This window comes from Nocardia sp. NPDC058114, assembly GCF_042884695.1.
Classification (GTDB): Bacteria; Actinomycetota; Actinomycetes; order Mycobacteriales; family Mycobacteriaceae; genus Nocardia.
The window spans coordinates 109,411-309,462 of the sequence record NZ_JBHVTK010000008.1; the positions used below are offsets into that span (position 1 = coordinate 109,411).

The 200,052-nt window shown below is 67.3% G+C and carries 159 protein-coding genes, 4 pseudogenes, 4 CRISPR repeat arrays and 1 riboswitch (1 of these 168 only partly in view); of the genes and pseudogenes, 88 read left to right on the plus strand and 75 right to left on the minus strand.

Features of this window, described 5'->3' with window-relative positions; all coding sequences use genetic code 11:
- Both ACFVVI_RS26715 and ACFVVI_RS26720 read left to right on the plus strand, forming a co-directional pair.
- Positions 1-357, plus strand: the 3' end of a protein-coding gene (locus ACFVVI_RS26715; protein WP_379314786.1) for a PucR family transcriptional regulator. The gene continues 1,284 nt to the left of window position 1, outside the view; only the last 357 of its 1,641 coding nucleotides appear in the window; its start codon lies off the left edge, out of view; its stop codon occupies positions 355-357.
- A gap of 111 nt (positions 358-468) precedes the next feature.
- Positions 469-2,463: an alkyl/aryl-sulfatase gene (locus ACFVVI_RS26720; protein WP_387447462.1), complete on the plus strand. Its 1,995-nt coding sequence runs from the start codon at positions 469-471 to the stop codon at positions 2,461-2,463.
- A gap of 5 nt (positions 2,464-2,468) precedes the next feature.
- Here ACFVVI_RS26720 and ACFVVI_RS26725 read toward each other — a convergent pair whose 3' ends face one another.
- The gene (locus tag ACFVVI_RS26725) at positions 2,469-3,272 is read right to left on the minus strand and encodes a VOC family protein (protein WP_378989940.1); all 804 of its coding nucleotides are present in this window, start codon (positions 3,270-3,272) and stop codon (positions 2,469-2,471) included.
- Between the two features lie 247 nt (positions 3,273-3,519).
- Here ACFVVI_RS26725 and ACFVVI_RS26730 point away from each other — a divergent pair, with 247 nt between their 5' ends.
- Both ACFVVI_RS26730 and ACFVVI_RS26735 read left to right on the plus strand, forming a co-directional pair.
- Positions 3,520-5,559 carry a CocE/NonD family hydrolase gene (locus tag ACFVVI_RS26730; RefSeq protein WP_387447357.1) on the plus strand — a complete coding sequence of 680 codons (2,040 nt, stop codon included), beginning with the start codon at positions 3,520-3,522 and terminating at the stop codon, positions 5,557-5,559.
- A gap of 105 nt (positions 5,560-5,664) precedes the next feature.
- Complete coding sequence (locus ACFVVI_RS26735) at positions 5,665-6,147, plus strand: gluconokinase (RefSeq protein ID WP_378990022.1); 483 nt, start codon at positions 5,665-5,667, stop codon at positions 6,145-6,147.
- Here the strand turns inward: ACFVVI_RS26735 and ACFVVI_RS26740 are convergent.
- The gene (locus ACFVVI_RS26740) at positions 6,138-6,884 is read right to left on the minus strand and encodes a M50 family metallopeptidase (RefSeq protein WP_378631064.1); all 747 of its coding nucleotides are present in this window, start codon (positions 6,882-6,884) and stop codon (positions 6,138-6,140) included. The two genes, ACFVVI_RS26735 and ACFVVI_RS26740, sit on opposite strands and share 10 nt — an antisense overlap.
- Positions 6,885-7,087: 203 nt before the next feature.
- On the opposite strand from ACFVVI_RS26740, the gene ACFVVI_RS26745 reads away from it, so the two are divergent.
- Positions 7,088-8,011, plus strand: a complete 924-nt coding sequence (locus ACFVVI_RS26745) for an SMP-30/gluconolactonase/LRE family protein (protein WP_387447358.1) — start codon at positions 7,088-7,090, stop codon at positions 8,009-8,011.
- A gap of 2 nt (positions 8,012-8,013) precedes the next feature.
- Here the strand turns inward: ACFVVI_RS26745 and ACFVVI_RS26750 are convergent, their stop codons facing one another.
- Positions 8,014-8,592 carry a pyridoxamine 5'-phosphate oxidase family protein gene (locus ACFVVI_RS26750; protein WP_387447359.1) on the minus strand — a complete coding sequence of 193 codons (579 nt, stop codon included), beginning with the start codon at positions 8,590-8,592 and terminating at the stop codon, positions 8,014-8,016.
- Positions 8,593-8,726: 134 nt separating this feature from the next.
- Between ACFVVI_RS26750 and ACFVVI_RS26755 the strand changes: the two genes are divergently transcribed.
- On the plus strand, positions 8,727-9,554 hold the full coding sequence (locus ACFVVI_RS26755; RefSeq protein WP_378989944.1) for an NADPH-dependent oxidoreductase: 828 nt from the start codon (positions 8,727-8,729) through the stop codon (positions 9,552-9,554).
- 9 nt (positions 9,555-9,563) lie between these two features.
- On the opposite strand, the gene ACFVVI_RS26760 is transcribed toward ACFVVI_RS26755, so the two are convergent.
- The gene (locus tag ACFVVI_RS26760) at positions 9,564-10,556 is read right to left on the minus strand and encodes an LLM class flavin-dependent oxidoreductase (RefSeq protein ID WP_378989945.1); all 993 of its coding nucleotides are present in this window, start codon (positions 10,554-10,556) and stop codon (positions 9,564-9,566) included.
- A gap of 145 nt (positions 10,557-10,701) precedes the next feature.
- On the opposite strand from ACFVVI_RS26760, the gene ACFVVI_RS26765 reads away from it, so the two are divergent.
- Together ACFVVI_RS26765 and ACFVVI_RS26770 are read left to right on the plus strand one after the other, a co-directional pair.
- Entirely contained in the window at positions 10,702-12,117 is a 1,416-nt protein-coding gene (locus tag ACFVVI_RS26765; protein ID WP_387447360.1) for an amino acid permease, read from the plus strand.
- 127 nt (positions 12,118-12,244) lie between these two features.
- Positions 12,245-13,249: a hypothetical protein gene (locus ACFVVI_RS26770; protein ID WP_387447361.1), complete on the plus strand. Its 1,005-nt coding sequence runs from the start codon at positions 12,245-12,247 to the stop codon at positions 13,247-13,249.
- A gap of 96 nt (positions 13,250-13,345) precedes the next feature.
- Here the strand turns inward: ACFVVI_RS26770 and ACFVVI_RS26775 are convergent, their stop codons facing one another.
- Complete coding sequence (locus ACFVVI_RS26775) at positions 13,346-13,978, minus strand: class I SAM-dependent methyltransferase (protein ID WP_387447362.1); 633 nt, start codon at positions 13,976-13,978, stop codon at positions 13,346-13,348.
- 69 nt (positions 13,979-14,047) lie between these two features.
- Between ACFVVI_RS26775 and ACFVVI_RS26780 the strand changes: the two genes are divergently transcribed.
- Positions 14,048-14,875, plus strand: coding sequence for a hypothetical protein (locus ACFVVI_RS26780; RefSeq protein ID WP_387447363.1), 828 nt, complete (start codon positions 14,048-14,050; stop codon positions 14,873-14,875).
- Between the two features lie 107 nt (positions 14,876-14,982).
- On the opposite strand, the gene ACFVVI_RS26785 is transcribed toward ACFVVI_RS26780, so the two are convergent.
- Together ACFVVI_RS26785 and ACFVVI_RS26790 are read right to left on the minus strand one after the other, a co-directional pair.
- Positions 14,983-16,410, minus strand: a complete 1,428-nt coding sequence (locus ACFVVI_RS26785; RefSeq protein ID WP_387447364.1) for an MDR family MFS transporter — start codon at positions 16,408-16,410, stop codon at positions 14,983-14,985.
- 110 nt (positions 16,411-16,520) lie between these two features.
- A complete protein-coding gene (locus ACFVVI_RS26790; RefSeq protein WP_379314271.1) occupies positions 16,521-17,267 on the minus strand; it encodes an IclR family transcriptional regulator in 747 nt (248 codons plus the stop codon).
- 211 nt (positions 17,268-17,478) lie between these two features.
- Here ACFVVI_RS26790 and ACFVVI_RS26795 point away from each other — a divergent pair, with 211 nt between their 5' ends.
- Genes ACFVVI_RS26795 through ACFVVI_RS26830 form a run of 8 tightly spaced genes read left to right on the plus strand, consistent with a single transcriptional unit; the run spans position 17,479 to position 25,056 of the window.
- On the plus strand, positions 17,479-18,516 hold the full coding sequence (locus ACFVVI_RS26795; RefSeq protein WP_378989952.1) for an NrtA/SsuA/CpmA family ABC transporter substrate-binding protein: 1,038 nt from the start codon (positions 17,479-17,481) through the stop codon (positions 18,514-18,516).
- Position 18,517: 1 nt separating this feature from the next.
- Positions 18,518-19,333, plus strand: a complete 816-nt coding sequence (locus ACFVVI_RS26800; RefSeq protein ID WP_378989953.1) for an ABC transporter permease — start codon at positions 18,518-18,520, stop codon at positions 19,331-19,333.
- Positions 19,330-20,094 (plus strand): ABC transporter ATP-binding protein, encoded by a 765-nt coding sequence (locus tag ACFVVI_RS26805; RefSeq protein ID WP_387447365.1) that lies wholly within the window; start codon positions 19,330-19,332, stop codon positions 20,092-20,094. Before ACFVVI_RS26800 ends, ACFVVI_RS26805 begins: the two co-directional genes overlap by 4 nt.
- On the plus strand, positions 20,091-21,116 hold the full coding sequence (locus ACFVVI_RS26810; RefSeq protein WP_387447366.1) for an ABC transporter substrate-binding protein: 1,026 nt from the start codon (positions 20,091-20,093) through the stop codon (positions 21,114-21,116). The genes ACFVVI_RS26805 and ACFVVI_RS26810 overlap by 4 nt, the downstream gene beginning before the upstream one ends.
- A complete protein-coding gene (locus ACFVVI_RS26815) occupies positions 21,113-22,213 on the plus strand; it encodes an LLM class flavin-dependent oxidoreductase (RefSeq protein ID WP_387447367.1) in 1,101 nt (366 codons plus the stop codon). Before ACFVVI_RS26810 ends, ACFVVI_RS26815 begins: the two co-directional genes overlap by 4 nt.
- The gene (locus ACFVVI_RS26820; protein ID WP_378989957.1) at positions 22,210-23,379 is read left to right on the plus strand and encodes an LLM class flavin-dependent oxidoreductase; all 1,170 of its coding nucleotides are present in this window, start codon (positions 22,210-22,212) and stop codon (positions 23,377-23,379) included. The genes ACFVVI_RS26815 and ACFVVI_RS26820 overlap by 4 nt, the downstream gene beginning before the upstream one ends.
- 13 nt (positions 23,380-23,392) lie before the next feature.
- Entirely contained in the window at positions 23,393-24,112 is a 720-nt protein-coding gene (locus tag ACFVVI_RS26825; protein ID WP_387447368.1) for a class II aldolase/adducin family protein, read from the plus strand.
- Entirely contained in the window at positions 24,109-25,056 is a 948-nt protein-coding gene (locus tag ACFVVI_RS26830; protein ID WP_387447369.1) for an ABC transporter substrate-binding protein, read from the plus strand. Before ACFVVI_RS26825 ends, ACFVVI_RS26830 begins: the two co-directional genes overlap by 4 nt.
- Positions 25,057-25,101: 45 nt before the next feature.
- On the opposite strand, the gene ACFVVI_RS26835 is transcribed toward ACFVVI_RS26830, so the two are convergent.
- On the minus strand, positions 25,102-25,650 hold the full coding sequence (locus ACFVVI_RS26835; RefSeq protein WP_378989961.1) for a hypothetical protein: 549 nt from the start codon (positions 25,648-25,650) through the stop codon (positions 25,102-25,104).
- Between the two features lie 108 nt (positions 25,651-25,758).
- Here ACFVVI_RS26835 and ACFVVI_RS26840 point away from each other — a divergent pair, with 108 nt between their 5' ends.
- Together ACFVVI_RS26840 and ACFVVI_RS26845 are read left to right on the plus strand one after the other, a co-directional pair.
- The gene (locus ACFVVI_RS26840; protein ID WP_378989962.1) at positions 25,759-26,907 is read left to right on the plus strand and encodes a sensor histidine kinase; all 1,149 of its coding nucleotides are present in this window, start codon (positions 25,759-25,761) and stop codon (positions 26,905-26,907) included.
- Positions 26,904-27,548, plus strand: a complete 645-nt coding sequence (locus ACFVVI_RS26845; protein ID WP_378989963.1) for a response regulator — start codon at positions 26,904-26,906, stop codon at positions 27,546-27,548. Before ACFVVI_RS26840 ends, ACFVVI_RS26845 begins: the two co-directional genes overlap by 4 nt.
- 72 nt (positions 27,549-27,620) lie before the next feature.
- On the opposite strand, the gene ACFVVI_RS26850 is transcribed toward ACFVVI_RS26845, so the two are convergent.
- Positions 27,621-27,767, minus strand: a complete 147-nt coding sequence (locus tag ACFVVI_RS26850; protein WP_378989965.1) for a hypothetical protein — start codon at positions 27,765-27,767, stop codon at positions 27,621-27,623.
- Positions 27,768-28,047: 280 nt separating this feature from the next.
- Between ACFVVI_RS26850 and ACFVVI_RS26855 the strand changes: the two genes are divergently transcribed.
- The 3 genes from ACFVVI_RS26855 to ACFVVI_RS26865 are packed head-to-tail and all read left to right on the plus strand — an operon-like array spanning position 28,048 to position 30,178.
- Positions 28,048-28,338 (plus strand): hypothetical protein, encoded by a 291-nt coding sequence (locus ACFVVI_RS26855; RefSeq protein ID WP_211300305.1) that lies wholly within the window; start codon positions 28,048-28,050, stop codon positions 28,336-28,338.
- 26 nt (positions 28,339-28,364) lie between these two features.
- Positions 28,365-28,949 carry an NAD-dependent epimerase/dehydratase family protein gene (locus ACFVVI_RS26860; protein ID WP_387447370.1) on the plus strand — a complete coding sequence of 195 codons (585 nt, stop codon included), beginning with the start codon at positions 28,365-28,367 and terminating at the stop codon, positions 28,947-28,949.
- A gap of 32 nt (positions 28,950-28,981) precedes the next feature.
- Positions 28,982-30,178, plus strand: a complete 1,197-nt coding sequence (locus ACFVVI_RS26865; RefSeq protein ID WP_387447371.1) for a GNAT family N-acetyltransferase — start codon at positions 28,982-28,984, stop codon at positions 30,176-30,178.
- Positions 30,179-30,196: 18 nt separating this feature from the next.
- Here ACFVVI_RS26865 and ACFVVI_RS26870 read toward each other — a convergent pair whose 3' ends face one another.
- The 8 genes from ACFVVI_RS26870 to ACFVVI_RS26905 form a co-directional block, all read right to left on the minus strand.
- Positions 30,197-31,447 (minus strand): serine hydrolase domain-containing protein, encoded by a 1,251-nt coding sequence (locus ACFVVI_RS26870; RefSeq protein WP_387447372.1) that lies wholly within the window; start codon positions 31,445-31,447, stop codon positions 30,197-30,199.
- A gap of 245 nt (positions 31,448-31,692) precedes the next feature.
- Positions 31,693-34,431 (minus strand): fumarate reductase/succinate dehydrogenase flavoprotein subunit, encoded by a 2,739-nt coding sequence (locus tag ACFVVI_RS26875; RefSeq protein ID WP_387447373.1) that lies wholly within the window; start codon positions 34,429-34,431, stop codon positions 31,693-31,695.
- On the minus strand, positions 34,428-35,171 hold the full coding sequence (locus ACFVVI_RS26880; protein ID WP_378989970.1) for an ABC transporter ATP-binding protein: 744 nt from the start codon (positions 35,169-35,171) through the stop codon (positions 34,428-34,430). The genes ACFVVI_RS26875 and ACFVVI_RS26880 overlap by 4 nt, the downstream gene beginning before the upstream one ends.
- Complete coding sequence (locus ACFVVI_RS26885) at positions 35,168-36,100, minus strand: ABC transporter permease (protein ID WP_378989971.1); 933 nt, start codon at positions 36,098-36,100, stop codon at positions 35,168-35,170. The genes ACFVVI_RS26880 and ACFVVI_RS26885 overlap by 4 nt, the downstream gene beginning before the upstream one ends.
- Positions 36,097-37,527, minus strand: coding sequence for an ABC transporter substrate-binding protein (locus tag ACFVVI_RS26890; protein ID WP_387447374.1), 1,431 nt, complete (start codon positions 37,525-37,527; stop codon positions 36,097-36,099). The genes ACFVVI_RS26885 and ACFVVI_RS26890 overlap by 4 nt, the downstream gene beginning before the upstream one ends.
- Before the next feature lie 17 nt (positions 37,528-37,544).
- Positions 37,545-37,772 carry a ferredoxin family protein gene (locus tag ACFVVI_RS26895; protein ID WP_056816936.1) on the minus strand — a complete coding sequence of 76 codons (228 nt, stop codon included), beginning with the start codon at positions 37,770-37,772 and terminating at the stop codon, positions 37,545-37,547.
- Complete coding sequence (locus ACFVVI_RS26900) at positions 37,772-38,548, minus strand: GntR family transcriptional regulator (RefSeq protein ID WP_379294396.1); 777 nt, start codon at positions 38,546-38,548, stop codon at positions 37,772-37,774. Before ACFVVI_RS26900 ends, ACFVVI_RS26895 begins: the two co-directional genes overlap by 1 nt.
- A gap of 188 nt (positions 38,549-38,736) precedes the next feature.
- Positions 38,737-39,411 carry a PaaI family thioesterase gene (locus ACFVVI_RS26905; RefSeq protein WP_387447375.1) on the minus strand — a complete coding sequence of 225 codons (675 nt, stop codon included), beginning with the start codon at positions 39,409-39,411 and terminating at the stop codon, positions 38,737-38,739.
- 157 nt (positions 39,412-39,568) lie between these two features.
- Between ACFVVI_RS26905 and ACFVVI_RS26910 the strand changes: the two genes are divergently transcribed.
- The gene (locus ACFVVI_RS26910; RefSeq protein WP_378989976.1) at positions 39,569-40,225 is read left to right on the plus strand and encodes an HAD family hydrolase; all 657 of its coding nucleotides are present in this window, start codon (positions 39,569-39,571) and stop codon (positions 40,223-40,225) included.
- 1 nt (position 40,226) lies between these two features.
- Here ACFVVI_RS26910 and ACFVVI_RS26915 read toward each other — a convergent pair whose 3' ends face one another.
- Together ACFVVI_RS26915 and ACFVVI_RS26920 are read right to left on the minus strand one after the other, a co-directional pair.
- Positions 40,227-40,751 carry a DinB family protein gene (locus ACFVVI_RS26915; protein WP_378989977.1) on the minus strand — a complete coding sequence of 175 codons (525 nt, stop codon included), beginning with the start codon at positions 40,749-40,751 and terminating at the stop codon, positions 40,227-40,229.
- Between the two features lie 44 nt (positions 40,752-40,795).
- Entirely contained in the window at positions 40,796-41,422 is a 627-nt protein-coding gene (locus ACFVVI_RS26920; RefSeq protein WP_387447376.1) for a maleylpyruvate isomerase family mycothiol-dependent enzyme, read from the minus strand.
- A gap of 112 nt (positions 41,423-41,534) precedes the next feature.
- Here ACFVVI_RS26920 and ACFVVI_RS26925 point away from each other — a divergent pair, with 112 nt between their 5' ends.
- Genes ACFVVI_RS26925 through ACFVVI_RS26940 form a run of 4 tightly spaced genes read left to right on the plus strand, consistent with a single transcriptional unit; the run spans position 41,535 to position 43,779 of the window.
- Positions 41,535-42,041, plus strand: a complete 507-nt coding sequence (locus ACFVVI_RS26925; protein WP_387447377.1) for a hypothetical protein — start codon at positions 41,535-41,537, stop codon at positions 42,039-42,041.
- A complete protein-coding gene (locus ACFVVI_RS26930) occupies positions 42,028-42,558 on the plus strand; it encodes a MepB family protein (RefSeq protein ID WP_387447378.1) in 531 nt (176 codons plus the stop codon). Before ACFVVI_RS26925 ends, ACFVVI_RS26930 begins: the two co-directional genes overlap by 14 nt.
- 19 nt (positions 42,559-42,577) lie before the next feature.
- Complete coding sequence (locus ACFVVI_RS26935; protein WP_266289138.1) at positions 42,578-42,787, plus strand: hypothetical protein; 210 nt, start codon at positions 42,578-42,580, stop codon at positions 42,785-42,787.
- Between the two features lie 56 nt (positions 42,788-42,843).
- A complete protein-coding gene (locus ACFVVI_RS26940; RefSeq protein ID WP_387447463.1) occupies positions 42,844-43,779 on the plus strand; it encodes an ADP-ribosylglycohydrolase family protein in 936 nt (311 codons plus the stop codon).
- Here ACFVVI_RS26940 and ACFVVI_RS26945 read toward each other — a convergent pair.
- On the minus strand, positions 43,746-44,528 hold the full coding sequence (locus ACFVVI_RS26945) for an ABC transporter ATP-binding protein (protein ID WP_387447379.1): 783 nt from the start codon (positions 44,526-44,528) through the stop codon (positions 43,746-43,748). The genes ACFVVI_RS26940 and ACFVVI_RS26945 overlap by 34 nt on opposite strands.
- A pseudogene (locus ACFVVI_RS26950) lies at positions 44,525-45,197 on the minus strand (FadR/GntR family transcriptional regulator). The gene ACFVVI_RS26945 and the pseudogene ACFVVI_RS26950 overlap by 4 nt, the downstream one beginning before the upstream one ends.
- Before the next feature lie 181 nt (positions 45,198-45,378).
- On the opposite strand from ACFVVI_RS26950, the gene ACFVVI_RS26955 reads away from it, so the two are divergent.
- Positions 45,379-47,124 (plus strand): 2-isopropylmalate synthase, encoded by a 1,746-nt coding sequence (locus ACFVVI_RS26955; protein WP_387447380.1) that lies wholly within the window; start codon positions 45,379-45,381, stop codon positions 47,122-47,124.
- 48 nt (positions 47,125-47,172) lie between these two features.
- On the opposite strand, the gene ACFVVI_RS26960 is transcribed toward ACFVVI_RS26955, so the two are convergent.
- Together ACFVVI_RS26960 and ACFVVI_RS26965 are read right to left on the minus strand one after the other, a co-directional pair.
- Positions 47,173-47,433 carry a hypothetical protein gene (locus tag ACFVVI_RS26960; RefSeq protein ID WP_387447381.1) on the minus strand — a complete coding sequence of 87 codons (261 nt, stop codon included), beginning with the start codon at positions 47,431-47,433 and terminating at the stop codon, positions 47,173-47,175.
- 100 nt (positions 47,434-47,533) lie between these two features.
- Positions 47,534-48,541 (minus strand): YeiH family protein, encoded by a 1,008-nt coding sequence (locus tag ACFVVI_RS26965; RefSeq protein WP_387447382.1) that lies wholly within the window; start codon positions 48,539-48,541, stop codon positions 47,534-47,536.
- Between the two features lie 107 nt (positions 48,542-48,648).
- On the opposite strand from ACFVVI_RS26965, the gene ACFVVI_RS26970 reads away from it, so the two are divergent.
- Complete coding sequence (locus tag ACFVVI_RS26970; RefSeq protein ID WP_379312248.1) at positions 48,649-49,254, plus strand: YdcF family protein; 606 nt, start codon at positions 48,649-48,651, stop codon at positions 49,252-49,254.
- A 36-nt stretch (positions 49,255-49,290) separates the two neighbouring features.
- Positions 49,291-50,211 (plus strand): LysR substrate-binding domain-containing protein, encoded by a 921-nt coding sequence (locus ACFVVI_RS26975; RefSeq protein ID WP_387447383.1) that lies wholly within the window; start codon positions 49,291-49,293, stop codon positions 50,209-50,211.
- A 3-nt stretch (positions 50,212-50,214) separates the two neighbouring features.
- Here ACFVVI_RS26975 and ACFVVI_RS26980 read toward each other — a convergent pair whose 3' ends face one another.
- Positions 50,215-51,360 carry a glycosyltransferase gene (locus tag ACFVVI_RS26980; RefSeq protein ID WP_387447384.1) on the minus strand — a complete coding sequence of 382 codons (1,146 nt, stop codon included), beginning with the start codon at positions 51,358-51,360 and terminating at the stop codon, positions 50,215-50,217.
- A 56-nt stretch (positions 51,361-51,416) separates the two neighbouring features.
- On the opposite strand from ACFVVI_RS26980, the gene ACFVVI_RS26985 reads away from it, so the two are divergent.
- The 11 genes and pseudogenes from ACFVVI_RS26985 to ACFVVI_RS27035 all read left to right on the plus strand — a co-directional run bounded on the left by ACFVVI_RS26985 (position 51,417) and on the right by ACFVVI_RS27035 (position 62,757).
- On the plus strand, positions 51,417-52,010 hold the full coding sequence (locus tag ACFVVI_RS26985; RefSeq protein ID WP_378989993.1) for a TetR/AcrR family transcriptional regulator: 594 nt from the start codon (positions 51,417-51,419) through the stop codon (positions 52,008-52,010).
- Positions 52,011-52,170: 160 nt separating this feature from the next.
- Positions 52,171-52,980: a GntR family transcriptional regulator gene (locus ACFVVI_RS26990; RefSeq protein WP_378989994.1), complete on the plus strand. Its 810-nt coding sequence runs from the start codon at positions 52,171-52,173 to the stop codon at positions 52,978-52,980.
- Positions 52,981-52,985: 5 nt separating this feature from the next.
- Positions 52,986-55,710: pseudogene (locus tag ACFVVI_RS26995) on the plus strand (fumarate reductase/succinate dehydrogenase flavoprotein subunit).
- Positions 55,710-55,937, plus strand: a complete 228-nt coding sequence (locus tag ACFVVI_RS27000) for a ferredoxin family protein (protein WP_378989996.1) — start codon at positions 55,710-55,712, stop codon at positions 55,935-55,937. Before ACFVVI_RS26995 ends, ACFVVI_RS27000 begins: the two are co-directional and overlap by 1 nt.
- A gap of 11 nt (positions 55,938-55,948) precedes the next feature.
- A complete protein-coding gene (locus tag ACFVVI_RS27005) occupies positions 55,949-57,361 on the plus strand; it encodes an ABC transporter substrate-binding protein (protein ID WP_387447385.1) in 1,413 nt (470 codons plus the stop codon).
- 29 nt (positions 57,362-57,390) lie between these two features.
- Entirely contained in the window at positions 57,391-58,254 is an 864-nt protein-coding gene (locus tag ACFVVI_RS27010) for an ABC transporter permease (RefSeq protein ID WP_387447386.1), read from the plus strand.
- Positions 58,251-59,006 carry an ABC transporter ATP-binding protein gene (locus ACFVVI_RS27015; protein WP_378990000.1) on the plus strand — a complete coding sequence of 252 codons (756 nt, stop codon included), beginning with the start codon at positions 58,251-58,253 and terminating at the stop codon, positions 59,004-59,006. The genes ACFVVI_RS27010 and ACFVVI_RS27015 overlap by 4 nt, the downstream gene beginning before the upstream one ends.
- Positions 59,003-59,338 (plus strand): ferredoxin, encoded by a 336-nt coding sequence (gene fdxA / locus ACFVVI_RS27020; RefSeq protein ID WP_378990002.1) that lies wholly within the window; start codon positions 59,003-59,005, stop codon positions 59,336-59,338. The genes ACFVVI_RS27015 and fdxA overlap by 4 nt, the downstream gene beginning before the upstream one ends.
- The gene (locus ACFVVI_RS27025) at positions 59,335-60,711 is read left to right on the plus strand and encodes an FAD-dependent oxidoreductase (protein ID WP_387447387.1); all 1,377 of its coding nucleotides are present in this window, start codon (positions 59,335-59,337) and stop codon (positions 60,709-60,711) included. The genes fdxA and ACFVVI_RS27025 overlap by 4 nt, the downstream gene beginning before the upstream one ends.
- Before the next feature lie 13 nt (positions 60,712-60,724).
- Entirely contained in the window at positions 60,725-61,852 is a 1,128-nt protein-coding gene (locus tag ACFVVI_RS27030) for an Mrp/NBP35 family ATP-binding protein (RefSeq protein ID WP_387447464.1), read from the plus strand.
- Positions 61,853-61,929: 77 nt separating this feature from the next.
- Entirely contained in the window at positions 61,930-62,757 is an 828-nt protein-coding gene (locus ACFVVI_RS27035) for an IclR family transcriptional regulator (protein ID WP_387447388.1), read from the plus strand.
- Here ACFVVI_RS27035 and ACFVVI_RS27040 read toward each other — a convergent pair.
- Positions 62,754-64,442, minus strand: coding sequence for an FAD-binding dehydrogenase (locus ACFVVI_RS27040; protein ID WP_387447389.1), 1,689 nt, complete (start codon positions 64,440-64,442; stop codon positions 62,754-62,756). The two genes, ACFVVI_RS27035 and ACFVVI_RS27040, sit on opposite strands and share 4 nt — an antisense overlap.
- A 97-nt stretch (positions 64,443-64,539) precedes the next feature.
- Between ACFVVI_RS27040 and ACFVVI_RS27045 the strand changes: the two genes are divergently transcribed.
- Together ACFVVI_RS27045 and ACFVVI_RS27050 are read left to right on the plus strand one after the other, a co-directional pair.
- A complete protein-coding gene (locus tag ACFVVI_RS27045) occupies positions 64,540-64,752 on the plus strand; it encodes a hypothetical protein (protein WP_378997029.1) in 213 nt (70 codons plus the stop codon).
- Positions 64,753-64,935: 183 nt separating this feature from the next.
- The gene (locus tag ACFVVI_RS27050; RefSeq protein ID WP_379318408.1) at positions 64,936-65,589 is read left to right on the plus strand and encodes a cutinase family protein; all 654 of its coding nucleotides are present in this window, start codon (positions 64,936-64,938) and stop codon (positions 65,587-65,589) included.
- 6 nt (positions 65,590-65,595) lie between these two features.
- Here the strand turns inward: ACFVVI_RS27050 and ACFVVI_RS27055 are convergent, their stop codons facing one another.
- On the minus strand, positions 65,596-66,198 hold the full coding sequence (locus ACFVVI_RS27055) for a TetR family transcriptional regulator (RefSeq protein ID WP_387447390.1): 603 nt from the start codon (positions 66,196-66,198) through the stop codon (positions 65,596-65,598).
- 149 nt (positions 66,199-66,347) lie between these two features.
- On the opposite strand from ACFVVI_RS27055, the gene ACFVVI_RS27060 reads away from it, so the two are divergent.
- The 5 genes from ACFVVI_RS27060 to ACFVVI_RS27080 all read left to right on the plus strand — a co-directional run bounded on the left by ACFVVI_RS27060 (position 66,348) and on the right by ACFVVI_RS27080 (position 70,080).
- A complete protein-coding gene (locus ACFVVI_RS27060; RefSeq protein ID WP_387447391.1) occupies positions 66,348-67,574 on the plus strand; it encodes an alkane 1-monooxygenase in 1,227 nt (408 codons plus the stop codon).
- The gene (locus tag ACFVVI_RS27065; protein ID WP_378997037.1) at positions 67,571-67,747 is read left to right on the plus strand and encodes a rubredoxin; all 177 of its coding nucleotides are present in this window, start codon (positions 67,571-67,573) and stop codon (positions 67,745-67,747) included. The genes ACFVVI_RS27060 and ACFVVI_RS27065 overlap by 4 nt, the downstream gene beginning before the upstream one ends.
- A complete protein-coding gene (locus tag ACFVVI_RS27070; protein WP_266289085.1) occupies positions 67,744-67,926 on the plus strand; it encodes a rubredoxin in 183 nt (60 codons plus the stop codon). The genes ACFVVI_RS27065 and ACFVVI_RS27070 overlap by 4 nt, the downstream gene beginning before the upstream one ends.
- A complete protein-coding gene (locus ACFVVI_RS27075; protein ID WP_387447392.1) occupies positions 67,923-69,116 on the plus strand; it encodes an NAD(P)/FAD-dependent oxidoreductase in 1,194 nt (397 codons plus the stop codon). The genes ACFVVI_RS27070 and ACFVVI_RS27075 overlap by 4 nt, the downstream gene beginning before the upstream one ends.
- A gap of 79 nt (positions 69,117-69,195) precedes the next feature.
- On the plus strand, positions 69,196-70,080 hold the full coding sequence (locus ACFVVI_RS27080) for an NAD(P)H-binding protein (RefSeq protein WP_387447393.1): 885 nt from the start codon (positions 69,196-69,198) through the stop codon (positions 70,078-70,080).
- A 55-nt stretch (positions 70,081-70,135) separates the two neighbouring features.
- Here the strand turns inward: ACFVVI_RS27080 and ACFVVI_RS27085 are convergent, their stop codons facing one another.
- The 5 genes from ACFVVI_RS27085 to ACFVVI_RS27105 form a co-directional block, all read right to left on the minus strand.
- Positions 70,136-72,148, minus strand: coding sequence for an SDR family oxidoreductase (locus ACFVVI_RS27085; RefSeq protein WP_387447394.1), 2,013 nt, complete (start codon positions 72,146-72,148; stop codon positions 70,136-70,138).
- A 274-nt stretch (positions 72,149-72,422) separates the two neighbouring features.
- On the minus strand, positions 72,423-73,526 hold the full coding sequence (locus tag ACFVVI_RS27090; protein ID WP_387447395.1) for a glycosyltransferase: 1,104 nt from the start codon (positions 73,524-73,526) through the stop codon (positions 72,423-72,425).
- On the minus strand, positions 73,523-74,854 hold the full coding sequence (locus ACFVVI_RS27095; protein WP_387447396.1) for a glutamate-1-semialdehyde 2,1-aminomutase: 1,332 nt from the start codon (positions 74,852-74,854) through the stop codon (positions 73,523-73,525). Before ACFVVI_RS27095 ends, ACFVVI_RS27090 begins: the two co-directional genes overlap by 4 nt.
- On the minus strand, positions 74,854-76,125 hold the full coding sequence (locus ACFVVI_RS27100) for a GNAT family N-acetyltransferase (RefSeq protein WP_387447397.1): 1,272 nt from the start codon (positions 76,123-76,125) through the stop codon (positions 74,854-74,856). The genes ACFVVI_RS27095 and ACFVVI_RS27100 overlap by 1 nt, the downstream gene beginning before the upstream one ends.
- A gap of 54 nt (positions 76,126-76,179) precedes the next feature.
- Positions 76,180-77,250, minus strand: a complete 1,071-nt coding sequence (locus ACFVVI_RS27105; protein WP_387447398.1) for a hypothetical protein — start codon at positions 77,248-77,250, stop codon at positions 76,180-76,182.
- 295 nt (positions 77,251-77,545) lie between these two features.
- On the opposite strand from ACFVVI_RS27105, the gene ACFVVI_RS27110 reads away from it, so the two are divergent.
- From ACFVVI_RS27110 to ACFVVI_RS27135, 6 genes are read left to right on the plus strand one after another with little or no spacing between them, the layout of a single operon-like run.
- Positions 77,546-78,382, plus strand: a complete 837-nt coding sequence (locus ACFVVI_RS27110) for a glycosyltransferase family 2 protein (protein WP_387447399.1) — start codon at positions 77,546-77,548, stop codon at positions 78,380-78,382.
- Entirely contained in the window at positions 78,379-79,743 is a 1,365-nt protein-coding gene (locus ACFVVI_RS27115; protein ID WP_379313022.1) for an O-antigen ligase family protein, read from the plus strand. The genes ACFVVI_RS27110 and ACFVVI_RS27115 overlap by 4 nt, the downstream gene beginning before the upstream one ends.
- Complete coding sequence (locus ACFVVI_RS27120; RefSeq protein ID WP_387447400.1) at positions 79,740-80,804, plus strand: glycosyltransferase family 4 protein; 1,065 nt, start codon at positions 79,740-79,742, stop codon at positions 80,802-80,804. Before ACFVVI_RS27115 ends, ACFVVI_RS27120 begins: the two co-directional genes overlap by 4 nt.
- A complete protein-coding gene (locus ACFVVI_RS27125) occupies positions 80,801-82,399 on the plus strand; it encodes an oligosaccharide flippase family protein (protein ID WP_387447401.1) in 1,599 nt (532 codons plus the stop codon). The genes ACFVVI_RS27120 and ACFVVI_RS27125 overlap by 4 nt, the downstream gene beginning before the upstream one ends.
- Positions 82,338-83,375: a beta-xylosidase gene (locus tag ACFVVI_RS27130; protein WP_387447402.1), complete on the plus strand. Its 1,038-nt coding sequence runs from the start codon at positions 82,338-82,340 to the stop codon at positions 83,373-83,375. Before ACFVVI_RS27125 ends, ACFVVI_RS27130 begins: the two co-directional genes overlap by 62 nt.
- Positions 83,362-84,459 (plus strand): glycosyltransferase family 4 protein, encoded by a 1,098-nt coding sequence (locus ACFVVI_RS27135; RefSeq protein ID WP_387447403.1) that lies wholly within the window; start codon positions 83,362-83,364, stop codon positions 84,457-84,459. Before ACFVVI_RS27130 ends, ACFVVI_RS27135 begins: the two co-directional genes overlap by 14 nt.
- 51 nt (positions 84,460-84,510) lie before the next feature.
- Here ACFVVI_RS27135 and ACFVVI_RS27140 read toward each other — a convergent pair whose 3' ends face one another.
- Positions 84,511-85,146 carry an MspA family porin gene (locus ACFVVI_RS27140; RefSeq protein WP_379313018.1) on the minus strand — a complete coding sequence of 212 codons (636 nt, stop codon included), beginning with the start codon at positions 85,144-85,146 and terminating at the stop codon, positions 84,511-84,513.
- A 190-nt stretch (positions 85,147-85,336) separates the two neighbouring features.
- Positions 85,337-86,449, minus strand: coding sequence for a class I SAM-dependent methyltransferase (locus ACFVVI_RS27145; protein WP_387447404.1), 1,113 nt, complete (start codon positions 86,447-86,449; stop codon positions 85,337-85,339).
- A gap of 14 nt (positions 86,450-86,463) precedes the next feature.
- Between ACFVVI_RS27145 and ACFVVI_RS27150 the strand changes: the two genes are divergently transcribed.
- The gene (locus tag ACFVVI_RS27150; RefSeq protein ID WP_378991895.1) at positions 86,464-87,027 is read left to right on the plus strand and encodes a dTDP-4-dehydrorhamnose 3,5-epimerase family protein; all 564 of its coding nucleotides are present in this window, start codon (positions 86,464-86,466) and stop codon (positions 87,025-87,027) included.
- On the opposite strand, the gene ACFVVI_RS27155 is transcribed toward ACFVVI_RS27150, so the two are convergent.
- Genes ACFVVI_RS27155 through ACFVVI_RS27170 form a run of 4 tightly spaced genes read right to left on the minus strand, consistent with a single transcriptional unit; the run spans position 87,005 to position 90,739 of the window.
- Positions 87,005-88,039: an NAD-dependent epimerase/dehydratase family protein gene (locus ACFVVI_RS27155; protein WP_387447465.1), complete on the minus strand. Its 1,035-nt coding sequence runs from the start codon at positions 88,037-88,039 to the stop codon at positions 87,005-87,007. The two genes, ACFVVI_RS27150 and ACFVVI_RS27155, sit on opposite strands and share 23 nt — an antisense overlap.
- 2 nt (positions 88,040-88,041) lie before the next feature.
- A complete protein-coding gene (locus ACFVVI_RS27160) occupies positions 88,042-88,692 on the minus strand; it encodes a PIG-L deacetylase family protein (RefSeq protein WP_387447466.1) in 651 nt (216 codons plus the stop codon).
- Complete coding sequence (locus tag ACFVVI_RS27165) at positions 88,689-89,465, minus strand: glucose-1-phosphate cytidylyltransferase (RefSeq protein ID WP_379312903.1); 777 nt, start codon at positions 89,463-89,465, stop codon at positions 88,689-88,691. The genes ACFVVI_RS27160 and ACFVVI_RS27165 overlap by 4 nt, the downstream gene beginning before the upstream one ends.
- Before the next feature lie 14 nt (positions 89,466-89,479).
- Positions 89,480-90,739, minus strand: coding sequence for a methyltransferase domain-containing protein (locus tag ACFVVI_RS27170; protein WP_387447405.1), 1,260 nt, complete (start codon positions 90,737-90,739; stop codon positions 89,480-89,482).
- A gap of 487 nt (positions 90,740-91,226) precedes the next feature.
- Here ACFVVI_RS27170 and ACFVVI_RS27175 point away from each other — a divergent pair, with 487 nt between their 5' ends.
- Positions 91,227-92,726 (plus strand): sugar transferase, encoded by a 1,500-nt coding sequence (locus ACFVVI_RS27175; RefSeq protein ID WP_387447406.1) that lies wholly within the window; start codon positions 91,227-91,229, stop codon positions 92,724-92,726.
- A gap of 60 nt (positions 92,727-92,786) precedes the next feature.
- Here the strand turns inward: ACFVVI_RS27175 and ACFVVI_RS27180 are convergent, their stop codons facing one another.
- Genes ACFVVI_RS27180 through ACFVVI_RS27190 form a run of 3 tightly spaced genes read right to left on the minus strand, consistent with a single transcriptional unit; the run spans position 92,787 to position 95,968 of the window.
- Entirely contained in the window at positions 92,787-94,418 is a 1,632-nt protein-coding gene (locus ACFVVI_RS27180) for an ABC transporter permease (RefSeq protein WP_387447407.1), read from the minus strand.
- Positions 94,415-95,344, minus strand: a complete 930-nt coding sequence (locus ACFVVI_RS27185) for an ATP-binding cassette domain-containing protein (RefSeq protein ID WP_387447408.1) — start codon at positions 95,342-95,344, stop codon at positions 94,415-94,417. Before ACFVVI_RS27185 ends, ACFVVI_RS27180 begins: the two co-directional genes overlap by 4 nt.
- A gap of 3 nt (positions 95,345-95,347) precedes the next feature.
- The gene (locus ACFVVI_RS27190) at positions 95,348-95,968 is read right to left on the minus strand and encodes a TetR family transcriptional regulator (RefSeq protein ID WP_379314630.1); all 621 of its coding nucleotides are present in this window, start codon (positions 95,966-95,968) and stop codon (positions 95,348-95,350) included.
- Positions 95,969-96,069: 101 nt separating this feature from the next.
- Here ACFVVI_RS27190 and ACFVVI_RS27195 point away from each other — a divergent pair, with 101 nt between their 5' ends.
- Positions 96,070-98,001, plus strand: coding sequence for an acyl-CoA dehydrogenase (locus tag ACFVVI_RS27195; RefSeq protein WP_378991904.1), 1,932 nt, complete (start codon positions 96,070-96,072; stop codon positions 97,999-98,001).
- Here ACFVVI_RS27195 and ACFVVI_RS27200 read toward each other — a convergent pair.
- The 3 genes from ACFVVI_RS27200 to ACFVVI_RS27210 form a co-directional block, all read right to left on the minus strand.
- Positions 97,998-98,594 (minus strand): phosphatase PAP2 family protein, encoded by a 597-nt coding sequence (locus tag ACFVVI_RS27200; protein WP_387447409.1) that lies wholly within the window; start codon positions 98,592-98,594, stop codon positions 97,998-98,000. The two genes, ACFVVI_RS27195 and ACFVVI_RS27200, sit on opposite strands and share 4 nt — an antisense overlap.
- A gap of 31 nt (positions 98,595-98,625) precedes the next feature.
- Complete coding sequence (locus ACFVVI_RS27205; protein ID WP_378991908.1) at positions 98,626-99,504, minus strand: nuclease-related domain-containing protein; 879 nt, start codon at positions 99,502-99,504, stop codon at positions 98,626-98,628.
- Positions 99,505-99,567: 63 nt separating this feature from the next.
- Positions 99,568-100,965, minus strand: a complete 1,398-nt coding sequence (locus tag ACFVVI_RS27210) for a DUF2252 domain-containing protein (protein ID WP_387447410.1) — start codon at positions 100,963-100,965, stop codon at positions 99,568-99,570.
- 121 nt (positions 100,966-101,086) lie between these two features.
- Between ACFVVI_RS27210 and ACFVVI_RS27215 the strand changes: the two genes are divergently transcribed.
- The 9 genes from ACFVVI_RS27215 to ACFVVI_RS27255 all read left to right on the plus strand — a co-directional run bounded on the left by ACFVVI_RS27215 (position 101,087) and on the right by ACFVVI_RS27255 (position 134,293).
- Positions 101,087-101,722, plus strand: coding sequence for a CDP-alcohol phosphatidyltransferase family protein (locus ACFVVI_RS27215; RefSeq protein WP_378631208.1), 636 nt, complete (start codon positions 101,087-101,089; stop codon positions 101,720-101,722).
- A gap of 27 nt (positions 101,723-101,749) precedes the next feature.
- Positions 101,750-102,163, plus strand: a complete 414-nt coding sequence (gcvH, locus tag ACFVVI_RS27220; RefSeq protein WP_378631210.1) for a glycine cleavage system protein GcvH — start codon at positions 101,750-101,752, stop codon at positions 102,161-102,163.
- A 177-nt stretch (positions 102,164-102,340) separates the two neighbouring features.
- Positions 102,341-102,826 carry an FHA domain-containing protein gene (locus tag ACFVVI_RS27225; protein ID WP_101462719.1) on the plus strand — a complete coding sequence of 162 codons (486 nt, stop codon included), beginning with the start codon at positions 102,341-102,343 and terminating at the stop codon, positions 102,824-102,826.
- Between the two features lie 70 nt (positions 102,827-102,896).
- Positions 102,897-103,685, plus strand: coding sequence for a MerR family transcriptional regulator (locus tag ACFVVI_RS27230; RefSeq protein WP_378991911.1), 789 nt, complete (start codon positions 102,897-102,899; stop codon positions 103,683-103,685).
- Positions 103,686-103,844: 159 nt separating this feature from the next.
- Positions 103,845-104,318, plus strand: coding sequence for a bifunctional nuclease family protein (locus ACFVVI_RS27235; protein WP_067446263.1), 474 nt, complete (start codon positions 103,845-103,847; stop codon positions 104,316-104,318).
- Between the two features lie 158 nt (positions 104,319-104,476).
- Entirely contained in the window at positions 104,477-105,034 is a 558-nt protein-coding gene (locus ACFVVI_RS27240; RefSeq protein ID WP_131816826.1) for a MerR family transcriptional regulator, read from the plus strand.
- 168 nt (positions 105,035-105,202) lie between these two features.
- Positions 105,203-105,302, plus strand: a riboswitch (glycine riboswitch).
- Between the two features lie 164 nt (positions 105,303-105,466).
- Positions 105,467-108,277, plus strand: a complete 2,811-nt coding sequence (gene gcvP, locus ACFVVI_RS27245; RefSeq protein ID WP_387447411.1) for an aminomethyl-transferring glycine dehydrogenase — start codon at positions 105,467-105,469, stop codon at positions 108,275-108,277.
- Between the two features lie 871 nt (positions 108,278-109,148).
- Positions 109,149-133,520, plus strand: a complete 24,372-nt coding sequence (locus tag ACFVVI_RS27250) for a non-ribosomal peptide synthase/polyketide synthase (RefSeq protein ID WP_387447412.1) — start codon at positions 109,149-109,151, stop codon at positions 133,518-133,520.
- Entirely contained in the window at positions 133,520-134,293 is a 774-nt protein-coding gene (locus tag ACFVVI_RS27255; RefSeq protein WP_378991914.1) for an FkbM family methyltransferase, read from the plus strand. The genes ACFVVI_RS27250 and ACFVVI_RS27255 overlap by 1 nt, the downstream gene beginning before the upstream one ends.
- Positions 134,294-134,324: 31 nt before the next feature.
- On the opposite strand, the gene ACFVVI_RS27260 is transcribed toward ACFVVI_RS27255, so the two are convergent.
- Positions 134,325-134,915 (minus strand): TetR/AcrR family transcriptional regulator, encoded by a 591-nt coding sequence (locus ACFVVI_RS27260; protein ID WP_387447413.1) that lies wholly within the window; start codon positions 134,913-134,915, stop codon positions 134,325-134,327.
- A 61-nt stretch (positions 134,916-134,976) separates the two neighbouring features.
- Here ACFVVI_RS27260 and ACFVVI_RS27265 point away from each other — a divergent pair, with 61 nt between their 5' ends.
- Both ACFVVI_RS27265 and ACFVVI_RS27270 read left to right on the plus strand, forming a co-directional pair.
- Complete coding sequence (locus tag ACFVVI_RS27265; protein ID WP_387447414.1) at positions 134,977-136,464, plus strand: ABC-F family ATP-binding cassette domain-containing protein; 1,488 nt, start codon at positions 134,977-134,979, stop codon at positions 136,462-136,464.
- Positions 136,448-137,302, plus strand: a complete 855-nt coding sequence (locus ACFVVI_RS27270; protein ID WP_387447415.1) for a virginiamycin B lyase — start codon at positions 136,448-136,450, stop codon at positions 137,300-137,302. Before ACFVVI_RS27265 ends, ACFVVI_RS27270 begins: the two co-directional genes overlap by 17 nt.
- 19 nt (positions 137,303-137,321) lie before the next feature.
- Here the strand turns inward: ACFVVI_RS27270 and ACFVVI_RS27275 are convergent, their stop codons facing one another.
- The 9 genes from ACFVVI_RS27275 to ACFVVI_RS27315 form a co-directional block, all read right to left on the minus strand.
- Complete coding sequence (locus tag ACFVVI_RS27275; RefSeq protein WP_387447416.1) at positions 137,322-138,989, minus strand: VWA domain-containing protein; 1,668 nt, start codon at positions 138,987-138,989, stop codon at positions 137,322-137,324.
- 176 nt (positions 138,990-139,165) lie between these two features.
- On the minus strand, positions 139,166-139,420 hold the full coding sequence (locus tag ACFVVI_RS27280) for a WhiB family transcriptional regulator (protein ID WP_378991918.1): 255 nt from the start codon (positions 139,418-139,420) through the stop codon (positions 139,166-139,168).
- Positions 139,417-139,959: an HNH endonuclease gene (locus ACFVVI_RS27285; protein ID WP_378991919.1), complete on the minus strand. Its 543-nt coding sequence runs from the start codon at positions 139,957-139,959 to the stop codon at positions 139,417-139,419. The genes ACFVVI_RS27280 and ACFVVI_RS27285 overlap by 4 nt, the downstream gene beginning before the upstream one ends.
- A gap of 59 nt (positions 139,960-140,018) precedes the next feature.
- A complete protein-coding gene (locus ACFVVI_RS27290; protein ID WP_378991921.1) occupies positions 140,019-140,249 on the minus strand; it encodes a hypothetical protein in 231 nt (76 codons plus the stop codon).
- A gap of 40 nt (positions 140,250-140,289) precedes the next feature.
- The gene (locus tag ACFVVI_RS27295; protein WP_387447417.1) at positions 140,290-141,843 is read right to left on the minus strand and encodes a GMC family oxidoreductase; all 1,554 of its coding nucleotides are present in this window, start codon (positions 141,841-141,843) and stop codon (positions 140,290-140,292) included.
- Positions 141,840-143,354 (minus strand): aldehyde dehydrogenase family protein, encoded by a 1,515-nt coding sequence (locus tag ACFVVI_RS27300; protein ID WP_379312260.1) that lies wholly within the window; start codon positions 143,352-143,354, stop codon positions 141,840-141,842. The genes ACFVVI_RS27295 and ACFVVI_RS27300 overlap by 4 nt, the downstream gene beginning before the upstream one ends.
- 10 nt (positions 143,355-143,364) lie before the next feature.
- On the minus strand, positions 143,365-145,518 hold the full coding sequence (gene betT, locus ACFVVI_RS27305; RefSeq protein ID WP_387447418.1) for a choline BCCT transporter BetT: 2,154 nt from the start codon (positions 145,516-145,518) through the stop codon (positions 143,365-143,367).
- A gap of 42 nt (positions 145,519-145,560) precedes the next feature.
- Entirely contained in the window at positions 145,561-146,850 is a 1,290-nt protein-coding gene (locus ACFVVI_RS27310; RefSeq protein ID WP_378657790.1) for an acyl-CoA dehydrogenase family protein, read from the minus strand.
- Positions 146,851-146,852: 2 nt separating this feature from the next.
- Positions 146,853-147,494: a TetR/AcrR family transcriptional regulator gene (locus tag ACFVVI_RS27315; protein WP_387447419.1), complete on the minus strand. Its 642-nt coding sequence runs from the start codon at positions 147,492-147,494 to the stop codon at positions 146,853-146,855.
- Between the two features lie 234 nt (positions 147,495-147,728).
- On the opposite strand from ACFVVI_RS27315, the gene ACFVVI_RS27320 reads away from it, so the two are divergent.
- Entirely contained in the window at positions 147,729-149,906 is a 2,178-nt protein-coding gene (locus ACFVVI_RS27320; protein WP_387447420.1) for a malate synthase G, read from the plus strand.
- Positions 149,907-151,624: 1,718 nt separating this feature from the next.
- Here ACFVVI_RS27320 and ACFVVI_RS27325 read toward each other — a convergent pair.
- Complete coding sequence (locus ACFVVI_RS27325; protein ID WP_387447421.1) at positions 151,625-152,233, minus strand: hypothetical protein; 609 nt, start codon at positions 152,231-152,233, stop codon at positions 151,625-151,627.
- A 900-nt stretch (positions 152,234-153,133) separates the two neighbouring features.
- A CRISPR array of direct repeats spans positions 153,134-154,749; the repeat unit is 29 nt; unit sequence GTGCTCCCCGCGCGAGCGGGGATGAGCCC.
- Positions 154,750-155,170: 421 nt separating this feature from the next.
- Here ACFVVI_RS27325 and cas3 point away from each other — a divergent pair.
- The 11 genes from cas3 to ACFVVI_RS27380 all read left to right on the plus strand — a co-directional run bounded on the left by cas3 (position 155,171) and on the right by ACFVVI_RS27380 (position 166,671).
- Positions 155,171-157,927 (plus strand): CRISPR-associated helicase Cas3', encoded by a 2,757-nt coding sequence (cas3, locus tag ACFVVI_RS27330; protein ID WP_387447422.1) that lies wholly within the window; start codon positions 155,171-155,173, stop codon positions 157,925-157,927.
- Positions 157,924-159,552 (plus strand): type I-E CRISPR-associated protein Cse1/CasA, encoded by a 1,629-nt coding sequence (casA, locus tag ACFVVI_RS27335; RefSeq protein WP_387447423.1) that lies wholly within the window; start codon positions 157,924-157,926, stop codon positions 159,550-159,552. Before cas3 ends, casA begins: the two co-directional genes overlap by 4 nt.
- Entirely contained in the window at positions 159,549-160,202 is a 654-nt protein-coding gene (gene casB, locus ACFVVI_RS27340; RefSeq protein WP_387447424.1) for a type I-E CRISPR-associated protein Cse2/CasB, read from the plus strand. Before casA ends, casB begins: the two co-directional genes overlap by 4 nt.
- 5 nt (positions 160,203-160,207) lie before the next feature.
- A complete protein-coding gene (cas7e, locus tag ACFVVI_RS27345) occupies positions 160,208-161,332 on the plus strand; it encodes a type I-E CRISPR-associated protein Cas7/Cse4/CasC (RefSeq protein WP_387447467.1) in 1,125 nt (374 codons plus the stop codon).
- Positions 161,329-162,036 (plus strand): type I-E CRISPR-associated protein Cas5/CasD, encoded by a 708-nt coding sequence (gene cas5e / locus ACFVVI_RS27350; protein ID WP_387447425.1) that lies wholly within the window; start codon positions 161,329-161,331, stop codon positions 162,034-162,036. Before cas7e ends, cas5e begins: the two co-directional genes overlap by 4 nt.
- Positions 162,036-162,722: a type I-E CRISPR-associated protein Cas6/Cse3/CasE gene (gene cas6e / locus ACFVVI_RS27355; RefSeq protein WP_387447426.1), complete on the plus strand. Its 687-nt coding sequence runs from the start codon at positions 162,036-162,038 to the stop codon at positions 162,720-162,722. The genes cas5e and cas6e overlap by 1 nt, the downstream gene beginning before the upstream one ends.
- Complete coding sequence (cas1e, locus tag ACFVVI_RS27360) at positions 162,719-163,681, plus strand: type I-E CRISPR-associated endonuclease Cas1e (protein WP_387447427.1); 963 nt, start codon at positions 162,719-162,721, stop codon at positions 163,679-163,681. The genes cas6e and cas1e overlap by 4 nt, the downstream gene beginning before the upstream one ends.
- Positions 163,675-164,049, plus strand: coding sequence for a type I-E CRISPR-associated endoribonuclease Cas2e (gene cas2e, locus ACFVVI_RS27365; protein ID WP_387447428.1), 375 nt, complete (start codon positions 163,675-163,677; stop codon positions 164,047-164,049). The genes cas1e and cas2e overlap by 7 nt, the downstream gene beginning before the upstream one ends.
- 412 nt (positions 164,050-164,461) lie before the next feature.
- A CRISPR array of direct repeats spans positions 164,462-165,101; the repeat unit is 29 nt; unit sequence GTGCTCCCCGCGCGAGTGGGGATGAGCCC.
- Positions 165,102-165,115: 14 nt separating this feature from the next.
- Positions 165,116-165,829, plus strand: a complete 714-nt coding sequence (locus ACFVVI_RS27370; RefSeq protein WP_387447429.1) for a GH-E family nuclease — start codon at positions 165,116-165,118, stop codon at positions 165,827-165,829.
- Positions 165,830-166,243, plus strand: a complete 414-nt coding sequence (locus ACFVVI_RS27375) for an ankyrin repeat domain-containing protein (protein ID WP_387447430.1) — start codon at positions 165,830-165,832, stop codon at positions 166,241-166,243.
- On the plus strand, positions 166,240-166,671 hold the full coding sequence (locus ACFVVI_RS27380; RefSeq protein ID WP_387447431.1) for a YbaB/EbfC family nucleoid-associated protein: 432 nt from the start codon (positions 166,240-166,242) through the stop codon (positions 166,669-166,671). Before ACFVVI_RS27375 ends, ACFVVI_RS27380 begins: the two co-directional genes overlap by 4 nt.
- A gap of 315 nt (positions 166,672-166,986) precedes the next feature.
- Positions 166,987-168,174: direct repeats of the CRISPR family, unit length 29 nt; unit sequence GTGCTCCCCGCGCGAGCGGGGATGAGCCC.
- A gap of 192 nt (positions 168,175-168,366) precedes the next feature.
- Here the strand turns inward: ACFVVI_RS27380 and ACFVVI_RS27385 are convergent.
- The gene (locus tag ACFVVI_RS27385; RefSeq protein ID WP_387447432.1) at positions 168,367-168,534 is read right to left on the minus strand and encodes a hypothetical protein; all 168 of its coding nucleotides are present in this window, start codon (positions 168,532-168,534) and stop codon (positions 168,367-168,369) included.
- Between the two features lie 369 nt (positions 168,535-168,903).
- Between ACFVVI_RS27385 and ACFVVI_RS27390 the strand changes: the two genes are divergently transcribed.
- Positions 168,904-169,977 (plus strand): hypothetical protein, encoded by a 1,074-nt coding sequence (locus ACFVVI_RS27390; RefSeq protein ID WP_387447433.1) that lies wholly within the window; start codon positions 168,904-168,906, stop codon positions 169,975-169,977.
- A 72-nt stretch (positions 169,978-170,049) separates the two neighbouring features.
- A complete protein-coding gene (locus ACFVVI_RS27395) occupies positions 170,050-170,547 on the plus strand; it encodes an SMI1/KNR4 family protein (RefSeq protein WP_387447434.1) in 498 nt (165 codons plus the stop codon).
- A gap of 49 nt (positions 170,548-170,596) precedes the next feature.
- Positions 170,597-170,809: a CRISPR direct-repeat array (repeat unit 29 nt; unit sequence GTGCTCCCCGCGCGAGCGGGGATGAGCCC).
- 23 nt (positions 170,810-170,832) lie between these two features.
- On the opposite strand, the pseudogene ACFVVI_RS27400 reads toward ACFVVI_RS27395, so the two are convergent.
- Positions 170,833-171,366: pseudogene (locus ACFVVI_RS27400) on the minus strand (helix-turn-helix domain-containing protein); the annotation flags it as partial.
- A 1,734-nt stretch (positions 171,367-173,100) separates the two neighbouring features.
- Positions 173,101-174,105, minus strand: coding sequence for a restriction endonuclease (locus tag ACFVVI_RS27405; protein ID WP_387447435.1), 1,005 nt, complete (start codon positions 174,103-174,105; stop codon positions 173,101-173,103).
- A 587-nt stretch (positions 174,106-174,692) separates the two neighbouring features.
- On the opposite strand from ACFVVI_RS27405, the gene ACFVVI_RS27410 reads away from it, so the two are divergent.
- Both ACFVVI_RS27410 and ACFVVI_RS27415 read left to right on the plus strand, forming a co-directional pair.
- A complete protein-coding gene (locus ACFVVI_RS27410; protein WP_387447436.1) occupies positions 174,693-175,679 on the plus strand; it encodes a hypothetical protein in 987 nt (328 codons plus the stop codon).
- Positions 175,680-175,781: 102 nt separating this feature from the next.
- Positions 175,782-177,446: a helix-turn-helix domain-containing protein gene (locus ACFVVI_RS27415; protein ID WP_387447437.1), complete on the plus strand. Its 1,665-nt coding sequence runs from the start codon at positions 175,782-175,784 to the stop codon at positions 177,444-177,446.
- Positions 177,447-177,642: 196 nt separating this feature from the next.
- Here the strand turns inward: ACFVVI_RS27415 and ACFVVI_RS27420 are convergent, their stop codons facing one another.
- Complete coding sequence (locus tag ACFVVI_RS27420; RefSeq protein ID WP_387447438.1) at positions 177,643-179,100, minus strand: serine/threonine-protein kinase; 1,458 nt, start codon at positions 179,098-179,100, stop codon at positions 177,643-177,645.
- A gap of 1,528 nt (positions 179,101-180,628) precedes the next feature.
- Here ACFVVI_RS27420 and ACFVVI_RS27425 point away from each other — a divergent pair.
- Positions 180,629-181,201, plus strand: coding sequence for a Hachiman antiphage defense system protein HamA (locus ACFVVI_RS27425; protein ID WP_387447439.1), 573 nt, complete (start codon positions 180,629-180,631; stop codon positions 181,199-181,201).
- Between the two features lie 79 nt (positions 181,202-181,280).
- A complete protein-coding gene (locus ACFVVI_RS27430) occupies positions 181,281-184,676 on the plus strand; it encodes a DEAD/DEAH box helicase (protein WP_387447440.1) in 3,396 nt (1,131 codons plus the stop codon).
- Positions 184,677-184,769: 93 nt separating this feature from the next.
- Here the strand turns inward: ACFVVI_RS27430 and ACFVVI_RS27435 are convergent, their stop codons facing one another.
- The 12 genes from ACFVVI_RS27435 to ACFVVI_RS27490 form a co-directional block, all read right to left on the minus strand.
- Positions 184,770-184,940, minus strand: a complete 171-nt coding sequence (locus ACFVVI_RS27435) for a hypothetical protein (RefSeq protein WP_387447441.1) — start codon at positions 184,938-184,940, stop codon at positions 184,770-184,772.
- Positions 184,941-184,953: 13 nt separating this feature from the next.
- Positions 184,954-186,273 carry a tyrosine-type recombinase/integrase gene (locus ACFVVI_RS27440; protein ID WP_387447442.1) on the minus strand — a complete coding sequence of 440 codons (1,320 nt, stop codon included), beginning with the start codon at positions 186,271-186,273 and terminating at the stop codon, positions 184,954-184,956.
- A complete protein-coding gene (locus tag ACFVVI_RS27445; RefSeq protein WP_387447443.1) occupies positions 186,260-186,508 on the minus strand; it encodes a hypothetical protein in 249 nt (82 codons plus the stop codon). Before ACFVVI_RS27445 ends, ACFVVI_RS27440 begins: the two co-directional genes overlap by 14 nt.
- A 500-nt stretch (positions 186,509-187,008) precedes the next feature.
- Complete coding sequence (locus tag ACFVVI_RS27450; protein ID WP_387447444.1) at positions 187,009-187,866, minus strand: helix-turn-helix domain-containing protein; 858 nt, start codon at positions 187,864-187,866, stop codon at positions 187,009-187,011.
- 247 nt (positions 187,867-188,113) lie between these two features.
- Positions 188,114-188,341, minus strand: a complete 228-nt coding sequence (locus ACFVVI_RS27455) for a hypothetical protein (protein WP_387447445.1) — start codon at positions 188,339-188,341, stop codon at positions 188,114-188,116.
- 152 nt (positions 188,342-188,493) lie between these two features.
- The gene (locus ACFVVI_RS27460) at positions 188,494-188,988 is read right to left on the minus strand and encodes a hypothetical protein (protein ID WP_387447446.1); all 495 of its coding nucleotides are present in this window, start codon (positions 188,986-188,988) and stop codon (positions 188,494-188,496) included.
- A gap of 50 nt (positions 188,989-189,038) precedes the next feature.
- Complete coding sequence (locus tag ACFVVI_RS27465) at positions 189,039-189,452, minus strand: hypothetical protein (protein ID WP_387447447.1); 414 nt, start codon at positions 189,450-189,452, stop codon at positions 189,039-189,041.
- A gap of 89 nt (positions 189,453-189,541) precedes the next feature.
- Complete coding sequence (locus tag ACFVVI_RS27470; RefSeq protein WP_387447448.1) at positions 189,542-191,152, minus strand: hypothetical protein; 1,611 nt, start codon at positions 191,150-191,152, stop codon at positions 189,542-189,544.
- Between the two features lie 385 nt (positions 191,153-191,537).
- On the minus strand, positions 191,538-192,098 hold the full coding sequence (locus ACFVVI_RS27475) for a single-stranded DNA-binding protein (RefSeq protein ID WP_387447449.1): 561 nt from the start codon (positions 192,096-192,098) through the stop codon (positions 191,538-191,540).
- A 119-nt stretch (positions 192,099-192,217) separates the two neighbouring features.
- On the minus strand, positions 192,218-192,649 hold the full coding sequence (locus ACFVVI_RS27480; RefSeq protein ID WP_387447450.1) for a hypothetical protein: 432 nt from the start codon (positions 192,647-192,649) through the stop codon (positions 192,218-192,220).
- A complete protein-coding gene (locus ACFVVI_RS27485) occupies positions 192,633-193,349 on the minus strand; it encodes a hypothetical protein (protein ID WP_387447451.1) in 717 nt (238 codons plus the stop codon). The genes ACFVVI_RS27480 and ACFVVI_RS27485 overlap by 17 nt, the downstream gene beginning before the upstream one ends.
- 88 nt (positions 193,350-193,437) lie before the next feature.
- Entirely contained in the window at positions 193,438-194,529 is a 1,092-nt protein-coding gene (locus ACFVVI_RS27490) for a DUF4192 domain-containing protein (RefSeq protein ID WP_387447452.1), read from the minus strand.
- Between the two features lie 248 nt (positions 194,530-194,777).
- On the opposite strand from ACFVVI_RS27490, the gene ACFVVI_RS27495 reads away from it, so the two are divergent.
- A complete protein-coding gene (locus tag ACFVVI_RS27495) occupies positions 194,778-195,299 on the plus strand; it encodes a hypothetical protein (protein WP_387447453.1) in 522 nt (173 codons plus the stop codon).
- 380 nt (positions 195,300-195,679) lie between these two features.
- On the opposite strand, the gene ACFVVI_RS27500 is transcribed toward ACFVVI_RS27495, so the two are convergent.
- On the minus strand, positions 195,680-197,413 hold the full coding sequence (locus ACFVVI_RS27500) for a ParB N-terminal domain-containing protein (RefSeq protein ID WP_387447454.1): 1,734 nt from the start codon (positions 197,411-197,413) through the stop codon (positions 195,680-195,682).
- An 84-nt stretch (positions 197,414-197,497) separates the two neighbouring features.
- A complete protein-coding gene (locus ACFVVI_RS27505; protein WP_387447455.1) occupies positions 197,498-197,782 on the minus strand; it encodes a hypothetical protein in 285 nt (94 codons plus the stop codon).
- A 147-nt stretch (positions 197,783-197,929) separates the two neighbouring features.
- Between ACFVVI_RS27505 and ACFVVI_RS27510 the strand changes: the two genes are divergently transcribed.
- Positions 197,930-198,061, plus strand: a complete 132-nt coding sequence (locus ACFVVI_RS27510; RefSeq protein WP_387447456.1) for a hypothetical protein — start codon at positions 197,930-197,932, stop codon at positions 198,059-198,061.
- A gap of 68 nt (positions 198,062-198,129) precedes the next feature.
- Here ACFVVI_RS27510 and ACFVVI_RS27515 read toward each other — a convergent pair whose 3' ends face one another.
- The 3 genes and pseudogenes from ACFVVI_RS27515 to ACFVVI_RS27525 form a co-directional block, all read right to left on the minus strand.
- On the minus strand, positions 198,130-198,885 hold the full coding sequence (locus ACFVVI_RS27515) for an ABC transporter permease (protein ID WP_387447457.1): 756 nt from the start codon (positions 198,883-198,885) through the stop codon (positions 198,130-198,132).
- A gap of 100 nt (positions 198,886-198,985) precedes the next feature.
- Positions 198,986-199,351 (minus strand): VOC family protein, encoded by a 366-nt coding sequence (locus ACFVVI_RS27520; protein WP_387447458.1) that lies wholly within the window; start codon positions 199,349-199,351, stop codon positions 198,986-198,988.
- A 37-nt stretch (positions 199,352-199,388) separates the two neighbouring features.
- Positions 199,389-199,949, minus strand: a pseudogene (locus ACFVVI_RS27525) (transposase); the annotation flags it as partial.
- Between the last annotated feature and the right edge of the window lie 103 nt (positions 199,950-200,052).

Sequence of the window (200,052 nt, forward strand, 5' to 3'; positions counted from 1 at the left end):
GACCCCACGGGTGGCCGGGTCGCCACGCTGGCCGATGCCAGGACCGCGGTACTGCTGGCCGAGATCATGGAGCTGATCCGCGAGCGCCCGCGCCTGCACGATCCGCGCCTGGCCGACCTCGATGCCTACGATCGAACTCACGCCGCTGACCTGCGGGTATCGGTTCAGGCCTATCTGCGGGCGCACGGTGAGGTCCGTGCCGCGGCGGCCACGTTGCGCGTGCATCCGAACACCCTGCGCTACCGGCTGCGGCGGGTGGAGGCCATTCTCGGCATCGATATGACCGACCCCGAGGACCGGTTGCTGCTCGATATTCAGCTGGCCGCGCTGCCCGGTACGGCGATTGCTCAGAAATAACACAGATATTGCAGTTAGTCTGCAATAGTCGTTCGGGTCGGACGGTCGTGGAACGAAGGAGTAACGGTGAGCAGTGCACACAGGGGCCGGGGCGAGCTGTCGCGGCGCGGGATGCTGGGTGTCGGAGTCGGCGCGGCTGCCGCGGTAGCGGTCGGCGCGACCGTCACCGGATGTGGTGACCGACCCGCCGGAGTCGCCCCGTCGAGCACCCAGACCGACCCGACCGAGGCCATCCTGGAGGCCAACCGCGCGCTGGCCGACACCTTGCCCTTCGGCGATACCGCCGATTTCGCCGACGCCGACCGTGGCTGGATCGCTTCCCTCGAGCCGGGCACGGTGACCGATCCGTCGGGGAAAGTGGTGTGGGACACCGACTCCTACGACTTCCTCGCGGGTTCTTGTCCGCACTCGGTGAACCCGAGCCTGTGGCGGCAGTCCCAGCTCACCGTCAAACAGGGCCTCTACGAGATCGCGCCGGGCTTCTACCAGATCCGTGGCCTCGACCTGTCGAACATGACGTTGATCGAAGGCGAGACCGGCGTGGTCGTCATCGATCCGCTGGTCTCGGCGGAGACGGCGGCGGCCGGGCTCGCGCTCTATCGCAAGCATCGCGGTGACCGGCCGGTCACCGGCCTGATCTACTCCCACTCCCATGTCGATCACTTCGGCGGCAGCTACGGCGTCATCACCCCGCAGGACGTCGCCGCCGGTCGCTGTCCGGTGATCGCGCCCTCGGGATTCATGGAGCACGCCGTCGCCGAGAACATCTACACCGGTACGGCGATGGCCCGCCGCGCCGCCTACATGTACGGCGCCGCCCTGCCGCGCGGTCCGAAAGGTCAGGTGGGAGCCGGTCTCGGACAGACCAATTCGGTCGGCACGATCGGCCTGATCCCACCCACCGTCCATGTCACCCGCGCCGACCAGGAAGAGACGGTCGACGGCGTGCGGATGGTCTTCCAGCTGACGCCGGGCACCGAGGCGCCGTCGGAGATGAACTTCTACTTCCCCGATCGCCGCATCCTGTGCATGGCCGAGAACGCCACCCACACCATGCACAACATCGTCACCCTGCGCGGCGCGCTGGTGCGCGACCCGCATGTCTGGTCGAAATACCTCACCGATTCGATCAACCGGTACGGTCGCCGGTCCGATCTGGTGTTCTCCTCGCACCACTGGCCCGTCTGGGGTACCGATCGGATCGTGGAGTTCCTGTCGCTGCAGCGCGACATGTACGGCTACCTCAACGATCAGACGCTGCGATTGCTGAACCAGGGCTACGTCGGCGCCGAGATCGCCGAAATGTTGCGGATGCCGCCCGCGCTGACAACGTCGTGGTCCACGCACGGCTACTACGGCTCGGTGAGCCACAACGTCAAGGCCGTGTACCAGCGGTACATGGGCTGGTTCGACGGCAACCCGGCGCACCTGTGGGAACACCCGCCGGTGGAGAACGCGCGCCGCCACGTCGACGCGATGGGCGGCGCCGACGCGGCCCTGCGCACGGCGCAGAAGGCCTACGACGCCGCCGACTACCGCTGGGTCGTCCAAGTCGTGAACTACGTGATCTTCGCCGACCCCACCAACAAGACGGCAAAGGACTTGCAGGCCAGTGCCTTCGAACAGCTCGCCTACGGCGCGGAGAACGCCACCTGGCGCAACTTCTATCTCAGTGGCGCCCACGAACTGCGCAACGGTTCCTTCGGCACGCCGACCACGGCCAACTCCGCGGCGATGGCCGCCGCGCTGAGCGTGGAGCAGGTGTTCGACGCGGTGTCGCTGCGGATCGACGGACCAAAGGCCTGGGATGTCCGGATGAGCACCGACTGGCGGATCAGCAACGAGGACAACCGCGTTCACCGCGTCGAACTGCGCAACGGCGTACTCGTGCACTACGACCGATTCCCCGGTGACGCGCTGCCCGCACCCGACGCGACGATCACTCTCACCCGTCAGACCCTGATCGCCACCCTGGTCGGTGGCGCCGACCTGCGCAAGGGCGTCGCGAGCGGTGACATCGTCCTCGACGGCGATGCCACCGCACTGGCGAAGCTGCCCGGTCTGATCGACAAGCCGGACCCGAACTTCGCCATCGTCACGCCGTGACGAGGTCAGGACCCGGTGGGTACCTCGCCGACCGCCTTGGCCGGATCGATCACGCCGAACACCTCGCCCTGGGGCGCCTGCAGAATGCCCATCCGGCCGAACGGGCTGTCGTCGGGGCCCATGATCACCGAGGCTCCCAGTGCGGTGGCCTCGGCCAGCGAGCCGTCGGCGTCGTCGACCTGGATCCAGGTGAGCCAGTAGGGCGGGGTACTCAGCGCTGAGGCGTCCATCATGCCGCCGATCTCGTGGCTGTCACCGGGCAGCGCGAAGGTGGAGTAGGTGAAGGTTTCCCCGTCGCCGATCTCGTTGTACTGCCAGCCGAATACCTTGTCGTAGAACTCGTGTGCCTGGTCGTAGGCGGGAGTGTGCAGTTCGTTCCAGCAATAGGCGCCGTGCTGGTTGAACACGCCGGCACCGTGGTGTGCTTTGGCTTCCCACACACCGAAGACCCCGCCTGCCGGGTCGGCGGCGATGAACATCCGCCCGACGTCGAGAACATCGAACGGCGGCATGAACACCTGTCCGCCCGACTTGCTCACCCGCTCGGCGATTTCGTCGGCGCGTTCAGCCGCGAAGTAGGTGGTCCACACCGACGGCATCTCGCTCATGCCCTCGGGTTTCGGGCCGATGCCCGCCGCCGGTCGGCCGTCGAGTGTGGCCATGAGATAGCCGCCGGCTTCGGCGGGACCGTCCTGGACCTCCCAACCGAACAGCGTGCGGTAGAAATCGCGGGCGGCGGTGGTGTCGTCCACCTGACAGTCGATCCAGCAGGGAGTCCCCTGCGGCCAAGCTTCGTCGCGTGTCGGCATTGTCGAACGTCCTCCTCGGCGATGGATGTAGGCCGGTCCCAACCGCACCGGCATGGGTCGAGTCAACCACCGGCCACCGACATGAACGCGGAGCCACAACCGCGCTGAACTGGAACAACGTGTGTTCACAGCGACAGTCCGAGCGGGCCGACGATCACCCGGCGAACTCGTTACCCCTGTTACAGTTTCCGCGCCGATCGTGCGGTGGCTTGGTCAACGTCGGAAACGAACCGGTCGGGAGCGACTCATGGTGGTTAGAGGTTCGGAACGCGGGTTGGTCCGGATTCTGGTGACGATCCTCGCGGTGGTCGTCGTGCTCGGCTGCGGCGGTGGTCTCGCCGGTGGACAGCCGCCGGACGCGCCGTCCGCGCGGTGGACCGCCCAGCACGACGGCCCGGGGGCCTACCCCGAGGTGCGGGTGGAGCGCGGCGTCCAGATCGCGATGAGCGACGGCGTGGTGCTCAAAGCCGACGTCTATCGCCCGGCCGACGCCGCGGGCGTGATCGAGCAGAAGCCGCTTCCGGTGATCGTCAGCCTGACGCCGTACTCGAAACTCATGACCGGGCTGATCGAATCGGCCGCCGCGATCCCGGGCCTGCAGTCCACCGCCGTCGATATCGTGCGCAGGCTGAACCTGTCCACCACCCCGATCAGCGGTTTCGGCGACCTCATGCAGGCACTGGACGGCGGCATGATCCAGACCATGCTCGGCGTCGACCGCAAACTGGTCAGCGCCGGCTATACCGTGATCGTCGCCGATGTGCGGGGAACCGGTCTGTCGCAGGGCAAATGGGACACCCTCGGTGCGCGCGAACAACTCGACACCCGCGAGGTGATCGACTGGGCGGCCACGCAGCCGTGGTCGAACGGGCGCATCGGGATGAGTGGTGGCTCCTACTCGGGGATCAACCAGTTGCGCGCCGCCGAGAACGCCCCGCCCGCGTTGCAGGCGATCTTCCCGGTCGAACCCGGCAGCGACCTCATGCGCGACGTGGTCGCCCCCGGCGGCGGCGTCGGCACCACGTTCCTGCCGATGTGGCTGAACTCGGTCAACCAGCTCAAGCTCGTACCCGACGTGGCCTCGATGGTCGACGGCAGTTTCGACTGGACCTGGTTCAAGGATCGCCTCGCCGACCCGACCACCAATTTCGACCTGCTCGCCCAGTCGCTGCTCACCCCGTCGCTGTCGAACATGCCGCCCGCGCTCGACGGCGCGCTCGACGACACCTCGGCGTTCCGCGAGGCGATCATGGGCCACCCGGAGAACGTCACGGTGCCCACCTTCGTCTACGGCGGCTGGCACGACATCTTCGCCAACAGCGCGACCAAGCTCTACGAACAGATCCCGCTGCCCGCCGGGCGCAAGCAACTCGTCGTCGGCGACACCTATCACGCCAATCCCGGTGCGGGGACCGGTGTTCCCGGCGCGCCCCCGCGCCTGGACGTTCTGCAGCGGGCCTGGTTCGACAAATGGCTCAAGGACATCGACAGCGGCATCGAGGGATTCGGGCCGGTCACGGTGAAACAGCAAGGTGGCAGCTGGGTGACGCTGCGCGAGTTCCCGCAGCCCGGCGTCACGCATCGCCGTGTCTACCTCTCGGCCGCCCCCAGCGGCAGCACCGAGGACAGTCTGCACGACGGATCGCTCAGCGCCACCGGGCCTACCGCTACCGAAACACTCACCGTCGCACCGGGTTTGAATCAGGTCTGCTCGCGCGACGCGGCTCAGGGCTCGGCGGGTATGGCGGCCGCGTTCGACACCTGCGCGAAGGACTCCCGCATCGCCGAACGCAACGGCCTCACCTTCACCAGCGCCCCGCTGACCGAACAGACGGTGATCTCGGGCCCGATCAATGTGCGGCTCAACACGATCCACGATGCCACCGACGGATTCTGGAACGTCACCGTCAACGATGTGGCACCCGACGGGACCTCGACGGTGCTCACCACCGGCCAGCTCACCTCGTCGATGCGGGCCGTCGACGAACGGCGCAGCGCGCGCTCGATCAACGGAGACTTCACCGCGCCCTTCAACCCCCTCACCGTCGACCGGCTGCTGCCGGTGGTCCCCGGCGCACCCACCGATATCGATGTGGCCGTCATCCCGACCCAGGCGGTGCTGGCGCCGGGACACCGGCTGCGCATCGACGTCTTCGCGGGCAACGCGCCCAAGGCATTGCCGTTCCGGCCGATGCTGAACGCCAGCGGTCTCGAGCCCCAGCACGTTCGTCTCGACCCCGCGGCGCCGAGCTTCGTCAACCTGCCCACCGACCGTCCGATTCCCTGATCGACGCTGGGGGAGTCGTCGCCCCTACTACCCTCGGTCGGGCAGGATGCGTGGGCGTGCTGTGGAGACGAGGAGGTCGCTGTGGTCGAACCTGTCATCGTGGTGATGGGCGTGTCGGGGTGCGGGAAGACGACCGTCGGCGCGCTGACCGCCGACCGGCTCGAAGTCCCGTACGCCGAAGGTGACGACTTCCATCCGCCGGCCAACATCGAGAAGATGGCCGCGGGCATCCCGCTCACCGACGAGGACCGGCTGCCCTGGCTCGACACCGTCGCGGACTGGCTCGCCGAGCACCAGGCGGCCGGCGGGGTCGCGACCTGCTCGGCGTTGCGGCGGGCCTACCGCGACCGCCTGCGCGAGAAGGCGCCGCAGACCTACTTCGTTCACCTGGCCGCCACCCGCGAGGAACTGCTCCGCCGGATGACCGGCCGACTCGGTCACTTCATGCCGACGATCCTGCTGGACTCCCAGCTCGACACCCTCGAACCGCTGCAACCCGACGAAGCGGGTGTCACCCTCAACGCGCTGCAGCCGCCGAGTGCGCTCGTCACCGAGGCCGTCGACTACTGGATCGCCGATCACCGCTGAAGCAGCGGGTGCAGCTCCTCGACCGGGGCCAGCATCAGCATCGCGCCCACGACCAGCGCCGCCAGGCAGACAGCGCTGAAGAACAGCACCCACAGCACCGCGGGCAGATGCGTCAACCGGGCCAGCTGGTCCGCATCGGAGTCCGTCCGCCCCGGTTGCCTGCGACGGCTGCGTTGCAGTTCGAAGACGGGCCGCACCCCGGCGGCGAGCAGGAACCACGCCGCGAGATACGCGAACGCGGCCTGCAGCAGATCGCTGCCGAACCACGACACCCCGAACACCAGTGCGCCGAGCACGAACACGGTGAGCAGCCCGTACACATTGCGCACCTTGATCAGCACCGCGGCCAGCATCACCAGCGTCGCCCACAGCATCACCGTGACCCGGCCCGTTCCCAGCAGTGCCGCGTAGCCGAGCCCGAGCAGCGCCGGCGCCGGATACCCGGCGGCCGCGGTGAGAATCATGCCGGGACCACTCGGTTTGCCGCTCGACACGGTCAGCCCCGACGTGTCGGTGTGCAGGGTGATCGCGTGCAGCCTGCGCCCGGTGAGCAGCGCGACCAACGCGTGCCCACCCTCGTGCGCCACGGTCACCGCGGCGCGGGTCAGCCGCCACAGCGGTCGGTAGCCGACCAGAATCAACGCCACCGCGGCGGTGGCGAGCACCAACCACCAGGCGGGCGCGGGCTGGGGTGCGAGGAGACGATCGAGCAGCGAGCTGGCAGATCCGGTGTTCACCGCCGCACTTTAACCGTCCTCGGGCTCATGCGTCGCCGACCGGGGAACCGGACTGCCGCTGAACTGCCTGCGGTGCCGTCCATTCCGCCACCGGGCCCGTGGCGACCTGCAGCGTGGTAGCAATGGGCATGCAGATGCGCCCTCACCGCTGGACTCCGCCACGCCCCACCGCTCGTGCTCGGCAGACCCAGAGCGATCCGCCGATGCCGCCGACCCGTCTGTTGCCGCTGCCGGGCAACGGCCCGGAGGACGTGGTGGTGCTGCCCGACGGCCGGATCGTCACCGGGACCGACGACGGCGCGATCTGGCGCGTCGATCCGGCCAGTGGTGAGGTCGAGCGGATCGCCGACGCCGGTGGCAGGCCGCTGGGCATGCACGTCGAGGCCGACGGCGCACTACTGATCTGCGTCGCGGGCCGGGGCATCCTCCGGCTGGCCGAGGCGGGCGCGGAACTCGAGGTCGTCGTCGCCGAGCTCGACGGTGTTCCGATCGCGTTCCCCAGCAACGTGATTCGCGACGACGATGGCACGATCTATTTCTCGATCTCGTCGCGGCGGTGGCCGTTCGAGGAGTGGATGACCGACATTCTGGAACATTCCGGCAGCGGAGCGCTGGTCCGCCGCGATCCGGACGGACACCTGGAGGTGCTCGTCGACGGTCTCCAGTTCGCCAACGGCGTGGTACTGGCCCCCGACCGATCCTGTCTGCTGGTCGCCGAGACCGGCGCCTACCGGATCACGCGCTACTGGCTGACCGGTCCGCGCGCGGGCACCACGGACCACGTCGCCGAGAACCTGCCCGGTTCACCCGACAACATGCTGGTCGGCAGTGACGGACTGGTCTGGGTCGGCATCGTCTCCCCACGTAACCCATTGCTGGACAGGCTCTTCCCGCTTCCGGGGATCCTGAGGCGCTTGGTCGACGCGCTGCCGGATCGCCTGACGCCCGCGCCCGTTCGTTCGGTCTGGGTGCTCGCGTTCGATTTCGACGGCACCCTCGTGCACGATCTGCAGCGCGACGGCGCCGACTACGCGCTGGTCACCGCGGTGGCCGAACACAACGGCACCCTCTACCTCGGCAGCCTGTCCGAGCCGGCGATCGCGGTCACCTCGGTCCCGGCGACCTGACCTCAGCGCCGCACGGTGGACGGCACCGGATGGTCCGGCTCGAGCGCGGGCAGCCCGTCGATGCTGGTGGCGTTGTCGCCGGCGATGCGGCGGGCGAAATCGGCATCGGTGCGGCGGGTATGGGCCTCGTCGAGGATCGAGCGTTCCTCGACGAGCTCGAGTTTCGGCACCGACCAGCCACACGAGTCGGCGATCCGGTCGACCGAGATCACCACCGCCGAACGGATTCCGGTGTGGCCGGTGCCGAAATATTCACGCAGCGTGTCGAATTCGTCGGAGTCGGGGCGAACCACCCGGCCCGCGCCGAAGAGTCGCAGGATGCGGGTGGTGCGGGTGAACGAACAGAACATCACGGTGATCCGGCCGTTGTCGCGCAGATGGGCGATCGTTTCCGAGCCGCTGCCGAACAGATCGAGATAGGCGACGGTGTGGTCGTCGAGCACGGCGAAGGTGTCGCGATAGCCCTTGGGGGAGACATTCACGTGGCCGCCGGCCGACGGCGCGGTGCCGATGAAGAACATCGGCTGTTCGGTGATGAATGCCCGCAACTTGTCGTCGATCCGATCGAACACCTTGCCCATGACGCACTCTCTTCGTCCCACCAGTCGGTGGGCTCCCCGCGTCCACTGTATCGACCGGCCGGACCGAGGCCGCCGTTCGGTTCACGGTGAGGGTTACCGCAGACGGCCGCGGCGCCTTGGCCGACGATATCCCTATGACGCAGACCGCACCGAGCCCCACCCACCCCGTACAGCAGCGTTACGCGGACCCGGCCACCGAGATTCCGGCCCAGTGGAATCCGGTGCTCGAAGTGCTGCATGCGCACAAGTCGGTGCGCCGCTACCTTCCGGATCCCGTATCGCCGGACACGATTCGGCTGCTGGTCTCGGCCGCGCAGTCGGCGGCGACCTCGTCGAACCTGCAGGTGTGGAGCGTCATCGAGGTCCGTGATCCGGCGCGCCGGGCCAGGTTGGCCGCGATCGCGGGCGGTCAGGCGCACATCGAGCAGGCGCCCGTGCTGTTGGTCTGGACTGCCGACTTCGCCCGGTTGCGTCAGCTCGCCGACGATCACGGCGCACCGCTGGAGGGTGCCGACTATCTCGAATCCAGCTACGTCGGCTTCGTCGACGCCGCGCTCGCCGCACAGAACGCGGTGGTCGCCGCCGAATCTCTCGGCTTGGGCACCGTCTACATCGGCGCGTTGCGCAACGACCCGGAAGCGGTGGCCGCCGAGCTGAATCTGCCCGACCACGTCTTCGCGGTCTTCGGCCTGGTTGTCGGCCACCCGGACCCGGCGGAGGGCACCAGGGTCAAGCCGCGCCTACCGCAGACGGCGGTGCTGCATCACGAGACCTACGACCTTCCGGTCCAGCGCGAGCCGGTCGCCGAGTACGAACAGCGGATCGGCGAGATCTACACCGATCAGGGCCTGCCGTTCTCGTGGACCGAGCGCACCCTCGCCCGGCTGGCCTCGGCGGCCTCCCTCAACGGCCGCCACCGGTTGCGGGAGTCCTTGGCCGCCAGGGGATTCCGACTGCGCTGAGCGAAGCGCTCAGCCGTCGATCGCCTTCTTGGTCAGGTCGAGCGAGCGGATGCGGGCGTCGAGGTCGTAGACGAGGGTGTTGAGCATGAGCTCGTCGGGAGAGGTGGCGTCGAGCAGTTGTGCGGCTTGGGCGCGGACCGTCTCCGGCGAGCCCTGCAGCTGCGCGGCCCGGCGCTGCGCCGCGAAGTGGCGTTCGGCGTCGGTGCCGGGGAAGCCCGCGGCCTGCTCCGGGGTGGCCAGTGCCTGGGGGCGGCCCGAGCGCAGGTTGGCGAAGGCGAGATCGCGGGGTGCGGCGAGGCGGTCTGCCTCGGCATCGGTGTCGGCGCAGATCGCGGAGGCGGCCACGATCGTGTACGGCTCGCTCAGGGTCTGTGACGGCCGGAAGTTGTCGCGGTAGAGCGTCAGCGCGGCGACGGTGTTGTCGGGGGCGATGTGATGGGCGAACGCGAACGGCAGACCCAGCACCGCGGCGACCTGCGCGCTGTAGCCGCTCGAGCCGAGCAGCCACACCTGCGGTTCCGCGTCGAGGCCGGGGCTTGCCACGATCCCGCTCGGATCGGCGCCACGGAAGAAGCCGATCAGCGCGGTGAGTTCCTGGGGAAACGCGTCACCACCGAGTCCTTCGGCACTGCGGCGCAGTGCGCGCGCGGTGACCGGATCGGTGCCGGGGGCGCGGCCGATCCCGAGATCGATCCGTCCGGGATGCAGCGACTCGAGTGTGCCGAACTGTTCGGCGACCACCAGCGGCGGATGGTTCGGCAACATCACCCCGCCCGAACCGACCCTGATCCGCGAGGTGGACGCGGCCAGATGCGCCAGCACCACCGCCGGCGCCGCACTGGCGATGCCGGGCATGTTGTGGTGCTCGGCCACCCAGAATCGGCGAAAGCCCTGCTCTTCGGCGTGCTGTGCGAAGCGGGTCGTCGCGTGCAACGCGTCACCGGCCGTCGCATCCGATTGCACCGGTGCCAGATCCAGAACCGACAGCGTGACGGCGCTCATGAGCCTCCTCGAGTTGTGTACTACCCCTATGGAGGCCAACCCGCGCCGGACCGCCGGTATTTCCGCGCACCGGTGGTGGTGACACCGGCCACGGTTGCGGGGCGGTAGCGTGCACGACTGATCGACGCGACGGAAGGACTGCTCCATGTCAGCCGATGGCTCCGGCCTATCCACCGACGCCCCCGTGGCGTCCGCCCCTACGGCCGAATCGGAGGGATACGAGCGCGGCCTGAACCCGCGCACCATCCAGATGATCGCCATCGGCGGTGCGATCGGCACCGGGCTGTTCTACGGCTCCGGCGCGGCGATCGAGCAGGCGGGTCCGTCGCTGATCCTGGCCTATCTCGCCGCCGGGCTCGCGATCTTCGTCATCATGCGCGCGCTCGGTGAGCTGCTGACCTACCGCCCGGTGTCGGGCAGTTTCGCCGAATACGCGCACGAGTTCCTCGGCCGGTTCGCCGGGTTCGCGACCGGCTGGTCGTACTGGGCGGTGTGGGTGTCGACCTGCATGGCCGAGATCACGGTGGCCGGCCACTACGTCCAGTACTGGTTCGATATCCCGCAGTGGGTGACCGCGCTGGTCGTGCTCGCGGTGCTGTTCACCGCGAACTTGATCTCGGTGCGAGTCTTCGGTGAGGGCGAGTTCTGGTTCTCGGCCATCAAGGTGACCGCGATCCTGGCGATGATCTTGATCGGCATCGGTGTGCTGGTGTTCGGCTTCGGCCACGCCGCCGATCCCACGGTGACCAACCTGTGGGCCGACGGCGGCATGTTCCCGCACGGTTTCGGTCAGACCCTGCTCGTGTTGCAGATCGTCGTGTTCGCCTACGTCGGTGTCGAACTGGTCGGCGTGACAGCGGGAGAAGCTCGCGACCCCGAGACCACGCTGCGCAAGGCGATCAACACCCTGCCGTTCCGGATCGGTCTGTTCTACGTCGGTGCGCTCGTGGTGATCATGTCGGTGGCGAGCTGGCGCAGTTTCCACGCCGGGCGCAGCCCGTTCGTCGAGGTCTTCGAGCAGATCGGCATCCCCGCCGCCGCGGGCATCATCAACTTCGTGCTGCTCACCGCGGCACTCTCATCGTGCAATTCGGGCATCTACTCCACCGGCCGGATGCTGCGCAGCCTCGCGTTGCGTGACGAAGCGCCCGCGAAGTTCGCGATCTTGAGCAAGCAGTCGGTGCCGTTCACCGGCATCTGCGCCTCGGCGGGTGCGATGGTCATCGGGGTGGTCGTCAACGCGATCTCGCCGGACAAGGCCTTCGCCTACATCACCTCGGTGAGTACCGTCGGGATCATCGTCGTGTGGAGCGTGATCCTGGTGTGCCACATCAAGTATCGCGCCAAGGTTCGGGCGGGCGAGCTGCCCGGCAGCGACTACCGGCTGCCCGGCGCTCCCGTCACCACGTGGGCCGCGCTGAGTTTCCTCGGGTTGGTCGTGGTGCTGTTGCTGTGGACCGATGGCGGGCGCACCGCGCTGGTCGTCGGTGCGGTCTGGGCGGCACTGGTCTGCGCGGGCTACTACGCCTTCGGCCGCCGCGACGCAATACACACCGGATAGCTCCGTTTGCTGGAAAGCCGCTGGCAGAGAGCCATTTTCTGTCGTACCCCCTCGGTATCGTCGAAGTGTCACACAACCAGCCCGGACGCGAGTGTGGCCGGGCGGTGCGAGAACGGGGGCACACGAGATGAGTGACGAGAACCGCGGCGAGCTGCGGCCGCCACGCCAGCACGGAACCACCTGGCGGGAATCGGAATACCGGATACTGGCCGACGATCTGCGCGCGGGCGCCGATCTGGCCCGCACGGCGATCACGGTCGGGCGTACCGAATCGGCGGTGCGCGCCGCGCTGCGCAACTTCGTACCGCCGGAGGAACGGGTACCGACCGCCGAACGGGAGCGCTGGATCCGCACACGCCTTGTCGCCGAACCGGAATGGGACTGGTGGGCGGTGGTGATCGACCATCACCGCCGCTCCCGCAGCGGTCTGTGGTTCACCCGCCACGAGCACTGCGCCCGCATCGGCTGGCGCAGGCGCACCCCCATGCCCGCGCTGGCCCAGGAACTGGCCACCTCGGAACTGTCGGTCGCCGAGCTGCTGCGTGCGCTGGGGCTGGTCGAGAGCATCGAGGAAGCCGCCGACCGACTCGGCGCCACCCCGGGCCTCGCCCTGGCCAAACGGGTCACCGCCCGCCGCGACGAAGCCGTGGGCGCCCGCTGGATCCTGGTCGTCGACGGCGCCGCGGGCACCACCCGGCCCCGCAACGCGCCGGTCCGGCGCCAGCTGTCCCTGCACGAGACCCGCGCCGACGCCGAAGCCGAACGCGACCGAATCCTGTCCTGGCACACCCGAATCGGCCCCGAAGATCCCGGCTCACCCGTCTGGTGGACCATCGCCGAACGCGGCCTCGGCGCAACGGTCGGCCACACCCGTTGCGGCACGCACGATCCCACCGCGACCGGTGGCCGAATCCGCGCCGAAGCGCTGACGGTCGGCGACATCATCCGCGTCCCGGTCCCCGACGGCGGCTTCCTCCAGGACCGCATCACCGCGCTCACCCAACCCGCCGCGGGCGCGTCGATCGTCGTGGACTTGGCACCGGTCGCCAACTCCCGCGTCCGTCGCGTCGTCGAATTCGCCTCCGATGAAATCGTCGACGTGGTGCGCAGATCGGAGGAACGCTCGGCATAGCGGGCGCGACAGCCGAGTCCGGTCATGGCGGCGGCGAACCTCGGCACGGTGAAACCCGCGGTCCGGCGCGGGTTCATTCGTGTCCGTGATCGGCGCTCACCGGGGTGAATTCGGGCCCAGGACCGTGCGGATCACCTCGGTGCGCAGCGGTAGATCGAACTCGCCGTCGGCGGTCTCCGGTGTCGCACGCAGGTAGTCGAGGATCCGGCCGAGCACTTCGGCTCGTTCTTGCGCGGAGATGACCACGGTGTGTGAATTGGTGCCGATGGACGCGGTCAGTGATTCGGCGGTCCGCCGCTGGCTGTGCGCGAACTCGGCGTACTCGAACGGCGCGAACAGTGGGTGCGCGGGCAGCGCGTCATCGGACGACGACGGTGGAAACGACGCGGACGAGCGCGAGACCTCCTGCAGTCCCGCGACCCACTCGACCTTGTTGTCGTCGTTGTTCCAGAATGCGGCGAACGCCCCCTCCGCGCGCAGCACCCGCGCGATCTCGGGAAACGCCCGCGCTTGATCGAACCAGTGGAACGCCTGCCCGGCGAGCACCGCGTCCACCGATCCATCGGCCAGCGGAATCGCTTCCGCCGTACCGGAAAGCGCCGTCACTGCGGGAAAGTGACGAACGAGTTCGGCCCGCATCGCCTCATCGGGTTCCACCGCGATCACCTCGACCCCCGCGGCGAGCAAACCGCCGGTGAGCTTGCCTGTCCCCGCTCCCAAATCCAGCACAACAACCCCCGCCTTTTTCGCGACCGCCTCCAGCGCCCACCGAATCCCCGCCTCCGGATAGTCCGGCCGATGCTCGGCGTAGACGGCTGCCTGCGCGCCGAACGAGCCCGCCCGCCGTTTCCGGCGCTGGACCTCGTCCGCGGTCTGATCCTCAGAATTCCCGATTCCCACCATGGTAGGAAGCTACAGATCGCCGTCGCGCTGCGGAATGATCGAGCGGGTGGTGAATCTTATTGGGGTGCAGAGAGAATAGCGACCATGGATTGGACCAATGTGGCGGTTGCCTCGATCACGGTTGTCGGCACGCTCGGGGGCGGCGTCGTGACCCAGGTTTTCGCGATTCGCAGCAAGCGAATCGATGCGAAGGTACAGCGCGACAATCGAGCGGAGGAACTGCGGGAGCTCACCCGGAAAGAGGCCACCGACGAGAAGCGGGCGGTCTACGCGGATCTCAACACCACGGCGCATTCCTGCCGAACGGCGATCCGGCACTATCTCGACGAGAAAAGCGGCGGGCGTACCCCTGATCTCGCCAAGTTCGACACTGCGCGGGAGGCGTTGCGCGACAGCTATTCCCGTGCGCAGATGGTGGTGTCGGATCGAGCACTCGATTTTGCGTCGGAGGTCAATCGCTGCCTCGACATCGCCCATCGCACAGCGCTCCAGTTGGACGAGAACGACGCCGTGGAGGTCGCGGCACTCTATCGCTTCCTGGACGAGTCAGTGGGCTTCGGTGTCCGCCTGCTGCGTCGAGCGATCCGCGAGGACCTCGGGATCGAACCCGGGGCCGATGCCGATCTCGGCGGCCGTCTCGTCTCTCTCAGGGAAATGCGCCACGAGTTCGTCGGGAGGCAACGGCCCGACGTGCCCGCCCAACAGCTCGACCACCTCGGTTGAGGTTCGCCGACCGACGCTGGTCGCGATACCCAGACCACCTCGATGCCTGCGGATACGCGCGGCCGCGGCACATCGAGGGCGAGGTCGTGGTCGACATCGCGCGGTGATCACGGCGCGCTGACCGTCGCGGAGACGTGGCCGCGGCCCGGCATGGTCGCGGCGGCGACGAGCATGACGACAGCCATGGCCAGCATCGCGAGGAAGACCAGGTGGATGCCGTGGGCGAGTTCGCCGGGTGCGGGATGGTCGGGGTTGTGGATGCCGGCGTTGACGATGGCGCCGAACACCGCGACGCCCAGTGCGCTGCCGAGAGAACGGGCGAACATGTTGGCGGAGGTGACCACGCCGCGTTCGTGCCATTCGGCGCTGGCCTGAGCGGCGATGAGGGTGGGGGAGGCGACCAGGCCCATCCCGCAGCCGATGAGGAAGCAGGAGGCCGCGATCTGCCACGGGCTCGACTGCGGGTCGACGAGCAGCGTGGTCGCGCAGCCGAGCGCGGCGATCGTGCTGCCGACGACGCCGCTGATGCGGAATCCCCAGCGCAGGTACAGCCTGCCGGACAGGGTCGCGGCGAGCGGCCAGCCGAGCGTGAGCCCACCCACGGTGAGCCCGGCCACCAGTGCGGTGGTCCCGAGCACCCCCTGGGCGAAAGTCGGCACGTACGAGGTCAATCCGAGGATGACGGCGCCGACCAGCAAGGAGACCGTGCAGCTCGCGATCACCACGCGCCGGGTGAAGATCCACAGCGGCAGAATCGGGTTGGCCGTCCGCAGCTCGACCACCACGAACAGCGCCAGCACCGTCATGCTGCCCACGAACAAGGTGAGCGAGACCGGTGAGGTCCACTCCCAGGCCTGACCACCTTCGAGCAGGGCGAGGATCAGGGCGCCCGCACCGACGGTGAGCAGGATCGCACCGAGGTAGTCGATGCGCTGGGTGCGGCGCACCGCCGATTCGGTGAAGTGGCGCACCAACATCCAGGCCGCGACCGCGCACAGCGGAAGGTTGATCAGGAAGATCCACCGCCAGCTCAGATGGTCGGCGAACAAGCCGCCCAGCAGCGGGCCGAGCACGGCCGAACTCGCCCACACCCCGGCCAGATACCCCTGGACCTTGGCGCGTTCGGCCAGTGTGTACAGATCACCGGCGATCACCATCGTCATCGGCTGGATCGCGCCCGCTCCGATGCCCTGGATCGCCCGGAAGGCGATGAGCGCCACCATGCTCGTGGCCAGCCCGCACAGCAGCGACCCCACCGCGAACGCCGCGATCCCGAACAGGATCACCGGCTTGCGCCCGACCATGTCGGCGAGCTTGCCGTAGATCGGCACCGTCACGGCCTGCGCGAGAAGGTAGATGGAGAACAGCCACGGGAACATCGCGAACCCGCCGAGAGTGTCGGTGATGGTGAGCACCGCTGTGGCGATGATGGTCGAGTCGAGGGCCACCAGCCCGGTGGAGAGCATGAGCGAGGCCAGGATCGGACCTCGTTCGGAACGCAGACCGACAGCCGGGCTCACGGTATCGGTAGCCACCGAGGTCCTTTCGTTGCATCGACTAACCACTCGGTTCAAGGTATCCGGGGCGCAACCGTTTCCGCGCGGCATTTTCCGAGGGTGTGACGCGATCGGTGTGGGGCGGGTCTTCAGTCGGCGGCGAACCTCGCGGCGATGTCGGCCGCGGTGACCTTGGCCAGTTCCACGAAGAACGGCACCCGCTCGTCGATCATCAGCGTCGCGGGTCCGCGCATGCCCAGAGCGAAGCGGCAGCGACCCTGGCTGTCGAGGATCGGCAGGCCGATGGTCCGGAATCCTGGGTCGAGTTCGCGATCGTTGAACGCATAGCCGCGTTCGCGCGTGGTGATCAGTTCCGCGCGCAGTTCCTCGGGGCTCGACACCGAACGCTCGGTGCCCTCTTCGTAAGGCAGCGCACGCAATTCGTCATCGCTGGCATCCGACCATGCCAGCAGCGCTTTGCCGAGTGCGCTGGCGTGCAGCGGAAGTCGCACACCCTGGAGCTTGTGCCCGTCGCTCTCGCGCCAACGGCTGGTGCCCAGCAGGACCGCGTGGATGCCGTGGCGGGTGGCCACCGACCCGGTCGCTCCGGTGGTGGCGGCCAGTTGCTCGAGGTAGGGCTCGGCAAGGTAGATCCGATGTTGGCGATAGGCGATCTGACCGTATTCGGCCAGTGCTCCGCCCATGCGGTAGCGACTGGACTCGGCGTCCTTCTCCAGGAACCCGGCCTGCACGAGCGCACCGAGCAGACGGTGGGTGGTGCTGATCGCCAGGCCCTGGGCACGGGCGACTTCCGAGACCCCACGCTCCTCGCCGCCGCGGAAGCAGTCGAGTACCGAGAGGGCCCTGGTCACGGTCTGCACGCTGGAGGTCTCCACAGAGCCGACGGTAACACAGGTGTTCGAGCGCTCGACCGCCCAATTTCCGCTATGTGGAAAACAAGAGTCCGGAAACCTCGGTTATGTGCCATAGAACGACAAGTCCACCGCTGTCAAGCTTTCCGATCCGTGGAAAGGCATACCTCGTTCGAGACCACACCCGCTCCTACGCTGCGAAGGCATCAACCCCCAGCCCCGAACAGGAGCCCCGATGTCCCGCAGGCTGCCGGCCTTCTCGCGGATCGCCCTCGCGATCGTCCCCGTCGTAGCCCTCGTCGCGGCGTGTGGCTCCGGCTCCACGCCGGAACAGGGGGCGCAAGCCTCGTTCGTTCTCAAGGTCACCGATCCGGGCAACAGCGGCCCGCTCGCCGTCGGCAAGCGCGACGGCACCTTCGACGCCGCACTCGCCCCGCTGGGCGCCAAGATCGAATGGGTCAGCACCACGCCGGGTTTCAGCTCCATGCTGAAGCTGTTCAACACCAGCGAACTCGATGTCTCCGGCGCCGCGTTCAGCCCCGTCGTCGGCGCGCTGTCCAAGGACGTCGGCGTGAAGATCGTCGCCGTGGCCGACCCGGCGGGTCAGGATCAGAGCGGCATCGTGGTGACCCCGGACTCGGGCGTGACCACCGTGGCAGGCCTGGTGGGCAAGCGGATCGCGGTGAATCCCGCGGGCAAGGGCGAGTACATCACGCTCAAAGCGCTCGCCCAGGCGGGCATTCCGGCCGACAAGGTGACCCGGGTGCCCCTGCAGCAGAAGGACGCCGCTTCGGCCTTCGCGACCGGCAAGGTCGACGCGTGGGCGTCGTTCCTGGTGCCCTACCAGGAGGCCAAGGCCGCGGGCGCCAAGGAGATCGCCACCGAGAAGTCCGTCGGCTCCAAGGACAACACCGTGGTGGTGTTCCGCACCGAAGTTCTCGACAAGCGCCCCGATATCGCCGCGAAGTACCTGGAAGTACTGCAGGGACTCACCGCGAAGCAGAAGGCCGCGCCCGCAGACTTCGAGAACGTCTTCGAGAAGTCCGGCCCGCGTGCGCTCACCGGTGACCGGCTCGCCGACGCCGTCCGGGTCGGCGGCGAGGTCACCGTGCCCCGCCTGCCCGCCGAATCCGATGCCATCGACCTGGCCGACGTGGTGAACACCTTCGCCGACAACGGCGTCATCTCCCGCCGGATCACCGCCGCCGACATCTTCTACGACCTGAAATCCAAGCTCACCCCGGACCAGCTCGCCGCGCTGAAGGGCAAGTGAGATGAGCACCCTCGCCTTGGCCCCGCCCCGGGCGCGCGTCGCCCGGCAGCGGCCGCGATGGTTGTCACTCGGCCTGCGCGCTGTTCTACCCGCCGCGATCGTGCTGGTCTGGTGGGTGGGTTCGGCGAGCGGCGCGATCTCGCCGCGGGTGATCGCGGGCCCCGGCGCGGTCTGGTCGGCGTTCGTCGAACTGTTCGACAGCGGCCAGCTGGTGGATTTCGCGCTCGCCTCGTTCGGGCGCGCGGCCGCCGGGGTCGCGATCGGCGTAGGGGTCGGGCTGGTGCTCGGCCTGCTGTCGGGGTTGTCCAGCCTCGGGGAGGAACTGGTCGACTCGACCATGCAGATCGTGCGGGCGGTGCCGTTTCTGGCGCTGGTTCCGCTGTTCATCGCCTGGTTCGGGATCGACGAGCTGTACAAGATCCTGCTCATCGCGGTGGCGACGACGGCGCCGATGTATGCCTACACCTATCTCGGTGTGCGCAATGTCGACCGCAAGATGGTCGAGGCGGCACGCAGTTTCGGGCTCACCGGCGCCCGGCTGGTGGTCGAGGTGATCGTGCCCGCCGCGCTGCCCGGGATCCTGATGGCGCTGCGGGTGTGCCTGTCGATCAGCATCACCGCGCTCATCGCCGCCGAGCAGGTCGGCACCCAGCAGGGCGTCGGCTACCTGGTGACCCTCGCTCAGGAATACAACCGCACCGACTACATGGTGCTGTGCGTCGTGCTCTACGCGCTGCTCGGTCTGGTGTTCGACGCACTCGTGCGGCTCGCGGAACGCTACGCGATGCCCTGGCGGAAGCAGGTGGCGATCCGATGACGACGACAACAGCCGCGCCGGTCCCCGTCGAGACCGAAGCTCGGGCCCCGGTAGCGGTATCGATCACCGGTCTGCGTAAGGCGTTCGGCGAGAAGACAGTTCTCGACGGAGTCGACCTGACCATCCGCCGCGGCGAGTTCGTGGTGCTGCTCGGCCCGAGCGGCACCGGCAAGACCACTCTGCTGCGTCTGCTCACCGGGCTCGAAACCCCCGATGCCGGTGAGGTATTGGTGCCTGCCCGACGCACGACGGTCTATCAGGAACCCCGGCTGATCCCGTCGAAGCGGGTACTGGCCAACGTCATCGTCGGCCTGCGGCGCGGCAAGCCGCAACGCGAAGCCGGTCTGCGCGCACTGAACGAAGTCCACCTCGACGGCAAAGCCGGTCAGTGGCCCGCCACCCTGTCCGGTGGTGAAGCCCAGCGCGCCGCACTCGCCAGGGCGCTGGTGCGCGAACCGGAGCTGCTGCTGCTCGACGAACCGTTCGCGGCACTGGACGCCCTCACCCGGCTCCAGATGCAGGACCTGGTCGGCGATCTCGTCGCCCGGCACCGGCCCGCCGTCCTCATGGTCACCCACGACGTCGACGAGGCGATCCGCCTCGCCGATCGGGTGATCATCCTCGACCACGGCCGTTTCGCCGTCGACGAGGTCATCGATCTACCCCACCCGCGTGATCACGCGGCACCCGAAACCCTCGGGTACCGCACGCAATTCCTCGCCCAGCTCGGCGTCGGACCACACACCAGGAGCCTGCCATGACCGAAACCCTGTGGTACACCCGCTGCCCCGTGCCGACCGCGAGCGGTCTCGCGCACAGCCTCGGCTGGCTCGGCGAGACCGCCGCCAGCGCAGGCCTCGAGTTCGGCGTTCTCCAGGACGCGGGCCCCGAGCTCGCCGGCCACCACTTCTCCCACGACCTGTCGGGCCTGATCCGGGAGGGCGGCAATGTGCCCGCCCTGGCCGCTCGCGCGCAGGGTTCGCCCACCCGCCTGATCGGGCTCACCTGGATCGACGAGTCCCAGGCGATCCTGGTCGGCCCCGAATCGCCGGTCGCCGACGCGGCGGGCCTGGCCGGTCTGCGCGTCGGTGTGCCCGCGTGGGCGCAGGATCAGGCGCGCAGCTTCCCGCGCGCGATGGCACTGCACGGCTTCGCCAACGCGCTGCGCCCCGCCGGGCTGACCCTGGCCGATGTCCGGGTCGTCGAGCTCGATGTCGAGCGGGACCCGCAGGTGCGCACCGCGATCCAGAGCGCACGGCGCTCGACGACGTGGGGTGTGGAGGAACTCCTCGACGGCAAGGTCGACGCCATCTACGTCAAGGGCGCCCGCGCCCAGGAAGTAGCCAAGGAGAACGGGCTGCGCGTCGCGGTCGATCTCGACGCCTCGGCCACCAAGCACCTGCGGGTCAACAACGGCACTCCGCGCCCGATCACCGTGCACGCGGACCTGCTGGAATCCCGGCCCGAGGTCGTCGTCGGCTTCCTCGCGCAGAGCCTGCGCGCCGCCGATTGGGCCGCCGGTGATCTCGACGGGGTCCGCGCGGTGTTGCAGCGCGAAACGCTGTCCGGTCCCGACGGCGTCGCCGCGGCCTACGGTGACGAGTTCCATCGCGGCCTGCATCCCTCGCTCACCGCCGAACGCGTCGAACTACTCGGCGTGCAGAAGCAGTTCCTCTACACCCACGGCTTCCTGGCCGCCGATTTCGATCTCGAATCCTGGGTCGCCCCCGAGCCGTTGGCTCGCGCGCGGGAACTCGTCGCCGCCGAGCGGGTGCCCGCATGACCGAGTTCGTGTGGCGGCTGCCCAGCCGCGGCGACGGTCGGCGCGCCGATCCGGGTCTGCGCGGTCGCGGAGGCTTCGGCCTGCCGACACCTCCGCTCGAGACCACCGACGTGCGTCCGGGTCGCTTCGGTCCGTTCGACGATCTCGCCCAGATCGTCGACGCCGCCGAACTGAACGGGTTCGACGGTGTGCTCGCGCCCTACGACCCGCTCGGCGAGGAGTCCTGGATCGTGGCGGCCGCCGCCCTGCGCGCCACCCGCTATACCCGGGTGACGGTCGAATTCCAGCCCGCTTTCGGCACACCGGTGTACGCGGCCAAGGTGTCGGCGACCCTGCAGCGGCACTCGGCGGGCCGATTGAACTGGCGGCTGGCTGTCGACACCGACGCCGCCGAGGCCCGCTCGCGCGGCGATCGCGTCACCGGCGACGAACGCTACGACCGCGCCGCGGAATTCCTCACCGTCGCGCGTGGGGTCTGGAACGAGAACGAGATCAGCGCAGCGGGATTCGCGGGCACCGGTTTCGACTACGCGGGCCGGTACTACGACGTCATCGACGGGGGATTCCGCGGCATCCTGTCCGGTCTGCCGTTCCCGACCGTCCACCTGAGCGGCACGTCACCCGCCGCGCTGGCCTTGTCGGCCGCGCACGGCGATGTCCATCTCTTCGCCGATCGGGCCGACGGAATCGCCTCCGCCGTCACCGAACTGGAGGAGCGAGCCGCCGCGGCGCGACGCCGGGTACGGGTCGGTCTGGAGCTGCCGATCATCGCCAGGGAGACCGAGGACGAAGCCTGGGCCAGGGTCCACCGCCAGTGGGACGAGCTCGACCGCCCCGATACCGCCGCCGACCACGCGCTGGGTGATGGACGCTGGGCGGGGTTCGACGCCTTCGGCTACGACCAGAGCATCGGCCTGGTCGGCAGTTACGAGCAGGTGGCACACCAACTCTCGGCCTACGAGATCGCCGGAGTGCGGACCTTCGTGCTGGCCGGCCACCCGAACATCGAGGAAATCCACCGCGCGGGCGAACACCTGCTGTTCCTCGCCGACCCGGCAGGCCGCACCCTCCCCACCGCGCAGGAGCTCACCGCATGACCATCGACGTCTACTGGCGCATCGGCATGGAAGGCGACCACGCCTCCCTGCGCACCCCGCGCCGCTACAACCGGGGCAACGCGGGCGGCTACGGGCCCGGAAATATCGCACCGGCCATCCGCGACGGCGCACTCGATCAGTACAGCTATCTCGACCATGTCGCCGCGGTCGCCAAGGCCTCGGAATCGGCGGGCTTCCTCGGCGGGCTGCTGCCCTCGTTCCCGGTGACCGACGACCCGTGGGCCGTGGCCGCCGCACTCGCCGCCGAGACCACCACCTACCGCTTCATGGTGGCGTTCCAGCCCGGCTTCCTCCATCCCGTGCAGGCGGCCAGGATGTCGGCGAGTCTGCAACGCGCCACCGGCGGGCGACTCGTCTACAACATCATCAGCGGTGGCGGCGGACCGGCCCAATTGTGGTGGGGCGACAAGGTTTCCCATGACGACCGCTACGCGCGAACGAGCGAATTCCTCGACGTGCTGCGCGGGGTCTGGGACGGCGAATCCTTCGACCACGACGGCCGTTTCTTCGGCACCGAGGGCGCCGCACTGCCACCGGGTCTGGCCGGACAGCCTTTCCCCGAGGTGTACTTCTCCGGCTCCTCGGGTGCCGCCGTCGCCGCGGCGGGCCGCCACGCCGACTACTACCTGTCCTGGCTCGAGCCCTACGCCGACCTGCGCGCCAAGTTCGACGGTGTCCGCCGCAACGCCGAAACCACCGGCCGCACGCCCAAGTTCGCGGTCCGCATCGACATCGTCGCCCGCCACACCGAGGAAGCGGCCTGGGCCGAGATCGAGAAGGGCTGGGCCTTCGTCGACCGCGACGCCGCCAACCGCGCCGCCCAGGGCGACTCCGTCGGGGCGGCCCGGATCAAGGGCTGGGTGCCCGAAACCATCACCGGATACCGCGATCTGGAAGTCCAGCCCAACGTCTGGTGCGGATTCAGCCTGATCCGCGGCGGCCCGGCCTTCGGCCTGGTCGGCAGCTACGAGCAGGTCGCCCAGCGGCTCGACGAACTGATCGACCTCGGCGTCGACGCCTTCATCCTCGCGGGCAACCCGCACCTGGAAGAGGCCTACCGGGTCGGCGAGGAAGTACTGCCACTGCTGGGCCGTTCCCGGCTCACCACCCCGTCCACCGACACCGTCCTCGCGACGGCCCGATAACGCAGGAGCAACCTTGACCACCACCGAAACCCGTCTGCCGGAGGCCGTCACCGCCTTCGTCGATGCGGTCACCCGCGACGCCGTCACCGCGTTCCGGGTATTCCGGGAGACCGGCACCGTCACCGGCAACGGCACCGTCAACTTCGTCGAGCGCGTACCCGGCGAGGAGATCGCCGTCGCTCTCAACGAGCCGGGCCCGTGGGCCGACGACCGGACCGTCGCGCCCGTCGTCGCCACCTTCGACGGAGAAGTGCTGTCCGGCAAGGGATCCGCCGGATTCGTCACCGGTTACGCGAAGGTGTTCCGCGCGCACCCCGAGATCACCTCCGTCGTCCACATCCACACCCCATGGCTCGGCGGCTGGGCACAGACCCACCGCACCCTGCCGATTCGCTACGCCGCCTCGCAGCGACTCACCTTGTCGCGCGAGATCCCGCCGCACATCGACCGCACGGTCGGTGCGGGCGACTTCATTCTCGGCCGCCTCGAGGTCGACCCGCACCTGGTCGCGATCTTCGAGGCCAACGGTGGCGCGAACGTGATCGGTCGCGCCGGTCTGCTGGAACTGGCGAAGTTCGTCGTGCTGCTCGAGGAGGGCGCGCAGTATCAGGCGATCGCCGAAACCCTCGGCGGCTCGGTCGAATTCGATCCGTCGAATCTCGCGGTGCAGTGGCAGCGCAGCGGTCTGGCCGACGAGGCCCGCCGTCTCGGCCTGATCGGAGACGCGCGATGAGTGGTATCAGGGTCGGCTACTTCCCGCACAACAATTCGCTGTTCGTCCTGCGTCATCGCGGGATCCTGGAACGGTCGCTGCCCGAGGTCGAATGGGTCGATCTGCGTGCGCTGCCGCAGCCCGAGCGAGTCGATCCCACCACCGCGCTGCCGAGCGAACACTCGGACTGGTTGTTCACCGAGGGCGGCTACGACATCATCGGCACCGGGTTCACCCCGCCGATCACCGCGCTCGCCAACCAGCGCGACATCGTCTATCTCGGTATCTCGGGCCCGCGTGTGGAGAACGGCAGGCTGGTCGCGACCGCGGCGAGCGGCATCACCTCCGCCGCGGATCTGAAAGGCAAGCGGGTCGGGATCGCGCACGGCTCGTGGCAGACCACCCTGTTGCTGTTCGCCCTCGACCAGGCCGGTCTCAGCTGGGCCGACGTCGAACCGGTCGATGTCGACGTGCGCGGGGGCGGCGCCGCGCTGCTGGCCGGTGACCTCGACGCCTGGGTCGGTACCTACCCCGGTCTTCAGGACGTGGAGGCGGCCACCGAGCTCACCACGCTGGTCGACACCGCCTCGGTCTTCAGCCACCCGTCGCTGTGGTTCACCCGTCGCGACCTGGCCGAAAGCAACCGCGCCGCAGTGGAAGCGGTGCTGGCCGCACTCCAGGAGTCCGACGCCTGGATCGCCGCGAACCCCCGTGAGGCGGCCCAGTACTTCGTCGACGACGCACAGGCACGCGGCATCCCCGCCGACCTGGATGCCTGGGAAGCAGCCCTGCGCGGCCGTCCGTTCGGCGTGCATCCGGTGAGCGAGGATTTCCTCGACGAACAGCAACGCGCCGCCGACCTCCTCGCGGCCAACGGGCTGCTCCCGCGCACGGTCGAGGTGCGGTCGGCCGTGCTGCCGTGGATCGGTGAGGTGATCAGCGACCAGTCCGCTGCCACCGTCTGAGCCCGGAACGCTCGGGTGATCGAACCGATCACCCGAGCATCGCGTTCAGTCGCGCCGCGACCCCGTGACCCACACCGGCCCGGTGAGCAGCCAGATCACGGTGATCACACCGAGGCTGCCGAACACCCCCATCAACTGTTCGCGTTGGGCGGCATCGGCGACGGTGTAGCTCAACGCCAGGGTGAGCGCGCCGGCGATAGCCGCCGCACCGAGCCAGCGGGAGAAATCGGCCCATTCCTTGCGGGTGCGTTCCGGCCCGTACTTCGGGATCTTCACCGGGACCGGTCCACCGGCGAAGCGGTGGGCGAATCGCTCGTCGGCCCACCGGATCATCCGGCCACCGAACATCACCGTGCAGCCCAGATAGATCCCGGCGACACGATGGGCGAAGGTCACCTCGCCACCACGGTGGAGGTCGATCGCCACCGCGACCACCAGCACCACATCCAGGACCGGCACCAGAGCCAGCGCCACGGTGCTCGCACGCGGCACCCGGATCACATAGCGCAGCAGCAATCCGCCGACCACCAGCACCCAGAAACCGACTTCGCACGCGGCGATCGTCAGCAGTACGGGGTTGCTCAGTTCGTTCATTCCCCCACTGTGCCGGGCACGTCGGTCCGCCGTCGTCCCGCTTGTGGTCCGCCGGCGGTCCGTCTTTCGGGGGACCCGGCCCGTGCGGACGATGTGCTGAAATGGGGCATGCCCACGTCCCGCACGCTCCTGAGCCGGCTCGCGGACGTTTTCGACAGCTCGACCGCGGCCGCCGTCGGGGTGTTCCTGGTGGGCTTGCTGTTGTGGGCGGCGGGTGGCTGGGCGGTCGTGGTCGACCACGACCTGTATCCACCACCGGCGAAAATGGCGCTGCTGTGCGCGGCGTTCGCGATCCAGCTGACCGCGCAGCGCAGGCCCGCGCTCGCCTTCGGCCTGATGGTCGCGCTGCTGGCCGGCGACTTCGTGTTGGGTCCGTCGCTGCCGCTGTGGATCGCGCTGACCGACGTGATCTTCCTGGCGGTCAGCACCGGATCGGATCGGCTGGGCGCGGTGGTCGGCTGGTTCTCGGTGACGGTGACCCTGGGCGGGTCGCTGCTGGCGCTCACCGTGTTCGGCGTCAGAGCGGCCTTCTACACCGGCTTGATCGGCGTCGCGCTCACGTGGTCGCCGCTCGGTTACGCCCGCGCGGTGCGGGCCTCGCGCCGCACGGTCGACGCCGAACGGGCCGCGGCCCGCGCCGAACTCGCCGCCCGCGACGCCGAACGGTCCGCGGCGATCGGCGAGGAGCGCCGGCGCTTGGCCCGTGACCTGCACGACGCGGTGGCAGGCCACGTTTCCGCCGTCGCGATCCTCGCCGAAGTCGCCCTCAAGGACCCCGCCAACACCGCGGTGCTGGCGACGATCCGCTCGAGCAGTCTGGCCGCGGTCGAGGAGATGCGCACGACCATCGAACTGCTCACCGCGCCCGACGACACCGCCGTGACCACGCGACTGGCCTCCCTCGACGGCTTGATCGACGCGGCCGAGGCGGCCGGCGGCTCGGTGACATTGCGCCGGCCCGCCGACCTCGAACTGTCCACCGCGGTCGAGGCCGTCCTCACCCGGATCCTGAGCGAGACTCTCGCCAACGCGACCAAACACGCCCCCGGCGCACCCCTGGATATCGAATTGCACCGCGATGCGACACGATTGGTGGTGACCGCGATGAATCCGATCCCACCCGGCATTCCGGTAGGGCAGGGAAACGGACTGCGCAACATGATGTTTCGCGCGGAATCAGTCGAGGGCACCATCACCGCGGGCGCACAGGACGGCACCTGGCGGGTGTGCGCGCGAATTCCCCTGGGAGACAAGTGACAGTCACAGTGCTGGTGGCCGACGACCACGCCACCATCCGCGCGGGTCTGCGGATGCTGCTCGAAGTGTCCGGTGAGGTGCGGGTGATCGGTGAAGCGGCCGACGGCGCCGCCGCGGTCCGCCAAGCCAAGGCCCTGAGCCCCGATGTGGTGCTGATGGACGTGCGGATGCCGCGCGTCGACGGGCTGGAGGCGACCGCCGCCGTCGTCGCGCAGACCAGCGCGAAAGTGCTGGTCCTCACCACCTTCGCCCTCGATGAATACGTCCTCGGCGCGCTCTCGGCCGGTGCGAGCGGATTCCTGCTCAAGTCCGTCGGTGGCGACGACCTGGTCAGTGCCGTACTGGCGGTGGCCGAAGGAGACGCGGTCCTCGACCCGAAGGTGACGCGCGCGGTGATCGCGGCGCTGCCTCGCGCGGCCGATGTCGCGCCACCGCCCGATCTGTCCGCGCTCACCGACCGCGAGCGACAGGTACTCGCCGGTCTGGGCGCCGGTCTGTCCAATATCCAGATCGGTACCCGCCTGCGCATCGGCGAGGCCACGGTGAAAACGCATGTTTCCCGGGTGCTGAGCAAGCTCGGTGTGCAGTCGCGCGTGCAGGCGGCGGTGATCGCATCGCAGTCCGGTCTCGATCTGCCCTGATCGCGATCGGGTCTCAAACCGACGATGTCCCGGTACCGCGTCGGGTACCGGGACATCGGGTCGGAACAGGGCTCAGCGTGCAGGTTGCGGGTCGGACTGTTCCGGACGGATCCGGCGTGATTCAAACCAATAGGTCAGGGAAACGGTGGCGTAAGAAGCCAGGACCACTGCTGCGGTTACCAGAAGAAACGCGACGAACAAGGGAATCAGGAAAGCCATGGTGCCCTCCTCGCGGTACGGTAGTCGTGCGATGAAGGTGGTGGTCAGCGCCTCGTCGCGCCGAATCTGAACGAGCCCCGCACGTTCGATAGTAGGGGCACGGCGCGACGCGGGCACGGATCCGCGGCTGTGACTGCGGTCATGGTTTACGCGGAGTGTCGCCCACGTCACCGAACCGCCCATGAGGTTGAATGTTCAACATATCTGGGTTCTACCGCGTCACGAGTTCTCGACATCGGCTTCACCACGAACAACCGACGAAGGAGCACCGATCGTGAGCATGATCCTGGCCGCAGTGCATGACACCTATAACGTCGTTGTCGCCCAGGTGGGCAATCCCACGCCGGAAGCGCCGCCGATGGCCGACAAGGTGATGCAGTTGGGCCGGTATTTCACCTGGATGATCCTGTTGTCCGGCGTCACCGCCATCACCTACGGCGGCGGCCGCTTCGCCTGGGAGAAGTGGAACGGCGGCGGCCTGCAATCGCCGAAGATGATCGCCAGCGCCATGGCGGGCGGCGCGGTCGCCACCAGCGCGGGCACGATCATGAACGCGGTCATCGGGGCCTGATCATCGGCCCCGCTACTGTCGGGGTTGTGCGTATCTTTCTCGCGGGCGCCACGGGCGTCATCGGATCACGGTTGCTGCCGCTGCTGGTCGGCGCCGGTCACGAGGTGGCCGGCCTGACCCGTTCCCCGAGTAAAGCGGCGGCGGTCCGCGCCACCGGAGCCACCGCGGTGGTCCACGACGTCTACGACGCCGACGGCCTCACCACCGCGGTGCTCGACTTCACCCCTGACCTGGTCATGCACCAGCTCACCGACCTCCCCGACGAGGTGGCGCTCCTGGCCGGCTCCGGCGAGGCGAACTCCCGCATCCGTACCGAGGGCACCGCGAATCTGCTCGCGGCCGCCGCGGCGGCCGGAGCGAAACGCTTTCTCGCCCAGAGCATCGCCTGGACGCTGCCGGCGGGCCGTGGTGACGCCATCGCGACCCACGAATCCGCCGTCCTCGCCGCGGGCGGCGTCGTTCTGCGTTACGGCCAGTTCTACGGTCCCGGAACGTACTACGAGTCCACCCCACCGGCGCACCCGCGCATCCACGTCGACACCGCCGCCGCGCGCACGCTCGAGCTGCTCGAAGCGCCGACCGGCATCGTGGTCGTGGTCGATCCGGAGTAGAGGCGCCGCCCCGAATAGGGAACAGTGAGGGGATGGCTGTTGACGTAGACACCCTGCACGACGACGACGATCTGCACGCCGCGGGCGCGCTGTTCCGGGCGGCGATGGTGGGATTGCCGCCGCTGCCACCAGATCGTGACCATCTGTCCGAACCGGGCCGCACGCTGGGCGCTCGCATCGATGGTCGGCTGGTCGGCACCGCGGAGTCCTACACCAGCTGGCTGGTCGTTCCCGGTGGCGCGCGCGTCTCACACGCCGCAGTCACCCATGTCGGCGTGCTACCCACGCACACCCGGCGCGGAGTGCTCACCGCCCTGCTGCGCCGACAGCTCGACGACATCGCCGAGCGGGGCGAAGTGGTGGCGACCCTGCGCGCGTCCGAGGGCTCGATCTACGAGCGTTTCGGGTACGGCGTGGCGAGTTCGTTCGCGCGCCTGGACCTGCACCGAGGTCGAGCCCGCCTGCGTGACACGGTCCCGCCGTCCGGTCCGGTGCGGTTCGTCGAACCGGCCGACGCGTGGAAGCTGTTCCCGCAGATCTACGCGACCGCCGCGATCGCCTGGACCGGCGCGATCGATCGGCCCGGCTACTGGTGGAAGGGCAAGGAACGTGCCGCGGCCGAACCGGTGTACACCGTGACGCACGGGCCGGCCGGCGCCGAGGACGGGTTCGCGCGCTATCACCCGGTCGACACCGCGAACTGGTTTACCAGCCGCGAACGCACGATCGTCGTCGACGATCTCGTCGCGACCACCCCGCAGGCCTACCTCGGTGTGATCCGGCACCTGCTCTCGGTCGATCTCGTCGACAAGGTGAGTTTCGCGTTCGCGCCGGTGGACGCGCCGCTGCGGCATCTGTTCACCGATGAACGCGCGGTCGGCGTCGCGGGGGTGCACGACGAAACCTGGCTGCGCCTGGTCGATGTCCCCACCGCACTCGCCCGCCGGACCTATCGCGACGCGCCGCCGGTGATCGTCGAGGTCGAGGACGCGATCCGCACCGCCAACACCGGCCGGTACCGGATCGGCGCCGAGCAGGTGCTCAGAGTCGATGACCCCGCCGATGTCACCGTCGACGTCGCGACCCTCGGCGCGATCTACCTCGGCGGGTCGACCTGGCGCCAGCTCGCCCTCGCCGGTCGTGTCGTCGAGCACCGAGCGGGTGCCGTCGACGCCGCCGACCACCTTTTCGCCACTCCCACAATGCCTTTCAGTGGGACCTACTTCTGATCGGCGTCGCTCGTCCGGTCAGGGCCGGAAGAGCCGACCGGCGGGCGGCAGTGGGCCCAGGGTGCCGGAGATCTGGGCGACCAGCTGCCACGGACGATCGAGGTCGGTGCTCGCTTTGCCGTTGGTCAGAATGGCACCCGACAGGCCACGATCGGGGTCGGCCCAGCCGTACTGAGTGGTGAGACCGCTGCGACCGAAGTGCGACCCGGTGTCGCGGCCGAACTTGGACCGGCGGGCGCCGAGCTCGAATCCGGCGCGGCTGACGCGACCGGCCAGCCCGAGCATGCGGTCGGCGGGGGCGATCGCGTCGCGCAACGTACCGGCCCCGATGATTCTCGTGCCGTCCAATTCGCCACCACGCGCGAGGATTTCGTAGAAGCGGGAGAGTTCGTAGGCGGTGGTGACCAGGTTGCCGGAGGGGAGTTCGGCGGCCAGGAAAGCGTCATTGGTCGCCTTCGACGCCTTGTCCAGATGACCGCCCAGGGCCTTGTTCGCCAGGAATCGGGCCAGGCGCGGTTGGGGTGGGCCGGTCTTGACGCTCGGCACGACCTTGTCGACATCGGCGGGATCGACGCCGAAGTTGTTCCAGCGGAAGCCCAGTGGGGTCAGCACCTGTTCGGCGAGGTGTTCGCGCATCCGCTTGCCGGTGGCGCGCTGGACCAGCAGGCGCTGGATCAACCCGCTGGTCAGCGCATGGTAGACGCGAAAACGGCCGGGCGCCCAGCTCGGCACCAGGTCGGTGAGAGCGGCGAGGGCGAGTTCCTCGTCGAGGACCGCCGCGGTTCCGCTGTGCGGTGCGGTGATGAACGGAATACCCGCCGAATGCGACAGCACATCGCCGACGGTGATCACGCCTTTGCGGTGGGCCGCGAACTCGGGAATGTAGTCGGCCACCCGGTCTTCCAGCCCGAACGCGCCCTGTTCGATGAGCATGAACATCAGCGTGGCGGCGACGCCCTTCGCGGTGGAGAACCCGCAGAACAGCGTCTCCGGCGTCGCCAGGATCTTCTCGGCATCCGGGCTGTCGCTCGGTGCGTTGCCCCAGCCGTGCCCGATCGTCCGGTTCAGCACGATCCCGCCGTTGCGGCGCAGACACACCTGGATGGCGGGCGTCGTGCCCATCGCGTACCACCTGCGCACCGACGCCCAGATCGCCTCGACGTCGGCCCGCGAGGACCCGACGTCGGCCGGATCGTCCTCGTGGCCGATCGTCGTCACCGCGTCCAGGTTGTCGGTGACCCTCACCAGGGTGGCAGGAAGTGCGCTCATCGGGCCAGCCTACCGACGGTGACCTGTGATAATCCTGAGCGCGCTGTCGGGTGAACGGTGGCACAGCGACGTCGCCGGGTCCGCGAAACCCGGCGTGCGACGACCGGGATCATCGGTCTCGGCCGCCCGGTCACCGAGGTACTCCTCGGCGGTCGACCGCTGCGCGCCGGACCCGCCGCCACCCGCCCGCAGCAGCGACGATCGTGGCGCATTCGCGCTGCGGCACCGCCCCGGCGAGTTGCTGATCATGCCCTGGCCTCGGTCAGTTCCGCGTCGGCGCGAACAGCGTCGACCGGGGTGCGACCCGCGGCGGTCACCGCGCGGCGGGCGTAGGCGCGGACGTCGGCGTCGGGATCGGTGATCGCCGACTCGAGCGCGTCGAGGGCGGTGGCACTCCCCGGCCAGGTGGACAGGGCCAGTACCGCCGCCTTGCGCACATCGAGGTGACGGTCGGTGAGCGCCTCACTCAACGGCACCACGCCCGTCTCCGGGGTCGAACCCGCCAGCCCGCGCGCCGCGCCGACACGCACCTGCCAGGCGGAATGCCGCAGTGCCGCAGTGAGTTCGGCGACATCAACCTCCGTGGTACCCAGTGCGGCGTAGGCGGTGAGGGCGGCAGCGCGGACCAGTGGATCGGGATCGCCCGCCAGCACGCGGATCACCTCCACGCCGCCGCTCCCGATCGAGGCGAGTCCGTGTGCGACCGCGATGCGGACCTCACGGTTGACATCGCCCGCGATCGTGGACACCGCATCGGCGTCGTCGAGCGAGACCAGTGCGCGCACCGCCTCGATCCTGACGCGATGATCGGTATCGCCCAGTGCGGCACGGTATTCCGAGGCAGACCCGGCCCGCAACGCCCGCAGCAGATCGACGACGGTCGCGCGGACGAGGGGATCGGGGGAGCCGAGATACTCACTCAGCGCACCGGCTCCCGCCAGCACCTCTACCAGTTCCCGCAGACTCTCGGTGGCCGCCCGGCGCACCGAAGCGGCCTCATCGCCCAGCGCCCGGATCAGCTCATCGCCGAATCCGTCCGGGGTGTTCTCGGTGAGCACCGACAGCGCGGCCACCCGCACCACCGGATCGGGATCGGTGAGGTAGCTCGAAAGATCCTCGACCACAGGGGAATCCAGCGCGAGCAAAGTTACCAGTCGAGGCGAGGACGGCGACACCGGCGCCGCCTCGCTCCGCACCGGGGCTTCGCGTTGCGGCGCTCGCGTTCCCACCAGCTCGGGTTGGGCGATCACCTCGACGATCGGCTCGGCCGACGGCACATCATCGAGACCGGGCACCGGCACCAGATACGGCGCCACCGATCGCTTGACGAATTCCATCTCGCCGCCGACGGTCTTGCGCAGGTTCAAATGGAAGTTCCACGACTCGTCGTCGCGATCGGGCAGATCCGCGCGGTCGTGATAGAGGCCCCAGCGCGACTCTGTCCGCGTGAGGGAACTGCGCGAGGCCATCTCGGCGCAATCGCGAATGAACTGCACTTCGACGGCACGCATGAGTTCGTGGGGTGTCTGCGCGCCGATCCCGTCGACTTCGGCGCGCATCCGCTCGAAGGTCTCGACGGCGATCGACAGCTTGGCGGCCGTTTTCGGCGGCGCCACATAGTCGTTCACGAACCGGCGCAGCTTGTACTCGACCTGCGGCTGCGGCGGGCCTTCGGGCTGACGCAACGGCCGGTAGATCAATTCGTGTGCTTCGGCGAGCTGATCCTCGGGCAGTTCGGCAGGGGTATCGAGTTCGGCCAGGGTGGAGGCCGCGTGCGCGCCGGCCAGATCGCCGTAGACGAACGCCCCGATCATGTAGTTGTGTGGCACGCAGGCCAGATCGCCCGCCGCGTACAGGCCCGGCACGGTGGTTCGCGCGTTCTCGTCCACCCACACGCCCGACGCGGAATGTCCACCGCACAAACCGATCTCGGAGATGTGCATCTCGATATCGTGGGTGCGGTAGTCGTGGCCACGGTTGGCGTGGAAAGTCCCGCGAGTCGGCCGCTCGGTGGTGTGCAGAATCGATTCGAGCGTCGACAGCGTCTCGTCGGGCAGGTGCGAGACCTTGAGATAGATGGGCCCGCGCGCGGATTCGATCTCCTGCTTCACTTCGGCCATCATCTGCCCCGACCAGTAGTCGGAGTCGACGAAGCGTTCCCCCTCGGCGTTGACCTGGTACCCGCCGAACGGGTTGGCCACATACGCGCAGGCGGGACCGTTGTAGTCCTTGATCAGCGGGTTGATCTGGAAGCACTCGATACCCGAGAGTTCAGCGCCGGCGTGGTAGGCCATCGAGTAGCCGTCACCGGCGTTGGTGGGGTTCTCGTAGGTGCCGTAGAGGTAGCCCGACGCGGGCAGGCCGAGCCGACCGCAGGGGCCCGTCGCCAGAATGACCGCTTTCGCGGCCACCTCGACGAATTCGCCGGTGCGCGTGTTCAACGCGGCCGCGCCCACCGCGCGCCCGCCGGCGGTGAGCACCCGCACCGGCATCAGCCGATTCTCGATGCGGATCTTCTCGCGCATCGTGCGTTGGCGCAGTACGCGATAGAGCGCCTTCTTGACGTCCTTGCCCTCGGGCATCGGCAGCACATACGACCCCGACCGATGCACTCGGCGCACCGCGTACTCGCCGTACTCGTCCTTCTCGAACTTCACCCCGTACCGCTCGAGGCGCTGCACCATCGCGAAACCCCTTGTCGCCGTTTGATACACGGTGCGCTGGTCGACGATGCCGTCGTTGGCGCGGGTGATCTCGGCGACGTAGTCCTCCGGCTCGGCCTTGCCGGGGATGACGGCGTTGTTCACACCGTCCATGCCCATGGCCAGTGCGCCCGAATGGCGTACATGCGCCTTCTCGAGCAGCAGCACGTTCGCGCCGGACTCGGCGGCGGTGAGCGCGGCCATGGTGCCCGCGGTGCCGCCGCCGATGACGAGCACATCGCAGTCGAGGCGAACGCGGTCCGACAGTTCGGGAATGTTCACAGAGTCTCCAGGATTCGGGCCCGCAGGGCGCTCCGGTCCACCGGTTCGCGCGGGTCGGGTACCTCGACGACCGCGCGCAGCGAACCCGCGCCGAGTACGGCGATCCGGTCGCCGAGCAGCAGGGCTTCGTCGAGGTCGTGGGTGACGAAAACGATCGTGGTCGGGTGTGCGCGCCAGGTCTCGACCAGCAGACGCTGCATCTCCGCACGGGTCTGGCTGTCGAGCGCGCCGAACGGCTCGTCCATGAGCACCGCGCGCGGCGAGCCCGCCAGGCTGCGGGCGAGCTGAACCCGTTGGCGCATCCCGCCGGACAGATCGCGCGGCAGATAGTCGGCGTAGCCGCTGAGCCCGACCTCGTCGAGCCAGCGCAGCGACCGTGCCGCACGGTCGCTGCGGGAGACGCCCCGAAGGCGCAGCGCCAGATCGATATTGGCGCGCGCGGTGCGCCACGGCAGCAGCGCGTCGTCCTGGAACACCAGCGCGCGATCGGCCGACGGACCGGTGACAGCGTCCGCATCGGCGCGGATGACCCCGGCAGCGGGCTTGCGCAGCCCGGCGATCGCGCGCAACAGGGTCGACTTGCCGCAGCCGGATTTGCCGACCAGGACGAGGATCTCCCCGGCCGCGACCGTCAGATCGAGGTCGTGCACCACGGTTTTGCGGCCGTAGCTGATCCGCACGGACTCGAGGTCCAATCGCATGCCGACCGAGACGGCGGGCGCGGCAGTGGTCGTGGTCATGAGGCAACCTCTCGCGGCAGCCAGCGGGTCACCCGGCGGCCTGCCAGTTCGACGATTCCGGAGGTGAGGAAACCGAGCACACCGATGGTGATCATCCCGACGAACACGGCCGGGTAGTCGACGATGGTGTAGGACTGCCAGGTGCGGTAGCCGATGCCGAGCCGCCCGGAGATCATCTCCGCCGAGATCAGGCAGATCCAGGCCACCCCCATTCCCACCGACAACCCGCTGAACACCCCGGGCAGGATGCCGGGCACGACGACCCTGGTCAGCACCTCGCGCCGCGACGCGCCGAGCGTGCGGATCGCGTCCTCCCAGATGGTCGGCAGCGCCCGCGTGGCATGCCTGGTGCTCACCAGCACCGGGAACAGCGACGCGGTGAACGTGATGAACACGATGCCGGACTCGTCGCTGGGGAACAGCAGGATCGCCACCGGCACCAGCGCGATCGCCGGAATCGGCCGGATCAGCTCGGCCAGCGATCCGAACACATCCGCGAGCAGTCGCGACCGGCCGAGCCCGATGCCGGCCAGCACACCGACGACCGCGGCCAGACCGAATCCGGTGACGATCCGGATCAGCGACTGCGCCACATCGAGGTAGTACTGCCCGGTCCCGAGATGTTCGCCGAACTCGGCCACGATCTCGGTCACCGTCGGCAAGGTGTCGAACCGGAGGCCCGCGCGGACATCGCCCGCGGTGAGCAACTGCCACAGGCCGATCGCCGCCGCCACCGAGGCGACCCGGATCGTCCGCGACACCCAGACCGATCTGACGGGCGCGATGTCGTCGTGCAGGGCGGCGGCATCGGCGGGCTCGCCGCCCGCGACGCCAGGTCTGCTGCCCGCGGCATTCGCCGCACCGGCAGTGGCAGTGCGCAATTCGGTCGCGTCGGCAGTCCGTCCGACCTGCCCGGAGACCGTGCTCATCCGCGGACTTCCGTCACGGCCTGCGCATAGGAGACCGGTGCGGCGGCGGGATGGGTGGCGCGGTAGCGGTCGGCCGCTGCCTGCGTGGTGAACGGCAGGTACTGCGCGCTCTCGCGCAACCAGATGGCCTTGTCCGCGAACCAGCGAGTACCCAGTTCGGCATCGGGAACATAGACCGCGCGAATCGTCTTGCCCTGTGCCTTCGCTGCCTGCACCGCCCGCAACAAGCACACAGGGTTCGCGGCGGGTTGGGGCTTGTCCGCGCCGTCGACCCAGATCTCGCCGGCCAGTGCCGGATCACTCACCGGCGCAGCGCAGATCGGATCGGTGCCGGTCACCTTGCTCGGATTGACCCCCGACGCGAGTTCGGTGTCGTAGGTCGTACGACCGGTCTCGGCGAAGGCTTTGCGCAACGGTCCGTCCTGCACGAAGGCGTCGATGTCGAGATCGGCGAAATCGCCGATCGACTTCAGGTAGTTCACGTCATCCTTGAACGCCGCGATCAGGTTCGCCTTGAGCGTGGTGTCGAAACTGGTACCGCCAGGGCCGTTGTAGAGGTACACGACCTCCTGTGGCAGGCCGGAACCCTTCGCGACGAGATCCGCTGCCTCGAACGGCTTCTCGTTCAGGAACGCGGTCGCATCCAACTGCGCGGCGAGGAACGCCTGCAATACCTCCGGATGATCGGCCGCGTACGCACGGCGAGCGACCACGCCGTGGAAAGTCGGCACGTTCAGCTCCGCACCGTCATAGAGCAGCTTGGCCTTGTTCTGCTGCACGAGCAGACCCGGCCACGCCACGAACTGCGAAAGCGCGCCCACCTGATGCGATTCCAGCGCGGTCGCCCCGACCTGTGGCTGCTGGTTGAGTACTTCCACACCCTTGGCCGGGTCGATCCCGGCCCGGCTCAGGGCCTGCACCAGGGTGCCGTGGCCCGCCGAACCCACACTGGCCGAGATCTTCTGCCCGGCCAGATCGGTCAGCGAACGAGCGGGTGAGTCGTTGGGCACCACCACCATGTTCAGCGCGCCCTTGGGGTTGTAGCCGGTGATCGACACCAGCTCGGTCCGTGCGCGTTCGTTGGCCTGCGTACGAGATCCGTTGATCAGCAACGGGTAGTCGCCCATCGAGCCGATATCGATCTTCTCCGCCACCATCTGGGCGGTGATCGGTGCTCCGGTGTCGTAGTCCTGCCACTCCACCTGGTATTTCGCGCCACCACCATCGGTGATCTTCTGTAGCCGCTGCTCCAGGTAACCCTGCGCTTTGAGCAGCGTGCCCGCGGTGACGGTGTTGATGGTCTTGGACTGGTAGCCGATGACGACCTTGACGGTGCCCGCCGGTGCGGCGTCGGAACTTTCGAGCGAGCAGCCGGCCGTGGTGAGCGCGAGAGCCAAAGCGACAGGGGCGAATCGAGTGATCTTCATGCGTGGGATTCCCGGTTTCAGCGGAGCAGATAGGGCATGTTGACGGTGACGGCGCCGGTGGGGCAGCGGGCCGCGCACGGCCCGCAGTACCAGCACTCGTCGACGTGCATGTAGGCCTTGCCCGAATCATCGTGGATGGCAAGGGAATCGAGCGGACACATGTCCACGCAGAGGGTGCAGCCGGTGATGCACAGTGATTCGTCGATCGTCACCGGGACGTCGGCGCGCTGGGGAACCAGTGCCATTACAGGACCTTCCATTCGGGGGTGCTGCGGGTGAGGCTGCCGCGCATCGTGATGCGGTCACCGCGCATGCGGATGTATTCGAGGTCGACGGGGCGGCCGTCGTCGAGGTGGGTGAGGCGTTCGAGCATCAGCAGCGGCGCACCGGCCGGGGTGTCCAGAGTGGTCGCGGTGTGCGGGTCGGCCGCGACAGCTTCCAGTGCGAGGTCGGCGGCGCCCAGCGACCGGCCGGTGACCTGTTCGAGGAGCACGAACACGTCGGTGGTCTCGAGATCGTGGGCGAGCACTTCAGCGCCCACATCGGGCGCGAGATAGGTGAGGTCGAGGCTCAGCGGCAGATCGGCGAGAAACCGCAGGCGTTCGATGTAGACGACCTTGTCGCCCGGCGCCAGCTCGAGCCGGCGCGCGACGGCCGGGGGAGCGGTGATGGTGGTGGCGGCCCTGACCTCGTTGCGGACGGTGCCGTGCCCTTTGAGCGTCTCCTGTAGTCCGAGCAGGGCATCGAGGCCGTGGTCGAACTTGCGGGCGGCGACCCGGGTGCCGAGCTTCGGGGCGCGATCGATGAGTCCCTCGTCGCGTAGCAGCGCCAGCGCTTCGCGCACGGTATTGCGGGAGGTGCCGTGCTCGGCGGCGAGCTCCTGCTCGCCGGGCACCGTACCCGCCACCGCGCCCGCCAGGATCTGGTGGCGCAGGATATCGGCGACCCGGCGCGCCCGATCGGCGCGCTGACCGCGGATCGGGGTGGGCTCCGTAGCCCCTGTTTTCTCGCTGACCTGCATGAACAGCGACGATAGCGGCGATTACGCGGCGCTCCGTGCGCCGCGATCGCGGGGGGAATTCAGCGGATGTTTCTACGCCGGGTGGCGGCTCACACGACCTGCGGGTATCCGCGGAGAAACCGCTATTGCGCCACCTCGGACCGTACGGCCGACATTGCGATCACGTCGATCGCAATGTCGGCGCGCAGTCACGGCTGGCCGGGATTGAGCACGATGAACAGACCCTTCGCCTCGGCGCACAACCGCTCGCCGTCGTGCAGCGTCGCCCGCAGGTACACCTTGCGGCCCTCGACGCGTTCGGTCCACGCGCGCACCGTCAGCTCGCGATTGAGGGGCGTGATCGAGCGGTAGTCCAAGGTGAGCGAGGCCGTGCGGGTCACCGACCTGGTGGACAGCGCGGCGGTCATGCCGATGATGTCGTCGAAGGCGAGTGCGATGTGGCCACCGTGGGCGGCGTTGTTGCCGCCCAGGTGGAAGGTGCGGAAGGTGACCTTCGCGATGACACCGTCGCGGTCTCCGCTGACCACCGTGTACGGCGGCAGCGTGATGTTGCCCCGCGCAGGCAGGTCGGTCCGGGTCCAGCTGGGCGAGGACCACTCGTCCACCACGGCCTCGTCGAGGCGGGCGTTGAGCTGTTCGAGAGTGGCGATGGCCTCTTTGGCGAGCTCGTCGGAGGGGTTGACCAGCCGCGCCCGGTCCATCAGCGCGCGGACCTGATCGATCAGCTCGCCGTAGTGCGGTCCACCCACGGTGTTGTCGGTGCCGCGGTTCTTGCGTGCCTGGATCAGCTCGGCAACCGGCCGGAATCCGCCTTCGTGATGCTTCTCGTCCGGGAGCGAGTTGCCGACCTGTGTATCGTCCATATGCAACACGTTATCGCTGCCGAGCTGGATGTTCGCGCCGGGGATCGGTGTCGGGTCAACTAGGCTGGATCCCGATCACCGAGCAGGTCCTACGTACCGGAGCGTCGGCGCACCAACTGGTGGTGCCCCTCCGGGTGAGCGGCGAAAGGCTGAACGCATGGGTATCGCGGCGGTTGTGTTCGATATGGACGGCGTGCTGATCGATTCCGAGCCGATCTGGGAACAGGTCAGGCACGAGTACGTGGTCCTCAAAGGTGGCCGGTGGCAACCGGATTCGCAGAAGAAGATGATGGGGATGAACACCGTCGAGTGGTCGTCGTACCTGGCCGACGAGCTGGGCGTGGCCGAACCGGCCGACGAGGTGGCTGCCGCCGTCATCGACCTGATGGCCGACAAGTACGCCCACCACGTCCCGCTGCTGCCCGGCGCGGTCGACGCGGTGCGGCGGTGCGCGGGTTCCTGGAAACTCGGCCTGGCCAGCTCGTCACCTGCCACCTTGATCGATCTGGTGCTCGCGAAGTCCGGATTGCTCGACTATTTCACCGTGGTGCTGTCCACCGAGGAAGTCGGACGCGGCAAACCCGCACCCGACGTCTACCTCACCGTCGCGCAGCGACTCGGCGTGGAGCCGAACGACTGTACCGCCGTGGAGGATTCGACCAATGGTCTGCGCTCCGCCCACAACGCCGGGATGCGCCTGATCGCGGCGCCGCGCCCGGAGTTCCCGCCGCTGCCCGACGCCCTCGCCCTGGCCGACACCGTCATCGACGATCTCGACCAGCTCACCCCGGGCGTCGTGACCGGCGCCGCCTGACTCAGAAGCTGCCGGTGACGCCGTCGATCCGCTCGCGCAGCAGGTCGGCGTGGCCGTTGTGGCGGGCGTATTCCTCGATCATGTGCAGATACACCCAGCGCAACGTGTACTCGTCGCTGCGCCACGGCACGTGGAACACGTGATCGAGGGAGAGTTCGGCGACGGCGGCGTCACAGGCGGCGACCTCGGCGTGAAAGGCCGCGAACACCGCCTCGGCGGGTAGCGAGGCGAGGTCGTCGAAATCGGCGTCGGGCTCGGCCTCGCAGCTGTAGACCGGTTCGACCTCCTCGCCCGCGGCGGAGGTCCGGAACCAGCCTCGCTCCACCTCGGTGAGATGCCGGACGAGGCCGAGTAGCGACAGCGAGGACGGCTCCACCGAGCGCGCGGCGAGCTGTTCACCGTCGAGTCCACCACATTTGCCGAGCAGGGTCTGGCGATGAAAGTCCAACCAGGACTGCAACATCGGCCGCTCGTCCGCGCCGACCAGAGTTCTGGTCGGCTCTAGCTCGGGAGCTGTCCACGTCATCGGTGCGAGGCTACCCGCCGTCGTGCTGTGGCGCAGCTCGATTGTCAGTGGCCGGTGAATCGGGCCGCGGACTCGCCATCGAGACGGCCCGGGGGAAGTTTTCGCCCGCAGAGCACGAGCAGCAGATCCTGCGCACGTCCCGACAGCACCTCGCCTTCGCCGTAGCTGAAGTCGAGATCGTCTGCGCGCAAGGCGATTCCCGCGAGGTCGACACCGAAGTACTTGGCCGTGCGTGGGTTCAGCGCTGCCAGCACCATGCGCATGCGGTCGAGGGGAACCGGATCGGCGTGGCCGAGCGCGACGGTGATGTCGAGGCCGTGGATCACATCGTGGCTCAGCGCGCCCGCGAAGCCGCCGCCCGGTGGCTTCCACGGGTGCCCGGTGTTGTCGCCGATGGCGGCGACCAACTCGGCGGTGCTCAACCGGGCGGCGTCCTCGCGGGCCGCGCGGTCGGCCAGGCGATCGAAGTTGCCGCGCGCGGCGATCATGCCGAGGACGAAACGCGGTAGCGAGGTCCGGTACGGCATGCTCAGGTGTGCGGCGACCTCGCGCACCCGCCAGCCGGCGCACAGTGTCGGCGCGTCCCAGGCGGCCTCGTCCAAGCCCGCCAAGAACTCCGCCGTCTCCGCACGCTGCCGTGCGGTCTCGGCCCTGACTTCGTTTTCGTGCACTGGTGGAGCCTCTCTGTCGACAGAAAACCTGCTGTCGATGTAGACGCTGTACGCGTCACCGATTCATCGGTCCGGCTGTTCGCGATGTTCGCCGATCCGGCACACTGGCCCGATGGGTGCCCAGCGCGACGACCAGCCCGAAGTCGTAGTCCACGTCGGTGACGGCTCGGCGCAGCCACACCCCGTCGACCCCGCCCGACCCGGCGCCGCCGCCACCGATCCGGCCCCCGAGCACCCCTTCCTCCTCCTCACACGCACTCCGGCCGACTCCATCCAGGCGCGCTACCTCGACGACGGCACCTACGAACTCGAGCACACCACCGGCGCCGAACACCGTCAGCTGTTCACCACCGATGCCCTGCTGGTCCGCGATATCGTCTGGTCCTGGATCCAACGCGACACCTGGTGGTCCGACACCGTCGCCTGGACCACCGTCGACCCCGCCATCGCCGAACTCCACGCCCTGCACTCCGAACTGTCCGGGATGCTCGACGGCATGTCTGTGCTCGACACCGTCACCGACGAACTGGACCAAGCCCTCTCCCGGGCCGACGAACTCCTCGACAACTTCGATCCCGACTTCGATCCCGACTTCGAAAGCTCGGATGACGCACTCTGAACTTCTCGCGGCCCGAACCCTCATCGCCCAGCTGGGACTGGACATGTCGGCCACGGTTCCCGAGACGCAGAACGCGGAGTACGGAGCATCCGTGGCCGAGGTCGGTCGTGGCTCGGTGAGATTTCGGGTGGGCAAGCGGACTCCGGCGAAGCCGGGTCTGTTCGTATCCGTGTGGCAGCGTGCCGAGGACGGCTCGACCGAGCCGTTCGCCGTGGAGGACGGTGTCGACCTCCTGGTGATCACCGTTCGCGAGGAATCGCGGGTCGGACAGTTCGTCTTCCCGCGGAACGCCCTCGTCGAACACGGCATCGTTTCCGTAGCCGGCCGTGGCGGCAAACGCGGGTTCCGCCTGTACCCGCCGTGGTCCGCGACCCGGAACAAGCAAGCGCAGCAGTCACAGCAGTGGCAGTCCGCCTACTTTCTCGATCTCGACAACGCCGACCGGCGGCGCGCTCGCAACCTCTACGAACCGATCCTTCCCCCCTTTGTCCCATCACACAAAGGCGATGCCCGCTGACGTGAATTACAGTGGCGCCGTGGGGTTCACCGACTACGGGCCGGGCGATGTCGTGTATTTTCCGGCAGGTCCGTTCAGCGGCATCTGCGGGGTTGTCCGGGAGGTCGACGCGCGGCGCGCGGAGCTGAGAATCGAGTTCGGGGAGGGAACCGTCCACCGTGAGGGGAATGTCCTGCGCGAGCGCCGACACAAGCTGACCGTCGGATTCGACGAGGTCGAGCTGGTCTGACCGACCGGAGATCGTGTTGCGTCGTTTGCCCAGGGTGAGCAATGATTACGCCCAGCATGCCGAATTCCGATCCCGCTTTCGACAGCCTTCAAGGCTTATCTGTTGGTGATGCGCTGGGTGCGCAGTTCTTCGTTCCCGGTCGTTCTGTTCCTGATCTTCTCGCGGGTCGACCGCCGTCGGCGCCATGGCCATGGACCGACGACACCGAAATGGCGTGTTCGGTGTATGCGGAAATCCGTGAACGTGGCCACGTGGATCGTGATGTCCTCGCGGGCGCGTTCGCGCAGCGGTGCGAACCGTATCGTGGCTACGGGCCGGGCACAGTTGTTGTGCTGCACGAGATTCGAGACGGGCGTCCATGGGGCGAGGCGGCCGGTGCTGTCTTCGGTGAGAGTGGATCGTGGGGAAACGGGGCCGCGATGCGAGTCGCGCCGCTCGGCGCGCATTTCGCCGGAAATCCCGATCTGGCCGCGGTGCAGGCGGCGCTGTCCGCCGAGATCACCCATCGGCACCCGGAAGCGATCGTGGGAGCGATGGCAGTGGCGGTTGCCGCCGCGCACGCTGCGCGAACACGGGGAAAGGGCTGCGCGCCAGATGAATTGCTGCGGGCCGTCGAACCGTATCTGGTCGACGGGCGCCCCGCGCACGGAATCCGTCGAGCTCGAGAGCTGCTCGGCCGAACCGTAGCCGAAGCGGCCTACGAACTCGGCAACGGCGCCCGGGTCAGCGCTCAGGACACGGTGCCCTTCGCCTTGTGGGCCGCCGCCACCTACCTCGTGGACTATCCGCGCGCCGTCACCGCTTGTGTGGAAGCCGGTGGCGACGTCGACACCACCGCCGCGATCGTCGGCGGGATCGTGGCTGCCCACACCGGTGTCGGGGACCGTGGCACGACCCGCGGGATCCCGCAGGAGTGGCTCGCGGCGCGCGAAGCGTTGCCCGAGTGGGCATCCGGTGGTCAGCGGGCGCGGGCGCTCCAGCGGCCGTCGTAGCGGACTTCGATCGGGTGGGCGAAGGCGGTGGAGACGTGGTCGGTGGTGATGACGTCGGTGGCGAGGCCCGCGGCGACGGTGTGGCCGTTCGCGATGAGGAGGGCGTGGGTGGTGGTGCTGGGGAGTTCCTCGAGGTGATGGGTGACCAGGATCGAGGCGACCTCGGGGTGGGTGCGATCGAGGGTGTCGATGGTGGTGAGGAGTTGCTCGCGCGCGGCCAGATCGAGGCCGGTGGACGGTTCGTCCAGGAGCAGGACATCGGGGTCGCTGATCAGGGCGCGGGCGATGAGGGTGCGGCCGCGTTCGCCCTGGGACAGGGTGGGCCAGCTGTCGTCGGCCTTGCCGGACAGGCCGAGGGTGTCGATGATCGCGTCGGCACGGGCGAGGTCCCCGGAGGTCGGCGACCAGCGCATCGGGGTATCGATGGTGCCGGTGATACCGGTGAGGACGACCTCGCGCACGGTGAGGGCATAGCGCAGCGGATGGCGTGGGTTGACGTGGCCGATCGAGCGTCGCAGCCGGGCCAGCTCCACCCGGCCGAACTGTTCGCCGAGCACCCGCACCGCGCCGGTGGTGGGGAAGGTGACCGCGCCACAGAAGCCGAGCAGCGTGCTCTTGCCCGCGCCGTTGGGGCCCAGCAGAGCCCAGTGCTCACCGGCCCGGACGGTCAGTGAGATGCCGTTGATGATCTTCTTGCCGTCGCGCCGGAAGGTCACGTCGTCGAGCTCGATCACGGGGGCGCCGGTCATGTGAAGGCCTCCTTCAGGGCGGACAGGGTGGGTGCGGCTGAATTCCGCTGCGGCAGTGGAAGTTCGGTCGGCGATCGCCTGGGCGAGTTGTTCGTGCGCGCAGTGGTCGGCCTCCTCGGAGCGGACCGGGCGCAACTCGAGCATGTCGATCATGGCCAGGCGCAGCCGCGGCAGGAAGCTGTCGAACAGCTGGGTGAGCACATCGTTGTGCGCGGCCACGATCACCGCGCGATGGAAAGCCATATCGGCATCGACGTGCGCGGCGACGGTCTGGCCCTCGGCACGACGACCGGCCAGCGCGCGCCGGATGGCCCGCAGATCGGCAGGCGTGCGCCGTTGTGCCGCGAGGGCGGCGGCCTCGGCCTCGATCGCGATGCGCGCCTCGATCACCGCGGCGATGGTGGCGCCGCGCAGCACGACGTCCCAGTCCTCGGACACGTCGAGCGCGGTGACGAAGACTCCGGAGCCCTGCCTGCTGTCGAGCACGCCTTTGCCCGCGAGCTCTCTGATCGCCTCGCGCAGCGTCGAGCGGCCGACCCCCAGCTGGGCGGCGAGCAGCGTCTCACCCGGTAGTCGATGACCCAGTGGCCATTCGCCCGCGCGGATCCGCGCGAGCAGTAGTTCAGCCGCTTGTGCGGCAAGCGGCTGACGTCGTACCTGCGATACCACCGGCAAACCTCTCTACTTGTCTGAGGAGTTGTGGTAGAAGTGTACCCATCATGACCTACACCGCGCTTCTTCTCGGCCGCCACGGCGGGGCCTGACCGACCGGCCGCCCCGCCGTGGGGCTCCGTCATGGCCGGTCGCCGTCGTCTCGTGGCCCGAAGTGGGCCGGGAAGCAGAGCAAGTCATGACCGAATTCCCCACCCTGACCACCCCCTCGGGCGCTGTCGCCGACGGCGCGCCCGCGTGGAATCGCCAGCGTCACTCGGCAATGCCCTCGTCTCGATATCGCGATGTCCATCGGCGCGTGGATGTTGCTGTCGGACACCGCGACTGGCCGAACGCGCGGCTGACCACCGCCCCCCTGTGGGTGCCCGTCGACCTGCGTGACGGCAATCAGGCGCTGGCCGAACCGATGGACCCGGCGCGCAAACGCCGGTTCTTCGAGCTCCTGATCGCCATGGGCTACAAGGAGATCGAGGTCGGCTACCCGTCCGCATCACAGACCGACTTCGATTTCGTGCGCCTGCTGGCCGACACCTCGATCGCCCCGCCGGACGTCACCGTGGTCGTGTTCACCCCGGCGCGGCGAGACCTGATCGAACGAACCGTCGAGTCGGTGCGCGGTATCGCCAACGAGGTGGTGATCCACCTGTACACCGCCACCGCGCCGGTCTGGCGGGAGGTGGTCCTCGGCAAGGATCGTGCGCAACTGCGCGAGTTGATCGTCGCCGGTGCCCGCGACGTGCTGGAGCTGGCGGACGAGCTGCCCCACGTGCGCTTCCAGTTCTCGCCGGAGGTGTTCAACCTGACCGAACCGGATTTCGCCCTCGAGATCTGCGACGCGGTCACCGACCTGTGGCAGGCGAGCGCGCAGCGTCCGGTGACGCTGAATCTGCCTGCGACAGTGGAGGTCGCGACCCCGAACATCTACGCCGACCAGATCGAATACATGCACCGCAACCTGGCACGCCGCGACGGCGTGATCCTGTCGGTGCACCCGCACAACGACCGGGGGACCGGTATCGCCTGCGCCGAACTGGCCGTGCTCGCGGGCGCGCAACGCGTGGAAGGCTGCGTCTTCGGCAACGGTGAACGCACCGGCAACGTCGACATCGCCACGCTGGCCCTGAATCTGCACGCCCAGGGTATCGACCCGATGATCGACTTCTCCGACATCGACGAGATCCGCCGCACCGTCGAACACTGCACCCGCCTGCCCGTGCACGAGAGGCATCCGTATGTGGGCGATCTCGTCCACACCGCCTTCTCCGGCACCCATCAGGACGCGATCGGTAAGGGCATGGCCGAACATCGTGAGCGGGCAGCAGCCCAGGGCATCGCCGAGCGCGAATCACAGTGGCGGGTACCGTATCTGCCGATCGACCCCGCCGACCTCGGCCGCTCCTACGACGCCGTGATCCGGGTCAACTCCCAGTCGGGCAAGGGCGGTATCGCCTACCTGCTGCACGCCGAATATGGCCTGGACCTGCCACGTCGTCTGCAGATCGACCTCGCGAAGCGGGTGCAGGAACACACCGACGACACCGGCGCGGAGATCACCGCCAAGGATCTGTTCACGCTGTTCGAGCAGACCTACACCGTCTCCGATCAGCGAATCACGCTGGTGGGGTGGCAGATCGCCGACGGCGCCACCGGGATCGTCCTCGACGCGCACGGCAGTGAACGGCATTCGGTGCACCGTGAGGTGGGCCCGGTCGAGGCACTGACCGCCGCACTCGACGAGGCAGGCTATCGCATCGAGATCCTCGGCCTGACCCAGCATTCGGTGGGCGAGGGCGCCGCAGGCACCGCCGTGAGCTACGTCGAGTACCGAGCGGCGGACCGCACCGGATGGGCATTCGGTCGCGACACCTCGGTCGTCGCGGCCTCGCTGGCAGCGGTGATGAACGCCGTCAACGCGGCGGGATAGGTCGATGGGGGCGGTCGCCCTGTCGGCCGCCCCACCGCACCGGGCGAGTCAGTCCGCGTCGCCCTCGCACCAGTCGTCGAACGCGTCGAACTCCGGCTCGTACCGGGGTGGGATCGAATCCTCGACGGCATTCTCGATCGGGTCCCACCTCGCGTTGCACCATTCGGGGGCGGGTGGCCAAGACTCGATGTACTCGACCAACGGCGACGAGGGTGGCTCGGCGTCCTCGGCCGCCGCGACGCCCGCGGCGACCAGTGTCACTGCCGCGGCGGCACCCGCGGTGGCGATGATCCGGTACACGCTGTTCATGACATCCTCCTGTCCGCGCCGACCTGCGATGTCCAGCAATCCTAGCTCCGCGACGCGGGCCCGATCAGGCCCCGCGCGCAGGTCGGTGGGGCCGTTGTTGTCAGCACCAGCCGGTCACGTACATGAGGCCGAGGCTGGTGGTGCCGAGGATCAGGCCGAGGGTGCCACCGAGGATCAGGGGGCGGATGCCCGCGGTGCGCAGGCGGGCGATGCTCAGCGAGGTGCCGATAGCGGCGAGGACGGCGGCGATCAGCCAACCGCTGACAGTGGCGAGCGGTGCGGTGAGTTCGCTGGGAACGATGCCGAGGCCCGCGATGACGGAGGCGGCCAGGAACAAGATCACGAACAGGGGGACCGCCCGGCGCAGGGAGGCCTGGGGGAGATCGGTGTCCTCGGCGATGTGGCGGCGGCCGACGTGCAGGCCGACGCAGAGCGGGATGATGGCGAGGCTGCGAACCATCTTCACGATCACGGCGAACTGTGCGGCGCCCGCGCCGAAGATGACGCCGGCGGCCAGGACGGACGACGTGTCGTTGATCGCGGTGCCCGCCCAGAGTCCGAACGCCTCCTGCGACAGGCCGAGAGCGCGGCCCAGCGGCGGATACACCAGCACGGCCGTGACATTGAAGATGAAGATGGTGCACAGGGCGTAGGCGACCCGTTGTTTGTCGGGCCGCAGGACCGCGGTGGCGGCGGCGATCGCGGACGCGCCACAGATCGTGGTGCCCACGGCGATGAGGGTCGCCGACTCCTTGTCCACCGCGAGCATCCGTCCCACGAAGAACGCCGCCACGCCGCCGACGAGCAGCGTCCCGATCAGCACCACCGCCGTCTCGCGCCCCACGCTCATCACCGACCCGAGCGGCAGTCCGAGCCCCAGCAGCACGATCGCCAGCCCGAGCAAGCGCTGGCGGGCAACGTCGAGCCCAGGGCCGAACGTCTCGCCCGTCACGTCCTTGCGGCGCAGCACCATCCCGGCGACGGCGCCCGCGCCGAGCGCGAGCACCGGCGTGCCGATCATCGGCAGCGCCTTGCCGAACGGCGTGGCCACGGTGACCAGGAGCGCGGCGAGGATCAGGCCGGGAGCGAGAGCGGGTGCGCGGTTCACTCCTTCACCTTCGCGGTACGCGGGAGCCCGAGGTAGAGAGCGAATTCGCAGGTGGTCATAATTTCGGCTTATGGCCCTGCCGACGGGGTGTGTGGTTTGCTGGAGACGTGCGGAAACGAACCCGGCTGACGATCGCCACCGGTGTCGGAGTGATGCTGTGGGGCGAATGGGCGAATCGACGGGCCTCCCGTCGGGGCGTCGGAGCCCCACGCTCAGGGTCGGAGGCCGTCGTGGTCCTCGGATATCGCAACACCGGTTCGCGTGCCAACGGCATGAACCGCTGGCGAGTGCGCGCCGGTCTACGATCCATCGATCCGCACGCGTCCGAGACTCGCCTCGTGCTGTGTGGAGGTGCCTGCGCGGGACCGGAGACCGAGGCGGCGATGATGGGCCGCTACGCCGTGGAAACCCGCGGTTACGAGGGCGAGCTCGTTTTGGAGGAGTCGAGCCGGTCCACCTGGGAGAACATCGCCTTCGCGATCCCGTACCTGAAGGACGTCGACCGGATCAAGATCGTCTCGCTGCCGACGCATGCCGAGACTGCCCGCGCCTATCTCGCTGAACAGAGCCCGGAACTGGCCGTTCGCCTGGTCCCTGGCCGGGAATATCGGTTCGGCGAATGGATGCCACTGAAACCGGTGTTCGCCCTCTACGGTGTGGCGAAGAAGCTGCGAGGCCGATTCGGTCCCGATCACGACGGCTACGGTGCCTGATGTGGCGTCGCGCCACCCGTCACCCATAATCGGGCCATGACCCTGCCACCCGGAACCCCCGACCTGGAGGTCCTCGATCTCCTGGTGTCGGTGGCGGAGCTGGGCAGTCTGGGCGCTGCCGCCCGCAGGCACGGGGTCAGTCAGCCGGCCGCGAGTATGCGGATCAGCGCACTGGAACGCCGCCTGCACGTGAAGCTGCTCGACCGCGCGCCGACCGGCTCCGAACTCACCGACGCGGGTCGCGCCGTCGTCGCCCACGCGCGCACCGTCCTGGCTGCCGTCACAGACCTCGTCGACGACGTCGCCCGCCTGCGCGCCGCGCAGGCGCCACGCCTGCGCATCGCCGCCTCCAAAACCATTGCCGACCACCGCATTCCGCACTGGCTGGCCGCACTGCGCGCCGATCACCCCGAAGTCGTGATCTCCCTCGAGGTCGAGAACTCGACCCAGGTCGCGGGCCTCGTGCGGGACGGCACCGCCGATCTGGGCTTCGTGGAAGGCCCGCATCCACCGGCCGGGCTCGGCAGTCGCGTGCTGGGCGCCGACGACCTCGTCGTAGTCGTGGCGCCGAATCATCCATGGGCGCAACGGAAGACCCCGGTCACGCTGACCGAGCTGGCAGGCACCGCGCTGCTGTGGCGCGAACCGGGTTCGGGTACCCGCGACACCGTGTGGGACCTGCTCGCCACCGCGGCCCCACTCATGGGCCCGGCGGCCGAACTCGGGTCTACCGCCGCGATCGTGGCCGCCGCCCGAACCGGCATGGCACCCGCGGTCCTGAGTCGATTGATCGCCGCACCCGACCTCGTCACCGGCACCCTGGTGGAAGTCCCCTCGGCCGAGGCTGCCCGGCTGACGCGCAAATTCCGGGCCATCTGGCGCCGCAACACCCCACCGGCCGGGCCGGGCGAACTGCTCGTGGAGCGGGCCGCGCTGCTCGAGAACGCGCGCGGTTGAGCGTCACCCGAGCGCTTCGAGCACGGCAACGGCTTTCGCTGCGCCGCCGTATGCGCTGATGCCGACGGCCAACTGTTCGGCGGACGAGGCGAAGCTGCTCTCGCCGAGGATCTGAGCGGCGGTCTGTGCGATCACCTCGCTGCTCGCGTCGGGCATCAGCATCAGGCCCGCGCCGAGGGTTCGGACCTGCTCTGCGTTGAAGAACTGATCGCGGCCCATCGGGGTGCACAGCAGCGGCACGCCACGACCGAGCGCGGCCATGGTCGTTCCGAGCCCGGCGTGGGTGATCACCAGGGATGCCGAAGGAAGGATGTCGGCGTGTGGCGCGTACCGCACGACCTGGGTATCCACCCCCGCGCGCACGGTCGCCGGGTCGATCGCCGCTCCGGTCGTGACAATGGCGCGCACCGGCATCCGCGCGACCGCATCGACACAGCGCTGCAACAGATCGGCCTGACCTTGCTCGCTCGTGCTCAGCGCGACCAGAACCAGTGGCTTCGCACCGTCACCGACATCGACCTCGTCGATCTCGCGCGACAACGCGGGCGCGTCGAGCACCGGTCCGATGCGTACCACATTGGCTGCGTCGGCAACGTCGGGCTCGAACTCCTCGGGCACCGCGACGAGCGCCTGCGCGCACGCGTCGTGGATCTCGGCGAGACTCTCGATCGCGGGCAGGCCGAGGTCCGCGCGTGCCGCGTTCGCGATCGCGATACCCGGCGTGAACATCTCGACCAGTGGTCCGCCCCGAAAGATGCTGTACGCCGTGTGGAACAGCGTCGCGGTCGGAGTGCCCGAGGCCAGCGCAACGTCGATTGCGGTGAAGAGCAGACAATCGACGATCACCACATCGGCGGGCTCGCGGTCCAGCTCCCGGGCGAGGTCCCGCGCGATCGCGGAACTGAAGCACAGCTGGTCGATCATGAGTTTCACTTCGGCTTCGAAGTCGTCCGGGGTGTCCATCGCGTCCCAGCCCTCGCTCTGGGTCAAGGTGACGAAGCGGGCGCCGACATCGGCGCATCGTTGAGCGATCGTCTCGTGTCCGAGTATTCGGACATCGTGGCCGCTATCGACCAGCTCGCGGGCGATGCCGAGCGTCGGGACCAGGTTTCCCGCACCGTCCCAGGTGGTGATCAGGTAGCGAGCCATGGCGTTCCTCCTCGGGGATTGCTTGACAGCTTGTAAAGTACGGTAAGGTTGACAGCGTGTCAAGTGGCGGACGACCCCAGACCCGGACTCAGATCCTCGAGTCGGCGCGCGCGATGTTCGAGGAACACGGCTATCACGGCGCCGGCCTCGGAGCAGTCGCGAAAGAGGCGGGGGTCTCACGCCAGGCGATCTACCTGCATTTCCCCTCGAAGGTCGAGCTGTTGACGGCCCTGCATCTGCACATCTACGCCACCGATGTCGTTCCGGTTCTCGAACGGCATCCGGTCACGGACACGATGACCGCGTGGGAGGCACTCGACGCGACAATCACCGCCGATGTCGAGGTCGCGTCCAGAGTGTGGCGGATTCACGAGGCGCTGGTGGTGGCTCGGCGCCAGTACCCGGAGGTCGAGGAGACATTGCGGGTACGCGAGGCGGATCGCTACGGCGAGTTGCTCGATCTCGGGCGGCGACTCGAGCGAGCGGGCGCACTGCCGCAGCAGGTCGATGTCGATGCGGTGGCCGACATGCTGTGGGGCCTCGTCAACACCGGAACCTACGGCAATCTCGTCAACGAACGAGGCTGGTCGCTCGACCGGTACCGGTGCTGGGTACGCGACACGATCCACCTCCATCTCGGAGCGCAGTGACCGCACAGGGGGCGGTCCGGCCAGTGCGGTGGTGGTGGGATTCGTAGTGGCGTCGGAATCATCGCAGGTCACGGCCCTCGCCAACGGCCAGGAACTGGCGTAACCACCCGGTAATTGCCCGAAACGTCCGTCGTAACGCGGCGTTCGCAGCATTTGCCGCATGACAGCCACTCCCACCTCCTCGGCGAGGCCACGGCCCCCCGATCCGGGTTCGGGCAGACGCAGCGCACCGGCCCGGCGCATCCGCGACATCCTGCGCGCACGTATCCGCAGCGGCGTCTACGGCACCCGCGCACTGCCCGCCGAAGCCCAGCTCGCCGCCGACTTCGCCACCAGCCGCAATATCGTGCGCGACGCGCTCACCCTGCTCCGCGACGAAGGCCTGATCGACCGCGTCCCCGGTGCGGGTACTTTCGTCGTCGCCGACAAGGCGGTACAGGGCCTCGACCGCCTGCGCGGCCTCGCCGAAACCTTCGAGACCAGCAGCGACCGGGTGGTGAACCAGGTCCTGCTCGCCGAGGTCGTGCCCGCCACACCACTGGTCGCCGAACGGCTCGAGCTCCAGCCCGGCGACCCGGTCGTCGCCCTGGAACGGGTGCGCTACCTCGACGGGGCGCCGCTCTCGCTCGACGCCAGCTACCTCACTGCCGATGTCGGCATCCCGCTCCTGGACAAAGACCTCACCGGGTGCGACGTGTTCGGCCTGCTCGAAGCCGAACTCGGCCTGCCGCTGGGCTCAGCCGCGGTCGCGATCGAGGCGGTCGCCGCCGATCCCACCGTCGCCGGACTGTTGCAGGTCCGTGCGGGATCTCCGCTGCTGTTCCTGGAACGGCTCACCTACACCGACTCCGGTCGGCCCGTCGATCTCGAATACATCCGCTATCGCGGCGACCGGTTCTCCCTGTCCGGGCGGCTCGACCGCATCCCGGTGACCCCGCGGCGCACCCGCGACAACCACGAAAGGGGTTGATCCCCATGCAGATTCCACCGCTGACCGACCGGCGAGAACTGGTCTGCGACGTCCTGATCGTCGGTGGCGGCACGGCGGGCACCATGGCCGCGCTCACCGCCGCCCGCCACGGCGCCAGCGTGCTGCTGCTCGAGAAGGCCCATGTCCGGCACTCCGGCGCACTCGCCATGGGCATGGACGGCGTCAACAACGCCGTGGTCCCGGGCAAGGCGAGCCCGGAGGACTACGTCGCCGACATCACCGTCGCCAACGACGGCATCGTCAACCAGCGCACCGTCTACGAAACCGCCACCCGGGGTTTCGAGATGGTCCAGCGCCTCGAGGGCTACGGCGTCAAATTCGAGAAGGACGAGCACGGCGAATACGCGGTCCGCAAAGTGCACCGCTCCGGCTCCTATGTCCTGCCGATGCCCGAGGGACGCGACGTGAAGAAGGTGCTCTACCGCACCCTGCGCGCCCGCGACGTCCGATCCAAGGTGACCATCAGCAACCGGGTGATGCCGGTGCGGGTGCTCACCGTCGACGGACGCGCGGTCGGCGCGGTCGGATTCGACACGCGCACCGGCGAATTCGTCACCATCTCGGCAGGCGCGGTGATCCTGGCAGCGGGAGCGTGTGGCCGGCTCGGCTTGCCCGCGTCGGGCTACCTCTACGGCACCTACGAGAACCCGACCAACGCCGGCGACGGTTACGCCATGGCCTATCACGCCGGTGCCGAACTCTCCGGCATCGAGTGCTTCCAGATCAACCCGCTGATCAAGGATTACAACGGTCCTGCTTGCGCGTATGTGGCCAATCCGTTCGGTGGCTACCAGGTCAACTCCGAAGGCAATCGCTTCGTCGACTGCGACTACTGGTCCGGTCAGATGATGGCCGAGGTCAAACGCGAACTCGACAGTGCCCGCGGCCCGATCTACCTGAAACTGAGCCACCTGCCCGATGCCACGATCCGCGAGATCGAAGGCATCCTGCACACCACCGAACGTCCCACCCGCGGCACCTTCCACGAAGGCCGCGGCACCGACTACCGCACCAGCGACATCGAGATGCACATCTCCGAGATCGGTTTGTGCAGTGGGCATTCTGCCTCGGGAGTCTGGGTCGACGAACACGCCGCCACCACCGTGCCCGGCCTCTACGCGGCGGGCGATATGGCGCTGGTTCCGCACAACTACATGATCGGCGCCTTCGTCTACGGCGACATCGCCGGTGAGCACGCGAGCGAATTCGCCCGTGGTGCGGCACATCCAGAGCTGCCCACCGATCAGATCGAGGCCGCCCACGAGCTGATCTACCGCCCGCTGCGCAACCCCGACGGCCCACCCCAAACCCAGGTCGAGTACAAACTGCGGCGCTTCGTCAACGACTACCTCCAGCCGCCCAAAGCGCAGTCGTATCTGACGCTCGGCGTCGAGGCCTTCGAACGGATGAACACCGACATCGCCGCGATGGGCGGCCGGACGCCGCACGAACTGATGCGCTGCGCCGAGGTGACCTTCATTCGCGACTGCGCCGAAATGGCGGCCCGGGCTTCACTGCGGCGCACCGAAAGCCGTTGGGGGCTCTACCATCAGCGTGCCGACTGGCCCGGGCGCAACGATGCCGAATGGTTCTGTCATCTGAACCTGTATCGCGGTGCCACCGGTGCGATGGAGTTCCGCACCAGGCCGGTCGCCCCCTACATCGTGCCGGTGCCGGGCTTCGTCCGTCCCGACGGCGTCGCCGACGTCTCCGCACCCGAACTCGTCGGCGCGTGGGGTACGCGATGAGTACACCCGTGCCCGGCCCGCGCGATGTCGGCGACCTCGACGTGAGGGATGTGCGATGAGCGCCCGCCTGCTGGCCCTGCTCGAACTGGCCGACGAGTGCCCCGAGCTCGACGAACTCACCCCGTTCATCACCGACCCCGACCCGGAGGTGCGCCGCACGGCGCTGTCGGTGCTCAGCGAGACCACCGACGCCTGGGCCGAGGCCGCCCCGATCTTCGCCACCGCACTGGCCGATGTCGATGTCGACGTGCGTCACGCCGCCATCGGCTTGCTCACCGAACTCCTCGAGGTCATCGTGCCCGGTCCGGAATTCGATACGGCGCTGCGCCATTGCGTCACCGCAGCGGAGCCGGCGGTGCGCTCGGCCGCGATCGAGGCGCTGTGGCGGCACCGCAGGACCGACGCGGCGGAGCTGGCGGGGTGGCTCGCCGATCCGAATGCGGCAGTTCGCCGCACCGTCGTGGGCGGGCTCACCTCTGTCGACGCTCTCGACGAACTGAGCCTCGGCGCCGCTGACGAAGACGAGGACGTGCGCATCGCAGTGGCCAAAGGTGTTGCGGCGATCGGTGATCCACGCGGCTCGGTGACCCTGCTCGTTCTCGCTGCCGACCCCCGACCGCTTGTCCGCGCCGCCGCGCTGTCGAGTCTGGCCGGGACCGGCTGCGACGAACACGCTGCCGCGGCGGCCGCCGCATCGATGATCGACCCGGCCTGGCAGGTCCGGCAGGCGGCGGCCATCGCCCTGGCCGCCGCCGACCCCGAACTCGCCGCGGCACCGCTGCTGTCGGCGGTCTCCGATCCCAACCTCGACGTCCGCAAGGCGGCGGTGCGCGCACTGGCCGAGCGGATCGCCGAACGACGCGACATCACCACGGCGCTGCAGGCCGCGCTCGACGACCCGGACGCCGATGTCCGCGCCTTCGCCCGCATCGGCATCGCCAACTCTGGAAAGGAACTCTGATGGCCCAGGCCAATGCCCGTCTCGATGTCCCCGTCTCGGTCGACGAAGCGAAATGTATCGACGGCTGCACCCTCTGCGTGGACATGTGCCCACTCGATTCCCTTGCCATCCACCCGGATTCGGGCAAGGCCTACATGCACGTCGACGAATGCTGGTACTGCGGGCCGTGTGCCGCGCGGTGCCCGGTCGGCGCCGTCACCGTGAACATCCCGTTCCTGTTGCGTTGAGAGAGCCGACCATGAGCACCCGAATCCCCGCGCTGCTGCTCGGCATCGCCGCGGTGGCCGCCCTGGCCACCGGCTGCGGGAGCGCCGACGACGCCAAGACCGTCACCGTGAACATCGGTTACCAGTCCAAGACGATCAACACCGTCACCGCGGGCACGCTGCTGCGTGATCGCGGCACTTTCGAGGCCGAACTCGCCGAACTCGGCAAGACGACAGGGCTCACCTACAAGGTGGAGTGGAAGGACTTCGCCGCGGGCCCACCGCTGACCGCGCAGATGCTGGCGGGCCAGGTCGACATCGGGTCGATGGGAGACGCGCCGATCCTGGTCAACGGCTCCAAGACTCGCGACCACGCCGACGTGAAGTCCGAACTGATCGCCGTCACCGGCTACAACCTGCGCGGTTCGCTGAATCAGATCGTGGTGCCGACGGATTCGAAGGCGGCCACGATCACCGACCTGCGGGGTGAGATCGTGTCGACCAGCGTGGGGTCGGCTGCGCACGGCATGCTCGCCACCGGGCTCTCGGCCGCCGGGATGACTCTCGACGATGTGAAGCTGCTCGGTCAGGATCCGGCCGTCGGCGCCTCGGCGCTGCAGGGGGATCAGGTGGCCGCGCTGGCCCAATTCGTGCCGTGGCCACAGAAACTCGTCTACGACGGTCAAGCCAAGCTGCTCTATGACGGTGGCAGCGCCGGCATCCCGACCTTCCACGCCGTGGTCGCGAGCGAGCGCTTCGGCATCGGTAACCCCGATATCGTCACGGCGTTCCTCACCGCGGTGCGCAAGACCACCGACTACCTCAATCAGAACCCATTGGCGGCCGCACAGCGCGTCGCCGAGATCACCGGGCTGCCCGCCGAGGTCGTGTATCTCTACAACGGCCCGAACGGCCTGGTGAGCTTCGATCCGACGATCAAGCCCCAACAGGTGGACGCTCTGGGCACGCTGTTGCCGTTCCTGAAAAGCCTCGGTGCGCTGTCGGATCTGAACCTCGGCGAATTCGTCGACGACCGTTACCTGCGCACCGTCTACGGTCCCGGCTACGACGCCGCCCGCGCGTCGGTGACGGCTCCCGCACCACTGACCGGTACCGATGCGGCGTGCGGGGGAGCGGTGGACGGCCTTCCCACCGCTTCGGAGGTGTGGTTCGCCGACGCCACGACCACCGCCGTCGCCAAGACCCCGACCTGTCTGCTGCGACAGATCGCGGCCACCGGCAGCACCGTCCGCGCCGCCTACGTGCCCGACCACAGCACCGGCACCCGGCTCTTCGCCGCGACCGCGACCTGGGTCAGCGAACCCACTGCGAGCCCCGACGATCGGTTGCTGCCCTTCGCGACCGGTGCCGCCGCACAGCAGTACGCCGCCGCCCATCCGGGCGTCACGGTGATTGACTACCAAGCAGCACTGAAGGCCCGCTAGATCCGTCACGTGAGACCAGGAGGCTCACCATGACCGTTTCCGCCGAACCCCGCACCGCGCCCGTCGCGAAGCCCGACATCATCACCGCACCACCGAGTTCACCCACCCGATTCATCGTTCCCCGCAAAGCCCGCAAGGCCGTACTGACCGCCGTGCCACTGGCCGCGTTGCTCCTGGCCTGGTACCTGCTCACCACCAATCAGGTCGTGTTCTGGCTGCGTTTCGACAAGATCCCCACGCCCGCACAAGTATTCGACTCCTTTCGTACGCAGCTCGGTGCGGCCACCTACTACCGCGACATCTTCTCCAGCACCCGCCGCATCCTGATCGGCTTCGGCCTCGCCACGGTGTCGGGCGTGCTGATCGGCATGGCGGTCGGTCGCTCGGCCGTGGTCAGCGCACTCGTGCGGCCGGTACTCGAGGTGTTCCGGCCGATCCCCGCGATCGCACTGGTGCCCCTGGCCATCCTGCTGTTCCCGACCGGGGAACAGGGCATCGTGTTCATCACCTTCTTCGCCGCGTTCTTCCCGGTCGCGGTGAGCACCATCCACGCCATGCACGCGCTGCCCAAGGTGTGGGAGGAAGCGGCCCACACCCTCGGCGCGCGTCGACGCGACATTCTGTTCCAGATCGCCCTGCCCGGTGCGCTACCCGGCATCTTCTCGGGCCTGTCGGTGGCGATGGGCGTGGCCTGGATCTGTGTGATCAGCGCGGAGATGATCTCGGGTCAGTTCGGCATCGGGTACTTCACCTGGCAGTCCTACGGGCTCCTGGACTATCCGGGGGTGATCGTCGGGATGCTCACCATCGGGTTGCTCGGCTGGTTCACCGCCTGGCTGGTCGAACTGGCGGGGCGCCGGGTGAACCGGTGGCTGCCCAGGGCGCAGCGATGAGCGCCGGTGCCGCGGTGCGGCTGCACGGATTGCGCATCGCCTACGGCGAAAGTCTCGCCGCCGAAGTAGATCTCGACGTCGATGCCGGCCAGATCGTGGTTCTGCTCGGTCCGTCGGGTTGCGGCAAATCCACGGTGCTGCGGGCGATGGCCGGGTTGCTGCCGCCGATCGGCGGCAGCGTCACCGTCGACGGTGGGCCCAGCGCCCAGCACTGTTCGATGGTGTTCCAGGAGGACGCGCTGCTGCCGTGGCGCACCGCCCGGCGCAATGTCGAATTCGCGCTGAAACTGCGCGGAGTGTCACGGCGCAACCGGCGCGTCGAAGCCCAGGAACTGCTGAACCTGGTGGGGCTCACCGACTTCGGTGACCATCTGCCCGGTGCGCTGTCGGGCGGTATGCGTCAGCGTGTGCAGCTGGCGCGGACATTGGCCGCGCAGCCACGCGTGCTGCTGATGGACGAACCGTTCGGCGCTCTCGACGCCCAGACCCGCGCCGATATGCAGCGCCTGCTCATCTCGGTGTGGCAGCAGCGCCGGACCACGGTGTTGTTCGTGACCCACGACGTCGACGAGGCGCTGTTGCTGGCCGATCGGATCGTCCTGCTCACCCCGCGCCCCGCCCGCATCCAGCGCGTCATCGAGATCGCCGCACCACGCGCACCCGGCGCCCGATTCGAACCCGAATTCGCGCGGCTGCGTTACGAAATCCTCGCCGCCCTCGGCGAGCCCAACGACAAGGAACTACAGCCATGACCTTCGTCATCGGAGCCGCTTGCGTGGACGTCATGGATCGCGCGTGCGTGGAGGAATGCCCCGTCGACTGCATCTACACCGGCGACCGGATGGCCTACATCCACCCGACCGAGTGCGTGGATTGCGGTGCGTGCGAACCGGTCTGCCCCGTCGAGGCGATCTACCTCGACGATGACATTCCGGCCGGCCAGGAAGGTTTCGTCGCCACGAACGCGGCCTTCTTCGACACGGCGCTGCCCGGCCGCGACACCGCGCTCGGCTCGCCGGGCGGCGCGGGCGCGGTGGGCGAGCTCGGCGTGGACACGCCGTTCGTCGCGGGCTACGAGAAATGAGAACTCCACTGCGGGTGGCGATCATCGGCGCCGGGCCCGCCGGTATCTACGCCGCCGACGCGTTGATGAAGTCCGATGCCGGTGAACACAGGGGAGTGAGCATCGACCTCTACGAGCGTATGCCCGCGCCCTTCGGCCTGATCCGCTACGGCGTCGCGCCCGATCACCCGCGCATCAAGGGCATCATCACCGCCCTGCACAAGGTCCTCGACAAGGACCAGGTCCGCCTGCTCGGCAACATCGACTACGGCACCGACATCACCCTCGAAGACCTGCGCCAGTTCTACGACGCGGTCATCTTCTCCACCGGCGCCAACGCCGACCGCGCCCTGGCCATCCCCGGCATCGACCTCGACGGCTCCTACGGCGCCGCGGACTTCGTGTCCTGGTACGACGGCCACCCCGACGTCCCGCGTTCCTGGCCCCTCGACGCCGAGAAGGTCGCCGTGCTCGGTGTCGGCAACGTCGCCCTCGACGTCGCGCGCGTGCTCGCCAAGACCGGTGACGAACTGCTGCCGACCGAGATCCCGCCGAATGTCTACGAAGGTCTCAAGGGCAACAAGGCCCTCGAGGTCCACGTGTTCGGTCGTCGTGGTCCCGCGCAGGCCAAGTTCACGCCCCTCGAGCTGCGCGAACTGGATCACTCGCCGACGATCGAGGTCATCGTCAACCCCGAGGACATCGACTACGACGAGGGCTCCGAAGCCGCGCGCCGTAACTCCAAGCAGGTCGACATGGTCGCCAACACCTTGGAGCAGTGGGCCATCCGCGACCACGGCGACCGCCCGCACAAGCTGTTCCTGCACTTCTTCGAATCGCCCTCGGAGGTCCTCGGCGCCGACGGCAAGGTCGTCGGCCTGAAGACCGAACGCACCCAGCTCGACGGCACCGGCAACGTCAAGGGCACCGGCGAATTTCGGGTGTGGGACGTACAGGCGGTCTATCGGGCGGTCGGCTATCGCTCCGAAGATGTCGCTGACATCCCGTTCGACGACCGCACCGGCACCATCCCCAACGAGGCGGGGCGCGTGCTGATCGACCCGAACGCGCGCGAGGGGGCGCGATACCTCGACGGGGTGTATGTCACCGGCTGGATCAAACGCGGCCCCGTCGGCCTGATCGGCCACACCAAAGGCGACGCCGCCGAAACCGTTGCCTGCCTGCTGGCCGATCAGGCCCGGCTGACACCGGCGCCGCGACCACACCCCGATGCGGTGACCGAACATCTCACCGCCGCGGGCATTGCCTTCACCACCTGGGAAGGCTGGTACCGACTGGACGCCCACGAACGCGCGCTGGGCGAAGCCGAAGGACGCGAGCGGATCAAGATCGTCGAACGCGCGGACATGCTGCACGCCGGCCTGGCCCAGTGAGGAGGAGCCCGTGATATCACCGACCGAACCACAGATCAGGACCGCGCTCGCCGGAGTGAATGACCCCGAGATCGGCCGTCCCATCGCTGAATTGAACATGGTCGAGACCATCGACATCGACGGAGCAGGTCGTGTCGCGATAGGCATCCTGCTCACCGTCGCAGGATGCCCCCTGCGGACGAAGATCAGTGACGACATCCGCGCCGCCGTCACCGCGGTGCCCGGCGTCGCCGGTATCGAGATCGACTTCGGGGTGATGAGCGAGGAGCAGCGCCGTAGCCTGAGAATCCAGCTCCGGGGACCCGGATCGGACAGTATCGCCGCTCTCGCGCAACCGGATTCACCGACCCGCGTGTACTGCGTGGTCTCGGGCAAAGGCGGCGTCGGGAAGTCGAGTGTCACCGTCAATCTGGCCGTCGCGCTGGCCCGACGTGGATTGCGCGTCGGTCTCATGGACGCCGATGTTCACGGTCACTCGGTACCCGCGATGCTCGGCATCACCACCGCGCCCACCCTGGTCGAGTCGATGATGATGCCGCCCACCGCATTCGGTGTGCGCGTCGTGTCGATCGGTATGTTCGTCGACGACAACGCCCCCGTCGTCTGGCGCGGGCCGATGCTGCACCGCGCGTTGCAGCAGTTCGTCAACGACGTGTACTGGGGCGAACTGGATATTCTGCTGATCGACATGCCACCGGGCACCGGCGATGTGGCCATCTCCCTGGCCCAGTTGCTGCCCACCGCGCAGCTGCTGGTCGTCACCACCCCGCAACGCGCCGCGGCTCGCATCGCCGAACGCGCGGGCGCCGTGGCCGCGCAGACCGGTCAGCGGGTGGCGGGCATCATCGAGAACATGTCCTGGTACGACAGTCCCGACGGCACCCGGCAGACCCTCTTCGGCGCGGGTGGCGCCACCGCGGTGAGCCGCGCGCTGAGCGGCCTGCTCGACACCTATTGCCCGGTCATCGGCCGGATCCCGTTCGATCCGGTGGTCTGCGCGGCAGGCGATCAGGGCGCTCCGTTCGTCGACACCGACCCGCACTGCGCGCCCGCCAGAGCGATCGGCGAGATCGCGGCGACCATCGCGCCGATCGTGCGCCGCCGGCTGTCTGTGACGCCGGTCAGCCCGGTGCCTGCCTGAGATCGAGGCGAAATAGTGCGTGAGCGGAGCTGACAGCTCTAGTCTGTTAGCGCTACGCACTGTGGAGGTTGGATCACATGACGGTCGAGATCGTGACCGAACCGGCGCCCGAGAACCTGTGGACCGGATCGGGCCGGGCGACCGGGGCACCGCCGACGTCGATGATCGAGCGGATGACGCTCATCCTGGACGCGTTCGACGCCGCCACACCCACGCTGACGCTGCTCGGGCTCGCCGAACGCACCGGGCTGCCGCGCTCGACCGTGCATCGCATCCTCGACCAGATGATCCGGCTGCGCTGGCTCGCGCACACTCCGGGCGGCTACCGGCTGGGGCTGCGGGTGCTCGAACTCGGCGGGCTCGCGGCCGAGCAGAACGAACTGCGCGAGGTGGTGGGGCCACTGCTCTACGAACTCAGTCAGCGCACGGGGCTGGTGGGGCACCTCGCGGTGCTGGACGGGCGTGAGGTGTTGTTCCTGGATCGTTCGGGGGGCCGCGGCCGGGTGGTCATCCCGACCCGTGTCGGTGGCAGGCTGCCCGCGCACTCCACGGCGGTGGGCAAGGCGCTGCTGGCCACGCTGGAGCCCGGCATCGCCGAGGCCGCGCTGCGGGGCAATGCCGTGGCACGAACCGCGCGCACGATCGTCGACCGGGCCGAACTGCATCGCGAACTCGCCCGTATCCGCAACCGTCAGGGCGTGGCCGTGGACACCGAGGAGTCGCTGCCGGGCGTGGGTTGCGTGGCGGTGCCGATCCGCGGCCGCGGTGTCGCGGTGGCCGCGATCTCGTTGTCGGGCACGGTCAATGGTGAGCGCACCGCGCTCGACACCGCGCGGCTGGCTCGGGCGCTGGCCGAGGTGGCCAAGGAAGCGTCACGCACCCTGGCCCCCCGGCACCCGCACTAGGCTGTGCGTCGCGCGATCGCTCGACCGGCCGCCCGACCGGAGAAGATGCACCCGCCCAGGAACGTGCCCTCCAGCGCGTTGTAACCGTGCACGCCGCCACCGCCGAACCCGGCGACCTCACCGGCCGCGTACAAGCCGGGGAACACCGAGCCGTCCGGGCGCAGCACCTGCGAATCGAGGTCGGTCTGCAGACCGCCGAGGGTCTTGCGGGTCAGCACATTGAGGCGCACCGCGATGAGCGGGCCGTGGGCAGGATCGAGGATGCGGTGCGGCTTGGCGACGCGGAGCTTGTCGCCGAGGAACTTGCGGGCGCTGTTGGTCGCGGTCACCTGCGCGTCCTTGGAGAAGGAGTTGGCGACCTCGCGATCGCGGCCCACGATCTGGTGCTCGAGGGCGGCCACGTCCAGCTTCGGACCGCGGGAGATGTCGTTCATGCCGTCGACGAGTTCGGCCAGGGAGTCGGCGACCACGAAATCCACGCCGTGCTGCTTGAACGCCTCCACCGGGCCCGGCGCGCCCTTGGCGAGCCTGCTGCGCACCGTGAACTTCAAGTCCTTGCCGGTGATGTCGGGGTTCTGTTCCGAACCCGACAGCGCGAACTCCTTCTCGATGATCGACTGGTTCAGGACGAACCACGAGTAGTCGTAGCCCGTCGACAGGATCTGACGCATGGTCTCGTTGGTGTCGAAACCGGGGAAACACGGTGCGGGCATGCGGTTTCCGTTCGCGTCGAACCACAGCGACGACGGGCCGGGGATGATGCGGATGGCGTGATCGGGCCAGATCGGATCCCAGTTGTGGATGCCCTCGGTGTAATGCCACATCCGATCGCGGTTGACCAGCGCCGCCCCGGCTTCCTCGGAGATCCCGAGCATCCGGCCGTCGACATAGGCGGGCACACCGGAGATCATGTGCTCCGGGCACGGGCCGAGCCGTTCGGTGGGCCAGTTGCGGCGGATGAGGTCGTGGGCGTGCCCGATGCCACCCGAACTCACGAGAACCGCGGGGGCTCGGAAGGTGAACTCGCCCACCACATCCCGGTTCGAGGCCTGACCGCGGTCGGTGTCGGAGGGGGCGAGAACGCTGCCGCGCACGCCGGTCACGGCGCCGTCGTCGACGATCAGCTCGTCGACGCGGTGCCGGAAGGCGAAGCGGACCAACCCTTTCGCCTCACCGGCCAGCACCGGCTCGCGGAACACCCGCAGTACCTCGGGCCCGGTGCCCCAGGTGAGGTGGAACCGTGGCACCGAGTTGCCGTGTCCGCCCGCCAGGCCACCGCCCCGTTCGGCCCAGCCGACCAGCGGGGTGAAACGCAGACCCAGGGCGTGCAGGTAATCCCGCTTCTCGTCGGTGGCGAACCGGACGTAGGCCTTCGCCCACTCGCGGCCCATCCGGTCCTCGTCGTCGCGGTCGAAACCGGCCGAACCCAGCCAATCCTGCAGTGCCAGTTCGTAGGAGTCCTTGATGCCCATCCTGCGCTGCTCCGGGCTGTCGACGACGAACAGCCCACCCAGTGACCAGAATGCCTGCCCGCCGAGGTTGGCGCGATTCTCCTGATCGAGCACCAGGACCTTGCGTCCGGCGAGCACCAACTCGTGCGCGGCCACCAGGCCCGCCAGTCCGGCGCCGACGACAATCGCGTCGGGGGTGAAATCTTCGGTGGGCGCAGGCACTGTGCTCGACATGCCTGGAACGTAGCATTGGTTAGTCGGCAGGTGGGGGCAAGTCCTGGAAAACAGCCTGACCTGCGACATCTCATTCGATGAAAGGCTCGACACGCTCATGAACGCCCGAACCCGTACCGGCGCCGCCGTCCTCACACTCGCCGTCGTGGCCGGCCTCGGCGCCACCTCGTGCTCGAAGTCGCGCTGGTGTGAACGCGATCAAGGCGACGTTCTCGTCGCGGACTCCTACTGCGAACGTGGTGTGGCGGGCTACGAGTGGGAGCCCGATCACGACAAGCCCAAGTACAAGAAGAAGCCGAAGAAGCACTGAGGTAGCGCAGCGGCCTTGTGCCGCAGGCGATCCGAGATGTAACCGTGGCGCAGCCGATGCCGAGTTCGCGCCATGACGATGCAGGTCAACGGGTATTCCACCACTGAGCACACCGAATGCTGTTGGGCAGGAGGTGAATCGCTCTTTCTCTATTTCTCACAACGGCGTGAGTGGGTGGGCACGATGACCTATCGGAAGGCAATTCGTATCGTCGCAAGGCAAACAGCGCGAGCGCTGTCGGTGTTGCTACTGACCGCGGGAATCGGGACAGCGATGTCCCCGGGACTGACGGCGTGGGCGCAGGATTGCGCCACCCTCGACGTCGTGATCGCCCGCGGCACAGCAGAACCCGGCTATCTGGGAGCCGCGATCGGCGACCCGCTCTACGCGGTACTGAGCGCGCAACTACCGGTGGACACCACCGCCCATCGCGTGGACTACCCAGCCGACCTGCTGGTGCCGACCTCGATGCCCGACGGCACCCGGGCCATGACCGGCCACCTGCTCGAGCAGGCCGCCGCCTGCCCCGACCAGCGTTTCGTTCTCGTCGGCTACTCCCAGGGCGCGGTGGTCACCCACGGTGTCCTCGGCTCCGTCCCGTTGCCCGGAGCGTGGGTGCTGCCGCCGGAGCTGTCCTCGCGCGTCGTCGCGGTGCTCCTGTTCGGTGACCCCCTGCGATTGATCGGCGGCCCGGTCGCACCGCTGTACGCCGACCGCACCGCGAACTATTGCGCCGCAGGCGATCCGGTGTGCGCGGGCGGGGTGTTCCCAGCCGCGCACGGCAGCTACGGGTGGGCGTTCGCGGCCGCGGCCGGACAGGTGAACGCGCGGTTGTGAGCCCGCTCAGAGCGCGGGCATGACCCCCGACAGGACAGCGCCGACCTGCGCCACCGCGCGGTCGACGCTGCCTGTCGGCTGGAACAGATGACTCAGCGTCAGCCGGACCATGATCTCGACGACCGAGGTCAGCTCGTCATCGGTGAGGGACGCGAATTCGTACTGCTCGCGGACGGTGGCACTGAGGGCGGCGACGGCCCGCCCGAGTACCGGTTCCGGGTCGCTCACCAGGGCGGGCAGCAAGGCGGTATCGCCGTCCTGGCGAGCTGAGAGCACCGCCTTGATCAGGGTGTTGTCGCCCGCGGCGCGCAGCGTGTACTCGGCGGCGGCGGTCATGCCGGCGAGCGGGTCGGCCGGATGCCGGGCCAGCGTCTCGGCGATGCCGGTCAGGTAGATGCCGGTCTCACGCTCGATCAGGGCATCCGCGAGCGCCTGCTTGGTGCCGATCTCCTTGTAGAGGACCGGCCTGCTGATACCGACCTCCTTGGCCACCCGCGACATGTTGACCGCGCCCCAGCCCTCGCTGACGACCATCGTGCGCGCGACGTCGATCATCCGGTCGCGCAGCAGTTGGCGCATTTCTGCCTGAAAGTTCGGTGGTTCGGCCACGTGATCATCCTACATGTGCCCATCGATGTGCTCGTTCATTGACAATCTTCGTGATTGTGTATCCAATCGGAACAACACGCGCTAATGTGTAAACGAAGGCGACTTCGAGCGAGAAGGTGTCCGAAGTCTCGGTGATGAGGAGAATGGCAATGACGACATCTCGAATCGGTGACCACGCAGGATCGGCGGCCCCGCCGCAGTGGCGAGATCCCAAGCGATACCTGTGGCTGTTCGGCCTCGTCGCCCCCAGTGCGACGCTGCTGGCGACTGGGTTCGTGTGGGCCTTCAACCAGTTCGGCTGGCAGGCCGTCGCGCCCGTGTGGTGGTGGCTCGGGCCGATCCTGCTGTACGTGCTGCTGCCGACCCTCGACCGGTTCTTCGGGCCCGACGGCAAGAACCCGCCCGCGGAGGTGATGGAGCAGTTGGAGAACGACAAGTACTACCGCTACTGCACCTACGCCTACATTCCGCTGCAGGTGTTCAGCCTGGTGTTCGCCTGCTACCTGTGGACCGCGGACAACCTGTCCTGGCTCGGCATCGACGGTGGTCTCGGCCTGATCTCCAAGATCGGTCTGGCCTTCACGATCGGCGCCATGGGCGGCGTCGGCATCAACACCGCGCACGAACTCGGCCACAAGAAGGACGAACTCGAACGCTGGCTGTCGAAGATCACGCTGGCCCAGACCTTCTACGGCCACTTCTACATCGAGCACAACCGTGGCCACCACGTGCGCGTGGCGACGCCGGAGGATCCGGCCAGTGCGCGCTTCGCCGAATCGTTCTGGAGCTTCCTGCCGCGCAGCGTGTGGGGCAGCTTGACCTCGTCGTGGGAGCTGGAGCGCACCCGCATGGAGCGGCTGGGCAAGAGCACGTTCTCGCTGCAGAACGACGTGGTGAACGCCTGGCTCATGTCGGTCGTGCTGTGGGTGGGGCTGGTCGCGGTGTTCGGTCCGTCGATTCTGCCGTTCCTGGTGATCCAGGCGATCTACGGTTTCTCGCTGCTGGAGACGGTGAACTACCTCGAGCACTACGGTCTGCTCCGGCAGAAGACCGCCTCGGGCCGCTACGAGCGCTGCACCCCCGAGCACAGCTGGAACTCCGACCACATCGTCACCAACATCTTCCTCTACCACCTGCAACGGCACAGCGACCATCACGCCAACCCCACCCGCCGCTACCAGATCCTGCGCCACATGGACGGCGCGCCCGAGCTGCCCAGCGGCTACGCGAGCCTGATCGGCCTGGCCTACGTGACGCCGTTGTGGCGCAAGGTGATGGACCATCGCGTGCTTGCCCACTACAACGGCGACATCACCCGCGTGAACATCCAGCCCAGCAAGCGCGCGCGGGTCTTGGCGAAGTACGGAGTGAACTGATGGCCTACCTCTGCCCGATCTGCGACTACGTCTACGACGAGCGATTCGGCGCTCCCCGTGAGGGTTTCGCGCCCGGCACGGTCTGGTCGCAGATCCCCGACGACTGGTGCTGTCCCGACTGCGGTGTGCGCGAGAAGGTCGACTTCGAACCGAGGGAAGGCGCGACCCGATGAGCGACTATCGACTGTTCCAGTGTGTCCAGTGCGGCTTCGAATACGACGAGGCGCTCGGCTGGCCCGAGGACGGTATCGAACCCGGCACCCGCTGGGACGACATTCCCGACGACTGGTCCTGCCCCGACTGTGGTGCCGCCAAGGCCGATTTCGATATGCGGGAGGTGAGCCGCGGATGAGTGGACGGATCGTCATCGTCGGCACCGGTGTCGCCGGCGCCACCGCCGCCCAGACCCTGCGACGTGAGGGCTACGCCGGTGAGATCGTGCTCGTCGGGGCCGAACCCGACCTGCCGTATCGCCGACCGGCGGTCTCCAAGGAGTTGCTCGCGGGCACTACGCCGTTCCAGCGCGCGGTGCTGAAGCCGGTGAAGTTCTGGGCCGACAACGCGGTCGATCTGCGCCCGGCCACGCTGGTGCGCGCGATCGACACCGACAGCGCGACAGTGCGTTTGAGCACCGGCGAGGTGCTCGGCTACGACAGCCTGCTGCTCGCCACCGGAGCAGGCGCGCGCACGATCGACACCGCGTCCACCCGCGTGCACACCTTGCGCAGACAGGCCGACGTCGTCGCACTGCGAACCGCGATCGACAGGGGCGGCTCGCTGCTCATCATCGGTGGCGGGCTCATCGGCTGCGAAGTCGCCGCCACCGCGCGCGGTCTCGGCGCCGAGGTGACGCTGTTGAACGCCGGGCCGGGGTTGCTCGATCGGGTAGTGCCGAACGCCGTGTCGGACCTGGTGCGCGACATCCACATCGAACACGGCGTCGTCGTCGAGAACAGTGTCACCACCACACAACTCGTCGACACCGCCACGGGCGTCACCGCCACCACCACCGACGGCCGCACGTTCACCGCGGCCGCCGCCCTGGTCGCCATCGGCTCGATCCCCGACACCGCCCTGGCCGAATCCGCCGGCATCGCGGTGAACGACGGCATCATCGTCGACCAGCACTACCGCACCTCGGCCCCCGCCGTCTTCGCCGCGGGCGACGCCACCACCGCATTCAACCCCCGCCGTGGCGAATACGAACGCGGCCAACACTGGAACACGGCGATGTCGGACGGCGCCGCGGCCGCCAGAGCCATCCTCGGCCACCCGGCGGCCCCCGCCGAAGTCCCGTGGGGCTGGACCGACCAGCACGGCCTGTCGATGCACTTCGCAGGCTGGCTGCACCCGCACGACGACCTGGTCATCGACGGCGACCTCGGCTCCCGGGACTTCCTCGCGATCGCCCTGCACAACGGTCACCCCGTCGGCGCCGTAGCCATGGCGAGACCGAGAGAACTCCGAGCCACCCGCACCCTCATCGCCGCAGGGCAGCCGTGGTCACCGAACGCGTCCCTCGACCTGGTTCGTTCACGCTGAACCGAGAGCCGGCGAATTCGGCGAAATCTGTCGGCTGTTGCGGTCAGGAACTGGCCGCGATGGGTTTTAGCGTGGGGTTATGGAACTGAGAGAGGACGCGAAGAAGGTTGTTGTCACTACGCCGGTCGGGCATGTGGGGGCTCGGGTTGTGCAGTTGCTGGTGCAGGCGGGGGTCCGGCCGACGGTACTGATGCGCGATCGGGGGCGGCTCGATGCCGCGATGCGGGAGTTCGTCGATGTCGTGCGGGTCGATCAGGGGGATTCGGAGGCGGTGGTGCGGGCCACCGTGGGTGCGGATCGGTTGTTCTGGGTGGATCCGCCTGCGCTGGTGGAGGGAGATCCGGTGGCGGGGTTCGCGCGGATGGGGGCGTCGGCGGCGCGTGCTGTTGTCGAGAACGGGATCGAGGCGACGGTGTTCGTCAGCAGTGTGGGTGCTGAGAAGCGGGGTGGGGCCGGGGAAATCGACGGGCTGGCGCGGACCGAGGAGCTGCTCGACAAGACCGGGGCGAATGTGGTGCACCTGCGGTGCGGCTACTTCTTCACCAATCTGCTGACCCAGCTCGACGAGATCCGGGCGGGCACGCTGTCCACACCGTGGCCGCCCGACCATGCCATGGCCTGGGTGGATCCGCGCGATATCGGTGAGGTGGCGGCGGCCCGACTGCTGTCGGATGCCTGGTCGGGGCGTGTCGTGCAGGCCGTGCACGGTCCGCGGGATCTGACATTCACCGAGGTCGCCGAGATCCTCGGCCGGCAGTTGGGCCATGCGGTCACCCCGATCCACCTCGCCGACAACGAGTTCCGGGAAGCGCTGCGATCAGCGGGCCTCGGACAGGGGCAGATCGCCGGAATCGCCGGTATGTCCGCGGGATTGAGTTCCGGATTCGTCGCGGAGAACCCGCGAACGGTGCTCACCACCACGCCGACGACCCTCGCCGCCTGGGCGAGCACCTGGCTGCGGTGAACCGAACCGGCCGGTCACGACGAACGCCGTGACCGGCCGGGTGTTCAGGGTGATGTCACCAGTGCACGCCGGGCAGCACCCGGCTCATGCGGGCCGCCGAGTTCGGCATCACCATCAGCGGCGCGAAGACCGGGCCGAGGACGGTGAGGGCATTGCGCGTAGGTTCGGCGGGCTCGGTGACCGCGGCGGGAACGGACTTACCCTGTGCCGCAGTGGATTCGCCGAAGAACCGGAACCCGGTGTGCATGATCGTGCGCTTGAGCGAGGGCAGGAACATCTCGACCGCCTGGGCGAAGGTGCCCGCCGGGGTGTCGATGCGGTCGGGGCGTTCCAGCAGAGCGCGGACCACGATGTCGGCCGCCCGGTCGGGGTCGGGCAGGGGCAGCGAACGGTAGAGATCGGTGGGCGCGATCATCGGGGTACGCACGAGCGGCATCCGGATCGAGGTGAAAGACACACCGTCGCCACGGTTTTCGACGGCGGCGATATCGCTGAAGTTGTCCAGGGCGGACTTGCTCGCGGCATAGGCGGCGAAGCGAGGTGCCTTGGTCTGCACGGCGATGGAGGAGATGTTGACGATGTGGCCGAAGTGACGCTCGCGCATCGAGGGAAGCAGCCCCAGGATGAGGCGGACGGCACCGAAGTAGTTGACCGCCATGGTGCGTTCGAAGTCGTGCATCCGGTCCACCGAGTTGGCCACCGAACGGCGGATGGAGCGACCGGCGTTGTTGATCAGGTAGTCGACATGGTGGTGCTCGGTCAGCACGGTCTTGACGAGGAGGTCGACCGCCTCCGAGTCGGTGATGTCGCAGGGGTAGGCGAACGCGGTGCCCCCTTCGGCGCGCACGGATTCCGCTGCGGCCGTGAGATCTTCGACGCCACGGGCGATCATCAGCACGATCGCGCCACGGCGGGCGACGGCGTGGGCTGTGGCCAGACCGATACCCGAGGACGCGCCGGTGATCAGGACCGTGCGGCCCGAGAGCGGGTGCGCGTCGGCGGCGGGACGACCGCGGTGCGGGTCCAGATTGACGCGCCAGAAGTCCCAGAGGCGGTCGGCGTAGGTGTCGAAGGCGGGCACGGTGAGGCCGGGCAGTACCGCCTGGGTGGAATCGGAGACGAAGTCGGCGGTGAATCCGACGTGGGGTGCGACCTCGGCGGGAATGCCTGCCTGTTCGAACAGGAAGTCGCGCACCGTGTTCGCGCCGGGTACGTGGCCGAGCCCGCTCAGCGCGCGTGCGCTACCGGGCACGGTGCCGATGCCGATCGGACCGCCCGCGGCGGCGGCCAGTGCGCGGTAGATCTCCCCGAACGGCTGCGGCCGCGGGTTGACCAGGTGGAATGTGCGCCCGTCCAGGCCGTCGCGGCGCACCAGTCGCACCATCGCCTCGGCGACGTAGTCGACCGGCACCACATTGGTCGCACCCAGATCGGGCAGCGGCAGCGGCAGTTCGGACGGCAGGCCGGCCAGCGTCGAAATGGCCGAGAAGAAGTAGTACGGGCCGTCGATCTTGTCCATCTCGCCGGTCCGCGAATCGCCGACGACGATCGCCGGGCGATATACCCGCCAGCGCACGTCGGTGGCCTCGCGAACAAGTTTCTCCGCGGCGAACTTGGTGCGGTGGTACGGCGAGGTCAGGTTCTGCCCGAGGTCGAAATCCTCCTCGAAGAATTTGCCGCGGTGATCGCCCGCCACCGCCACCGAGGACACGTGGTGCAGGGTGGCATCGAGGTTGCGGGCCAATTCGATCACCGAGCGAGTGCCCGCGACGTTGGCCGCGTGGGCGGTCTCCTCGTCGGCGGTCATGTCATAGACCGCGCCGAGGTGCAGTACGTGATCGGCACGCGGTGCGCCGTCACCGAGACCGAGGCCGTCGGCGGTCAGGTCCCCGACCAGTGCGAACACGCGGTCGCTGTCGGGATGTTGCGCATTGTGTGCGGTGAACTTGGGCAGCGACTCGGCGCGCACCAGCACGTGCACGATCGCGGTGGGGTCGGCTGCGAGCAGCCCCCGCACCACGCGTCGACCCAGAAATCCGGTACCGCCTGTCACGATGTAGGAAACCATCGCTCCTCCTGAAAATCTCGAAACACGGTGTCGCGCAACAGTGATCGGCATGCGGCGGTGAATGCGAAATCAACGGTTGAGGTCCAGCAGCAAAGTGGCTGGAGAGAAACCGGGCACATCGTCGTCCCGGCTACGCTTACCGTACTCGTCAGTAACCTAGCCGGGCAAGCTGATGGCGTGGTATCACCGTGTGGGAATTGTCACCCATCGCCGCAGGTCAAAGGGTATGTGTGACAGTTACTTTCAGTAACCGAGAGTTTCAGACAACATGTCGCTACCGATCCGCCAGGACGTCGCCGACAGTGCTCGCGATCCTGGTGCGGAACACCTCGGGGGCGAAGGTGCGGGCGTGCTCGCGGATCTTCACGGGATCGTAGGACGCCGAGCGGAATTCGCGCATCACGTCGGCCAGCGCCGCGACGACGTCCGCATCGGATCCGGCCGGTACGTACTCGCCGGTGACGCCGGGGCGCACCGTATCGAGGGCGCCACCGGCACCGACCGCGAGCACGGGCGTGCCGCAGGCCATCGCCTCCACCGGGACGATGCCGAAGTCCTCGATGCCCGGCATGAGCAGGGCTTGGCAGCGCCGGTACATGTCCTGCAACAGCTCGCCGGAGGTGGCGCCGAGGAAGGTCGTCTCCGAGCCCGCGATCTCGTCGAGCTGCGCGCGAAACCGGCCTTCGCCGAGAACCACCAGGCGAACCCCGGCCCGCTGCGCGGCGCGAATGGCGAGGTCGGCGCGCTTGTAGGGCACGAGCCTGCCCGCGCACAGGAAGAAGTCCTCGCGTGCCACCGACCGATCAGGGGTGAAGCGGCTGACCTGCACGGGCGGGTTGACGACCGAGGCGGGCAGCCCCCACCATTCGGTGACCCGCTCGGCGACCGCGTGCGAGTTGGCGATGACGTGGGTGAGCCGCGGGGCGGCGCGCAGTTCGCCCCGCCGGGCCAGGGTGCCCAGCGCGCCCAGCGCCAGCTGCCCGATACGACCGCCTGCCTCCTGTGCGCGGAATTCGCGATCCCACGCCCAGCGGGCGGGGGAGTGCACGTAGGCGACCACCGGTGCGTCGGTGGCCAAGGCGGCCTGGGTGGCGAACGCGTGATGGCTGATCACCACTACGTCGAAGTCGCGCAACGGCATTCGCCGCAGCGCGCGCGGGACCAACGGGAGCAGGGGAGCGTGCCTGCCGCCGGTGTAGGTGTGCGCCGTGCTGAGCCAGGTGTCGTGCACAGTACGCACGGGCTCGCGCAGGCCGCCCGGCGCGACGATCGGTGCGAAAACCTCGGCATCGGGCCAGGTTTCGACGAATTCGCCGACCACAGCCTCGGAGCCGCCGAACTCGGTGAAACGTTCGTGGACGATGGCGACACGGGTCATCGGCGGGTGCTCGCTTCGATCTGTCGGGGCGCGGCGGTGCGACGCAGGGCGGGGGCGACCGGGCGACCGGTCAGCAGGCCGTCGACGGTGCCACGGGCAAGGGCGGTGCGGTACACCCGAGCGGCCTCGGCGAACGCGGCGATGGTGTGGTCGACGGCGGTGTCGTCGTGGGCGGCCGAGGTGACGAACGACTGACCGAGGACGCCTCGGGTCAGCATCTCCTGGATGAACAGGGTTCGAAAAGCTTGGGAAGCAACACCATCGGCGTCGTGCGTACGGAAAATGGAGCAGGACGGGCGCCCCGTCACCGACAGGTGCCCGGCGATGCCGAGCTCGGCGGCGATCGCGTTCGCTCCCGCGGCCAACCGGCTACCGGCCGCTTCCATCCGGGCGACCGGGTCCTCGGTGCGGTAGGCGTGTACCACCGCGCGAAACGCCGCCAGCGACGCGGTCTCCGGGCCGTGCGTGGTCGACAGCAGGAACACGCGGTCGTGGTCGGTCCGAAGCCCGCCGCGTTCCATGAACTCGCGTTTGCCCGCCAACGCCGCGATGGGGAAACCGTTTCCCATCGCCTTGCCCCAGCACGACAGGTCGGGGGCGACGCCGTATACGGCCTGCGCGCCACCCGCCGACCAGCGGAACCCGGTGATCATCTCGTCGAAGACCAGCAGGGCGCCGTACCGGTCGCACAGGTCGCGGACCGCGGACAGGTAGCCGTGTTCGGGTTCGCCGGTGGCGGTCGCGGGTTCCATCACCACGGCGGCGATCGGCGACGCGGCCAGGACTCGACGCAGCGCGGAGAGGTCGTTGTAGGGGAAGGTCGCGGTGTCGACCGGGGGGATACCAGCTGACATCGGTGTGGTGCCGATGAACCAGTCGTCGACGGAGAAGAAAGGCTGCTGACAGACCGCGACGCGGTCGCGTCCGGTCACCGCGCGGGCCAAGCGCACCGCGGCGGTGGTCGCGTCGGAACCGTTCTTGGTGAACTTCACCATGTCGGCGCCGGGGACCAGATCCAGGAAGTCCTGGGCGGCCAGCAGTTCCAGCTCGGTGGGGCGGGTGAAGCTGACCCCGTCGGCGATGGCCGACGACACCGCGTCCAGCACGGGTCGGTACGCGTGGCCGAGCGTCACCGACCGCAACCCCATCCCGTATTCGACATAGCGATTGCCGTCGGCGTCCCACACGTGCGCGCCCTTGCCGCGCACCAGGATCGGCGCCATGTTCTCCGGGTACTGATCGGCGCCACGAGCGTAGGTGTGCGCGCCGCCCGGCACCAGATCGTGCAGGCGGGCCTGGATCTCATTGCTGCGCTGGAACGTTCGCATCAGCGGCGACCTCCGTGACTCGGTGGTGTGGTCAGGGCCCACAGGCGATGGTCGGCGCGGACGCCCGTGGGGCCGCAATGGTCGTGGAGCACACCTTCTTCGGTGAAATGGGCGGCAGTCAAAGCGGTGTTCGGCGCGGGGTCGGCGCTGGGGACTTCGGCGGCGATCCGCCGAAGCCCGAGTTCGTCGAACCCGTGTTCGGCGACCGCCCGCAGCGCCGCCCCCAGCTGCGTGGCCTCGACGAGCTCGGGATCCGCCCAGGCCGACAGCCGGGCGACGCGCCCGGTCATCGTCGGTTCGAACAATCGGATCTCCCCGGCGTACCGGCCCTCGGTGCGGAGCACGAGGACCAGCCCGCCGGGTGACCGCAACCCGTGACGGGCGTTGCGCAGGGCGCGGTGCCACTCGCGCCGATGCCGGCGCCGGTCGGTCGGTGCGAGTCGGGCGCGGTGTGCGGTAGCGGCCGCCTGCCAGTCGACCCGGTCGGTGCGGGACAGGCTGCGCACCGCGATGTTCGGTGCGCCGGTGACGGTGATCCGCACGGCCCGGGCGAGCGCGTATCGACGCAGACGGCGAACGACCATCCACAGGAACAGCCGCAGCGCGGCGATCGCGATGATCGCCGGTGCGGGCCCACCGGTGCGCGAGGATGGATCGGTTGCCGGTGCCGGGAACCGTGGCGCAACCGCGAAAGTCTCGGGGGTCGAACTGTCACGTGCGGTCCACGCCCACAACGCGTGGTCACGCAGCGACCCACCCGCGTCGAAGGCCACGGCCATGGTGGCTTCCTTACGGAAGCCGAGGGCGCGCACCGATCCGGCGGCGGGCAGGTTGGCGGGCGAGATCGGCGCGACAACGCGTACCAGCCCGAGCGCGGTGACCCCGTAGTCGAGCAGCATCGCGCCCGCCACGGTGATCACCCCGTGGCCTGCCCAGCGGGCGTCGATCCAGGCGCTGGACTCGGCGGTTTTCGTCGCAGTGTCGATGACGCAGTACTCCAACTGTCCGACGAATTGTCCGTCGACCTCGATCGCACCCGCGTAGCGGCGTCCGGCGCGCATGTCGGCACGGGCCAGCAGACATTCGCGCGCCCAGCGCCGCGCGGTGTGCCGTCGTTCCCACGGCAGCGGGGAGGTGCTCCAATACGGTTCGATATGGGCGCGATCACGCAGTCGGATCTCGCGCCACGCGGCGAAATCCGACATCCGGGGTGGGCGCAATCGGATCTCGTGGCCGTTGTGCCGCACCGGGCCGAGGGTCAACTGTGACAATTCGCGGTCGCTCGGCCGTTGTTTGCTTCGGTAGGAGATGGTCACGCCGCGGAGCTAGCTGTCGCGTGGTTCGGTGGGAGTCGCGCGCGGACTGCCCGGCGTGTACCCGACCCGAGGCAGCGCCATGGTCTCGGGATCGTGTGAGAGGGTGGCCGAGCGCGGGGTGACCGGGGCAGCGCGGCGTGGTGGCGTGTCGAACGACGCCGGGGGAGTCGGCGACGCGCGCATCCGGGAATCGGCAGCGGGTGCACGGGTTTCCACCGCGGGAGCACGGTTTTCGGGTGCTCGGGTTTCCGGCGTGGGCGCGACCTTGTCGATGTCGACCCCCGTGGGATCGGCAGGCTTCTTGCCGCCACGTCGACGGCCACGAGCCACCCCGGCCAGCACCAGACCTTCGGCGACCACGATCACTGTGGCCAGCGCGGCGAACAGCCCTTCCTGCACCGGGTGCGGGGCGACCAGTTCCGAGGAGGGCGCGGTGAGCACCGTCAGACGCGCCGGGCCGAGTACCTGGCGGAACTCGGTCTCGCGCGCGACGTCACGGGCGTCGAAACTCAACTCCGGGCGCAGCGGATCATCGGAGAGCCGCTTGGAAAAGGTGTCCTCGACCGCGCGCCGGTGTGCCTCCAGGTCGGCTGCGGACCGGGCGATCGCCTCGGTCCGCATCTGGGAACCGACGCTGTCGAGCGACTGTTCGACCGCCACGACCAATTTCGAGGCCTGCTCGGGCGAGCCGGCCTCGGCGGTGATGATCAGCAACGACGGCGCGGGACCGGTCATCGCCGACACCCGGGAGCGCAGATCCGCTTCCGAGGGTGCGAGCCCGTTCTTCACCACATCCGAGAGCACGCGGGTATCGGTGACCATCACGATGTAGGGCTGGGTCAGTTCGTTGAACACCGCGCCGATCGAGGGCTGCGAGATCTGGACGGTGATGCTCGCCTGGTAGGTCCGCTCGCTCCCGTCACGAACCAACCACACCGCGCCGCCGACGATGATCGCGGCGACCAGGGCGAACGGCAGGACCCGGATCAGCTGGCGGAGGTGGCCCGCGATGTTCACCACGGGCATCGACCGCCCGCCGGAGTCGAGGTCGGCGGTCGACGGCGACTCGGTACTGCTCACACTTCCCCCACATTTCACGCATCAACACTTCTCGATCACCGGCCCCCGAAGCCGGTACGGCCGTCACTTCGGCACGACCGAGTTGCGATGACGATACCTCAGGTCGGCCGGACGGTCGCGTCGGCGAACGCGGCCGAACCCCGCCGAACCTGCACTGTTCACTGTCCGGTAAGTCGCTGGGAATTCCACGGCGAACATCCGCGCGACCCTCCAGGTAGTCTGATCTACGTTCGCCCTTGATGGGTGCGGGACGGCTGAGCCGTCGGCAAATGGATGTCATTGAGGGGTAACGGCTGTGGGGGTTCGAGTGTCGGTATGTGTACCGGCCTTCAACGCGGCGCGCACGATTGTCGAGACGCTGGAGTCGATCAGCGCGCAGGATTTCGACGACCTAGAGATCGTGGTCGTCGACAACGCGAGCACCGATGGCACGGGTGATCTCGTGCGGGCGTTCGACGATGCGCGCATTCGGTTGTACACCAACGACACCACCTTGCCGATCGAGCAGAACTGGAATCGGGCGATCGAACTGGCCGGCGGCGAGCTGGTCAAGCTGGTCTGCGCCGACGACATGATCGCCCCGGGCTGCCTGTCGGCGCAGGTCGAGTCGATGGACGATCGCGAGATCGCGGTCACCGGCGCCAAGTTCGACGTCGTCGACGACGACGGTGTGGTCCTCGCGCGGGGGCGCGGGCTGCCAGGACTGGTGGGTCGATGCTCGTCGCAGACCGTGCTGCGCACGCTCGTACGCAAACTACCCGACGACGTGTGCCCGACCGCGGCGTTCCTGTTCCGTCGCGCTGATTTCGCCGCTACCACCGGTTTTCGCGCGGACTTCCTGTACGCGATGGATGTCGACCTGGTCGCGCGGCTGTGCGGACGCGGAGAGTTCTTCGGCCACGATCGGGTGCTCGCGATCAACCGCGCGTCGGTGTTCAACTACTCGAGTACGACATCGTCGGCGAGCAAATTCGCCGACGTGCTGCGGTTCAACCACCATCACCATCGGCAGTTCGCTGACCGCGTCGGTGTGATCGATGTCCTGATCGGCGACGGTCGCGTGCTGCGCCAGGCGCTGGTCCGGGTATCGGCGCGGGCCGCGCGGTTGTTCGGGCGAGGCGCGCGGCAGTGAGCTCTCTGTTGTACGTGGTGGCCCTGCCGGTGGCATGGGTCTTCCTGCGCTGGATCTGGCATCGGCCCCAACGCGGGGTGTTGCTGGTGGCGGCGTTGGTGCCGTTCAACGGATTGCTGCTGATCGCGCCGGCGTGGATGCGGGTCGACGGCTGGAAAGAAGCGATGCTGCTGCTCACCCTCGCGGTGGCGGCGTTCGTGCCCCACGGGCGAGTCGACCCGCGTCCGGCGTTGCCGTGGTGGTCGATCGGCGTGGTGCTGTGTGTGTTCGGGGTCGGTTCGGCGTTCCTGACTGCGGGAATTCTGGGCATTTTCGCGATCAAGATCACGTTCTTCTACTTCATCGTGGTGCCGCTGATCCTGTACCTGCGGCCGTTCACCGCGCGCGATCGCGATCTGCTCATCACGATCATGATGGTCGAGTCGGTCGGAATCGCGGTCTTCGGCTTGGCGCAGCAGGCGATCGGGCCCGCCGGGCTCGCGGAGATGGGCTACAAATTCAACGAGACGATCCGGTTCTCCGGTGGTCTGATGCGCTCGTTCGGATCCTTCAACCAACCGTTCCCGTTCGCGTTCTATCTGGTCACCGTCTTGCTGGTGGGCGGATCAGTCGCGCTGGCCGCGCCGCGACGGCTACGCAATCGACTGTTCCTGCTGACGACTCCGGTGCTGGTGGCCGGTGTCGCGGCCAGCGTCGTGCGCGCCGCGCTCCTCGGGTTGCTGATCGGTGTGCTGGTGCTCGCGGTTGTCCGCTATCGGCGACAACTCAAAGCGGTGATCATCGGCGGGGTCGCGTTGATCGTGGTGGCCGGCGTCGGGGCGTCGTCGCAGGCGCGCAGTTCGCTGTTGTCCTCGGACAGCCTGGCCGCGCGCGAGACCGGGTGGAAGGTCGTGACCAGAACGGTTCCGAGTCATCCGTTCGGTGAGGGCCTCGGCTCGACGGGGGCGGCCAAGGCGGCCCAACTCGTCGCCGAGCTCGGCCCGGCCGCCGAGAAATTGCCCTATGCCACCGGCGAAGTCCAGATCTACGGGCGCCCGTACCAACCCGACAACTACTACGTGAAGCTGCTCATCGAACTCGGGCCGATCGGGGTGTGGTTGTTCTGCGCGATCCTGGTGGTGATCTATCTGCTCGCGCTGCGTTCGGCGCGCACGATGACCGGCAACGACGCCGCACTGGCCCTCGGGGTCGCGGCGGCCGTGTTGTCGAGTGCGGTCGCGGCGGTCGCGTCGAGCTACTTCGAGATCTTTCCCAGCGATTTCTACTTCTGGTTGCTCGCCGCGGTCGTCGGCTGCGCGGTCTCCCAGCACTCCCCAGCCCAGGCAGTCGAGCGCAGCCCCGTCCCCGAACAGGTGTCATGAATTCTGCTGCGAACAGCCGGCCCACCGTGTGTTTCGGGGCGTTGGCCTACCGACCCGACGGCGCCGGGGTATCGACGTATCAGCGGGAACTGCTGGCGCAGTTGCCCGCGCTGTTGCCGGGTGCCGAGTTGTCGGCGCTGGTCCAAGCCGACGCGGCGAGTTCGCTGCCGTCCACCGTTTCGGCGGTGTCGCGGCCGGTCGCGGCGGGTGCTCGCCGCGCGTGGCACGGCGTCGCGCCGCTGCGCGGATTCGATGTGTTCCACGGCCTCGATGTCGACCTTCCGCTGGTCGGGCCGCGCGCCACGGTCGCCACGGTGCACGACCTGTCGGTTTTCGATGTGCCGTGGGCGTTCAGCCGCTATCGGGCGCGCGGAGAACAGCTGCTGGTCCGGACGTCGTTGATGCGGGCCGATCTGCTGATCGCGGTATCGGAATTCACCGCCGAACGGATCGCGGACAAGTTCGGCCGTGCGGCGGTCGTCGTGCCGCTCGCTCCCGCCGACTGGGCGCGCGTCCCCGAGGCCTCCGCGGTGGACCGGGTGCGTGCGGACTACGACCTGCCGCCTCGATTCATCCTGCAGGTGGGGACCGTCGAGCCGCGCAAACAGGTCGGGATGCTCGCGGAAGTGGCGCGTGCCCTCGACATTCCGCTCGTGCTGGCCGGGGCCGGATCCACCGGTCCGCAGGCCCCGGCCACCGCGATCGGTCTCGGTTATGTCGACGCCGCCGATCTGCCCGCGCTGTACGAGGCCGCGACCGTGGTGGCCTACTGCTCGGAGTACGAAGGATTCGGGCTGCCGCCGGTGGAGGCCATGGCGTGCGGTGGCGCGGTGGTGGCCAGCGCGGTCGGCGCGCTGCCACAGGTCTGTGGCGACGGCGCCGTGCTGGTCGCGCGCGCGAATGTCGAGTCGTGGACGGCGGCCGTGCGCCCACTGCTGCACGACAGCGTCGGTAACACCGCACTGCGCGAGCGTGGTCTCGCCGCGGCGTCGACGCTGAGCTGGCGGGCCACCGCCGAGGCGACGGTCGGCGCCTATCGCGGCGCCGGGTTGATTCCGTGACGACCGAGGCGAAACCGTCGGTTCCCGATCGCCCGATCGGGGGCCGCGCCGCGCTGTCGGGCCGGGCCGCCGCCAACAACACCGCCGCGATGCTGGCCAGCCGGATCTTCGCCGCGGTGCTCGGCCTGCTCGGCACCATGCTCACCGCCCGCATGCTGCCCGCGGTCGAATGGGGCTACTTCTCCTTCGTGTTCGGTCTGCTCGGCATGCTCGCGATCGTCACCGATCTGGGTGTCGGGCGCGCGGTCATCGGCAAACTCGTGCACGGCGAGCCCGCCGAGGTCGCCGAGATCGCGAGCTCGTTCATCGCGCTGCGGACCGTACTCGGGCTGCTGGGCTACGGGGTGGCCCTGGGCTATGTGGTGGTGCTCGGTTGTCCACCGCAGGTCATCGCGGCGACAGCCATCGCGGGGCTGGTCGTGGTGGTCGCGACGCCGAGCAACGCGCTCACCGTGCTGTTCCAGTCGACGATGCGCTTGACCTTGGTCGCCGCGGCGGAGTCGATCGCCCGCCTTGTCCAGGTGGCGCTGACCGTCGTGGCGGTGCTGTGGGCACCGACCTTGCTGATCGTGGTGATCCCCGCCGTGGTGTACGAACTGATCGCCATCGCGATCAAGATCGTCGGCGTGGGTCGGGGGCTCGGTGGACCGATCCCGGCGCGCCGCGTCGAACTGCGCTGGTGGGGCGGCATGCTGCGCGAAGCGCTGCCGCTGAGCATCGGCCTGGCCTTGATCATCATGCTGCAGAAGGTCGGCCTGCTGCTGCTGGGTCATTTCGACACCTTCGAATCCGTCGGGATGTTCGCGGTCGGCATGAAATTCGCCGACCTCGTCGACACCGCGGCGATCGCGGTCGTCGCCCCGTTGACCACGCTGCTGATCGCGGTGTGGCCGGCCGACCCCACCGGATTCCGGCGCTACTTCCGCCAGTCGGGTGCCGCGCTGACGGCCCTCGGCCTTGCCGCGCTGGTCGCCTTCTGGCCGGTCGCGACCCAGGTGATCGACCTGCTCTTCGGTGCGAAGTTCGTGTCCGCGGTCGACGCGAGTCGCTACCAGATCATCGGCGGACTGCTCGGCGCGCTGGCCCATCTGGGCCTGGTCGCGCTGATGGCTGCCGGGCGCAACTACCTGATTCCCTGGATCGCGTTGCTCGCGTTGGCCGTCGACCTGGCGTTGTCGTGGCCGCTGATCGCGTGGCTGTCGTTCGAAGGCGCGGCCGTCGCCGGTCTGGTGGCCAACGTCGTTCTGCTGATCGGGGTGTGGCTCGCGCTCGTCGCCACGGTGCGGATCGGGCGGTTGATCCCGGTCACCTCGGTGGTGTCGGTCAGCGCCGTCGCCGTCGCGGTGATCGTCCCCGCGACGATGATTCAGCAGCGGTGGGAGCCGCCGTGGATTGTCACCTCGACGGTGGCCGGTGTGTTGTACCTTTTCCTCGCCGGCTGCGTTGTGCGCTGGACCGACGGATTGACGATACGAAGCGTGCGAGGGCCGAAATCTGATGACACTGTGGCGATTCGCTCGGATGATCACCACCGTGGCTCTCACCCTCACCCTGCTCGGATGCGGGACACCGACGATGTCGACCGTGCTCGATGAGCGCGTGAACGAGACCGGACTCGGCATCGCGGGCGGGCACTCGTGGCTCACGCTGAGCACCGGCGAATTGGACCGCCAGATGAAGGGCGTGGTCGACGCGGGCGCCACCTGGATCAGGATGGATATGGACTGGTCGCTCATCGAGCACGATCGTGGCCGCAAGGACTGGTCGATGACCGATCGGGTGGTGCGGTCGGCGCGCGCCCATGGGCTGCACGTGCTGGCCATCCTCACCTACTCACCGCCGTGGGCACGTCAGGACCCGGGGCCCGGCGGAAACAAGGTCGCCCCGTACCCCGCGCTTTTCGGCCAGTTCGTCGCCGACGCGGTCGAGCGCTACCGCGATCAGATCAAGCACTGGGAGGTCTGGAACGAGCCCAATGTCACCAGCTTCTTCGCGCCGTTGCCCCATGTGGGTCTGTACGCCCAGCTGCTCCACCAGGCGGCGACGGCCGTGCGCACCCGCCAGCCGGGTGGTCAGGTGTTGGTCGGTGGCTTGGCGCCCGCCGCCGACAACGGCCGCGACATCGCGCCGTCGACGTTCATCGAGCGCCTCTACGCGCTGGGCTCGGCTCTCGACTTCGACGCCATCGCGGTGCACCCCTACTCCTATCCGGAACTGCCCTCGTCACCGAGCCGGGACAACGCCTTCCAGAACCTGACTCGAATTCGGGCGATCATGGACGCGCGCGGCGACACATCGAAGCGGTTGTGGCCCACCGAATTCGGCGCGCCGACCGGTACCGGAGCACGCGCGGTCGACGAGCAGACCCAAGCCGAGATACTCGGCGGCGGCCTGGACTCGATGGCGGCGATGCCCAATATCGGCCCTGTTTTCGTCTACTCCCTGATCGACGCGGGCGACGATCGCCAGAACCTGGAGGACAACTTCGGCATGCTTCGTCGCGACTATTCGGCGAAACCGGCACTGGCGCAGGTCCGCGCCCGCGCGGAGGTGCTCCGTGCGGGACAGTGACCACGGGCGCGAGCTGGTGTTCGTCGCTCACACCGGACAGGCGTCGGGCGCGGAGAACGTGATGCTGGCCCTCGTCGACTTGGCGCTGGAACGTGGCTACCGGGTGCGGGTCGCCTGCCCGGACGGTCCGTTGCGGGAACGGCTGCCCGCCGCAGTCGAGCACATCGGCATCGCCGGGCTGGGGCTGGCGGGTGAACGGGGCCTGCGCCGGTTGACCGCCGCGCTGGTGATGCTGAAGAACTGGATCGGTGCGGCATGGCGGCTTCGGAAGCCGCTGCGCGACAGCCGAACCCGGATCATCGTCAATTCGACCATGGCGTTGCCCGCGCTGGCGCTGGCCTGTCCGCATCGGCGCTCGGCGGCCTGGTTGGTCCACGACATCCTCGCCAGCCGACGGCAATACGGCGCAGCCTGGGCCGGCCGTGCCGCGGTGGGCCACGCCATCGCGGTCTCCGAGACCGCCGCGGAGCCGCTGCGCCGGCGCGGCTTCGATGTCGATGTCGTGTGCAACGGCGTGACCTGGCCGGTCGAACCCGCGCCCGTCATCGAGCGCACGCCACCGGTGGTCGGCATCCTGGGGGTGGTGACCTCATGGAAGGGCCACCACGTTCTGCTGGAGGCCGTCGCGGGGTTGCCCGAGGTGCGACTCGAAATCGCCGGTCGGGCATTGCCCGGTGACGTGACGTATCTGGCCGAGCTCCGCGCGCGCGCCGAGCAGCCCGACCTCGCCGGTCGGGTCGCCTTTCTCGGTCAGGTCGACGCGATGACCACCCTGCGGGGCTGGGACGCGGTGATCTCGGCCAGCGTGCTGCCCGAGGCCGGTCAGCTCGTCGTCCTCGAGGCGATGAGCCTGGGTGTCCCGGTGATCGCCACCGATCACGGTGGTTACGCCGACGACCGCGTCATGGTGTGCGTTCCCCCCGCCGATCCGGTCGCGCTGCGGGCGGCGATCGAGCGGGTCGCCGGTGACCCGCGGTTGCGGTCGCGCTTGCACGAGGACGGTCGGGCTCGTATCGCGGCGGCACACGATCGGTCCCGCACGCTGCCGCAGATGCTCGACGCACTGCTCGGCACGGCACCGTGACAGCGATGGACCCGGCGAGTGAGTTCGCTCGCCGGGTCCATCGGGTCGTGATCAGATCGAGAAGGTCTTGCCGTAGGTGACGACGGTGTCGCCGGACGAGCCGACGATCCGCACGAATGGGCGGACATTGGTCTGGCCGAGCACACCGGTGACAGTGCCGTGGAAACCCGAAAGACGCAGTACACCTTCGGCGCCGGCGATCTCACCGCCGGCGACCTCGACCTCCTGGATGCCGGGGCCGAAGCCGGCGGCGAGTTCGATGCCCGCGCGCGGGATGAGGCCGTCGAGCTTCACGGTGGGGCCGTCGGCGCCGACCTCGAGGCCGAGGCTCGGGGTGGACCACTCGAACTTGATCCTGCCGTCGAGGGTGGCGGGGTAGCCGACCTGATAGCCGAGCGTGATGCGACCGGACCAGGTCTCGGCGTCGGGGCCGGTGACCAGGTAGGAGGCCGCGCCGCTGTGGAACCATTCGCGGGTGAGCGGATTGCCGTCCAGTGGTGCGACGAAGTCGATCCGGGTGTCGGACTGGATCGCCTCGACGGTGCGGTTCTTGCCGTCGAGAACAGTACTGCTGCTGTCGATTCCGGCAGCAGCGGCGCCTGACCCCATGGCGAGACCGACAGCGATGGCCGATACCATCGCCGCGATCCGGAGCGCGCGTGGTGCGAGCACGGTGGTTCCCCTCATCAGAATTCTTCCCCTGGATACTCGCCCGTCGAACGCTGCGTTCGGCGCCGCATTTCCCCTTGCGACCCGGGCACCGGCCACCGCGACACTGCGGCGGTCCAGCGGTGACCCGAACTCGATCATGGTGCGGCGCTGGGCATTTCCGAGTATCCCACGTCCTGCGATCATGCGCCGATCGACATAAGGTCGGCTATCCCACAGTCTTGCCATGCCTGTCTCGGTTGCGTGGGCCCGCCGGATCGTCGATCATCCACCGCCCGTCGAGTTCGGGCAGTGCGGCGCTCACCTCGGCGAGCAGGTCCGGCAGCGTCAGCAGCACGACGTCGGGCTCGGCGGCGACCAGTTCGGCGGGGGAGATGATGGGCACATCGGTGCCGGGCATCCGGCAGCCCTGCTTTCCCGGAGCGGCGTCGGCGACACCGGCGAGCAGGCCGCGGTGCGCGCCCGCCATGCTCAGCAGCGCCACCGCGCGCGACGCGGCGCCGTAGGCATAGACCCGACGGCCTTGTGTGGCACCGGCGTCCAGCCAACCGCGCAGGGCGCGGACGTGACGGTCGACCGTCTGCTGCAACTCGGCGGCCGCGCTCAGCGCGTCGGCTTCGGCGACGAGAAGGCTGTCGATGGTGGCGTCGGGGGTGTGATCGCCGTGGCGAACGGCCAGGAGCACCGTGCCGCCGTAGAGGTCGAACTCCCACGCGGTGACCACGCTCATCCCCGCCGCCCGCAACAGGGTGCGCAGAGCGGACAGTGAGTAGTACGCGAAGTGCCCGTGCCGCAACGCGTTCCATTGTCCCTGCGTCACGATGGTGGCCAGTGAGTGGTATTGAACGAGCAGCACCCCGTCGGGCGCTGTCGCCGCGGCCCGTGCCGCGAAGGCCGCGCGCTGATCGGGTTCGTGCATGATCCCGAAGCAGTCGAGTACCACATCGGCCGGTTCCCCGGTGTTCTCGGTGAAGCCGTGCTCGGCGAGCAGGGGCAGCCAGGTGCCGCCGTGCGGGCTACCGAATTCGGTGACCGTCGATCCGCGCAGCATCCCGGCGGCGTGCACCAGACGCACCGCCTCGGCGGCCTGGTCGCGCAGGGCCAGCGGCTCGATACCGCGGGGCTCCGCGGTGACAGTGTCGTCGTCGGCCAGCTGAGCCAGCCCGCATGCCGCGCACCGGTCCATCCGCAGGGGGTGGCCGGATTCGGTGGCGGCGACCGGAGCGTCACGTGGCGGAAAGTGATCCGCCGCCGGGACTGCGCCGAGATCGAGGACGGGAACGAGCGCGGTCTTCGCGCAGCCGCGGCATCGGTGGGTCATGGGAGTATGGCCTCGTGCGTATCGAGCGGACCGAATTGGCCGACGTAGTGGTACTCGTTCCCGAACCGTTCCGGGACGAGCGGGGGTTGTTCACCCGTACCTTCGACGCGGGCGAGTTCGACGCCCATCTCGGGGTACCGGGTGCGGCGGCGGCCTTCGTACAGGATTCGCAGTCGCGGTCGGTGCGCGGGGTGATCCGTGGCATGCACGGGCGCGGCGGGCGCGGTGAGGCCAAGCTGGTGCGGTGCGCGCACGGCGCCGTGCACGACGTGCTCGTCGACATTCGTCCCGGTTCGCCGACTTTCGGTGCGCGCCAAGCGTTTCGGCTCGACGACGAGCAGTTCCATCACCTCTATGTGCCGCCGGGTTTCCTGCACGGGTTCCAAGCGCTCACCGAGATCGCCGACGTCTGCTACCGCATCGACCGTCCGCACGATCCCGCCGAGGACCTCGGGGTCGCCTATGACGACCCCGAACTGGCCATCGCATGGCCGTTGCCCGTCGGCCCGGTCTCCGCACGTGACGCGCGGGCCGGGACCTGGGCCGCGCTGCTGGCTACGCTGACGCCGGCGCACTGATCCGGCGCAGCTGTGCGTCGAGCACCCCGGAGTCGCACAGGCCCTGCAGGTGCGGCAGCCGGGTGTACCGGCGGAAGAACGCGTCGGCGGTGAGTCCGCGCGCGGTGTACTCGGTGTAGAGCTCGGCCGCGCCCGCAGGGACCGTCCACTGCGCCTCGAAGCCGAGAACCGCACGCGCGTAGGAGAAGTCGACCCGGTAGGACCGTGGGTCGGCGCCGTTCTCGCCGGTGATCAGCAGCCGGGATCCGGGGACCGCGTCGACCACCGAGGCGGCGATCTCGGCGACGGTGAGGTTGTTGACCTCGGTGCCGATGTTGAACGCCCGGCACGAGATGTCGGCGGCGGGCGCGGTGAGGCAGGTGGCGAACGCGGCGGCGATGTCGGCGGCGTGCACCAGGGGCCGCCACGGGGTGCCGTCGGAGAGCACCTTCACCTCGCCGGTGAGCACCGCGTAGCCGACCAGATTGTTGAGCACGATGTCGGCCCGCAACCGCGGCGAGAAGCCGAAAGCGGTGGCGTTGCGCAGGAATACCGGAACGAAGTTGTCGTCGGCCAGCGCGGCCACATCGTCTTCGACGCGGACTTTGCTCTCGGCGTAGGGGGTGATCGGGCGCAGCGGGGCGTCCTCGGTGACGAGGTCGGCTCCGGCGGCGCCGTAGACCGAGCAGGTAGACGCGTAGAGGAACCGCGACACCCCGGCCTCCTTGGCGAGGCGGGCCAGTCGCACCGACGCGTGATGGTTGATGTCGTAGGTGATCTCCGGCGCCAGGGCGCCCAGGGGATCGTTCGACAACGCCGCGAGGTGGATCACCGCGTCGAAACCGCGCAGCTGCTCGACGCTCACCTCGCGCAGGTCCACCGCCGAACCGTCGGGGTCACCGGCGAATTCGCCGAGCAGGCAGTCGGCGAAGTAGCCGATGTCCAGGCCGGTGACCTGGTGGCCCGCCGCCCGCAGCACCGGCACCATCACGGTGCCGAGATAGCCCTGGTGCCCGGTGACCAGTACCCGCATGTTCACGTCTGTTCCCATCTGATGATCGCTTTGTCGAGCACGAACGCCTCGGCATACGGTGCGTGGCACTGCACGCCACGCATCCGGGCCAGCCCGAGGAAGGCCTGTTCGTCGAACCAGTCGCGGCCCGTCTGCGACGGATAGTGTTCGTGCAGCAGACGCGACTTCTGCTGTACGAGTGCGTGACTCAGCGGGTGGTAGAGGGTGGAAGTCGGACTGTCGGTCTCCCATTTGAGGATTTCGTAACCCAGGGTCAGGTGATCACGGAACTCGGTGGGCACCAGTTCGGCGAGCAGCCGGTGGTCCTGGTGGGCATCGCCACGATGCGGCGCGAACACCACCTCGGGTTCACCGCCACGACGAAAGACCGCCAGTGCGTCCTTGATCCGATCCCAGTGCGCGGGCGCGCGGCCGTCGGGCACATCGAGGACGTGCAGTTCCGGCTTGTTGCCCGAGCAGAACGCGGTGAGCGCCGCCCGCTCCTCGTCCTCACGTGCGGTGCCGCCACCGGAGAGGACGAGCGCGCGTACCTCGACCTCGGGATCGGCGCCGGTGAGCGCGAGAAGCGTTGCCCCCATCCCGATCGCGATGTCGTCGCAGTGCGCGCCGAGCACCGCGATCCGGCGCGGCGGGGTGGTGAACAGCCCGATCACGGCCGGTCCCACACCATCCACGGCCGGGTGCCGTTGCGGTAGGCGTCGTCGAGTTCGGCGCGTTCCTTGAAGGTGTCGGCCGGTTTCCAGAAACCCATGTGCTGATACCCGAAGAGCCTGCCCTGCCCGGCGAGCGCGCCGCACGCGTCGGCCACCAGATCGCCGCCAGGGGGCAGCAGATCGAAGATCTCCTGGCTGAGCACGAAATATCCGCCGTTCTCCCACAGCGGCATCTGCGCCACCGGCACGATGTCCTTCACCTCACCGGTCGGCGAGATGTCCACACAGTGGAACGAGGACTGCGGCGGCACCACCATCATCGACGCGGCCGCACCCGAGGCATGGAAACGCTCGATCATGGTGTCCAGCGGTGCGTCGGTGAGGACGTCGGCGTAGTTGGCCAGGAAGTATTCGTCGCCGTCGAGGTGCTCGCGCACGCGGCGCAGTCGCTCCCCGATCGCGGATTCGACGCCGGTGTCGACGAAGGTGATCGTCCAGTCGCTGATGTCGCTGCCCAGCAGCTCCACGTCACCGTTGCGGATCACGAAGTCGTTGGACGCCGACTCCTGATAGGTGAGAAAGAAGTTCTTGATGTGCTCGGCGCCGTAACCGAGACACAGCACGAACTCTGTGTGTCCGTAGTGCGCGTAATAGCGCATCACGTGCCACAGCAACGGGCGCGGCCCGACCAGCTGCATCGGCTTGGGGACGACGTCGTCGGATCCGCCGCGCATGCGCATGCCGTATCCGCCACAGAACAATACGACCTTCATCGGTTCGTTCACCTTCATTCGGAGAGTGCGCCGGCCGCGACCGGTTCGCCCGCCGTGGCGGCGCGATGCAGCACCGGCAGGGGGTAGATCAGTTCGCCACCCCATTCGCCGACGTGGCTGAGTTGAGCGGTGATCTCGGTTTCGAGATTCCACGGCAGGACCAGCACCACATCGGGCTTGTCCGCGTCGATGCGTTCCGGCGGATGGATCGGAATCCGGGTGCCGGGGGTGTAGCGGCCGTGCTTGTAGGGGTTGCGGTCCACGGTGTACTCGAGCAGGTCGGGCCGGATGCCGCAGTAGTTGAGCAACGTGTTGCCCTTGCCCGGCGCGCCGTAACCGACCACCCGCTTACCCGCAGCGCGGCAGTCGAGCAGGAAACGCAGCAGTTCGTGGCGAACCGATTCGGCACGGGCACCCAGCGCGGCGTAGCCGGCGGGTTCGTGCAGCCCCGCCGCACGCTCGAGGTCGAGGACCTCGGTGACCCGGGCGGTGGGTTCGGCGACCGCGTCGGGGCGTGCCCACAGCCGGATCGAGCCACCGTGGGTGTCCAGCAGTTCCACATCGACGACGGTCAGGCCGGCGATCGCCAGCGCGCGCTGCGCCGAATGGACGGTGTAGTACTGGAAGTGCTCGTGGTAGATGGTGTCGAACTGGCCGAGCTGGACCAGGTTCAGCGCGTGGTGCACTTCGATGCTGCACCAGCCGTCGTCGCTGAGCAGGGTACGCAGCGCGTGGGTGAACCCGCGCAGGTCGGGTACGTGGGCGTAGACGTTGTTGGCGACCACCAGGTCGGCCGGCCCGTGCTCGGCGCGGATCCGTGCGGCCGAATCCTGCTCCAGGAAAGCGGTGTCCGTCGGTACGCCGACCGCGCGGGCCGCGCGTCCGACATTGACCGAGGGCTCGATGCCCAGACAGCGGATGCCGCGCGCGACCGCGTGTCGCAGCAGGTAGCCGTCGTTGCTCGCCACCTCGACGACGAACGAATCGCCGCCGAGGCCGAGTCGTTCGGCGGTCGCGGTGACGAACTGCTCGGCGTGGCGGACCCAGCTGTCGGAGAACGAGGAGAAGTACGCGTACTCGGTGAAGGTGTCCTCGGGGGTGATCAGCGCCGGGATCTGTAACAGCAGGCAGTCCTCGCACAACCGCAGGTGCAGCGGATACGTCGATTCGGGCAGGTCGAGTTCGGCGGCGGACAGAAAGCTCTCGCACGGTGGGGTGGCGCCCAGGTCGAGCACGCTCGTGAGCCGTTCGGAGTCACAGAGTCGACATTGCACGTGGAGCCCCCACCTTCATACCTGTTCACCCGAGCTGTCGCGGCTCATGCCGGTCATGGCGGAAGTCGGATCAGTGGGCACAGACGTTACAGCGCGGCGGGCAGAAGGAGTGCCCCGAAACATTCGGGCGGAAACAGATTCATGGTAATTTTCGGAGTTATACCAGGCCGATCCGGCACCGGCTAACTGCCGGCGAGGACGACCATTCCTCCTCTGTTTGTGATGGCGATCACTTGTGAAAGTGATTGTCCTGCATTCATATCGAAAGGCAATAGCGGTTCGGTGATAGCTGTCCGATTGCGCTGTGAAGTGGCTAACTACTGGAATCCCTTGTGGCGGTGAGTCTTCGGAAAGAACCCCTGCTGGTGGTCTGTAACAATCAGCAGGCGGGTATCGAATCGACGGGAAGTAGGACGGCCGCAACGGCCGCATTCCGGTCGACGGGGATCGGGAAACGATTCGTCGCCCGAAGGGGAGGTGTGGGTTCATGAGCTACGAGCTCACCGGAAGTGGCGACGTCGATGTTGTCAACGGTGTCCAGGTGCTGCGCCGCACCCAACGCGAGAGTTGGCAGAGCGCACTGGTCCAGCGGTTGGCGGTGACCGATGTGATCGCGGTGTTCGGTGCGGTCGCGGCGGCACAGGTCATTCGCTTCGGCGGTCCCGCCGCGCCGCCGCTGGCCTGGCCGCTGCCCTACGAGGTCGGCTACTCCGTGGTGTCGCTGGCGTTGGCCGCCGGGTGGCTGGCGTTGTTGCACGGCTACGGCAGCCGCACCCCGCAGGTGGTCGGCACCGGGACCGAGGAGTTCCGCAGGCTGGTGTCGGCGACCCTGCGGCTGTTCGGTGTGCTCGCGATCCTCGCGCTGCTGTTCCGGGTGGAGGTCGCGCGCGGCTATCTCGCCATCGCGTTGCCCGCCGGGCTGTTCGCGCTGGTCGTGGGGCGATTGGCGTGGCGATGGCGGTTGCGGCGGTGGCGCGCGCAAGGGCGGTGCCACATCGCGGTGCTGGTCGTGGGTTCGCCGGAGGCCGCGCAGGCGATGGCGTCGGCGTTCACCGGCGATCCCGGCTCCGGCTATCGCGTGGTCGGTGTCTGCGTGCCCGCGGGATCGGTGAGCGCGCAGTTCGATACGTCCGACGGGCCGTCGGTGCTCGGCGACGATCGCTCGGTGCTGGAGGCGGTGCGCCGCAGTGGCGCCGACTCCGTGGCCGTGGCCGCGACCGACCATCTCGGACCCGCCGAGTTGCGGCGGATGGCATGGGCATTGGATCCTCTCGGCGTCGATCTGATCGTCGCGCCCGGCATCGCCGACATCGCGGGGGCGCGGCTGACCAACCGCCTCGTCGCGGGGATGCCGATGCTGCACATCGACCCGCCGCGCTACGGACGGGCGAAGTCGAGCCGCAAAGCGCTGTTCGATGTGTGTTTCGCCGCGACCGTGCTGGTGCTCGTCGCGCCGATGCTGGCCGCCATCGCGATCGCCGTGAAGATGACGAGTGCGGGGCCGGTGTTCTACCTGTCGGAGCGGATCGGGCGCGACGGTATTCCGTTCCGGATGATCAAGTTCCGCAGCATGCTCGTCGACGCCGACCACGCGGTGGAGGCGCTCATCGAGCGCCACGGTGGAAATCCGTTGTTCTTCAAGGTCAAAGACGATCCGCGGGTCACCGCCGTCGGCCGCTTCCTGCGCAAGTACAGCCTCGACGAGCTGCCCCAGTTCTTCAATGTGCTGCGCGGCGACATGAGTGTCGTCGGGCCACGGCCGCAGGTGCAACGTGAGGTCGACAGCTACGACGGGGAGATGCGGCGGCGGCTGCTGGTGAAGCCGGGCGTCACCGGGTTGTGGCAGGTCAGCGGACGGTCGGATCTGTCGCCGGAGGACTCGGTGCGCCTCGACCTGTCCTATGTCGAGAACTGGTCGATGGTGCTGGATCTGGCGTTGATCGCGCGCACCATCGGAGCGGTCACCCGCGGCGACGGCGCGTACTGAAACCGGGGTGGCGAGTCGACTCACCACCCCGGCTCGGCTACACGGAGCGCGCGCTCCCGGTCAGCGCAGGTCGCGCCGGCGGAAGGCCATGAGCCCCACCGCGATCCCCGCCCCCGCGAGGGCGAGCAGGTAGCCGATCGGCACCATGTCGAACGCCGCACCCGGCAGCTTCGGCGGGTGGACGAAGGGCACCAGATCGAGGATCCACTGCGAGAAGCTGCCCAGCGAGCCCAGCACGAAGATCACGATCATCGCGCTCAGCACGCCCCACGCGAGTGCCGCGTACTTGGGCAGTGCGCCGAACAACAGCATCGCGATGGCGGTGACCACCCAGACCGCGGGCAGTTGTACCGCGACCGCGCCCAAGGACTCGCCGACCTTGCCGGGGAGGTCGCCGTCTGTCGCGCCCCAGACGATGCCGATCGCCAGGCCCGCGGTCAGCAGTGCCACGGCGGGTCCGCCGATCGCGAACAGCAGGTGGCTCGACGCGTAGCGCACGCGGCCCACCGCGGCGGCCAGGACCGTCTCCGCGCGCCCGGAGTTCTCCTCCTCGTGCAATCGCAGCAGCGCCGACACGGAGTAGGCGGCGGCCGCGGCGGCCAGCATGGTGACGGCGTAGGCGATGAACGACTTCTCCAGATCGGCCGACCCGCCCATCGAGGTGACCACGTCCTGCAGGGTGCCGCTGTCGTCGAGCATGCCGCCGATGCTGTTGACCGCACCGCCGATGAGCAGACCGTAGAGGGCGAAACCGGTCGTCCAGGCGAGCAGCGAACCTCGCTGCAGCCGCCAGGCCAGACCCACCGGACCCGACAGCGCGGTGCCCGCGACGGCCGGTCCGGGTCGGTCGGCCAGCAATCCCGCGCCGATATCGCGTGTCCGCAGCAACCGATAGGCGAGCAGCGTCGCGCCGGTGGCGAGGGCGGCCATCGGTACGAGCACCCACCAGCGTTCGTCGGCGAACGGGCGGATCTGCAGGCACCACCCCAGCGGCGAAAACCAGGACAGCACACCGTTTCCCGCATCGCCGACCGCGCGTACCGCGAACGCCGCGCCCAGTGCGCCCAGCGCGATGCCACGGGCAAGCCGCGCGCCGGTGCTGACCTGCGCGGCGACGGCGGCCACCGCACCCCAGACCACACCGGAGCCGGCGAGTGCGGCGCCGAAGGCGACCGACCCTCCGGCAGGCAGATCGGTGGCCATCAGTGAAGCGGCACAGACGATTCCGGCAACCGCCGAAGCACCGTAGGTGAGCAGGAGTGCTCCGGTGAGGCCGGCGAAGCGGCCGATGCTGGTGGCGCCGACCAGTTCCGCGCGCCCGGTCTCCTCCTCGACCCTGGTGTGGCGGATGACCGTGAGTACCGCGGCGATCGCGATCATCGCGTACATCGCCCCGGCCTTCCAGGTGCCGATGGAACCGAGTGCCGAGCTGAAAACGGGTCCGTACATGGCGATCAGCGCGGGGCTGGCCGCCGTGGTCGCCGCGAAGTGGTCGAGTTGTTCTCCGGTGGTGTAGATGTCCTTGATCGACACGATCTGCAGCGCGGGCATCAGCCCGATCAGCAGCGACCACAGCGGCGCGACCACCCGGTCGCGGCGCAGATACAGGCGCAGCATCTGGCCGGTGCCGGCGAATTCGCCTGCGGTGCGAGCAGTTCCGGCGAAACGGGGGAGAGCGGCTGTCGCAGTCATGCCCGCACCTTCTCCGCGGTCTCGGCGTCGTCGACGTGGTAGTGGCGAAGGAACAGATCCTCTAGCGTCGGTGGTGCGCTGGTCAGGCTACGGACCCCCGCGTCGCCGAGTACCCGGATCAGTGCGCCGAGGTGGTCGGCGTCGACCTGGCAGCGCAGGGTCGAACCGTCTCGTTCGACATCGCCGACCCCGGGCATCGTGCTCAGATCGCCGGGATCGCCGATCAGGTCGGCGGTGATGGCAGTGCGGCTCAGATGGCGCAGGTCGTCGAGCGAACCGGATTCGACGGTACGCCCGGCGCGGATGATGGTGACCCGGTCGCACAAGTGCTCGACCTCGGACAGGATGTGGCTCGACAGCAGCACCGTCGCGCCACGGGCGGCGGCATCGCGCACGCAGTCCTGGAAGACCTGCTCCATCAGCGGGTCCAGACCCGAGGTGGGCTCGTCGAGGATCAGCAGATCCGCGTTCGCCGAAAAGGCCGACACCAGTGCGACTTTCTGCCGGTTGCCCTTGGAATAGGTGCGCGCCTTCTTGGTGGGGTCGAGTTCGAAGCGTTCGATCAGCTCGCCGCGGCGTGACTCGTCCAGCCCGCCGCGCATGCGGGCGAGCAGGTCGATCGTCTCACCGCCCGACAGTGACGGCCACAGCGTGACATCGCCGGGGACATAGGCGATCCGGCGATGCAGGTCGACCGCATCGGTCCAGGGGTCTCGGCCGAAGACCGCGGCTTCGCCACCGGTCGCGCGCAGTACTCCGAGCAGGATTCGGATGGTGGTGGACTTGCCTGCGCCGTTGGGACCGAGGAAACCGTGGATTTCGCCGGTGCTGACGTGTAGGTCGAGTCCGTCGAGCGCGGTGAAGCGGCCGAACGTCTTTCGCAGGCCCGCGACATCGATGACCCGGTCGGTGGTGGGGGAGGGCATCGTCTACTCCTCGAAAAGGGTGTCGAGCATGGTGGAATCGGTGAGTAATCCTTGGGTGTAGAGCTCGAGCGCCGGGAAGGTGATCTCGTCGGACAGCTCACGAATCGCTTTGCGGTAATCGAGTTTTCCTTCGCGCTGCATGCGCATCTGGAGGTAGAGGTTCATCGCGCCGACATGGCAGAGCACGATGTAGCGAGCGCGGGCCGCGTGGTCGCGGCTCGGCTTGGCCTTGCCCTCGTCGACGGCGGTCTGCATGTACTGCTCCGCGTCGGAGATCATGTGTTCGAGCAATGACTCCGACAGCGGGCCGCCTGCCTGGAAGCTGCGCAGTATGTAGGCCACTAGGGGTGCGTACATCTCGATCTCGGCCATCGCGTTCAAGATCCCCGCGGGACCGGGCGCCTGGATCGCGCGCAGCTTCTCGTCGCGGATGATCTCGAGCACACGATCGTCGCAGACCGCGCGCAGGCCGTCCTTGGAGCCGAAGTGATGGTTCACCAGCCCGGGTGACACCCCGGCTGCGGCGGCGATGGCCCGTACGCCGACGCCGAAGCCCTGCTCACCGAACAATTCGATCGCGGCATCGCGAATCCTGGCGGCGGTGGTGAGATCGGCTGAACGCATGTTCAATATGTTAAACGCGTGTTCAATCCGTTGGCAAGACTTTCACCCGATCCGAGTTTCGGGCCTGGGTGACCCATCGTGTGCGGGCTAATGTCGAAGCCATGGCTACCGGCACATCGACGACGGCAGAACATCTCCGCGCAGCGCTGGACGGACCGTGGCGCACGGTCAGGGAGCAGGCGCGCACCCAGCTCGCCGGTGCGGAATTCACCGACGATCCCGAACTCGACATCCACGCGGCGAGAGCTCGCGTGCTCGACCAGATGCGGGTCATCGCGACCATGGGCTACCCCGAGCGTGGGTTCCGGCCCGAGAACGGCGGCACCGGTGATCCCGGCGGCGCGGTCGTCGGGCTGGAGATGCTCGCCTACACCGACCTGTCGCTGTGGGTGAAATCCGGCGTGCAGTGGGGACTGTTCGGTGGCGCGGTGGAGAACCTGGGCACCGAACGTCACCGTGACTTCATCAAGCGCCTGATCTCGCTCGATCTGCTCGGCTGTTTCGCGATGACCGAGTCGGGCCATGGCAGCGATGTCGCCGATCTGGAGACCACGGCCACCTATGACCCGGCCACCCAGGAATTCGTCGTCAACACCCCGACCCCGTCGGCGCGTAAGGACTACATCGGTGGTGCCGCGGTGCACGCGCGGATGGCCGCGGTGTTCGCTCAGCTGATCGTCGGCGGCGAGAGCAAAGGGGTGCACTGCCTGCTGGTGCCGATCCGTGACGACCTCGGCGCGGACCTGCCCGGCGTGACCACCTACGACGACGGTATCAAGGGCGGCCTGCCCGGCGTCGACAACGGCCGGATCGTCTTCGACCAGGTGCGGATCCCCCGCGAGAACCTGCTCAATCGCTACGCCGATGTGTCCGCGGACGGTACCTACAGCTCGGAGATCGAGAACCCGAGCCGCCGTTTCTTCACCACCCTCGGCACGCTGGTGCGTGGCCGGGTCAGTGTGGGTGGCGCGGCCGCGGCGGGCGCGCGGGTGGCACTGAGTATCGCCGTCCGCTATGCGTTGGCACGCCGACAGTTCGCCGACCCCGATACCGGTGAGGAGACCCTGCTGCTGGACTACCGCAGCCATCAGCGCAGGCTGCTGCCGCTGGTCGCGAAGTCGTTCGCGCTGGCCTTCGCCCAGAACGACCTCGTGCGCCGGATGGACGAGATCCAGCGCGGGGAAAACACCGAACCGAGCTCACAGCGGGCGCTGGAGAAGCGTGCCGCCGGTCTGAAGGTGGCTCAGACCCGCCACGCCACACGGGCGATTCAGGAATGCCGCGAAGCCTGCGGCGGCGCCGGCTATCTCACCGAGAACCGCCTGGTGACGCTGAAAGCCGATACCGATGTGTTCACCACCTTCGAAGGTGACAACGTCGTCTTGACCCAGCTCGTGGCGAAGGAGCTGCTCACCGCCTACTCCGACGAGGTCCGCGACCTCGACGCACTCGGCTGGGTGCGCTTCGCCGCCACCATGGCCGGTGACGTGGTGCGCAAACGCTCGGGCGTGCGGCAGCTGATCCAGACCCTGCGCGACCGCAACGACGAGTCCGTCGACGAAGGCGACCTGTCCAAACGCGACGTCCAGCTACAGCTGTTCGCCGACCGCGAGGACTACCTGCTGCGCACCGCCGCGCACCGGCTGCGCGCCCGCGCCGCCGACACCGGCCCGTTCGAGGCGTTCAACAATGCCCAGGACCACATCCTGGCCGCCGGCGCCGCGCACATCGACCGGCTCGTGCTCGAGGAATTCGTCGACGGCATCGCCACCATCGAGGACCCGGATGCCAAGGCGCTGGCCGAAACCGTCTGTGACCTCTTCGTTTACGCCTCGCTGGAGGAGAACCTGGCCTGGTACATCATGCACCGGTTCATGTCGGTGGAGCGGGCCAAGGCGGTGCGGCGCGGGGTGAACGAACTCGTCGACCGCCTGCGTCCGGACGCGCTGACCCTGGTGGAGGCGATGGGTGTGCCCGAGACGATGTTGCGCGCCGAAATGCTGCACGACGCCAGCGTTTTCGATCGTCGCTAGGCGGCGCGCCGGGCGTGTAGGGCATCGGAGATCCAGCACAGGCCGATCGCCATCGAGGCGGCCGCCGCCGCCCCACCGAGGACATCGGTGGGGCGGTGGTAGCCCAGCTCGGCCATCGCGGGGGTGATCGCGATCAGGGCGAGCACGGTGAGCGTCGCGACCGCGATCCGTGTCCGCAGGTCGGTCACCAGGCAAGCGAAAGTTGTTGCGACAGCCACCATGTGGACGGTGTGCCCGCTCGGGTAGGCGAGATGGTCGTCCAGCTGCCGATCCCACAGTGGTTTCAGCAACCAGGTGTTGACCACCAACGCGACCTCGGGAACCACCAGCATGGTCACGGCCCGCCACCACTGCCGGTGGAGCGCGAAAAAAGCACACGCGGCCAGGAGCAGCGCCACGACCACCGGCGCGTTACTCGGCGTGACGAGTACCTGCGCGAGGCCGGCGGAGACGGTGTTGTCCGGCACCACCGAATCCAGCTCGGTCGGGCCGCCGTCCGCGGGGAACGTCAACGGCAGCGATGCGGTCAGCGCGGCACCGGCGCCGATCGCTGCCACCCGCCCAGCGCAGGTACTACCGACACGGTCGATCACGAACGCGACGATAGCCGCCGTCCGGCGCCGCTCAGGCCGGACCGTAGGTGAGCACCGCCGTGACCAGGAACCACAGCACCCACACGATGGCCACGATCATGCCGAGAGCGAGGGTGATCCGCAGGAACGCCCGGCCGAAATCGAGATCGCCGCCGACCCGCGGATACAGCTTCCACGGGCTGTACCACGGCGCGACCATGCCCCGGGACTGCGCCTGGCGTTCGAGCTCGGCCTGTTGCTCGGCATAGGACTCCGCGGCAGCCTGGGTGGGCCCGCCGTGCCACAGCGTCACGTCGATCGGGCCGAGGAAGCCCTCGTTGAGCAGATCCTGTGGCGCGGGCAGGAACGGCAGGATGCCGAGGCCACGAAACGCGATGGCGACGTCGTTGGCCGTCCAGAGGTTGTGTTCCTTCTCGGCCAGCAATTCGAAATACATCTCGAGCCGTTGCGGGTCGTCGGTGACGATCACATCGAAGCTCGGGTCGCTCCAGCCCTGGTGCACGTCGATCTGGGCGCCGGGCATCGGCACGATCAGGCCGAGACCGTGCACCGCGCGCTGGCCGAGCCCGCGCGCGGCGAGATAGTCCTGCAGGGCGAAGGTGTGATCACGCGAACGTTCCAGCGGCGTCGATTTCTCCGCGCCCGCGAACTGGGCGAGTTCGCCGGAGACCATCCACGGACCGTTGAGCGGGATCTCGAGCACGCCGTCCTGCGGGGCGGTGAACGTCTCCGCCTCGATGATCACGCAACTGGTCGGAGTCCAGACCACCGCGTCGAACTGATGCAGCCGATCCTGGTGGAACAGGCTGCAGTTGATCGTGGCGACGCCGTGCGGGCTCGCCGGGTCCTTCCACGTGCGCAACCAGTCGATCAGTGCCGCCTCGGCATCGCTGCCTGCCGCATTCTGCACGCGCACGAGCATGGAGACCGCCCTTCGTTGTGCCGAGAACCGTTGGCGTACATCGTAGCTCGATCAATCCTGTTCGGCGGCGACCGTGCCCGCGTCCACGGCGGCGACGAGGTCGGCGTGATCGGCCTCGGTGCGGTCGGCGTAGCGCACCGCGAAGCGGGCCACCGAGTCCTCGAACCGCTCGTCGTCGTCATCGTCGGTTTCCAGATACCCCGCCAGCGCGCGCGGGTCGAGGGAGCGAGCGTGTGCGCGGGCCAGCAGGGCGCCGGCGAGGCGGCCGTAGTCGTCGAGATCGTCGGCGGACAGTTCCGCCGGGTCGATGCTGCCCTTGAGATTGCGGAACTGACGCACGATGAAGGGCAGCGACTCGTCGAGTTCGACGGTCGTCCAACCGAGCAGGATGTCGGTCTCGGACTGCACGGTCCGCGCGCCGACCACGATCCGTTCACCCTCGTGCCGGGGCTCGGTGGGCGGCAGGAACGGCGCGAGGGCGGATGGGCGCGCCTGCTTGACCTGCAACACCACCGCCTCGCCGTCGTTGCCGTGCAACAGCGCCACATAGCTGTGCAGGCCGACGCTGCCGGTGCCGACGATGCGGAACGCGACATCGGAGACCGCGAACCTGGCCAGCAGGTTGCGCCGGGATTCCCGGATGGTGCCCGCGTAGCGTTGCAGGCCGTCGATCACGGCTTCCGACACCGGCGTGTCGACCGCGGTCAGCACGGGTGGATCGCTGACGAAACGGTGTTTGCGGATGTCGGTCTCGTGGTCGTCGAGGTGCTCGGTCCACTTCGCCACCACCTTGGCGCTGGTGTTCTTGCGCGCCTTCTTCGCGGCCTTCTTGAAGTCGTCGAGCAGGTCTTCGGCTTTGGCACTGGTGAGGATCGACTCGTCGGGCAACGCCGTCCAGGACTGCATGAACGGCATGTCGGCCAATTCGCCGACGGTATGACGGTAGGAACGGGCGGCATCGCGTGCCGCGCGCAGGCAGTAGTCCTCGTCGACGGCGCTCTCGCGTCCCGCCAGCACGAGGCTTGCCGCCAGACGCTCCAGATCCCACTCCCACGGGCCCATGACCGTCTCGTCGAAATCATTGATATCCATCACGATCTCGCCACGTTGAGTGCCGTAGAGGCCGAAGTTGGCGGCGTGGGCGTCACCACAGATCTGGGCGGCCAGACCACTGTCCGGTCCGGCGGCGAGGTCGGCGGCCATCAGGCCCGCGGCGCCGCGGAAGAAGGTGAACGGCGAGGCGATCATCCGCCCGATCCGCAACGGGATCAGACGTTCGATCCGGCCACGGTTGCTGATGTCGATGAATTCGCGCACCGTCGGCCGATCGGGGCTCGCCGCGGCACGGTCACGCTCGGTGACAGGCACCCGCCGCCGGGCAGCCCGGCCACGCTCGCGGGCGTCCTCGGCGGAGACGTAGGAACGCAGATCAATACCACTGTCGGACACGATTGCCGAGGTTAGCCGGTTGCCGCGCGCCGGGCAGCGTGGCGCTCGGTACACAGCGGAGTTGACGGCGTTTCGGCGTGGCCGGATGGCGCCGGACGGGGTCGGTGCGGTAAGCAGGGGCGTGGCAACCGAATCAGGAACGCCGGGCACGCACGACACCGAAACCGGTGGCGTGTTCAGCGACCGCATCCTGACCGTGCCCAACGCGCTGAGCGTGGTGCGGTTGATCGGCATCCCCGTCTTCCTCTGGCTGCTGCTGGTCCGCCACGCCGACGGCTGGGCCTTCGCCTTGCTGATCGCCAGCGGCTTCACCGATTTCCTCGACGGCAAACTCGCCCGATTGCTCGATCAGTCCTCGCGTCTGGGAGCGCTGCTCGACCCGCTCGTCGATCGGCTCTATCTGGTGACGACCCTGGTGGCCTTCGTTGTGCGCGGCCTGCTGCCGTGGTGGCTGGCAGTGATCTTGATCGCACGCGATCTGGTACTCACCGCGACCCTTTCGGTGTACAAGCGGCGCGAACTACCCGCGCCGGAAGTGATCTACCTGGGCAAAGCGGCCACTTTCGCGCTGATGTCGGCGCTGCCGTGGATATTGACCGGGGAGATGGACTGGGCGGGGGCGAGTTTCGGGTGGGCCTTCGGCTGGGCCCTGCTGATCTGGGGCACGGCACTCTACGTCTGGACCGGGCTGCTCTACGCGGGGCTCGCGGTCGCGGTCGCGCGATCGATACCGCCTGTGCCGCACCGGGGGAGCTAGTCGATACTGTTGCGTGCAACGTCGACGATGAAAGGACGTCCAGTGACCCGGACCCCTGAGGAACTGCGCTACACCGAAGAGCACGAATGGGTGCGGCGGACCAGCCCCACGGCGGTCCGTGTCGGCATCACCGATTACGCCCAGTCACAGCTGGGTGACGTCGTGTTCGTCCAGCTGCCCGATGTCGACAAAGACGTGACCGTCGGCGACAGCATCGCCGAGGTCGAGTCGACCAAGAGCGTGTCCGACATCTACGCTCCGCTCACCGGCAAAGTCGTTGCGGTGAACGAGGATCTGGTCCAGACGCCGGAGACGCTCAACGAAGATCCCTACAACGAGGGTTGGCTGTTCGAGCTCGCGTTCGACGACGAGGCAACCCTCGATTCCGCCCTCGGTGAACTGCTGGATGCAGCGGGTTACCAAGGAGTTATCGGGGGCTGACTCAGCCTTCACAGTTCTCCCTGCACGGGCACGCCCCGGCAGGGTACGGTCAAAGCCAAGCGGATACGTCGGGGAATCGACGCCGGGATCTTTTCCTGGCGATGTGATCGCGCCGGTCGTGTCGCCGAATACAGCACCTGCTTGCATGGATAATCAGGTTCGAGGAGGAGAGAAACGGTGAGCGAGAACAGGGACCCGGGTTACGGGGAAACCGCGGCCGAGACGACGTCGGTCTTCCGCGCGGACTTCCTCAACGAGGTCGACGCGTCGCGCTCCGCAGAGCCGACCGGCGAACAGCCGGTTCAGGGCGTCGAGGGCCTGCCGGCCGGTGCGGCCCTCCTGGTGGTCAAGCGTGGCCCGAACGCGGGCTCGCGTTTCCTGCTGGATCAGCCGACCACTTCGGCCGGCCGCCATCCCGACAGTGACATTTTTCTGGATGACGTCACGGTCAGCCGTCGGCATGCCGAGTTCCGTCAGGACGACGACTCGTTCCAGGTCGTCGATGTGGGCAGCCTCAACGGCACCTACGTCAACCGGGAGCCGGTGGACTCCTCGGAGCTGCAGAACGGCGACGAGGTCCAGATCGGCAAGTTCCGGCTGGTCTTCCTGACCGGTCCGCGCACGCAGGCGAACGAGTCGGCGTCGGGCGCGGGGTCGCGATGACCCCAACGGTACTGGTGCCCGTAACGGGCACAGTGCTGTGACAGGGGCGGCGCAGTGGGCGCGCGGAGGGATGTCGATCGGCTCCGTACTCGACCTACTGCGACCAGATTTTCCTGATATCACCATCTCCAAGATCCGGTTCCTCGAATCCGAGGGCCTGATCCGGCCGGAACGGACACCGTCGGGATACCGGCGGTTCTCGGTGGCCGACTACGAACGGCTGCGTTTCGTGCTGACCGCGCAACGCGATCAGTACCTGCCGTTGAAGGTGATCAAGGAGCAGTTGGAAGCGATCGACAGTGGTGCGGCGACGTTGGGCGTGCGTGAAGCGCGCGCCCGCGCACACTCCCACCACGGCTCCGCGGAGGCCGGGCACGGTGTGTCCGGCTCCGCGGAGGCCGATACCGAGGCGACGAGCCCGGCCGCGCCGCGCCGCCTCGGCATCGTGACGGGCGCGATCACGCCCGAGGAATTGCGCGTCGACGTCGGCGTGCGGCTCACGAGGTCCGACCTGCTCGCCAAGGCCGACATCGACGACCGTTTCCTCGACGATCTGCTGCGCGCGGGACTCATCGTCCCCGGTGCGGGCGGATTCTTCGAGTCCGATGCGGTCACGCTGGCACACGCGGCGAAGGCGATGGCCGAATTCGGCCTGGAGGCTCGTCATCTGCGCGCCTTCAAACTCGCCGCCGATCGCGAGGCAGCGCTGATCGCACAGATCGCCGCGCCGATCGCGAAGAGTCGCGATGCCGATGCGCGCGCTCGCGCCGAGGAGACCGTGCGCGAACTCGCGGCGCTGTCGCTGAACCTGCACGCCGCATTGGTCAAAGCCGCGGTGCGCACAGCCCTCGGCGGCTGACACACCCGGCCCGGTGATCAGGTATCGCCCCGGCTACACACCGATTTCGGCGCGAACGTCTTTCTTGCACGCCCCAGAATTCGCCTAGACTCGTTGATACGGCGAGCTGTGCAGCTGTCGTGCCGGCCGGCGGCCGAGTATGGGAGGCAGGACTTACTCATGAGCGAGATGCGTGTCATCGGCATCCGTGTCGAGCAGCCACAGAACCAGCCCGTGCTGCTGCTGCGGGAGGCTTCGGGGGAGCGGTATCTGCCGATCTGGATCGGGCAGGCCGAGGCCACCGCGATCGTGCTCGAGCAGGAGGGGGTCACGCCGATCCGTCCGCTCACTCACGATCTGATCAAGATTCTGATCACCGAGCTGGGACACACACTCAAGGAAGTGCGGATCGTGGATCTGCAGGAGGGCACCTTCTACGCGGATCTGGTCTTCGACGGCGACCTACGGGTCTCGGCGCGACCGTCGGACTCGGTGGCGATCGCCTTGCGCGTCGGGTGCCCGATCTACGCCGAAGAGCCGGTGCTCGCCGAGGCGGGCTTGGTGATGCCCGACGAACGCGAGGACGAGGTGGAGAAGTTCAAGGAGTTCCTGGAGTCGGTCTCACCCGACGACTTCAAGGCGACCGACAGCTGATCACGATCTTCTAAACCTTAAGTAGAGGTCCAGGGAATCGCGGCGTTTGGTGCTTGGTGTGACAACACCGCAGGTCCGACAATGGCAGGAGTAACCTCGAAAGTCGGGCAACATCCGTCGTGACTCCGACCCGAGAACGTCGGCAGAAGGAGCGATCAGTGGAAGAACAAACGCAGGATGTCGTACAGCCTGGCTTGTTCCCGGACGACTCGGTTCCGGACGATCTGGTCGGCTACCGGGTGCCGAGCGCGTGTCAGGTCGCCGGTATCACCTACCGTCAGCTCGACTACTGGGCCCGGACCGGGCTGGTCGTGCCGTCGATCCGTGGTGCGGCGGGATCGGGCAGCCAGCGGCTGTACTCGTTCAAGGACATCCTTGTCCTCAAGATCGTGAAGCGGCTGCTGGACGCGGGCATCTCTTTACAGAACATCCGGATCGCCGTCGATCACCTGCGCAGTCGTGGCGTGGGCGATCTGGCCGGGATCACCCTGTTCTCCGACGGCACCTCGGTGTACGAGTGCACCTCACCCGAGGAAGTCGTCGATTTACTGCAGGGTGGCCAGGGAGTCTTCGGGATCGCCGTCGGTGGCGCCATGCGTGAGCTGACCGGCGCGATCGCGGACTTCCCGGCAGAACGAGCCACCGCCATCACCGACCGCCCCGAAGACGAGCTCTCTTTTCGACGCAAGGTGAGGGAGAACCGGAAAACCGGTTAGTCGTGCCGACCGGCCGTCTCGTCTCCACTCGGCCGCGTTTGCCGCCCAGCCCCGCACCTGAATCCGGCCCGAAGGCGCGGAGAGGCGCGACAGTGATCAGCACTACACCCCCGGCGGGCCCCTGGTGGCGCGACCGGGGGTTCGCTGCATCTAGAATCGGTGGTGCGTCGCCGCCGTGCGGGAGAGTCCTCGGTTCGTGAGAATCGGGGCGCCGAAGGAGCAGCACCTCCCCGTCAATCTCTCAGGCAACAGGGACCGCACGGTGATTCGACGCCTCTGGAAAGCGGTGGCATCCGGCTGCCCGCCCACGGGGAAAGGGGCACGGTCTTCCCGTTTCGGGGGCCGGGTTTCCGAATCTCTCAGGCGCACAGACAGAGGGGGAGGGCTGGTACCCGTCGACCATGAGGTCGACCCGCCCGACCTGGAGCTGCCGTGACCCGTTCGTTCGCCGACCGCCACATCGGACCCGATTCCGGCGAACTCGCCCGGATCCTCGCGACCATCGGCGTCGAGTCCCTCGACGCGCTCGCGACCACGGCGTTGCCCGCCACGATCCTCGACGAGTCCGGCCTCGGCGCGCTGCCCGCGCCCGCCTCCGAGCACGAGGTGCTCGAGGAACTGGCCACGCTGGCGCAGGCGAACACCGTCGCCACCTCGATGATCGGTCTGGGCTACTACGACACCCTCACCCCGCCGGTGCTGGTGCGCAATCTGCTCGAAAACCCCGCCTGGTACACCGCCTACACCCCGTACCAGCCCGAGATCAGCCAGGGCAGGCTCGAGGCGCTGCTCAACTTCCAGACCATGGTGTCGGATCTGACCGGTATGGACGTCGCCAACGCCTCCATGCTCGACGAGGCCACCGCCGCGGCCGAGGCGATGACGCTGCTGCGCCGCGCGGGCAAGTCCAAGTCGAACCGGCTGCTGATCGACGCCGATCTGTTCCCGCAGACCAAGACCATCATCGGCACCAGGGCCGAGCCGCTCGGCATCGAGATCATCGAGGCCGACCTGTCGACCGGGGAGCTGCCGGAGGGCGAGTTCTTCGGCGTGATCGTGCAGACCCCGGGCGCCTCGGGCCACATCGTCGACTGGACCTCGCTGTTCGCCGCCGCCCACGAACGCGGCGCACTGGTCGCCGCCGGCGCCGATCTGCTCGCGATGACGTTGAGCACCCCGCCCGGTGAACAGGGTGCCGACGTGTGCTTCGGTACCACCCAGCGCTTCGGCGTGCCGATGGGCTTCGGCGGCCCGCATGCCGGTTACCTGGCCGTGCGCACCGCCTTCGCCCGCCAGTTGCCCGGTCGCCTGGTCGGCGTGTCCGTCGACGCCGACGGCGCGCCCGCGTACCGTCTGGCGCTGCAGACCCGTGAGCAGCACATCCGCCGCGAGAAGGCCACCTCGAACATCTGTACCGCCCAGGTGCTGCTGGCCATCGTCGCCGCGATGTACGCGAGCTACCACGGTGCCAACGGCCTGCGCGCCATCGCGCGCCGGGTGCACCAGCACGCCGCTGCCGTCGCGACCGGTCTCGGTGGGGCCGTGGTGCACAGTGCCTTCTTCGACACCGTGCTCGCCCACGTGCCCGGCGGCGCGGAAGCGGTTGTCGCCAAGGCGAAGTCGAAGGGCATCAACCTGCGCCTGGTCGATGCCGACCACGTCGCCATCGCCTGCGACGAGGCCACCACCGACGCGCATGTCGCGGCCGTCGTCGAATCCTTCGGCACCGCACTGACTCCCGACGCGGGCGCAGGCGCCGAGCCCGACGCGATCGAGACCCGCACCTCGGACTACCTGACCCACCCGGCGTTCACCCGCCACCACACCGAGACCGCCATGTTGCGCTACCTGCGCGCGCTCTCGGACAAGGACATCGCACTGGACCGCAGCATGATTCCGCTCGGTTCGTGCACGATGAAGCTCAACGCGACCGCGGAGATGGAGCCCATTACCTGGCCCGGTTTCGCCCGCCTGCACCCCTTCGCGCCCACCGAGGACACCCCCGGCATCCGCACGCTGATCGCCGACCTCGAGCGGTGGCTGGCCGAGATCACCGGCTACGACGCGGTGAGCCTGCAGCCCAATGCCGGTAGTCAGGGCGAGTACGCGGGCTTGCTCGCGATCCGCCGCTACCACCTCGATCGCGGTGACGACCACCGCGACACCTGCCTCATCCCGTCCAGCGCGCACGGGACCAACGCCGCCTCGGCGGCCATGGTCGGTATGCGCGTCGAGGTGGTCAAGTGCCGTGCGAACGGTGACGTCGACCTCGACGACCTGCGCGCCAAGATCGCCGACCACGCCGACCGGCTGGCCTGCATCATGATCACCTACCCGTCCACCCACGGCGTCTACGAGCACGAGGTCGCCGAGTTGTGCGCGCTCGTGCACGATGCCGGCGGCCAGGTGTACGTCGACGGCGCGAACCTCAATGCCCTTGTCGGCCTTGCCCGTCCGGGCCGGTTCGGCGGCGACGTGAGCCACCTGAACCTGCACAAGACCTTCTGCATCCCGCACGGCGGCGGCGGACCCGGCGTCGGCCCGGTCGCGGTGGGTGCGCACCTGGCGCAGTACCTGCCCGGTGACCCGCTCGAAGCCGGTTCGCACGCGGTGTCGGCCGCGAACTACGGTTCCGCGTCGATCCTGCCGATCACCTGGGCCTACATCCGGATGATGGGCGCCGAGGGCCTGCGCGCGGCGACGCTGACCGCGATCGCGTCGGCCAACTACATCGCCCGCCGCCTCGACGCTCACTTCCCGGTGCTCTACACCGGCGAGAACGGCATGGTCGCCCACGAGTGCATCCTGGATCTGCGGGAGATCACCAAGCAGACCGGCGTCACCGTCGACGATGTGGCCAAGCGATTGGCCGACTACGGTTTCCACGCGCCGACCATGAGCTTCCCGGTCGCGGGCACGCTGATGGTGGAACCCACCGAGAGCGAGAACCTCGAGGAGATCGACGAGTTCATCGCCGCCATGATCGCCATCCGTGGTGAGATCGACCAGGTGGCGGCCGGGGTGTGGCCGGTGACCGACAACCCGCTGCGCGGTGCGCCGCACACCGCTGCCAGCCTGGTAGCCGAGTGGAACCACCCGTACAGCCGGGAGACCGCGGTGTACCCGCGCGGTATCGGCCATGCTCGTCCGAAGGTCTGGCCTTCTGTGCGACGCATCGACGGTGCGTTCGGTGACCGCAATCTGGTGTGCTCCTGCCCGCCGCTGGATGCCTACGAAGACTGACCGGTAGTCCTGACAACGGGCCCCGCCGACCTTGTCGGCGGGGCCCGTTGTCGTCTGTGCGGGGCCAGGTGACGTTGCAGTCGCGGCATGGTTGCCGAAAGTGAATTCTCATCGGCCGTACTGGCGGCGCGTCACAAACCAATTGTCTTGTTTTCAGCTATTCAGGGAATGTCCAGTATGTCTCGCGCCGTCAAATGGTCTCACTATTGAGTCAAGCCCCAAATGTTGGTGGCAACCGAATTGGTATATCCGCCGCGCGACACGCGCACAATCGGGATGTCCCCAACAAATCCGGGCTCTGGTTTCGCTCTCGGCATTCCGGGGGAGTGTCGAATGTCGACGCGGCAGTAATCGACAGATTCGGTCAGTCGATCAGTTCGGCTGAATTGTTTGCAAAATTTGCCGTACACGCTGGGGATGTGCAGTATCGAGACCGGAGATCGCACAGGTGGCGATCGGTCCGCATCGCGAGCGGCAGCGCTATGTCTGCGAACCTAGCGCCTGGACCTGCAGTGCTCTCGGAATATTGGTTTCGCGTGGAATGTCCGGATTCGTGATCGATCTGAATTGAATTGTTACTAGTGTGTTCCCCGTAAATCGTATGCCGGTTGTTAGCTGTCAGGCTAATCTCGGGGAGATGTTTCGGGTAGTAACCGGATGGGTACCGCACCTCGCGGGATGTCGGATCGGTGTCTAACGGATCCGTATCGGTCCTGAGAACAGCAAGGGGAATACGTATGGCTGCTCGGCAGTGAACGGACCCCGCATTCGGCGGTTGTGGTACACGTTGTTACGTGGGGTAGGAAAGCGCACGGATGTCCATACTCGGGGTCCGTGTTAGGTCGATAGCCATGCGAGGGGTCGGGTAATCATGGAGTCTGTCGAGAGCTGTGCCGGTAATCAGGATCTTATTCCGCTTTCCTCTGCGCAATATGGCATGTGGTACGCGGACGGCGCGCATAGTGGACCGGCGACGAACATCGCGCAGTACGTCGAGATAGCGGGGCGGATCGACGTCGCCCTGTTCAATACGGCGGTGCACGAGGCGGCCGAAGAGACCGAGTCGCTCATGGTGCGGGTGGTCGAGGTGGAAGGGCGTCCCTACCAGGTCGTCGACCGCGACATCACGTTCAACGAACTCGTGCTCGACTTCGGCACGCACAGCGATCCGATGGCCGCGGCGCTGGAATGGATGCGCCGCGACTACACCCGGCAGGTCGACATCACCCGAGATCAACTCGCGGTCACACGGCTGATCAGAATCAGCGATGACCTGCACCTGTGGTACGCGCGCGCCCACCATCTCGTGATCGACGGCTACGGCGCGTTCAGCGTGCTGTGCCGGGTCGCCGAGCACTACAACGCGCTGTCGGAAGGCAGGCCGCCCGCTCGACTGGTGGCCGCGCACCTGCGCGAAATCGCCGCCGACGAACAGGCTTATCGGGAGGGCACGAGGTTCGAGGCCGATCGACAGTACTGGCTGGACAAGGTCGCCGATCTGCCCGCGCCCGCCGGTCTGTCCGGTCGGTCGGCGCGCGCGGGAACCGTGGACGAAGTTGCGGCGCGCGAACTTCCGGCGCAGCTGTGCGCGCTGCTCGATCGTCGTTCGGCCGAACTCGACGCGTCGGCCGCGCAGGTCGTCGTCGCGGCGTTCGCGGCCTTCTTCACGCGGATGACCGGTGCCGACGAGGTGGTGCTCTCGGTCCCGATGAGCGCCAGGGTCACCGTGAAGCTCCGCAACGCCGCGGCGATGCTGGCCAATATGGTGCCGATCCGCTTCGCGATCGATGACGCGACCACCGTGGAGCAACTGGTCAAGGCGTCGATCAGCGAGCTGGTCTCCGCGCTGCGTCATCAGCGCTACCGCTTCGAGGATCTGCGTCGCGAATCCGCCTCGATCGACAACTCCGCCAACACCTTCGGCCCCGTGGTCAACATCTTGTTCTTCGACTCCGAGATCCGTCTCGGCGACGCCGTCGGGCGCTATCACGCGCTCACCTCGGGCGCCCTCGAGGATCTGCAGATCAACCTCTACCGGACCGGGCCGGACACGCCGCTGCTGATCGAGCTGCACGGCAACGACAACCTCTACAGTCAGCGCGATATCGACGCGCACGCCGACCGATTCATCGATTTCCTGCACCGATTCATCGAGGCCGACTCCGGCGAGCGGGTGGTGGAACTGCCGCTGGTGTCCGCCGCGCAAGAGCTCTCGATCATCGGCGAGTCGGCCGGTGCCGAAGGTGTCGCCCCGGTCGAGACGCTGGTGGATTCGCTGTCGCGACAGGCCCGTTCGGCCCCGCTCGCGGACGCGGTCACCGCCGGGGACAAGACGATCACGTATCGGGACCTCGACGAGCGTTCCACCCGGCTCGCCCGGCGTTTGATCGGCCGTGGCGCGGGTCCGGGCACGCTGGTCGCCATCGCACTGCCGCGTGGCACCCAGCTGATCGTCGCGATGCTCGCCGTGCTGAAATCCGGTGCCGCGTATCTGCCACTGGATATCACCCATCCGCGCGAGCGGCTGGAATACGTTGTCGGCCAGGCGGATCCGACAGTCGTCATCGTCGAAGAGGTCGGACTGCCGGTAGGTCGGGGCCAGACTCTGATTCTCGGGCAAGACGACGACCTCGACGGTGCCGCGGACCCGATCACCGATGACGAGCGCACCGCACCACTGCGGCCTGACGACGCCGCCTACGTCATTTTCACCTCCGGTTCCACGGGGCGGCCGAAGGGCGTGGTGATCAGCCACCGCTCGGTCGTCACCTACTTGGCGAATGCGTGTGCCGCCCTGGACATTCGGGCCGACGACGTGTGGACATGGCTGCACTCGGTGGCGTTCGACTACTCGATCTGGGAGGTTTTCGGCCCGCTGATCACCGGCGGCCGAGTCGTGGTCGCCGATACGGCGGCCACGCGCGCGCCCGATGAACTGGTGCGCCTGGTCGCCCGTGAACGCGTCACCGTGTTCAGCCGAACTCCCTCGGCGTTCTACCAATTCGCCGCAGCTCAGCGGCGCTACCTTGCGGCGGGTGCGCCCGAGGGTGAGCTGGGGCTGCGGCTGGTCGTGCTGTCGGGCGAAGGTCTGGATCCGGCGGCGTTGGCGCCCTGGTACGTGGACAACCCGGAGGGGCCGGTCGTCGTCAACAGCTACGGCATCACCGAGACCACCGTGTTCGTCACCCACACCGACATGAGCGGCGATCTGGCGGTACCCGGCGCGCCCAGCGTGATCGGCGCGGCGCTACCCGGCCTTCGCGCCTACGTGCTGGATCGGCGGCTGCGACCGGCGCCGGTGGGCGCGTGGGGTGAAATCTATGTAGCGGGAACACAATTGGCTCGCGGCTATCTCGGGCAGGCGGCATTGAGTTCGGGTCGATTCGTCGCCGACCCGTGGGGTGCGCCGGGGGAGCGGATGTACCGCAGCGGGGACGTGGCCCGCCGCGATCACCACGGCGCTCTCGAATACCGCGGGCGTGCGGATCAGCAGGTACAGCTGCGCGGGTTCCGCATCGAACTCGATGAGGTCCGTGCCGCGCTGCTGGCCCACCCGGCGGTGGCCGCGGCCGCGGTGGTGGTGCATCGAGCAGGCACCGACACGGCGCGTCTGGTGGGGTACGTCGTACCGGCGGGCGCCGACTGCGATGTCGATGCCGTTGTCGCGCAGGCGGGTTCGTTGCTGCCGGACTACATGATCCCCAACGTCGTGCTGGTCGTCGATGAACTGCCGCTGACGGTGAACGGCAAACTCGATCTGCGTGCATTGCCCGAACCGGCGGCCGGGAGCGCCGCGAGCTATCTCGCGCCGCGCACCGATGCCGAAGGGACCGTCGCGCACGTCTTCGCCGAGGTGCTCGAGATGGACCGGGTCGGCGCGTTCGACAATTTCTTCGAGGTGGGCGGTAACTCCCTCACTGCGGCGGCCGCCGTCGCCCGGGTCGCCGATGCCACCGAATGCGCACTGTCGGTGCGTGATCTGTTCGGCAACCCGACGGTGGCAGGCTTCGCCGCGTGCGTGGGCCGGGCACGGCGCCGGGTGCGGCCCACACTCACACCGATCGCGCGCGACGGCCTGTTGCCGCTGGCTCCCGCGCAACATCGGATGTGGTTGATCAACCGCGTCGACCCGGAGTCCGCCGCCTACAACATTCCGCTGGTCCTGCGGTTGACCGGGCGACTCGATCCCGCCGCACTGCGTACGGCGCTGGGCGATGTCCTCGATCGCCATGAGGCGCTGCGAACGCGCTACCCCGCCCGTGACGGTCACGGTATGCAGGAGGTTCTGTCGGCCGAGGCGGCTCTGGCCGACTTCGACTGTGTCCCGGAACAACTCGGGCAGGACCGGCTTGCCGACCGGATCCGCGAGCTGACGGCCGCCGGCTTCGATGTCTGCGCCCGCCCGCCGTTGCGCGCGGACTTGCTCACGATCGGCCCCGACACGCATGTGCTGGTACTCGTCCTGCACCACATCTGCTGTGACGGTACGTCGTTGGCGCCGCTGGCAGCCGACTTTGCCGCCGCCTACGCGGCACGGTCGCAGGCAACGGCACCTGATCAGGTGCCACCTCGGGTGCAGTACGCCGATTACGCCGACTGGCACCGTCGCCTGCTCGGCGACGAAGCGGATCCGGATTCGCTCGCCGCTGACCAGTTGCGGTACTGGACAACCCAATTGGCCGATGCGCCCTCGGTGCTCGAGTTGCCGACCGACCGGCCCCGGCCTGCTCGCCGTTCGATGCGCGGCGAGGCCGTCACCACGCAGCTCTCCGCCCGGACCTACACCGAGATCGAGCGACTCGCCCGCGCCGCGGACGTCACCCCGTTCATGGTGGTCCATGCCGCACTCGCCGTCCTGCTGGCCCGGCTGTCGGGAACCGGCGACATCGTGATCGGCGCCCCGATGGCCGGACGGGGCGAGCCGGATCTGGCTCCGCTGGTGGGAATGTTCGTCAACACCGTGGCGCTGCGTACGCCGATTCGCGGCGAGGAGTCGTTCACGGCCCTGCTCGAACGCGTCAAGGACATCGACATCGATGCCTTCGCGCACGGCGAGCTGCCCTTCGACCGGGTCGTGGAAGAGCTCGATCCGCGGCGCTCGGCGGCCTACGCGCCCGTGTGTCAGGTGTATCTGGCCTTCGACAACACCGAACTGCCTCGACTGGTCCTGCCCGATCTCACGGTGGACGTTGTCGATCCCGGCGCCGAACCCGCGAAGGTCGACCTCGTCGTCACCGTGGGCGCGAACGCCGCGGGCACCGGCGACGTCGCGGTGCGGCTCAACTACGCGAGCGACCTGTTCGACCCCACCACCGTCGAGCAGATGGCCGCACGGCTGGGCCGGATCCTGGACGCGGTGGTGGCGAACCCTGCTGTGCCGGTGGGCGATGTGGAACTGCTCTCCGACGCCGAACGCGCTGTGCTGCATCCGGTTCGGGGCGCCGACGCGGTACCCGGCGTGGCGCTGTCGGATCTGCTGGCTCGAGGTGTCGCGATCTCGCCGGAGGGTCCGGCTGTCGTGTCCGGGGCACAGTGCCTGGACTTCGCGGAGCTGGACGCGCTGTCGAACCGGTTCGCCCGGCGTCTGCTCGACGACGGAGCCCGACCCGGTGCGGTGGTGGCGATGGTCCTGCCGCGCTCGGTCGATTTCGTGGTCGCGGTATGGGCCGTCGCCAAAACCGGTGCCGCCTTGGTGCTGATCGACCCGCGCAACCCACGGGATCGGGTCGCCTCGATGCTCGCCGACAGCGCGCCCCGGGTGGTCTTGACCAGCGCCGAAGTCGAGGGCGCTGCGCCCGAGGGGCCGTGGACGTTGCTGGTGGTCGCGGACCCGGTCTCGCGCAGCATCACCGCCGGGTACTCGTCCGCACCGGTGACCGACGCCGACCGTGGCAGGCCCGTGCACCCCGGCGACGTGGCGTATGTGATCTACACCTCCGGAACGACCGGCGTTCCGAAGGGTGTCGAGGTCACCAACCAGGGGCTGGCGAACTTCGCCGCCGAACAACAGGACCGCTATGACGTCGAGCCCACCGTACGGGTCCTGCAGGCCGCCGGCCCGGGATTCGACGCGGTGATGCTGGAGATTCTGCTCGCCCACCCCGGTGGCGCCGCGCTGATCGTGTCCCCACCCGATGTCTACGCGGGCACCGAACTGGCGGAACTCATTCGGGCACAAGGGGTTACCCATGCCTTCCTGACGCCGACCGTGCTGGCCTCGATGTCGCCGGACCACCTGGAGTGCCTGCGGGTGCTGGTCTCCGGTGGCGAAGCCCTCACTGCCGAGCTCGGCGCGACCTGGGCGCCGGGGCGTCGGCTGTTCAACGGCTACGGACCCACCGAGACCACGATCATGGTCGCGATCAGCGACCCGATCCCCGTCCAGGGGCCGATCACCATCGGCGGGCCCATTCGCGGGATCTCCGCGCAGGTCCTCGACTCCCGGCTGCGGCCGGTGCCGGTCGGTACGGCGGGCGAACTGTATATCGGCGGTGTGCAATTGGCGCGCGGCTACCTCGGCAGGCCCACGGTGACAGCAGCCAGTTTCGTCGCCGATCCCCGTGGTGCGGGCACCCGGATGTACCGCACCGGCGACCTCGCCCGGTGGACCCCGGAGCAGACCATCGAATATCTGGGCCGCGCCGACCACCAGGTGAAGATCCGTGGGCAACGCACCGAACTGGGGGAGATCGAAGCCGTACTCGCCCAGGATCCCGCGGTGACCCACGCCGTCGTCGTGATCCACGGCAGCGCGGGCGCCGACCGGCTCGTCGGCTACCTGGTCGGCGCGGGCGTGGACGCGGAGCGGGTGCGCGCCGCCGCGCGCGACCGGCTGCCGGCGCACATGGTGCCCGATGTGTGCATGGTGCTCGACCGATTCCCGCTGACCGCCAGCGGCAAACTCGATCGCGCCGTGTTGCCCGAGCCGGTGTTCCCGCAGACCGCCCAGGCCATCGCGCCGCGCACGCCCACCGAACAACTCGTCGCCGGCGTCTACCGCGATGTGCTCGGCGCGGCGCACGTGAGTGCGCTCGACAATTTCTTCGATCTGGGCGGCAACTCACTCACCGCGACCAAGGTCGCGGCGCGCCTGTCCGATGTGTTCGGCACCGACATCGCGGTGCGGGCGCTGTTCGAGTCGCCGACCGTCGACGCACTCGCCCGCGAGCTGGATTCGGCTGGTGGACAGGCTGATCGGGGATCAGTCCATCGTCGGCTGGTGCCACAGCAGCGTCCGGATCGGATTCCGCTCTCGCCCGCGCAGACCAGAATGTGGTTCCTGAACCAGTTCGACACCTCGGCGGCGGTCTACAACGTGCCTGTCGTCGTGCGGATCTCCGGCCCGCTCGACGTCGACGCTCTTCGGTCGGCACTGGCCGACGTGATCACCAGGCACGAGACGCTGCGCACCCGCTACCCGGACAGCGACAGCGGTCCATGGCAGCAGATCCTGCCCATGGAATCGGCACCGCAGCTCCAGTGCCGCGAGGTCGCCGCGGCCGAGATCGCCGAACAGATCGCGCGGGAGACCGCCCTCGGCTTCGATGTGAGCACCGAGGTCCCGTTCCGGATCACGTTGCTGCGCACCACCGCCGAGGAATGGGCCGTGGTGCTCACCGCGCATCACATCGCCATCGACGGATCCTCGCTCGCGCCGCTGGCCACCGACCTGGCCGTGGCCTACCGGGCGCGAACGGCGGGCGAAGCGCCTGCCTTTGCGCCCCTGCCGGTCCAGTACGCCGACTACACGCTGTGGCAGCGGCGAAACCTCGGCGTGCAGGAAGACCCGACCAGTGTGACCGCGGGCCAGATCCGGTACTGGCTCGCGGCACTGGCCGACCTACCGCAGATGCTGGACCTGCCGACCGATCGGCCGCGTCCCGCACAGCAGTCCTACCGCGGGGCGACCATGTCGGCCGCGATTCCCGCCGACCTGCACCGTGACATCATCGCTCTCGCACGGCGCCACGACTCGACGCTGTTCATGGTCACCCATGCGGTGTTCGCGATCTTGCTGGCAAGGCTGTCGGGCACCGGCGACATCGCGGTCGGTACGCCGGTCGCCGGGCGCGGAGAGCCCGCCCTCGACCCGCTGATCGGCATGTTCGTCAACACGCTGGTGCTGCGGGTACAGGTCGATCCCGCGGCCCCGTTCACGGAGGTGCTCGAGCGCGCCCGCGAATGCGATCTCGGTGCGTTCGACAATGCCGCGATTCCGTTCGAACAGCTGGTGGAGGTCCTCAATCCGCCGCGCAGCACCGCACACGAGCCACTGACCCAGGTCGGCTTCTCCTTCCAGAACATCGATATCCCGACGTTGCGCCTGGGCGGGCTCACGGTGGCGGCCGACCTCGTCGAGCCGGGTGTCGCCAAGTACGACCTGCATCTCACCCTGGTCGACACGGTCGATGCGCACGGCGCTCCCGGTGACATGCAGGTCGAATTCGGGTATGCGACCGACCTTTTCGACGAAGCCACAATCGTGCCGATCTTCGAGCGCTTCGTCGCCATCTTGCGCGGTGTCGTCGCCGATCCCGATGTGCCCGTGGGTGATCTGCCGCTGCTCAGCCCGCGTGAACTCGACGAACTGGCGCTACGCGAGTCCGGCCCCGACGTGCCCTCCGACGGCGCGACGATCGCGGATCTGTTCGCGAAGCAGGTCGCGGCGACGCCCGAACGCCCTGCGGTGATCGATGGGGAGAGCGGGGACGCGCTCACCTATGCCGCGTTCGGCGCCGAGGTGAACGCGCTGGCACGAGGGCTGATCGGTCGCGGTATCGGGCCGGGAAGCGTGGTGGCCGTGGCCATGCGCCGCTCGGTCGAGTTGCTCACCACGCTCTACGCCGTCCACGCGGCAGGTGCCGCCTACCTTCCGCTGGATCCCGACCACCCCGTCGACCGGCTGCGCACGGTCCTCGCGACCGCGCGACCCGACGCGGTGCTGACCGGCGACGACATCGACCTGACGGCACCGGCACCGGTCTGGCGTCTGTCGGATCTCACCTCGCCCACGACCGGCACCACGCCGGTCACCGACGCCGATCGGATCAGGCCGCTGCGCCCGCAGGATCTGGCGTACGTCATCTTCACCTCCGGGTCGACCGGTGTCCCCAAGGGTGTGGCACTCACCCACGAGGCGGTGGTCAACCAACTCCGGTGGCTCACCGACCATTACGGGATCGGCACCGACGACGTGCTGCTGCTGCGCACGCCCGCGACCTTCGACCTGTCGGTGTGGGAATTGTTCACCGCACCCACCACCGGTGCCGCGCTGGTCGTCGCCGGGCGCGACGATCACACCGACCCCGCCGCCGTCGCACGGCTGATCGCTCGTCACGGCGTGACCGTGGTCGACTTCGTTCCCTCGCTCCTGTCGGCGTTCCTCGAGATCGCGACCCCGGACGATCTCGCCGCCGTCCGCCAGGTGCTGTGCATCGGTGAGGCGTTGGACTCCGCGACCGTTCGCCGGTTCCGCGACCTCAGCGCAGCACGCGTCGACAACCTGTACGGCCCGACGGAAGCGGCCGTGAGCGTCACCGCCTACGAGATCGGCGAGCTCGACGGACCTGTCGTGTCGATCGGTACGCCCGAGGCGAATGCCGTCACGCACGTGCTCGACGCACGGTTGCGGCCCGTCCCCGCCGGCGTGACGGGCGAGCTGTATCTCGGCGGAATCCAGCTCGCCCGTGGGTACCATGCCCGCGCGGACCTGACGGCGAGCGCGTTCGTGGCCGATCCGTTCGGCTCGACGCCGGGGGCACGCCTCTACCGCACCGGCGACCTGGCCCGCTGGGACACGGCAGGCCGACTGCGGTATGTCGGCCGCCGTGATTCCCAGGTGAAGATTCGCGGCCTGCGCGTCGAACTCGGCGATATCGAAGCCGCGCTCCTCGCCCACGATCACATCGATGCCGCGGTCGTGCGGGTGTCTACGGTCGCCGAGGGGCAGATCCTGGTGGCCTACGCCGTGAGCGACGAGGCGATCGACCCCGACTCGCTGCGGACCTACCTGCTGTCGCGCCTGCCCGCGTACATGGTGCCCGTCCAGGTGATTCGGATCGACACGATCCCGCTCACACCCAACGGCAAGATCGACTACCGCGCCCTCCCGGCCCCCGACACCCGCGCCGCCGCAACCCGTTACCGCGCTCCCAGCGGGATCGCGGAGGAGACCATCGCCGGCGTGATCGGCGAACTGGTGCAGACTCCCTGGGTCGGCGCCGACGAGAACTTCTTCACCCTCGGTGGCAATTCGCTGCTGGCGACCCGCGTGCTCAGCCGCATCGGCGAAGTCCTCGGCGTGACGATTCCCGTGCGCGCCATCTTCGAAGCGCCGACCGTGGCGGAACTGGCGCGGTGGATCGAACAGCAGCGCGCCGTCGGCGATGTCGCGGGACCGGTGGCGAAGCCGCGGCCCGAGCGTATCCCGCTCTCGCCCGCGCAGAGCCGGATGTGGCTGCTCAACCAACTGGACCCGGAGTCGGCGAGTTACGTGGTGCCACTGTCGATCCGCCTCGACGGTGAACTCGACATCGAGGCCATGACGGCCGCGCTCCGCGATGTCATCGAACGGCACGAAATCTTGCGCACCACCTATCCGGCCCACGACGGCACCCCCGCGCAGGTCGTACTGACCGCCGAGGACGTCGTCGCGTCCTGCGATCTCGCCGTGCACCCGGTGTCCGCCGATGAACTGCTCCCACGGCTGACAGAGTTCTTCGGCACCGGCTTCGATGTCTCGGCGGGCGCCCCGCTGCGCATGGCGTTGTTCCGGCTCACCGAAACCGCGCACGCACTGGCGCTTGCGGTGCATCACATCAATTGCGACGGCTACTCGGTGGCGCCGCTGGCCGCCGACATCATCGAGGCCTACCGCGCACGCCGGGCCGGTGCCGCGCCCGAATGGGCGCCGCTACCCGTGCAATTCGCTGACTACGCGCTGTGGCAGCGCGAGCTGCTCGCGGCACCCGACTCCGCGCCGGGCCGCGACCTGCTGTACTGGCGTACCCAACTCGCGGGGATTCCGGATGTGCTCGCGCTGCCCACCGACCGCCCGCGCCCGCTCGAGCGGTCCCACCGCGGCGCGACCGTCCACACCGTGGTGCCTTCCCGGGTGGCCGAAGCCGTGGCGGCCTTGGCGCGACGCAGCGGCGTGACCCCGTTCATGGTGGTGCACACCGCCCTTGCCGTCCTGCTCGCGCAGTTGTCGAGCAGCGACGACATCGCCATCGGCATCCCGTACGCGGGCCGCGGCGACCGAGCCCTCGATCGCCTCGTCGGCATGTTCGTCAACACGCTGGTCCTGCGCACCCGTGTCCGCCCCGACCAGCGGTTCGCCGACCTGATCGACATGACCAGGCGCACCGACATCGAGGCGTTCGATCATGCCGCCGTTCCGTTCGAACGGCTGGTGGAAGTGCTGAATCCGGCGCGCTCGACGGCACATTCGCCGCTGTTCCAGGTGATGCTCGCCTACCAGAACATGGCGCCCGCCCAGCTCGAGGTACCGGGGCTCGAGGTCGGCGGCATCGATGTCGGCGCCGACGCGGCGATCTGCGATCTGCTGCTCATGATCACCGAGGACCGGGGTCCGCACAACGAGATCGCGGGCATGAAGCTGCGCCTGACCTACGCCACCGACCTGTTCGACGACGCCACCGCGCGCCGGTTCACCGAACAGTTCGGGCGCGTCCTGGACGCGGTCACCACCGACGAGCGGGTCATCGCCGGGGAGATCGACCTCGCCGACGACACGATCCGCGATCGGCTGCTGCGCCCCCACGACGCACCACTGGTGAGCGCGGGCCGCACGCTGGTCGACGCCTTCGACGAGCAGGTCGCACGGACCCCGGACGCTGTCGCCGTCCGAGTCCCCGGCGGCCGCGCCCTCACCTACCGCGAGTTCGACGACACCGTCAACCGCCTCGCCCGCCACCTCATCGATCTCGGCGCGAGCCCTGAAACGACCGTGGCCGTGGCGATTCACCGCTCGATCGACCTGATCACCGCCGTCTACGCTGTCGTGAAGTCCGGTGCCGCCGTCGTTCCGCTCGATCCGGACCGCTCCACCGCCCGGCTGGCAGACGTCCTGTCGGTCGCCCGGCCACTGCTGCTCGTCACCACGTCCGGTGACGAGAGCTCCCTGCCCGACGGCATTGAGCGTGTCCGTCTCGACGAGCTGGACCTGAGCGCGCGCCCCGGCGGCCCGGTCGGCGACGACGAACGTCGCGCACCGCTGCGCGCCGGCAACACGGCGTACGTGCTGTTCACCTCCGGCACGACCGGCGCACCGAAGGGCGTCGCGCTCACCCATGCCGCCACCGCCCACCAGTTGGCCTGGGCGCAACGCGAATTCCCGCACGACGCGTCGGATGTGGTGCTGCACAAGACCCCGATCACCGTCGACGTCGCGGTGTGGGAGTTGTTCTGGCCGTTGCAGATCGGTGCGCAGATCGTCGTCGCCGAACCCGGCGGCCACCACGATCCCGCCTACCTGGCCGAGATCATCGCAGAGGAGCAGGTCAGCACCGTGCACTTCGTCCCGTCGATGCTCGAGGTGCTGCTCGAGCACACCGGCACGACGCGGCTGCCGTCGGTCCGCTATGTGTTCGCGGCAGGTGAGGCGCTGGCCCAGCGCACCGCCGTACGCGCCGGACAGTGCTTCGACCGGGCCGAGGTCGTCAACTGGTACGGCCCCGCCGAGGCAGAAGTTGTGACGGCCTATCGCTGCCCGGCGGATTCTCCGGCACGGCAAGTGGTCCCGATCGGTTGCCCGGTCACCGGAATGTCTGCGTACGTGCTGAACGCACGGCTTCGGCCCGTACCGGTCGGCGTTGTCGGCGACCTGTACGTCTCGGGCGTTCAGCTCGCTCGCGGCTACCACCGCAGGCCGGATCTCACCTGCGGTCGGTTCGTCGCCGATCCGTTCGGCGAGCCAGGGGACCGCCTCTACCGCACCGGCGATCTTGTTCGCTGGTCACGGTCCGGGGATCTGGAGTATGTGGGCCGCAGTGACTTTCAGGCGATGTTCCACGGCCAACGGGTCGAGCCCGCGCAGATCGAGGCCGCGCTGCGCTCGATCGAGGAGATCTCCGGAGCAGTCGCGATCGTTTCCGCTGACCGGATCACGGCGTATGTGTCGCCGATACCGGGTGCGACCCTCTCCGAGCCGAAGGTCCGCAAACGTCTCACCCGGCTGCTTCCGTCCTACCTGGTGCCGGCAAGAATTCAGGTGCTCGACACCATGCCGCTCAGCTCCGACGGCAAGGTGAACAGGTCGGCCCTGTCGCACATGATCTTCGACGATGCGGACGGGTTCATCGCCTCCGACGCGGACAACGCCGCGACGCGCGCGACGATGCTGGCAGAGTTCGTCGCCCGCACAGACCGTGAGGCGGTGCTGGCGAAGATCGTCGCCGAGATCGTCGGTGCAGACCAGGTCAGTGTCGTTGCCGACCTGTTCGAGCTCGGGGTGAACTCGCTGTCGGCAGCTCAGGTAGCGGCCCGCGCTGAGGCCGCGCTGCACGTGCGCGTCGGTGTACGCGATGTCTTCGACGCGCCGACCGTCGCTGAGCTCGCCGAACGAATCGCGATGCGCGACGAACACGCGTCGGTGCCGCTGGCCCGTCGCCGGCACCGGTCCGAAATTCCCTTGGCAGCCGCCCAGCGGCGTATCTGGATCCTCAATCAGCTCCATCCCGAGTCCGGTGCGTACAACATCGGTTTCGCGGCCAGGCTGAGCGGACCGCTCGATGTGGCGGCGCTGCGCGCCGCGATGGTGGATGTGGTCACCCGACACGAGACCCTTCGCACGACCTATCCCGCAGTGGGCGGACAACCGCATCAGTTCGTCCACGACAGCATGGTCGGCGCCGCCGATATCGAACTGGCCGATATCGACGATCCGACTGTGCTGGCAGAACGGCTGCGCGAGGCGGTCGAGTCGGGTTTCGACGTTGCCACGAACACGCCGGTCCGCGTACGTCTGTACCGCACGGGCGCCGACGACCACGTGTTGGTCCTGGTGGTGCACCACATCGCCGCTGACGGTGCGTCGATGGGGCCGCTTGCCCGAGATGTGTTCGCCGCCTACCGGTCTCGTCGTACCGGCTCGGCGCCGCTGTGGCCGCCGTTGCCTGTCGACTACGCCGACTACGCGGTCTGGCAGCGCGAGTTCCTCGGCGCCGAGGACGACCCCACTTCGCTGGCAGGGCGTCAGATCGCCTACTGGCAGCGGATTCTCGCCGACGCACCTGAACTGCTCGCCCTGCCGACCGACAGCCCACGGCCCGCGGTCCTGTCGATGGATGGTGGCAGCGTCGCCTTCACAATCGATCCGCGTCTGCGCGATGCCGTCGTCGCACTCGCGCACGGCGAAGGTGCCACGGTGTTCATGGTTCTGCACGCCGCCCTGACGATTCTGCTCTCGCGTACCGCGCACAGCGACGACATCTCGATCGGCACCCCCGTCGGCGGTCGTGGCCGCCCCGAACTCGACGATGTGGTCGGCATGTTCGTCAACACGGTGGTCCTGCGCACCCGCGTCGCCGAGCATCTGTCGTTCCGTGAATTCTTGGCCGACCTGCGTGGCGCGGATCTGGAAGCGCTGGCTCACGCGGACGTACCGTTCGAGCGCCTGGTCGAGATACTGGACCGGGCGGGGTCGACCGCGTATTCACCGCTCTATCAGGTGATGCTGGGCTTCCGGCACGCCGACCCCACTCGGTTCGAACTCGACGATATCGGCATCGAGGTGCTCGATCCCGGTGTTGCACAGGCCAAGACCGACCTCATGGTGATGCTGAACGAACGTGCCGACGGCGCGGGTATCGACGGTGAGATCGTCTACGCCACCGACCTGTTCACCGGGGCCACGGCGGCGCGGTTCGCCGACCGCCTGCTGCGGATTCTCGAAACGATCACCACGCGGCCGGACACCGTGGTCGGGGCCATCGACTTGCTGTGCCCCGAGGAGACCGCACACCTGCTCCCTGTCGGGCGCGAGACCGCCGTGGTGCCGAAAACGCTGCCCGCGCTGCTCGCCGACGCTGCCGCGGACCCGAGGGCGACCGCGCTGATCGGTACCGACGAAACCCTGACCTATGGCGAACTCGACCGGCGATCCGATCGGCTCGCGGCGCTGCTGGCGCGAGCGGGTGCGGCACCGGGAACCTATGTCGCCCTTGCTGTTCCGCGGTCGGTGGCCTATCACGTGGTGCTGTGGGCGATCGCGAAAACCGGTGCCGCGTTCATGCCGATGGATCTGCGTTACCCCGCGGACCGGCTGGCGCACATGGCCCAGGACTCCGGCGTCACGCTCGGCGTGACTCTGCACGAGGCGCGCTCGTCACTGCCGGACACGGTCGACTGGCTGTGCCTCGACGACGACCGAGTGATCACCGACTTGGCCACCGCGCCAACGGATCACACCTTCCAGGCGGCACGCCTCGACGATGTCGCCTACCTGGTGTATACCTCCGGCTCGACGGGCAAGCCGAAGGGCGTGGTCGTCACACACGCGGGGTTGTCGGCGTTCGCGCACGAGAAGCACCAGCACTATCAGGTGGATCGAGAATCGCGGGTCCTGCAGGTCGCCGCGCCCGCGTTCGACGCGGTGATGATGGAATCGCTGATGGCCTACGCGGCGGGTGCCGCCCTGGTCGTCTCGCCCGCCGAGGTGTTCGCCGGTGCGGAACTGACCGAACTGATTCGCACGCACCGGGTTTCGCACGCGTTCCTCACGCCCAGCGTCCTGGCGACCTTGCGGCCGGAGGGTCTCGACGCGTTGCAGATGCTCACCATCGGTGGCGAAGCGCTCTCCGTCGAACTCGTCGCCGCCTGGGCACCCGGCCGCCGCTTCCACAATGTGTACGGGCCGACCGAGACAACGATCGCGGTGTGCGTCAGCACCCAGTTGCAGCCCGGCGATCCGATCACCATCGGCACCCCGATCCGCGGGGTGCGCGCCGTCGTGCTCGACAGCCGGTTGCGGCCGGTACCGGTCGGCGTCGTCGGTGAGCTGTACCTGGCGGGCAATGCGCTGGCGCGCGGCTACCTGAATCGGCCCGGGGCGAGCGCGGGCGCGTTCGTGGCCGATCCGTTCGGTGCACCGGGCACCCGGATGTACCGCACCGGTGACCTGGTGCGCTGGAGCGCCGAGCACACCATCGAATACGTGGGCCGCGCCGACTTCCAGGTCAAGATCCGTGGTCAGCGGGTGGAACTCGGCGAGATCGACGCGGCGCTGGTCGCCTGCCCGAACGTCGCCTCGGCGGTCACGGTGAGCAGGCGTGGCCAGGCCGGGCAACCGACGTTGGTCGGCTACCTGGTGGCCACCGAGGGGCGAACGATCGACACGGCCGCGATCCGCGACCAGATCTCGGGCGCACTGCCCGGCCACATGGTGCCCGCTGTGCTCATGGTGCTCGACGAGATGCCGGTCTCTTCGACGGGCAAGGTGAATCGAAGCGCGCTGCCCGAACCCGGTGCCGAGGTGCCGGATTCGGCGGTAGCCGCCGCGGCGAGCGAGTTGGAGGCGACCATCGCGGGGATCTTCAGCGAGGTGCTCGGTGTGGCCTCGGTGGGTGCGGACGAGTCGTTCTTCGCGCGCGGTGGTGACTCGATCATGTCGATCCAACTGGCGTCGCGGTTGAAGACCGCAGGCGTGGTTGTGACGGCACGGGACATCTTCGAGCACCGCACCGTTCGTGGGCTGGCCGCCGTGGCCGGGGGTGCCGGACGGGTGGGTCTCGAGGAGCTGCCCGGCGGTGGTATCGGCGAGGTGACGCGGACGCCGATCGTGTCCTGGTACCTCGACCGTCCCGCCGACGACCGGTTCGCGCAGTCGCTGCTGGTCGAGCTGCCCGGCGACGCGCGCCCGGCCGACGTGATCGCCACCGTCCGAGCCGTTCTGGATCGGCACGACATGCTGCGTGCACGCCTGAGTGCGGCGCACCTCGAAGCGTTGACGCCCGGCGAGATCGATGCCGAGCAGTTGGTGTCGGTGCGTACGTTCGGTGTCGATAATGCCCCTGGCACTGCGGGTTTCACGTCGCTGGTGGAGGGCGCCCTCGAAGACGCTTCGGCCGCGCTGAACCCGGTGGATGCCGTCATGATGCAGATCGTCTGCCTGCTGCCCGAGCCCGGCGTGGCGTCGCGCGGGCGCGCGCTGATCGTGATCCACCACCTGGTGGTCGACGGTGTCTCCTGGCGCATCCTGCTCCCCGACTTCGTCTCCGCGTGGCAGCAGGTGGGTGCGGGGCGAGCGGTCGAACTGCCCGAGGTCGGCACATCGATGCGCCGGTGGGCCGAGGTCGTCTCCGCTGCCGCCGGCGGCCGTGCCGACGAGCTGGCGCTGTGGCAGCGGATGGGGTCGCGACCTGAACCGCTGCTCGGACGCGCACCTCTCGACCCGGCGCTCGACGTGCACGCCACCGTCGAGCGGCTGACGCTGGCGCTGCCTGTCGAGCTGACCACCGCCCTGACGGATGCGGTGCCCCGCGCCGCGCATGCCACCACCGACGATGCTCTGCTGGCGGGCATCGTTCTCGCACTGGGACGTTGGCGTGCCCGGCGCGGTGTCGACCACTCCGGTGCGCGCATCCTGCTCGAGAGCCATGGGCGCGAAGAACAACTCGCCCCGGGCGCCGACCTGTCGCGCACCGTCGGCTGGTTCACCAGCGCCTACCCGGTGGACCTCGACATCGACGGCACCGATCCACGTGCCGCGGTGAAGGCGGTCAAGGAACAGCTGCGAGCCGTGCCCGACAAGGGAATCGGCTACGGCATGCTGCGATACCTGAACCCGGCGACCGCCGATCGGTTGGCCTCGCTGCCCGCGCCACAGATCAGTTTCAACAACCTCGGCCGGGCGGGCGTCGACATCTCGGCACTGTCCGGGCTCGCCTGGATTCCCGCCGACGAGGAATTCGACCACCAGGGCTCGTTCGATCCGGACATGCCCGCGTCCGCCGCGCTGACCCTCGACATCAGCATCGTCGATACCCCCGTCGGGCCGACCCTCGCCGCGCAGATCGGTTATGCCGCGAGGCTTCTCGATCGTGATGACGTCGACGAACTCCTCGACGAGTGGACGGCGGCCCTCGGGCAAATCGCGGAAGCGGCGGCACGCGAACAAGATTGGGGACTGTCCCCGTCCGACACCCCGTTGGTCGCCCTGACCCAACAGGACCTCGACGTGTTCACCGAACGCTACGGACCGATCGAGGCCGTCTGGTCGATGGCGCCGTTGCAGGCGGGGCTGCTGTTCCACGCCGAGCTCGCCGCGGGCGACCTCGATGTGTACACGGCGCAGTCGGAGATGACGCTCACCGGGCCGGTCGACGAGCCGCGGCTGCGGCGAGCCGCGGCGGACCTGCTGCATCGGCATCCGAACCTGCGGGCGGCGTTCACCCGAACAGCTGATGGTGTTGTCGCGCAGGCTATTCCGGCGGAGACTGCCGTGCACTGGCGCCGCATCGAGGCCCCCGAGACAGCACTGCCTCAGATCCTGACAGCCGAACGCGAAACGGCTTTCGACCCGGCCGATCCGCCGCTGGTGCGATTCGTCCTCGTCGCCGTCGCACCCACCGAATTCCGGCTGATCCTGACCGCGCACCACCTGCTGCTCGACGGCTGGTCACTGCCGTTGCTGCTGCGCGACCTGGTCGGGCTGTACGCGGCAGGCGCGGACGCCGCCCTGCTGCCGCCCGCACCGTCCTACGGCGACTACCTGGCCTGGCTGGACCGGCGCGACACCACCGCCGGTGTCGAGATCTGGCGCGACACGATGGCGGGCTTCACCGAACCCACCTTGATCGCCGACACGGTCGGCGCGGCCACTGTCGAGGTGCCGACCGATCTGAGCATCGATCTCGACGACGACATCACCGCCGCCCTCACCGAGCTCGCCCGCACCTCGGGCGCCACGATGTCGACGATTGTGCAATTCGCGTGGGCGACGGTGCTGGCCAACCAGCTGGGCCGCGAGCGGATCGTGTTCGGCGAGACCGTCTCCGGCAGACCGGCCGAGGTGCCGGGCGTCGAGTCGATGATCGGGCTGTTCATCAACACGCTGCCCGTTCCGGTTCTCGTGCGCGGTGACCGGACCATCGTGGCGGCGCTGGAACAGTTGCAGGCGAACAAGACCCGGCTGCTCGACCACCACCACGTCGAACTGTCCGGCATCATGGCCGCGCTCGGCGGCGGACAGCTGTTCGACACCCTGGTGGCATTCGAGTCCTACCCGGTCGACAGCAGCGGACTCGGTGACGCGGACATCGACGGAGTGCGGGTTGCGGGGGTGGCCGGCACCGATGCCGCGCACTACCCGATCACCGTGCAGGCCCACCAGACCGACACCGTGCACATCCGCCTTCGGTATCAGTCGGCTCGCGTCGACAGTGTGACCGCCGCCGGGCTCGCCGACCGTGTCGAGCGGGTCCTGCGTGCGGTCGCTACCGACCCGAACGGACGCGTCGGCGATATCGACCTGCTGTCGGCCGCCGAGCATGCGGCACTCGTCCCGGCCAGAGGCGCGGAACGGGTGGCTCCTGAACCATTGACCGATTTGTTGCGCCACGGCGTGACCCGACACCCCGACGGTGTGGCGGTTGCGTCCGGGACCGAGACGGTGAGCTTCACCGAGCTGGATGGCCGAGCGCATCGGCTGGCGCAGTGGCTGGTCGAGCACGGTGTCGAGACGGGGGACACCGTCGGGGTGGTCATGCCGCGGTCGATCCCGTTGATCACCACGATCTGGGCGCTCGCCGAGATCGGTGCCGCGTGTGCGCTACTCGACCCACGCAACCCGCGAGAGCGGCTCGCGGTCATGCTGTCCGACTGTGCTGCCCACGTCGTGCTGACCGTCGCGCAGGTGAGTGAGGGAGTGCCGGAAGGGGAGTGGGCACGCCTGGTCGTCGACGATCCGGCGGCCGAGCGCGAGATCGCGAGCCGACCTTCGCGCGCGGTGACACGGACCGTTCGCGACACCGACCTGGCCTATGTCATCTACACCTCCGGAACCACCGGCACCCCCAAGGGCGTCGCGGTGACCCAGGCGGGAATGGCGAACTTCGCCGCCGAGCAACGGGACCGGTACCAGGTCAGCCCCGATTCGCGGGTGCTGCAGTGTGCCGCACCAGGATTCGACGCCGTCATGCTCGAAGTCCTGATGGCGCACCCGCACGGTGCGACGCTGGTCATCGCGCCGCCCGACACCTACGCGGGCACGGAGCTGGCCGGGCTCATCCGCGACAACGCGGTCACCCACGCCTTCCTCACCCCGACCGTGCTGGCGACCATGTCACCCGACGGGCTGGACAGCCTCAGGGTTCTGGTCGCCGGCGGCGAGGCCGTGCCCGCCGAACTCGCCGCGCTCTGGGCGCCACGACGCCAGTTGTTCAACGGCTACGGACCCACCGAGACCACGATCATGGTCGCCATCAGCGATCCCCTCGCGCCGCCCGAACCGATCACCCTGGGTGGTCCGATTCGCGGAACATCCGCGGTGGTGCTGGACTCGCACCTGCGGCCCGTGCCGATCGGGGTGACCGGCGAACTGTATGTCAGCGGCATCCAGCTCGCCCGCGGATACTTCGGCCGTCCCGGCGCGACCGCCGCCACCTTCCTCGCCAACCCCTACGATCCGGGCACCCGGATGTACCGCACCGGCGACCGGGTCCGATGGACCGCCGACCACACACTCGACTACGTCGGCCGTACCGACCATCAGGTCAAGATCCGTGGCCAGCGGATCGAACTCGGCGAGATCGAGGCCGTCCTCGCCGAACATCGATCGGTCACCCATGCGGTAGCGGTGCTGCGCACCGACGACAACGGCGCGGACCGGCTCGTCGGCTACCTCATCGGCGACACGATCGACCCCGAGCACGTGCGGGCATCGGCACGCCGCCGGCTACCGGCCCACATGGTTCCCGACATCTGCGTTGTGCTGGAACAGCTTCCGCTGACCACCACCGGAAAACTCGACCGCGGTGCACTGCCGATGCCGAGTTTCGTCGCTGCCGGATATCTGGCGCCGAGCAATCCGACCGAGTGCCTCGTCGCCGACATCTGCGCCGAAGTGCTGGACCTGCCCCGAGTCGGCATGCGCGACGACTTCTTCGACCTCGGTGGCAATTCGCTGACCGCGACGAGGCTGACCGCTCGCCTGAGCTCCGCGCTGGGCGTCCGGGTGGCGGTGCGCGACCTGTTCGAGTACCCGCGGATGGCCGACCTCGCCGCCCGGCTCACCGGCCGCGACCACGTCGAACGCCCGACGCTGACCCGGCGACCCGGCACCGGCCTGATCCCGCTCTCGCCCGCTCAGCAACGGATGTGGTTCCTCAACCAGCTCGACGCCTCTGTCGGCGCCTACAACGTGCCGCTGGTGATCCGGCTGACCGGCGAGCTGGAAATCCCCGCGTTGCGTACAGCCTGCGCGATGGTGATCGGCCGCCACGAATCGTTGCGCACGAAATTCCCGGTAATCGACGGTATACCGTGGCAGATGATCGTCGACGCCGACGAGGTCGTGCCCGACCTGATCCCGATCGCGATCGAAGAATCGGTGCTGCCGAAGGCCGCAGCGGCGGTGCTGTCGAAGAGTTTCCAGTTCTCCGAGGCACCGCCGGTGCGGGCCGAACTGTTCGATCTCGGCTCGGATGATCACGTGCTGGTGATCGCCGTGCACCACATCTGTGCGGACGGGCTCTCGATGATTCCGTTGGCCCGCGACGTCGCGGCCGCCTATCACGCGGTGATCACCGCGAGCGTGCCCGCGTGGCCGCAACTCAGGGTCCAGTATCCGGATTATGCGCTGTGGCAACACGATCTGCTCGGCGACGAGCACGATCCGGAGTCGCTATTGTCCCGTCAGTTGGACTACTGGCGCGCTACCCTCACCGGGCTGCCCGAACTCCTCGAACTGCCGACCGACATGCCGCGTCCGCCGGTCGCGTCGATGCGCGGCCGGACCATCGACTTCGACATCGAGGCATCGCTGCAGGAGCGGATCGCCGCGGTGGCGCGGGTCGCGGGCGCGACGCCGTTCATGGTGGCTCACGCCGCGCTGGCCGTGCTGCTGGCACGGCTGGCGAATACCCACGACATCGCGGTCGGTACCCCGGTCTCCGGGCGCGGGGAACGTGAACTCGACGACCTGATCGGCATGTTCGTCAACACTGTCGTCCTGCGGACGGAGGTTTCTGCCGATCAGCCGTTCGACGCGCTTCTGGCCGACGTCCGAGCAGCCGACCTGGCTGCCCTCGCACACGCGGAGGTCTCCTTCGAGCAGGTCGTCGAGGCGCTCAATCCGCCGCGGTCGACCGCGCATCTGCCGCTGTACCAGGTGACGATCGACTACCAGAATCTCGATGAGGTGGTGCTCGAACTGCCGGGGATCTCAGTGGAACCGGTCGAGGACTATGTCGATCAGGCGCAGTCGGATCTCAATGTGAAGCTGGTCGAGCGGTTCGCCGCCGACGGTCAGCCGCTGGGTACGCTCGGCCGATTGACCTACGCGACAGACCTTTTCGTGGAAGAGTCGATGGAGCGGTTCGCGCAGTGGTATCTGCGCATCCTGGAGGCGGTGACCGCGAATCCGCAGGCGATCATCGGTGACATCGAGTTCATGCAATCGAGCCAGCGCTACGAGGTTCTCGATGCGGCAGGCGTGGCCGGCGCGCACGTTCCCGAGGAAACGATCGGTGGCTTGTTCGCACGGCGCGTGGCGGTGGCCCCGGATTCGGTGGCGGTGACCGATGGGACGACGGTCCTGACCTACGCGGAACTGGATCGGCGCGCGAAGTCTGTTGCCGCCCAGTTGATCGCCTCCGGTGCGGGCCCCGAAACACTGGTCGCCGTCGCGATGCCGCGCTCGGCCGAGTTGGCGGTCGGGCTGCTGGCTGTGGTCATGTCGGGTGCGGGCTATCTGCCCGTGGATGTGACGTACCCGGCCGAGCGGCTCCGGTTCGTGCTCGACGACGCACGACCGGTAGCGATGCTGACCACATCGGCGATGGCATCGCAGACACCCGAATTCGCCGGGCCGACAGTCCTTGTGGACGACGAGAACGTCGTCGACAGTGCGCGGAACGTCGCCGCGCTGCCCGACAACGTCGCCTACATGATCTACACCTCGGGCTCCACCGGTCGGCCGAAGGGTGTCGCGGTCACCCACCGCGATGTGGTCACCCTGCTCACCCACACCGCGGAGAAGTTCGACGTCGGGCCCGACGATGTCTGGACACTGTTCCATTCCTACGCTTTCGATTTCGCGGTCTGGGAGATGTGGGGCGCCCTGCTCTCGGGCGGTCGCCTGGTGGTCGTCGACTACGACACCACGCGCACGCCCGATGCTTTCGTCGAGCTCGTGGCGCGCGAGCAGGTCACCGTGCTCAGCCAGACCCCGTCGGCCTTCTACGGATTCGTCGACGCGGAGCGCCGCTACCACGGCGCGGGTGGCGCCGACCTCGCCTTGCGCTACATCGTGTTCGGCGGCGAAGCGCTCGACCCGTCCCGGCTGACCGGCTGGTTTCTCGCCCACCCGGCGGGTACGCCGACCCTGGTCAACATGTACGGCATCACCGAGACGACCGTGCATGTCAGCTATGCCGAGGTCGATCAGGCGGGCGGCGGGATCGGGCGCGCCCTGCCCGGCCTGAGGGTGTACGTGCTCGACGAGCGCTTGCGGCCGGTGCCGGTCGGCGTCACCGGTGACCTCTATGTCGGCGGCGGACAGCTCTCGCGCGGCTACCACGGGGCGGGCGCGCTCACTTCGGGCCGGTTCGTGGCCGATCCGTTCGGCACGCCGGGTAGCCGCCTGTACCGGACCGGTGATGTCGGGCGGTGGCATCGCGGCGGGCACGGACTGGAACTGGACTACCGCGGGCGCGCCGACGCGCAGATCCAATTGCGTGGTTTCCGTATCGAATTGGGTGAGGTGGAATCGGCGCTGCTCCGTCATCCCGGTGTCGCCCAGGCGGCAGCAGCGGTGCATCGCCACGCCAGGGACGTCGACCAGTTGATCGGTTACGTCGTCCCCGCCGACGGGCAGGAACTGGACCCGGCGCGGGTTCGAGACACCGCCGCCGACCTGCTCACCGGGTACATGGTGCCCTCGGCCGTCGTGGTGCTCTCGGCGCTGCCGGTGACAGTGAACGGCAAGCTCGATCGAAATGCCCTGCCCGCACCCGACTTCGGCCGTAACGAGGACGAATACGACGCGCCGCGCTCACCGTCGGAGATCGCCATCGCCGAGGTCTTCGCACGGACCCTGAACGTGGCCAGGGTCGGTGCCGGTGCCGGCTTCTTCGATCTGGGCGGCAACTCACTGCTCGCGACCATGGCGGTGGCCGAACTGCAGGGCCGCGGCGTGCAACTCGAACTGCCGTGGATGTTCGACGACGCGACACCGCGGGCACTGGCGCGCAGGGTCGATGCGGCCGAGGGCGGTTCGGGCATGCAGGTGCTGCTGCCCTTGCGGCCCGCGGGCGATGCGACCCCACTGTTCGCGATCCACCCGGCGGGCGGGCTGGCCTGGTTCTACGGCGGACTCGTCGGGCATCTGCGCGGCGATCGGCCGGTGTTCGGCCTGCAGGACCCGCACGTCGTCGCCGCCGAGCCCCCGGCCACGTCGATCGATGAGCTCGCGCACCGCTATGTCGACGAGATCCGCCGGACCCAGCCGAACGGTCCGTACCACCTGCTCGGCTGGTCGCTGGGCGGCCAGATCGCCCACGTGGTGGCGACACAGTTGCAGGAACAGGGCGAACAGGTCGCGCTGCTGGCCATGATGGACAGCGCGGTCGGTGCGCCACCGATCACTCCCGACACCGATGTCGCGCCGGGGGAGCTGATGGCCGATCTGCTCGGTGGCTGGCGGGAACTGTTCGACCTCGGCGACACCGTCACCGCGAGCACCACCGAGCAGGCCTGGCAGGTGATCCGCGATCAGATCACCGGTACCGGCCTGTTCGGCGCCGACCAGGTCGACCGGGTGATGGAGAGTTTCTCCACCGCGGGCGAACTCGTCGGCGACTATCACCCGCGGATCTTCGACGGCGACCTGATCTTCTTCACCGCGGGCAAAGACCGCGACGACACCGAGGCCGTCGCGCAGACGTGGCAACCGCACATCACCGGCCGCATCCATAACACTGTGCTCGACGCTCGCCATCTCGAGCTGACCCACCCGTCCGCGCTGGCCGTGATCGGCCCGATCCTCGAAGGATTCATGATCTGATGACGACACAGCAGCAACTGCGCCTCGACGACGGCCGTACCGTCACCTGCACCAGCCCCGCCGAAGCGCGCATGCTCTGGAACGAAATGATCGCCGACGGGTACTACCGCCAGGCTGCCGCGACCCTGCGTCCCGGTGACCTCGCGGTCGACATCGGCGCCAATATCGGACTCAGCGCGATGATGTTCGCCGAAACGCTCCCCGGTGTCCGCGTGATCGCCGCCGAACCCGCTCCCGCTATCTTCGACTGCCTGCACCGCAATATGGCAGCCCATGTGCCAGGCGGTGTCGCCCTCGAGGTCGCGGTGGGCGCCGCACCCGGTGTGCTGCCGTTCACCTGGTACCCCCGCGCCACCGCGAACTCGAGTCTGTATGCCGACCGTGAAGCCGATGACGATGCGACGAAGACCTTCCTGCGCAACAGTGGCCTGCCCGACGACGCGATCAGCCTCATCACCCGCGGCCTGCACGACGGGGAGCAGATCGATGTCGAGGTCACCACGGTGTCGGCGATCCTTGCGCAGGAAGATCCGGTTGCCGAGATCGGCGTGCTGAAGATCGACGTCGAGCGCGCCGAATTCGATGTCCTGCTCGGCATCACCGAATCCGACTGGCCGCGCATCCGCGCCGTCGTCGCCGAGGTGCACGACCGCGACGGCCGCCTCGCCGAATTCTGCGAGGTCCTCAACCTCCACGGACTCACCTCACGTATCAGGCAGGACCCGTCGCTGGCAGGCACCGAACTGCACGAGGTGTATGCCGTGCGAGCCTGATGGGGCGGGTCGTACTGTCGCGCAAGCTGATTCAGGTGCCGATCGGTGTTCTCGCCAGCGCGGCGGCCACGTCGGCGGCTCGGCGCGCCTGGTCGGCAGTGACGGGTTCGTGGGTGATGAACAGCCGGTGGAACAGTGGTGCGACCGCGAGCCGGACGATCTCGGCGGCGTCGACCTCCGGGTCGACTTCACCGCGCGCGACCGCCCGCGCCACGATCGCCGCCGCCTCGTCGTGTCTCGCCGCGTAGAAGCCGCGCAGCGCGTCGGCGGCCTCGGGATGTTGCATGCCTGCTGCGATGAAAGCTGTTGCCAGCGATCCTGATTCGGGATCGGTGAAGCCCTGTCGGAGCAATTCGGTCAGCGCACGGAGATCTCCGGTGAGGGTGCCCGTATCGGGGATCGGCCATGGCTGTTGCGAGGCGCGCTCGAGCGCGTCGGCGACGAGCCCCTCCGGGCCGCGCCAGCGCCGATAGACGGTGGTCTTGTGCACTCCGGCGCGCTGAGCGACAGCTTCCATGCTCAGGTCCTGGTAGCCCCGCTCGGCGAGTTCGTCCGCCGTCGCGTCGAGAACGGCTTCCCTGACTCGGGCGCTGCGTCCGCCGGGGCGTCGTTGTGGTTCCAAAAACAACTCCTGTTGCGTTAGCTGTCGCGGTTTTGTACTGTTAAAGCTACACGAGTAGCGATTGGAGCACTGTTTGACCACTCAACTGTCCCTGCGCGGAGTCTCGAAGTCCTATGCGGACCGGCCCGTGCTCGACACCATCTCGGCCTCGATCCGGCCCGGTGAACGCGTCGGTATCGTCGGCGAGAACGGCGCAGGCAAATCGACGCTGCTCGACCTGCTCGCCGGGCTCGCTCGACCCGACGCGGGCACGATCACCGTCACCGCCGAGGGCGGGATCGGCCACCTCGCGCAAACACTGCCCGGCGACACGGTCGGTGCGGCCATCGAACTGGCGCTGGCCGAACTGCGCGAACTCGAGGCAGGCATGCAAGCCGCCGCCGAAGCGCAGGACATGGACCGCTACGGCGCGCTGCTCGCCCGTTTCGAGGCGCGCGACGGCTACGCCGCCGATGCCAGGGTGGACGCGTCGATGCACGGACTCGGAGTGGCGGGTATCGGCCGTGACCGACCGCTCGACAGCCTGTCCGGCGGCGAACGGGCCCGCCTCGGGCTGGCCTGCCTGCTCGCTGCCTCGCCGGAGGTGCTCCTGCTCGACGAACCGACCAACCACCTCGACGACGCCGCGCTCACCTGGCTGGAACACCGCCTGCGCACCCATCAGGGCACAGTCGTGCTGGTCTCGCACGACCGGACCTTCCTCGATCGGGTGGTCACCGCGGTGCTCGAGGTCGCCGACGGCGCGTTGACCCGCTTCGGCGGCGGCTACACCGGATTCCTGACGGCGAAGGCGGCCGCACGCATTCGCTGGGAACAGGCCTATGCGCAGTGGCGCAGCGAGATCGGGCGGCTCGAGGAGTTCGCCACGAGCACTGCCCAGCAGGTCGCGCCGGGTCGCGCGATGACCGACAACAACAAGATGGCCTACGACCGCAATGCCGGGCGGGTGCAGAGCTCGGTCGCGTCGCGGGTGCGCAATACGGCCGAGCGCCTGCGCCGGCTGCGCGAGGACCCGGTGCCGCGACCACCCGAACCGTTGCGGTTCCGCGGCCGATTCACGGCAGGCAGCGGCGTGGAGTTCCACCTCGGCGCGCTGACGCTCGGCCCGCGCGAGCGGCTGCTGATCCACGGACCCAACGGTTCGGGCAAGTCGACACTGCTCGACGCGATCCACGCGGCAGCACCGGGACGCATCGGCTACCTGCGCCAGGACGAGCGCTTCGATCCGGCCCGAAGTGTCACCGACACCTACGGATTCGGGCGCGATTCATTGCTGGCGACAGGGCTGTTCGCCCCCGAACTGCTCGATCGTGAGGTCGGTACCCTCTCGGAAGGTCAGCGGCGCAGGCTCGCGCTGGCCGGTGTGCTCGCCGGTGAACACGACCTGTTGCTGTTGGACGAGCCGACCAACCACCTGTCGCTGACCTTGGTCGAGGAAGTCGAACGCGCGCTGAGCGAGTATCGGGGTGCGGTGGTCGTGGTGTCGCACGACCGGGCGCTGCGCCGCCGTTTCCGCGGAATACAGAAGGGAATTGAGGACTTTGGCTGAGATCGTGCAAGTGATCGACGTGCCCGGCGCTCCGTACGGGATCACTGTCGGGCCCGACGGGGCGCTGTGGTTCACGCTGGTGACGCAGGGTGTGATCGGACGTTGCGCGGAGGGGATCGTGCGGTCCTATCCGCTCGCGCAGTCCGACGGGCAACCGACGGTGATCGTCGCCGGTTCCGATAATGACCTGTGGTTCACCGAGTTCCAGGGTGGTCGGCTCGGGCGGATCACCGTCGACGGTGGGGTGACGAGCCTGTCCGTGGAAGGTCCCTACGGTGCGTGCGCCGGGCCGGACGGAGCGCTCTGGTTCACCGAATTACAGGCGGGTCGGGTCGGGCGGCTGGCCGCGGACGGCAACCTCACGCGCGTCGAGGTCGACGGTATGCCCTCGATGATCACGCCCGGGCCCGATGGGGCGCTGTGGCTCACGGTGAACCAGGGCAACGCGATCGCCCGCGTCGACACCGACCTCGCGCTGCGCGTCTACCCGATCCCCACGCCCGCGGCCGCGCCGGTCGGCATCACCGCGGGCCCCGACGACGCACTGTGGTTCACCGAAATCGGCGCGGGTGCGATCGGGCGCATCGACCTCGACGGTACCGTCGCCGAATTCGCGCTCCCGGCGACCGACGCCCGCCCGCACGCGATCGTGGCAGGCCCCGACGGTGCGCTGTGGTTCACCGAGTGGGCGAGCTGCCGTCTCGGCCGGATCACCACCGACGGCACGATCACTCATCTCGACCTACCGGGCGCCGAACCGCACGGACTCACCGTCGACGCTGCCGGTGACCTCTGGGTAGCGATGGAATCCGGTGCACTGGTGCGGGTTTCCCTGTAGCGGCCGCCGTGCCGGTGACCTACGGCGTGGTCAGCGCCTTGACGACCGCGGTCCCGAAGCCGAGGTCGTTGCTCGTCGGCATGCGGGTGTAGGTCCCGCCGGTCTGGTCGGCGAGGGTCTGCAGGGTTTGGGTGCCCTGGCCGCCGACCACGACGATGTCGATGCGAATGGGCTTGCCCGACTTGGTCGCGGCGGTGATCTCGTCGACCAGCGCGGTGCCGGTCAGCGTCGAATCGTCGTCGGGACCGTCGGTGATCAGCAGAATCGAATTCGTGCGACCGGGGGAGTAACCGGCCACCGCCGCGCGGTAGGCGGCGAGCAGGCTGGGATAGGCCTGATCCGCGGCGAGCTGGCTCGGCTTCACCGCGGTGACCGCCGAGCCGACCGCATTGCGCTGGGAATCGGTGAGCAGCTCGGTGGCCGCCTGCACCTTGTACGGAGTGGTGCCGTCGAGGTTCTTGCCGAACGTCCACAGGCCGAGCCCGAAGTCGGGCGGCATCACCTGCAGGGTGGAGGCGACCGCGGCAATCGCGTTCGACAGCCGGGTGGTCGAGCCCTCGGCGGTACCCATCGACGACGACACGTCGAGCAGGACCGTCGCGTTCACCCCGAGCACCGGGTTGGCCAGCGTCGACTGCACCTTCTCCAGTGCCGCGCGCGGCGGATTCGCCGGTGCCGAACCGATGGCGGGCCCGAAGCCCTCGGTGGCGAGCGCACCCGCCTGCTCCGGGGCCCGCAGGAAGTCGATGAATCGTGACGCGATCAGATTCTGGGTCTTGTCGACCCACGGACCCGACATCAGCGCGGCGGGATAATCGGCCAGCGGCGCGCTGCCGACCGGCCGGAACGCGGTGAGACCCTCGGTGCCGAGCTGCTGCTGGGTCGCGGCGACCGCGTGCACATCGTCATCGAGGGGATTCGCGCTGATCTCCGACATGGCGGTCATCAAGTCGGCCGGTGCCTGCGCGCCGGCGGCGAGCCCGGAGATCGCGGCGACGACCTGACCCGACTTGGCGGCCTGCTCGGTCAACGGTTCGGTGCCCGAGATCGCCGCGCCGATGGACGCGGCGGCGGCGGTCGTGGCGTCACCGGCGGGCAGTGCCATGCTCAGCCCACCCCAGCCGGACAGGCCGACCTCGTCGAGTGAGCCCTGCTGCAGTCGTGGCAGGTCGGCCCAGGAGATCTGATGCTGTTCGAGCGCTTGACGCAGGGCATCGGGCACGGCGAGCACGATCGGGCTGGTGGCGATCGAGGCGGGTGTGCCCTCGATCAGACCCGGCACCCGAACCAGCTCGATCGACCGGCTCGAATCGGCGATCCACAGCCCCGGCTGCGGACCGAGACCCGGATCCCATTTCGTGGTGTCGGCGAGACCGGCGACCAGCGCGCTCGACGGGCGGGCCGACACCTTCACCTGCGCGCAGTGGTCGCGCACCCGAGGCTTGGTCGCGTTGAACCGGTCGGCCGCGGCACGCACCGGGCCCGAGATCGCCGGATCGACGGTGACGTCGAGCTGTGAGGCCCCCTCGACGCACTCGGCGGCGGCCGCGACATCGGTGGTCGCCGCACGATCGCTGAGCTGGACCCAGGCGAAGACGGCGACGATCACCAGCACGATTGCCGATGCCGCGATAACCGGACCCTTGCTGATACTTCGAGAACTGGTCCCGTTGCGATGCGTACCCACGCGGCAAGTTTAAGGACACCGCGCGCAACCGCAGCACAGCGCATACCGGTGCGCATCGCCGCAGGTCACAGCAGGTGACAAGAGTGGTCAGCCTCGGTCGAGGCAGCGCATGCAACCGTGCAGTGCGTGCCGGACGCGCAGAGCCGGGTGCCACAGCGGACACCCGGCGCTGCCGGTCACGCGCGAATCACGCGGCCGCGATCGTATTCACGACCACCCCACACCCCTGACTGACCCGTCTGTGCCGCGTACTCCGCGCACCCCGCGAGCAACGGGCACCCGGCGCAGATCTTGCGGGCGTAGTCGAAGTCCTGCGACGGGTAGGGAAACCACGCCTCGTGGTTGGGGTCACCACGGCAGGCGGCGCGGTGCCATTGCCCCGAATCGGACAGGGTCAGCAGTTCGGTCAGTGCGAGGTCGGTGGTGGTCACGGCGCGTACTCCTTCCAGATCCGGCGCTGCTTGCGAGCGAGCGGGTCGGGAGCCTTGGGCTCCCACAGCAGCCGCATCCCCGCCTCTTCCGGGGTGCGGTCGGCCTTGCCTGAATTGCACGGTGCGCAACAGGCGACGAGATTGCCCCAGGTGTTCGGTCCGCCCCGGCTGCGGGGGCGGATGTGGTCGACGGTGTGCGCCCAGTCGGCGCAGTAGCCGCAGCGGTGCTTGTCGCGACGCAACACGCCGGCCAGGGTGGCGCGGCTGTCGTCACCGATCGGCGTGACGTGCGCCAGGTAGACGTAGCGCACCAGCCGGATCGTCTCGGGCAACGCGATGACCAGATGCTGCGAGCGGATCGGGAACCGGGGTGCCCGCTCGATCACGGTCTCGGCGGCGCCGCTGATCAGCAAGGTCACGGCCCGATCGGCGGTGATCTCGTCGAGGGCCTCGTAGCTGGCATTGAGCACGAGCACCCTCGTGTGTATCCAGGTGTCGGGAGCGGGCGCCGTCGGGTCGACGGCATGACGAATCAGCATGGGAATCACCATGTTTCGAGAGAGGTGTGAACGTCGGGAGCGGAGGAGGGTCGGGCCGGTCAGGCCACGATCAGGAAACGGCCGGAGCCATCGATATCCAGGCGCATCGCGCGATGGACCGAACTCGCGCGGCGAAAGGTCTTATCCGATTCTCGCTGTGGCGCTTGCTGTTTCACGGCCGTCTCCTCCTCTCGATGCTGCTCGTCGGTTCCTCGCCCGATGCGAATCACCTGCGTGAAATCATGGTGGCACACCGTGTCCGAAATGTCGGCTGATTTATTTCGGGGCACAGAGTTCTGCTGCGCGGGGACGGGCCGGTCCTCGGCTGACCTACGTCCGATCGGCGGCGACCAGTTCGGCGCAGCGTTCGCCGACGAGCATCACGGTGATATTCGGATTGACCGTGGTGTGCGCGGGGAACACCGAGGCGTCGGCGACGCGCAGACCCTCGACGCCCTTGACTCGCAACTCGGGGTCGAGGGGGCTCATCGGGTCGTCGACCGCGCCCATGCGGACCGTGCCGACGGGGTGGTAAACGGTGTTGTGGGTTCGGCGGACGTAATCGGCGAGTTCGGCGTCGGTCTGCGCCTCCGGCCCCGGATACAGCTCACGCGCCACCCAATCCGACAGCGGTGCGGTCGCGGCGATCTCGCGTGCCTTGCGCAGACCGGCGATCATCACGCGCATATCGTGACCGTCGGGGTCGGTGAAGTAGCGCGGGTCGACCTTCGGCTTGTCCCGGAAATCGCGCGAGCGCAAGCGCACCGTGCCGCGTGAGCGGGCATGGGTGACATTCGGCGTCAGGCAGAAGGTGTTCTCGGCGGTCGGATACCCCTGCCGCAGTGTGTGCATGTCGAAAGGCACACTGCCGTAGTGCATCATCAGGTCCGGCCGGTCGAGGCCGTCCTCGGTCGGGGTGAAGATACCCGCTTCCCACCACTGGGTGGAGCTGTCCACCATCGGTCGTGTCGTCTCGAAACCGATCACACCCTCCGGGTGGTCCTGCAGGTTCGCGCCGACACCGGGCGAGTCGACGACCACCTCGATGCCGTTCTCGCGCAGGTGAACTGTGGGCCCGATGCCCGAGAGCATGAGCAGCTTCGGCGAGTCGATGGCGCCGGCGGAGACGATCACCTCACGGTTCGCCGTGATCCGGGTGGTGCGGCCGAACGCGTTGTCGGTGATGTCGACCCCGACGGCCCGCCCGTTCTCGATCACGATCTTCTTGGCCCACGCGCCGGTCCGGATGGTGAGGTTCGGCCGGTCGAGGTGAGGGTGCAGATAGCTCACCGACGACGACGAGCGCGTTCCGTCGGTTCGCCGGTTGATCTGAAAGAAGTTGGCGCCGTTGACGACTGTGCGCCCCGCGTTGAACTCGGCGCGCGGGATACCGACCGCCTCGCAGGCGTCGAGCAAGGCGACACCGCACGGATCGTGCGGCGGCACCGTCATGATGTGCACCGGGCCGCCGCGGCCGTGGTGCTCGCCGGGGGCGTCGTTGGTCTCGATCCGCGGGTACAGCCGATACACCGAGTCCGCACCCCACCCGGTGGCGCCGTGCTCGCGTTCCCAGGAATCCAGATCTTCACGCGGAGCCCAGAACGCGATGCAGCTGTTGTGCGAGGAGCAGCCACCGAGCACCTTGGCGCGGGCGTGGCGCATGAACGAATTGCCGTTCTCCTGCGGCTCGATCGGGTAGTCCCAGTCGTAGCCCGATTCCAGCAGTTCCATCCAGCGATCGAGTCGCAGGACGGCCGGGTCGTCGACATCGGACGGTCCCGCCTCGAGTAGACAGACGGTCACCGACGGGTCTTCCGACAATCGTGCCGCGACGGCCGCTCCCGCGGAGCCGCCGCCGACGATCACGTAATCGTATGTGGTCACCGCTGTTCCTCCCGATCGGCGAACCAGCCGGTGACGCCCGGCCGGAGATTCTCGTAGACGTGCTTGGCCTCGCGATACTCGTGCAGGCCGGACGGACCGAGCTCGCGCCCGACACCCGAGCGACCGAAACCGCCCCACTCGGCCTGCGGCAGGTACGGCCCGAAGTCGTTGACCCACACCGTGCCGTGCCGCAGCCGGGCGGCGACGCGGCGGGCGCGCGCGGCATCACCGGACCAGACCGCGCCCGCGAGCCCGTATTCGGTGTCGTTGGCGATGGCGACGGCCTCGTCTTCGGTGGTGAAGGTCTCCACGGTCACGGTGGGCCCGAAAGCCTCGTCGTGCACACACGCCATCGCGCGGGTGGCGTCGTCGATGACGGTCGGCAGGTAGAACCACCCGTTGTCGAGATTTCCGGAGCCTCGGTCGCCGGTGGCGAACGCGCCACCGGTGCGGATGACGGCACCCTCGGCGCGGGCCTGCTCGACATAGGCGTTCACCTTGTCGCGGTGGGCGGCCGAGATCAGCGGCCCGGTTTCGGTCCCCTCGGCGAAGGGCAAGCCGAGCCGGATCTGCTCTGCGCGGCGCACCAACTCGTCGACGAAACGGTCGTGTGCCGATTCCTCGACGACCAGGCGCGCGCCCGCCGAACACACTTGACCGGAGTGCAGGAAGGCCGCGTTCAGTGCGTTGTCGACGCTGGCGGCCAGCCGTTCGTCGGTGTCGCAGGCGTCGGCGAAGACGACATTCGGGTTCTTGCCGCCCAGCTCGAGTGCCACCTTCTTGACCGTGGCGGCCGCCTCGCGCGCGATGATCTTGCCGGTGGCGAGCCCGCCGGTGAACGAGACCAGGTCGACATCGGGATGTTCGGACAGCGGCGCACCCGCGGTGGCGCCCGCGCCGAGCACGAGATTGGCCACCCCGGCGGGCACGCCGAGGTCATCGAGCACCGACATCAGCAGAATCGCGGTGTGGGGAGTCAGTTCAGCCGGTTTGAGCACGAACGTATTGCCTGCCGCCAGCGCTGGGGCGACTTTCCAGGCCGCCTGCAACAGCGGGTAGTTCCACGGCGTGATCAACCCGCAGACCCCGACCGGTTCGTAGACGATGCGGGAGTCGATGTCAGGGGAGCCCGCGTCGACGATCCGGCCCGCGTCGTCGGCGGCGAGCTTGCCGAAATACCGGAAGCAGTTCGCGATGTCGGACATGTCGATGTCGGACTCGTAGGGGCGCTTGCCGGTGTCGAGGGTCTCGGCGCGCACGAACTCGTCTCGTCGCGCGTCGATCGCGTCGGCGACCCGCAGCAGCAGGTCGCCCCGCTCGGCGGCGCCGGTGCGGCGCCACGGGCCTTCGTCGAAGGCCCGCCGGGCCGCGATGATCGCGGCGACCGTGTCGTCGCGGCCGGCCTCGGCGACGACCCCGACGAGGGAATCGTCTGCCGGGCAGCGAATTTCGCGCGTCTGCCCGGACGCTGACGGTCGCCAGGAACCGTCGATATAGAGAGTGTCGCTCATGCTGATCCCTTCACAGTTCGCGGTCGGTGCTGTCGACGTCGCCGGATTCGGGCTCGTGGTGATCGCTCGCCGCGCGGCGCAGGTGCAGATAGCCGAGGTGGCGTTCGTACTGGTCGAGAATGTCACCGATGATCTGCTCGCGGCTGTAGCCGTTGAGCGAGTAGCCCTGCGACCCCTCGGCCAGGTAGACCTCGCAGCGGAAGTAGCGATCCCCGGACCGTTGCGCGAGCACGGCATAGGTCGGGGCCGGTGCCGAGACCGGCCAGATGCCGTACTCGAACCGGGGCTCACTGGCCTGATCGACCAGCAGGCGCGGGGACGGCAGACCCTCGTTGGACTGGGAATCGTCGATGGTCGCCGTCATACCCATGTGCTCGAACTCCGCGGCGACATCGTGCATCGCCGGATCGACGGTGCCGCTGATGAATTTGCGGGTGGCCGCGGGCCCCGGGTAGTTGATGGTCGAGAGCAACCGGCGACGCCAACTGCTGAGTTCGGCCGGTCCACGGCCCGCGGCGAAAGCCTTGGGCAACGAGGTGCGGTAGCTGTCGAGTTTGAACGACTCGTTGCGGACAGCGCGCAGCAGCGCGATGCCGATCAGCGCCAACACGAACGAGAACGGCAACCCCATGATGATGGTGGCATTCTGCAGGGTCGTGATGGACCCGCCCGCACCGGCGAACAGCATCGACAGGGTGAGCACGCCGATCGCGGCCGACCAGAAGATGCGGGTGCCGGTGGCACAGTCGGCCATCGGATCGGGCAGCTTCGAGGTGAAATTGCCCATGACCAGCGACCCGGAATCGGCGGTGGTCACATAGAAGAGCAGCCCGGTGATGGTCGCGACGCCGAGCAACAGTGTCGCGCCGGGATATTTCTCGAGCAGCGAGTAGAAGCCGAGTTCGGCTCGGTCCGCGGTCTTCTCGGCGAAGGCTCGGTCGTCCCTGGCGACCTCGAGCGCGCTGTTGCCGAAGATCGAGATCCACATCAGGGTGAAGCTGAACGGCACGACGAGCACGCCGAAGATGAACTCGCGCAGCGTGCGTCCGCGCGAGATGCGCGCGAGGAACAGGCCGACGAACGGTGCCCAGGCCACCCACCACGCCCAGAAGAACAACGTCCAGCTGTCCAGCCAGGTCGACGGCGCGTTCGCCGTCTCGGGGTTGCGCTCCCACGCGAAAGTGTCGAGGGTCCGGTCGGGGAAGGTCGACAGGTAGTCGCCCGCGTTCTGGGCCAGGCCGTTGAGCAGGAAATCGGTGTTGCCCGCCACCAGGATGTAGATCAGCAGCGCGATCGCCATGATGACATTGAGCTCCGACAATCGCCGGATGCCCTTGTCGACGCCGGTGGTAGCGGAGATCGTGGTGATGGCCACCGACAGTGCGATCAGCCCGATCTGGGCGGCCTTGCCCTGGGGGATCCCGAACATCTGGTGCAGTCCGTAATTGAGCTGGACGATGCCGATGCCCAGCGAGGTGGCGATGCCGAAGATGGTGCCGAGCACCGCGGCCACATCGATCGCGTCGCCCCACCGGCCGTGTACGCGCTTGCCGAAGATCGGATAGAGCGCGGCACGGATCGTCAGCGGCAGGTTGTGGCGGAACGCGAAGTAGGCGAGTGCACCGCCCATCAGCGCGTACATCGCCCAACCGGTGATGCCGTAGTGGAAGATCGTCCAGGCCACCGCGTTGCGGGCCGTTTCGTTGGTGCCCGGCTCACCCAGCGGGGGACGCAGGTAGTTGTAGACGGGCTCGGCGACCGAGAAGAACATCAGGTCGATGCCGATACCCGCCGCGAACAGCATCGACGTCCAGGAGAACAGGCTGTACTCCGGCCGTGACTCCTCCGGTCCCAGCCGGTAGCGGCCGTACCGGCTGGCGCCGAGGAAAACGACGAGGCCGAGGATGGCCGTGGCGAGCACGAAGTACCACCACCCGAACCAGGTGGTGGTGAACGTCTTGACCTCGCCGACGATGGTCTCGGCGCTCGACGGTGAGGCCAGTGCCCAGATCCCGAAGGCCAGCACGGCGCCCGCCGCGATGAGGAACACCGGCTTGTTGACCGAACGACGATTCGCGACCGGATGTGCCGGGACCGCTTCGTCCTCGGTCCCGGCAGGTGATCGTTGCGTGCCGTTGTCCCCGGGATTGCTGACACCACCCATGCGAGGCAGGCTAGTTCGTGCCTACCCCGCGATCGGGGACCTTCAGTGGTTGCCGACCTCGTGTTCGAGCCTGCGCGCCACCAGATCGCGGGCTTGTTCGCGCAGCGCCGGCCGGTAGCCACTCGGATACACCGGATCTCCCGGCGCGTAGTTCTTGAGCACTTCCTTGGCGAGGGTGATCTTGTGCACCTCGGTCGGGCCGTCGGCGATGGCCATGACCTCGGCGTAGGTGGTCATGTCGAGGAAGGGCAGGTCGGTGCTCACGCCCATCGCGCCGTGTAGATGCAGTGCGCGGCGGGCGATGTCGTTCATGACGGTCGGCATGGCGATCTTGATGGCGGCGATGTCCTTGCGGACGGCGCGATAATCCTGGGCCTGGTCGATGCGCCACGCGGTGCGCAGGACCAGCAGGCGGAACTGCTCCATCTGGATCCAGCTGTCGGCGATGCGTTCCTGGGTCATCTGGAAGCCGCCGACGACACCTTTGCGGGCCGGGCGCGACACCGCGCGCTCACACATCATGTCGAAGGCCTTGCGTACCAACGCGACCGTGCGCATCGCGTGGTGCACGCGTCCGCCGCCGAGCCGGGTCTGCGCGACGATGAACCCGGCGCCTTCCGCGCCGAGCAGATGATCGGCGGGCACCCGGACATCGGTGAATCGCAGATGCCCTTCGTGTTCGCTGAACCCGGGCACGGTGAAGTTGCGCACCAGCTCGAGACCGGGCGCATCGGCGGGCACGATGAACATCGACAACCGCTGGTGCGGTTCGGCTTCGGGGTCGGTCACGACCATCACGATGTGGAAGGTGGCGAATTCGGCGGCGGAGTTGAACCACTTCTCGCCGTTGATGACCCATTCGTCACCGTCGCGCACCGCGGTGGTGCGGAACGCGGTCGGGTCGGAGCCGCCGGTGGGCTCGGTCATCGCGTAGCAGGAGCCGATCTCGCCGTCGAGCAACGGCTGCAGGTACTTCGCCTTCTGCTCCTCGGTGCCGAAGTGCGCCAGGATCTCGGCATTGCCCGAATCCGGTGCCTGACAACCGAACACGAGCGGCGCCCACATCGAGGTACCGAGCACTTCGTTGAGCAGTGCCAGCTTGAGCTGGCCGAAACCGGGACCACCGAGCTCGGGACCGAGATGGCAGGCCCACAGGCCCTGATCCTTGACCTGCTGCTGCAGCGGCCGCATCAGCGCCCGGATCTCGGGGTCGGCGCGGTCGTAGGGGTTGGGGTAGAGCAGATCCAGGGGCTCGACCTCGGTGCGAACGAACTCCGCTACCCAGTCGAGTTTGCGCTGGTACTCCGGATCGGTCTCGAAATCCCAAGCCATGGTCAGCCTTTCGTGTTGTCGCCCGTGGCGCGCAGCCCGGACAGGACGGTGTCGGTGAGGATGTCGGCGATCTCGGCGGGGGAATGGGAGCCGCGCTCGCGGTACCAGTAGCCCAGGGAGTTGAGCATGCCGAGCATGCCGTTGGTGACGATGTGGTCGGCGGTGCGTAGTTGACCGGCCGCGTGGCCCGCGTCGATCACGTCTTGCCAGTGGCGCTGCAGCCGATCGCGCAGTTGCTGGAGCACGACCGCGTGTTCGTGGGTGAGTGCGTCGGCGTCACGCAGGTGCACGGCCACCGCGCGCCGATGGGTGACGATCAGCTCGACGTGACTGCGAATCAGCAGGCGCAGGGTCTCGACAGGGTCGGCATCGGCCTCGATGATGCGTTCGGCGTCGGCGAGCAGCAGCCGGGTGTAGTCGCGCAGGATCGCCCACAGCAGGTCTTCCTTGGAACCGATGTGGTAGTACAGCGCACCCCGCTGGACGTCGGCTCTCGCGCCGATCTCGGCCACGCCCGTGGCGTGGAATCCGCGTTCGGCGAACAGCTCGAGCGCGGCGTCGTGGATCCGCTCGCGGGTGTCGGCGCGCTCGGTGGCACGAGGGCGTCCGCGACGGCGCACGGGCGATACCGGTTCGGTGGTCACGGCGCCTCCGTTCGGTCCGGCACGCGACTTAATGTTCCGATCAGTACATTAATTGCCTGCGCACCTACAATCAAGGGGTGACCCGCCGCGCCCATGCCTCCGACCTCGGTGGCTCGGCGTGGCGGAATGGACGGAGGCCGCAGGGCGTTCGAACCCACACGAGGTGTCACCTCTACCCACGGGTAACATGACATCGACTTTTCCCACCCGGTTTTCACCAAAGTGAGGCAGTAGATGACAGAGCGGATTCAGGTCGGCGGGCTCCAGGTGGCGAGCGTTCTTCACGATTTCATCGAGAACGAGGCGCTCCCCGGTACCGGCGTAGATTCCGCCGCGTTCTGGGCCGGCGCCGAGCAGATCATCAACGACCTCGCCCCGCGTAACCGCGCTCTGCTCGCTGAGCGCGACGAGTTCCAGGGCAAGCTCGACGCTTGGCACGGCGAGAACCCGGGCACCGGCTACGACAAGGCCGCCTACAAGCAGTTCCTGACCGAGATCGGCTACCTCAAGCCTGAGCCGGCCGCGTTCCAGATCGCCACCGAAAACGTCGACACCGAGATCGCCACCACCGCGGGCCCGCAGCTCGTGGTGCCGGTGATGAACGCGCGCTTCGCGATCAACGCCGCCAACGCGCGGTGGGGCTCGCTCTACGACGCGCTCTACGGCACCGACGCCATCCCCGAGGCCAACGGCGCGGAGAAGGGCAGCGGCTACAACCGCGTGCGCGGCGACAAGGTCATCGAGTGGGGCCGCAACTTCCTCGACGACGCGGTCACCCTGATCACCGGTTCGCACCTCGGCTCGGCGTACTACAAGATCGTCGACGGCGAGCTCGAGATCGGTCTGGAAGACGGCACCGACATCGGCCTGGCCGACCCGTCGCAGCTCGTCGGCTACCTCGGCGATCCCGAGGCCCCGACCTCGATCCTGCTCAAGCACAACGGGCTGCACATCGAGATCCAGGTCGACGCCACCTCGCCGATCGGCTCCACCGACACCGCCGGTGTCAAGGACATCGTCCTGGAGTCCGCGCTCACCACGATCATGGACTTCGAGGACTCGGTCGCCGCGGTCGACGCCGACGACAAGGTCGTCTGTTACCGCAACTGGCTCGGCCTGATGAAGGGCGACCTGGCCGAGGAAGTCTCCAAGGGCGGCAAGACCTTCACCCGCACCATGAACCCCGACCGCGTGTTCACCGCGCTCGACGGTTCCGAGCTGGTCCTGCACGGTCGTTCGCTGCTGTTCGTGCGCAATGTGGGTCACCTGATGACCTCCGACGCGATCATCGACGCCGAGGGCAACGAGGTCGGCGAGGGCATCCTGGACGGCCTGATCACTTCGCTGATCGCCGTGCACTCGCTCAACGGTGACAACACTCGCCTCAACTCGCGCACCGGCTCGGTCTACATCGTGAAGCCGAAGATGCACGGCCCCGACGAGGCCGCGTTCACCAACGAGCTGTTCGGCCGGATCGAGGACGTCCTCGGCCTGACCCGCAACACCCTCAAGGTCGGCATCATGGACGAGGAGCGCCGCACCACGGTCAACCTCGCCGCGTCGATCGAGGCCGCCAAGGACCGCGTGGTGTTCATCAACACCGGCTTCCTCGACCGCACCGGCGACGAGATCCACACCTCCATGGAGGCCGGGCCGATGGTCCGCAAGGCCGAGATGAAGGCCCAGACCTGGATCACCTCCTACGAGGACTGGAACGTCGACACCGGCCTGGCCAAGGGTCTGCCCGGCAAGGCGCAGATCGGCAAGGGCATGTGGGCCATGCCCGACCTGATGGCGGGCATGCTCGAGCAGAAGATCGGCCACCCCAAGGCCGGCGCCAACACTGCCTGGGTGCCCTCGCCGACCGCTGCCACTCTGCACGCCACCCACTACCACCTGGTGGACGTGTTCAAGCAGCAGTCGCAGATCGCCAAGGGCGGCCCGCGCGCCACCGTCGACCAGATCCTCGAGATCCCCCTCGCCCAGTCCACCGACTGGACCGACGAGGAGAAGCGTCAGGAACTGGACAACAACTCCCAGGGCATCCTGGGCTACGTGGTCCGCTGGATCGATCACGGTGTCGGCTGCTCCAAGGTGCCCGACATCAACGACATCGGCCTGATGGAAGACCGTGCCACCCTGCGCATCTCGAGCCAGCTGGTCGCCAACTGGCTGCGCCACGGCATCGTCACCGAGGCCGACGTGATCGCCAGCCTCGAGCGGATGGCCCCGGTCGTCGACCGCCAGAACGCGAACGACAAGACCTACCGCCCGCTGGCCCCGAACTTCGATGACAACATCGCGTTCCAGGCCGCCAAGGAACTGGTCCTGGAAGGCACCACGCAGCCCAACGGCTACACCGAGCCGATCCTGCACCGGCGTCGTCGTGAGTTCAAGGCCGCGCAGAAGTAGTGGTGTCGACTGCATGAAAAGTAGCTCATAGCAGCTCTTTTCGTTCGAGGCCCCGTGTCGGAGACATCCGAGGCGGGGCCTCTGCCGTCACCGGAGATCACCTGGGATACCGGCTCGTCACGCTCAAAACGGTCACAAAAACGGTCACAGGCAGAACGCGCTGACATCGTCCGCAGAAGTGATCTACCAGTGGGTTCGCGTCTCTCCTTTGGGCTGACGTTGCGGCAATGCGGCATGGGTTGTGGCCGCCCGGTATCGGCTACAGGACCGTTTCGCAGACTTTCGGAGTCCCCGATACTTGGGCGAGTGCATGGGTTGACGCTCGCCTTGAAGTTGCCCGGTCGTCGGCGTGTCGGAGTACGACGCGCGGGGGAATTGCAGCACATAGCAATCAGACAGCTAACTGTCTATGCTCTGAAACGTCAACCATTCGCTTGCATCAAGTGGGACGTGTCCGTCGCAGCAGGCTCATGGGCCTGTCGAACCAGTAGAGCTATTGTCTAACATAGATATGCGTATCTAGGCATATTGTGTTGGTTCCCTCTCGGCGTCGGGAATCATCCTCGGTTACATACATTGGCTGTCGAGTGGGGAAGGCCTCGGGCCCAAATGCGTGGCGCGTATGGCAGTTCCGGGTCGGCCGCTGGAGATCTGGACCCGATCGGCGTAAATCTGTCCCCGCAGTTCGGCGGCAGATTCTGCGTACACGCCCGTGCTACGAAACCATCAAGCACAACGATGGGCGTGGTTCATGCAGAAACTGTGTCCGGTACGGGTCATCGCGTGCCATAGGTTCGATCTACGCTTCCTCTCCTGGACCTCCCGGACTCGGTCGGCTCAAGGTCAAGGTAATTGCGCTACCGAAAGTGACAGGTGGGCGATGATGAGAGTCGTCAGTAACTCAGCGCTGCTGCCGGTTCGCTAGTCGCTATTCGTGACCTGGGCCTGGCAGATCTGCTGGCGCGGCGGAACTGGGAGGCGGATCCGGGCCCGGCGCCTGGAAGATCACAGCAAACAAGCCCGGTACTCGACCCGGGGTCTACGAGTACTAGGGGGCTCGTGGTTCGCGATCGCGTGGAACCCGCGTGCCCTGGCGCGGTGGTGACCGCGTGCCTCCAGGATCGGTTGTGGTGCATGAATGCAGGAGTGCCCCTGCGAGAGAACGCCATTGAATTGATGGCTGTGATCATCCTGATCATCGTGGCGATGATCGCGATCAGCGGAACGGCTGCGTGGAATCAGCGAAGGAACATATCCTGCGACGAGTTCCCCTGCCCGAAAGACCATCCTGTCGGCTGCCGCTCCCATCGGCATGTGACCGTTGGCGCCGAACGGCGCTGCGGCTCAGGGTCATCTAGTTCATTACCGGTAGTGATGCGCGCTGAACGGCCCGCCTGTGCAGGTCTGGTTTGGCGGATGAGGGCGCTCGTCCTCAGTTGTGCATCGCCGTGATTGCGCTGTCGGCGGCGGGCGGACGGGGTGCTGTGAGGGGTGCGTCAAGCGGGCCGTGAACTCGCCGAGACGATGTGCTCCGCCAGCGATGCAGTCGTCGTGACCGAGCGTGTGGACTGGGAGGAACGCGAACGCGCACGGCTGCCAATGTTGGCGGTCGAGTTGCTCGACCGATGTAGCGAGTATGCAATCCTGGGCGAGCCGTGCCACAGTTCGGTTTGGTATCTGAAATGCAGGTGTGCGCCGGGGCTCTCTCACTCACCTGGTCAGTCGTCGCGACGGCCCGATTCGATCCGCCGCTCGCGGCGAGTTTTACTGGGCCATAAGAACTTGAGAGTGATGCCCTTGAGCCCCCGGGCGCGGCGTCGGCTGCGTTCGTCGAGGTCGAGCATTGAGGACACCATCTCTGCGCCCAGGACATCCGCCATCCGACGGTCGAGTCGATAAATGATCCGCCGAGACCAGAACACGTGAATCGCGACAGCTGACACACCGTAGGTGACGAGCACCAGAGCGAGAACCTGCCACCATAGAATCTCCGGAAGAATGCCGAGTCCTGTGGCGTATTCGGCGAGGTAGCTCATCGCAGGGTGCAACACACCCAGCAACATCAACGCAGCGATGACGGGCGCGAAACGTCCCGCCCGCTGTAAGTCGGCGCTGACGATCGCTTCGGCCAGTGCACCTCGTTGCTGGAGGGGGGACAACTCGTCGTATCGGGGTCCGATGACCAAGACGAATTGCTCGACGGTCAAGCGGGGGTGTACTCCGTCCACGCACCAGTCCGGTGCGTTGCCCAGTTCGACCTGCGGGGCCTGCACCCCGAACCTTTGGGCGAGCTCGCCGACTTGAGTCTCGATTTGATCTTGATCCACCAGCAGATGATGTATCAAGTGATTGACTATCGCCTGTCGAGCCGTGCAGGCCGACCCCGAACGGGGGTAAGCGCTCGGTAGGACGCTATCTGCTGCTCGGAGTGTGGGGCAAATTAGGGAAGCTCGAGATAGCCTGCGTGTTGTCGCTTTTCGGTCAGGGGGCTCGGCATCGACTTAGCTGTCGCGGCCGCCGCGGTCGAACCGTGCTGCTGTCTGCCGACGAGCGCCGGCGGCGCGGCGCAGCGTCGATCTTGGGAATCACCTTGCTCAGCCAGTCCGGTTCTCACCGTTTCAGATGCCGTCCGCCAACCCGACCGCGAAATCCTTTCCCGACCTCGGAGCTTCGGCGCTTTCTTGCTGCTGTCGACCCCTGGTCGACGAGATCAAAGTCGGACGTCAGGTCATCGTTCGGTGCGCGTAGATCCCATGAACAACCTATTGAGATCGGTGTCGGGTGGTAGGGCCATCACCCACCCCTGCGGGTGCGTTGTTGGCGGTTTCGGGTCCTCCGCCGCTGCACTGCGCATACCGGTGCCACATTGCTGTGTCCTATAACTGATGCACCGGCTCGGGTCCTCTTCCTGCATGTTCTGTTGGTTTCCTGTTTCGGGCGGCTTCTCGGTGGCCAGGCGCTGATCCTGCACGAACCAGGTTCAGCCACCCGATCCGTACTCCACGATCGGCTTCTTGGCAGGGATGAGCCCCACCACGGGATCTTGTGCCGGATTGGTCTGTGTAGTTCTGTCTGAGCAGACTGCTGCGGCAGGGTTGGTTGCGCTGGCGGGTAGGTCGATACTTGGATGTTGAGATGTGGGGCCTAGGAGAGAGTCGGTGAGATGGGTCCGTTCGAAAGTGAATGTAAATCGGGCGATCGGCGTGTAAACGTGCAGGTCGATTAGTGTGCTCCCCGCGCGAGCGGGGATGAGCCCGGTTTTCACCCCTCGGTGATACTTCGACCTGCGTGCTCCCCGCGCGAGCGGGGATGAGCCCATCAGCTCACCGCCCATAACCCTCGCCCCGGCGTGCTCCCCGCGCGAGCGGGGATGAGCCCATGAAGTACGGGTACAGCGCGCCGACGCCCTCGTGCTCCCCGCGCGAGCGGGGATGAGCCCAACATTCCGCGACCGCCGGCCGCGCGGCTACGGTGCTCCCCGCGCGAGCGGGGATGAGCCCAGCCTGGTGATCGGTGCACCGAGCCGGGACCGGTGCTCCCCGCGCGAGCGGGGATGAGCCCGGAACCTTCGGCCTGACCCAGGAGGGCTTGGAGTGCTCCCCGCGCGAGCGGGGATGAGCCCCGGGTGTGCACCTGCGTGCTGAGCAGGGTCATCGTGCTCCCCGCGCGAGCGGGGATGAGCCCCGAGGAGACGACCCGCCATGCCTGAAATCCGAGTGCTCCCCGCGCGAGCGGGGATGAGCCCAAAGCGGCAGAGGCGGCGGGCTTGCCTGTTGGGTGCTCCCCGCGCGAGCGGGGATGAGCCCGCGGTAGCGCCGTCAACGAACTTGAAGCATTCGTGCTCCCCGCGCGAGCGGGGATGAGCCCCACGAACCGACTCCAGAGGGAAGCCCGGAAGAGTGCTCCCCGCGCGAGCGGGGATGAGCCCGGCCCGGATAGGTGCACTCCCACGGGATTACGGTGCTCCCCGCGCGAGCGGGGATGAGCCCTGGATCGACCACGGGTGCGCTCATCCGGCTCTGTGCTCCCCGCGCGAGCGGGGATGAGCCCCGGTCTGGCGCGCGCCCGGAGGAGGCGAGCCGGTGCTCCCCGCGCGAGCGGGGATGAGCCCTGCCCGCGCTCGAGAAGGGCATGACCGGGGTAGTGCTCCCCGCGCGAGCGGGGATGAGCCCGAGACTACGCCCACCTTCATCCAATGCTAGGTGTGCTCCCCGCGCGAGCGGGGATGAGCCCGGCGCCATCGGCTCGAGGCGGTCGGTGACGGGGTGCTCCCCGCGTGAGCGGGGATGAGCCCAACGTCGACCTGGAGTTCACCCCGCCCTGGCCGTGCTCCCCGCGCGAGCGGGGATGAGCCCCCAGGGAGCGCAGTGGAATCCGAGCAGCGATGGTGCTCCCCGCGCGAGCGGGGATGAGCCCACCCACCGCAGGACGGGATTACCGCCGGTGCGGTGCTCCCCGCGCGTGCGGGGATGAGCCCACCCACCGCAGGACGGGATTACCGCCGGTGCGGTGCTCCCCGCGCGTGCGGGGATGAGCCTCGAGTGGAGCGCACGAACATAGTCGTCGACCGGTGCTCCCTGCGCGAGCGGGGATGAGCCCAGAGGGCCGATCCAGTCGGTAAGGGGCATCGGGTGCTCCCCGCGCGAGCGGGGATGAGCCCAACCCAAGGGTGGTGTGTTGATCGGATCGTGAGTGCTCCCCGCGCGAGCGGGGATGAGCCGACACGCCGACTTCGGTGGTTGGCGCTGGTGATGTGCTCCCCGCGCGAGCGGGGATGAGCCCCGGCTGGCCAAATGGAGGAGACCGGACCTGCAGTGCTCCCCGCTTGAGCGGGGATGAAGCCCTGGATGGGTGCCTGGTGGCCGAAGATCGTCCGTGGTCCCTGCGAGAGCGGGAGGGGTGCAGACCAACCAACTTCGCCTCGATGGCGGCAGCGGTGGTTGGAATACTAAAGTCTAGGCTCATTGACAGTGAATTTCGGTGAGGGTGGGCGCGCTGCTTCCACGAAATTGGAAACCCGGATCGGGCTTGGTAGAGAACTGCGGTTTCCTGGGTCGAGACGTGCTCAACCAGGGCATTCCGTGAGTTCGTATCGTGATGGTGGGTCACGCCGGATCGCTCACAGTCTGACCTGGCCGACCGGTCCCGGGGCAGGTCTGCAGGAGCGAAAGTCCGGCTGAGTTCTGAAGGGGGAGTGTAGTTGTCGGTGGGTGTGGGTATGGTCGGCTCTTCGCGTTGATCGGTCGGGTTAGCGAGGGGGTGTCATGGTTTCGTCGGCGGTGTTGTCGGCGTGGGCGAAGAGCGATCGGGAGGGCGGCAGTCTGTCGCTGTTTCGTCATTCTGCGGACTCGGTGGCAGTAGCTGGTCTGGTGTGGGATCAGTGGTTGCCCCACCACGTCCGGTCGTTGCTGGCCGATGGTCTGCCCGGGGGACTTGCAGATGCGCGAGTGTTGTTCTGTTGGCTGGCGGGCATGCATGACCTCGGCAAGCTCACCCCGAGTTTCGCTTGCCAGGTCCCGGAGTTGTTCGATCGGATGCACGACCACGGGTTGCCGGCGGCAGGGTTGCCGGTGGATCGAAAGTTGTTGCCGCACGGGTTGGCCGGGCAGATCGCGTTCGGGAAATACCTCGAAATGCTGGGGTGGTCGAAACGTGTGGCGTCGACGTATGCGGTGATCGTTGGAAGCCATCACGGTGCTCCACCGACAGTAGGACAGATCCAGGCGGCAACCAACGGTGGACGCTCGTTATGGGGTGGACAGCAGTGGGATGACGCTCGCCGCGAGTTGATTACGTTCGTGACTGACAGGACAGGTGCTGCGGATCGTGTCGCGGACTGGGCGACGGTCCGGCTGTCGACGATGCAGCAGGTGCTGATGACCGCGGCGGTGATCGTGACCGACTGGATCGCTAGTAACCAAGAGTTGTTTCCGCTGGACAGTGCACGTGTGTCCAGCGTTGAGGCCGCGAAAGCATGGAAGGTGCTCGGGCTGCCCGAAGCCTGGTCACCGGTCGGTGCGGCGAGGGATTCCCTCGTTGCCCGGCAGGAGTTGTTTCGGTCCCGGTTCGTTCGTGATGATCCGATGCGGCCACTGCAGCAGGAATGCTTGCGGATCGCGTGCGAGTTGTCCGAGCCGGGGTTGATGATCATCGAGGCGCCGATGGGGGAGGGTAAGACCGAAGCTGCTCTGCTTGCCGCCGAGGTACTTGCTGAAAGGTTCGGTGCTGGAGGGGTGTTCGTTGCGTTGCCGACGATGGCGACCTCGGATGCGATGTTCGCACGGGTGCGGCAGTGGGTCGACGCGGTGTCGGGTCGGCCCGGCAGCATGGTGTTGGCGCATGGCAAATCGGCGTTGAACGAGGACTTCACGCAGCTGAAGCAGCGAAGCTTTGTTGATATCGGGTCCGATTGCGAAGACAGCGCGGTGCTGGCGCATGGTTGGTTCGTCGGGAAGAAGGGACCGCTGGCGAATTTTGTTGTCGGCACGATCGATCAGGTGTTGCGAGGTGCACTCAAGACCCGTCACGTGATGCTGCGGCACCTGGGGTTGGCGAACAAGATTGTGGTGATCGACGAGGTCCACGCCGCAGACAGTTACATGTCGACGTACCTGTGTCGGGTGTTGGAATGGCTTGGCGCGTACCGGGTTCCAGTGTTGTTGTTGTCAGCGACACTGCCACCGACGCAGCGTGCGGCCTTGTTGGATGCCTACCGACGTGGCCGCCCAGAGGTGGCCGAGCCCATCGATCTCGATGTTGTGGGCTATCCCGCGATCTCGGTGTGGCCTCATGCTGACTTGTCGTGTGTGGTGGCGCCGTCGGGGCGGTCGATCGACGGTGTCGAGCTCGATTTCGTCGCCGACGATGATGAGTTGTTGACCAGCCGGTTGGCGGAGGTTCTTTCTCAGGGTGGGACGGCGGGGGTGGTGTGCAACACCGTTGCCCGGGCCCAGCACCTGTATGAGGTGATGACCGCGGAAGGTCGGTTCGACGCTGGTGAGGTGTTGCTGCTTCATTCGCGGTTCGTGTCGGTCGATCGTGCCCGGTACGAGGCGCGGTTGCGTCGGCTGCTCGGACCGCCGGGTGCCGATGACCGACCGTCGCGGTTGATTGTCATCGGCACGCAGGTGATCGAACAGTCCCTCGATATCGATGTCGATCTGCTGGTGACCGATGTGGCACCGGTGGACCTGATCCTGCAGAGAATCGGCCGACTGCACCGTCACCTGCGCTCGACCCGCCCCGAACGGGTAAGCATGCCCCGTTGCTGGATCCGCGGCGCGGACTGGGCAACGGTGCCCCCGAAACTGGACAAGGGATGCGAAAAGGTCTACGGCCGAGCACGTTTGCTGCGTGCGGCTGCCGTGTTGACAGGTCGGCAGGGGCCCGGGCTGGACATTCCGGCCGACATTCCCGGCCTGGTATCGCATGCCTACGCCGAACATTTCACTGTTCCTGCGGGGTGGGAGGAGGTGTTCGCAGACGCGGAGTCGGCGTGGGCGCTGCACGTGGCCGATCAGCGCAAACGTGCCAGTGACTATCTGCTCGGCCCGCCACGCACAGAGAACCCGACCATTCGCGACTGGTTGGTCGCCGGGGTGCGCGACGATGCCGACGGGGTCGGTGGCCAAGCGCAGGTCCGTGACGCCGAGGACAGCATCGAAGCGATCGTCGTGCAGCGGATCGGCGACGAGGTCCGCGTCCTACCGACTGTCGCGCAGGTGGGAGGCAAGGTCGTTCCCACCGATGCCTGCCCGGACCCGCAGCTGGCGAAAACGCTGGCGCAGTGCACGATCCGACTGCCACCGTTCCTGACCCGCTACAACCGGATGAGCGTGGTCCTGCGAACTCTCGAGGACACCTTCTACCCGGGCTGGCAGCAATCACACTGGCTGGCAGGCGAACTCGTCTTGGAACTGGACGAAGATCTGAGCACCGAGCTGGCCGGATACCTCGTGGCCTATGACCCAATCCTGGGGCTGGTCGTGACACCGAAGAAGGAAACAGGCACCGACACATGACAACGGCGACAGCGGGACTCAACCTCATCGAGGACCCCTGGATCGAAGTGGTCGACCGGTCCGCGAAAGTCGAAGTGCTTTCCGTGCGCGAGGTGCTGCACCGAGCATCGGAGCTCTCCGGCATCGTCGGCGAGGTCCCTACCCAGTCTTTCGCGATTCTGCGTGTCCTGTTGGCGATCCTGCGTCGCAGCATCGCCGACAGGCCAGGCATGGCGGTGGATGTGTGGTCCTCGTTGTGGGAGTGCGACAGCCTGCCGGTCACCGAGATCGATCTCTACCTCGACACCCACCGGGGGCGTTTCGAGCTCTTCAACGCGCAGCAACCGTTCTTCCAGGTCGCCGGACTCAAAGCCGCCGGCGACACTGTCGGCCCGCTCGACAAACTGATCGCGGATGTGCCCAACGGAGCCAAGTACTTCACCACCCGCGCGGGCCGTCATCTGCAACAGATCGACTTCGCCGAGGCCGCCCGGTGGTTGGTCCACGCGCACGGGTTCGACCCTTCCGGGATCAAAACCGGCGCGGTCGGTGACCCGCGAGTGAAGAACAACAAGGGCTACCCCATCGGCGTCGGCTTCGCCGGAGCATTGGGTGGTGTGTTCCTCGAGGGCGCGACGTTGCGCGAAACGCTACTGCTGAACCTCGTTCTGCTCGACATCAACGGCGAGCGCTACCGCAGCGACGATGTCCCGGCCTGGGAACGCGAACCCGACGGACCCGGGGTGCGCACGGACCCGATACCGACAGGGCCCGCGGATCTGTCGACCTGGCAGAGCCGTCGAATCCGATTGGTAGCCAACGAGAACCAGGTCACCGGTGTCGTGTTGTGCAACGGGGACCCGCTCGAACCGTTCAACCAGCACCGACTGGAACCCATGAGCGGGTGGCGCTACAGCGACATCCAAACCAAGAAGGCCGGCAAAACCCGCCACTACCCTCGCACCCATGATCCGGAACGGTCGTTGTGGCGCGGAATGAGCTCGATGCTCAACGACCTCGCCACCAGTGAGTCGACCGCGGGCAGCAACATCACCGCCGGTGTCGTGCACTGGGCCCAGCAGCTCGTTGACGACGATGTCTTGGATCCCACCCATCCCATCCGATTGCACGCGGTCGGTATGCACTACATCAACCAGCAATCCGTTGTCGGCGAAGTGGTTGACGACACCATCGGTTTCCGCGTGGGTTTATTGTCCAATCCCGTCCTGCGCTCTTGTGCGGTGCGTGCCGTGGACTGCGCCGACGAAGCGGTATCGGCGTTGAGTTGGTTGGCCGCGAACCTCACTCGTGCGGCTGGTGGCGACACGGACGGGCCGCGGACCCGGGCGCGCGAGGAGGGCTACTTCGCGCTGGAAGCACCGTTTCGACGATGGTTGGCCGGGCTGGATCCACGCAACGACACCTTCGACGAGGAGCTGCGTGTCTGGCATCAGATCGTGCGCCCGATCATCGACCAACTCGCTGCCGATGCCATGAGCGCTGCGGGCAAGCCCGCGTGGGTCGGGCGCAAGGTCGATGCCCGATGGCTCGATTCCGGACTTGCCTCGATCATGTACCGGGCCCAGCTCCGCAAGGCCGTGCCGGGCGCCTTCGAACCTACCGATGACGACGGAGACCTCGTATGACCTCGACACAACCTTCCACCACCACCCGGTACGGGCCGCTCGAAGAGTATGTCCACCAAGGTATTTCGCGGCGCCAAGCTGCCTATCTCCGCCGTGAGAGCAGCGCGCTGGCCGATATGGCCAAGCTGCGCCGGGGAATCGGTGCGCCGCCCGGTCGTCTGCCGGAGCTGTGGGCACTGACCCTCGACGGTCTGCCCGTCTCGCCGTGGGAGTCCGCTGGCCGCGGTCCGAGCAGTACCGAGGCAGAACCGACGGCGTGGGAATTGGCCGCCTACGACGCGATGACCGTGCACGCGTTGCACCAGCAGTCGCGTGTGCAGCCGATGCACCGACGCGACTTCACCAGTCTGGGACGTGCGGTGCGTCGACTCGGAACCTCGGCCGGGGCCGAGGACGCGGTGCGGTCGCGATTCCATGTGATTGGTACCGCCCAAGATCATGACGCACGGTTGACCTATCTGCGTGGGCTGATCGGTCAGCTGCGTGCGTTCCAGATCCCGCTCGACTACGCGCGTCTCGCGGTGGATCTGTACAAGCTCGAGACCGGTCGATACGCCGATCAGGTTCTGCTCTCGTGGGGTCGCGATTACCACCGCAACCTCGCACCGACCACCCACTCTGCTACCCCAGAAACCGGAGAAGACCAGTGACCCGCATGTTCGTCGACGTCCACATCCTGCAGACGGTCCCCCCGTCCAACATCAACCGCGACGACACCGGCAGCCCCAAGACCGCCGTCTACGGCGGTGTGCGCCGGGCACGGGTATCGAGCCAGGCGTGGAAACGCGCCACCCGCACGATGTTTCGCGAACTGGTCGACCCGGCAACGCTGGGTGTGCGGACCAAGCGGGTCGTGGAATTGGTCGCCGAACGTATCGGCAACGCCGTGGACGACCCGGCTGAGGCAGCAGCGAAGGTAATCAAAGAAGCCGGGATCAAACTCGAAAAGCCCACCGCGAAGAAGAAGGGCAAAGACGATGAGCCCGCCGACCCGGCAGATCAGCTCGAACAGTCGAAGTATCTGCTGTTTCTGAGCGCGACCCAGATCAATCGTCTTGCCCAGCTGGCGATCGACACCGCAAACACCGGGACCACGGACAAGGCCGCGGCCAAAGCTGCCGCCAACGGCGCCGACAGCATCGACGTCGCACTGTTCGGGCGCATGGTGGCCGACTCCACCGACCTCAACGTCGACGCCGCCGCCCAGGTCGCCCATGCGTTGAGCGTGCACTCGGTCAACAACGAGTTCGACTACTTCACCGCGGTCGACGACCGAGCACCCGAGGACAACGCCGGTGCCGGGATGATCGGTGTGGTCGAGTTCAACTCCTCCACGCTCTACCGTTACGCCACCGTCAACGTCGACCAGCTCGAGAAGAATCTCGGCGACAAGGAAGCGACCGCGGTCGCGGTCGCGAACTTTTTGACCGCGTTCGTGCGCAGCATGCCCACCGGCAAGCAGAACACCTTCGCCAACCGCACCCTGCCCGATGCAGTCGTGATCAGCGTGCGCACCGATCAGCCGGTGAACCTGGTGACCGCCTTCGAATCACCGGTCGAGGCACTGGGCACGGCCCGCTCGGCCGGAGCAGCCAAACAGCTTCTGGAACGCTACCGCGCGCTGGAAAACGCCTACGGGACCAGCGAAGCAACCAACTATGTCGTTGTCGCCGCGAGCGGTGTCGAGGTCCTCGCCGAGCTCGCCACCCCGGCATCGTTGAGCTCGGTGGTCGATCAGGTCGCCACCCAGGTGCGTGACGCCCTCGGCGTGACGTCGTGAGTGTTCTGCGGCTCAAACTCGCCGCGCCCCTGCAGTCGTGGGGTGTGGCCAGCCGGTTCACCCGCCGTGAAACCCAGCAGTACCCGTCCAAGAGTGGTGTGCTGGGTTTGATCTGCGCTGCCAAGGGCCGCCGCCGGACCGACCCGATCGAAGACGAACTGACCCAGCTCGGATTCGGGGTCCGCATCGACCAGCAGGGAACATTGGTGCGGGACTTCCAGGTCGCGCGCAGCCTCGACGGCCGCGACACCTACCCGCTGTCCTATCGGTACTACCTTGCCGACGCGGTGTTCGTGGCCGCGATCCACGGCGATCGTGAACTCCTGGAAGGGATCCGGGACGCGCTGCGAGCGCCGACCTTCCCTCTCTATCTCGGGCGCCGATCCTGCCCGGTCACCGAACCGCTGATCATCGGCGACATCGAAGACCAAACCTTGACCGAGGCACTGGCCGCCACGCCGTGGCAGGCCTCGCGGTGGTACCGAAACAAGCAGCCCGCCACGATGCACCTGCCGATCTATCGTGACCTGCTGCCCGGCGACCCGGATGAGGCGTTGCAGGAACGGGTCCGCGATGTTCCCGTGGACTTCGACCCACAGCGGCGCGAATACGGTTGGCGGTGTGTGGTCAGCGGCGCGGTCGAGATCACCAACCCCGACGGCACCAAACGCCACGACCCGTTCGCTGCGCTGGGAGGCGCCTGATGTATCTGTCGCGAATCCCACTCAATCCCGCCCGCGCCGGGACCCGCCGGTTCCTCACCTCACCCCAGGTCACCCACGCGGCAGTGATGTCCTCCTTCGCCCCCACCGACGACACCGGCGATCACCCGCCTGTCGGCGAAGGTCGGGTGCTGTGGCGAATCGACCGTGCGGAGAACAACATACACCTCTACGTTGTTTCACCGACCCGACCGGACTTCACCCACATCATCGAACAAGCCGGCTGGCCGACGACCAGCACCTGGGCCACCCGCGACTACCGGGACCTGCTCGACGACCTCGCCGCGGGACAGCGATGGCATTTCCGTCTCACCGCCAACCCAGTGCGCGCGGCGATGGACCGGGTGGTCAACGACCCGACCGTGCGCGGTCGAGCGACGGGGCTGGACTCGGATGGTCAACTGCAGTGGCTGCAGCGCAAGGCCACCGATCACGGGTTCGAGCTCGGGCAATGCGTCAGCGGAGACGGCAAGGAACCCGATGTCATCATCACCGACCGCAGATCAGTGAGCTTCCAACGCCATTCGCACGCGGTGTCGCTGTCGACAGCAACCTTCGAAGGCACTTTGCAGGTCACCGACCCGCAGCGCCTACGTGCCGCGCTGGTGGGTGGGATCGGCCGGGCGAAAGGGTACGGCTGCGGGTTGATCACCCTGGCACCGGCGTGAAAGACATCCCCGGAACCAGGCCACCACGGATCGGCGAACTCGTGCGGGCACGAGATCGCCTGTCGTTCATCTACATCGAACGCGCCACCGTGCATCGCGATGCCAACGCCATCACCTCCACCGATGAACGCGGAGTCGTCCACATCCCCGCGGCGACAATTGGTGCCCTGCTGCTCGGCCCGGGGACTCGGGTGACTCACCAGGCGATGATGCTGCTCGCCGAGAGCGGATCCACCGTGGTCTGGGTAGGGGAGCGGGGCGTGCGGTACTACGCACACGGCCGATCACTGGCCCGCAGCTCACGCCTACTCGAAGCCCAAGCAGCGGCGGTATCCAATCAGGCCAGCCGCCTGCGGATCGCACGGCAGATGTATGAGATGCGATTTCCGGGTGAGAACGTCGCCGGGCTGACAATGCAGCAACTGCGCGGCCGCGAAGGTGCGCGCGTCCGTCGCATCTACCGCGAGCACGCCGAGCGCACCGGCATCGAATGGCAACGGCGCGACTACAACCCGAACGACTTCGTCGGCTCTGACCTGGTCAACCAAGCGCTCTCCGCGGCCACTACCTGTTTATACGGGGTGGCGCATGCGGTGATCGTCGCCTTGGGCTGCTCGCCGGGACTGGGTTTCGTCCATGTCGGCCACGAACGTTCCTTTGTGTTCGACCTCGCCGACCTCTACAAGGCCGAGTACGCCATCCCGGCTGCGTTCGACGCCGCGGCAACGATCGAAGCAGAAGGTGGTGACGACATCGGGGGAGTCACCCGACGTGCGGTGCGCGACGCAGTCCATGCTGGAAACCTGTTGGCGCGCTGCTGCTCTGACATCCAGACCCTGCTGCTGCCGGGCAGTCAAGGTGACGCCGAGGAATGGGACAGCGACGTGGTGGAGCTGTGGGACCGCAAAGGCAACGTCGCAGCTGGCATCTCTTACGTCGACGAGGACCCGCCGTGGTAGTTCTGGTTCTGACCGCGTGCCCTGCAGGGCTTCGTGGCCACCTGACCCGTTGGTTCCTCGAAGTCAGTCCCGGTGTGTTCGTCGGTATCGTCAGCGCTCGCGTGCGCGACTTGTCCTGGCAGCGTGTGGTCGAGCTCTGTAAAGACGGTCGCGCCATCATGATCCACACCACACGCGGCGAACAACGCCTGGCATTCAAGACCCACCGTCATGACTGGAAACCGATCGACGTCGACGGAATCCACCTCATGCTCCGACCTCACGCTGGTGACCCGAAATCCGGAGGTGCGCGGCCGGGCTGGAGTAAGGCGAGTCGATACCGTCGTGCACATCAAACGAAACGCCCGGAGTCAGGCAGCCATGACTGACTGTCACTGGGTTGATGGACGAAGTGCGTGCAGTTTGGCTGCTGATTCTTCCCACCTCGCCACAGTCAGAGTCGCATCTATCGACGGCTACGGGACGCCTTAACGAAGTGCTGTCGGTAAGGAGGAGGTGCGGCAGTGCCGGTGATGAGTCAGACTGAAACCGCGGCGGTCAATAACCGAAGTACTGTGCGGGGCTTGTTCAAAAGTGAATGCGATTCGGTGGTTTGCTCCGTAAATGTGCAGTTCATTTGTGTGCTCCCCGCGCGAGCGGGGATGAGCCCCGGCGCACCACCCACACCCGGATCGGCTCGGTCTGAAACGGCGGCGGTCAATGACCGAGGTACTGTGCGGGGCTTGTTCAAAAGTGAATGCGATTCGGTGGTTTGCTCTGTAAATGTGCAGGTCAGTTAGTGTGCTCCCCGCGCGAGTGGGGATGAGCCCGGTGCGCAGCTCATGTGGCATATCGACCATGAGTGCTCCCCGCGCGAGTGGGGATGAGCCCCCAGTCGTTCGACATGGGGTGCTCGTGAAGTAGTGCTCCCCGCGCGAGTGGGGATGAGCCCGTGAAGTCGCCTACGTTCAACAAGTGGGCTGAGTGCTCCCCGCGCGAGTGGGGATGAGCCCGACTGGTGATAGACGCCGATCCGAGCACGGATGTGCTCCCCGCGCGAGTGGGGATGAGCCCGACTTCGGCTTCGGCAGCGCCGAGCTGGGCGAGTGCTCCCCGCGCGAGTGGGGATGAGCCCCTCGGCGACGTCATCGTCTGGCCGAGGTGGTTGTGCTCCCCGCGCGAGTGGGGATGAGCCCTTCGTCAGCCGATTCCCGGTCTGTCCGGGTTTGTGCTCCCCGCGCGAGTGGGGATGAGCCCGCGGCGAAGATCGTGGCCACGGTGTTGCCGCCCGTGCTCCCCGCGCGAGTGGGGATGAGCCCAACATGGGTTTTAGTGGCTTGTGCGCAACCTTGTGCTCCCCGCGCGAGTGGGGATGAGCCCCGATAGACTGTCAGGACATCCTGACAGAGACTGTGCTCCCCGCGCGAGTGGGGATGAGCCCGTGCGTTCATCGAGATGATGGCGCTGATCGCTGCTGATCAGGCCGCTGGTGCGCTGTTCGCCTTCTTCGCTGGTGGTACGTCCGCGGTCGCCGCGCAGGGTGGGATGGCGATCCTGTTGGCCGCCTACGGCGCCAGGATCGCGACCACCATCCGTGCGCTGATCGGCCTGGTCGCGGTCGTAAAAGTGCCGGCGACCGTCGCCCAGGCACTCGCGCGCAGCAGCGAGATACTAGGTCCGCTGCTGCGCGCCCGGCCTGCCCTCGCCGACGTCGGCGGCGCGGCGGCCGCGTCGCCTGGCCCGTTCATCGCGTGGCCGCGGCTGACCCGTCCCGGGCTGTGGACCGAAACGAAAGTGACGATCCTTCGGAATACGAAAGGGTGGACCAAACCTTGGGACACGACAGAAGACTTCTACGTGGTCGCGTCTGAGCCCGACATCATGGTGTCGAAGACCAAGAACTACGACAACCATCCCGAGATCACCCAGCTACCGAAAGACCCGAAGGGCCAGTACTACCTCGACGAGGCAAACGGGGTCCGCTACCCCGTCAAACCATCATGGGACTTCGGCCACAACAGCGGCTTCGAAAACCGCAAGTATCTCGCCGAAGGCCAGGCGAATGGATGGACCCAAGAAGAGCTCGCCGCCCACGTCAACGCCCACCCCGAACGATTCCATGTCGAAGACTCGACTGGAAACCGATCGCACCGAAGGGAACCGAAGTAGATGACCAACCTCGACGAATGGGGTCGGACCGCCCTGCACTACGCGGCACGCGACGGCGACGTCGAAGCCATCAACCGTCTGCTGGCGACCGAGGACGTCAACGCTGCCGATATCCACGATTGGACGCCACTGCACTTCGCTGCACAGGATGCCCACCCTGCGGCCATCGAGCGCCTACTCGATGCCGGCGCCGACATCGACGCGTTGACCGAGAAGGGCATGCCAGCCATCTATTGGGCGGCGATCGCCTCGGGCGGTGACCCAGTGGCCTCGATTCGTGTCCTGCGCGCCCACGGTGCAGACCCTCGACGTGAGACGATCGAAACCTATTTCGGGCTGAAAAGTCCGCTGCACTTCATCAACCAGTGGTCGAACCAGGACGTGATACAGGCCGAGTTCGCGGATCTGAAATGAGCGCCGATCCGGAGTACGACGCCGCGATCGATGAGATCCGGACCAAAGCGAACAGGGTACAGGCGACCCTGGCGAAGGTTCGCGGCACCGGCACGGCTGGAAATGGGGCCGTCAGTGCGACCGTCGATGCCGCCGGACATCTGCGGGGTCTGAAACTCCCACGCGATGCCCACCGGCTAGGCGACCGATTGGCGAGCCTCATTCTCGAAGCGGCCGCGAACGCGGAACGGGATGCGGCGACCAAGTCAGCGGCGGCGATGTTGCCGTTGACCGATGACAGCAGGGTCGTGGAGGGGTTGAAGTCGGTGCGTGAGGCGTTCGGCACGCCCCCGCGGTCGACAGCTCCGCTGACGGATGCTGAGGTCGAGGCCGCCGACGACGCGTACTTCGCACGCCTCAACGGTGCCGCCGTATATGACGAGGCCTAGGCGCGGCAGCGCGCCACGAGGGTCGTGAGGTGCGCTGGCTGGCGCGCTTCAGGAGGTCAGTGAGCATCGCCTTGTGGGCGCGTCTGATATCAGCTGGAGTCATCCGCGGTGGGCTTGGCGGCGTGCTCGTAGACCGCTGCGGTCGGAAACCTATGCTCGGTAGTGAGGCTCGCTTCGAGAGCCATGATGAACGGTTGGTTCAACATGGCTAGGTGTGCTCAAGAATGGTGGATCTTGTTGGTGTCTGGCGGTGGAGGTCGATTGAAAGTGAATGCAATTGGGGTCTTTGGCGTGCAAACATGCAGGTGAATTAGTGTGCTCCCCGCGCGAGCGGGGATGAGCCCTGATGAGCTGGGCGAACACCCGGTTGCCGAAGGTGCTCCCCGCGCGAGCGGGGATGAGCCCTGCTGCTCGACGGCAAGCGCGGACCCAATGACGTGCTCCCCGCGCGAGCGGGGATGAGCCCTGGCTGGTGCCTCGCCATTTCAGCGGGGGAAGGTGCTCCCCGCGCGAGCGGGGATGAGCCCAGATCATGGGAGCTGTCGAGTGAACGCGTGGTGTGCTCCCCGCGCGAGCGGGGATGAGCCCCGGCACCGGCGACACCGAAGTCGTAAAGCCCGGTGCTCCCCGCGCGAGCGGGGATGAGCCCTGCTGTGCGAGCGTGCCCGGAGATAGTACCCAGTGCTCCCCGCGCGAGCGGGGATGAGCCCTGGCTGATCGCACTGGACTGATTGACGTTCTGGTGCTCCCCGCGCGAGCGGGGATGAGCCCCTGGCCATGGCTGCGTCCTCGATCGCGGGCAGGTGCTCCCCGCGCGAGCGGGGATGAGCCCATCGCGCAGCGCGTCTACGTCCTCGGCCTGGTGTGCTCCCCGCGCGGGCGGGGATGAGCCCAGGTCACGACCGATCGAAGCCTTGCGCAGGCCGTGCTCCCCGCGCGAGCGGGGATGAGCCCATGCCCGATTCCAGCCCGGAAGGAACCCGATGGTGCTCCCCGCGCGAGCGGGGATGAGCCCCTTCCAATCGGCAGAGATCTAGGGCAATGGAAGTGCTCCCCGCGCGAGCGGGGATGAGCCCGGGATCATCCGGAAGCCTGAATCGTTGAGCCCGTGCTCCCCGCGCGAGCGGGGATGAGCCCCGCGAGACGATCATCGATTCATGGGAAGGCAAGTGCTCCCCGCGCGAGCGGGGATGAGCCCTAGGCAGATATTTCGCTACGAATCCGATGATCGTGCTCCCCGCGCGAGCGGGGATGAGCCCTACCGGCGTGATGTCCGATTCAGATAGCTTTCGTGCTCCCCGCGCGAGCGGGGATGAGCCCGATGACCAACCCGGCCACCCTCGATCTGTTCAGTGCTCCCCGCGCGAGCGGGGATGAGCCCTGTAAGAGAGGGATTCGTGATGCCCGAGTTGAGTGCTCCCCGCGCGAGCGGGGATGAGCCCCAGTTGCCCCAGTGGGTCGCCGAGACGGTGTAGTGCTCCCCGCGTGAGCGGGGATAAGCCCGCGATCGCCCACAGACTGGTCGCCAATACATCAGGGCTCAGGAGTGTCATCCACGATTCCTCGTAGGCTGCAACGCTGGCCGTCCTCGTATCCGACGATCAGAAAGCGAGCTAATCATCAAGCCTGCCAATTTTATTCGCGACAATAAGTCTACCGAGGTGGTGGGCAGGGTGCCCGGTATCGTACTGCCGCTCACTCTCGTCGCGAGCCGCTCATGTAGCGCGTGGAGCGCCGGGAGGCCAGCAGTTCGATGTCGACAGCGGAGCGCGGACTGAGCTCGAATCGCTCGCTGGCCTGACCCCAGCGTTTGATGAGGATGATCGCCCAACGCAGAGCAGGGTGTGAACCAGACTCGTGCAAACCGCATCTATACCTACAGGTGCGCCAGCCTCGGTGCGCTACCCGACCAACAGCTTCTGGCGAACAGAGCTGAGCCACAAGGAGTTACGTGTGAGCATCCACCCGGACGGCGCGTCGATGCTGGCATCGTGCGAGCGACGATAGCGCAGCCGGGATCGACGTCTGACACAGCGCCGGGCCCCTTGTGGATGCGTTGAACCGTCACGCCGACAACACGATTGATTGCGATGCCGACCGTGAGCAACTCATGACCTACCAGTGCGATCGTGCAAGCATGCACGACGCTATATCCCGGGGGACCGACGATTGACGTATAGGTGGTTTCGGCCGACATGTGTGATTGCTGCGCTTGCCATCGCCCTTGCCGCGATGACTGAAAGCGGCGTAGCGCACGCTGGGCCGATCGATTTCAACTCCGCTGATCAGTGGGAGATCGTCGAGCAGCACAACGAGTGGAAAGCCCAGACGGCAAGCCAAAAATCCGCAGGATGCCGCGGCTACAGCCGACTTCAAACCGGTGCGGGGGAGTGTACCGGCCCTGTCGCGGTGTGCCCGCCGAGAATGCGCGACGAGACCGCCGACGAGACCCGTCAGCGTATGGACTACATCGCCCGGTCGAACAAAACAAAGCTCCCGCGTCAGCGCGTCGAAACCGAAGGGCCGCTCAGGGCCGAAGCGAGCAAGCTAGCGAAGCTTGAACGCAGGAACAACCCCGTCTACGCCGCGACCGATACTGTCGCAGGCCACGTCCCCGATACCGCGTGGGGTGGTGAAGCCAACCCGCCAGGAGGGTGGCTACCGATGTCTATCAGCCTCAATGCGGCGCTCGGGGGCCAGATCGGCGCGTATCCGGTGGGCTATCTCGCGACCGGTTTCGCTGCAGGTGCCTGGGTGAACGAGATCTGCGTGATTCAGTGGCCATGCTCGACGACCGGCTCGACCACGCCATCAGGAGGTTGGAGCTCCGAGCAGGACCGGCGGCGCGCTCAACAGATCGTGTACGGGCCCTCGTGGAAGAAGCATTGCCACGAATTCCCGGGGTGGTCTCAAGAGGAGTTGACGGAGAAGGTGCTTCAAATACTGTATGGAGCCCCGGCCGCAGAATGTGAGGGTCCCCTGGGCCCGAAGGGAACAGTGCGCTACGGCGACGGGATCATCGTCACGTACACGTTCACGTCGAACACTGAGGGATACGGATCGGTCTACCGTCCTCGTGACGGGTTCAACGAATTCATCCGTCTGGCCGAGGGTGGAAGCCAGGCTTCGGAGCTGGGCACTGCGGGAAAAGAGAAGCCCTACAACCGCGGCCGGGGATCCAAGTGGGACATGTGCCTCATCACCGATGAGACCAGAAAGGGGCCGGGGCAGCCGAAGACGCGGCCAGTGGCAAAGCCCGGTCGCGCCCCGGCGCCTGTCCCTGGGCAGGGCAAGTTCCCGAAGTAGTACTCCTGCCCTGGAGTCAGTCCACGGACAGTGGACCCAGAGCACGAGTTTGACGCGAAGGAGGAGCGTTCGATGACCGAGTGGAAGCGCCTGGTCGAGGAGGCGTTCGTTCGACAGAAGCGCGGTGCGGCCTCCATCGGTGATCCGCAGCCAGCGCCGCCTCCTGCTGGATCCACAGAGCTGGAGATTTGTCAGGCAGAGTCGCGGTGCGGAGTCGTTATGGACTCCGAATACCGTGCCTTCCTTCGATCCTGCAACGGGTGGGACGGGTTCGGCGATGACTGGTATCTGTACAACGCCTCGGAACTCGGCGCTCAGGGGGTCTGGGCTGACGGTGACGCTCTGCTGGTTGAGTACCTGGCGAGCGAGCAGGACGGCAAACTCGTTGCCCCTCAGGGAACGCGCCTGTTGTTGGTGGGGGTCAGCAAGTTCAGTGCGCGCTTCCTGGTTGCGGTGTTCTCGACGACGCCAGCCCAAGATCCGGTTCGCTACTTTGATTGTCAGAGCGGTACCGACATCGGATACTCGAGCTTCGAAATGTGGATGGTGGAACAGATCGACTACATCTAAGGCTGAGGTTCGTTCCCGTACTGGAGGATAAACATACAGGTGAATTAGTGTGCTCCCCGCGCGAGCGGGGATGAGCCCACAGTCGGTGGAACGTTCAGATCGTTCGGAATGTGCTCCCCGCGCGAGCGGGGATGAGCCCGGTGGCTGGGGCGGCAATGGCGGTGCCCCCGGCGTGCTCCCCGCGCGAGCGGGGATGAGCCCCGGATGCTTGACCTTAATATTTCGCATGGAACGTGCTCCCCGCGCGAGCGGGGATGAGCCTCATCACCCCGGAACGCGCATGGCGCCGAACCCCGAGATCAACTGCCACATATCAGCCAGCAAGTCACCGCCCTGACGCGAGGGCAGCATCACCGCGGCCAGGAACCGCGAATACGCCACCGCCATCACCAGCACCGGCAACACCCGTTCCTGGCCGTGACCGACCGGGATCCGTGCGTCGGGAAACCACAAGTCGCACTGCGTGATCCGGCCTGGCTGGTACTCGACTCGATCGACCGGATCGACCCCGGCGTATTCCGGACGCAGTTCATGGATGCGTGCCCGCAGGATCGAGGAGGAATGCGTCCACCCGATCCGCTCAGCGATCACCGTCGCCGGCATCCGCGGGAACTCCGCCAGCAACGCCCGGATCTGCGGCTCGAACGCATCGACCTTCGACCCGCGTGGCGGTCGAACGTACTTCGGTGGTCGGTCCGAGGCCAGCGCCGTCCGCACAGTGTTACGGGCGATGCCTAACCTCCTCGCGATCTCGCTGATGGACACGCCCTCAGCGCGATGCAACCGACGGATCTCGGCCCAATCCTCCACAGCTATCACCCTCCAAGGGGTACAGGGCTGCTCAAATTTCAGACGGCAGAATCCGATCAGTATTCAGTCGGCACCGACAGGGTGGACCGCGCGTGTGAGTCGAACTGGACTCTGAGTGGTCCCGTGCGCCGTCTCTCGATGTCAGGTTTGCGCTGCTACAGCCGAAGTCGCTACTCCCTATGGCGAATCGCGAAGCCCGGCCTTCGCATCACGTGCGGCGGCAGAGCGATCCGCGAAGTCGTGGTGGCAGTGGCTATCAAGCGACCGTAGATCCGATATCCAGTCGGCGGGCGCGGCTCCTGCGGCGGTGGCCCTGCGGAGCCTAGGCTGGACCGCGCCCCGCGACGTGGCGGCGGCGTGTGGGTGCACGGGGAAGGACTCGCCTCGACCGGCTCATCGGTCGAGGCGAGTCGCCGGTGGCAAAAAGGAGCGGGGAGGAGCCCGAGTCGTGGGACTGAACGTTACCTTCGTCGCTGTGGGCACCGCGCGAACGGGGATTGATCCAAAGCCAACTGCCCGCGGCAGCTGTGGTCCTCGGTATTAGCGGCTTGCTATGAACTCGAACCTGGCAATGTGGGGGTCGGGGGTTCGAGTCCCCTTAGCTCCACTTTAGATGCAGGTCAGGCCGGGTTTCGCAGGTTAGCCGGTGTGGACGTAAGGGGGCAGTGTCGAGGGAGGTCTTGAGCGGTACCCATCGACAGCGGTATCCGGGCAGGCCCGAGCAGTTGTCGATGATGAAGCGACGCGACAGTCCGACATCTGCCAGCAGCCATGGTCGTAGGCAACTCGTCGTCATGTTCAGCGTGCGGCCTGTCCGATTCCCCTAACAGCCTGCGTCACCTACACGCTGAAGTGCCAACTATTAGCTTGCATCAAGCCTGTGCTCGGCCGATTACCCAATCACGAACGCCCCGAACTCGCTTCTCTGCGCGAGCGGGGCGTTCGGCGTTGCGCAGCTGGGACTGCCGGATCAGCGCCGGGGACCAGCGACCGAATACGCACGCTGGGCTCGATAGACGGCCTGACCGCCAATAAGCGTTCCTCCCCGGCGGCCAGGTGGGGACACCGGTTTACGGCTCGAACCGTTGTGGGCGTGCGGTTGAACGGGAGGAACCCAACCTGGAACCTCAGTTGGTTCCTTCCCGTTCGAGGCAGACGTCATTCAGACACGGATCTAACGGGCGATGCTGTGTCACCGATAGTTTGTGGATCGGGCGGTCGTAGTGAGGTGGAAGTCGTGGAATTGAACGAAGCAGCGCATGTTCACATCGCGCCACAACCCACGTCTTCGGACCCTCACATCCTGGGCCTGTCGATAGCTTCGGTAGGTCGCTGGGCGAGGCCTATCGCAACGTGATCCGCATCGATGATGTCCAGGCAGATAGGCGATCGAAATGTTGCTGAACAGAGCGTGGGTTAAGCGTGACACGTCAGTGTGATGAGCTGGGGCGATCGCGACGAGGTCCGCGATCCTTCGCGGATGGACAGCTACCGCCGAGCGCATCGTGACTGCTACATGGGGGAGACGTCTTGTGGCACCAAACTCTCTCACGCTGGTCGAATGCGTCGAGAGGCTTCCGGACCCATCGGGCTCCAGGATCCGAACCTTGTGGTGTGGTCGTGTTATCGCGCATGTTCTGCCAATGCTGTCGATCACGAGGGCATGAGCCTCGGCGTTTCACGATGGCCCGAGGGACGATCAGGACACCGATGGTACGCAGATCGCACGGCGCAGTCGCTGGATTACGGGCTCAAAGTAATAAGGAAGGCCGTCAATTTCTGATCTATCACCTGGTAGGGATCACGGCCGTCGTCTTTGTACTGAGCCATCTGGACTAGGTCCTCATCGCTGAGGAAGACGATCATCTTTCCGCGTTCGAAATCTGGCTCCATCCATGCTTTTCGCCGTTCCGCTTCTGCCGAAGCGCTCGGTTCCGTTCGTGAGACGAGCAGGCCGAACATTCGGAATGCTCTATGGAACAGGTATTGCGCGATCGACTTCACTTCGTGTTGGCCGATCGGATCGGTGTGGTTCTTGAACTCGGCGACGACGAAGCGTGTCTGGAACTGCGTCCGCAAGTCCGACCAGGATGAGCCTACATAGGCGATGGGGTATGTAGCGTCCATGATGTCGAGCCCGTCCGCGGTGCGGACCTGTGTGTCGGGCGGGCCGAGATCCGGCAGGAAGATTTCGGTGAGTATTCGGGCGGCCTCCTTTTCGAAGGTTCTCCAGCCTGCATGCCCCCGTGGGATTGCAGCGAGTTCTTTGGCGACCCGGCTCGCCAAAGTCGACTCCGGGCAGGGGCCAGCCTCGGCAAACAGCCCTGAAAGATCTCTCGCTTTGGCGGTTTCTTGAATCCGTTGCGCGACATCAGGATTAGCATTGAGCAACTGCCGGTCGATGTCGGCGCGGTCCCACACTGTCACCTCGGCTTCGGTGAGAGCGTGTCGGTCCTCTGCGCGTAGTTTCGTGGACGAGACGAAGAAGAATTCAGCATCGGGCAGCTGTTCGTTCAACCGACGTGCCGTGTCGGCCGCCGAGCGAAGCTGGGATGAGCTCAGGGGTCGCCGCGAGTGCTTTGCTTGGACGTAGACATCACGTTGGTCGGTGCTGCGGGCAACGAAATCGACGCCGCCGTCTGGGCCCCGAGACTTTCCTGGAGGCGAGGTGATCACGAAACCGGCACCTTGCATCAAAAGCGCGACGAGTGCTTCGAACGTTTCCCAGTCAAGATCGTCCCAGTTCAATTGACTCTCCCTGAGATCGCTGTGAGTCTTCTGGTGAGGTGTGGCCGCGTTAAGCCGTCCGGCAGTCTACCGGGCGCCGCCGCAGCCATACCGACGAACGGCCACTAAAGGGAGACGCTCTGGATCGTCGGGAGTCGTGTCGTCGTTCTATCGGCGAGACCCGACTACAGGTGGACCAGGCCGTGCAAACATCAACCAACCGCCGATAGGCATCTTTACCGGCGGTCAGTGGGAGAGTTGATGAGGTGCCGGGTATCACTGGGCGCGACAAGGCTTGACGGGTCATGAAGTCGACACAGCGTTTCCGCAGGTTCCCGAAGGTGTCGGACTCTTCCCATGATTTGGGACTGCTGCATGAGCAGATGCCACCTGTCACCGTATCGTGCAGCAGCCCCACGCTTCAGGGAAACCGACAACGGCCTCCTGACTTGGTCAGATTCCAGGCCAGCAACGACCAAAGAACCTAGGGCGATGATCGGGACCGGTAGTGCATTCGCCGCGTTGCGGTTCGGCATGACCCGACTCGAAGTTGGGCATGCGGGCACCGGATCAGCAAATTGCATGGACGACGCGGGGACAATTAGAGGATGCTGCGGATCTATCTCGACCAGGCGAAGTGGATCGACCTGCTCAAGTGTCGAGCGGGACGCGCGGACGGCAAGAAATTTCAGGAGGTCTACGACCTCGCCCGCCACGCTGTCGAACGAGGGCTAGCCTCGTTCGTGCTGTCCACCGCGCACTACTACGAGACCCAAGCTCGCTCCAACCCGCGCAGCCGCCGCGAATTGGGCGCGACGATAGCCGACTTCTCCCGGTTCCACGCCATCGCGCCCACGCGGGTCGTGGTGCCCGCCGAGATCCAACAGGCGCTCACCGGTCGACCACTGACTTCACAGATGAACCTGTTCGGCGTCGGTTTCAACCACGCCTTCCACACCGACGCGGACCTGGGTTCTCCCGATCCGTCGAAGCTGGCCGATACCCCGTTCGGTCAGCACGCCGAACTGCGTGCGGCCTACAGGTGGTGGGCCGAGTTGTGCGTCCTCGCCGCGCCACCGCCGAGCAACGGTGCCGAGCAACGAATGCTGGAGGTGGCCAGAACGATCCGCGACGGAGCGCAAACCTTCGTCGATACCCAGGACACCATCGGTGGATACGTCGCGTCCAACCGCCTACGCGATCGTCTCGACGAAGTCGCTATCTCGACCGAGCTTGAGGACATCTGGGAGCCGCTGATCGCCGGATGCCGCGAACGCGGAGTCGATGTGCGCGATCGGATCGCCACGATCGACAGTGCCCGCGCGCTGCTACAAGCCCTTCCGAGTCGCTGGGTGATGAGCGAACTGCGGCGGGTGCGCCTGCGCAATCCCCAGCAGCTATGGAAGAAGAATGATCTCAATGACCTACTCGCGCTGTCGATCGCTGTGCCGTACTGCGACGTCGTGGTGACTGAACGGCAATGGGCCGTCCGCGTCAACGAGCTGGGGCTCGCACAGCAGTACGGAACCACGGTCCTGCACGATTTGACCGACCTGACCGGCGTCCTCGTGGCGAAGTCGGTATTCACTTCCTGAGGATGCCGCAGTTGTGATGCTCCGGTCGCTACCACACCGCGCCTCCCGAGCCCGGCACTGCCCTAGCCTCGACTGCCGACGCTGCTCGGAAGATCGAATGCTGTGCGCCGCACTGCCTGCTTGGTGGTGCCGCGGTGCGAGCACTTGCCTGGGTGCGGAGGGCCCTGTGCGTCAGTCGGGCGAGGTAGGTTGCAGTGCATGGGAATGCCCTCCGCGAACGTCGTTGTCGTCGAACCGGTGGTCTCTGAAGAGAAGGTGAAAGCCTTACTCGCCGTGGGGAATGAGCTGTCGAACCTGGATTACAAGCGCACGGTCGATCTCAACGAGCACCCCGAGTTGGTCGAGTTCGCCAAGGACGTTGCGGCCATGCGCGCTCGTGGCGGCTACATCCTCATAGGCGCCGACGACCAGGGGCAGGTAACCGGCGACCTGACCAGGGCATTGGCCAAACAGTTCGACGAGGCCAACCTGCGGCAGAAGCTCGAGAAGCTCCTCCACCCCACCGGGGTGATACCCGCCCAACACGTCGTGAACGGATCGCACGTCGTGCTGGTGTATGTCCCATGCCACCCGGTCGGATTCACCGTGGTCAAAGCGATCGGCGAGTACACCAAGAAGGGAAAGGTGGAACGGGTGCTGCGGCCCGGTGATGTGTTCCTCCGCCGCGGTACCTCCAGCGTGCGCTGGAATGAAGATGAGGTCGCGGGTCTACTCGCAGCCCGAGATGAGGAACTGCGCGAGCAGTACCGAAAAGACTTCGCCGCGACGGTCGCTGCGATCCAGACCGACGCGCGAGGACAGTCTCTCGCTCGCGGTCCGGCGCGAGCGCTCACCTGGCAGCTCGACGAAGCATCGTTCGACAGCGCCGTGCTGGAGATGCTGCGCGAGCGAGACTTGGCGCCGATCCGGTTGATGCTCATCACGGGACCCGGGGACGCCCTCGCCGCAGTCGGTCGCGAAGACATCGACGAGTACCGAACGATCCTCGATCGGTTGATCTCCCTGGCCGGGATCGCGCTCACCCTCGATCAGGACGTCACCGCGGCTTCGGTCATCGATCAGCTCGCCAAGCTCTACTGTTACCCGCCCGCGCCGCGGCACTCGAATCAGCAGTGGGAGGCGGTGCTGTGGCTCGAGATCATTTTCCGTGTAGAAGCGCTCGGCGGTCTGGCGGTGCATCTGGGCAAATGGGACGTCGTGCGCCGACTCGCCCTGCAACCATCCCCCGATCCCTATTGGTCGATCTGGCTCGGGCACGCGCTGGTCATGGGGTCGCGCAGCGCAGCCTTCCCGATGGTCAACGGGAGAGACGAAGCCGGTGGCTTCATCTCGCGCGCGCGTCGGACTACCCATCGGCTGCCGGCTCTGCGTCCCTACGTTCAGGATGACAGCGGATATGACCCAGAACCCGGAACCGCTGTCCCCGAACGCGATCAAGTACTGGACGCGCTGTGCGGCTTCGAAGCGGTGGCAGCGCTCATCATCACCACTCGACCCAAACGCCCCACCGGCAAGGGAAGCGAGTACTACCCCGAGTTCGGCAACTACTTCTCCCGACGGTCGGAACCGTGGTGGGCCAAGCTTGCTGACGATGTCGAGTTCCGCACTGCGGTGCTCGGCGGGGTCAGTGACGAAACGCTAGGCGACGCCATGATGGAGGTCGCGGACCAGACCCGACGCGTGACCAACTTCGGTGTTTGGGAGGTCGAGACCGAGCCCGTGCGGCAACTCATCGCCGCAGCGAGGAACCGGGCGCAGCCCTCCTAGTTGGATGCGACAAGGAGTTCGGGAGCATCGGCTCCGGTATCGAGATTTTTTCTTGCTGGTACTCCGCTGTGGTGTCGACTCTCCCACCGCCTATTTGTTGCCCGTGCCCGTGCCCGTGCCCGTGCCCGTCACGATGCGAAGTGCCGCCACTTCGATGTGTGCGGCACTGTGACGAGACCGAGGCGCGGCGACGCTGCTAGGCGATTGCGGTTTGAATGAACTGGTGGAACAGCGCAAACAGACGGGCAGCGTCGAGGACTTCGTCGTGGACGACGAAGCGGTTCATGGCGATCACGGACGAGTGATAGGCATTCAGTTTGCTTCTGATGTCGGCTTCGTCCAATCCCGCTTGTCCGTCGCGTCCTTCGATATCCCAGCGACGCAGGGACCAGGTGCTATGTGTGGCCGCATTTGGGGCGCTGGGCAGGTACAAGAGGTTGGCGGAGGGGGCGGGGTTGTTGGCACCGTGATCGGCCCCGTACTCGTAGAGATAGAGACCACCCCAAAGAAGAGGAAAATCGTCTGTGGCGTTCGTGGGAGGAGTAATGGGTTTCCACAGTCTCGCTTGCAGGACATAGTCGTCGTAGACGAAGCCCATCCGCCGGTTGGTATCAAGTGGTTCGTGTTCGGGGCCCAGCCATCGGGTCTGCCCGGCGGTTGACGCGTTGACGTCGTTGTAGGTCACGTCGATGATCTCTCGGAGATCGGCGGCGGCTCGCACGCGCACGTTGTGTATGGCCTGCTCGGCGCGTTGTCGTATTGCTTCGCTTTCCTTTCGGATGTTTTCTCGTCGGCGCGCCGCGACGACGGTGTGGGCGAAAGCTGTTTGGTCCTCGGTGAGCGGGACGGCTAGACCGTCGAGCGCGGCGCCGACGGCGCGGGCATCGGCGTAGCGTTCGTTAGGATTCTTCGCCAGCAGCCGCAGCACGATGGAATGCAGCCGTGGCGGCAGCGAGGTCGGCAGCGAGGGCACCATGCTGTGACGGTGCTGCTCTGCGATCTCGTGAGCCTCGCCGGTAAATGGCACCTGCCCAGTCAGCAGCTCGTAGGCCAGCACTCCGAAGGAATAGAGGTCGCTTCGCGGAGTAGGGGTGAGGTTGTCGAAGATTTCCGGCGCCGTGTATTCGTAGGATCCTCCGCCACCTTTGAAGGTGTAGGTGCTGGTGGACTGCTGCAGGTCGCGTGAGGTACCGAAGTCTGACAGGTGCCAGCGTCGATCGACACGCAAGACGTTGAGCGGTTTGAGGTCGCGGTGCACGATCCCGATCGCTGCGAGCTGCTCCAAGCCGACGGCGATCTCGCGCAGGATGGCCAGCTTGTCCGCGAGCGGCAACTCCGATGAGTGCATGTGGTCGGCCAGGACAGTTTCGGCCAACGGCATCGCGATGAAGGTGTAATCGTTGTCCTGCATGATGCCCAGCGCGACGAGCAGGTGATCAGTGGCCAGACCGGAGTTCCACACCCGCTCGATGATCTCAAGTTCACGATGGTCCAGTTTGCGGCTGATCGGTTTGCCTTCAGAGGCGATGACCTTGACCGCCACTGGATGCCCCTGCTCGTCGTGGCCGCGGAACACCGTCCCGTAGCCACCTTTGCCTAGTGGGGCGGATTCGTCGTATTTCCAGTGTTTTCCCGCTATGTCAGTAAATTCCACCTCTAGGCATCGCACGACCTCCGCTGAACATAACAGCCCCTCCCTCTCGGAAGCGCTGTTCCCGCCGAATGGTGCCGCAGTCGCCGTTCGCCCCTCAGTGCTGCATGGACGGTCCCAATATAGGCAGCTTGTCCTCGGTTGGGACACCGCTTTGCCCCTGGCGCGTTCGGACTGATTCGCCAGCATGGTGGTTCGCCGACCGCACCGCGAATCGACACCGAGTCCCTGCGCGTCACCGACGTGGTACGGATCGTTCGGCGCGTCGTAGCCGCATCTGTTGCCACGTGCGCTACATTCAACGCCGAACGGATGTAGACGCATCGCCGCTGGCCGCGGGCCGGGCACTCAGGACCTGAGGAGCCCGCATGTCGGTAGGTCGAGAACTACACCACCATCAGCTGCTGGCCTCGGGCCGGGCGACACCCTTGAGGGTCCGTCCCGCGCACCGACGTCGGTTCGACAGCGCCGTTGGCCTCGGTACGGGCAACTCCACGATCTCTGGAGACCTGCGATCATGCTGTCCCGACTCTTTTCCTTCGCCGCGCGCCTATCAATGCGGCAACCGACGTCCAGTCTTTCCCGGAACGCGGTCATCACCGACCCTGGGAACTCCGCGCAGATTCCGGCCCGTGAGCATGAGCGGCGCCCGTCCGGCCGACTCGTTGAACCGGACGCGTCCCCGCGACAGGACCGGCCCGCCGATACACGCCCGCCGCACCGGAACCGACTCGCTGTCGGATTCCGCTCGCTGGCGTTGGCCGCCGTGCTCGGCAGTGTGCAGGGCTGGTTCCGCGACCACACGGGTTGGCTCGAGGCAATAGCAGATCGATTCTCGGGCTGGTCGGGGTAGGGCAGCCACACCTTGACGGTGCTCTTGCGGTGCGGTGCGCGCGGTTTCAAGTTCATGTCGCGCGCTGGGGCCTGGCTGTGCCCCACACCAGGAGGTCGCTGAGCAAAGGGCTCAGCGGCGGCCCCGGCGCGTCGCGAAGACCTCGGCGCGAGATAGTGCTGTCGACCCCGGATCGAGAAGGTCAGGGGTTCGATTCCCCTTAGCTCCACAGTATACGCAGTTCAGGCTGGGTTTCGAAGATTTCTTCGGAACCCAGCCTGACTCTTTTCCCCACGAAGTCACCACTGAATCAGGTGACCTGTCGCAGTGTTCAATGGCGCCCGCAGTCGCTGCCTACTTGGAGATCATATCGGCGGCCCGACCGAGCTGTCGCCGAGTCCGTGTGCATGTCAGCGACGACAACTAGGGAGATTCACAGGGCGCAGTCGCGCGGAAGGCGTTGCTGCGTAATGATCTTCGATAGTGTTTGCCAGGCTCTGAGAGAATCGAGTTATGGCCGGAATCAGGTCGTGGGCGCCAGCTGTCCGCGAGAAGCTAGGACCGCATCGCCTTGTGCATATGAGTGCGTCCGACGACACTGCCGATGCGGGGATCGCTTGGGCCGCAGCTGCGACACCGAGACAGTACGCGGCAGCGAGGGTCCTTCGGCGGCTGGGGAAGCCTGAGGCGGCTGAATACTTGGAAGACAAGTTGCCGTCAACGCCTAACACGCGCTCCGGAGACCTCGGCGAGGTCATCGGCTCGCACTACGCAGCGCGGGATCTCGGCTATCGGATGATTGCCAAGTTGAGATGGAAGGACCACCGTCAGATGCCGATGCGTGGCGACGACATCGTCGGAGTTCGGGTACCGCAGAGCGGGTCGGTTGAGTTCTTGAAGGGCGAGGTAAAGAGCCGCACGCTTCTCGACAGACGAACGGTGGCTGAGGCGGACAAGGCGCTGCAGAGCGACAACGGCCGCCCGTCTGCTCATGCGCTGGGATTCTTCGCAGATCGACTCGACGAGAAGGGCGAAGTCGACCTTGCTGACCGAATCTACGCCGCGCAGCTGTCGACGCGGATCGATCAGCATCAGGTACTGCAGCTTCTATTCACTTTCACCAGCAACGACCCCCGCAAAATTCTTCGGGAGAGTACGACAACCTACGAAGGCCCCATAACGCGTCATGCGGTTGGACTGCAGGTTCCTGATGTCCAGGCGTTCGTAGCCGCCGTCTACGCCAAGGTGGTCGCAGATGCCTCAAAGCCGTGAGGCTATCGAAGCAGCTATACGGGAGGCAGTGTCACCAGGATTCCGAGGAGGTCTCCTTGCTCGCGGCGAAGCGCGTGGGATGATCTGGCGTGAAGGGATCCTGCCAGAAGATGCGCCGGAGTTCGGACCACTGCTGGACTACGATCTGCTGTCCTACGGCTACGCTTTGCTCGGAAGCGGGCTGCGTCTCATCGAGGCAGAGGGATCTCGCCAGCTCAGCCGACGTGCCTTCGAGAATGCCGCGGCTGCGATCGAGTCCGTGATTGCGCGAGGCCCCGATGCCGATGATCGAGAATTCCACCGCGTCGTTGCGGCTGCGGCTTACCACTTGGGGGGGTTTTCTGCGCGCGCTTACTCGCTCCTGTCGAAGGTTCGGAACTCGGCGCAGACCACGTCAAGCGAGCAGTGTTTGGTCCTGCTCATGCTCAGAAGGCTCGACGATCTTTCTGCTCTGATCTTTGAGTGGCGGGCCGAATCGAGGGCATCGGATGCTGAACTTGTGACTGCGCTGGAGCGCTCCTACGAAGCAGTCGGAGTAGACGACCTCGCGGAGGAAGATGTACCTGACGTCATCGATGTGGTGGACCTAGCGCTTACCGATGCTTTCATGGCTGCGATGAGCGTTGCGATGCTCGCCTTCGAGCGAGGTGATGCCGAGCTTCTCGATGATGCTGTGCACAGACTGAGAACTGGACTTGATGCTGCCGGCGAATTGAATCTGGTTCCCCAATGGTGGTGCCACCGGCTTGCCATTCATCTAATCGACGGTCTGTGGCAGGCCAGCTTCCATGCCGTTCTTCCAGTAGATCCCCTGGAAGGAGGAGGAAAGGACTGGCAAGAGCTACGTGCAACTTTCATTGCCACGCTGCTCCGACGTCGTCGGGCAGAGATCGAACTCTGGCCGTCCCAGCTCGAAGCTGCCGCTCGCGCGCTCGATACACACGACAACCTCGTCTTGTCACTCCCTACGAGCGCGGGGAAGACACGCATCGCCGAGCTTTGTATCCTCGCCACCCTGGCGGAGCGGAGGCGAATCGTTGTCGTGACCCCGTTACGTGCGCTGTCAGCTCAGACCGAGGCGATCCTAGAGCGCACTTTCGTCCCTTTGGGAAAGACTGTGTCATCGCTCTACGGCACGACCGGCCTCAGCGAAGTGGACCAAGATATTCTCGGTGAGCGCAACATCATCGTCGCCACTCCAGAGAAGCTCGACTTCGCTCTGCGCAATGATCCCGACTTGCTCAACGACGTAGGCCTCGTCGTGCTGGACGAGGGCCATATGATCGGGCAAAACGAGCGGGAGGTCCGCTATGAGATTCAGGTTCAGCGTTTGCTGCGCCGCCCCGACGCCGCGAGCCGCCGCATCGTATGTCTGTCAGCGATCCTCCCAGACGGCGATCAAATGCAGGACTTCGTCAACTGGCTCACCGACGATCAACCTGCAGGCCTGATCGCCAACTCATGGCGGCCCACCACGTTGCGCTATGGCGAGATCACCTGGCATGACGACCACGCCCGTCTCACCGTGACCGTGGGTAGTGAGAAGCCGTTCGTTCCCCGTTTCCTGACTGCCTTCATTCCACCGAAGAACGGGCGACGGATATCGTTCCCGAACGACCAACAGGAACTGACGCTCGCTTCCGCGTGGCAACTCGTCGACGAAGGGCAGACGGTCCTGATCTTCTGCCCACTCAGAAAGTCGGTCAACTCGCTGGCCAAAGCGATCGTCAAACTCAATCGTCAAGGCGCACTGAGGAACGTGTTCGAAGGGGATGCCGCACAGCTGAACACAGCGTTGACGATCGGCGAAGAGTGGCTCGGACCGAGACACCCGATTCTTGCCTGCCTGAAGCTGGGTGTTGCGGTCCACCATGGCTCACTTCCTACCCCGTATCGGAAGGAAGTGGAACGTCTCCTCAGGGAGGGTATTTTGAAGATTACGGTGTCCTCGCCAACACTTGCCCAAGGACTGAACCTTTCGGCGAGCGCGCTGATCGTCCACAGCATCTGGCGGGATCGCGTGGTGATCAAGGCGTCTGAGTTTCGCAATATCGTTGGTAGGGCTGGCCGAGCGTTCGTCGACTCCGTCGGCCTGGTGCTTCACCCGCTCTACGAGAACAAGCCTTGGGACCGACCAAACTGGCAAAAACTGGTCGACGACAGCACTATTCGCGACATGAGTAGCGGATTGATGCAGCTCGTACAGGCTCTGCTCATTCGTATGCAGCGGAAGCTTGGAGACGAAGACTTCGAGGTGCTCATCGACTACGTGGCGGGCAATGCAGCGTGGGATTTCCCTGAACTCTCCGGCGAGGATGCCGCTCAGGCTGCCAAGGCTCCGCGCAAATGGAGGGAACAGCTTTCCAGCCTTGACTGCGCTCTGCTGAGCCTCCTCAATGACTCCGCAGTCGACGAGGTCGGCATCGAAGAGGCTCTCGACAACGCGCTCGCTTCGTCACTCTGGACGCGAAGCGTGGCACGGAGACAAGATGCCGTTCAGATCGCCCTGCGTGCTGGTCTTTCCGCCAGAGCCCGCTTCCTATGGGATCGGACGACGGCAACTCAGCGCCGCAGCTACTTTCTCGCAGGTGTTGGTCTCGAGACTGGGCGCAAGCTCGACGAAAACGCCGACGTGTTGAATCAACATCTGAGAGATGCTGAGCGGAGCATCCTCGACGGTGATGATCACGGAGCCATCGCCGCTATCACTCAGTTCGCTGCGATCGCTCTCGCAATCGAACCATTCGCACCACTCAAGCTTTCCGTCGGTTGGGAGGCGACGTTGGCGGGTTGGCTCGAAGGCAAAACCGTTGTGGAGATTGCCGCCGACGACACCTTCGACGCGCTCGAGCTGATCGAGGACACTCTCGCCTACCGATTGCCGTGGGCGATGGAGGCTGTGCGCGTTCGAGCTTCCGCCCATGAATGTGCTGACGACGCGTGGTTGCTGATCGAGCCAGATCAAGGACATGCGGTGGCGGCGGTTGAAGCGGGAACGCTGAACCGTTCCGCAGCTCTGCTCATGAGAGCTGGTTTCTCTTCTCGGTCAGGTGCAATCGCGGCCGTTCTGTCAGAGAGTGGGCAATTCACCACCTTGGCAGAGCTTCACCTGTGGTTGGGCTCCGCAGATGTGCGTCGACATGCAGACGACGATGACTGGCCAACGCCGACTACACACGACCTGTGGACCGGGTTCACCAACCGAAGTGTGGCGTCTGGGCAAAAGACATGGACCCACACAGTCGAGTACGCGGCAGTGACCTGGTTCGATGACCACCCATCCAGCAGCGCCGCCCCGTACCGAGCCGTCTCTTACGAGGGGCGAACCTTCATCGACATGCCAGATGGGCGACGCGTGGGATTCCTCAACGAGCCGCTCAATCCGAAACGGGCTGGTCTGCTAGAGGTGTCGGGTATCTCCGCAGAAAATACCGTTGAGCTCAACTACAGGGGCCCGGCAGATCTATACGGATAAGTAACCGGCAACGCATTGGCACTGCGACAGCTGATTAGACGGCACAGCTACAGCACCCGTGGCAACTGGGCCATTCACCGAGGAAGCCTGCCACTACGCGAGCTGGACCCGGTAGCCATCGTCGATCGGATACGCCGAAATGTCTATGCCCGCAGCTGCGCTGCTCAGTGCCCGCTGGGGGTTCTTGCCAGTCCGGCGATGCTCTGTCGCGAACATCCGCAGCGGGATGAGCGACCGGTTGGCGAAAGCGAACACATCACTCATCTGGAGCAGTCGCCTAGTCGCCGATGGCTCGGTCGAGGACGGCGGCTGCGGCACGGTGCGGACGACCTCGTGCCATGTAGTGCTTCTGGGTCATCGAGGGATCAGTGTGGCCGAGAACATCGGCGGTCACACGGGCCGAGATTCCGGCGTCGTCGAGGATCGTCGCTACGGCGTGGCGGAAGCTGTGCGGGGTGATGTCCTCATCGAATCCGAGAGCTTCCCGAACACGTTGCCACGCATGGCCGACGTTCTGCGGGTCGCGCAACGTCCATACCGCCGAGGGGAAGACCAGATCGAGATCCTCGGAGCCAGACTCCGGCGGTGAGGCCAGGCGCCGCGCAGCCATCGCGGCCTTGCGACGCTTGAGCATCACCACGGCGAAGTCTGGCAACGCCATGGTGCCGGTGTGGTTCTTCGGATCGTTGTCGTCGGTAACACGGACCAGTCCGACGCCCGCGAGACGGATGACCTTGCCGGTGGGGCGAAGTGTGGACTCGTCGAAGTCGATGTCAGACCACACCAGTCCGAGCATCTGGGAGCGACGTAGGCCGGTCGCGGCGCAAAGGGTGATCGCGTCGGCGATGTCGGCGCCTCGCAGTACGCAGCCACCGTCGGCGGGGTGTATGCCCTTGACGGGTTTGCCCCGCTCAGGTTCGGCCTTGGCCAGTTTGCGCGGGCACGGGGTGGTGGAGACGCGCACCGAGGACGAGATGAAGCGCAACTGGTCGACGGTCAGATCGCCTGCGCCGCCGGTGCGTCCCTTGGCTTCGACGTTCTCGGCGATCTTGGCCTCTTGAACAGGGTTGACCTCGAGGGGAGTTCGGCTGCACGCGAGCCGGAACATTCCCGAGAGCACGTTGCGGGCGGTTCGCATGTTCGACGGTCCTCGTGCGTGGCCGACCTCTTGGAGGAAGGCTTCTACGGTTGAGGTCGTGACTTCGAACAGCCGGCGACCGCCGAAGGCGGTGTCGAAGGTCTTGGCGGCCTCGTCGTAGCGGCTGATGGTCGTGCCGGCGCGGTTGAGGGAGATGAGGTGATCGCGATAGTGCTTCCACAGCTCCCGCACGGTGATCGAATCCGACAGTGCGTCATCGAGATCGACACGGATGTCCGTGGCTGCGCTGAGAACGGCGTCGAGGGCACGTTGGCCGGTGCGGTCGGGAAGCGCGCGGCCTTGGGTGTTGAGTTTGATCGGGGAGAAGCGGGTGACGTCTCGGCGTCGACCGGAGGTGTCGCGTACGTAGATGCGTGCTTTCCAGTGTCCGGGGGCGATCTCGGTGAGCATCGGTTTGCCGGGAACCCCGAGAGGCCGTGGCGGTCTACCCCGTCTCATCGTCGTGCTCCTGTGGTTGGTCGTCGGGGTGCGTCAGGGCTGTTTCGAGTGCGTCGATGTCCCATCGGAATTCCTTTCCGACTCGGATGGGTTTGGGTAGCCAGGTGTGCTTGCCTGGTTGGCGGGCCCAGCGTCGCAGCACTTCGGGATGGATGCCGATGTGGGCGGCCGCGGACCTGGTGTTGACCCACCGGCGAAGCGGCGGTGGAGGCGGGGTCGAGGCTTCATCGCTCACCGACGTGCCTCCGGTCGCGGTCGACGTAGATCACGGGTGCGCAGTGCTGTACGCGCCGCGTCTGAGGAGGGCGGCAATCGCCGAGAGAATTGCGGCTATTCGTGCGGTGTCGGCGGAGGCCACAGCGCACAGAATTGTGATCACGTGGCGGGGCAGCGCTCAAGACACGGCAACTGTCAGAGCCGGTGCGGCACCGGAAATGCCACAGCAGATAAGCGAAGACAGCTCGCGACGGCAGCGCTGAAGAATCCTCGCGCCCCGGGAGCGGGATGGCAGTCGTATGAAATTGCATCGGGCACCTTTCGGCCCGATCAGTGGCTCTTTCCCATATACAGGAAAACACAAATTCGGCGATGTTCGCCACCAGTTTTCTGCTGGCACCGAGAAATTGGTGGCGATTCAGGAACAGGGCGACAAGCCCTCGCCCTGTGAATGATCACAAAGCTCCGACCGGCGCGAGCAGATCTGTCGCTGCTGCGCCGGCCGGATGTCCTTGGTAGCTAGACGAGTTCGGGGCCGGAGTACGCCTCTGGTGTGGCCGTGACGAGCTGGACATGGTGAGCGAGCATGCCGTCGGTCAGTGACAGCTGGTAGGAGACCAGTCTGTGGTTGGCGTCGTAGGCGTGCAGCGGACACTGCGAGTCGCGCCCGTGGGAGACGTTCACGCTGGCTGCCCACAGCCGCCGAGCATCGCTGATCGGTGTCAAGGTGGAAACGAGATCCTTTGCCTGCGCTGAACTCCGGTGCCTTCCCAGAGCCGATTTCAGCATCGCGACCGTCCAGGAACCTTCGCTTTCAGGGTCGGTGACCACGGTCTTGCTGTAATCGCTGAACATCCACACCGATATCGAGCCGCTGTCGTCGATGCCGGGAAGGGCTGCGGCGAACAAGTCGTTGTGCGCCAGCAGGTTCCAGAACGGATCGATGAAGGCGGCGGGGATGGCGCGGGCTTGGAACCGCTCGAGGTTGAGCCTCAGAGACTTCTCTGCCCGGACGTACCTGCGCAGGGCGTCGGGTGGTGCCAGCATGATCGCGGGCCCCGCGAGCTCACGAAGATGGGAGGCCATCGCCTTATCCAGGCGGTATCCGCTGATGATTCTTTCGAGAGTGTCAGGGGGCGGCTTGGACTCGCCGCGTTCGAAACGCCCCAGATGAACGGCGCTGAAGTTGACCTCTGCGGCTGCTTGGGCCTGGGTGAGTCCGAGATCTTCCCGGATCCACCGGATTGTGGTGGCGAGGTCCGGGATCGAGACCTGTGGTCGGTTGGGGGCACGTCGACGTTGGCGTCCCTTGTGGGGCCGTGCAATTCGTTCGTTCAATTTTTTCTCTCCCCCCCGGGAGTTTGTGGTGGATGTCACATACTGTGTGGTTTGAGCGCAATATTGCGACTTCGTGACGAGATCCGTCTGCTTGTTTATGGGGCGGAGAGAGACGAAGGGGAGGTGTGTGGGAGCGCGAAATAGGGTGCAGGAGTGGCGGCGAGAGGTGTGGCGGAGGGCAGGCATGGGCTGGATGCAGTGACGGTGAGTGTGGCGGGCTGATTCGGGGGTGCTTGGGTGGGATCAACCGGTGAAACGCGGTTGATCCCACCGGCCGCCGGGCCGCTCAGTCCGGCCGCGTGATCGGCTCCCAGCCGATTGCCGCGCAAGCGTAGTGGCGGGGTCCGAGCGCGACGACGTCGCCGACCGACAGCGAGCGATGCCCGCCGCCGTACCAGCGGGCGGTCAGGTGCTCGTCGCCGGGTTCGGGGTGGTCGTTGAGTGCGTCGAAGATTCGGCCGAGCACGACGTCGTCGGGACCGCCGGTGTCTCGGGCGAAGACTCGTTCGAGCAAGGCGGTGTCGGCGCAGGGCGCGGGCAGCGATTACGCCGAGTCGTGTGAGGCAGTGGCGGGCTCGGTGGAGCACGAATACCTCCGGTGGGAGTGGAATGGGTGGGGCACCGACTCGCTGTGCAGCGACGGTGCGGCCGGGTGGCGGTGCTGGGTCAGACGAACCAGGCGCGGAACTGGATTTCGGTGTATCCGGTGGGCGGCGGGTCAGCGACGCTGATGCGTTGGCGTGCCCAGGACCCGATCAGGCCATGCTCGTCCTCGATGTAGCCCTCACCGCCTTCGACGGTGAGCGCGGGCAGCGGATGGACCTCGTCCTCGCTGGGCGTGGAGTCGATGAGGAGGTAGACGCGGCGGTCGTGGTTGATCAGATGCCGCCCGGGCAGGCCATCGGGGACTGGTGTCTCGGGAAGCCGGTCAGCGAGGCGATGGAGGTTGGTAGGCGGTTCAGTGCCAGGTTCGGGATCGGCGTACTCGCCGACCCAGACGATGCGCGTCGGTGTCGTGAGGATTTGTGCGACGTCGGAGACGAACCAGTTGTCGCGTCGGTCGGCGTGCTCGGCGAGTTTGTAGAAGATCCCTGGATCGAGGTGGCCGATGACTGTGTCGGAGTCCTCGGCGAGGAAGACAGGTTTGAAGTGTTGGCCCATGGTGGTTCACCTTTCGGATCGGGTGTCGGTGCAGTGGTGAGAGCTGGGGGTCAGCCGGGGGCGTGCAGCCACCCGAGCGCGGTGCAGGCGCAGTGGCGTGAGCCCAGGGCGATGACGTCGCCGACCATCAGGCGTCGGCGCGCGGGGCTGTAGCCGCGGCGGGTGCTGTGGTCGTAGGTGCCGAGGAGTCCGTCGCGTGCGCCGTTGGCGTGCTCAGCCACCGCCGGGTCGTCGAAGCTGGGTTCAAAGATGTCGTGGAGGATCTCGATGTCGGTGTTGCGCGCTGAGACGGTGACGAGGAAACGGTCGGTGAGGACCAGGGTGATGCCGGGCGGGTACCCGCGCAGCATGGCGTGCGGTTCGGTTGCCAGATACACCGTCACGCAGAACTGCCGCAGCGCGGAACCGGTGGGTTGTTGTCGGAACCGGCGGCGGGCGCGGGGGTGAAGGGCACGGCCGAACATGAGGAACCTCCATCGGGCGAGCGGTTGGGGCACCCAGTCGCGCAGTGCCCCAACCGACTACGGAGAAGGCGGGTCGGGCGAGGACGAGATCAGGCGGCGATGGTGTCGCCCGCCGCCGGCACATACAGGCCGAGGTAGACGCGGCACTGGGTGCAGAACCCGTCGTCGTGGACGGGCAGGTACTGGGTGCAGCCCTCGCAGCGGCCCGCACGCTGGCCGGGCGGAAGCACCCGAGCTCCTCGGCGCGGTGTTGACTGCGTGGGCGCGGGCTCGTCATCGATGTCGGTGAGGGTGGGGGCACCGGGCAGATCCGGATGCGTGGCGAGGAATCCGTCGACGACACGGATCAGCCATTCGGGTGCCCGTCGGCGTACCTCGGCGATCAGCGCGGATGCTGCGTCGGGGTAGTGCTCGGCGAAGTAGGTGCAGTACGCGGTGGCGAGGTCGGACAGTTCGAACCCGGCCTCGAGTGCGGGCAACCCGGTGCGGTTGTCGCTGCGGCAGTAGTCGCACAGCCCGTCGTCGGAGCGCAGCACTGCGTCACGGGTGTGGAGGGGGCGTTGGTCGGTGGCGGCGCGTTCGACAAAGCACGACACGCACCGCCATCCCGCGACTGGGTTCATGGCGGTGCGGAAGTCATCGAGTCCGTTGCCTTGGAACATGGAGGAGTCGCGGCGGTCCGAGCGTGAGCCCAGTCCGGAGCGTCGTTCGGCCCACTGCAACGAGTGCTCGTGCGATTTCACGGGGGCACCGGCCTCGGCGCGGTCGAGGTCGTGTTGGTCGGCGACGAAGGCACAGTACTGGTGGTCCCAGATCGCTTCGGAGATCTCGGTGGGCAAGGGTGCGCGCTCGCCAGGGCGGCGCGGTGTCCACCCTGGCTCGGCTCGGGTGAATCGGACGCCGCGCGCGATCAGTTCGGCCATGCGTTGCCGCAACTTGGCTTGGGTTTCGACTTCGGTGTCGACGAACAACGACTCGGTGACGTAGTCGGTGACTTCGAACGGTTCGGCTTCGGCGGGTCGGCGTTTGCCGCGCGCGCCGACGCGGGCACGGATCTGCTCGGGCCGGAGCCTGGAGGCATCGACGGCCCGGGAAGCGGGCAACGTCAGTCGCGGCAACGGGTTTCGCCACATGCGGATCGACTGGCGTGGCATTTCGGCGGCGAGGAGTTGGACGTGGAGTTTGGCGAACTCGTCGGCCGCGGTGGTGTCGGGGTTGGCCTTCGCTCGGGCTTCCAGGATCTGGGCGAGGTCGTGGTCGGCGTGGGAGTGCAGGAAGGGGTCGGTATCGGGGACCAACCGCACCAGCCGTTCGCGCTCGAGGTCGTCACCGGCGGCCCATCGCGCGCGCAGCCGTCGCAGCGCTGCCTCGCGCGGGTAGAGGGTGAAGACTTCGACCATGTAGTTGAGGACGTCCCAGTCGGCGTCGGTCGCCAACTCCAGAGCGCTGCGGAACGTGCGCTTGGCGGCGCGACGGTCGCGGCTGAAGGTGAGCTCGATCGTGGAGATCGCGTCGAGGAACGCCGCGGTGCCGGGCTCCGGCATCGGCTCGACGACGGGCTCGGGGGCGACGGTGGCCGACTCGGTCGGGGTGACGAGTGTCGGACCGATGAACGCGCTCGGGCCGAACTCGGGCTGGGCGACACTAGTGCCATTGGCATCAGTGGGGACAGTGGCGTGAGGTGCTACGAGAACAGACACGGCAGATCTCCTGACTAGGACGGAAGAGTCGACGGCACCCGGGCGCGCTGGAACTGCCACGCTTTTCGCACAAACGAGGGTGCCGGGCTGGGGTGGGCCCAGCCGAGGGCTACCGACCAGGACCGTGGGCGACACGACGGCGGGAACGCGCCTGGGCGTGCGGAAACGAATTCCTCGCGCTGACCGCGGACCGGTGGGTGGCGCTGGTGGTGGCGCGGGGAATTCGTTTGCGCCGGGCGCGGGCCCGACGGCGTGGCGCACGCGGTCCTGGTAGCCCTCGATCGGCTGGGCCCACCCCAGACCGTCACCCGGACCCACCACTTACCGACAACCTCATGACCGTCGGCCGCCGGCGGATCCGGATGCGGTCAGGAGACCGGTGCGTTCAGAAGGGTGGTTCGCCGAAACCTGCACCGGCACCGGCGAGTACCGGTGTTTCCCACGACTCACGCCGATCATCACGATCGGTGGCGTCACCGGCCCGCGGAGCCGCAGACCCACTCACCGTGGTGGTCTCGGTGCTCGTAGGGGTGGTGGGTGTCGTGGTGTCGCGCTGGCCGAACCCACCGCCGCCGGTCCGGCCGGTGGTGCGGGTGACTTGGGCGCGGGCAAACCTCAAGCTGGGCCCGAGCTCGTCGACCTCGATCTCGTAGACGGTGCGTTTGTCGCCGTCGCGGGTTTCGTAGCTGCGCTGCTTGAGCCGTCCCATCACCAGGATTCGTGCGCCCCTGGACAGCGACTCCGCGGCGTTTTCGGCGGCCTCGCGCCAGATGTTGCAGCGCAGGAACAACGGGTCACCGTCACGCCACTGGTTGGTGTTGCGGTCGAAGACCCGCGGTGTGGAAGCGACGGTGAAGTGAGCGACCGCCACACCCGCAGGTGTGAAGGTGAGCTCTATCTCGGAGGCCAAGTTGCCTACCAAGGGCAGTACCGGCTCGCCGGGCATAGTCGGACCTTTCTGATCGTGTGGATGGGTCGAGGACGTGGGGCGATCAGCCAGGCGTCGGAGCCCGACAGGTGACGAGTGAGGTCGAATGTGCACGTGGATACCGGCGCAGGGTGTTGCTAGATGACGAGGTCGTTGTAGATGTCGTTGATGGTGTCGGGGGCATGGGGCAGGTGCGCGCGGACACCGGCGGGTATCGGGGCCGTACCTTTGTCGCCCCCGGCGAAGTAGTGGGGTGCGAGCACGAGTCGGCTGCTGGGCCGGTGAAACCAGACCGGGACGAGGCTGCCGTGGAACTTCGGGCCCGAGGCATCAGGTGCCCGCAGCAATTCTTCAGGGCTGGCCACCGCGACCGACTGATCCTGATAGGACAAGACCAACGCGACAGGGTCGCTGCCGGTGCCGGTCCAATCGTGGAAATCGATCTCGGGGAACGGGGTGACCACCGCGCCCGGCGGGATGTGGAAGTGGCGAGTCAACACGTGACCGACGATCACCAGGTAACCGTTGAGCGTGGTGCGGGTGGTGAAGTCATCAGAGTTGTTCGGCATCTGGCTCCTGGGTGTGTGCGGGCGCGACGGTCGGGCCGTGCTGGTCGGTCAGGTCGCAGGCGTCGGGCAGGTGCCGCAGGAGCTCACCGAGGGTGACCGAGATCAGGTTGGGCTTGCAACACACACGGTGACCGGCGACCAACGCGGCACCGTCGAGATCGATCGCTTCCGCTGCGAACCAGTCGATCTCGCCGGTCTCGGTACGCGGCACAGTCACCGGCAACCACGCCTCGACCAGACTGGCGACCGACTGCCATGCGCGGTGGGTGAGAATCCGTGTGTACCTGGCGGAGTCGAACGTGCCGCGCGAGCCAGCAACGTGCAGGCAGTAGTCGTACACGGCAAAGTTGGAGGGGCCATCGATCCAACGAATCGACACCGACCTATCGCCGATCGGCATCACGGTGAACGCGGCGTCGGGCCAGCGGCGACGCAGCGCCGCGGCGAGCAGCTGGGTGTGGGCGTCGGCGTCATCGGGTTCGACCGGCAGGATCCGATACCAGGTATAGAAACTCGACCCCTGGTATCGGGCCCGCGCCCAAAATCGGCATATCCCCACGGTCGGATCGGTGTCGCTGTGATCGGTGAGGATCTGCTCCAGCGTCGCGTGGACATCGTCGACGGACAAGCCGTCGGCGACGATGGTGCGCGCGGACTGGTCCAGGACGCGGAAGCGGTCATTGATGTGTAGTCGTGGCATCAGCTGGTCCTGTTCGATATCGCTGGTGTTCGGCGTTGGCTCGATGTGGCGAAGGCTGTGACGAACGCGCGGATCTGACCGCAGCCGGTCAGGTGATGTCGAGGCCGAGGTCGGCCGCGACCACCACTCCGCCCTCAGCCATGCCCCGGATCTTCTCGGGGGGCAGGTGCTCGTCGAGCGCGATCGCCAGCAGTTGCGCCATGGCATGGGTCGGCTCAGCGTCGAGGGCAGTGGCAATCGCGATCCCGGCGAGCACGGTGTCCGCGTAGTAGTAGGCGCTGTAGGCGAACAGGGCGGCGGCCTCGGCGCGGTCGAGACCGTCGGTCGCCGACGCGATCTGGCGCCACAGTGCCTCTGCCGCGCCGTGGTACTCGCTGCGGGCGAGGCCGTACATGCTGTCGCGGATGGTCCTGTCACGCAGCAGCGCGGCAACCGTGGCGAGATCCTGCGCGCTGGGCCGCTTTTCTTCCGCTGTGCTGATCTGAGACAGGACCCACAGAATGCGGTCACGTCGGTAATCGCGCACGCGATCGGGGGTGCGCGCGGCGGCCAGGTCGTCGCGGTAGCGGGCAACGGCGCAACCGCGATAGGGCAAAACCTGCTGGGCGAGGACCGGGTCCGAGTCGAGCAGGTCGGCGATTTCGTGGCGTGCGGCGTAGATCTGGTGGCCGTCCAGGACCTGAGCGAACGCGACGGTGGAGGCGCGAGGATCACCCACGCTGCCATCGCGGCCGTGTCTGCACAGGTCCCGGTACTCGACACCTGTCGCGATCTGCGCGACCCACCAAGCGTGACTGGGCTCGATCCCTGCTCGAGCGAGGTGGCGCAGCAGATGTTCGGCGTTGGTCAACCCGGTCGGGCGATCGTCGATGACGACGGCCATCGTGGAACTAGTTTTCTGGCACTGGCGTACCGATTCCAACATGTGCGCCAGACCACGGGCTTCGGCAGGGTCGGCGGCGGAGTCGATGTCGAACCGGGTCACGGCACCGATCACCTGGACGCCTTCGTTCTCGGGGTGGGTGCCGAGCAACGCCACCACCAGTGACCGGGTGGGACAGAATCCGAGCATCGCCGGAATCGCGGCGATCAACTCCCCAGGATCGGCGACCCGGCGCAAAGCGATGTTGTTCTCCGCCGGATCGGACTCGGGTGCATGGGCTTCGTCATGGGGTTCCACGGCAGGTCCCTTTCGGATTCGGGCGCGATATTGCGGACGAATCCGCGTGGAGTTCTCGGGCGGACTACGTGGCCAGCGCCGACAGGGCTGACCTTGTTGTGAAACGGGCGTGTCTGCGTCGAGCTACGAGGCCGCACAGGGTTATTGGTCTGGACCGGCTCGAGCCGACATGGTGATCGCTCATCGGATCTACACATCCACCGCGCGCGATCGGCCCGAGGCACCGCCACAGTGGCGACAATGGCAGCATGCTGCCCGATGACGACTACGCGAGCTTGGTACCGAATCCGCCGACCAGTTTCGGGTTGACCGAGCTACGAGATGCCTACGTCGATGCCGTCGCTGACGAAGACGTCCAACGACCGATGGCCGCCGAACGGCGTGCCTACTTCGAGGGACTGTGTGGGCTGTTCGAACTCGATCTGCCGACCTCGCGCAAGGGCGTCGGTTGGAATCCGGCCCGGTATGTGCACGGCCTGGTGCTCAACGCCGCGAAGTCGTTGTTGCGCACCGGGAGCCCGTGGGACGGCTACCTTGAAGCCGGCGCACTGTTCAAGGCACTCGATGATCTCGGTATCGGCGAAGCACACCGGTCGATGGTGGTGGACCTGCGCACGACGGTGGAAGCGTCGAGGTCCAAGCATCGGGCGCTGCTGGACCTGTTGCTGACCGGGCTACTGGGCGAGCACGCGCAGCTGGTGTTCACGCTGGCAGATCTCGACGCCGCCGGTATCGAGCGTGCGGTGCCGATCCGCTATCTGCCTGACTGACTGACCACGATGGTTCGGTGAGGGCATACCGGGGTTCAGGAATGCTCTCGGCCACCGATGGCCGGGTCGACGTGGCACGAAGCGGCTCCGCTTCGCTGTGGCCACGTCGACCGGCCATCACTCGGGTCGCTGCGCAGCCAACGACCGAGCACCAGTGATTCGCAGTCGGTGTCACGGTGGATCGGCGCTGCCTAACCCTCGCGGTCAGCGCCCTCCACGCAATGAAAATTACTAAACCTCAACATCTTCCACCGGCAGGTGACAGAGGAAATGGCGGCAGGCGCGGATAGATCAATGTCGCTACGGTCAGCGATGCCCCGGTCCAATCCCCTCCGGACCGGGGCGCTGCACCCATGTTGCTCTGCTCTGGGCCACCCAAATCAGGCGGCGAGGGCTTGGACCACTTCCTCCTCGACCGCTGGCGCGGCCGGGTTGTCGAGATCGATGTCGTTGTAGTCGACCTCGCCGGTGATGGCGCGCTCGACGTCAACGAGCGCGAAGCCTTTCCTCGCGCCGAGCTCGGCGAGGAAGGTCAGGTACCGGGCTGCCCCGGAAGGGGGCCTGCGCCAAGAGTCCTTTTCGATCTGCGATTCGTGCGCGCCGAGGACCAGCGCGAGCACGATCACCCACGCGCGTCCGGTCGCCGCTGCGGCGATCTTCTCGGTGAGTTCGCCGGTGCTGGTGACGCCCAACAGTTTCTGTGTCGTGGTGGATGCGCCCCAGCTCGAGAGCAACCCTGGCTCCCGGTTCAGCGACGTAGCAACGAACACCGCGGTCCCGGGCGGGGCTGTCCGCGCGGCCAGCAGTTCGGTCAGGAACTCGATGCGGCGGATCTTGGCGGCCGAGCCCTGCTTGTTCAACTCGATCACCCGCCGCCGCGCCGCCCGCGCTGCCTCCCGGTCAGCCTGCTCGATGTCGGTTGCGTCGACGGGATCGTCGGCACGGTCGACTGCGGGTTCGGGAACGGGGATCTGGAGTCCGCTGGCGGGCAGGTGTTCGGCGAGCAGGTAGTAGGCGGGAACCCACTGTTCTCGGGTCACCAGCCCATGAGCGCTGCGCAATCCCTCGCCCGGCTCGACACCCGGTTCGGTGGCGTCCCAGTCGACGCTGTCGGGATCGACAAGCTCACCGGTGTCCTCGGCGACGAGATCAGCGTCGCTGTCATCGACAACAACGTAGACCGCCCACCGATGGGCATCGGCGTAGATCTCGGTCTCGGTCACCGGCTCACCCTCACCGGTGACAAGGTCGGTGGCCGAAATCAGGTTCGTGGGTTCGGTGGCGAGGTCGGGGTCCTCGGTCAAGATACCGAACCCGAACGCGGCGTAGGGAAGTGCCGCGGCCAGCCGGGCACGGGTCATGGCTCGATCTTGCTCGATCAAGGTGGCGCGATATCTGAAGTTGATGCGGGGGAAACTGAGCTGGGCCACGGCGTCGGTGTCGCCGAGCGCTTCGTAATGCGCGATAGTCTCGAGCTGAGCCAGCGAGTACTGGGAGTCGTCGAGCAGCCTGCGGGCGGTGGCGGATCGACCGATCACCGCGGCGGTGCGGATCTTGGCGTGCTCGGTCTGTAAACCTTCGGCGATGCGGGTCACGCTGGCACCGAGGTCGAGCATCAAAGCGACACCGCCGGCGCGGTCGGAATCGGTGATCGGGATACGCCGGTCGTTGAGATTGAGCTGGGACAGCGCCCGGGTGATCCGGCGTTCATCGATGTCGATGCTGGTGTCGACGTCGGTGATCCACACTGGCACCTGCGCCACGTTCTCGGCGACGGCGATCAGGGTGCGGACCTGACCGTCGAGGACGTGGAGGCTGCCGTCGGTCTCGCGTTCGACCAGGACCGGCGCTCGAACACCGAACGCCCGGATCGAGGCGGCCTGCTTCGGGTGTTCGGCCGGGTCGAACCCTTGCCGGATGTTCTCCCCGATCACCAACTCGCCCGGATCACGGAAACCGGCCTCGGCATTGGGTGGCTTGGCTACCTCCGGGGCGGTGTCTGGCGAAACAGTGTCGTCGGAGGCGGTGTAATCGGCGTCGCCGCGTGGGGTGGGTTCGATCTGCTCGGCCTCGATGAGGTCCGGGGTGCCGAGTTCGGCCAGGGTCGAGGGCATTGGGCGTTCCTTTCCGAGAAACGAAACCAGCGCGCCCACGGTGTCGGGTGGGCGCGCTGGTGCGGGTGCGAGGGTCGGGCAGGGTCAGGCGGGGCGGCGACGGGCGGCACGAGCGACGTTGACCGGTCGCAGACGCAGCAGGACACCGTCGTTGCCTGCGGTGTAGGTCCAGTGCCGTCCCCGCCATCGCGGGTAATCCGCGCGCCAGCGCGCGATCGTCGCCTCGTCGGGGACGGCGCTGATCGGGCCGGCGGTGCCGAGGTGTTCGCGTCGGATGAACTCCGTCCGCTCGATCGAGTCGACAACGCCCGGTTCGGCGGTGGTGCCCGGATCGGTTGGGGCCTCGATTTCGGTGGCGGATGTGGACATGACAAACCTCCTGGTTAAGGAATTTCGGTTCCGGACGGGCCGGGGTGGGGTTGACCTGCAGCGTCGTGACATCCGAGCGCGGCACCACCGGGAATGCTGAACATTTGTTGACGCTGTTCAGGAACTGATCAGGTGATGGTGAGGTGGGTGACCCGCTTGCCGCACGACGCCGCGATGCTGGCGTCGGCGGGCCACCTGCCCGCCGGCGGTGACCGCTGGGCGCAATGGATCTCCGATGGCCTGCTCGTCGGATACCGACGGCGGGATCGTAGTTCCTAACCGGTGCGACTGACCTGCTCAGGCACGGCGAAATCGAATCCGCCCATACTCGGTGGTGTCGTCACCACTTAGCGCGACCGCTGAGGTGGCATGGATCGGTGGACACGTGTTCGCGCGACCAGTTCGACCGTCACCGCGACCGCGCAAGCCTGCGACAGCATCAACCCGATCAGGACCAGAATCTGCACGGCACCGGCTTGCACGGCCGACCCGCTCGTGAGCAGCACACCGATGAAAGCGCCGGGGAGAGTGACCAACCCGACCGTGCGCGCCTGGTCCACACCCGGTATCAGCGCGTCGATCGCGGTGTTGTCGAGGACGAGCAGGCGCGCCGCCCGGTCTCCGAACCCCAAGCTCAACGCGGCCTCGACCTCACCCCGACGCTGAGCGATCGCGTCGAGCCCGCGCCGCGCCGCGAGCGAGGTCGCTGTCATGGTGCCGCCGAGCAGGATGCCGCCGATCGCCACGAGGGTGACCCCGCGGATCGGGATGACTCCGCTGAGCAGCGTCGCCGGCAGCACCGCGGCGATACCGGCGGCGATGGCCAGAGCGAGCCATGTTCCCGACCGGCCTGCCTCGGCGCGTCGCGCGGCGGTGAAGGCCGCCGCACCGAACATGACCAGCAGCACTAGCACCGCTGACCACGCATGGCGCAGCGCCGCGGCGAGGATCAGCGCTATCACGCTCAACTGCAGCACTGCTCGCCCCGCCGCTGCGGGCACCACGGTCGGTGAGCCCAAGTGAGCAAGCCGGTAGACCAGGGCCGCGGCGGCCACCATGCCCAGGCAGAGCAAGGCCAATCCGAGAGCGGGTATGACCACCATGATGTCTCCTCACCGCGAGGTCAGCCGAATCTTGCGGATTCATCCGGTGTGGGGGTGTCCCTCTGGGATTCGTCGAACCGTCCAGGGACCAGTCGGGGCCTTAACGGAAGTATTGGACCAGGCAGAATTCGTGCTCCTCGGGATCGCGCATGACCAGGACAACCCCTTCGTCGTAGTCGTGCCGCTCGCCGGACCAGCGCCCGCCCAAGTTCTGAACCCGACGGCAACCGGCTTCGATATCGGCAACTTCGATGTCGAGGTGGTTGCGGACCTTTCCGATCTTGGGCTCGGCCACTCGTTGGAAGGTCAAGCGCGGTCTGCTGTCGAAGCGCGAACCGACGGTTGCCCATCCCGGATCATCGCCGTGTTCGGCCGTGGCGGGGATACTCAGGATCGCGCTCCAAAACGATGCCAGCCGCATGGGGTTCGCGCAGTCGATCGTGATCCCGACCCATCGGTTTTCCATGCCTACCAGGATGAACGAATCGGGTTCTCAGTGTGCGTCAAGCCGGAATCGGTGCGGAGATCGGTAGGGCTGCATGGTCTTCGAGCATCCCGTAGAGGACATCGCAGCGTCGCCGGGCCAGTCAGATGAGAGCAGCATCGTGTGTCTTGCCCTCTGCCCTCTGCTCTTTCGGTCGTGGTAGGCGCGGTTGGTGGGATCGTGCAGGGCCGCGAACGCCAACAGGAACTGCACTCGTTGAGCTTGTGGTTGCCCGATCGGGACGAGCTGCTCGATCGGTGGGCGATGCTGGGGTAGGAGGCGAGGTGGTCGGCCGAGGCGAAAGCGGTGCCGTCGCCGACCTCGAGCAGGATGCGGGCGCCGGTCCTGACTCCGATGCCCGGCATCGAGTTCAGGACCTGGGAGAGAGGGTGATCGACTCTCCTCGATCTCGACAGCAATTTGTTGTCGGTGCAGCGGAACGGTTTTCAGTGAGTCGGCGAGTCTCGGCAGCACACTCTCGGCGGGGCGGGTACCAGGAACGACGACGGTTCGGGGCGGGCAATGTGGCCAGGATTTCCTCGACCAGCCGGGCGCCCGTGCGGGGTGCGTATTTGGTCGCGGACACCGGCCCAGCGTAAGGAAATTCGGAGTGTGGGAGGGCTTGCGGCGGTAGTGTCGGAGGCTCTTCGGGAAGTTCGGATCAACCTCGCTGCAGGTGTGTC

What these genes read in the sequence shown, in the direction of transcription:
- ACFVVI_RS26720 (WP_387447462.1), top strand. Translation starts at nt 469, where the DNA reads ATGCTGGGTGTCGGAGTCGGCGCGGCTGCCGCGGTAGCGGTCGGCGCG.
- ACFVVI_RS26725 (WP_378989940.1), bottom strand. Translation starts at nt 3,272, where the DNA reads ATGCCGACACGCGACGAAGCTTGGCCGCAGGGGACTCCCTGCTGGATC.
- ACFVVI_RS26730 (WP_387447357.1), top strand. Translation starts at nt 3,520, where the DNA reads ATGGTGGTTAGAGGTTCGGAACGCGGGTTGGTCCGGATTCTGGTGACG.
- ACFVVI_RS26735 (WP_378990022.1), top strand. Translation starts at nt 5,665, where the DNA reads ATGGGCGTGTCGGGGTGCGGGAAGACGACCGTCGGCGCGCTGACCGCC.
- ACFVVI_RS26745 (WP_387447358.1), top strand. Translation starts at nt 7,088, where the DNA reads ATGCCGCCGACCCGTCTGTTGCCGCTGCCGGGCAACGGCCCGGAGGAC.
- ACFVVI_RS26750 (WP_387447359.1), bottom strand. Translation starts at nt 8,592, where the DNA reads ATGGGCAAGGTGTTCGATCGGATCGACGACAAGTTGCGGGCATTCATC.
- ACFVVI_RS26755 (WP_378989944.1), top strand. Translation starts at nt 8,727, where the DNA reads ATGACGCAGACCGCACCGAGCCCCACCCACCCCGTACAGCAGCGTTAC.
- ACFVVI_RS26760 (WP_378989945.1), bottom strand. Translation starts at nt 10,556, where the DNA reads ATGAGCGCCGTCACGCTGTCGGTTCTGGATCTGGCACCGGTGCAATCG.
- ACFVVI_RS26765 (WP_387447360.1), top strand. Translation starts at nt 10,702, where the DNA reads ATGTCAGCCGATGGCTCCGGCCTATCCACCGACGCCCCCGTGGCGTCC.
- ACFVVI_RS26770 (WP_387447361.1), top strand. Translation starts at nt 12,245, where the DNA reads ATGAGTGACGAGAACCGCGGCGAGCTGCGGCCGCCACGCCAGCACGGA.
- ACFVVI_RS26780 (WP_387447363.1), top strand. Translation starts at nt 14,048, where the DNA reads ATGCTCGGCGTAGACGGCTGCCTGCGCGCCGAACGAGCCCGCCCGCCG.
- ACFVVI_RS26795 (WP_378989952.1), top strand. Translation starts at nt 17,479, where the DNA reads ATGTCCCGCAGGCTGCCGGCCTTCTCGCGGATCGCCCTCGCGATCGTC.
- ACFVVI_RS26800 (WP_378989953.1), top strand. Translation starts at nt 18,518, where the DNA reads ATGAGCACCCTCGCCTTGGCCCCGCCCCGGGCGCGCGTCGCCCGGCAG.
- ACFVVI_RS26805 (WP_387447365.1), top strand. Translation starts at nt 19,330, where the DNA reads ATGACGACGACAACAGCCGCGCCGGTCCCCGTCGAGACCGAAGCTCGG.
- ACFVVI_RS26810 (WP_387447366.1), top strand. Translation starts at nt 20,091, where the DNA reads ATGACCGAAACCCTGTGGTACACCCGCTGCCCCGTGCCGACCGCGAGC.
- ACFVVI_RS26815 (WP_387447367.1), top strand. Translation starts at nt 21,113, where the DNA reads ATGACCGAGTTCGTGTGGCGGCTGCCCAGCCGCGGCGACGGTCGGCGC.
- ACFVVI_RS26820 (WP_378989957.1), top strand. Translation starts at nt 22,210, where the DNA reads ATGACCATCGACGTCTACTGGCGCATCGGCATGGAAGGCGACCACGCC.
- ACFVVI_RS26830 (WP_387447369.1), top strand. Translation starts at nt 24,109, where the DNA reads ATGAGTGGTATCAGGGTCGGCTACTTCCCGCACAACAATTCGCTGTTC.
- ACFVVI_RS26835 (WP_378989961.1), bottom strand. Translation starts at nt 25,650, where the DNA reads ATGAACGAACTGAGCAACCCCGTACTGCTGACGATCGCCGCGTGCGAA.
- ACFVVI_RS26840 (WP_378989962.1), top strand. Translation starts at nt 25,759, where the DNA reads ATGCCCACGTCCCGCACGCTCCTGAGCCGGCTCGCGGACGTTTTCGAC.
- ACFVVI_RS26850 (WP_378989965.1), bottom strand. Translation starts at nt 27,767, where the DNA reads ATGGCTTTCCTGATTCCCTTGTTCGTCGCGTTTCTTCTGGTAACCGCA.
- ACFVVI_RS26855 (WP_211300305.1), top strand. Translation starts at nt 28,048, where the DNA reads ATGATCCTGGCCGCAGTGCATGACACCTATAACGTCGTTGTCGCCCAG.
- ACFVVI_RS26865 (WP_387447371.1), top strand. Translation starts at nt 28,982, where the DNA reads ATGGCTGTTGACGTAGACACCCTGCACGACGACGACGATCTGCACGCC.
- ACFVVI_RS26870 (WP_387447372.1), bottom strand. Translation starts at nt 31,447, where the DNA reads ATGAGCGCACTTCCTGCCACCCTGGTGAGGGTCACCGACAACCTGGAC.
- ACFVVI_RS26880 (WP_378989970.1), bottom strand. Translation starts at nt 35,171, where the DNA reads ATGACCACGACCACTGCCGCGCCCGCCGTCTCGGTCGGCATGCGATTG.
- ACFVVI_RS26885 (WP_378989971.1), bottom strand. Translation starts at nt 36,100, where the DNA reads ATGAGCACGGTCTCCGGGCAGGTCGGACGGACTGCCGACGCGACCGAA.
- ACFVVI_RS26890 (WP_387447374.1), bottom strand. Translation starts at nt 37,527, where the DNA reads ATGAAGATCACTCGATTCGCCCCTGTCGCTTTGGCTCTCGCGCTCACC.
- ACFVVI_RS26895 (WP_056816936.1), bottom strand. Translation starts at nt 37,772, where the DNA reads ATGGCACTGGTTCCCCAGCGCGCCGACGTCCCGGTGACGATCGACGAA.
- ACFVVI_RS26900 (WP_379294396.1), bottom strand. Translation starts at nt 38,548, where the DNA reads ATGCAGGTCAGCGAGAAAACAGGGGCTACGGAGCCCACCCCGATCCGC.
- ACFVVI_RS26905 (WP_387447375.1), bottom strand. Translation starts at nt 39,411, where the DNA reads ATGGACGATACACAGGTCGGCAACTCGCTCCCGGACGAGAAGCATCAC.
- ACFVVI_RS26910 (WP_378989976.1), top strand. Translation starts at nt 39,569, where the DNA reads ATGGGTATCGCGGCGGTTGTGTTCGATATGGACGGCGTGCTGATCGAT.
- ACFVVI_RS26915 (WP_378989977.1), bottom strand. Translation starts at nt 40,751, where the DNA reads ATGACGTGGACAGCTCCCGAGCTAGAGCCGACCAGAACTCTGGTCGGC.
- ACFVVI_RS26925 (WP_387447377.1), top strand. Translation starts at nt 41,535, where the DNA reads ATGGGTGCCCAGCGCGACGACCAGCCCGAAGTCGTAGTCCACGTCGGT.
- ACFVVI_RS26930 (WP_387447378.1), top strand. Translation starts at nt 42,028, where the DNA reads ATGACGCACTCTGAACTTCTCGCGGCCCGAACCCTCATCGCCCAGCTG.
- ACFVVI_RS26940 (WP_387447463.1), top strand. Translation starts at nt 42,844, where the DNA reads ATGCCGAATTCCGATCCCGCTTTCGACAGCCTTCAAGGCTTATCTGTT.
- ACFVVI_RS26945 (WP_387447379.1), bottom strand. Translation starts at nt 44,528, where the DNA reads ATGACCGGCGCCCCCGTGATCGAGCTCGACGACGTGACCTTCCGGCGC.
- ACFVVI_RS26955 (WP_387447380.1), top strand. Translation starts at nt 45,379, where the DNA reads ATGACCGAATTCCCCACCCTGACCACCCCCTCGGGCGCTGTCGCCGAC.
- ACFVVI_RS26960 (WP_387447381.1), bottom strand. Translation starts at nt 47,433, where the DNA reads ATGAACAGCGTGTACCGGATCATCGCCACCGCGGGTGCCGCCGCGGCA.
- ACFVVI_RS26975 (WP_387447383.1), top strand. Translation starts at nt 49,291, where the DNA reads ATGACCCTGCCACCCGGAACCCCCGACCTGGAGGTCCTCGATCTCCTG.
- ACFVVI_RS26980 (WP_387447384.1), bottom strand. Translation starts at nt 51,360, where the DNA reads ATGGCTCGCTACCTGATCACCACCTGGGACGGTGCGGGAAACCTGGTC.
- ACFVVI_RS26990 (WP_378989994.1), top strand. Translation starts at nt 52,171, where the DNA reads ATGACAGCCACTCCCACCTCCTCGGCGAGGCCACGGCCCCCCGATCCG.
- ACFVVI_RS27000 (WP_378989996.1), top strand. Translation starts at nt 55,710, where the DNA reads ATGGCCCAGGCCAATGCCCGTCTCGATGTCCCCGTCTCGGTCGACGAA.
- ACFVVI_RS27005 (WP_387447385.1), top strand. Translation starts at nt 55,949, where the DNA reads ATGAGCACCCGAATCCCCGCGCTGCTGCTCGGCATCGCCGCGGTGGCC.
- ACFVVI_RS27010 (WP_387447386.1), top strand. Translation starts at nt 57,391, where the DNA reads ATGACCGTTTCCGCCGAACCCCGCACCGCGCCCGTCGCGAAGCCCGAC.
- ACFVVI_RS27015 (WP_378990000.1), top strand. Translation starts at nt 58,251, where the DNA reads ATGAGCGCCGGTGCCGCGGTGCGGCTGCACGGATTGCGCATCGCCTAC.
- fdxA (WP_378990002.1), top strand. Translation starts at nt 59,003, where the DNA reads ATGACCTTCGTCATCGGAGCCGCTTGCGTGGACGTCATGGATCGCGCG.
- ACFVVI_RS27025 (WP_387447387.1), top strand. Translation starts at nt 59,335, where the DNA reads ATGAGAACTCCACTGCGGGTGGCGATCATCGGCGCCGGGCCCGCCGGT.
- ACFVVI_RS27035 (WP_387447388.1), top strand. Translation starts at nt 61,930, where the DNA reads ATGACGGTCGAGATCGTGACCGAACCGGCGCCCGAGAACCTGTGGACC.
- ACFVVI_RS27040 (WP_387447389.1), bottom strand. Translation starts at nt 64,442, where the DNA reads ATGTCGAGCACAGTGCCTGCGCCCACCGAAGATTTCACCCCCGACGCG.
- ACFVVI_RS27045 (WP_378997029.1), top strand. Translation starts at nt 64,540, where the DNA reads ATGAACGCCCGAACCCGTACCGGCGCCGCCGTCCTCACACTCGCCGTC.
- ACFVVI_RS27050 (WP_379318408.1), top strand. Translation starts at nt 64,936, where the DNA reads ATGACCTATCGGAAGGCAATTCGTATCGTCGCAAGGCAAACAGCGCGA.
- ACFVVI_RS27060 (WP_387447391.1), top strand. Translation starts at nt 66,348, where the DNA reads ATGACGACATCTCGAATCGGTGACCACGCAGGATCGGCGGCCCCGCCG.
- ACFVVI_RS27070 (WP_266289085.1), top strand. Translation starts at nt 67,744, where the DNA reads ATGAGCGACTATCGACTGTTCCAGTGTGTCCAGTGCGGCTTCGAATAC.
- ACFVVI_RS27075 (WP_387447392.1), top strand. Translation starts at nt 67,923, where the DNA reads ATGAGTGGACGGATCGTCATCGTCGGCACCGGTGTCGCCGGCGCCACC.
- ACFVVI_RS27080 (WP_387447393.1), top strand. Translation starts at nt 69,196, where the DNA reads ATGGAACTGAGAGAGGACGCGAAGAAGGTTGTTGTCACTACGCCGGTC.
- ACFVVI_RS27085 (WP_387447394.1), bottom strand. Translation starts at nt 72,148, where the DNA reads ATGGTTTCCTACATCGTGACAGGCGGTACCGGATTTCTGGGTCGACGC.
- ACFVVI_RS27090 (WP_387447395.1), bottom strand. Translation starts at nt 73,526, where the DNA reads ATGACCCGTGTCGCCATCGTCCACGAACGTTTCACCGAGTTCGGCGGC.
- ACFVVI_RS27095 (WP_387447396.1), bottom strand. Translation starts at nt 74,854, where the DNA reads ATGCGAACGTTCCAGCGCAGCAATGAGATCCAGGCCCGCCTGCACGAT.
- ACFVVI_RS27120 (WP_387447400.1), top strand. Translation starts at nt 79,740, where the DNA reads ATGAATTCTGCTGCGAACAGCCGGCCCACCGTGTGTTTCGGGGCGTTG.
- ACFVVI_RS27140 (WP_379313018.1), bottom strand. Translation starts at nt 85,146, where the DNA reads ATGAGGGGAACCACCGTGCTCGCACCACGCGCGCTCCGGATCGCGGCG.
- ACFVVI_RS27145 (WP_387447404.1), bottom strand. Translation starts at nt 86,449, where the DNA reads ATGACCCACCGATGCCGCGGCTGCGCGAAGACCGCGCTCGTTCCCGTC.
- ACFVVI_RS27155 (WP_387447465.1), bottom strand. Translation starts at nt 88,039, where the DNA reads ATGCGGGTACTGGTCACCGGGCACCAGGGCTATCTCGGCACCGTGATG.
- ACFVVI_RS27165 (WP_379312903.1), bottom strand. Translation starts at nt 89,465, where the DNA reads ATGAAGGTCGTATTGTTCTGTGGCGGATACGGCATGCGCATGCGCGGC.
- ACFVVI_RS27175 (WP_387447406.1), top strand. Translation starts at nt 91,227, where the DNA reads ATGAGCTACGAGCTCACCGGAAGTGGCGACGTCGATGTTGTCAACGGT.
- ACFVVI_RS27180 (WP_387447407.1), bottom strand. Translation starts at nt 94,418, where the DNA reads ATGACTGCGACAGCCGCTCTCCCCCGTTTCGCCGGAACTGCTCGCACC.
- ACFVVI_RS27185 (WP_387447408.1), bottom strand. Translation starts at nt 95,344, where the DNA reads ATGCCCTCCCCCACCACCGACCGGGTCATCGATGTCGCGGGCCTGCGA.
- ACFVVI_RS27190 (WP_379314630.1), bottom strand. Translation starts at nt 95,968, where the DNA reads ATGCGTTCAGCCGATCTCACCACCGCCGCCAGGATTCGCGATGCCGCG.
- ACFVVI_RS27195 (WP_378991904.1), top strand. Translation starts at nt 96,070, where the DNA reads ATGGCTACCGGCACATCGACGACGGCAGAACATCTCCGCGCAGCGCTG.
- gcvH (WP_378631210.1), top strand. Translation starts at nt 101,750, where the DNA reads ATGAAAGGACGTCCAGTGACCCGGACCCCTGAGGAACTGCGCTACACC.
- ACFVVI_RS27230 (WP_378991911.1), top strand. Translation starts at nt 102,897, where the DNA reads ATGTCGATCGGCTCCGTACTCGACCTACTGCGACCAGATTTTCCTGAT.
- ACFVVI_RS27235 (WP_067446263.1), top strand. Translation starts at nt 103,845, where the DNA reads ATGAGCGAGATGCGTGTCATCGGCATCCGTGTCGAGCAGCCACAGAAC.
- ACFVVI_RS27250 (WP_387447412.1), top strand. Translation starts at nt 109,149, where the DNA reads ATGGAGTCTGTCGAGAGCTGTGCCGGTAATCAGGATCTTATTCCGCTT.
- ACFVVI_RS27255 (WP_378991914.1), top strand. Translation starts at nt 133,520, where the DNA reads ATGACGACACAGCAGCAACTGCGCCTCGACGACGGCCGTACCGTCACC.
- ACFVVI_RS27285 (WP_378991919.1), bottom strand. Translation starts at nt 139,959, where the DNA reads ATGCTGATTCGTCATGCCGTCGACCCGACGGCGCCCGCTCCCGACACC.
- ACFVVI_RS27300 (WP_379312260.1), bottom strand. Translation starts at nt 143,354, where the DNA reads ATGAGCGACACTCTCTATATCGACGGTTCCTGGCGACCGTCAGCGTCC.
- betT (WP_387447418.1), bottom strand. Translation starts at nt 145,518, where the DNA reads ATGGGTGGTGTCAGCAATCCCGGGGACAACGGCACGCAACGATCACCT.
- ACFVVI_RS27310 (WP_378657790.1), bottom strand. Translation starts at nt 146,850, where the DNA reads ATGGCTTGGGATTTCGAGACCGATCCGGAGTACCAGCGCAAACTCGAC.
- ACFVVI_RS27320 (WP_387447420.1), top strand. Translation starts at nt 147,729, where the DNA reads ATGACAGAGCGGATTCAGGTCGGCGGGCTCCAGGTGGCGAGCGTTCTT.
- cas3 (WP_387447422.1), top strand. Translation starts at nt 155,171, where the DNA reads ATGGTTTCGTCGGCGGTGTTGTCGGCGTGGGCGAAGAGCGATCGGGAG.
- casA (WP_387447423.1), top strand. Translation starts at nt 157,924, where the DNA reads ATGACAACGGCGACAGCGGGACTCAACCTCATCGAGGACCCCTGGATC.
- casB (WP_387447424.1), top strand. Translation starts at nt 159,549, where the DNA reads ATGACCTCGACACAACCTTCCACCACCACCCGGTACGGGCCGCTCGAA.
- cas7e (WP_387447467.1), top strand. Translation starts at nt 160,208, where the DNA reads ATGTTCGTCGACGTCCACATCCTGCAGACGGTCCCCCCGTCCAACATC.
- cas6e (WP_387447426.1), top strand. Translation starts at nt 162,036, where the DNA reads ATGTATCTGTCGCGAATCCCACTCAATCCCGCCCGCGCCGGGACCCGC.
- ACFVVI_RS27370 (WP_387447429.1), top strand. Translation starts at nt 165,116, where the DNA reads ATGATGGCGCTGATCGCTGCTGATCAGGCCGCTGGTGCGCTGTTCGCC.
- ACFVVI_RS27375 (WP_387447430.1), top strand. Translation starts at nt 165,830, where the DNA reads ATGACCAACCTCGACGAATGGGGTCGGACCGCCCTGCACTACGCGGCA.
- ACFVVI_RS27380 (WP_387447431.1), top strand. Translation starts at nt 166,240, where the DNA reads ATGAGCGCCGATCCGGAGTACGACGCCGCGATCGATGAGATCCGGACC.
- ACFVVI_RS27390 (WP_387447433.1), top strand. Translation starts at nt 168,904, where the DNA reads ATGACTGAAAGCGGCGTAGCGCACGCTGGGCCGATCGATTTCAACTCC.
- ACFVVI_RS27395 (WP_387447434.1), top strand. Translation starts at nt 170,050, where the DNA reads ATGACCGAGTGGAAGCGCCTGGTCGAGGAGGCGTTCGTTCGACAGAAG.
- ACFVVI_RS27410 (WP_387447436.1), top strand. Translation starts at nt 174,693, where the DNA reads ATGCTGCGGATCTATCTCGACCAGGCGAAGTGGATCGACCTGCTCAAG.
- ACFVVI_RS27430 (WP_387447440.1), top strand. Translation starts at nt 181,281, where the DNA reads ATGATCTGGCGTGAAGGGATCCTGCCAGAAGATGCGCCGGAGTTCGGA.
- ACFVVI_RS27435 (WP_387447441.1), bottom strand. Translation starts at nt 184,940, where the DNA reads ATGAGTGATGTGTTCGCTTTCGCCAACCGGTCGCTCATCCCGCTGCGG.
- ACFVVI_RS27440 (WP_387447442.1), bottom strand. Translation starts at nt 186,273, where the DNA reads ATGAGACGGGGTAGACCGCCACGGCCTCTCGGGGTTCCCGGCAAACCG.
- ACFVVI_RS27460 (WP_387447446.1), bottom strand. Translation starts at nt 188,988, where the DNA reads ATGGGCCAACACTTCAAACCTGTCTTCCTCGCCGAGGACTCCGACACA.
- ACFVVI_RS27465 (WP_387447447.1), bottom strand. Translation starts at nt 189,452, where the DNA reads ATGTTCGGCCGTGCCCTTCACCCCCGCGCCCGCCGCCGGTTCCGACAA.
- ACFVVI_RS27475 (WP_387447449.1), bottom strand. Translation starts at nt 192,098, where the DNA reads ATGCCCGGCGAGCCGGTACTGCCCTTGGTAGGCAACTTGGCCTCCGAG.
- ACFVVI_RS27480 (WP_387447450.1), bottom strand. Translation starts at nt 192,649, where the DNA reads ATGCCGAACAACTCTGATGACTTCACCACCCGCACCACGCTCAACGGT.
- ACFVVI_RS27485 (WP_387447451.1), bottom strand. Translation starts at nt 193,349, where the DNA reads ATGCCACGACTACACATCAATGACCGCTTCCGCGTCCTGGACCAGTCC.
- ACFVVI_RS27495 (WP_387447453.1), top strand. Translation starts at nt 194,778, where the DNA reads ATGCTGCCCGATGACGACTACGCGAGCTTGGTACCGAATCCGCCGACC.
- ACFVVI_RS27500 (WP_387447454.1), bottom strand. Translation starts at nt 197,413, where the DNA reads ATGCCCTCGACCCTGGCCGAACTCGGCACCCCGGACCTCATCGAGGCC.
- ACFVVI_RS27505 (WP_387447455.1), bottom strand. Translation starts at nt 197,782, where the DNA reads ATGTCCACATCCGCCACCGAAATCGAGGCCCCAACCGATCCGGGCACC.
- ACFVVI_RS27515 (WP_387447457.1), bottom strand. Translation starts at nt 198,885, where the DNA reads ATGGTGGTCATACCCGCTCTCGGATTGGCCTTGCTCTGCCTGGGCATG.
- ACFVVI_RS27520 (WP_387447458.1), bottom strand. Translation starts at nt 199,351, where the DNA reads ATGGAAAACCGATGGGTCGGGATCACGATCGACTGCGCGAACCCCATG.